Source organism: Martelella sp. FLE1502, from assembly GCF_053484255.1.
The window spans coordinates 1-230,686 of sequence record NZ_JBAKFQ010000002.1 but is presented as its reverse complement, the minus strand read 5'-3'; the positions used below and the strand labels follow the sequence as shown (position 1 = coordinate 230,686).

At 62.4% G+C, this 230,686-nt stretch carries 210 protein-coding genes and 4 pseudogenes (1 of these 214 cut by a window edge); 139 read left to right on the top strand and 75 right to left on the bottom strand.

Annotated elements, in window-relative coordinates:
* The 4 genes in view from V6767_RS02940 to V6767_RS02925 are tightly spaced (at most 17 nt apart) and all read left to right on the top strand, a layout consistent with a single transcriptional unit that may run on beyond the window.
* Positions 1-814, top strand: partial view of an ABC transporter ATP-binding protein gene (locus tag V6767_RS02940; RefSeq protein WP_448472049.1) — the 3' portion only. 176 nt of this gene lie to the left of the window's left edge; the window shows 814 of its 990 coding nt (coding positions 177-990); its start codon lies beyond the left edge, outside the window; the stop codon is at positions 812-814.
* Entirely contained in the window at positions 811-1,758 is a 948-nt protein-coding gene (locus V6767_RS02935) for an ABC transporter permease (protein WP_448472048.1), read from the top strand. Before V6767_RS02940 ends, V6767_RS02935 begins: the two co-directional genes overlap by 4 nt.
* The gene (locus V6767_RS02930) at positions 1,748-2,557 is read left to right on the top strand and encodes an ABC transporter permease (RefSeq protein ID WP_448472047.1); all 810 of its coding nucleotides are present in this window, start codon (positions 1,748-1,750) and stop codon (positions 2,555-2,557) included. Before V6767_RS02935 ends, V6767_RS02930 begins: the two co-directional genes overlap by 11 nt.
* 17 nt (positions 2,558-2,574) lie before the next feature.
* Complete coding sequence (locus V6767_RS02925) at positions 2,575-4,002, top strand: gamma-aminobutyraldehyde dehydrogenase (protein ID WP_448472123.1); 1,428 nt, start codon at positions 2,575-2,577, stop codon at positions 4,000-4,002.
* 83 nt (positions 4,003-4,085) lie between these two features.
* Here V6767_RS02925 and V6767_RS02920 read toward each other — a convergent pair whose 3' ends face one another.
* Complete coding sequence (locus V6767_RS02920) at positions 4,086-5,537, bottom strand: NAD-dependent succinate-semialdehyde dehydrogenase (protein WP_448472046.1); 1,452 nt, start codon at positions 5,535-5,537, stop codon at positions 4,086-4,088.
* Positions 5,534-6,814, bottom strand: a complete 1,281-nt coding sequence (locus tag V6767_RS02915) for a 4-aminobutyrate--2-oxoglutarate transaminase (RefSeq protein ID WP_448472045.1) — start codon at positions 6,812-6,814, stop codon at positions 5,534-5,536. Before V6767_RS02915 ends, V6767_RS02920 begins: the two co-directional genes overlap by 4 nt.
* A 146-nt stretch (positions 6,815-6,960) precedes the next feature.
* Between V6767_RS02915 and V6767_RS02910 the strand changes: the two genes are divergently transcribed.
* On the top strand, positions 6,961-7,524 hold the full coding sequence (locus V6767_RS02910; protein ID WP_448472044.1) for a cupin domain-containing protein: 564 nt from the start codon (positions 6,961-6,963) through the stop codon (positions 7,522-7,524).
* A gap of 178 nt (positions 7,525-7,702) precedes the next feature.
* Here the strand turns inward: V6767_RS02910 and V6767_RS02905 are convergent, their stop codons facing one another.
* From V6767_RS02905 to V6767_RS02885, 5 genes are all read right to left on the bottom strand, one after another.
* The gene (locus tag V6767_RS02905) at positions 7,703-8,296 is read right to left on the bottom strand and encodes a DJ-1/PfpI family protein (RefSeq protein ID WP_230718539.1); all 594 of its coding nucleotides are present in this window, start codon (positions 8,294-8,296) and stop codon (positions 7,703-7,705) included.
* A 67-nt stretch (positions 8,297-8,363) separates the two neighbouring features.
* The gene (locus V6767_RS02900; RefSeq protein WP_132313805.1) at positions 8,364-9,329 is read right to left on the bottom strand and encodes a substrate-binding domain-containing protein; all 966 of its coding nucleotides are present in this window, start codon (positions 9,327-9,329) and stop codon (positions 8,364-8,366) included.
* Between the two features lie 39 nt (positions 9,330-9,368).
* Entirely contained in the window at positions 9,369-10,364 is a 996-nt protein-coding gene (locus tag V6767_RS02895) for an ABC transporter permease (RefSeq protein ID WP_448472043.1), read from the bottom strand.
* Positions 10,361-11,920, bottom strand: coding sequence for a sugar ABC transporter ATP-binding protein (locus V6767_RS02890; protein ID WP_448472042.1), 1,560 nt, complete (start codon positions 11,918-11,920; stop codon positions 10,361-10,363). Before V6767_RS02890 ends, V6767_RS02895 begins: the two co-directional genes overlap by 4 nt.
* On the bottom strand, positions 11,917-12,603 hold the full coding sequence (locus V6767_RS02885; RefSeq protein ID WP_448472041.1) for a GntR family transcriptional regulator: 687 nt from the start codon (positions 12,601-12,603) through the stop codon (positions 11,917-11,919). Before V6767_RS02885 ends, V6767_RS02890 begins: the two co-directional genes overlap by 4 nt.
* 105 nt (positions 12,604-12,708) lie before the next feature.
* On the opposite strand from V6767_RS02885, the gene V6767_RS02880 reads away from it, so the two are divergent.
* From V6767_RS02880 to V6767_RS02865, 4 genes are read left to right on the top strand one after another with little or no spacing between them, the layout of a single operon-like run.
* The gene (locus V6767_RS02880; protein ID WP_448472040.1) at positions 12,709-13,716 is read left to right on the top strand and encodes an Ldh family oxidoreductase; all 1,008 of its coding nucleotides are present in this window, start codon (positions 12,709-12,711) and stop codon (positions 13,714-13,716) included.
* Positions 13,717-13,737: 21 nt separating this feature from the next.
* Entirely contained in the window at positions 13,738-14,943 is a 1,206-nt protein-coding gene (locus tag V6767_RS02875) for an iron-containing alcohol dehydrogenase (protein WP_448472039.1), read from the top strand.
* Between the two features lie 12 nt (positions 14,944-14,955).
* The gene (locus V6767_RS02870; RefSeq protein WP_448472038.1) at positions 14,956-16,422 is read left to right on the top strand and encodes an NAD-dependent succinate-semialdehyde dehydrogenase; all 1,467 of its coding nucleotides are present in this window, start codon (positions 14,956-14,958) and stop codon (positions 16,420-16,422) included.
* A 16-nt stretch (positions 16,423-16,438) separates the two neighbouring features.
* A complete protein-coding gene (locus V6767_RS02865) occupies positions 16,439-17,278 on the top strand; it encodes an alpha/beta hydrolase (protein ID WP_448472037.1) in 840 nt (279 codons plus the stop codon).
* Between the two features lie 27 nt (positions 17,279-17,305).
* Here the strand turns inward: V6767_RS02865 and V6767_RS02860 are convergent, their stop codons facing one another.
* Positions 17,306-17,884, bottom strand: a complete 579-nt coding sequence (locus V6767_RS02860; RefSeq protein WP_448472036.1) for a dihydrofolate reductase family protein — start codon at positions 17,882-17,884, stop codon at positions 17,306-17,308.
* A 50-nt stretch (positions 17,885-17,934) separates the two neighbouring features.
* Entirely contained in the window at positions 17,935-18,462 is a 528-nt protein-coding gene (locus V6767_RS02855; RefSeq protein WP_448472035.1) for an SRPBCC family protein, read from the bottom strand.
* A gap of 220 nt (positions 18,463-18,682) precedes the next feature.
* Here V6767_RS02855 and V6767_RS02850 point away from each other — a divergent pair, with 220 nt between their 5' ends.
* Both V6767_RS02850 and V6767_RS02845 read left to right on the top strand, forming a co-directional pair.
* Positions 18,683-19,903, top strand: a complete 1,221-nt coding sequence (locus V6767_RS02850; RefSeq protein ID WP_448472034.1) for a helix-turn-helix domain-containing protein — start codon at positions 18,683-18,685, stop codon at positions 19,901-19,903.
* A gap of 1 nt (position 19,904) precedes the next feature.
* The gene (locus V6767_RS02845; protein WP_448472033.1) at positions 19,905-20,543 is read left to right on the top strand and encodes a Vgb family protein; all 639 of its coding nucleotides are present in this window, start codon (positions 19,905-19,907) and stop codon (positions 20,541-20,543) included.
* Between the two features lie 57 nt (positions 20,544-20,600).
* Here the strand turns inward: V6767_RS02845 and aac(3) are convergent, their stop codons facing one another.
* Entirely contained in the window at positions 20,601-21,431 is an 831-nt protein-coding gene (gene aac(3) / locus V6767_RS02840; protein ID WP_448472032.1) for an aminoglycoside 3-N-acetyltransferase, read from the bottom strand.
* A gap of 498 nt (positions 21,432-21,929) precedes the next feature.
* On the opposite strand from aac(3), the gene V6767_RS02835 reads away from it, so the two are divergent.
* From V6767_RS02835 to V6767_RS02805, 7 genes are all read left to right on the top strand, one after another.
* Positions 21,930-22,784, top strand: a complete 855-nt coding sequence (locus V6767_RS02835; RefSeq protein WP_448472031.1) for a DUF1932 domain-containing protein — start codon at positions 21,930-21,932, stop codon at positions 22,782-22,784.
* A 79-nt stretch (positions 22,785-22,863) separates the two neighbouring features.
* A complete protein-coding gene (locus V6767_RS02830; protein ID WP_448472030.1) occupies positions 22,864-23,544 on the top strand; it encodes an RraA family protein in 681 nt (226 codons plus the stop codon).
* A 28-nt stretch (positions 23,545-23,572) separates the two neighbouring features.
* Positions 23,573-24,679, top strand: coding sequence for a TRAP transporter substrate-binding protein DctP (gene dctP, locus V6767_RS02825; RefSeq protein WP_448472029.1), 1,107 nt, complete (start codon positions 23,573-23,575; stop codon positions 24,677-24,679).
* 109 nt (positions 24,680-24,788) lie between these two features.
* Positions 24,789-25,346 (top strand): TRAP transporter small permease, encoded by a 558-nt coding sequence (locus V6767_RS02820; protein ID WP_448472028.1) that lies wholly within the window; start codon positions 24,789-24,791, stop codon positions 25,344-25,346.
* A gap of 121 nt (positions 25,347-25,467) precedes the next feature.
* Positions 25,468-26,754 carry a TRAP transporter large permease gene (locus V6767_RS02815; protein WP_448472027.1) on the top strand — a complete coding sequence of 429 codons (1,287 nt, stop codon included), beginning with the start codon at positions 25,468-25,470 and terminating at the stop codon, positions 26,752-26,754.
* Positions 26,751-27,557 carry an amidohydrolase family protein gene (locus V6767_RS02810; RefSeq protein WP_448472026.1) on the top strand — a complete coding sequence of 269 codons (807 nt, stop codon included), beginning with the start codon at positions 26,751-26,753 and terminating at the stop codon, positions 27,555-27,557. Before V6767_RS02815 ends, V6767_RS02810 begins: the two co-directional genes overlap by 4 nt.
* Before the next feature lie 139 nt (positions 27,558-27,696).
* The gene (locus tag V6767_RS02805) at positions 27,697-28,365 is read left to right on the top strand and encodes a GntR family transcriptional regulator (RefSeq protein WP_448472025.1); all 669 of its coding nucleotides are present in this window, start codon (positions 27,697-27,699) and stop codon (positions 28,363-28,365) included.
* A gap of 17 nt (positions 28,366-28,382) precedes the next feature.
* Here the strand turns inward: V6767_RS02805 and V6767_RS02800 are convergent, their stop codons facing one another.
* The 9 genes from V6767_RS02800 to V6767_RS02760 are packed head-to-tail and all read right to left on the bottom strand — an operon-like array spanning position 28,383 to position 36,105.
* Positions 28,383-28,841, bottom strand: coding sequence for a deoxycytidylate deaminase (locus V6767_RS02800; RefSeq protein WP_448472024.1), 459 nt, complete (start codon positions 28,839-28,841; stop codon positions 28,383-28,385).
* 13 nt (positions 28,842-28,854) lie between these two features.
* Positions 28,855-29,718, bottom strand: coding sequence for a dihydrodipicolinate synthase family protein (locus V6767_RS02795; RefSeq protein WP_448472023.1), 864 nt, complete (start codon positions 29,716-29,718; stop codon positions 28,855-28,857).
* Positions 29,715-30,056, bottom strand: a complete 342-nt coding sequence (locus V6767_RS02790) for a 4Fe-4S dicluster domain-containing protein (protein ID WP_448472022.1) — start codon at positions 30,054-30,056, stop codon at positions 29,715-29,717. The genes V6767_RS02795 and V6767_RS02790 overlap by 4 nt, the downstream gene beginning before the upstream one ends.
* Before the next feature lie 7 nt (positions 30,057-30,063).
* Positions 30,064-30,840, bottom strand: coding sequence for an enoyl-CoA hydratase-related protein (locus V6767_RS02785; protein ID WP_448472021.1), 777 nt, complete (start codon positions 30,838-30,840; stop codon positions 30,064-30,066).
* Positions 30,837-32,003 (bottom strand): CaiB/BaiF CoA transferase family protein, encoded by a 1,167-nt coding sequence (locus V6767_RS02780; protein WP_448472020.1) that lies wholly within the window; start codon positions 32,001-32,003, stop codon positions 30,837-30,839. The genes V6767_RS02785 and V6767_RS02780 overlap by 4 nt, the downstream gene beginning before the upstream one ends.
* A gap of 11 nt (positions 32,004-32,014) precedes the next feature.
* Positions 32,015-33,382: an FAD-dependent oxidoreductase gene (locus tag V6767_RS02775; RefSeq protein ID WP_448472019.1), complete on the bottom strand. Its 1,368-nt coding sequence runs from the start codon at positions 33,380-33,382 to the stop codon at positions 32,015-32,017.
* Positions 33,383-33,440: 58 nt separating this feature from the next.
* Positions 33,441-34,256: an ABC transporter permease gene (locus V6767_RS02770; protein WP_448472018.1), complete on the bottom strand. Its 816-nt coding sequence runs from the start codon at positions 34,254-34,256 to the stop codon at positions 33,441-33,443.
* Entirely contained in the window at positions 34,250-35,056 is an 807-nt protein-coding gene (locus V6767_RS02765) for an ABC transporter ATP-binding protein (RefSeq protein WP_448472017.1), read from the bottom strand. Before V6767_RS02765 ends, V6767_RS02770 begins: the two co-directional genes overlap by 7 nt.
* Positions 35,057-35,061: 5 nt before the next feature.
* Positions 35,062-36,105: an ABC transporter substrate-binding protein gene (locus tag V6767_RS02760; protein ID WP_448472016.1), complete on the bottom strand. Its 1,044-nt coding sequence runs from the start codon at positions 36,103-36,105 to the stop codon at positions 35,062-35,064.
* A gap of 155 nt (positions 36,106-36,260) precedes the next feature.
* Between V6767_RS02760 and V6767_RS02755 the strand changes: the two genes are divergently transcribed.
* Positions 36,261-37,184 carry a LysR family transcriptional regulator gene (locus V6767_RS02755; RefSeq protein WP_448472015.1) on the top strand — a complete coding sequence of 308 codons (924 nt, stop codon included), beginning with the start codon at positions 36,261-36,263 and terminating at the stop codon, positions 37,182-37,184.
* Positions 37,185-37,282: 98 nt separating this feature from the next.
* Here V6767_RS02755 and V6767_RS02750 read toward each other — a convergent pair whose 3' ends face one another.
* Positions 37,283-37,465 (bottom strand): hypothetical protein, encoded by a 183-nt coding sequence (locus V6767_RS02750; RefSeq protein WP_448472126.1) that lies wholly within the window; start codon positions 37,463-37,465, stop codon positions 37,283-37,285.
* A gap of 61 nt (positions 37,466-37,526) precedes the next feature.
* Between V6767_RS02750 and V6767_RS02745 the strand changes: the two genes are divergently transcribed.
* From V6767_RS02745 to V6767_RS02730, 4 genes are all read left to right on the top strand, one after another.
* Positions 37,527-37,979, top strand: a complete 453-nt coding sequence (locus V6767_RS02745) for a MarR family winged helix-turn-helix transcriptional regulator (RefSeq protein ID WP_448472014.1) — start codon at positions 37,527-37,529, stop codon at positions 37,977-37,979.
* Positions 37,976-39,676 carry an MFS transporter gene (locus V6767_RS02740; protein WP_448472013.1) on the top strand — a complete coding sequence of 567 codons (1,701 nt, stop codon included), beginning with the start codon at positions 37,976-37,978 and terminating at the stop codon, positions 39,674-39,676. Before V6767_RS02745 ends, V6767_RS02740 begins: the two co-directional genes overlap by 4 nt.
* Before the next feature lie 279 nt (positions 39,677-39,955).
* On the top strand, positions 39,956-40,996 hold the full coding sequence (locus V6767_RS02735) for an HlyD family secretion protein (RefSeq protein WP_448472012.1): 1,041 nt from the start codon (positions 39,956-39,958) through the stop codon (positions 40,994-40,996).
* Between the two features lie 182 nt (positions 40,997-41,178).
* Positions 41,179-41,820, top strand: coding sequence for a trimeric intracellular cation channel family protein (locus V6767_RS02730; protein ID WP_448472011.1), 642 nt, complete (start codon positions 41,179-41,181; stop codon positions 41,818-41,820).
* A 71-nt stretch (positions 41,821-41,891) separates the two neighbouring features.
* Here V6767_RS02730 and V6767_RS02725 read toward each other — a convergent pair whose 3' ends face one another.
* A complete protein-coding gene (locus V6767_RS02725) occupies positions 41,892-42,908 on the bottom strand; it encodes a LacI family DNA-binding transcriptional regulator (protein ID WP_448472010.1) in 1,017 nt (338 codons plus the stop codon).
* Positions 42,909-43,042: 134 nt separating this feature from the next.
* On the opposite strand from V6767_RS02725, the gene V6767_RS02720 reads away from it, so the two are divergent.
* The 7 genes from V6767_RS02720 (at position 43,043) to V6767_RS02690 (ending at position 49,782) form a co-directional block, all read left to right on the top strand.
* Positions 43,043-44,083 carry a Gfo/Idh/MocA family protein gene (locus V6767_RS02720; RefSeq protein WP_448472009.1) on the top strand — a complete coding sequence of 347 codons (1,041 nt, stop codon included), beginning with the start codon at positions 43,043-43,045 and terminating at the stop codon, positions 44,081-44,083.
* Between the two features lie 4 nt (positions 44,084-44,087).
* Positions 44,088-44,990, top strand: coding sequence for a sugar phosphate isomerase/epimerase family protein (locus V6767_RS02715; RefSeq protein WP_448472008.1), 903 nt, complete (start codon positions 44,088-44,090; stop codon positions 44,988-44,990).
* 58 nt (positions 44,991-45,048) lie between these two features.
* Positions 45,049-46,284: an ABC transporter substrate-binding protein gene (locus tag V6767_RS02710; protein ID WP_448472007.1), complete on the top strand. Its 1,236-nt coding sequence runs from the start codon at positions 45,049-45,051 to the stop codon at positions 46,282-46,284.
* Positions 46,285-46,402: 118 nt separating this feature from the next.
* Positions 46,403-47,305: a carbohydrate ABC transporter permease gene (locus V6767_RS02705; RefSeq protein ID WP_448472006.1), complete on the top strand. Its 903-nt coding sequence runs from the start codon at positions 46,403-46,405 to the stop codon at positions 47,303-47,305.
* Positions 47,302-48,129, top strand: coding sequence for a carbohydrate ABC transporter permease (locus V6767_RS02700; protein WP_448472005.1), 828 nt, complete (start codon positions 47,302-47,304; stop codon positions 48,127-48,129). The genes V6767_RS02705 and V6767_RS02700 overlap by 4 nt, the downstream gene beginning before the upstream one ends.
* Complete coding sequence (locus V6767_RS02695) at positions 48,126-49,208, top strand: ABC transporter ATP-binding protein (RefSeq protein ID WP_448472004.1); 1,083 nt, start codon at positions 48,126-48,128, stop codon at positions 49,206-49,208. Before V6767_RS02700 ends, V6767_RS02695 begins: the two co-directional genes overlap by 4 nt.
* Positions 49,209-49,323: 115 nt before the next feature.
* A complete protein-coding gene (locus V6767_RS02690; protein ID WP_448472003.1) occupies positions 49,324-49,782 on the top strand; it encodes a pyridoxamine 5'-phosphate oxidase family protein in 459 nt (152 codons plus the stop codon).
* Positions 49,783-50,017: 235 nt separating this feature from the next.
* On the opposite strand, the gene V6767_RS02685 is transcribed toward V6767_RS02690, so the two are convergent.
* The 5 genes from V6767_RS02685 to V6767_RS02665 all read right to left on the bottom strand — a co-directional run bounded on the left by V6767_RS02685 (position 50,018) and on the right by V6767_RS02665 (position 57,211).
* A complete protein-coding gene (locus tag V6767_RS02685; protein WP_448472002.1) occupies positions 50,018-52,012 on the bottom strand; it encodes a CocE/NonD family hydrolase in 1,995 nt (664 codons plus the stop codon).
* A 70-nt stretch (positions 52,013-52,082) separates the two neighbouring features.
* Entirely contained in the window at positions 52,083-53,669 is a 1,587-nt protein-coding gene (locus tag V6767_RS02680; protein WP_448472122.1) for an ABC transporter ATP-binding protein, read from the bottom strand.
* Positions 53,670-53,727: 58 nt separating this feature from the next.
* Entirely contained in the window at positions 53,728-54,552 is an 825-nt protein-coding gene (locus tag V6767_RS02675; protein ID WP_448472001.1) for an ABC transporter permease, read from the bottom strand.
* Positions 54,549-55,580: an ABC transporter permease gene (locus V6767_RS02670; RefSeq protein WP_448472000.1), complete on the bottom strand. Its 1,032-nt coding sequence runs from the start codon at positions 55,578-55,580 to the stop codon at positions 54,549-54,551. The genes V6767_RS02675 and V6767_RS02670 overlap by 4 nt, the downstream gene beginning before the upstream one ends.
* Positions 55,581-55,630: 50 nt before the next feature.
* A complete protein-coding gene (locus tag V6767_RS02665; RefSeq protein WP_448471999.1) occupies positions 55,631-57,211 on the bottom strand; it encodes an ABC transporter substrate-binding protein in 1,581 nt (526 codons plus the stop codon).
* A 215-nt stretch (positions 57,212-57,426) separates the two neighbouring features.
* On the opposite strand from V6767_RS02665, the gene V6767_RS02660 reads away from it, so the two are divergent.
* Complete coding sequence (locus V6767_RS02660) at positions 57,427-58,224, top strand: helix-turn-helix domain-containing protein (protein ID WP_448471998.1); 798 nt, start codon at positions 57,427-57,429, stop codon at positions 58,222-58,224.
* Between the two features lie 295 nt (positions 58,225-58,519).
* Here V6767_RS02660 and V6767_RS02655 read toward each other — a convergent pair whose 3' ends face one another.
* The 10 genes from V6767_RS02655 to V6767_RS02610 all read right to left on the bottom strand — a co-directional run bounded on the left by V6767_RS02655 (position 58,520) and on the right by V6767_RS02610 (position 70,584).
* On the bottom strand, positions 58,520-59,605 hold the full coding sequence (locus V6767_RS02655; protein WP_448471997.1) for an ABC transporter ATP-binding protein: 1,086 nt from the start codon (positions 59,603-59,605) through the stop codon (positions 58,520-58,522).
* 8 nt (positions 59,606-59,613) lie between these two features.
* Positions 59,614-61,848: a glycoside hydrolase family 2 protein gene (locus V6767_RS02650; RefSeq protein WP_448471996.1), complete on the bottom strand. Its 2,235-nt coding sequence runs from the start codon at positions 61,846-61,848 to the stop codon at positions 59,614-59,616.
* A 9-nt stretch (positions 61,849-61,857) separates the two neighbouring features.
* A complete protein-coding gene (locus tag V6767_RS02645) occupies positions 61,858-62,682 on the bottom strand; it encodes a carbohydrate ABC transporter permease (RefSeq protein WP_448471995.1) in 825 nt (274 codons plus the stop codon).
* The gene (locus tag V6767_RS02640) at positions 62,679-63,575 is read right to left on the bottom strand and encodes a carbohydrate ABC transporter permease (protein WP_230718305.1); all 897 of its coding nucleotides are present in this window, start codon (positions 63,573-63,575) and stop codon (positions 62,679-62,681) included. The genes V6767_RS02645 and V6767_RS02640 overlap by 4 nt, the downstream gene beginning before the upstream one ends.
* An 87-nt stretch (positions 63,576-63,662) precedes the next feature.
* Entirely contained in the window at positions 63,663-64,934 is a 1,272-nt protein-coding gene (locus V6767_RS02635; RefSeq protein ID WP_448471994.1) for an ABC transporter substrate-binding protein, read from the bottom strand.
* A gap of 115 nt (positions 64,935-65,049) precedes the next feature.
* Positions 65,050-66,114, bottom strand: a complete 1,065-nt coding sequence (locus V6767_RS02630) for a LacI family DNA-binding transcriptional regulator (protein WP_448471993.1) — start codon at positions 66,112-66,114, stop codon at positions 65,050-65,052.
* Between the two features lie 150 nt (positions 66,115-66,264).
* Positions 66,265-67,341 (bottom strand): ABC transporter ATP-binding protein, encoded by a 1,077-nt coding sequence (locus V6767_RS02625; RefSeq protein ID WP_448471992.1) that lies wholly within the window; start codon positions 67,339-67,341, stop codon positions 66,265-66,267.
* Between the two features lie 22 nt (positions 67,342-67,363).
* Positions 67,364-68,248, bottom strand: coding sequence for a carbohydrate ABC transporter permease (locus tag V6767_RS02620; protein WP_448471991.1), 885 nt, complete (start codon positions 68,246-68,248; stop codon positions 67,364-67,366).
* Complete coding sequence (locus V6767_RS02615) at positions 68,241-69,176, bottom strand: carbohydrate ABC transporter permease (RefSeq protein WP_448471990.1); 936 nt, start codon at positions 69,174-69,176, stop codon at positions 68,241-68,243. The genes V6767_RS02620 and V6767_RS02615 overlap by 8 nt, the downstream gene beginning before the upstream one ends.
* A gap of 115 nt (positions 69,177-69,291) precedes the next feature.
* On the bottom strand, positions 69,292-70,584 hold the full coding sequence (locus V6767_RS02610) for an extracellular solute-binding protein (protein WP_448471989.1): 1,293 nt from the start codon (positions 70,582-70,584) through the stop codon (positions 69,292-69,294).
* 227 nt (positions 70,585-70,811) lie between these two features.
* Here V6767_RS02610 and V6767_RS02605 point away from each other — a divergent pair, with 227 nt between their 5' ends.
* From V6767_RS02605 to V6767_RS02565, 9 genes are all read left to right on the top strand, one after another.
* Complete coding sequence (locus V6767_RS02605) at positions 70,812-72,011, top strand: ROK family protein (RefSeq protein WP_448471988.1); 1,200 nt, start codon at positions 70,812-70,814, stop codon at positions 72,009-72,011.
* 33 nt (positions 72,012-72,044) lie between these two features.
* The gene (locus tag V6767_RS02600; protein ID WP_448471987.1) at positions 72,045-73,145 is read left to right on the top strand and encodes a Gfo/Idh/MocA family protein; all 1,101 of its coding nucleotides are present in this window, start codon (positions 72,045-72,047) and stop codon (positions 73,143-73,145) included.
* 65 nt (positions 73,146-73,210) lie between these two features.
* The gene (locus tag V6767_RS02595) at positions 73,211-73,852 is read left to right on the top strand and encodes a ThuA domain-containing protein (RefSeq protein WP_448471986.1); all 642 of its coding nucleotides are present in this window, start codon (positions 73,211-73,213) and stop codon (positions 73,850-73,852) included.
* 45 nt (positions 73,853-73,897) lie between these two features.
* A complete protein-coding gene (locus tag V6767_RS02590; protein ID WP_448471985.1) occupies positions 73,898-74,929 on the top strand; it encodes an aldo/keto reductase in 1,032 nt (343 codons plus the stop codon).
* 171 nt (positions 74,930-75,100) lie between these two features.
* A complete protein-coding gene (locus V6767_RS02585) occupies positions 75,101-76,027 on the top strand; it encodes an ArsR/SmtB family transcription factor (protein ID WP_448471984.1) in 927 nt (308 codons plus the stop codon).
* 122 nt (positions 76,028-76,149) lie between these two features.
* The gene (arfA, locus tag V6767_RS02580; RefSeq protein ID WP_448471983.1) at positions 76,150-77,658 is read left to right on the top strand and encodes an arabinosylfuranosidase ArfA; all 1,509 of its coding nucleotides are present in this window, start codon (positions 76,150-76,152) and stop codon (positions 77,656-77,658) included.
* Positions 77,659-77,795: 137 nt separating this feature from the next.
* Positions 77,796-79,064 carry an extracellular solute-binding protein gene (locus V6767_RS02575; protein ID WP_448472121.1) on the top strand — a complete coding sequence of 423 codons (1,269 nt, stop codon included), beginning with the start codon at positions 77,796-77,798 and terminating at the stop codon, positions 79,062-79,064.
* 70 nt (positions 79,065-79,134) lie between these two features.
* Positions 79,135-80,016: a carbohydrate ABC transporter permease gene (locus tag V6767_RS02570; protein ID WP_448471982.1), complete on the top strand. Its 882-nt coding sequence runs from the start codon at positions 79,135-79,137 to the stop codon at positions 80,014-80,016.
* On the top strand, positions 80,016-80,858 hold the full coding sequence (locus V6767_RS02565; RefSeq protein ID WP_448472120.1) for a carbohydrate ABC transporter permease: 843 nt from the start codon (positions 80,016-80,018) through the stop codon (positions 80,856-80,858). Before V6767_RS02570 ends, V6767_RS02565 begins: the two co-directional genes overlap by 1 nt.
* Positions 80,859-80,944: 86 nt before the next feature.
* On the opposite strand, the gene V6767_RS02560 is transcribed toward V6767_RS02565, so the two are convergent.
* Positions 80,945-82,018: an ABC transporter ATP-binding protein gene (locus V6767_RS02560; RefSeq protein ID WP_448471981.1), complete on the bottom strand. Its 1,074-nt coding sequence runs from the start codon at positions 82,016-82,018 to the stop codon at positions 80,945-80,947.
* A gap of 592 nt (positions 82,019-82,610) precedes the next feature.
* On the opposite strand from V6767_RS02560, the gene V6767_RS02555 reads away from it, so the two are divergent.
* The 16 genes from V6767_RS02555 to V6767_RS02480 all read left to right on the top strand — a co-directional run bounded on the left by V6767_RS02555 (position 82,611) and on the right by V6767_RS02480 (position 96,576).
* Positions 82,611-83,423 (top strand): SDR family NAD(P)-dependent oxidoreductase, encoded by an 813-nt coding sequence (locus V6767_RS02555; RefSeq protein WP_448471980.1) that lies wholly within the window; start codon positions 82,611-82,613, stop codon positions 83,421-83,423.
* Between the two features lie 72 nt (positions 83,424-83,495).
* Complete coding sequence (locus V6767_RS02550; protein ID WP_448471979.1) at positions 83,496-84,785, top strand: ABC transporter substrate-binding protein; 1,290 nt, start codon at positions 83,496-83,498, stop codon at positions 84,783-84,785.
* 1 nt (position 84,786) lies between these two features.
* Positions 84,787-85,536 (top strand): ABC transporter ATP-binding protein, encoded by a 750-nt coding sequence (locus V6767_RS02545; RefSeq protein ID WP_448466057.1) that lies wholly within the window; start codon positions 84,787-84,789, stop codon positions 85,534-85,536.
* Positions 85,533-86,261: an ABC transporter ATP-binding protein gene (locus V6767_RS02540; RefSeq protein ID WP_448471978.1), complete on the top strand. Its 729-nt coding sequence runs from the start codon at positions 85,533-85,535 to the stop codon at positions 86,259-86,261. Before V6767_RS02545 ends, V6767_RS02540 begins: the two co-directional genes overlap by 4 nt.
* Positions 86,248-87,105: a branched-chain amino acid ABC transporter permease gene (locus V6767_RS02535; RefSeq protein WP_448471977.1), complete on the top strand. Its 858-nt coding sequence runs from the start codon at positions 86,248-86,250 to the stop codon at positions 87,103-87,105. The genes V6767_RS02540 and V6767_RS02535 overlap by 14 nt, the downstream gene beginning before the upstream one ends.
* Before the next feature lie 3 nt (positions 87,106-87,108).
* The gene (locus V6767_RS02530; protein WP_448471976.1) at positions 87,109-88,152 is read left to right on the top strand and encodes a branched-chain amino acid ABC transporter permease; all 1,044 of its coding nucleotides are present in this window, start codon (positions 87,109-87,111) and stop codon (positions 88,150-88,152) included.
* Positions 88,149-89,168 carry a zinc-dependent alcohol dehydrogenase gene (locus V6767_RS02525; RefSeq protein WP_448471975.1) on the top strand — a complete coding sequence of 340 codons (1,020 nt, stop codon included), beginning with the start codon at positions 88,149-88,151 and terminating at the stop codon, positions 89,166-89,168. The genes V6767_RS02530 and V6767_RS02525 overlap by 4 nt, the downstream gene beginning before the upstream one ends.
* A 10-nt stretch (positions 89,169-89,178) precedes the next feature.
* A complete protein-coding gene (locus V6767_RS02520) occupies positions 89,179-89,976 on the top strand; it encodes an alpha/beta fold hydrolase (RefSeq protein WP_448471974.1) in 798 nt (265 codons plus the stop codon).
* 11 nt (positions 89,977-89,987) lie between these two features.
* Positions 89,988-91,208 (top strand): acyl-CoA dehydrogenase family protein, encoded by a 1,221-nt coding sequence (locus tag V6767_RS02515; RefSeq protein WP_448471973.1) that lies wholly within the window; start codon positions 89,988-89,990, stop codon positions 91,206-91,208.
* A 58-nt stretch (positions 91,209-91,266) separates the two neighbouring features.
* Complete coding sequence (locus tag V6767_RS02510) at positions 91,267-91,827, top strand: flavin reductase family protein (RefSeq protein WP_018064642.1); 561 nt, start codon at positions 91,267-91,269, stop codon at positions 91,825-91,827.
* A 219-nt stretch (positions 91,828-92,046) separates the two neighbouring features.
* On the top strand, positions 92,047-92,766 hold the full coding sequence (locus V6767_RS02505; RefSeq protein WP_448425901.1) for an ABC transporter ATP-binding protein: 720 nt from the start codon (positions 92,047-92,049) through the stop codon (positions 92,764-92,766).
* Positions 92,763-93,476 (top strand): ABC transporter ATP-binding protein, encoded by a 714-nt coding sequence (locus tag V6767_RS02500; protein WP_448471972.1) that lies wholly within the window; start codon positions 92,763-92,765, stop codon positions 93,474-93,476. The genes V6767_RS02505 and V6767_RS02500 overlap by 4 nt, the downstream gene beginning before the upstream one ends.
* Positions 93,473-94,336 (top strand): branched-chain amino acid ABC transporter permease, encoded by an 864-nt coding sequence (locus V6767_RS02495; RefSeq protein WP_448471971.1) that lies wholly within the window; start codon positions 93,473-93,475, stop codon positions 94,334-94,336. Before V6767_RS02500 ends, V6767_RS02495 begins: the two co-directional genes overlap by 4 nt.
* Before the next feature lie 9 nt (positions 94,337-94,345).
* Positions 94,346-95,377: a branched-chain amino acid ABC transporter permease gene (locus V6767_RS02490; protein ID WP_448471970.1), complete on the top strand. Its 1,032-nt coding sequence runs from the start codon at positions 94,346-94,348 to the stop codon at positions 95,375-95,377.
* A 19-nt stretch (positions 95,378-95,396) separates the two neighbouring features.
* Positions 95,397-96,236, top strand: coding sequence for an intradiol ring-cleavage dioxygenase (locus V6767_RS02485; protein ID WP_448472119.1), 840 nt, complete (start codon positions 95,397-95,399; stop codon positions 96,234-96,236).
* Between the two features lie 7 nt (positions 96,237-96,243).
* Positions 96,244-96,576, top strand: coding sequence for a hypothetical protein (locus V6767_RS02480; protein WP_018064648.1), 333 nt, complete (start codon positions 96,244-96,246; stop codon positions 96,574-96,576).
* Between the two features lie 3 nt (positions 96,577-96,579).
* Here the strand turns inward: V6767_RS02480 and V6767_RS02475 are convergent, their stop codons facing one another.
* Positions 96,580-97,530, bottom strand: a complete 951-nt coding sequence (locus V6767_RS02475) for a LysR family transcriptional regulator (protein WP_448471969.1) — start codon at positions 97,528-97,530, stop codon at positions 96,580-96,582.
* Between the two features lie 92 nt (positions 97,531-97,622).
* Here V6767_RS02475 and V6767_RS02470 point away from each other — a divergent pair, with 92 nt between their 5' ends.
* The 8 genes from V6767_RS02470 (at position 97,623) to V6767_RS02435 (ending at position 110,655) form a co-directional block, all read left to right on the top strand.
* Positions 97,623-98,696 carry a maleylacetate reductase gene (locus V6767_RS02470; RefSeq protein WP_448471968.1) on the top strand — a complete coding sequence of 358 codons (1,074 nt, stop codon included), beginning with the start codon at positions 97,623-97,625 and terminating at the stop codon, positions 98,694-98,696.
* 48 nt (positions 98,697-98,744) lie between these two features.
* Positions 98,745-100,502, top strand: coding sequence for an FAD-dependent oxidoreductase (locus tag V6767_RS02465; protein WP_448471967.1), 1,758 nt, complete (start codon positions 98,745-98,747; stop codon positions 100,500-100,502).
* A gap of 450 nt (positions 100,503-100,952) precedes the next feature.
* Positions 100,953-101,912 (top strand): VOC family protein, encoded by a 960-nt coding sequence (locus V6767_RS02460; protein WP_448471966.1) that lies wholly within the window; start codon positions 100,953-100,955, stop codon positions 101,910-101,912.
* A complete protein-coding gene (locus tag V6767_RS02455) occupies positions 101,912-102,562 on the top strand; it encodes an alpha/beta hydrolase (RefSeq protein WP_448471965.1) in 651 nt (216 codons plus the stop codon). The genes V6767_RS02460 and V6767_RS02455 overlap by 1 nt, the downstream gene beginning before the upstream one ends.
* Positions 102,563-102,655: 93 nt before the next feature.
* A complete protein-coding gene (locus tag V6767_RS02450; protein WP_448471964.1) occupies positions 102,656-103,927 on the top strand; it encodes an ABC transporter substrate-binding protein in 1,272 nt (423 codons plus the stop codon).
* Positions 103,928-104,075: 148 nt separating this feature from the next.
* On the top strand, positions 104,076-105,692 hold the full coding sequence (locus V6767_RS02445) for a GMC family oxidoreductase (protein ID WP_448471963.1): 1,617 nt from the start codon (positions 104,076-104,078) through the stop codon (positions 105,690-105,692).
* 174 nt (positions 105,693-105,866) lie between these two features.
* On the top strand, positions 105,867-106,904 hold the full coding sequence (locus V6767_RS02440) for a helix-turn-helix domain-containing protein (protein WP_448471962.1): 1,038 nt from the start codon (positions 105,867-105,869) through the stop codon (positions 106,902-106,904).
* A gap of 265 nt (positions 106,905-107,169) precedes the next feature.
* On the top strand, positions 107,170-110,655 hold the full coding sequence (locus tag V6767_RS02435; RefSeq protein WP_448471961.1) for a S8 family serine peptidase: 3,486 nt from the start codon (positions 107,170-107,172) through the stop codon (positions 110,653-110,655).
* 76 nt (positions 110,656-110,731) lie between these two features.
* On the opposite strand, the gene V6767_RS02430 is transcribed toward V6767_RS02435, so the two are convergent.
* Together V6767_RS02430 and V6767_RS02425 are read right to left on the bottom strand one after the other, a co-directional pair.
* Positions 110,732-112,105 (bottom strand): NAD-dependent succinate-semialdehyde dehydrogenase, encoded by a 1,374-nt coding sequence (locus V6767_RS02430; protein WP_448471960.1) that lies wholly within the window; start codon positions 112,103-112,105, stop codon positions 110,732-110,734.
* Positions 112,106-112,150: 45 nt separating this feature from the next.
* Positions 112,151-112,912, bottom strand: coding sequence for a hypothetical protein (locus tag V6767_RS02425; protein ID WP_448471959.1), 762 nt, complete (start codon positions 112,910-112,912; stop codon positions 112,151-112,153).
* A 252-nt stretch (positions 112,913-113,164) separates the two neighbouring features.
* Between V6767_RS02425 and V6767_RS02420 the strand changes: the two genes are divergently transcribed.
* From V6767_RS02420 to V6767_RS02390, 7 genes are all read left to right on the top strand, one after another.
* The gene (locus tag V6767_RS02420) at positions 113,165-114,070 is read left to right on the top strand and encodes a LysR family transcriptional regulator (RefSeq protein ID WP_448471958.1); all 906 of its coding nucleotides are present in this window, start codon (positions 113,165-113,167) and stop codon (positions 114,068-114,070) included.
* A 167-nt stretch (positions 114,071-114,237) separates the two neighbouring features.
* The gene (locus V6767_RS02415) at positions 114,238-115,182 is read left to right on the top strand and encodes an ABC transporter permease (RefSeq protein WP_448471957.1); all 945 of its coding nucleotides are present in this window, start codon (positions 114,238-114,240) and stop codon (positions 115,180-115,182) included.
* Positions 115,179-115,997: an ABC transporter permease gene (locus V6767_RS02410; RefSeq protein ID WP_448471956.1), complete on the top strand. Its 819-nt coding sequence runs from the start codon at positions 115,179-115,181 to the stop codon at positions 115,995-115,997. The genes V6767_RS02415 and V6767_RS02410 overlap by 4 nt, the downstream gene beginning before the upstream one ends.
* A complete protein-coding gene (locus V6767_RS02405; RefSeq protein ID WP_448471955.1) occupies positions 115,994-117,628 on the top strand; it encodes an ABC transporter ATP-binding protein in 1,635 nt (544 codons plus the stop codon). The genes V6767_RS02410 and V6767_RS02405 overlap by 4 nt, the downstream gene beginning before the upstream one ends.
* Positions 117,621-118,481: a serine hydrolase gene (locus V6767_RS02400; protein ID WP_448471954.1), complete on the top strand. Its 861-nt coding sequence runs from the start codon at positions 117,621-117,623 to the stop codon at positions 118,479-118,481. Before V6767_RS02405 ends, V6767_RS02400 begins: the two co-directional genes overlap by 8 nt.
* Positions 118,482-118,513: 32 nt before the next feature.
* Positions 118,514-120,055, top strand: a complete 1,542-nt coding sequence (locus tag V6767_RS02395) for an ABC transporter substrate-binding protein (RefSeq protein ID WP_448471953.1) — start codon at positions 118,514-118,516, stop codon at positions 120,053-120,055.
* Positions 120,056-120,189: 134 nt separating this feature from the next.
* The gene (locus V6767_RS02390; protein WP_448471952.1) at positions 120,190-121,602 is read left to right on the top strand and encodes a M20 family metallopeptidase; all 1,413 of its coding nucleotides are present in this window, start codon (positions 120,190-120,192) and stop codon (positions 121,600-121,602) included.
* A gap of 89 nt (positions 121,603-121,691) precedes the next feature.
* Here V6767_RS02390 and V6767_RS02385 read toward each other — a convergent pair whose 3' ends face one another.
* A complete protein-coding gene (locus tag V6767_RS02385) occupies positions 121,692-122,255 on the bottom strand; it encodes a LuxR C-terminal-related transcriptional regulator (protein ID WP_448428492.1) in 564 nt (187 codons plus the stop codon).
* An 82-nt stretch (positions 122,256-122,337) separates the two neighbouring features.
* Between V6767_RS02385 and V6767_RS02380 the strand changes: the two genes are divergently transcribed.
* From V6767_RS02380 to V6767_RS02370, 3 genes are read left to right on the top strand one after another with little or no spacing between them, the layout of a single operon-like run.
* Positions 122,338-123,051: a CoA transferase subunit A gene (locus V6767_RS02380; RefSeq protein WP_448471951.1), complete on the top strand. Its 714-nt coding sequence runs from the start codon at positions 122,338-122,340 to the stop codon at positions 123,049-123,051.
* Complete coding sequence (locus V6767_RS02375; RefSeq protein WP_448471950.1) at positions 123,051-123,710, top strand: 3-oxoacid CoA-transferase subunit B; 660 nt, start codon at positions 123,051-123,053, stop codon at positions 123,708-123,710. The genes V6767_RS02380 and V6767_RS02375 overlap by 1 nt, the downstream gene beginning before the upstream one ends.
* Positions 123,707-124,885: an acetyl-CoA C-acetyltransferase gene (locus V6767_RS02370; protein WP_448471949.1), complete on the top strand. Its 1,179-nt coding sequence runs from the start codon at positions 123,707-123,709 to the stop codon at positions 124,883-124,885. The genes V6767_RS02375 and V6767_RS02370 overlap by 4 nt, the downstream gene beginning before the upstream one ends.
* A 94-nt stretch (positions 124,886-124,979) precedes the next feature.
* Here the strand turns inward: V6767_RS02370 and V6767_RS02365 are convergent, their stop codons facing one another.
* Both V6767_RS02365 and V6767_RS02360 read right to left on the bottom strand, forming a co-directional pair.
* On the bottom strand, positions 124,980-128,549 hold the full coding sequence (locus V6767_RS02365; protein ID WP_448471948.1) for an autotransporter domain-containing protein: 3,570 nt from the start codon (positions 128,547-128,549) through the stop codon (positions 124,980-124,982).
* A gap of 466 nt (positions 128,550-129,015) precedes the next feature.
* Positions 129,016-129,990, bottom strand: a complete 975-nt coding sequence (locus V6767_RS02360) for a LacI family DNA-binding transcriptional regulator (RefSeq protein WP_448471947.1) — start codon at positions 129,988-129,990, stop codon at positions 129,016-129,018.
* Between the two features lie 160 nt (positions 129,991-130,150).
* On the opposite strand from V6767_RS02360, the gene V6767_RS02355 reads away from it, so the two are divergent.
* The 9 genes from V6767_RS02355 to V6767_RS02315 all read left to right on the top strand — a co-directional run bounded on the left by V6767_RS02355 (position 130,151) and on the right by V6767_RS02315 (position 143,924).
* Entirely contained in the window at positions 130,151-132,076 is a 1,926-nt protein-coding gene (locus V6767_RS02355) for an ABC transporter substrate-binding protein (protein ID WP_448471946.1), read from the top strand.
* Positions 132,077-132,273: 197 nt separating this feature from the next.
* Positions 132,274-134,382, top strand: a complete 2,109-nt coding sequence (locus tag V6767_RS02350; RefSeq protein WP_448471945.1) for an alpha-amylase family protein — start codon at positions 132,274-132,276, stop codon at positions 134,380-134,382.
* A gap of 43 nt (positions 134,383-134,425) precedes the next feature.
* Complete coding sequence (locus V6767_RS02345; RefSeq protein WP_448471944.1) at positions 134,426-135,415, top strand: ABC transporter permease; 990 nt, start codon at positions 134,426-134,428, stop codon at positions 135,413-135,415.
* Positions 135,412-136,611 (top strand): ABC transporter permease, encoded by a 1,200-nt coding sequence (locus V6767_RS02340; RefSeq protein ID WP_448471943.1) that lies wholly within the window; start codon positions 135,412-135,414, stop codon positions 136,609-136,611. The genes V6767_RS02345 and V6767_RS02340 overlap by 4 nt, the downstream gene beginning before the upstream one ends.
* A gap of 15 nt (positions 136,612-136,626) precedes the next feature.
* Positions 136,627-138,357 (top strand): ABC transporter ATP-binding protein, encoded by a 1,731-nt coding sequence (locus V6767_RS02335; RefSeq protein ID WP_448471942.1) that lies wholly within the window; start codon positions 136,627-136,629, stop codon positions 138,355-138,357.
* Positions 138,358-138,368: 11 nt separating this feature from the next.
* Complete coding sequence (gene hyi / locus V6767_RS02330; RefSeq protein ID WP_448471941.1) at positions 138,369-139,145, top strand: hydroxypyruvate isomerase; 777 nt, start codon at positions 138,369-138,371, stop codon at positions 139,143-139,145.
* Positions 139,146-139,155: 10 nt separating this feature from the next.
* On the top strand, positions 139,156-140,025 hold the full coding sequence (locus tag V6767_RS02325; RefSeq protein ID WP_448471940.1) for a 2-hydroxy-3-oxopropionate reductase: 870 nt from the start codon (positions 139,156-139,158) through the stop codon (positions 140,023-140,025).
* 311 nt (positions 140,026-140,336) lie between these two features.
* On the top strand, positions 140,337-142,445 hold the full coding sequence (locus tag V6767_RS02320; RefSeq protein ID WP_448471939.1) for a beta-galactosidase: 2,109 nt from the start codon (positions 140,337-140,339) through the stop codon (positions 142,443-142,445).
* A 210-nt stretch (positions 142,446-142,655) separates the two neighbouring features.
* Complete coding sequence (locus tag V6767_RS02315) at positions 142,656-143,924, top strand: MFS transporter (RefSeq protein ID WP_448471938.1); 1,269 nt, start codon at positions 142,656-142,658, stop codon at positions 143,922-143,924.
* Positions 143,925-143,972: 48 nt separating this feature from the next.
* On the opposite strand, the gene V6767_RS02310 is transcribed toward V6767_RS02315, so the two are convergent.
* Complete coding sequence (locus V6767_RS02310) at positions 143,973-146,651, bottom strand: DNA translocase FtsK (protein ID WP_448471937.1); 2,679 nt, start codon at positions 146,649-146,651, stop codon at positions 143,973-143,975.
* Between the two features lie 938 nt (positions 146,652-147,589).
* Here V6767_RS02310 and V6767_RS02305 point away from each other — a divergent pair.
* The 6 genes from V6767_RS02305 (at position 147,590) to V6767_RS02280 (ending at position 153,708) form a co-directional block, all read left to right on the top strand.
* Positions 147,590-148,006, top strand: coding sequence for a hypothetical protein (locus tag V6767_RS02305; RefSeq protein ID WP_448471936.1), 417 nt, complete (start codon positions 147,590-147,592; stop codon positions 148,004-148,006).
* A gap of 1,191 nt (positions 148,007-149,197) precedes the next feature.
* Positions 149,198-150,415, top strand: a complete 1,218-nt coding sequence (gene repA, locus V6767_RS02300) for a plasmid partitioning protein RepA (RefSeq protein ID WP_448471935.1) — start codon at positions 149,198-149,200, stop codon at positions 150,413-150,415.
* The gene (repB, locus tag V6767_RS02295; RefSeq protein WP_448471934.1) at positions 150,412-151,416 is read left to right on the top strand and encodes a plasmid partitioning protein RepB; all 1,005 of its coding nucleotides are present in this window, start codon (positions 150,412-150,414) and stop codon (positions 151,414-151,416) included. Before repA ends, repB begins: the two co-directional genes overlap by 4 nt.
* A gap of 205 nt (positions 151,417-151,621) precedes the next feature.
* The gene (gene repC, locus V6767_RS02290; protein WP_448471933.1) at positions 151,622-152,941 is read left to right on the top strand and encodes a plasmid replication protein RepC; all 1,320 of its coding nucleotides are present in this window, start codon (positions 151,622-151,624) and stop codon (positions 152,939-152,941) included.
* Between the two features lie 93 nt (positions 152,942-153,034).
* Positions 153,035-153,277 carry a type II toxin-antitoxin system Phd/YefM family antitoxin gene (locus V6767_RS02285; protein WP_448472118.1) on the top strand — a complete coding sequence of 81 codons (243 nt, stop codon included), beginning with the start codon at positions 153,035-153,037 and terminating at the stop codon, positions 153,275-153,277.
* Positions 153,277-153,708: a PIN domain-containing protein gene (locus V6767_RS02280; protein ID WP_448471932.1), complete on the top strand. Its 432-nt coding sequence runs from the start codon at positions 153,277-153,279 to the stop codon at positions 153,706-153,708. The genes V6767_RS02285 and V6767_RS02280 overlap by 1 nt, the downstream gene beginning before the upstream one ends.
* A 161-nt stretch (positions 153,709-153,869) precedes the next feature.
* Here the strand turns inward: V6767_RS02280 and fic are convergent, their stop codons facing one another.
* The 4 genes from fic to V6767_RS02260 all read right to left on the bottom strand — a co-directional run bounded on the left by fic (position 153,870) and on the right by V6767_RS02260 (position 157,030).
* Positions 153,870-154,970 carry a protein adenylyltransferase Fic gene (fic, locus tag V6767_RS02275; RefSeq protein WP_448471931.1) on the bottom strand — a complete coding sequence of 367 codons (1,101 nt, stop codon included), beginning with the start codon at positions 154,968-154,970 and terminating at the stop codon, positions 153,870-153,872.
* 209 nt (positions 154,971-155,179) lie between these two features.
* Entirely contained in the window at positions 155,180-155,602 is a 423-nt protein-coding gene (locus tag V6767_RS02270; RefSeq protein WP_448471930.1) for a PIN domain-containing protein, read from the bottom strand.
* Entirely contained in the window at positions 155,599-155,865 is a 267-nt protein-coding gene (locus V6767_RS02265; protein ID WP_448471929.1) for a type II toxin-antitoxin system Phd/YefM family antitoxin, read from the bottom strand. The genes V6767_RS02270 and V6767_RS02265 overlap by 4 nt, the downstream gene beginning before the upstream one ends.
* 85 nt (positions 155,866-155,950) lie before the next feature.
* Positions 155,951-157,030: a tyrosine-type recombinase/integrase gene (locus V6767_RS02260; RefSeq protein ID WP_448471928.1), complete on the bottom strand. Its 1,080-nt coding sequence runs from the start codon at positions 157,028-157,030 to the stop codon at positions 155,951-155,953.
* A gap of 147 nt (positions 157,031-157,177) precedes the next feature.
* Here V6767_RS02260 and V6767_RS02255 point away from each other — a divergent pair, with 147 nt between their 5' ends.
* The 3 genes from V6767_RS02255 (at position 157,178) to V6767_RS02245 (ending at position 159,563) form a co-directional block, all read left to right on the top strand.
* Entirely contained in the window at positions 157,178-158,131 is a 954-nt protein-coding gene (locus V6767_RS02255) for a DUF1403 family protein (RefSeq protein ID WP_448471927.1), read from the top strand.
* 2 nt (positions 158,132-158,133) lie between these two features.
* The gene (scpB, locus tag V6767_RS02250) at positions 158,134-158,814 is read left to right on the top strand and encodes an SMC-Scp complex subunit ScpB (RefSeq protein WP_448471926.1); all 681 of its coding nucleotides are present in this window, start codon (positions 158,134-158,136) and stop codon (positions 158,812-158,814) included.
* A 383-nt stretch (positions 158,815-159,197) separates the two neighbouring features.
* Complete coding sequence (locus V6767_RS02245; protein WP_448471925.1) at positions 159,198-159,563, top strand: hypothetical protein; 366 nt, start codon at positions 159,198-159,200, stop codon at positions 159,561-159,563.
* 170 nt (positions 159,564-159,733) lie between these two features.
* Here V6767_RS02245 and V6767_RS02240 read toward each other — a convergent pair whose 3' ends face one another.
* The 9 genes from V6767_RS02240 to V6767_RS02200 form a co-directional block, all read right to left on the bottom strand.
* Positions 159,734-160,819, bottom strand: coding sequence for an NAD(P)/FAD-dependent oxidoreductase (locus V6767_RS02240; RefSeq protein ID WP_448471924.1), 1,086 nt, complete (start codon positions 160,817-160,819; stop codon positions 159,734-159,736).
* Positions 160,816-161,922: an alpha-hydroxy acid oxidase gene (locus tag V6767_RS02235; RefSeq protein ID WP_448471923.1), complete on the bottom strand. Its 1,107-nt coding sequence runs from the start codon at positions 161,920-161,922 to the stop codon at positions 160,816-160,818. Before V6767_RS02235 ends, V6767_RS02240 begins: the two co-directional genes overlap by 4 nt.
* Entirely contained in the window at positions 161,912-162,796 is an 885-nt protein-coding gene (locus tag V6767_RS02230) for an ATP-binding cassette domain-containing protein (protein ID WP_448471922.1), read from the bottom strand. The genes V6767_RS02235 and V6767_RS02230 overlap by 11 nt, the downstream gene beginning before the upstream one ends.
* Positions 162,796-163,614 (bottom strand): ATP-binding cassette domain-containing protein, encoded by an 819-nt coding sequence (locus V6767_RS02225; RefSeq protein WP_448471921.1) that lies wholly within the window; start codon positions 163,612-163,614, stop codon positions 162,796-162,798. Before V6767_RS02225 ends, V6767_RS02230 begins: the two co-directional genes overlap by 1 nt.
* A 2-nt stretch (positions 163,615-163,616) precedes the next feature.
* Positions 163,617-164,531 carry an ABC transporter permease subunit gene (locus V6767_RS02220; protein WP_448471920.1) on the bottom strand — a complete coding sequence of 305 codons (915 nt, stop codon included), beginning with the start codon at positions 164,529-164,531 and terminating at the stop codon, positions 163,617-163,619.
* Positions 164,524-165,531: an ABC transporter permease subunit gene (locus V6767_RS02215; RefSeq protein WP_448471919.1), complete on the bottom strand. Its 1,008-nt coding sequence runs from the start codon at positions 165,529-165,531 to the stop codon at positions 164,524-164,526. Before V6767_RS02215 ends, V6767_RS02220 begins: the two co-directional genes overlap by 8 nt.
* 63 nt (positions 165,532-165,594) lie before the next feature.
* Positions 165,595-165,945 (bottom strand): RidA family protein, encoded by a 351-nt coding sequence (locus tag V6767_RS02210; protein WP_448471918.1) that lies wholly within the window; start codon positions 165,943-165,945, stop codon positions 165,595-165,597.
* Positions 165,946-165,976: 31 nt separating this feature from the next.
* Complete coding sequence (locus tag V6767_RS02205) at positions 165,977-167,080, bottom strand: NAD(P)/FAD-dependent oxidoreductase (protein ID WP_448471917.1); 1,104 nt, start codon at positions 167,078-167,080, stop codon at positions 165,977-165,979.
* Positions 167,077-168,684, bottom strand: a complete 1,608-nt coding sequence (locus tag V6767_RS02200; RefSeq protein WP_448471916.1) for an ABC transporter substrate-binding protein — start codon at positions 168,682-168,684, stop codon at positions 167,077-167,079. The genes V6767_RS02205 and V6767_RS02200 overlap by 4 nt, the downstream gene beginning before the upstream one ends.
* 145 nt (positions 168,685-168,829) lie before the next feature.
* Here V6767_RS02200 and V6767_RS02195 point away from each other — a divergent pair, with 145 nt between their 5' ends.
* The 3 genes and pseudogenes from V6767_RS02195 to V6767_RS02185 all read left to right on the top strand — a co-directional run bounded on the left by V6767_RS02195 (position 168,830) and on the right by V6767_RS02185 (position 171,398).
* Entirely contained in the window at positions 168,830-169,753 is a 924-nt protein-coding gene (locus V6767_RS02195) for a LysR substrate-binding domain-containing protein (RefSeq protein WP_448471915.1), read from the top strand.
* 132 nt (positions 169,754-169,885) lie between these two features.
* A pseudogene (locus V6767_RS02190) lies at positions 169,886-170,155 on the top strand (Tn3 family transposase); the annotation flags it as partial.
* A 316-nt stretch (positions 170,156-170,471) separates the two neighbouring features.
* Entirely contained in the window at positions 170,472-171,398 is a 927-nt protein-coding gene (locus tag V6767_RS02185) for a LysR substrate-binding domain-containing protein (RefSeq protein ID WP_448471914.1), read from the top strand.
* On the opposite strand, the gene V6767_RS02180 is transcribed toward V6767_RS02185, so the two are convergent.
* Genes V6767_RS02180 through V6767_RS02165 form a run of 4 tightly spaced genes read right to left on the bottom strand, consistent with a single transcriptional unit; the run spans position 171,389 to position 174,881 of the window.
* Positions 171,389-171,982, bottom strand: coding sequence for a peptidylprolyl isomerase (locus tag V6767_RS02180; RefSeq protein WP_448471913.1), 594 nt, complete (start codon positions 171,980-171,982; stop codon positions 171,389-171,391). The two genes, V6767_RS02185 and V6767_RS02180, sit on opposite strands and share 10 nt — an antisense overlap.
* Positions 171,983-172,018: 36 nt before the next feature.
* Positions 172,019-173,323 carry a TRAP transporter large permease gene (locus V6767_RS02175; protein WP_448471912.1) on the bottom strand — a complete coding sequence of 435 codons (1,305 nt, stop codon included), beginning with the start codon at positions 173,321-173,323 and terminating at the stop codon, positions 172,019-172,021.
* A gap of 20 nt (positions 173,324-173,343) precedes the next feature.
* A complete protein-coding gene (locus tag V6767_RS02170) occupies positions 173,344-173,901 on the bottom strand; it encodes a TRAP transporter small permease (protein WP_448471911.1) in 558 nt (185 codons plus the stop codon).
* Positions 173,901-174,881, bottom strand: coding sequence for a TRAP transporter substrate-binding protein (locus V6767_RS02165; protein WP_448471910.1), 981 nt, complete (start codon positions 174,879-174,881; stop codon positions 173,901-173,903). Before V6767_RS02165 ends, V6767_RS02170 begins: the two co-directional genes overlap by 1 nt.
* A 492-nt stretch (positions 174,882-175,373) precedes the next feature.
* Here V6767_RS02165 and V6767_RS02160 point away from each other — a divergent pair, with 492 nt between their 5' ends.
* Together V6767_RS02160 and V6767_RS02155 are read left to right on the top strand one after the other, a co-directional pair.
* Positions 175,374-176,471 (top strand): alpha/beta hydrolase family protein, encoded by a 1,098-nt coding sequence (locus tag V6767_RS02160; RefSeq protein WP_448471909.1) that lies wholly within the window; start codon positions 175,374-175,376, stop codon positions 176,469-176,471.
* Positions 176,472-176,597: 126 nt separating this feature from the next.
* Positions 176,598-176,741, top strand: coding sequence for a hypothetical protein (locus V6767_RS02155; protein WP_448471908.1), 144 nt, complete (start codon positions 176,598-176,600; stop codon positions 176,739-176,741).
* 139 nt (positions 176,742-176,880) lie between these two features.
* Here V6767_RS02155 and V6767_RS02150 read toward each other — a convergent pair whose 3' ends face one another.
* From V6767_RS02150 to V6767_RS02135, 4 genes are all read right to left on the bottom strand, one after another.
* Positions 176,881-177,252 (bottom strand): hypothetical protein, encoded by a 372-nt coding sequence (locus V6767_RS02150; protein WP_448471907.1) that lies wholly within the window; start codon positions 177,250-177,252, stop codon positions 176,881-176,883.
* Complete coding sequence (locus V6767_RS02145; protein ID WP_448471906.1) at positions 177,249-178,109, bottom strand: DODA-type extradiol aromatic ring-opening family dioxygenase; 861 nt, start codon at positions 178,107-178,109, stop codon at positions 177,249-177,251. The genes V6767_RS02150 and V6767_RS02145 overlap by 4 nt, the downstream gene beginning before the upstream one ends.
* 90 nt (positions 178,110-178,199) lie before the next feature.
* Positions 178,200-179,672: an amidohydrolase family protein gene (locus V6767_RS02140; protein WP_448471905.1), complete on the bottom strand. Its 1,473-nt coding sequence runs from the start codon at positions 179,670-179,672 to the stop codon at positions 178,200-178,202.
* Between the two features lie 43 nt (positions 179,673-179,715).
* The gene (locus tag V6767_RS02135) at positions 179,716-180,537 is read right to left on the bottom strand and encodes an IclR family transcriptional regulator domain-containing protein (RefSeq protein ID WP_448471904.1); all 822 of its coding nucleotides are present in this window, start codon (positions 180,535-180,537) and stop codon (positions 179,716-179,718) included.
* Positions 180,538-180,761: 224 nt separating this feature from the next.
* Here V6767_RS02135 and V6767_RS02130 point away from each other — a divergent pair, with 224 nt between their 5' ends.
* The 6 genes from V6767_RS02130 to V6767_RS02105 are packed head-to-tail and all read left to right on the top strand — an operon-like array spanning position 180,762 to position 186,146.
* Positions 180,762-181,568 (top strand): citryl-CoA lyase, encoded by an 807-nt coding sequence (locus V6767_RS02130; protein ID WP_448471903.1) that lies wholly within the window; start codon positions 180,762-180,764, stop codon positions 181,566-181,568.
* Positions 181,569-181,579: 11 nt separating this feature from the next.
* Positions 181,580-182,725 (top strand): CaiB/BaiF CoA transferase family protein, encoded by a 1,146-nt coding sequence (locus V6767_RS02125; protein WP_448471902.1) that lies wholly within the window; start codon positions 181,580-181,582, stop codon positions 182,723-182,725.
* 41 nt (positions 182,726-182,766) lie between these two features.
* Positions 182,767-183,162, top strand: a complete 396-nt coding sequence (locus V6767_RS02120) for a YciI family protein (RefSeq protein WP_448471901.1) — start codon at positions 182,767-182,769, stop codon at positions 183,160-183,162.
* Between the two features lie 24 nt (positions 183,163-183,186).
* On the top strand, positions 183,187-184,260 hold the full coding sequence (locus V6767_RS02115; protein WP_448471900.1) for a C4-dicarboxylate TRAP transporter substrate-binding protein: 1,074 nt from the start codon (positions 183,187-183,189) through the stop codon (positions 184,258-184,260).
* A gap of 12 nt (positions 184,261-184,272) precedes the next feature.
* The gene (locus V6767_RS02110; RefSeq protein WP_448471899.1) at positions 184,273-184,836 is read left to right on the top strand and encodes a TRAP transporter small permease subunit; all 564 of its coding nucleotides are present in this window, start codon (positions 184,273-184,275) and stop codon (positions 184,834-184,836) included.
* Positions 184,833-186,146: a TRAP transporter large permease gene (locus V6767_RS02105; protein WP_448471898.1), complete on the top strand. Its 1,314-nt coding sequence runs from the start codon at positions 184,833-184,835 to the stop codon at positions 186,144-186,146. Before V6767_RS02110 ends, V6767_RS02105 begins: the two co-directional genes overlap by 4 nt.
* A gap of 596 nt (positions 186,147-186,742) precedes the next feature.
* On the opposite strand, the gene V6767_RS02100 is transcribed toward V6767_RS02105, so the two are convergent.
* Positions 186,743-187,678 (bottom strand): LysR family transcriptional regulator, encoded by a 936-nt coding sequence (locus V6767_RS02100; RefSeq protein ID WP_448471897.1) that lies wholly within the window; start codon positions 187,676-187,678, stop codon positions 186,743-186,745.
* A 146-nt stretch (positions 187,679-187,824) separates the two neighbouring features.
* Between V6767_RS02100 and V6767_RS02095 the strand changes: the two genes are divergently transcribed.
* The 5 genes from V6767_RS02095 to V6767_RS02075 all read left to right on the top strand — a co-directional run bounded on the left by V6767_RS02095 (position 187,825) and on the right by V6767_RS02075 (position 193,200).
* Positions 187,825-188,295, top strand: a complete 471-nt coding sequence (locus V6767_RS02095) for a TRAP transporter small permease (protein ID WP_448432634.1) — start codon at positions 187,825-187,827, stop codon at positions 188,293-188,295.
* The gene (locus tag V6767_RS02090) at positions 188,292-189,593 is read left to right on the top strand and encodes a TRAP transporter large permease (RefSeq protein ID WP_448471896.1); all 1,302 of its coding nucleotides are present in this window, start codon (positions 188,292-188,294) and stop codon (positions 189,591-189,593) included. Before V6767_RS02095 ends, V6767_RS02090 begins: the two co-directional genes overlap by 4 nt.
* Positions 189,594-189,625: 32 nt before the next feature.
* Positions 189,626-190,663 (top strand): TRAP transporter substrate-binding protein DctP, encoded by a 1,038-nt coding sequence (dctP, locus tag V6767_RS02085; RefSeq protein ID WP_448471895.1) that lies wholly within the window; start codon positions 189,626-189,628, stop codon positions 190,661-190,663.
* Positions 190,664-190,803: 140 nt separating this feature from the next.
* The gene (locus V6767_RS02080) at positions 190,804-192,435 is read left to right on the top strand and encodes an alkaline phosphatase family protein (RefSeq protein WP_448471894.1); all 1,632 of its coding nucleotides are present in this window, start codon (positions 190,804-190,806) and stop codon (positions 192,433-192,435) included.
* A 384-nt stretch (positions 192,436-192,819) separates the two neighbouring features.
* Positions 192,820-193,200: an ester cyclase gene (locus V6767_RS02075; RefSeq protein WP_448471893.1), complete on the top strand. Its 381-nt coding sequence runs from the start codon at positions 192,820-192,822 to the stop codon at positions 193,198-193,200.
* 129 nt (positions 193,201-193,329) lie between these two features.
* Here V6767_RS02075 and V6767_RS02070 read toward each other — a convergent pair whose 3' ends face one another.
* The gene (locus tag V6767_RS02070) at positions 193,330-193,728 is read right to left on the bottom strand and encodes a VOC family protein (RefSeq protein ID WP_448471892.1); all 399 of its coding nucleotides are present in this window, start codon (positions 193,726-193,728) and stop codon (positions 193,330-193,332) included.
* A 101-nt stretch (positions 193,729-193,829) separates the two neighbouring features.
* On the opposite strand from V6767_RS02070, the gene V6767_RS02065 reads away from it, so the two are divergent.
* The 13 genes and pseudogenes from V6767_RS02065 (at position 193,830) to V6767_RS02005 (ending at position 204,359) form a co-directional block, all read left to right on the top strand.
* Complete coding sequence (locus V6767_RS02065; RefSeq protein ID WP_448471891.1) at positions 193,830-194,576, top strand: helix-turn-helix transcriptional regulator; 747 nt, start codon at positions 193,830-193,832, stop codon at positions 194,574-194,576.
* 573 nt (positions 194,577-195,149) lie between these two features.
* Positions 195,150-195,440: a LamB/YcsF family protein gene (locus tag V6767_RS02060; protein WP_448471890.1), complete on the top strand. Its 291-nt coding sequence runs from the start codon at positions 195,150-195,152 to the stop codon at positions 195,438-195,440.
* Entirely contained in the window at positions 195,441-196,220 is a 780-nt protein-coding gene (locus V6767_RS02055) for a transketolase (RefSeq protein ID WP_448472117.1), read from the top strand.
* 17 nt (positions 196,221-196,237) lie between these two features.
* A complete protein-coding gene (locus tag V6767_RS02050) occupies positions 196,238-196,567 on the top strand; it encodes an SRPBCC domain-containing protein (RefSeq protein ID WP_448472116.1) in 330 nt (109 codons plus the stop codon).
* A gap of 284 nt (positions 196,568-196,851) precedes the next feature.
* A pseudogene (locus V6767_RS02045) lies at positions 196,852-196,965 on the top strand (IS630 family transposase); the annotation flags it as partial.
* A gap of 273 nt (positions 196,966-197,238) precedes the next feature.
* Positions 197,239-197,928, top strand: a complete 690-nt coding sequence (locus tag V6767_RS02040; protein WP_448471889.1) for an XRE family transcriptional regulator — start codon at positions 197,239-197,241, stop codon at positions 197,926-197,928.
* Entirely contained in the window at positions 197,928-198,536 is a 609-nt protein-coding gene (locus V6767_RS02035) for an RES family NAD+ phosphorylase (RefSeq protein WP_448471888.1), read from the top strand. Before V6767_RS02040 ends, V6767_RS02035 begins: the two co-directional genes overlap by 1 nt.
* A gap of 245 nt (positions 198,537-198,781) precedes the next feature.
* Positions 198,782-199,711 carry a LysR substrate-binding domain-containing protein gene (locus tag V6767_RS02030; protein ID WP_448471887.1) on the top strand — a complete coding sequence of 310 codons (930 nt, stop codon included), beginning with the start codon at positions 198,782-198,784 and terminating at the stop codon, positions 199,709-199,711.
* A 222-nt stretch (positions 199,712-199,933) separates the two neighbouring features.
* On the top strand, positions 199,934-200,938 hold the full coding sequence (locus V6767_RS02025; RefSeq protein ID WP_448471886.1) for a TRAP transporter substrate-binding protein: 1,005 nt from the start codon (positions 199,934-199,936) through the stop codon (positions 200,936-200,938).
* Position 200,939: 1 nt separating this feature from the next.
* Complete coding sequence (locus V6767_RS02020; RefSeq protein WP_448471885.1) at positions 200,940-201,422, top strand: TRAP transporter small permease; 483 nt, start codon at positions 200,940-200,942, stop codon at positions 201,420-201,422.
* Positions 201,419-202,711, top strand: a complete 1,293-nt coding sequence (locus V6767_RS02015; protein ID WP_448471884.1) for a TRAP transporter large permease — start codon at positions 201,419-201,421, stop codon at positions 202,709-202,711. Before V6767_RS02020 ends, V6767_RS02015 begins: the two co-directional genes overlap by 4 nt.
* Positions 202,712-202,734: 23 nt before the next feature.
* Positions 202,735-203,880, top strand: a complete 1,146-nt coding sequence (locus tag V6767_RS02010; protein ID WP_448471883.1) for an aminotransferase class V-fold PLP-dependent enzyme — start codon at positions 202,735-202,737, stop codon at positions 203,878-203,880.
* Positions 203,877-204,359 (top strand): hypothetical protein, encoded by a 483-nt coding sequence (locus tag V6767_RS02005; RefSeq protein WP_448471882.1) that lies wholly within the window; start codon positions 203,877-203,879, stop codon positions 204,357-204,359. Before V6767_RS02010 ends, V6767_RS02005 begins: the two co-directional genes overlap by 4 nt.
* 293 nt (positions 204,360-204,652) lie before the next feature.
* Here the strand turns inward: V6767_RS02005 and V6767_RS02000 are convergent.
* Positions 204,653-205,063: pseudogene (locus tag V6767_RS02000) on the bottom strand (transposase); the annotation flags it as partial.
* Positions 205,064-205,283: 220 nt separating this feature from the next.
* Here V6767_RS02000 and V6767_RS01995 point away from each other — a divergent pair.
* Together V6767_RS01995 and V6767_RS01990 are read left to right on the top strand one after the other, a co-directional pair.
* Positions 205,284-205,877, top strand: coding sequence for a cupin domain-containing protein (locus V6767_RS01995; protein ID WP_448471881.1), 594 nt, complete (start codon positions 205,284-205,286; stop codon positions 205,875-205,877).
* 101 nt (positions 205,878-205,978) lie between these two features.
* Entirely contained in the window at positions 205,979-206,443 is a 465-nt protein-coding gene (locus V6767_RS01990) for a YbhB/YbcL family Raf kinase inhibitor-like protein (protein ID WP_448472115.1), read from the top strand.
* A 54-nt stretch (positions 206,444-206,497) separates the two neighbouring features.
* On the opposite strand, the gene V6767_RS01985 is transcribed toward V6767_RS01990, so the two are convergent.
* A complete protein-coding gene (locus V6767_RS01985) occupies positions 206,498-207,418 on the bottom strand; it encodes a LysR family transcriptional regulator (RefSeq protein WP_448471880.1) in 921 nt (306 codons plus the stop codon).
* 170 nt (positions 207,419-207,588) lie between these two features.
* Between V6767_RS01985 and ilvE the strand changes: the two genes are divergently transcribed.
* Positions 207,589-208,479 (top strand): branched-chain-amino-acid transaminase, encoded by an 891-nt coding sequence (ilvE, locus tag V6767_RS01980; protein WP_448471879.1) that lies wholly within the window; start codon positions 207,589-207,591, stop codon positions 208,477-208,479.
* A 157-nt stretch (positions 208,480-208,636) separates the two neighbouring features.
* Here the strand turns inward: ilvE and V6767_RS01975 are convergent, their stop codons facing one another.
* A complete protein-coding gene (locus V6767_RS01975) occupies positions 208,637-209,503 on the bottom strand; it encodes a DMT family transporter (protein WP_448471878.1) in 867 nt (288 codons plus the stop codon).
* Between the two features lies 1 nt (position 209,504).
* Positions 209,505-209,612, bottom strand: a complete 108-nt coding sequence (locus V6767_RS01970; RefSeq protein WP_448472114.1) for a hypothetical protein — start codon at positions 209,610-209,612, stop codon at positions 209,505-209,507.
* A gap of 227 nt (positions 209,613-209,839) precedes the next feature.
* On the opposite strand from V6767_RS01970, the gene V6767_RS01965 reads away from it, so the two are divergent.
* Genes V6767_RS01965 through V6767_RS01955 form a run of 3 tightly spaced genes read left to right on the top strand, consistent with a single transcriptional unit; the run spans position 209,840 to position 211,568 of the window.
* Positions 209,840-210,916: an efflux RND transporter permease subunit gene (locus V6767_RS01965; protein ID WP_448471877.1), complete on the top strand. Its 1,077-nt coding sequence runs from the start codon at positions 209,840-209,842 to the stop codon at positions 210,914-210,916.
* Positions 210,871-211,230 (top strand): enolase C-terminal domain-like protein, encoded by a 360-nt coding sequence (locus V6767_RS01960; protein ID WP_448472113.1) that lies wholly within the window; start codon positions 210,871-210,873, stop codon positions 211,228-211,230. Before V6767_RS01965 ends, V6767_RS01960 begins: the two co-directional genes overlap by 46 nt.
* A complete protein-coding gene (locus tag V6767_RS01955) occupies positions 211,230-211,568 on the top strand; it encodes a hypothetical protein (RefSeq protein WP_448471876.1) in 339 nt (112 codons plus the stop codon). Before V6767_RS01960 ends, V6767_RS01955 begins: the two co-directional genes overlap by 1 nt.
* 309 nt (positions 211,569-211,877) lie before the next feature.
* Here V6767_RS01955 and V6767_RS01950 read toward each other — a convergent pair whose 3' ends face one another.
* Positions 211,878-213,350 carry an arylsulfatase gene (locus V6767_RS01950; RefSeq protein WP_448471875.1) on the bottom strand — a complete coding sequence of 491 codons (1,473 nt, stop codon included), beginning with the start codon at positions 213,348-213,350 and terminating at the stop codon, positions 211,878-211,880.
* A 168-nt stretch (positions 213,351-213,518) separates the two neighbouring features.
* On the opposite strand from V6767_RS01950, the gene V6767_RS01945 reads away from it, so the two are divergent.
* From V6767_RS01945 to V6767_RS01900, 10 genes and pseudogenes are all read left to right on the top strand, one after another.
* Positions 213,519-214,478, top strand: coding sequence for a LysR family transcriptional regulator (locus tag V6767_RS01945; protein WP_448471874.1), 960 nt, complete (start codon positions 213,519-213,521; stop codon positions 214,476-214,478).
* Positions 214,479-214,601: 123 nt separating this feature from the next.
* Positions 214,602-215,579, top strand: a complete 978-nt coding sequence (locus V6767_RS01940) for a Bug family tripartite tricarboxylate transporter substrate binding protein (RefSeq protein ID WP_448471873.1) — start codon at positions 214,602-214,604, stop codon at positions 215,577-215,579.
* Between the two features lie 150 nt (positions 215,580-215,729).
* On the top strand, positions 215,730-216,191 hold the full coding sequence (locus V6767_RS01935; RefSeq protein ID WP_448471872.1) for a tripartite tricarboxylate transporter TctB family protein: 462 nt from the start codon (positions 215,730-215,732) through the stop codon (positions 216,189-216,191).
* A gap of 10 nt (positions 216,192-216,201) precedes the next feature.
* Positions 216,202-217,689 (top strand): tripartite tricarboxylate transporter permease, encoded by a 1,488-nt coding sequence (locus tag V6767_RS01930; protein WP_448471871.1) that lies wholly within the window; start codon positions 216,202-216,204, stop codon positions 217,687-217,689.
* A gap of 106 nt (positions 217,690-217,795) precedes the next feature.
* Positions 217,796-219,412, top strand: a complete 1,617-nt coding sequence (locus V6767_RS01925; protein ID WP_448471870.1) for a sulfatase — start codon at positions 217,796-217,798, stop codon at positions 219,410-219,412.
* Positions 219,409-220,371, top strand: coding sequence for a DUF4432 family protein (locus V6767_RS01920; RefSeq protein ID WP_448471869.1), 963 nt, complete (start codon positions 219,409-219,411; stop codon positions 220,369-220,371). The genes V6767_RS01925 and V6767_RS01920 overlap by 4 nt, the downstream gene beginning before the upstream one ends.
* A 164-nt stretch (positions 220,372-220,535) precedes the next feature.
* Entirely contained in the window at positions 220,536-222,086 is a 1,551-nt protein-coding gene (locus V6767_RS01915) for a sulfatase family protein (protein WP_448471868.1), read from the top strand.
* A 178-nt stretch (positions 222,087-222,264) separates the two neighbouring features.
* Positions 222,265-223,806: a sulfatase-like hydrolase/transferase gene (locus V6767_RS01910; RefSeq protein WP_448471867.1), complete on the top strand. Its 1,542-nt coding sequence runs from the start codon at positions 222,265-222,267 to the stop codon at positions 223,804-223,806.
* Positions 223,807-224,038: 232 nt separating this feature from the next.
* Positions 224,039-225,883 (top strand): chloride channel protein, encoded by a 1,845-nt coding sequence (locus V6767_RS01905; RefSeq protein ID WP_448471866.1) that lies wholly within the window; start codon positions 224,039-224,041, stop codon positions 225,881-225,883.
* Between the two features lie 100 nt (positions 225,884-225,983).
* A pseudogene (locus V6767_RS01900) lies at positions 225,984-226,494 on the top strand (IS5 family transposase); the annotation flags it as partial.
* Here the strand turns inward: V6767_RS01900 and V6767_RS01895 are convergent.
* Together V6767_RS01895 and V6767_RS01890 are read right to left on the bottom strand one after the other, a co-directional pair.
* Positions 226,434-226,841, bottom strand: a complete 408-nt coding sequence (locus V6767_RS01895) for a hypothetical protein (protein ID WP_448471865.1) — start codon at positions 226,839-226,841, stop codon at positions 226,434-226,436. The pseudogene V6767_RS01900 and the gene V6767_RS01895 overlap by 61 nt on opposite strands.
* Complete coding sequence (locus tag V6767_RS01890; protein WP_448471864.1) at positions 226,729-227,640, bottom strand: ABC transporter substrate-binding protein; 912 nt, start codon at positions 227,638-227,640, stop codon at positions 226,729-226,731. Before V6767_RS01890 ends, V6767_RS01895 begins: the two co-directional genes overlap by 113 nt.
* A gap of 116 nt (positions 227,641-227,756) precedes the next feature.
* Here V6767_RS01890 and V6767_RS01885 point away from each other — a divergent pair, with 116 nt between their 5' ends.
* Complete coding sequence (locus V6767_RS01885) at positions 227,757-228,653, top strand: LysR substrate-binding domain-containing protein (RefSeq protein WP_448471863.1); 897 nt, start codon at positions 227,757-227,759, stop codon at positions 228,651-228,653.
* A gap of 466 nt (positions 228,654-229,119) precedes the next feature.
* On the opposite strand, the gene V6767_RS01880 is transcribed toward V6767_RS01885, so the two are convergent.
* On the bottom strand, positions 229,120-230,199 hold the full coding sequence (locus V6767_RS01880) for an oxygenase MpaB family protein (protein WP_448471862.1): 1,080 nt from the start codon (positions 230,197-230,199) through the stop codon (positions 229,120-229,122).
* A 233-nt stretch (positions 230,200-230,432) separates the two neighbouring features.
* Here V6767_RS01880 and V6767_RS01875 point away from each other — a divergent pair.
* The coding region (locus V6767_RS01875) for a hypothetical protein (RefSeq protein ID WP_448471861.1) at positions 230,433-230,686 on the top strand (254 nt) is incomplete at its 3' end.

Below are 230,686 nucleotides of genomic sequence, written 5' to 3'. Positions count from 1 at the left end.
GCTGTCGCTGTTCGGCGAGGATATCGCCGCCGTGCCGCCATGGCGGCGGGACGTCAATACCGTGTTTCAGGACTACGCGCTGTTTCCGCACATGAGCGTTCGCGACAACGTCGCCTACGGTCTGATGGTGCGCGGTGTCGCGCGGCCGGAACGCTACCGGGAGGCCGAAAAGGCGCTGGCGATGGTCAAGCTGCCCGACATGGGCGGGCGCAAGCCGTCGGAGCTTTCCGGCGGTCAGCGCCAGCGCGTCGCTCTTGCGCGGGCGCTGGTCAACCGGCCCAAGGTGCTGTTGCTCGACGAGCCGCTCGGCGCGCTCGACCTGAAACTCAGGGAGCAGATGCAGGAGGAGTTGCGGCTTCTTCAAAAGCAGCTCGGCATCTCGTTCGTCTTCGTCACCCATGATCAGGGCGAAGCGCTGTCCATGGCGGATCGGGTGGCGGTGTTCAACAAGGGCAAGATCGTACAGGCCGGCACGCCTGAAGACATCTACAACCGGCCGAAGACCCGTTTCGTTGCCGATTTCGTCGGTTCGTCCAACGTGCTGTCGCCGGGCTTTGCCGCACGCCATGGGGCGGGCGACCATGCCGTCAGCCTCAGGCCGGAAAAGATCCAGCTTGGCGAGGGGACGGGCGCGGACGAGATCACCGCGACGGCGCGGCTTCTGACCGTGAATTATTTCGGCGCGACCAAGCGGCTTGCAATGGAGGTCGAGGGCGAGAGGCTGCATGCCGCCGTTTCCGCCGACGCGTCGGTTTCAGGCGAACAGCTTGCCGTGCACTGGCGCAAGGATGACATGTGGGTGCTGGCGTCATGATCGCTGATGGTCTCGGCAGGCGGGCACACCCCGCAAAGCTGCGTATTGCCGCCGGCGATCTGTTCTGGCGGCGTCCGGGCCTGCTTGCCGCCGCCCTGCTTTTGCCGCCGCTTCTGTGGCTCGGCGTCGTCTATATCGGCGCGCTGCTCAACCTTCTGGCGCAAAGCTTCTTTTCGATCGACGAGTTTTCCGGCCTGGTCATCCACCAGTTCACGCTGAAATCCTATCTGGAGCTTTTGCGCCCGGCCAATGCCGATATCATTCTGCGCACCCTTGTTATGGCGGCAAGCGTCACGCTGGCAAGTGCCGTGATTGCCTTCCCGATCGCCTATTACGCCGCCCGCTACGCCAGGGGAAAGGCCAAGGCGCTGTTTTATCTGGGCGCCATGCTGCCGCTGTGGTCGTCCTATCTGGTCAAGGTCTATGCCTGGAAGCTCATTCTCGCCAAGGAGGGAATCCTCACCTGGGTGCTTTCGAAGCTGCATCTGACCTTTCTTCTCGACGGTCTTCTGGCGTTGCCGGCGGTTGGCGGCTCCTCGCTGTCGGTGAGCTTTCTCGGCACCTTTATCGTGTTTGTCTATATCTGGCTGCCCTACATGATCCTGCCGATGCAGGCGGCGCTGGAGCGCGTGCCGATGAACCTGATCGAGGCCTCGGCCGATCTCGGCGCCAGCGGCGGCACGACCTTTCGCCATGTGATCCTGCCGCTGGCGCTGCCCGGCGCCGTCGCCGGCTCGATCTTCACATTCTCGCTGACGCTCGGCGATTACATCATTCCGCAGATTGTCGGCCCGTCGCGGCTGTTCATCGGCCAGGCGGTCTATGTGCAGCAGGGCACCGCCGGTAATGTGCCGTTGGCCGCAGCCTTCTCGGTGGTGCCGATCGTCATCATGGTCATCTATCTGACGCTGGCCAAGAAAGCGGGGGCGTTCAATGCACTCTGATGTTCGCAGCCCCCTGATGCTCAGGCTCGCGGCCTTTGGCGGGCTTCTGTTCCTGCATCTTCCGATCCTGCTGATCTTCGTCTATGCCTTCACGACGGAGGAACGCTCCTATCAGTGGCCGCCGCCGGGGCTGACGCTGAAGTGGTTTGCCGCCACCTGGAACCGTCCCGATGTCTGGGCGGCGCTTGGCCTGTCGCTGCGCGTCGCCGCCGTCGCCACGGGCGTTGCGCTCGTGCTCGGCACACTGGCGGCGGCCGCCGTCTCGCGCACGCGGTTCTTCGGCCGCGAGAGCATTTCGCTGCTGGTCATCCTGCCGATCGCATTGCCGGGCATCGTGACGGGTATTGCCTTGCGCACAGCCTTCGGCGAGGCGGGCATTCCCTTCTCGATCTGGACCATCGTCATCGGCCACGCCACCTTTTGCGTGGTGACGGTCTACAACAACGCCGTCGCCCGGTTCCGCCGCACATCGTCATCGCTGATCGAGGCGTCAATGGATCTCGGCGCGGACGGTTTCGCCACCTTCTGGCACGTGGTGCTGCCGCATATCGCAACGGCGCTTCTGGCCGGCGGGATGCTGGCCTTCGCGCTCTCCTTCGATGAGGTGATCGTTACCACCTTTACCGCGGGCCAGCAGCAGACCCTGCCGATCTGGATGCTGGAGGAGCTAATCCGCCCGCGCGAACGGCCGGTCACCAATGTGGTGGCCATGGTTGTCGTGCTGGTCACCTTCTTCCCGATCCTTCTTGCCTATTACCTGACCCGCGGCGCCGAGGACATCGGCGGGAGCGGCAAATGAACCAACGGAGCTTCGACATGGAAAAACAAATGCTGATCGGCGCCGACCTTGTGAACGGGGAGGAGCAGAGCGAAACCGTCCTCAACCCCAAGACCGGAGAACTGATCGCCGAATTGCCGGAAGCATCCGCCGACCAGATCGACCGGGCCGTTGGCGCTGCGACCAGAGCCTTTGCCGGCTGGTCGCGCACGACGCCGGCAACGCGATCCGCCTATCTGCTGGCGATCGCGGACAGGATCGAGCAGGAGGCGGAAAGCTTCGCCGCGCTCGAGGCGCTCAATTGCGGCAAGCCGATCAACGCCGTGCTTCAGGACGAGATCCCGGCGATCGTCGATTGCTACCGCTTCTTTGCCGGTGCGATCCGCACCCAGCAGGGCATGATCGCCGGCGAATATCTGGATGGCTTCACCTCGATGATCCGGCGCGACCCCGTCGGCGTCATCGGCTCGATTGCGCCGTGGAACTATCCGTTGATGATGATGGCCTGGAAGCTGGCGCCTGCCCTTGCCGGGGGCAATACGGTGGTGTTCAAACCCTCCGAGCAGACCCCGCTGACGGCGCTGAAGCTGGCAAAGGTAATGGCCGAGATCCTGCCGGAGGGCGTGGTCAATGTCGTGCTCGGGCGCGGCGAGACCGTCGGCAACGGGCTGATCAACCATTCCGGCGTGCACATGGTGTCGATCACGGGCGATATCGCCACCGGCCGCAAGATCCTGCAGGCCGCGGCCAAGACGGTGAAACGCACCCATCTGGAACTGGGCGGCAAGGCGCCGGTCATCGTCTATGGCGACGCCGATATCGAGGCGGTGGTCGAAGGCATCCGCACATTCGGCTATTATAATGCCGGGCAGGATTGCACCGCCGCCTGCCGCGTCTATGCGGAAAAGTCGATCTACGACAGGCTCGTCGCCGATCTGTCGAGCGCGGTATCGACCATTCGCTACAATGATCCCGACGATACCAAAAACGAGATCGGCCCGCTGATTTCCGAACGCCAGCGCGACCGGGTGGCAAGCTTCGTCCAGCGCGCGCTCGATACCGGGCATATCGAACTGGCGACGGGTGGCGCCGTGCCGGAAGGCCCCGGCTTCTTCTATCAGCCGACAGTGGTCGCCAATGCCAATCAGGATGATGAGATCGTCCGCCGCGAGGTGTTCGGTCCCGTCGTCTCGGTGACGCCGTTTTCCGCCGAAGACGATGTGATCGGCTGGGCCAATGATTCCAATTACGGTCTGGCCTCATCGGTCTGGACGAAGGATGTCGGCAAGGCGATGGCGGCTTCGGCGGCGCTTCGCTATGGCTGCACCTGGGTCAACACCCATTTCATGCTGTGCAATGAAATGCCCCATGGCGGGCTGAAACAATCCGGCTACGGCAAGGATATGTCGCAATATGCGCTGGAAGACTACACGGTCGTCCGCCATGTAATGATCAGCCACGGTTAGACCGCGACAAAGCCAGACTGAAGCCCCGATCTCCCCTTTATGCCGGGGAGATCGGAGATATTGCGGAAAGCGGAGGCGTCGGGTTACGAAACCCCGCCGAGGCAGAGATATTTGATCTCCAGATAGTCCTCGATCCCGTATTTCGAGCCCTCGCGGCCAAGGCCGGACTGCTTGACGCCGCCGAAAGGGGCGACCTCGGTCGAAATCAGTCCGGTATTGATGCCGACCATGCCGGTTTCAAGCGCTTCGGCCACGCGGAACACGCGGGCAAGGTCGCGGGCGTAGAAATAGCCGGCGAGGCCGAACTCGCTGTCATTGGCCATGGCGATCACCTCGTCCTCGTGTTCGAAGCGAATGAGCGGCGCCACGGGGCCGAAGGTTTCTTCATGCGCGACCTTCATTGCCTGCGTAACGCCGGTCATGACGGTCGGCTCGAAGAAGGTTGCGCCGAGATTTGAGTGTTTGCCGCCCGCGATCACGCTCGCGCCATGGCTCAGCGCATCGGCGATATGGTCCTCGACCTTTGCGAGCGCCTGCGTGCTGATCAGCGGGCCGACGTTGACGCCGTCTTCAAATCCGTCTCCGACCTTCAGCGCCAGCACCTTCGCCTTCAGCTTCTCGGCAAAGGCGTCGTAGACGCCGGCCTGGACATAGATGCGGTTGGCGCAGACGCAGGTCTGGCCGTTATTACGGTATTTGGCGATCATCGCGCCCTCGACCGCGGCATCGAGATCGGCGTCGTCGAACACGATGAACGGGGCGTTGCCGCCAAGCTCAAGCGACATCTTCTTGATCGTATCGGCGCATTGCCGCATCAGGATGCGGCCGACGCGGGTCGACCCGGTGAAGGTGATCTTGGCGATTTTCTCGTTGGCGCAAAGCTCTTCGCCGGCGGCAGCGGCATCCGCGCAGGGGATGACATTGAAGACACCGGCGGGAATGCCGGCGCGCTCGGCAAGCTTGGCCATGGCAAGCGCCGAGAGCGGCGTCAGTTCGGCGGGCCGGGCGACGAAGGTGCAGCCGGCGGCAAGGGCGGGGGCGACCTTGCGGGCGATCATCGCATTGGGAAAGTTCCACGGCGTGATCGCGCCGACGACGCCGACCGGCTGCTTCATCACGATGATGCGCTTGTCGGGCTGGTGGCCCGGTATGGTGTCGCCATAGACGCGCTTTGCCTCTTCGCCAAACCATTCGATGAAGCTTGCGCCGTAGAGAATTTCGCCGCGCGCTTCCGGCCACGGCTTGCCCATTTCCGCCGTCAGGATGGTCGCCAGATCATCGGCGTTCTCGACCATCAGCTCATACCATTTGCGCAGGAAGGCGGCGCGCGCCTTGCCGGTCAGCGCCGCCCATGACGGCTTTGCAGCGTGGGCGGCATCGATCGCGGCGCGGATATCATCGACCGAAAGATCGGTGATCGAGGCGATCTTCTCTCCCGAGGCGGGATTGAACACGTCGAAGGTGCTGTCGCGGTCGATCCACGCGCCGTTGACAAAGGCGCGGTGCTCCAGAAGGGACGGGTCTTTCAGCTTCATACCTGCTGCTCCTTCACGGCGGCAATCGATGCCTCGAGAATGTCGACGCCTTCCGCCAGGACCTCTTCCTCGATCGTCAGCGGGGCGAGGAAGCGGATGACATTGCCGTAGACGCCGCAGGTGAGAAGGATCAGGCCGCGCTTCTGGGCTTCCAGCCGAACGGCATTGGTCATGTCCGGGTTCGGCGCGCCATCTTCCGCCATGAACTCGATGGCCACCATGAAGCCGGGGCCTCGGATTTCGGCAATCTCGGGCGTCGTCGCGCGGATCGCCTCAAGCCGCTGCTTGAGGTAAGAGCCGAGGCGGTTGGCGCGGTTCAGAAGGTCTTCCTCCGCGATCACGTCGAGCACCGCATTGGCGGCGGCAATCGACAGCGGGTTGCCGCCATAGGTGCCGCCGAGCCCGCCGGGGCCTGCCGCATCCATCATCGACGCCCGGCCGGTGACGGCGGCAAGCGGCAGGCCGCCGCCGATGCCCTTGGCGATGGTCGTCAGGTCGGCGGCGACATCATAGGCTTCCATCGCGAACAGATGCCCGGTGCGCCCGATGCCGGTCTGCACCTCGTCGGCGATCATGACGATGCCATGCTCGTCGCAGAGGGCGCGAATGGCGCGCATCAGTTCGGCAGGGGCTGGGTAGAAGCCGCCTTCGCCCTGCACGGGCTCGATGATGATGGCGGCGACGCGGACGGGGTCCAGATCGGTCTTGAACAGGGACTTCAGCGCCTTGAGGCTGTCCTCAACCGAGGTCTCGTGCAGTTCGGCAGGGTAGGGGATGTGATAGACATCCGGCATCATCGGCCCGAAGCCGGTCTTGTAGGGCGCGACCTTGCCGGTGAGCGACAGCGTCATGAAGGTGCGGCCATGGAACCCGCCATTGAAGGCGATGACGGCGGAGCGGCCTGTGGCGGCGCGGGCGACCTTGACGGCATTTTCAACCGCTTCGGCGCCGGTGGTGACGAAGACGGTCTTCTTGTCGAAATCGCCGGGGACGGCGGCATTCAGCCGCTCGGCAAGGCGGATGTAATGCTCGTAGGGCAGCACCTGGTGGCAGGTGTGGGTGAAGCGCTTGAGCTGATCTTCCACCGCCGCCATCACCTTCGGATGGCAGTGTCCGGTATTGACCACGGCGATGCCGGCCGCAAAGTCGATATAGCGCCGGCCCTCGACATCGAAGACCTCGGCGTTCTTCGCCCGCTCGACATAAATCTGCGTCTGCATGCCGACGCCGCGCGAAATGGCCGCGTCCCGCCGCGTGGCGATATCCGAATTCAACATGAGCTGCTCCTGGTTTTGGCGGCCCTTGCCGCTGTCTTAATGGCAGGAGCGTATGTGGCTTTCGATCGGTAAAAAAGTCTGTTTCTTGCTGAAGGCAAGATATTGAGTTAGTTGATATCGAAGCAAAAATGATGAGGATATGAAGCATGCTCAGCACATCGCATGACGATATCGAGCTTGGACGGACGCTGAGGGCCGTGCGCGAGCGGGCCAAGCTGTCGCAGCGGGCGCTGGCGAAAAAGGCGAATGTATCGAGTTCGACCATCTCGTTGATTGAATCCGGCAGGCTCAATCCCTCGGTCGGCTCGCTGAAGCGGATCCTCGAGGGCATCCCGATCGGCCTGTCCGAATTCTTCGCCTTTACGCCGGAGGCGGAGAAAACGGTTTTCTATGCCGCAGAGGAACTGACCGAGATCGGCAAGGCGCGGCTATCGCTGAAACAGGTGGGCAATTCCATCGGCCGCGCGATGATGATCCTGAAGGAGACCTACAGGCCGGGCGCGGATACCGGTCGGGTGATGTATCGCCACGAGGGCGAGGAGGGCGGGATCGTGATTTCCGGCCGGATCGAGATCACCGTCGGCGACCAGCGCAAGATACTGGGCCCCGGCGACGCCTATTATTTCGACAGCCGCGAGCCGCACCGCTTCCGCCAGGTGGGCCCGAAAGACTGCATCATCGTCTCCGCCAGCACCCCGCCGACATTCTGAGAATGGTCGTCAGCTCGGAATATGGAAGCTTGCCGGAAGTAGGAGCAGAAGGCGGACATGGCCGGCGTGAACTCGGCATTCTTACGCCAGGCAGGGGCAAACCGCAGCGCCCCCGGATCGACCGGCAAAGGCCGCGCGGGTCGCATTGCCGCGACACCGCGCTTTGCTTGTCTATAACTCAGCTATGGCGGATTTCCGTGCCGAGAACCTTGAGGCATTCCCGCATGAAGGCGGCGAGCCCGGTCCACCCCTTGGCCGACACCATCGTGCCGTCGACATAGGCCTCTTTCGGCTCGACGTCGATATAGGTGCCGCCGACCGCCGCGACTTCCGGGGCGCAGGCGCCGAGACCGGCGACCTTGCGGCCCTTGAGCACGCCGGGCACCGCCATCAGGATCTGCACGCCGTGGCAGATCGTGAAGATCGGCTTGCCGGCGTCGTGGAAATGCCGGACCATCGCCTGGATGCGCGGGTCGGTCCGGATATATTCCGGCCCGCGGCCGCCTGCGGCATAGACCGCGTCATAGCTGTCGAGCTCGGCCTCGGCTTCGGAGAAGGTCTTGTTGATCTCGGCGAAATGGCCGGGCTTTTCGGTATAGGTCTGGTCGCCCTCGAAATCGTGAAGCGACGTCTTGATCAGGTCGCCTTCGCTCTTGTCCGGGCAGACGACGTGAACCGTGTGGCCAACGGCCTCCATGCCCTGTTGATAGACGTAGATTTCATATTCTTCGGTGAATTCGCCGGTGAGCATGAGGATTTTCTTGCCGCTCATCTCGATCTCCTGATTGTGGGATTGATCCGTCCGGCCGCCGCAAGACGGCCGGACAGGGTGTTTCGGTTCAGAACGGGGAGTCGGGGAAGTAGAACTGGTCCGCGTTCTCGGGCGTGATCAGCGGGGCATCCAGCTTGAACGATCCGCGCATCGGCGCCTGGCCTGCGAACTGCGCCGCGGTCATGTACATGGCCGAGGCGATCATTGACGGCGGGTAGGGCGTGGAGATGGGCGTGCGTTCGTCGCCCGCCTGCACCATCTCGATCACCTGTTTCATGCCGTTGCCGCCAAGCGCGTACTGGACGTCTTCCCGTCCGGCCTGATCGACTGCCTCGATCACGCCGAGCAGCATGTCATCATCATTGGCCCAGACCGCATCGATATTCGGATAGCGGGCCAGATAGTCCTGCATCAGGGTGAACGCTTCATCCTGATTCCAGTTGGCATACTGCATGTCGAGGATTTCGATGTCGGTCTGGTCGATGACATCCTTGAAGCCCTTGATGCGTTCGTCATCGATCACGGTGGGAATGCCGCGCAGCACGACGATTTCGCCTTCGCCGCCGAGCTTGTCGACCAGCCATTTCGCCGTGTTTGCGCCAACGGCGATGTTGTCGCCGGCGACATAGAGGTCCTGGATCGACGGATCGGAAAGTCCCCGGTCCACCACGGTGATGAAGGTGCCGTTCGAGGCGACCTGCTCCACCGGCCCCGTCAGCTCCTCCGACGTAAACGGCAGGATGACAAGCGCGTCGAGCTCGTTCGTCGCCGACAGGTCCTCAAGCGAGGACACCTGCGCCGTCGCCGACGAGGCCGTCGAGACAATGATGTCGATGTTCGGGAATGCGGCCTCGATCTGCTTTTCCGCCTGTTCGGCATGGTAGACCACGCCGCCCGTCCAGCCATGCGTGGCCGCCGGCACGGAGACGGCGATGGTGAATTCCTTGTCCTGGGCAAAAGCGGCCTGCCCGAGCAGCGTTCCCGCCGCCACTGTGGCCGACAGGAGCGCCAGCCTTCCGGTCTTGATTGTCATAGTTTCCTCCTCCTCAGTTAAGATATGAGCCTCGCCGTTTCAGCGAGAGCTGGTGAAGCGGTGAGCCAGCATGGCGATGATGATGATCGCCCCCTGGACCGCGGCCACGAGGTATTCCGACACCATGTCCGAAAGAACCATGACGTTGGCGATAACCTCGAGAATGAGCGCGCCGGCAACGGTGCCCCAGATATGGGCCTTGCCGCCGCGCAGAAGCGTGCCGCCGATAACGACGGCGGTAATGACCTGAAGCTCCCAGAGCTGACCGGTGGTCGGCGTGGCAGCACCAAGGCGCGGGACGTAGCAGATCGCGGCGACGGCGACGCAGAAGCCCTGTATGACGAAGGCCATGGTCCGGATCCGGCCGACGTGAACGCCGGAAAACCGCGCGACGTCGGCGTTCGAGCCGACGGCGGTGACGCGGCGGCCGTATTTCGTCCGGTAGAGGATGAACGCGCCGAGCAGGGCAATCACGATAGTGATCAGCACCGGATAGGGAATGCCGAGGAAATCGCCGAAATAGACGGGCCGGTAGGCACTCCTGAGGCTGCGATCGATGGACAGCGAGCCGCCGTCGGTCATGTAGGTGATGAAGGCCCGGAAAATCCCCATCGTGCCGAGGGTGACAATAAAGGGCTCGATGCGCCCCACCGTGATGATCAGCCCGTTCAGCAGGCCGCAGAGCGAACCCACGACCAGTGCGACCAGCGCGCCGGCCGGGATCGCCCACGGGCCAAGGTAAGGAACAAGCGCATTCATGGCCATGATCATGATGCCGACGACGAAGGCCAGCATCGAACCCACCGACAGATCCAGCCCGCCGGTCGCGATCACGAAGGTTGCGCCGACGCCGATAATGGCGATGAAGGCGCTGCGCGTGATGACGTTCAGAATGTTGTTCGTCGCCATGAAATTGGAATTGATCATCGTGCCCAGCAGCACGATCAATGCCAGGGCGATGAACGGAGCGAGATCGCTCCAGCGGATCTTGAAGCCTTCTCTTTCCGGAAGCGTTGTTATGTCTGCGCTGCTCATGCGCGGTTCCTCCCCTCGGTATCATGTCTGCTGCTCGCGGCGGCATAGACGACGTTCTGCTCGGTGATGTCGTCGCCCGTCAGTTCGGCGACGAAGCGTCCTCCACGCATCACCAGCACGCGGTCGGACAGGCCGACGAGCTCTGGCAGTTCGGACGAGATGACGACGCAGGCCTTGCCGGCCCGGACGAGTTCGTCGATGAAGTGGTAGATCTGGCTCTTGTTGCCGATGTCGATGCCCCGCGTCGGCTCGTCTATGATGACGATCGAGGGTTCGGCGAGCATCACCTTGGCCAGCAGCAGCTTCTGCTGATTACCGCCCGAAAGCTGACCGGCCTCCACCGAGAGCGTGCGAACCCGGATGTCGTAATCCTGCACGGCCGACTGCACGGCGCCTGCTTCCTTCCTGCGGTTGAGGCGCAGGCCGGGAAGGATCATGTCGAGCGCCTGCAGCGTCAGGTTCGGGCCCAGTCCCTCGTTGAGAAGGAGGCCCTTGCCCTTGCGGTCCTCGGTCAGGTAGACGACGCCCGCGGCCATCATCGAGCCGACATCGGGCTTGGCGACGGGCGTGCCGTTGACAGAGATCGCGCGCGCCTGCGCGTGTCGAAGCCCCATCAGCCCCTCGATCAGTTCCGTGCGGCCGGCCCCGATCATGCCGCCGATGCCGAGCACTTCGCCCGGTCGGACGCTGAAGGAACCGGCAAACCTGCCGTGGTCGACGGAGAGCTCTTCGACGCTCAAAATCGGTTCCGCGGTCGCCGGCTCCCGTTTCGGCGGGTACAGCATCGAGAGTTCCCGCCCGACCATCAGTTCGGCCATCTGGCGCTGGTCGAGTTCGCTTGCGGGCCAGGTGCCGATCATCTTGCCGTCACGCAGAACGGTGACGCGATCGGCCACCGCCTCGACCTCTTCCAGCCGATGGGAGATATAGAGCACCGCCACGCCATGGGCGCGCAGGTTCCGGACAATCTCCAGAAGCGCGTCGACCTCGTCATTGGCCAGCATCGCCGTCGGTTCATCCAGGATCACGACCTTGCGCTCGTCGAGCAGGGCGCGGGCGATCTGCACGAGCTGGCGCTGCGCGAGCGGCAGATCGCCCACAAGCGCGGTGGGGCGCGCCGTGGAGCCGACGCGCGCCAGCACCTCGGCTGTGCGGCGGTTCATCATGCGGTCATCCACGGCAAGCCCGCGCGACAGTTCCCGACCCAGGAAAAGGTTCTCGGCCACGGTGAGGTCGGGCGCGAGCAGGATTTCCTGATGCACCAGGACCACGCCGGCATCCTCGGCCTGAACGGCGTTGGCGAAGGCGACCGCGTTTCCTGCCATCGACATCGCGCCGCCCGTCGGCGTGGCGTGACCCGAGAGAAGCTTCATCAGGGTCGACTTGCCGGCGCCGTTCTCGCCGATGATCGCGTGCACCTCGCCCGCGACTATATCCAGCGTCACATCGCTCAGGACCGTGATCGGGCCATAGGCCTTGGAAAGGTCCTCGGCGCGCAGCACGGGCGTTTCCCGCGCCGGGCCGTCAATGGCGGTATCAGTCACGGCGAAGGTCATTCGAAGGCCGCCGCGAGCCGGTCCCGCGACCGCTCGATGTGATCGTGCATTGCATGGTAGGCCGCGTCCGCATCGCCGGCGCGGAATGCGGCGAGCAGGCGCTCGTGCTCCTCCAGCGCTTCCTGGGTCACGCGGCTGTGGAACATCAGGCGGAAAATGTGCAGGTGGATGTGCCTGTCGGTCAGCGCCTGGCGGGCGAACTCGTTGTCCGCGACCTTCAGAATCTCGTCGTGAAAATGCGCATCCGCCCGGGCAAAGCGGGAATAGCGGCTGTTGCGGCTCACGGGCTGCTCGCCCTTCTCCATGTCGGCCGCCGCCTTTTCCAGCTGCTCGAGTTTTTCGGGGGTCAGCCTGAGGCAGGCCTGCCGGGCGCTCTCCGGCTCCAGCATCAGCCGGAACCTGTAAAGGTCGTCAAATTCCTTGGGCGTGAGCTGGGGCGCGGCGGAGTAGCCGATCAGGTGAGCCTTGCGCACCAGCCCCTCTCGTTCAAGCCGCGTAAGGGCGTCGCGCACCGGGGTCTGAGAGACATTGAGTTCCCGCGCCAGCTGGTCGATCGGGATTCGCGCACCGGGCAGGATCTCCAGCGACATGATGCGCTGGTAAATCTGTTCGTGGACGCTTTCGGAAATGCTCAGGGGCCGTGCGAACCCGCCTTTCTGGTCGTGATCCGTCGTTACCGCCATCTGAACCTCCCCGGCCTGCATTCTTGACATGCTTCGCTTTATCGTCGATATGATATCGAATGTCAAATACAATATCATATACGATTTGATTTGGGAGGGTGGCATTTGTTGGTTTCGGCCGATTATCTGCGCGCGATTGCGGAGAAGGCGCTGCTGGCGCAGAAGGTCGAGCCCGCCAACGCATCGCTTCAGGCCGACCTTCTGATTGAGGCGGAGCTGCGCGGCCTGCCGTCTCACGGCGTCCAGAGACTACCCCGGCTCATCGCGCGCCTGCGCGCAGGCCTTGCCGATCCGGCCGCAGACGGCGGCAAGGCGCGCAGAACCGGCGCCGGCGCTTTCACCATCGATGGCGAGCGTGGGCTCGGTCCGGTCGTGATGATGCGCGCCATGGAGCGGCTTGCGGCGGTGACGCCCGGACAGGGCATCGCGCTGGCCTCGATCCGCAACGCAAATCACATCGGGATGCTCGCCTATTATGTGGAGGCGGCAGCCGAGCGGGGATTGATCGGCATCGTGATGACCACCAGCGAAGCGCTGGTGCATCCCTATGGCGGCACGGAAGCGATGCTGGGAACCAATCCGATCGCCATCGGCATTCCCACCGGCGCCGAGCCCTTTATTCTCGACATCGCCACCAGCCGCGTCTCGATGGGAAAAATCCATCACCACGCCCTGACCGGCGCGCCGATCCCGGATGACTGGGCCGTCGATGCCGACGGCCGCCGCACCACTGATCCCGAAGCGGCGCGGACCGGCGCGATCGCGCCCTTCGGCGACGCCAAGGGATACGGCCTCGGTCTCGCCGTGGAACTGCTGGTCGCATCGCTGGCGGGATCGGCCTTCGCGCCCGAGGTCGGCGGCACGCTGGACGCCACCAGACAAGCGAACAAGGGCGACATCATCATTCTGATCGACCCCGCGGCAGGGGAGGGGCATGCCTCAGGACTGGCCGCTTACCTTAATCGCCTGCGCGCCTCTCGTGCGGCCGATCCTTCGCGGCCGGTCGCTGTTCCAGGCGACGGGATGCGCGCCCGCAGGATGAGGGCGCTCGCCGAGGGCATCGATCTGCCCGATCCGCTGCACGAAGAAATCCGGGCCCTCTCGGAAGGCTGAGGAAAAATCAAAGGAGACAGGATGACCCTATTCGGCACGATCAGAGCCCCGAGAGAATTGATCTTCGGCGCGGGCCAGCGAGAAGCACTGGGGGCGGTCGCTGCAAAACTCGGGCAGCGCGCCCTTGTGGTGACGGACGAGCGGCTGGCCGGCGACGGCGATTTCAAACGCATGGTGGCGCAACTGGAGGCGGCGGGCCTCGCGGTGCAGGTCGACGGTTCGGCGCTTCCGGATGTGCCCGTCGAAGCCGCAACCGCCAGCGCCGAAAAGGCCCGTGATTTCGCGCCCGATCTTGTGATCGGCGTGGGCGGAGGGTCCTGCCTCGACATGGCGAAATGCGTGGCCGTGCTGCTGACCCATGGGGGCCGGCCGCAGGATTATTACGGCGAGTTCAAGGTGCCCGGTCCGGTGATGCCGCTGATCGCCATCCCGACCACGGCGGGCACCGGCTCCGAGGCGACGCCGGTCGCGGTGCTCTCGGATTCCGAACGGCAGCTCAAGGTCGGGATATCCTCGCCTTACATCATTCCAACTGTCTCGATCTGCGATCCGGACCTGACGTTGACCTGCCCGCCCGCGCTGACCGCCATTGCCGGCGCCGACGCCCTGACCCACGCCATCGAGGCCTTCACGGCGCTACGCCGCGATCCGGTGCCGGGTCTGGCGCAGGAACGGGTCTTCGTCGGCAAGAATGCGACCTCCGATCATTTCGCGCTGACGGCGATCGGCCTGCTCTGGAACGGCCTCGAAAAGGCTTGCACGGAGGGGGGCAATGTTGAAGCCCGCGCCAATGTAATGCTGGGGGCGACGACCGCCGGTCTCGCATTCGGCGTTGCCGGAACCGCAGCGGCCCACGCCATCCAGTACCCGGTCGGCGCGCTGACCCACACCGCGCACGGGGCGGGCGTCGCCTGTCTCATGCCCTATGTCATGGCGTGGAACGCCCCCGCGATCGGACCCGAGCTCGACCAGATCGCGGAGGTTATCGGTCTCGATGGCCGGGCGGAGGTCATCCCGGCGATCGCCGCGCTTTTCGATCGTATCGGCATTCCCCGCACGCTCAGAGATCTCGGCCTTGCCGAGGACCGGCTCGACTGGGTGGCCGAGCAATCCTGCGGCATCGCCCGGCTGATCCAGAACAATCCGCGCCCGCTGCCGCTTTCGGATATGCGGCGGCTGGTCGGCGCGGCCTATCACGGCGAACTGACCGTACTTTCAACGCACTGAGGGAGAAACCCAATGACGCACGACACCGCCTTTTCCGGCTATGCCGATCCCACCCTTCACGCCAGGGGCCTGTTCATCGGCGGCAAGTGGGAGCCCGGCGCCGGAGCTATTTCCGTGCATGACCCCTCGACGGGAAACAGGCTTGCCGATGTCGCCGATGCCGGCGTCGATCACGCCTTGCGAGCCGTGGATGCCGCCGAGGCTGCCGCTGAAGGCTGGCGCAACACGTCTTCCCGCGAGCGCTCGGAAATCCTGCGCCGCTGGTTCGAGCTGATGCGCGAGCATGCAGAAGAACTCGCCCTGCTGATTTCGCTTGAGAATGGCAAGGCGCTTCCGGATGCGCGCGGAGAGGTGGCCTATGCCGCCGAGTTCTTCCGCTGGTATGCCGAAGAGGCGACGCGGGTCGGCGGGGAATTCCGCCACACGCCTTCCGGCGCACACAATATCCTCGTGGATCACGAGCCGATCGGCATTGCCGTTCTGATCACGCCGTGGAATTTCCCGGCCGCGATGGCGACGCGCAAGATCGGTCCGGCGCTGGCCGCCGGGTGCACCGTGATCCTGAAGCCCGCTTCCGAAACGCCGCTGACCGCCTATGCCATGGCCCGGCTCGGCGAGGAGGCCGGCGTCCCGCCCGGCGTGGTGAACGTGCTGACCACCTCGAAGCCCGGCCCCGTGACGGCGGCCATGCTCGCCGACAAGCGGGTCCGCAAACTGTCATTCACCGGCTCCACCGGCGTCGGACGCACGCTTCTGGCCGAGGCGGCGAAATCGGTTGTGAGCTGCTCGATGGAGCTCGGCGGCAATGCCCCCTTCCTGGTGTTCGACGATGCCGATATCGAGGCCGCGCTCGACGGCGCGATGGTCGCCAAGATGCGCAATGGCGGCGAGGCCTGCACCGCCGCCAACCGGTTCTACGTGCAATCCGGCATTCACGACGCTTTCGTGGAAGGGTTGACCGGGCGGATGGCGGCGCTGAAACTGGGGCGGGGTTACGATTCGGATGTTCAGTGCGGCCCGATGATCACCACCAAGGCGGTGGAAAAGATCGACCGGCTGGTGTCGGAGGCCAAGGCGCGCGGCGCGCGGGCAACGACCGGCGGTGCGCCGGTGGACGGTAGCGGATATTATTATCCGCCGACGGTGCTGGTGGACGTGCCGACCGACGCGGCGCTGGCGCAGGAGGAGATTTTCGGTCCCGTCGCCGCCGTCTACCGCTTCGAGACCGAGGAGGAGGCCGTGCGTCTCGCAAACGATACCGAATATGGGCTTGCGGCCTATGTCTATTCGAGCGATGTCATGCGGGCGATGCGCGTCGGGCGCGGGATCGATACCGGGATGGTCGGCATCAATCGCGGTTTGATGTCGGACCCAGCGGCGCCGTTCGGCGGCACCAAGCAGAGCGGCCTCGGGCGCGAAGGCGGCGTTACCGGCATCCTGGAGTTCATGGAGCCCAAATATTTCGCCGTCGAGTTTTGAGGGGGGAGACAGGACCATGGGGGAGCGCGATCTTTATCGCAACCGGGATTTCATCCCCGATTTCGACGCGATCATGGCCGAGACGGAGGCGCGCAGCCGCGCCTTCGCCGATCGCTCGCGCGTCGAGCGGAACGTGCGTTACGGTGAAACGCCCCGGCAGAGCTTCGACCTCGTCTTTCCGCCGGAGCCCGCTCCCGGTGCGCCGCTGCACATGTTCATTCACGGCGGCTACTGGCGCGCGGGCAGCAAGGAGACGCATACGCTGGTCGCGGCTCCTGTGGTCGCGGCGGGCGGGATCGCCGCGCTGGTCGGCTATGATCTGATGCCGGAAACCCGGCTGGCGGAAATCGTCGCTCAGGTGCGTGCGGCTGCCCGCCGCCTCGTGGACCTTGCGCCTGAGATCGGCGCGGACCCGGAACGCTTCACCGTCAGCGGCCATTCCGCCGGCGCGCATCTGGCATCGCTGCTCGCCTGCAGGGCGCCCGGCGACAACCTTCCGCCGGACGTGCCGACGCTGCGCGGCATGGTTCTGGTCAGCGGCATCTACGATCTTTCCGACATTCCCGGCTCCTTTCTGAAGGATGAGGCCGGAATGCGCGCGGATGAGGCGCAGGCATGGTCGCCGCTTGCCGCCCGGCACATGCCGGGCCCGCTGCGGATCATCACGCGCGGGGAACATGAGACCGCGCCCTTCCAGGACCAGGCAATCGCCCTTGATGCCCTGCTCGCCAGGGACGGGCAGCAGACGGAGCTCAGAACGGAACCCGGCGCCAATCACCTCTCGGTCGTCTTCGACCTTGCCGACCCTGAGGCCGCCCTCGGCCAAAGGCTCTCCACATTGGTGGCGTCATCCTGAAGCGTTTCCCGGCGCCGTCATTGGTTCTTACGAGATCAATGCGTAGCTGAGTTGTACGAGATCGTCCTTCACCGGCTTTGCATCGAGCAGGCGCAGCGCCCGGCGTTGTTCGAGGCCGTCAAAGAGACGTTTTCCGCTTCCGGCGAGCAGCGGATGCACGATCAGGCGGATTTCGTCCACCAGCCCGGCATTGATCAGCGTTGCGGTAATCCGGGCCCCGCCGACGAGATAGATATCCTTGCCGGCAGCCTGCTTGAGCTGAGCGACCTCATCCGTCAAGCGCATGAACCTTGTGTTGGTCCATAGCGCGGATGTGAGCGTCGAGGACAGGACATAATGCGGAATGTTCGGTATAAGCCGAGCCCATTTCACCTCCTCATCCGTCGGCATCTCGCCCGTCATTGGCAGTGGCGCGCCGGGCGATTGCCGCATCGCTGTCCAGTATTGCTCGTAACCCGGATACATGCCGCCGCCCAGCAGGCAGGCGTCGATGTGCGGTGTGATGCCGTAGTCTTCCGACCACGCGGTCACCCAGTCGGCATAGCCGTCCGGGCCCTCAACGCGGCCATCCAGCGATATCTTCATTCCCGAAATCAGCTTGCGCATGATGTCATCTCCCGTCTTTGCTCGCGCGGCTTGCGTGGCCTGTCATCGCCCTATGCCGCGATGCGTTGTTCGTAGTCGGCCTTGTATTGGTGCCACGCATCCCAGAACGGCGCGGGCTGCTCCGCCCGGAGGCGGGATGCCAATATGTCGAGATGCGCGTGCCATCCGGCGGCAATGTTCAAGAGCGTGCCGTGATCTGGCAGCGCCTCGTGGATCAGCGTGAGCCCGGTTTCATCTCCTCTGCTCTCAAGCGTTATCGTCACGCCATCGGTTTCCGGCCAGGTAAAGCCCAGCAGACGGCCAGGTTCGACCGCGTTGATCGTGGATTTCATGCTGTGCTCATTGTCCGCCGCCGCGCCGATCTTCTCGGCGGGTTCGCAAAGTTGGTCGTTGCGCCAGACCAGTTCGAATGCGGAGCCTTGCGCGAGGTTCATCTGGCCGTCCGCCAGCCATTGTCGACGAAGGCCGGCCTCCGTGAGCCAGGACCAGACCGTATCGGCGCGTGCCGGCAGGATCCGGTGGAAAGTCAAGCTGTTGCGTTCGCCGAGAACGGCGTATTCAGATGCGGTTGGGTTCATTTCATGTGCTCCTGTCAGTTTGGGAATTCACGCCTGCCTCGCTAAACGCAGACAAGCTGCGGCTTTGACGGGGTGATATTGTTCTCGCCATGGTCCCGGCGGCTGTCATATCCTGTACGGTGTCCGTTTCTTGCTGAACGACGACGCCCGCCCTGGCCGCGTTGCTTTCCTAGTCCTGAAAGTGGCAGGAGCGAGAGTTACAAGTGTGACGGGATTTTGGATGGACTCACTCATCACAGCCGCCGCCCTTGCCCTTGCAACCGGCGACCCCTTGCTGGCGCTCAATCGCGTCGCGCTGCGTGATGACGCGCCGGCCCTTGCCCTGCGCGGCATCGCGATGGCGCAACTCGGCGATCTGGAGCGTGCCAGAACCACGCTGAGAGCCGCTGCCCGCGCCTTCGGCAGAAAACAGCCGCTCGCCCATGCGCGATGCGTGGTCGCCGAGGCAGAAATCGCCCTGGTTTCGCGCGATCTCGCGGCCGTCCCTGCCATGCTTGCGGAGGCTGGCAGCGCGCTTGAAAGCCATGGCGACACCGTGAATGCGCGCTATGCGACCATTCTGGAAGCACGGCGTCTCTTGCTTGTCGGCAGGATCGAGGAGGCGGAATCCTTGCTGGGCGAGGTCGCGCCTCAGGACCTGTTGCCGTCTTTGCGCGCTGCGCACCAACTGGCGGTCTCGGACATCGCGATGCGCCGCCTTCGCGCCGCCGCCGCGCGCCATGCCCTGGCCCAGGCGGAAGATGCCGCGCGGACCGCCGGGTTTTCCGCCCTGATCGCGGAGGTGCAGAGTGCCGGGCTGTTGCTCAGGAGACCGGCCGCCCGTGTGATATCCGAAGGCGCGGAACGGCCGCTGCGGCTTGACGAGATCGAGCGGTTGCTCGTCTCCGAAACGCTGGTGATCGACGCCTGCCGTCATGTCATCCGCCACGAAGCGAGGGTCGTTTCGCTGGCGACGCGACCGGTGCTGTTCGCGCTCTTGCGGACGATGGGGGAGCACTGGCCGCGCGCGGCATCCAGAGAGGCGCTTCTAGGCGCCGCCTTTGGCGCGAAACGGGCGGATGAATCCCACCGGGCGCGGCTTCGCGTCGAAATCGCGCGATTGCGCGCCGAACTCGGGACATTGGCGAACGTGCGGGCCACGCAGGACGGGTTTGCGATTTCCTCCGGAACGAGATCGCCGGTCGTCGTGCTTGCGCCGCCGGCGGACAGTCCGCATGCGGCATTGCTGGCGCTCCTGGCGGATGGCGAAGCCTGGCCAAGCTCGTCGCTCGCGCTTGCGCTCGGCACCAGCACACGGACGGTCCAGCGCGCGCTCGAGCGGCTTCAGGCCGAGGGCAAGGTGCGTGCCGTCGGCCAGGGGCGGTCGCGCCGGTGGCTGGCGCCGCCAATCCTCGGTTTCCCGACAGTATTGTTACTCCCGGGCGCGCAGCCGGGACGTTAGGATGGATCGCATGAAAAAACACAAAGCTGAAATTATTCGCGAACTGGGCCCCTTTCCGGGCGCCACCCACGTTCACGGCGTCACCTTTGACGGCAACCGCGTCTGGTTTGCCAGCGGAGAGGCGCTCCACGCGCTTGATCCCGTCGATGGCAGGGTGCTGCATACCCACGCGGTCGCGGCGCATGCCGGCACTGCCTTTGACGGCAGCCACATCTACCAGATCGCCGAGGACCGGATTCTCAAGATGATCCCGGAGACCGGCGAGGTGGTTTCGACGATACCCGCGCCCGGCGGCGGCGGCGACTCGGGCCTGGCCTGGAGCGACGGCATGCTCTGGGTCGGGCAGTATCTCGACCGGCAGATCCATCAGATCGATCCCGAGACCGGCGCCGTGCTGCGCACGATCAAAACCGACCGGTTCGTGACGGGCGTGACCTGGATGAACGCCGAGTTGTGGCATGGCACGTGGGAAAACGAGGAAAGCGAACTCCGGCGCATCGATCCGCAGACGGGAGAAGTCCTCGAGCGGATCGGGATGCCGGACGGCACGATCATCTCCGGCCTGGAGGCGGATGGCGGCGATTGCTTCTATTGCGGCGGCGGACCGGGAGGAACCGTCCGGGTCGTGCGGCGGCCCTAAAATTTCCAGTTGAAGTGCTCCTACCATGGGGGGAGCGCGGCCTTTGAGGCGCCTTGCCTATCGTGTGGCGTGCCGATTCTCCAGCCAGGCGATGCCGAAGTCGACGATGTCGCGTGCCGGGAACAGAAAGCAGTCGGCATTACCGACCTTGCCGTAAGGCGGCCTGTGCGTCGCGACATAGTCTCTGGCGATGCGTTCCACGGCGTCGGTCTGTCCTTCGATGGCATAACAATCGAGAATGCCGTTGGTGTCCCAGTCTTCCGCCTTGTGCCAGTGTTTCAGGCCGTCCGCGCCGAGCAACGGCATCTCGTAGGTGACGCGGCGCTTGTCCGGAATGTCAGCCACCGCCTCGGCATAGTGCAAGGCCGTCACCGCATCGAGCGGCACGCCAAGAAGAAGAACCTTGCCGTTGTGGGCAATGAAACGCTCGATCGGGGAACGGGGCCCGAACGCATCCCCCAGGGCATGCGGCGCAATAAGGGTTGCGGCAAGCGGGCCGACAGCCACCATGGAGGCGTCGGGATGTGCGCTTCGCCTGGCGCCGGGCTGATCGGCGAGCAGGGCGTTGAACATGCCGAAGCCGGGATAGACGTCGGCGGTGACGGGGTTGAAGGCGGGCCAGTTCGAACGCGCGTCGTCGGCAAGCGTTGCGCCATTCAGCGTTTCCTCATAGGGCGAGCGATCCCAGGAGGCGTAGCCCATCAGCGTCCCGCCGGGCCCGACCGCCGACAGCAGGCAATGCAGCAAAGCGTCCGCGCCGCCTTCCACGGGACCGACCGATCGGAGCGATGCATGCACCATGAGCAGGTCTCCCGGCCGCACGCCGAGATCGGAAAATTGCCGTGTGATTTCGGCGGCTGTCGCCGGTCGTGAAGGCGGTTGCGTCAAGATAACCCCCGAATCTGACGAAAGCGGAACAGAGTCCGCCGACAATGCTGTGTACACCTTGAGTATCCGTCTTGGTCAAGCGGGCCTTCTGACCCGCTTGCAATTGTCGCGCAGCAGAGCGTCTGCGACTGCGATAAGCTTTCGCATGAAGACTGCTATCGCGATTTTAGGCGGCTTGCCTGCTTATTCGGCCAAGGCCGCATAGTGCGGCAGCGGCTCTTCCATCGATGTTATCCATGCCAGGCATTCCGATGAAAAGTGCTGTTGCTGTAACCGCCGAGATGCCGGGAATGGAGATGAGAAAGTCGTGTCTGGCTCTGAGAGCGGCGTCCTTGTCGATCGGCGCCATGACTGCGTCGTCAACGGCTTTGTGCTGTCGGAATGTCAGTCGTAGAAATGCAAACTAAAAACAAAAATGCGATTTTATGGCCAATTATGAATTTATAGATTGCATTTTGTATCCAAAAATGGATTATCTCGTCCCGAAGGGGAGATTCCATGACTGCAATTGCCGCCGCCAAAATCATCATCATCGGATATGGAGAGGTCGGCCGCGCCTTCGGTCAGCAACTGGAACAGGCCGGCGAGCAGCCTCTTTATGTCGATCCGGTTGCTACCGCCCGCGATGAAAAGCACCAGGTCGTTCCCGCCTTGCCCGACCACATCGCACCCGGCTCTTTGCTGCTTGGCGTTTTTCCCTCCGCCGTCGCCGCCAGTGTGGCGCGCGATGTCGCGAAGCGGGCCGGCGCGTTCACCTATGCCGATCTGTCGTCTTCGCCGATGGCGCTGATGCGCGAGTGCGATGCGATCCTGGCAAGCACGGAGGTGGCTTTCGTCGACGGCGCCATCATGGGGTCGGTCGATCTGTCCGGGGCAGGTTCGCCGATCATTCTCTCAGGAGCTGAGGCCGAAAGTGTCTCCGTTGCGCTCAATCGTCTTGGCTTCAACACCCGCGCAATGGCCAATTCTCTTCCGGGAGAAGCCGGCGGATTGAAGCTCCTGCGCACGCTGATGTCCAAGGGCATCGAAGCGCTGGCCGTCGAGTGCTACGCGACCGCGCAGCGCATGGGGCTTGAGGCGGAGCTGCGCGAAAATCTTGCCGATATCAGCGCACGACCCTTTCCCGACCTGCTCGATGCGATGGTGCGGACACATGTCCTGCATGCCCCCCGGCGCGAGCATGAGGTCGAGGATGCCATCGCCCAGGCGCGCAGTTTCGGGCTGCAGACCCCGGTGTCCGATGCGGTTCTGGCCGCTTATGCAAGAACATCGCAGCGGATTTCACAGGAAAGGCCTGCGGCACCAGCCAATGTAGCGGAGGCGGTGCGCTGGCTTTCCGCAGGTCTGTCGTGACCGCGCGCCGTTTGCGCCGCTTTCTGAAAGCCCGGCGGCCGCTTCCCACACACCACCATTTGACTATCGGAGAGAAGAAATGACTGCCGGCTTCAGAATTCATGCCCGCAAATCCAGGGTGGAAAGCGCCCTTGTGGAAGGGTTTTCAAGCCTTCCCGTCGCCAATGTCTCGGACGCGATGAACCGGATGACCGCCGCCGGGTCGCGGCTGCGCCCGTACCACGCCGAAGGGCGGATCATGGCTGGTCCCGCGCTGACGGTAAAGACCCGTCCCGGCGACAATCTGATGGTGCACAAGGCGATCGACATGGCAGAAGAGGGCGACGTCATCGTCGTCGACGCGGGCGGAGACCTGACCAACTCGATCATGGGTGAAATCATGGTCTATCTCGCGCAGGAAAACCGGGTGGCCGGCTTCGTGATCAACGGCGCGATCCGGGACGCAGAGGAAATCCGCGAAAGCGGCATGGCGATGTTTGCCGCCGGCGTTTCCCATCGCGGCCCTTACAAGGACGGCCCCGGCGAAATCAATGTTCCGGTTGCGATCGACGGGATGGTGATTAAGCCGGGCGACCTGATCCTTGGCGATGGCGACGGCGTGCTCTGCGTTCCGGCCGGCGAGGCGGCGGAAATCCTTGAGGCTGCGCGCGCAAAGCAGGCTGCCGAGCAGAAGGAGATCGCCGCGATCCGCAACGGCACGGTCGACCGCAGCTGGGTGAACGAAATTCTGACGAACCGCAACGTTGAATATATCGACTGAAAGTTAACGCTCTAGGAGGAGAAAAACCATGGAAAAGAAAACACTGACAGCACTTGCCGCGGCGATAACGCTTTCGCTTACAGCCCACGGCTCGGCGCAGGCCGAGGTGACCGAGGCGCAGTTGCAGGAACTGGCGAAGACCTTGCCGGAAAAGACCCAGGTTTCGGTGCTGGCGATCGACAGCAGCACGTCGGAATGGAGCATGCTTGAGAAACCCTTCTGGGAGGAAGTCGTGCCGCGCCTCAGCGACGGCCGGATCGACGTCAAGCTCAGCTCGATCACCGAGTTGGGCGTGCCCGGTTCGCAGATGGTCACCCTGGTGCGCTCGGGGGTCTACGACATGGCCGATACCGTTGCGTCCTATGCCAGCGAAAACATGAAGATTCTGGATGGCATGGACATTTCCGGCGTCACGCCGACGATCGAGGGCGTGCGCGCCAGCAGCGACGCCTTCATGCCGGTCATCAACGAGACCCTGTCGAAAAAGGCGGGATCGGTTGCGCTCGCAAGCTGGCCGACCACCGGTCTCGTTCTGTGGTGCGGCGCAAAGGTTGAAAGCCTCGAAGACCTGAAGGGCAAGACCGTTCGCGTCTTCAGCGGCACGCAGGCCGATCTGATCACCGCGCTCGGCGCGACGGCGGTTTCCATGCCGTTTGCCGAAATGGCGCCGGCCCTGCAGCGCGGCGTGATTGATTGCGGCATCACCGGAACCGCCAGCGGCAATATCGCCAAGCTGCCGGAGGTCACGAAATATGTCTATGCACTGAACACCGGCTGGGCCCCGCAGATCAGGATCGTGAATGAATCCTGGTTCAACAAGCAGACGCCCGAGGTGCAGGAATGGCTGCGCCTTGCCAGCGAATATTTCGAGCAGGAAATGGCCTGGCCGACGCAGATCCGCAACCACAATATGGGCCTGTGGTGCACCGCCGGCGACGCGCAGTGCGACGATAGCGGCGCGTTCCAGAAATATGATGCGACCGTCACGGTTCCGACCGAGGCCGAACTCGCCGAAGTCGCGCGGCTGACGCAGGAAAAGGTGCTGCCGAATTTCGCCGGCAATTGCGGTGAAGCCTGTGTATCGGAGTGGAATGCAACGATCGGCGAGCTTGTCGGGATTGAGATGAAGCAGTAGAGCCGGTTGGCAACGGGGTCCGGTCGGGTCAAGAGACCTGATCGGGCCCTTTGCCTTTCGGCATCGCAGCTTCGATTTGTCTGAAACCGCTGACGTGGGAAATCTGCCTATGACATCCGCACCAGTCCCCAAAAAGCGCTCGCTGTTGCAACAGGTAACGATCCTGGCCTCCCGCGCCGGCGGTTATGGCCTGCTCGGCATCGCCGCGATGATTTGCGTGGATACGATTTCGCGCAAGCTGTTCAAGGTCTCGATTACCGGGTCGACCGAGATCACCGGTTTCGTCTTCGCCTTTGCCACCGGCGTTGCAATTGCCTATGCGGCGCTGTTCACCGCGCATATCCGGCTTGATGTCGTGCAGCGTCTGCTGCCCACCCGCATTCGGGGGTCGCTCGACGTGCTGGCGGCGCTGACCATGCTGATCGGCGCGGCTATCCTGAGCTGGAACGAGTGGCTTCAGCTGAAGGAGGCCATCGAATTCGATGCGACCTCGACCTTGCTCAATATTCCGCTGGTCTATCCGCATGCGCTCTTCCTGCTCGGGCTGTTGCTTTTCACGCTGGTCTCGGCGCTCGTCCTCATCGGACTGTTGCGCCGGTTTCCCCAGACGGTTGAGCACCCGGGAGCGCAAGGACATCAGAGCCTCGAAGAACTCGGCGACCTCTAGAGCAATTCCAGGTGAAGTGGATACCGGTTCACCGTCCGGAATTGCGTGAAAACAAAAGATAGAGCCTTTCCGCGTTTCCGTGAAATGCGGAAAGGCTCTGGAAAGCCCCGGAACAAAAGCCATGTCTATTCTCGGATTTATCGGCAGCCTCTTCGGCCTGATCGCGACAAGCATTCCGGTCGGAATTGTCCTGCTGTTCGCGGGCATCCTCCTCAGCTTGTTCTGGCTGCCCGTCAACATCATCTCGGTGATCGGGATCACCACCTGGGAGACGGCAACCAACGACCTGCTGGTCGCCATTCCGCTGTTCATCCTGATGGGCGAAATCATGCTGCACAGCGGCAGCGCCTCCTCCATGTACCGCGCCTTGCTGCCGTGGCTGAACCGCCTTCCGGGCGGTCTGATGCACACCAATATCGCCGCTTGCACCATGTTCGCCGCCACCTCCGGTTCCAGCGTGGCCACGGCCGCCACCGTGGGCACGATCGCCTTTCCCGAGATCGAGAAGAACGGCTACAATGAGCGGCTGTTCCTGGGCACGGTCGCCGCCGGCGGAACGCTGGGCACGCTGATCCCGCCCTCCATCAATATGATCATCTATGGCGCGATCACCCAGACCTCGATCCCGCAGCTTTATCTGGCGGGCTTCATCCCCGGCATATTGCTGGCGCTGATCTTCATGCTGGCGGTAATTCTCTGTTGCGTGTTCTTTCCCTCCTGGGGCGGGCGAAAAGAGCGCTATGGCTGGGCGGACCGGCTGGGCAGCCTGCCGCAATTGCTGCCGATCTTCTTTATCTTCATCGTCGTGGTCGGGTCGATCTATGCCGGCGTCGCGACCCCGACCGAGGCCTCCGCGCTCGGCATTGCCGCTTCGCTGATCCTCAGCGCCTTCAACGGCACGCTCTCCATCGCCATGCTCAACAAGGCGATCGAAGGCACGATGCGTTCGACGGGCATGATCATGCTGCTCCTGATCGGCGCCTATTTCCTGAACTTCGCGCTCGGCATGTCCGGCTTTATCGAGCAGATCACGGACTATATTTCCGGTCTGGCAATGCCGCCCCTGGCCGTTCTGTGCATTATCATTGTGTTCTACATGGCGCTCGGCTGCGTGCTGGACGGGATTTCGATGATCGTGCTGACGGTCCCGGTGACCGCGCCGCTCATTATCGGTCTCGGCTACGATCCGGTCTGGTTCGGCATCATCCTGATGATGGTGATCGAGGCCGGGATGATCACGCCGCCGATCGGGATCAATTGCTATGTGGTGCAGGGCCTGCGGAAATCGGGGTCGCCAAACGACGTTTTCATCGGAATCCTGCCCTTCCTCGGTGCGATCATCGCCATGATCGGCCTCATGATCGCATTCCCGCAGATTGCGCTCTGGCTGCCGGAAAGTCTGCAATGACCATTGACGAAAACATCGCTTCCTCCGGCGCCTGGGACTGCCATTTTCACATCCTCGATGCCGCGGCCCCGGTCGTCGCCAATGCCGTCATCGCGAACCGGACCGCCAGTTGCGACGACTACCGCGCGGCGACCGCCGGCATGGGCCTGACCCGCGGCGTGCTGGTGCAGCCCTCCCTTTACGGTCGCGATCACACCGTCCTGCTGCGCGCGCTCGCTGAACTTGGCGCGGGCTACCGCGCGACCGGCGTGATCACGCCGGATGCCGACCGGGATACGCTTTCAGCGTGGCACGAAGCCGGCATGCGGGGCGTACGCTTCAATCAGGTTCAAGCCGGCGCGACGCAGATCGAGGACATGCCGAAAACCGCTGCCCTGATCCGCGATCTGGGCTGGAATATCGAACTGCATCTGCCCGCCAGTGAATTGTCCCGCTATTTTGAGATGCTCGCCGATCTCGGCGTCCCGCTTGTGCTCAACCACCTCGGCCGCTGCCGTCCCGGTCATGGCCCGGATCTGGAGGCGCTCCTGCGGCTTTATGAACTGCCGCATGTCTGGGTCAAGCTTTCGGGCCCTTACCATGAGGATGTGGACGACCTCTCCTGGGCGCATAGTTTTGATGTCGCGAGGCAGCTGATCGCCACCGACTCCTCTCGGCTCATATGGGGAAGCGACTGGCCGCATGTGACCGAGAGCAAGTCCCCGGACTTCTCGAAGCTCCTCTCCTTCATTCGCACGGCGGCCGGCGATGAAGCCGTCCTGCGCCGGATCATGTCGGAAAACCCTCAGACGCTCTATCGTTGAAGCGCGAAAGGGAAGGTTTCAAGTTACGGATGACAGCTTGTATCCATGAGACCTGCGTTCTAACCTGCCGGCGGCCGACGGGAGACTCGTCTTTTCGCGGACAAGCCTACGAGAGTTGAATGATAAGGTCAGGTGTCGCATGAGCGTCAGTGACGATGTACACACGGAATTGAGACGCCGGCTGATCGCGGGCCACTTCTCACCCGGGGAAAAACTGCGGGAAGAACATATCGCGGCCGAACTGCATGTCAGCCGCACTCCCGTCCGGGCAGCGCTTCAGCGGTTAATCACGGAAGGCCTGCTTGAGGCCGCGCCGAAGCGCGGCGCCGTGGTCAGTCAGTGGACCGACAATGATATCGAGGAAATCTTCGAGCTGCGCATTCTCGCGGAAGGACTGGCCGCCGCCTGGGCGACGCGCAACATGTCGGATGCCGATATCACAAAAATGGAAGAGATGAACCGCGACATCGCTCGCGCGTTTGAAGGCAAAGCCCGTAATTTCAGGGACATCGTCCAGTCGGTGAACCATGAATTTCACATGCAGATTTATCAGGCCTGTGGCAGCGCACGGTTGCGCAATTTCGGCACCTCGCTGCTGGAATATCCCAAACTGTTGGGCGGATTCTACATCTACTCGGACAACGAGATCCAGGAGAGCATTCAGCAGCACGAGGATATTCTGCACGCGCTGCGGGCCCGCAACGAGCGATGGGCGCGCTCCTCTGTGACCTCCCACCTCAGCGCGGCTTTCGAACGGCTCAAACGCTCCCGCCGCAGGCCTGGCGTAACGGTCACTCCCCGGGATTAACGCACCGGTCCCCAGCCCTACGGCGCATCAGCGCTGCGCAAACGAACGCCTGCTTCGCGCAACATCGTTTCCGAGACATCGAAGCTGTGATCCAGCTTGCCATCGTTTTCCGGCTTGGGGGGACAATCGACGCACGTGATCCCGCTCTGGATGATGGCGCGGGCGCAGTCGGCGCAGGGGAAGCGGTTGACATAGATGGTGCAGCCCGCAAGAGCCGCGCCGGAGCGGGCGGCGTTGTAGACGGCATTTCGCTCGGCATGTTCGATCCAGAAGAATTTCTCGCCGCTCGCCCGGTCGAAACGGGCGGCATCATGATCCGAGACGCCGCGCGGCAGGCCGTTATAGCCGGTGGCGCGGACCTCATGGCCCGGCCCGACGATGACCGCGCCGACCTTGAAGTCCCGGTCCTCGGACCACGAGGCGGTTTCATCACAGAGCGCCCGGAAGCGCGCGGACCATGTTGCTTCATCGGCCATGTCTTTTTGCCTTTCATGGGTTTTCAAGCACGGCGGTGTCGAGGGCGGCGCGTGCGGTTTCGTCAGGCGGCGTGAACGGCGGCAGGACATTCTGCCAGACAGGATTGCCGCGGCGCTTGCCGACGAGATATTTGACGGAAGGCACCAGCGGGTGGGCGGCGATCGCCTTGCGGGTTTCGACAATCGCGCCGGCGAGTGCGTCGTCCGGGGCGGCCATATAGCGGGCGCAGAGCGGCGCGGAAATGTTCACCGTCGCGGAAATGCAGCCTGCAAAGCCCGACGCCTCGATCTCGGCAAGAGCGGTTTCGGAACTTGGAAACACGGAAAGACCCGGCACAGCGGCCACCAGGTTTCGGCAATAGGCGAGATCGCCGGAGGAATCCTTGATGCCGGTAAAACGCTCGGGTCGGGCGGCGGCGAGGCGGGCGACGACGTCCACCGGGATCGGCACGCCGGTCATCTGCGGGAAATTGTAGAACCAGACCGCGATCGGACTTTCGCCAAGCGCTGCGTCAAGCGCCATGTACCAGCGAAACAACCCGTCATCGCTCACCGGCTTGTAATAAAAGGGCGGCAGAACAAGCGCGATGTTGTAGCCCATCTCGGCAGCGCAGAGCGTCAGGTCGAGCGTATCGGCAAGGGCGGGAAGGCCGGTGCCCACCATCAGCCGCGCGGGGTCGAAGGCTTCCGCCGCCCACCGCATGACCGCCTTGCGCGCCCCGATGCCGAGCGAATTCGCTTCGCCCGTGGTGCCGAGGATGTTCAAGCCGTCACAACCATTTGCGAGCGCCCAGCGGCAATGTTCCAGGAATGGCTCCTTGAGCGCCCTTCCCTGATGGTCCACAGGCGTCGGAACCGCGGCGACAATACCTTTCATGTCGAATTTTCCTTTTTTATTGTCCAATCACGGACGATGGAATGATCGTCGATCGGCGGCGCGCTCTTTGCCCAGCCGCCCGGCTCCTTCAGCCCACCATTGCCGTCGTCGAAAACTGCGCGGTTGATCTCGACAAAGCGGGCGATATCTGCCCCTGGATCATCGTCGTAGCGGATAGCATCGACCGGGCAGATGCTCTCGCACATGCCGCATTCGATGCATTCGGTCGGATGGATGTAGAACATCCGACCGCCCTCATAGATGCAGTCGACCGGACAGACGGTGGCGCAGACGCCGTCCTTGATGTCGATGCATTCGCTCTTGATCACCAGCGCCATGGCAAGCCTATCTGCCGCGCCAGACCGGGGCGCGTTTCTCGCGAAAGGCGGCGACCCCTTCCTCGGAATCCTCCGAGACCAGCGCTGCGATCAGCTCCGGCGTCTGCAGCGCGCGGGCTTCCATGGGCGTAAGATGCGCGGTTTTGCGCAGGGTCGCCTTGATCGCCTTGACCGACAAGGGCGCCGATTTCAGGATATCGGCGACCCAGGCTTCGACTTCGGCATCGAGGCTTTCGGGCGGCACGACGGCGTTGACCAAGCCGGCGGCATGCGCTTCGGCGGCGCTCATCATCCGCCCGGTCATCATCAGGCCGGCTGCGATGTTGCGCGGGATCAGCCGTTGCAGGGCGACCATGCCGCCATCGAGCGGCAGGCGGCCGACCCTCGCCTCGGGCAGGCCGAAGCGGGCGGTGTCGCTGGCGATCACGATATCGGCGCCGAGCACCATTTCCAGCCCGCCGCCAAGCGCCACGCCGTTGACGCGGGCGATCACCGGCACGGTGAGGCTCTGGCGCAGAGCGATGCCGCCGAAGCCGTTCGGGTTCATCCGCGCCCAGTATTCGAGGCCCGAAGCGCCGGAGCCCGACTTGAGGTCGGCGCCCGCGGAAAAGGCGCGGTCTCCCGCTCCCGTCAGCACCACGCAGCGGATATCGGGATTGGTCTCGATTGCCTGCCATATCTCCTCAAGCCGCGCCTCTGTCGCCTGATCGACGGCATTCATCCGCTCGGGACGATTGATGATAACCCGGGCGACATGGTCTTCGATGTCGAACAGAACGCTCATCCGGCTGCCCTTACTTTCGCGTCAAGGCCGAACTCGGCGATCACCTCCGCCGTGTGTTCACCGAGCCTGGGCGGCTTGTGACGCAGCAGCACGGGCGCATCGCTGAGGTGAACCGGCGAGGCAACGAGGGTCAGCGGCCCGAGAAGATCATGGTCGAAATCGATCAGCATGTCGTTGATGGCAGTCTGCGGATCGGCAAGCGCCTCGCCAAGCGCCCGCACCGGCGCGCAAAGGAGATCCTGGCCTTCGAGCCGCTCGATCCAGTGGGCGGTGGTGTTGGTGGCGATCGCGTCGGCGAAGCGCTTCTGCAGGTACGGCTTGTTGGCGCGCTGGCTGGCAAGGTTGGGGTAGGTCGGCGACAGGTCCTCGATCCCCAACGCGGCGCAGATGTCGCGCAGCGGATTGGCCTTGAACGCGCCGACGATCACCAGCGCGCCGTCAGTGCTGTCGAACACGCCCGTCAGGGGCATCGCGGCCCAGTTCAAAACGGCGCGGTGCTTGTTCCACTGGGCGGCTTCCTGCATCTGCATGGCAATCATGGAGTCGTAGAGCGAAACCTCGACGCGCTGGCCGTGGCCTGTCTTCTCGCGGGAGAAGAGCGCGGCAAGCACGCCCTGCACCAGATGCATGCCGGCGGTGTAGTCGCAGAGCGTGGTCGGATAGATCGAGCGCGGGACCGAGGGGTCGGACGTCTTTTCCATCACACCGGTCATCGCCTGCGCCAGCACATCCTGGCCGCCCTTGTGGGCATAAGGGCCGGTCGAACCGAAACCCGTGCCCGACGCGCAGATGATCTTCGGGTTGATCGCCTTCAGCGCCTCGTAGCCGAAGCCGAGCCTGTCCATCACCCCGGCACGGAAATTGTCGACCACGACATCGGCCTGGCGCACGAGATCATAGACCATCGCCTTGCCCTCCGCCGTCTTCGTGTCGATCTCGACGGAGCGCTTGTTGCGGTTGAGCGAGCAGTAGACGGCATTGTTGCGGCCGGCCTCGGTGTGGTCGTCGAAGAAATGGCGCGACAGGTCGCCGGCCCCCGGACGCTCGATCTTGATCACGTCCGCCCCGAAATCGGCCAGCATCTGCGTGGCGCACGGACCGAGCATCACCTGGGTGAAGTCGATCACCCGGATGCCGGAAAGGGGAAGGCTATCGGTATTCATGGTATTGTCTTTCATTCTGCTGCAGCGGTGTTTTCAACGCGGGCGTTCGCCGAGGGGATATCGCCGGGATCGGCCCCTTGCGCGCGCATGCGTTTCTGAATGGTCGCGACATCGGCGTCGCGCAGCGCCACATTCTGTTCGAGCGCCACGGCAACGGCGACACCCGCCGCCTCGCCCTGCGCCATGCAGGGCGGAATCTCGCGGGAGAGTTTCTGGGCCTCGCTTTCCACCGAATAGTGACGGCCGGCGACGATCAGATTGTCGATCCCCTTCGGCAGCAGGGCGGGGTAGGGCGTATAGTAGTCGCGGCCGCGGCAGACGCTGTCGGCAAAGTGGCGGCGGCTCTTCACGTCGTCGCGGGTGACGACATATTCGCCCTGCAGCAACCGGGTCTGGCGGATGCCTAGCTGTTCGGCGGCGCCTAGCATCTTGGCGTTCTCGAAGCCCGGCAGGTTGGCGCGCACGAAGTGCAGCAGCTTCATCATCCGCTCGCGGCCTTCGACCTCGGCGGCCAGCATGTCCTCCGGCGACAGCCCGTCATAGCCCGGCATATGCGGGCAGTTGCACCAGACGATGCCGGGCAACGGGGTCTTCAGCCACCACATGCCCCAGGCCCCGCCGATAACCCGGCGCACCTGCCGGTCGAGCGCCTTGTATTCCTCCGGATGCTCGAACTCGAAGGCCTTGGCCTTTTCGGTATCGACATCGCAAAGCCGGAACACGGTGGTGACGATATACTGGCCCGTGAGAAAAGACGCGCCCGCCGAGGCGGCGACATCGAGGTCGCCGCTGGCATCGATGACCATCTTCGCGCGGATCGCCTGGCGTCCAACCTTGGTCTGGCAGATGACGCCCGTCACCTTGCCATCCTCCACCAGCGCCTCGGAGAACCAGGAATGGAGGCGGAGGTTGACGCCGGCCTCGCGCACCAGGTTCAGGCTGGTCCGCTTCCAGCAGTCGGGATCGAAGGCGACGGCGTGGATAATTGGCTGCGGCATGCCGGTCTTGTGAAAGTCGATCGCCCCCCAGCGCGCCCATTTGCGCCACATCTCCCAGTTCGTCAGGCAGTCTTCCGGCGGGGGATAGACCGCGCCGTCTTCTGCCGCCATCCGGTCGACGAACTCGGAGACAATGCCGGTGGTGACGATCTCGTTGCCGTCATTGACCATGTCGTCCAGCACCAGAACCATGCCGCCGGAGGCCATGCCACCGAGATGGTGATAGCGCTCCATGAGCGTGACCGAGCAGCCGTTGCGCGCGGCTGAAACCGCAGCACTCACGCCCGCGGGACCGCCGCCGATGACGACCACATCGCAATCGGCGACCACCGGTATCTGCTCGTCCCGTTTCAGGGCTATATGTCCGTATGTCTCTTTCATCTTGGCACAGCTCTTCCCCGGGCATGTCGCCCGTCTTGAAATTCCGGTTGAGGTTTTCCTACCAGCGCACGATCAGGCGTTCGGCGAGCGTCACGGCGGCAAACAGCAGCACCGACAGCCCCGAAGACAGGAACACCGTCGCGTAAAGCAGCGCGGAGCGGAAATTGAAGGTGGCGTCGAGGATCAGCGCCCCGAGCCCCAGATTGGCTCCCACCCATTCGCCGACGATCGCGCCGATGACGCAGGTGGTTGCCGCGATCTTCAACGCCGAGAACAGGAAGGGCAGCGACGAGGGCAGGCGCACCTTCCAGAACACTTCCGATTTCGACGCTGACAATACCCGCGTCAGCTCCAGGATCTGCGGACTTGCCGAATTGAGGCCGCGCACCATGTTGACCAGCGTCGGAAAGAAGCAGATCAACGCCGCAATCATCACCTTGGCCGTCAGCCCCGAGCCGAAAATCAGCACCAGGATCGGCGCGATCGCCAGGATCGGAACGGTGTTGATGAACACGGCAAGCGGGAAGAACGCCCGTTCGGCCATCCGGCTATGCACGAAGGCGATCGCGATCAGCACCGCGACCAGATTGCCGACAAGGAAACCCAAAACCGCCTCAAGCAAAGTCGGCCAGAAATTGGCCATCAGCGTTGCGAAATCCTTGACGAAGACGAGCACCACGTCGCTGGGCGCAGGCGCGATATAGGACGGCACGCCGAAAAGCCGGACGCCGGCCTGCCATATCAAAAGCAGAAGGATCGCGGTGCCGACCGGTATCGCCACCGAAATCAGCCGCGACAGCCGGGCCGCGCGGATCGCGGCGACATTATCGCGCATTTCCATATCGGCGGACATCTGAGAGATCGCCATCAGCATGTCTCCAGTGTCTGGCGCAGTTCCGCCGCATGGCGGATGAACTCCGGCGTTTCGCGCTGGGCAATTGAACGGGGGCCGGGAATATCGATATCGACGATCTTCCGCAGCCGGCCCGGATGGGCCTGCAGCATCAGCACCTTCTGGCCGAGAAACACGGCCTCCGGGATCGAATGGGTGACGAACAGGATGGTCGCGCCGGTCTCCTCCCAGATCTTCAGGAGCTGCAAGTTCAGATGGTCGCGGGTCATCTCGTCGAGCGCGCCGAAGGGCTCGTCCATCAGCAGCAACTTGGGGTGACAGACCAGTGCGCGGGCAATCGCCACGCGCTGTCGCATGCCGCCGGAAAGCTCGTGCGGCAATGCGTCCTCCCGGCCCTTCAACCCGACAAGCTCCAGCAGTTCGCGCGGGGTCCTGTCGCTGATCGGAAGCTTGATGCCACGGCTGCGCCCGACCTCGAGCGGCAGTTCGACATTCTTCAGCGCGCTCCGCCACGGCAGCAGGCTGGCATCCTGAAACACGAAGGCGAATTCGCGGGCAAGCCGTGCTTCCTCGGTCGACTTGCCGAACACGCTCACCTCGCCGGATGCCGGCGGGATGAGATCGGAGACGAGACGCAGCAGCGTGGATTTGCCGCAGCCAGACGGGCCGAGGATCGTCCAGAACTCGCCTTCGCCGATATCGAGGCTCAGATCCTGAATGGCGGTGAAATCGCCGAACTTCACGGAGGCGTTGCGCAGCCGAGCCGCAGGCGCCGGAGCGCCTGCCTCCCGATATGCCATCGCCGCGTTTGACGCGTTCATGGCGATCACCCCAGCTTTGGCCGCGTGTCGGCGGTGGCGTCCAGAACGGAGAGCGTCATGACCTCGTCGACGGTCGGCGCACCGCCCTCGAACTGGTCGAGTTCCTGGTAGATGTCGATCTGGTCCTGCCAGTTCTCCTTGGTCATGGTGCCCCAGCCGTTTTCCCTGGTGGCTTCGTTGAAGGAATAGTCGAGCACCAGCGGCACGGCTTCCATCTCGGCGGCCTTGTCGAAATTTGGATAGGCCTCGACCAGATAGTCGACCGCCTTGTCCGGATTTTCGCGGGCAAAGCCCCAGCCGCGCGAGATCGCGCGGATCATCGCGTCCACCTTGTCGCCGTGGTCGGCAAGCGTGCTGTCCGTCACGTAGAACGGATTGGCGTAAAGCTTGATGCCGGCGTCCCAGAGCGTCATGTCGACGCGTTGATCGCCCAGAATTTCCAGCGCCTTGACATTGGTTTTCCAGCCGGTGATCGCGTCGACCTGGCCGGTCATCAGCGGGTTCATGTCGGAGCCGATGATGACCAGTTCGACCTGATCTTCCGGAATGTTGTTCTTGGCGAGTAGCGCCCTGAACAGAATGCGTCCGGTGGCCTGGGTGCCGATCTTCTTGCCGATCATGTCTTCCGGCTTGGTGATCGGTGTCTCTTTCAGCGAGAAATAGGTGTAGGGATGCTGCTGATAGCCGGCGGCGATGCATTTGACCGGAATGCCGGCGGCGCGCGCCAGCATCAGTGAGGGGCTGGACGAGACCTGGCCGAGATTGGCGCGGCCCGAGGCGACGGAGGCGACGCCGTCGATGTTCGGCCCGCCCGGAATGATCTCGAATTCGAGGCCCTCCTCGGCGAAATAGCCGAGCTTGTTGGCGCAGATCTCGCCAAGATTGCCGTTCGAGGCAAGCCAGCCGAGCTGCATGGTGACCTTGAACGTGTCGGCCGCCCGCGACGGCGTGATGGAAATCAGGCTGCCAGCGCCGGCAAGGCCGGCGGCTGCGCCCATGGATTTCAGAAGCGAACGGCGGCTGAGGCCGTTCAGAATGGAGTGCGGCATCGATGTTCTCCCTGCCACTGGTTGCTGATGCACTGACCCGGTGTTCCCCTGCCGGTTATCAGTGCCAGAAGTGTACGGAGCATACGGCGCTGCAAAAAGTGCAAAAACCTGCTAACAGTGAGGCATAAAATGCACCACCTGTGGCGGAGCGCCCGATGCATTCGACATTCATGCGCTATTTCGACGAGGTTGCCCGCCAGGGGTCGATCCGCAAGGCTGCGGCCGTTCTCAACGTCTCCTCGACCACGGTGAACCGGAAGATCATCGCCACGGAAAAGACGATCGGCGTGAGTCTGCTGGAGCGCACGCCCGAGGGCGTGACCCTGACAGATGCCGGGCGGATCGTGCTGGAACATTGTCGCGAGACGCTGAACGGCTACGAGCGCACCAAGATGATGCTGGACGATATTCGCGATCTGCGCTCTGGTCACATCAATATCTGTGCCATCGATTCCGTGACCTACGGTCTGCTGCCGCGCATCCTGCTCGATTTCAACAGCGTCTATCCGCAGGTCACCTATTCGGTGACCACGGCGCAGCCGGACGAGATCGCCGAGGCGGTGGCGAGCGGTGCCTGCGATATCGGTATCACCTTCACCTTCGACCTTCATCCCGACGTCAGGGTCATTTCGGAAAAGGGCGCGCCGATCGGGATCATCATGCGTTCCGACCATCCACTCGCCACCCGTTCGAGCCTGTCGATCGGCGATCTTTCCGGTCTGAAGCTGGTGCGCACGGTCGATGCGCGCGGACGCAATTCGATCATCGATCAGGCGCTTGCGGGGTTTGCGCCGTCACTCTCAACCAACTGCTTCACTGATACATTGCATGTCGCCAAGCACATGATCCTGGCCGGTCGCAGCCTCGGCGTTTATACCCAGATCGGGTTTTACGAGGAAATCCAGCAGGGCAAGCTCTGTTTCGTTCCGCTGCAGCAGGAGGTGCTGCTCAATCTGAAGATCGGCGTCATCATGTCCGCGTCCTCCGGTATTTCCCCGCCGGAACGGCTTCTCGGCAACGAGATCAAGCGCTCCCTTGCCAGCCTTCTCCTCGACGTATCTGCGCCGATCTCGGCTTAGGGTCTTCACAGATATCCCTGCGCATGCTCGTTGCGCTCATCGGTCGCCCCCCATCAATTGACCGGAGCTGTGCCCGGCCTGCGCATGACCGTGTTTCATCACTGATTTACCTTGCCGCCAGTTTCGCCCTCAGGGAGGAGGTTGAGCGCGACGATCACCTTGGAGTCCTTCATGCCGGCGAGGTGCTGGATCGCGCCCGAGATGCTGATGGCGACACAAAGGTCGAGGTCGCGATGCGAAAGGTGATGACCTTTTTCCGGACAAAGACACCGGTCTTGCATTTGTCAAATTTATATGTAGTATGCTAACTAATAGCTACCTAACATATAGCGACCTATCGACATGACCCAGACATCCACCGAATTGCAGATCGCCTTTATCGAGGCGCTTGGCGTTGCCAGCCGCAAGATGCGCACGCTTTACAATGCGCGGGTTGCGGAACTGGGGCTGACCTTTTCGCGCGCCCGCGTGCTGACCCTGCTTGCCAGAAGCGAGAGCTGCAATCAGAGCGCGCTTGCCTGCGAACTGGAACTTGAGAAGCCGACGCTGGTGCGCATGCTCGACAGGATGGCGGAGCTCGATCTGATCGAGCGCGTGCCCGACCCGGATGACCGCAGGGTCAACCTGGTGCGCCTGCGCCCGCATGGCAGGGCGATGGCCGAAAAGCTGCTTGCCGAACGCGCCAGTTTTATCGGCGCCTTCTTCGTTCCTGAAGACGAAGAAGCGCTGAAGGACGCGACCAGCCTGCTGCACGCGATCGTGGGACGCATCGAACGGATGGAGCGCGAACCATGAGCGTCGTCCAGAGCGCCGAACTGCGCGACGGGCCGGAAGAGAAGACCGCCGAAGCGCCGGACGAACAACCGGCTAACCCACCGCCGCTTTATCCGGGCGCGCCGCCGATGCAGCCGCCGAAGCCGCTGCCGCAATTGCTGCTCTACATGTTCGCCGCAACCGTCGTCGGCCTGACCCAAGCCCTTGGCATGTCATTCATCACCGTGTCGATCCAGCAGATCGCCGGCCCGCTGAAAGCCACGACGGCGGAGGCGACATGGCTGCTTGCCGCCTATCTGGTGCCCAATGCCAGCCTGACGCTGATGCTGTTCAAGATGCGCCAGCAATTCGGTATTCGCCGCTTCGCCGAGTATTCGATCGTTCTCTATGTGCTGATCAGTCTCTGCCATCTGTGGACCGACAGCTATCAGTCCGCGATCATCGTGCGTTTCTTTGCCGGTGTGGCCGCCGCGCCGATGTCGTCGATCGCGATCCTCTATATGCTCGAGGGACTGCCGCGCGAGAAGAAGTTCTCGATCGGCATCTGCGCCGCGATGACGGTGATTTCGCTCGGCACGCCGCTTGCCGGGCTGATGGCGCCGGTGCTTCTGGACCATGGCGGCTGGCAGCGGCTCTATATCTGCGAGATCGGGCTTGCCCTGATTTCGCTCGCGCTGATCTACAAGCTGCCTCTGGTGTCGGGCGAACGGGTCAAGGTGATCAGCCGCAACGACCTGATCGCCTTCGGCTTCCTGTTCGTGGGCATGGGCGCGCTCACCGTCGCGCTGACGGTCGGGAGGATTTACTGGTGGACGGAAAAGCCCTGGATCGGTTGGCTGATGATCCTCGGCGTCGCCTGCCTGACGATCATGGTGCTGATGGAGACGCACCGGGAGAACCCGCTGCTGGACATCAGGTGGATCACCTCCGCCGAGATCATCCATTTCACCGGTGCGCTGCTGATCTTCCGCATCATCCTCTCGGAGCAGTCGAGCGGCGCGCGGGCGTTTTTCATGATGCTCGGGCTGGGCAACGAGCAGCTGCGCGGCCTCTATATCGTCATCCTGCTCGCCACCATCGCGGCCGGCGCGACCTGCGCCATGCTGCTGAAGCCCGGGCGGGTTGCCGCCATGCATGGCTTCGCGCTGGTGCTGCTGATTATCGGAACCTGGCTCGACAGCCATTCCACCAGCCTGACCCGGCCTTCGCAGATGTATCTGAGCCAGACCCTGATCGCCTTTGCCTCGGGCCTTTATCTGCCGCCTGCCATGCTGGTCGGCATCATGGCGGCGCTCAAACGCGGCCCCAACTATCTCCTGAGCTTCATTATCGTGTTCCTCACCACCCAGCGCATCGGGGGGATACTGGGCTCGGCCCTGTTTGGAAGCTTCGTCACATGGCGCGAGCAGATCCATTCCGCAGCACTTGCGCAGGATCTTTCCGCCGGCGATCCGCTCGTCAGCCAGCGCATCGCCCAGCTTGCCGGGGCCTATGGCGCGACCATCGGCGACACGGTGGTGCGAAAGGCCGAAGGCGCGGTCCAGTTTGCAAGCCAGGTGCGCCAACAGGCCTATGTGCTCGCCTATAACGACGCCTTCCGTTTCCTCTGCCTTCTGGCCTGCGTCGCCCTTGTCGTTCTCATCGTCGATGTCGCCTTCGAGACATGGGAACACAAGCGCGCCGCCGCCGAGGGGCTTATACCAAGGATCAGCGATTAGGACCCTTATGATGCGTGCTGGAATGGCCATCCGAGTAGGAAAACACCGCAGAGCGATGCTTGAGCATCGCGCGAGGATTTTGACGCCCTCGGGGGCCATTCCAGCCGCACCCCTTCGGGGCCGGGCGCTTTTGAAAGCCTGCGTCGTTGAAAATCCTCGCCGTAGCTATGGCTACGTCTGCGGCTTTCGCCTAGCCGGCTTTCAAAATCGCTCCGGTCATATGGGTTCTAATCGCTGATCCTTGGTATGACCGCCTGACAACCGAAAAGATATTTCAAGATGACACGCATTCTCCGCTCATTCGCCACCTATCTGACGCTCGCCATCGGCATTGCCGGGATCGTCGCCCTGTTGTTCGCCTGGAACCTGCCGCCCTTCGACGGGTCGGTGGAACGCACCGACGACGCCTATGTCCAGGGCAAGGTCACGCTGCTTTCGCCGCAGCTCTCCGCCCTTGTGGCCGAAGTCCCCGTGACCGATTTCCAGACGGTCAGAAAGGGCGATCTCCTGGTCCGTCTCGATGACCGCATTTATAGCCAGCAGCTTGCCCAGGCCGAGGCCAGCCTGCGCTCGGCCGAGGCCGCGCTCGATGCCAACGCACAGGCGCAAAAGACCGCCAAGGCCAATATCAGCTCGGCCGAAGCCGGCGTCGAAAGCGCCAAGGCAAGCCTCGAAAACGCTACGTCGCAATGGGAGCGCATGGAGCGTCTGAGCGCCAAAGAGCTTTCGACCGGCAGCGACATGGACAAGGCGCGGGCAACGCTCGATCAGGCGAAAGCCGCGGTCGCGCAGGCCAATGCCAAGGTCGCGGTCGCCAAGGAGGCGCTGCAGACCACGATCGTCAACCGCCGCGCCCTGGAAGCCAGCGTGGCCGCGGCCGAGGCTGCGCGCGCGCTTGCTAAAATCAACCTGGAAAACACGAAGATCACCGCCCCGCGCGATGGCACGCTCGGCCAGGTCAAGGCGCGCGAGGGGCAGTATGTTACCGCCGGCGCCCAGCTCGTGGCGCTTGTGCCGGACAGCCGCTGGGTGATCGCGAACTACAAGGAAACCCAGCTAAGCGGCATGAAGCCGGGGCAGAAGGTCACCTTCACCGTCGATGCCCTGAACGGCGAGGCCTTCACCGGCCATATCGAGAGCTTCTCGCCGGCCTCAGGCTCGCAGTTCTCGGTGATCACGCCGGACAATGCCACCGGCAATTTCACCAAGGTCGCCCAGCGCGTCCCCGTCAGGATCGAAATCGATCCCGATCAGAACGATGCCGATAAGCTCGCTCCCGGCCTCTCGGTCATCGCCCGCGTCGACACGAACCAGAGCTGATCGCCTGTCGGTTACGCTTGAGAGCGAGCCTCGGGCATTTGTGTGAAAATGTTGCACCTCAATTGGGACTTTCCACCCGGAGTCTCGGTTGATGTGTAACCTTTCGTTGGCCATGCGAAGGCGACTTCACGATTCTGGTGTAAACATGCAATTACGCCTCAGACATTTTCGGGAGTGCCGCCATGATTACCGATCCGACGACGCTTTATCTTCTGCACATCATATACCTTGTCGCCCTTGCCGCTGAAGCCATGACGGCCGCGCTTGCGGCCGGGCGGCGCAGCATGGACTGGGTCGGCGTGATCCTTCTGGCCTGTGTCACCGGGCTCGGCGGAGGCTCGGTCCGGGACCTGGTTCTGGATCATCATCCGCTTTCATGGGTGGGCTCTCCGGAGCTTCTTCTGGTAACGGGCGGCGCTGCGATCCTGACGATCATCGTTGCGCGGCACATGCACAAGCTGCACCGGCTCTTTCTCTTTCTGGACGCGGTCGGGCTCGTTGTTTTCAGCATTATCGGCAGCAATATCGCGATCGGACTTGGTCAGCCATTTCTTGTCGTGATCGCCGCAGGAATGATCACCGGCTGCATTGGCGGCGTGTTGCGGGACATTCTGTGCAACGATGTCCCGCTGCTGTTCCGGGCAGAACTCTATGCCACCGTCTCGGTTATTACCGTTGCGATCTTTGCCGGCGGAGGGCGGTTGGGGCTCGATCACAACCTTGTTCTGATGCTTGCCCTGGGCATTGGTCTCTGTGTCCGGTTACTCGCTCTCAGGTTGGGCTGGAGCATGCCGAAGTTCATCTACAAGCACGATCTGCATTGACATCAGCGTCGTTTGGCTTCGGCGTGAAGCCTTGCGGGCCGCGCTGAACGACTATGGCAATAACCGGGCCGTCAGCCGCTTTCGCCTTCCACCAGCGTCATCGGCCAGATACGGCGGCTGACGATGTCGGGGTAGAAGTCGCGATAGGCGGGCATTGAGCCGAGCAGGGTTTCGGCCAGGGCAATGCCGAGATCGCGCAGCGACAGGTCGAATGAGGTGAGGCTTGGCGACAGAAACTTCGCCTGGGGGCTGTGCCGGCCGATGATGGCGAGATCTTTGCCGGGCTTCAGGCCGACTTCCGACAGCCCCCGGTAAAGCCCCATAACAGTGGCCTCGTTGACGAGCACGATCGCCGTCGGCGGCTCCGCGCATGCCTTGATGTCCCTGGCGATCCGGTATCCGCCATCCTCGTTTGGCGGCCCCTTGAAAATATAGGCGTCGGGCAGGGACAGGCCGTGATGCGCCAGCGTCTCGCGGATCCGGTCGACGAAGATATAGGCGAGGTTGTAATCCCCGTGCGGCCAGATGATGCCGATGCGGCGGTGCCCGCTCGCGACGAGGCGGTTGACCGCCGTTTCCGCCATGCCTTCGAAATCGAGGTCGATCCAGGGCTGGCCAACATCGGTCAGGCTGCGGCCGAGCGGTATGAACGGGATCTTGCGCCGCGCCAGAAGCTCGAAGCGGGGATCGTGCCGCCGCGTGCCGGACAGGATGATGGCATCGGCGAAGCCACGCGCGACGATACGGTCGAGATAGGCGTCCGGTTCTTCGCTGGAGGAGCAGAGCAGGGTCACGAGATCGAGCTGGTGACGCGACAATACGCTTTGCACGCCATCGAACACGCTGGTGAAGAACAGATCGCCGTAGCGGGTGGTCTCCGGATCGGTCTCCATCATGAAACCGACAATGCCGGTCTTGCCCTGGCGCAAGGCGCGTCCGGCCTGATTGGCGACATAGCCCAGCTTTTCGGCCGCTTCGAGAACGCGGCGACGGGTCTCGGAATTGACGTCTGGCTTACCATTCAGGGCGCGCGACACCGTGCCGATGGAAATATTGAGATGATCGGCGAGCTGGCGAATGCCGGCCATCGGCGTTTCTCCACGATTCTTTTCGTAAACGATTACGGAAAATCTATTGACATATTCATTGACCCGTTCATAGTACCGTAAACGTTTACGGGCGGACTGGAGAAGGAAATAGCCGCCCGAAAGGGAGGAAATACGTGAAAATGAAAGCCGTCCTGTGCGGATGCGGAGCTATGGCCAAGGGCTGGCTTCGCGCGCTGCAGGCAAATGAAGAGCTTCGCGACGCGATCGATCTCGTGGGTCTCGTCGATCTGGACCGCGCCACCGCCGAAGCGCTGGCGGCCGAATTCGATCTCGGCGATATCATCATCGGCACGGATCTGGCCGATACGTTACAGCGTTGCGATGCCGACATCCTGTTCGACGTGGTTATTCCCGCCGCGCGCCATTCCGTTGCCGCGACCGGCCTCAGCCATGGTTGCCATGTGCTGAGCGAAAAGCCGCTTGCGGCATCCCTGGAAGAGGCGCGCGATCTGGTGCGGCTTGCGGCGGAAACCGGGAAGATCCACGCCATCGTCCAGAACCGGCGCTTCATTCCGGGCATCCGCCGGTTGCGCCGCGCGGTTGCGGACGGCTTGATCGGAGACCTCACCGGCGTCCACTGCGACTTTTTCCTCGGCCCGCATTTCGGCGGTTTCCGGGAGGCAATGGACAATGTGCTGCTGCTCGATATGGCCATCCACACGCTGGATGCGGCGCGCTTCGTGTCCGGCGCGACGCCGCTCTCCGTCTACTGCGTCGAGACCAATCCGGCCGGCTCCTGGTATACCCATGGCGCGGCGGCGAATGCGATCTATCGTCTCTCCGGCGATGCGGTTCTGACCTATCGCGGCTCGTGGTGCGCGGAAGGCCGCCCGACAAGCTGGGAAGGGCGCTGGCGGCTGGTCGGTTCGCGCGGAATGATCACCTGGGATGGCGACAGCGATTTCGATGTCACCATCGCCGGCCACGAACCGGGACTTCTGAACGGTTTCACGGCGCTCGACATGCCGCCGGTTCCCGCTGAGGGCGAGGTTCATGGCCACGCCAGCGTGATGATCGATTTCGTCCGGGCGGTGCTGAACGGGACCCGCCCGGAAACGGCAAGCGATGACAATATCAAGAGCCTAGCAATGGTCATGGGTGCGATCGAAAGCGCGCGCACCGGCCTTCCCGTCGATTTGCAAGTAAAGGAATGAATTCGTGACCAATCCCGCAAAAGCGATCCGCATCGGCACCATGATCAAGGCGACGGAAGGCGGCGCGGCCGAACGCATCGCCAAGATCGCCGATATGGGCTTCGAAAGCTTCGAGCCGTTCTTCTGGCAGTCCACCCGCGGCCAGGACCTCGCCGAACTCGGCAAGCGCTGCCGCGAGGCCATCGGCGACCGCGATATCACGATCTCGACGCTCGGCATGTTCGGAAATCCGCTTGAGACCACCGATATCGATCGCGACACGCTGCAGGGCTGGAAGGACTGCATCGACAACGCCCACCATTTCGGCGCGACCTGCGTTGCCGGCTTTACCGGCCGCATCCGCAACAAGCCGCTGACGGACAGCCTGCCGCGCTACCGCGAGATCTGGAGCGAGCTTGCCAAGCGCGCGGCCGACAAGGGCGTGAAGATCGCCTTCGAAAACTGCGCCATGGACGGCAACTGGCAAACCGGCGACTGGAACATCGCCCACAATCCCGACGCCTGGGAACTGATGTTCAACGAGACGCCGGACGACAATATCGGGCTCGAATGGGAGCCCTGCCACCAGATGGTCTATCTCATCGATCCGCTGCCGCAGATCCGCAAATGGGCGCACAAATTCTTTCACGTGCATGGCAAGGACGCCACTATCCGCTGGGAGGTGATCCGCGAGCATGGCGTTTTCGGCAAGCATCCCTTCGTCTTCATGCGCTCGCCGGGTTTCGGCGACACCAACTGGACGGATGTGATCTCCGAGCTGCGGCTCGCCGGCTGGTCCGGATCGATCGACATCGAGGGCTGGCACGACCCGGTCTATCGCGATGAGCTGGAAATGACGGGGCAGGTTCACGCGCTGAACCACCTGAAGAATTGCCGGGGCGGCGAATTCATCGTCGATCCGCAATAGCCGTCTTCTCCGGCCGTGGGAGCCGGTATGACGCGCATTATCAAAAGGAGGAGAGAAAATGACAATTCGCAAGACCCTTATGGCAGGCGCCGTCGCGCTTGCCGGCGTATCGGCCTTTGCCGTTGCCGCCTATGCCGAAGATACGACGATCACCGTCTGGTCGCTGGACAAGGATATCCAGCCTGCCCCCAATCTGGTGAAGGAGTTCAACGATCTCGATAACGGCATTCATGTCGAGTATCGCGAGATCCAGTTCGATGACGTGGTGAGCGAGGCCATGCGCGCCTATGCGACGGGCAACGCGCCCGACATCATCGCGATCGACAATCCGAATACGGCGATGTTCGCCTCGCGCGACGCGTTTCTCGATCTCACCGACATGATCGAAAACTCGGATGTCATCAATGCCGACAACTACTTCCCCGGCCCGCTGGAATCGGCGACCTGGGACGGCAAGTACTATGCCGTGCCGAAGGCCACCAACACGATCGCGCTCTACTACAACAAGGACATGTTTCGCGAGCACGGTCTCGATCCCGACCAGCCACCGGAGACCTGGGACGAGCTTGTCGAGACGGCCCGCACGCTGACCGATCCGGAAAACAACATCTATGGTCTGGCCTTCTCGGCCAAGGCGAACGAGGAAGGCACCTTCCAGTTCCTGCCATGGGCGCAGATGGGCGGTGCGACCTATGACAACATCAACACCGAAGGCGCGGTTGAGGCGCTGGCGACGTGGAAAGAGATCATGGACGAGAAGCTCGCTTCTCCCGATACGCTGACCAACAGCCAGTGGAACGCAACGGCGACCTTCAACGCCGGCAATGCCGCGATGGCCATCTCGGGCCCGTGGGAAATCGACCGCATGCTCGCGGATGCCGATTTCGACTGGGGCGTGGCGCTGCTGCCCGTGCCGGAAGAGGGCGCCGAACGGTCCTCGGCCATGGGCGACTATAACTGGGCGATTTTCTCCAGCACCGAGCATCCGGAAGAAGCCTTCGAGGTGCTGGAATATTTCGTCTCGCAGGATGACAAGATGTTCGAAAACTACGGCCAGATTCCGGCCCGTTCCGACATCGCAATCCCGCCGACCGGCAATGAGCTGAAGGACGCGGCGCTGGCGACCTTCGTGGAGCAGTTGAAATACGCCAAGCCGCGCGGCCCGCATCCGCAATGGCCGAAAATCTCCAAGGCGATCCAGGACGCTATCCAGGCCACGCTGACGGGCCAGATGGACCCGCAGGCCGCGCTGGACCAGGCCGCCCAGAAGATTTCCGCCGTCCCGGACCGGTAATCTTCGCCTGACGGCGGCCCTGACCCTTGGCAGGCGCCGCCGGACCCTTTCCTCCCGGAGAGACCATCCGCGCTGCTTCGGCGGGGCGGATGGTTTTACGGGCAACGCCGGAGGAGATATGAAACGCATCCTTTCCAGCCTGACCGATGGTCGCGGCTTCGACATCACGCTGGTGGCCGTGCCGCTCGCCTTCCTGTTCCTGCTGTCCGGCCTGCCGCTGCTCTACAATGTACTGATGAGCTTCCAGGAAGTCGACATGTTCAGCATGGGCCAGCTCGCGCGGCCGTTTGTGGGCTTCCGGAACTATATCGATCTCTTCAGCCAGCCGGAAACCTTCGGCATTCTCCTCAACACGGCGGTCTTCGTCACGGCCTCCATCGCCGGTCAGTTCATGCTCGGTTTCGGGCTCGCGCTGTTCTTCGGCACGCAGTTTCCGGGCGCCTCGTGGCTGCGCGGCCTGTTTCTGGTGTCCTGGGTGATGCCCGGCCTCGTCGTCGGCGCGATCTGGAACTGGATCCTGTCGGGCGATTACGGCGTTCTCAATTTCCTTCTGACTGCAACCGGCATCACGGACGGCAATATCTACTGGCGATCCGACCCCTCCTATTCGCTATGGGCGGTCATTCTCGCCAATATCTGGCTCGGAACCTCGTTCAACATGATCCTGCTTTCGGTCGGACTGTCCTCGATCCCGCGCGATCTCTACGAGGCGTCCGAGCTTGACGGCGCCAACGTCTTCCAGCGTTTCTGGACCATCACGCTTCCGATGATGCGTTCGACGATCGGCGCGGTCGTGGCGCTTGGTCTGATCTTCACCCTGCAGCAGTTCGACCTGTTTGCCGCCATCACCGACGGCGGGCCCAACAATTCGTCCAATGTCGCCCAGTACTGGGCCTGGGATCTGTCGTTCCGCCAGTATGATTTCGCCAAGGGCGCGACGGTTTCGGTCATCATGATCGTGTTCGTGATGTTCGCCTCGCTGGTCTATGTCCGCTCCACGCGCCATGAGGTGAGAGGATGACCGATACGTCCCGCAACCGCCTGATGCTCGTCATCGCCATCATGCTGGCGGTCATCTACCTGTTCCCGCTATACTGGATGTATGTCACCAGCCTGAAGACCGGCTCGGCGATGTTCGCCACGCCGCCGCGCCTGCTGCCCTCCGATCCGCAGTGGGCGACCTATGGCGATGTCTGGGCGAGCCGCAATATGGCGCGCTATCTCTGGAACTCGCTGGTGATTGCCACCGGCTCCGTCGCGCTGATTGCGGCGCTCGGCGTGGGTTGCGCCTATGTGCTCGCCCGCTATCGCAGCGGCTGGGTCGATGCCGGTCTGTTCCTGATCCTGCTGTTGCAGGTTCTGCCGGCGTCGCTGATGATCACGCCGATCTTCGTCGGCTTCTCGCAGGTCGGGCTGCTCGACTTCCCGCGCTTTGCCGTGATCCTGGCGATCGCGGCCAAGAGCATGCCGTTCTTCGTGGTGCTGGTCCGCGCAACCTTCATGAGCGTGCCGATCGAACTTGAGGAGGCGGCGATGGTCGATGGAAATTCCCGGATCGGCGCGTTCTTCAGAATCGTGCTGCCGCTGGCGCGCAACGGCATCCTCGTCAGCGCCATCCTGATCTTCATGCAGGCCTTCGGGGAGTTCGTCTATTCCAAGTCGATGATCCAGGCCGCGGAGCTGCAGCCGGCCAGCGTCGGCCTCAACAGCTTCATGGGCCCGAACACCACCGAGTGGAACAAGATCATGGCCTACGCCACGATCTACGTCACGCCGATCCTCGCCATTTTCGTTCTTCTGCAACGCCGTATTGTGTCCGGCCTCACCTCTGGAGCCCTCAAATGACGTATCACATCCAGTTCGAAGGCGTGAATAAGCATTATGGCGCCTATCACGCCCTGAAAGACATCGAGCTCGGCATCCCCAAGGGCACCTTCGTCGCCCTGGTCGGCCCGTCGGGATGCGGCAAGTCGACCCTGCTGCGCTCGCTCGCCGGCCTTGAGAAGATCTCCAGCGGCACGCTGACCATTGCCGGCGAGACCATGAACAACGTGCCGCCGCGCAAACGCGATCTGGCGATGGTGTTCCAGTCCTATGCGCTTTATCCGCATATGACGGTCGAGGAGAACCTGACCTACAGCCTGCGTATTCGCGGCGTCGCCAAGGCGGAGGCGAAGAAGGCGGCCGAAGAGGTCGCGGCGACGACCGGGCTGTCAGAGCTTCTCGGCCGCTATCCGCGCGAATTGTCGGGCGGCCAGCGCCAGCGCGTGGCGATGAGCCGGGCGATCATCCGCCATCCCAAGGCCTTCCTGTTCGATGAGCCGCTTTCCAATCTCGATGCGGCTTTGAGGGTCCAGATGCGCAAGGAAATCCGCGCGCTGCACGACAGGCTGGGCGCGACATCGGTCTATGTGACGCACGACCAGATCGAGGCGATGACCATGGCCGATCACGTCGTCGTCATGCGCGCCGGCATCATCGAGCAGCAGGGCGCGCCGCTCGATCTCTATGACCGCCCCGTCAACAGGTTCGTCGCCGGCTTCATCGGCTCGCCGGCGATGAATTTCGTATCGGCGCGCGTCGGCCCGGGCGGGAAATCGCTGACGCTCGAACTCGGCGGACCGCAGACGATCGCCATCGAAACCGGTCTGCCCGAGGGCCACTCCGTCACGGTCGGCCTGCGGCCGGAGCATCTGCGCGTCGTTCCGGCCGATGACGCGATGCTGAGCTTCCCGGTAGCCACCGTCGAAAGCACCGGCTCCAGCACCTATCTCGCTGCCGATGGCGCGGAGGATTTCACCCTGGTCCTGAACGGTCGCACCGATGTGAAGCCCGGCGACAGCGTCGGCGTAGCCTTCGATCTGGCGCAGCTTCACGTCTTCGATGCAAAGACGGAAAAACGGCTGCCGCTCTCGGGCGGCTGAGCGGAAGCGTCACGCTTTTCGCGCGGTCCAAAACGTTCGTGCGAAAGCTGTTATTCGACAATTTCGGCAGCAACCTTTTCAGGCGGAAGACGTTTATCCCTCCGAAGGAGAAAAAATGTCAAAATCCGAATTCTGGAAAGAAATGAACGATGTTCGCGCCGCAATGCTGGGCATCGGTTCCGCGCGCCATGTGCCGATGTCGCCTTATCCCAGTGAAAAGGAAGGTGTGATTTGGTTTATCACCGCGCAGGGCACTGATCTGGTGAAGGCGATTGAGGGCGGCCAGACCGAAAGTTCGCTGATCGTCACGGGCAATGGCGAAATGCATGCACGGGTGGAAGGTCAGTCCCAACTGGTCGAAGACAGGGAAAAGCTTGAAGAACTCTGGAATCCGGTTGCTTCCAGCTGGTTTGAAGGTATCGATGATCCTGACATCAGACTGATCCGGTTCAACCCTGACTTCGCCGAAGTCTGGGCCACCAAAGGTTCGATTGGTTTTGCAATCCAGATTGCCAAAGCCAAGGTTACCGACGAACATCCCGATATGGGGGATCATTTCGAGGTTCGTTTCTAGCGCCCTCAACTTTGAATCACCGGGCGTTCTTTTGGACGCCCGGTGATTGACGTTTGGATATAGGCACAAGACTAGGTGCCGAGGGACTTATAGAAAAACGTTGACCGCGATGTAGGGCAGGGGAGGCCGGCGCGATCCGCACCGGCGCACTTCGTCGAGCCTGTCACGAAAGCTCCGCCAGACGCAACACTTCCCGTTTGAGGCGGCGTCTGCGAGCTTCAGGTGTTCAGGAAAATCACATGAAATCGCGGGGGATGCGCTGTTCGAACGCTTTCGCGAAGATTTCGCGGTCGCCTTCGAAGGCCGTCACGCTTGCTGTGATGATCCAGTCCTTATTCGTGCAGCGCATTGTCGTGGTGGTTTTGGTCGAGACCGACCAGCCGTCGCGTTCAAGCCGGATGGTCCAGTCGATATCGCCCGCCATCGACAGCGGGTCGTTGGGGTCGATAGCCCAGTCCTCATTGCGGATTTCCTGCGTGCGCAGGCCGTTGACGGGATGCACTTCGAGCCCGGTGTCCTCGTAGATGCGATAGTGCGTCAGGCCGGTGACCAGATCCTTTTCGACCGAGCGGCGGGTTTCCTCCGGCTGGCGCATTTCATATTGCGGCAGCGGATCTGGGTTTTCCGGCTCGGCGACGGTGATGCGCTCATGCGCGCCCAGAAGCGGCAGGGCGAGGCGGATGCTGGCGGTATCGATCGTCAGCCCCGGCGCTTCGGGTGACGGCAGGATGATCGGCCAGTAGCTCGTCGAAAGCGCGAGCTTGATGCGGTGTCCCGGCGAGAAGCGATAGCCCATGGCGTCAAGCTGCATGGCAATGCGCGTCTTCTCGCCGCGCGGCATGTTGGCCGGGGTTTCGTTGCCGTCGCGGTGGGCAAGGTTCAACACGCCGTAGCAGGCGCGGGTTTCCGTGCCATCGGGATGGACATCGATGATGCGGACGGCGAGGTTCTCCCAGTCGCCATCGCAGGCAACATCGACGATGAGTTCCGGCGCGCCGAGATAGACGGCCTCTTCGGCGAGCGGCGCGGTCTCGAAAGTGAGCGAGCCGCCATTGTCGATACGCTGATCGCCTGCAATCTCGGCGTCCGGCTTCAGCGTGAACCATTCGCCGCCGCTGATGCCGGTATCGAGCGGCGAACGCAGATAGATGTCGCCTGTGCCCTCACTGGCGCCGGTCGCGTTGAGCGTGCCGTCGGCGGCAACGGTCAGGGTGTCCGTCTTTGGCGCTTCCCAGGCCTGCTTGGCGACCCAGTAGCCGGGATCGCGGTCGCGCCTCAGCGCCGGGCGCGGTCCGTCGAGGATATAGGCGCGCATCTGCGGGAGCTGTTCAGCACCATTATCGGCATCGTCCAGCCAGCGTTTCCACCAGGCGATCGCTTCGGCATGGAAGTCCATGCGCGGCTTCGGCCAGGCGAAATGCGGATATTTGTGCACCCATGGGCCGATAATCGCCTTGCCCCTGTCGCCGAGGCCCTCGATCGCCTTCAGCGGCGTGTTGCGATAGCCGTCCGCCCAGCCGGCAATCACCAGTGCGGGAACCGGGAACCCGTCGAAATCCTCGCAGATCGAGCCGTGCTTCCAGAAATCGTCGCGGCGCTGATGGGCAAGCCATTCCTCCATGAAGAAGGGCTGGCCTTCCAGCCGCTCCAGCCACATGTCCTTCCAGCGGTCGCCGACCAGATCGATATCCGGCATGCGCGACTGATAGGCCAGCATCGTGCCCGCCCAGGAAAGTTGCGCGGACAGATGCGTGCCGTTCTTGTAGTGAATATCGTCATTGTAGCGGTCGACGGTCGAGGCGATCGAGATCACGGCCTTCAGCTGCGGCGGCTTGAGGGCGGCCACCTGCAGGCAGTTGAACCCGCCCCAGGAAATGCCCATCATGCCGACATTGCCGTTCGACCAGGGCTGGGCGGCGATCCATTCGAGGATTTCGCAGGCATCGGAGAGTTCGCGCGGGGTATATTCGCCGTCGATGACCCCTTCGGATTCGCCCGAACCACGGATATCGACCCGCACGCCGGCAATGCCGGCCGCGGCGAAGACCGGATAGGTGGATTCGTCGCGCGGGTCGGTTCCGCCGCGCTTGCGGTAGGGCAGATATTCCAGCACGGTTGGCACCGGCTTGTCAGCCGCGCCGTCCGGCATCCAGATTCGCGTTGCCAGCCGCGTGCCGTCCTTGAGCGTGATCCACTGGTCCTCGGACGTCGTAAAACCTTGTTTCGCCATGGTTTTGACCTTTTCGTATTCGGTTCTGTCGGTAAGGGGCGCGGGCCGGAGGGGCGGCCCGGCCGGAATGTCAGTTGCCGGCGCTGGAAGTCCTGCGGCTGGCAAGGACCTCTTCCAGCCAGCCGATCTTCATTTCAGGCACGGATTTCAGCAGCAGATCGGTATAGTCGTCGAAGGGCGGAGACAGCGCCTCCGCCTTGGGGCCGAAACGGACCAATTTGCCCTGATGCATCACCGCAACGCTGTCGGCAATCGCCCGGACAATGGCGATGTCGTGGGTGATGAAGATGTAGGACAGCTGCTTTTCCTTCTGAAGCTGCAAGAGCAGTTTCAAAATGCCGTCGGCCACCAGCGGGTCGAGCGCGGAGGTCGGCTCATCGCAGATGATCAGCTCCGGCCGCGCGGCCAGCGCGCGGGCAATCGCCACGCGCTGCTTCTGGCCGCCGGAAAGCTCGGCGGGGTAACGGTCGTAAAAGCCGCTGCCCATTTCGATCTGCTCGAGCAACTCGTTGACGCGACTGCGGCGGGCCGAACCGCGCAGACCCTCGTAGAAGGTCACCGCCCGGCCGATGATGCCGCCGACGGTCTGGCGCGGGTTCATGGCGGTGTCGGCCATCTGGTAGATCAGCTGAAGCTGCCGCAGCTCCTCGCGGCTGCGGTTCTTCAGCGCCGGCGGCAGGTCTTTTCCATTGAAACGCACGCTACCGGCTGTCGGCGGCAGAAGCCCGGTGGCGACCCGCGCAAGCGTCGATTTGCCCGAGCCGGACTCGCCGACAATGGCAAGCGTCTGTCCCTTCGGAACATGCAGCGACACATCAAACAGCACCGGCATGGTGCCATAGGAGGCCGAGATGTTGTTCATCTCGAAGAAGCGGTCGGACTGGTCGGCGGCCTCTTCGTGGCGGATCGCGCGGACATTCACCAGTTCGCGGGTGTATTCGGCATCGGGGTTTTCGATGATCTTTTCAACGCTGCCATATTCCACGGTCTCGCCATTGCGCAGCACCATGATGTCGTCGGCGACCTGGGCCACAACCGCGAGATCATGGGTGATGTAGAGCGCGGCGGTTCCGGTCCTGGCGATCGCAGTCTTGATCGCGGCCAGAACGTCGATCTGGGTGGTGACGTCGAGCGCCGTTGTCGGCTCGTCGAAGACGATCAGTTCCGGGCGGCTGCAGAGCGCCATCGCCGTCATCGCCCGCTGCAACTGCCCGCCGGACACCTGATGGGGGTAGCGGTTGCCGAAGGTTTCCGGGTCCGGCAGACCGAGAATGTCGAACAGTTCAGCGGCTCTTTGGCGGGCCTCGCTACGGCTCATCAACCCGTGGCGCACGGTCGCCTCGATCACCTGATCGCCGAGCTTGTGGGCCGGGTTGAACGAGGCCGCCGCCGATTGCGAGACGTAGCAGACCCGCGCGCCGCGCAGCGCCCGCGTACCAGATTTGCCGAGCTTCAGGATATCCACGCCATCGAGCAGCACTTCGCCGCCGGTGATGGTGACGCCGCCGCGCCCATAGGCGAGCGGCGAAAGCCCGATGGTGGATTTGCCGGCGCCCGATTCGCCGATCAGGCCGAGCACCTTGCCGCGTTCCAGCGTGAAGCTCACGCCCTTGACGATCTCGATCGGATGCGGGCGTTCGCCCGGCGGATAGGCCATCGCGCCGATTTGCAGGTTACGAACCTGAAGCAGAGGGGTTTCGTCCGATGTTTGAAGCTCAGCCACCGCGGCCTCCTTTCAGGCTGGATGTGCGTTTCAGCAGCCAGTCGACGACGAGATTGATGGAGATGGTGAGCGCGGCAATCGCGGCCCCCGGCACCAGCGCCGCGGACACGCCGAAGATGATGCCGTCCTTGTTGTCCTTGACCATGCCGCCCCAGTCGGCGGTCGGCGGCTGGATGCCGAGCCCGAGGAAGGACAGGGTGGAGATGAACAGCACGGCGAAGGCAAGCCGCAGGCCGAATTCGGCAAGCAGCGGCGTCATCGCGTTCGGCAGGATTTCGCGGAACACGATCCAGACCGTCTTCTCGCCGCGCAATCTCGCCGCCTCGACGAAGTCCATCACGGCGATATCGCCCGCCAGTGCCCGTCCCAGACGGAACACGCGGGTGGAATCGAGAACCGCCATGACGACGATCAGCACGAACAGGTTCTGCGGCAGCGCCGCCAGCACGATCAGCGCGAAGATCAGCGTCGGGATCGACATCATCAGGTCGTTGAGGCGCGACAGGCCCATGTCGACGATGCCGCGCATGACGGCGGCAACGAAGCTCAGGATAACGCCGAGTGAAAAGGCGAGAACGGTGGCGCAGAACGACACGAACAGCGTCATGCGCGCGCCATAGATCATGCGCGACAGCAGGTCCCGGCCAAGATTGTCGGTTCCCAGCAGAAAGGCTGCGCTCGCCGGTTCCCAGGGGCTTCCGACAACCTGGTTTTCGCCGTAGGGCGCAAGCGCGGGGGCAAAGACGGCGGCGATGATGGCGATGGCGATGCCGGCCATGCCGATCCACGCCGTCAGCGGAATGGATCTTATGTTCATCGTGGATGCCTCAGGCGCGGATTGACGAGAATGGACAGGATATCGGCGACCATGTTGAGCAGAATGTAGATCGACGCGAACACCAGCCCGCAGCCCTGCACCACCGGCAGGTCGCGTATCGTCACCGCATCGACCATGTACTGCCCCATGCCGGGATAGACGAAGACCACCTCGACGACGACCACGCCGACGATCAGATAGGCGAGGTTGAGGGCGACGACATTGATGATCGGCGCCAGCGCATTGGGGGCTGCGTGTTTCACGATCGCCCGCAACGCCCCGATGCCTTTCAGCTCGGCGGTTTCCATATAGGCGGAGGACATCACATTAATGATCGCCGCCCGCGTCATCCGCATCATGTGGGCGAGCACCACCAGCACCAGCGTCGCCACCGGCAGGATGATCACCTGAAGCTTCTCCCAAAGACCCATGCTGTCATAGACCGTTGCCGGGAAGGCCGCGACCGGATGCTGGACCACGAACACCATGATCAGCAGATAGGCGACGAAAAATTCCGGCAGCGAGACGGCGGCGAGCGAAACGAGGTTGATCAGCCGGTCTATCAGACGGTCGCGATAAAGCACGGCGATAAGTCCGAGACCGACGGCGAGCGGAACGGCGATCACGGCTGCGGCGCCAGCCAGAAGCATCGAATTGCCGAGCCGGTCGGCAATCTGGCCGCTGACGGACTGGCCGCTCGCCCAGGACGTTCCGAAATCGCCGTGCAATATGCCGATCAGCCAGTCGAAGTAGCGGGTCACGAGCGGCTGGTCGAGGCCGAACTCGGCGCGCAGATTGGCAATCGCCTGCGGCGTTGCCGCCTGGCCGAGATAGGTCTCGGCGAAATCGCCTGGCAGGACTTCGATCCCGGCGAAAATCAGGATCGAGCTGGCAAGCAGCAGGCCGATACCGAGCACGATCCGCTCGCCGATGCGGCTTGCCATGGGAAAGCGCGCGCGCAAAACGACGATGGGTCCGGGCGGCGGCGCGCCGACAGGTGTGGATGATGATGGTTGTGTTTCTGTCATGGGGGTGTGAAAGCCGCGGCTTGATCCCGCGGCTTCCTCTTTTCTTCGGATCAGGAAACGAGCCAGGCGCGGCTGGCGATCTGTCCGTTGGACAGGTCGTTGCCGACATCGTCGATCCAGCCCTGCATCTTCACCGAGCGGGCATTGAGGTAATTGTTGAACACCGGCAGGATCAGGCCGCTATTGTCGCGCACCATGATCGCCATCTGGCGGTAGAGCGCGCGGCGCTTGTCCTGATCGGTCTCGGCGCGGGCCTCGAGCAGCATCTTGTCGAATTCGGGATCTTTGAAACGGGTGTCGTTCCATGTCGAGGTCGAAAGCTGCGTCGTGGTGTAGCGGATATCCTGCGTCGCACGGCCGCCCCAATAGGAGGCGCAGAACGGCTTCTTGTTCCACACATTGGACCAGTAACCGTCGGCCGGTTCGCGCTGGAGCTGGAGGTCGATGCCCGCTTCCTTGGCATTGGCCTGGAAAAGGACGGAGGCGTCGACCGCGCCGGTAAAGGCGGCGTCGGAGGTGCGCAGCAGGATCGGGCCTTCATGGCCGGATTTCTTGAAGTAGTGCGCCGCTTCTTCCGGATCGTAGGCGCGTTGCGGGATATCGGTCGGGGCCAGCGCATAGGCATCGTTGACCGGATAGTCGTTGCCGAGCGTACCATAACCGCCGAGAACCGTGTTCAGCATCGCCTCGCGGTCGATGGCGAGTTTCAGCGCCATTCTGAGATCATTGTTGTCGAAAGGCGCGGTGTCGCCATGCATCAGGAAGGAATAGAAGCCCTTGCCCTTGGTGCTGATGGTCTCGATATTCGGCGCCCGCGACAGCAATGACATCGTCTTCGGGCTCAGCGTATTGATGAAGTGCACCTTGCCGGACGAAAGTGCGGCGATGCGGGCGGTGTTGTCGTTGATGACGAGAACCTCGACGCTGTCGACGAAACCGCGATCCTCGTTCCAGTCATCCTCATTCTTCGAGAAGGTGATGCGGATGCCCGGCTCGAAGCTTTCCAGCTTGTAGGGGCCCGTGCCGATGGCGCTGTTGGGATCGTCCATGCCGCCGTTCTTCTGGACCTGAAGATGATAGTCCGTCAGCATCAGCGGCAGGTCGGCATTGCCGTTCTTCAGCGTGATCACCAGATCGCCGCCGCTTTCCTCAATGGTCTCGATCTCTTCCAGAAGGCCGAGGGCGGCGGAGGTGGAATCCTTGTCGGAATGGCGGCGCAGCGTCTGCACGGCGTCGTTGACGGTGAACGGCGTGCCGTCATGAAAGCGCACATCCTTGCGCAGCTTGAAGGTCCAGGTCTTCGCGTCGTCGGAAGAGGTCCAGCTTTCGGCAAGGCTCGGCAGCGCTTCGCCGGACACCGGATCGGTGGTCACCAGCCGGTCGCCCCAGGTGAAGCCGACCAGGAACATGGTGCTGCCGGCATAGGTGCCGGGATCGAGCACATCCGTCGTCTGGCCGCCGTCGAGGCCGAGAACGAGATGACCGCCGCGCTGCGGCTCTTCGGCCGCAAGGCTCTCGCGCGGGATCAGCAGGCCGGAAGCGGTCGCCGCGAACCCGGCCGCGGCCGCGGAGGCAAGAAAGGCGCGACGGTTAAGGCCGGTCTGCGGAATGGAGGATTTCTTGTTTTTCATCTGGTTTCCCCTGTTTGTGAGCATTGCATTCGTGCCGCTGCAAGAAAGCGGCCATGATATTCTAAATTTGCCGTGGCGGAATGCCTAAAGGCGCAGTTGACGAGACCGTCAAAGATCATGGGCGATGACATAAGCAGGTTGCGGAGGGCAGACAACTTCGCTTATTGAAGCGGCTTGACGCTATCTGACGCTATCAAGGCCAGGATCGAGACCCGATGACATCACGCGATAACAGTCCCTTTGCGGCGAATCTGCGGTTCGCCTGCAATACCCGTCCGTCGATTACGGCGATCTGTCGCGAAATCGGAATCAACCGCCAGCAGTTCAATCGTTATCTCGCCGGCCAATCCCGCCCGTCGCCTTATAATACCGGGAAAATCGCGCGTTATTTCGGTCTGAAACCGCAGGATTTCCTGGCGTCGGAAAAACGCTTCCAGAACATACTCGCCGCGCCGCCGGAAACCGCCGGGCCGGATTTCGTGTTACGGGAAGGCTTCCCCGGCAATCTGCAGGAATTGCGCCAGTATGTCGGCTATTACGAACTTTACCACAAGAGCCTGTCATGGCCTGGAAAAATCGTCCGAAGCTGCGCCAGGATCGAAGAACGGGGCGGCCAGATCACGGTGAAATCGATCGAACGGATCTATGACCGCGAGCAGGAAATCCGTCAGTTTTCGAAATATGTCGGGCTGGCCGCCTATTGGCGCAACCGGCTGTTCATCGTTGAACGCGGCATGAGCGAGCATTCCTTCCTCTGCCAGACGACGCTTATGCCGTTTGCCGAGCACCAGCGCACCTATCTGCGCGGCGTGACGACCGGCGTCTCCTGGCGCGAAGAGAACCTGCCGTATTCGACGCGCACCATCTGGCGGGCGGTCGGGCCGAACCCGGACAAGCGTCGCCTGCTGGAGGCCTGCGGTCTTATCGCCGAGAAATCGCCGAAACTTTCGCTTCCGGTCCGCCGCTATCTCAACAGCGAAGGCGAAAACCACACGCTCGTCGCCGCCCGGTAGAGCCTTGCAGGCTTAATTGGAAGCGTCCAGTTCAGCGCGCTTGACGCGCTGAACCGGGTAAATCGCGGGCGTGTTCATTCCATGATCTGAAGAGCATGGAAGGCCGCCCTTGCGGGTTTGCCGAAACAGAACGGATTCCATTTAAGCCTGAATGGCTCTACGCGTTAACCCGGCGCATCAAGAAAATGAATCCGAAGCCTCGGACGATGCCGGCCAGTCTCCGATTTGGGAATCCGTCGCGCGATCGCGGCATCGAAGTCCCTGGGGCCTGCGACAGATTGGAGCGAGCAAAGACTCAGCGTTCGATGCGGTTCCCGGCGTCGTCGAAGAGATGAACATCCGCGACATCGAAGGTGACGCGGATGGTGGTGCCGGTTTTGAGCGCGTGCTGGCCGGCAAGCACGGCCATGACCCGTTCGCCGTTTCCGGCCTCTCCGTAGACCACGGTTTCCGTTCCCAGCGCCTCGACCAGGGTGATGGCGATTTCGAAGCCTGTCTGGCCCTCCGCCGCCAGCCTGATGTGCTGCGGGCGCACGCCAAGCGTCACTTTGGCGCCGGCGGCCGGCCTTGCGCCGGTGATCGCCAGATTGAGCGTCTCCTGGCCGAGGAGGCTGATCCTGAGGTCGTTCTCATCGGTATCGGCAACGCCGGCCGGCAGGAAATTCATGGCCGGCGAGCCGATGAAGCCGGCGACGAACAGGTTCGCAGGCGTATTGAACAGCTCCAGCGGCGTTCCGATCTGCTCGACCTTGCCGGCGCGCAGCACCACGATCCGGTCGGCAAGCGTCATCGCCTCCACCTGGTCATGGGTCACATAGACCATGGTGGTCTTCAGCCGGCCGTGAAGGGCGGAGAGTTCGGCGCGCATATGCACGCGCAGCTCGGCGTCGAGATTGGAGAGCGGCTCGTCGAACAGGAACACGTCCGGGTGGCGCACGATCGCGCGGCCAATTGCCACGCGCTGGCGCTGGCCGCCCGAAAGCGCCTTCGGTTTGCGGTCGAGATAGGATTCGAGCTCCAGCATCCGGGCGGCTTCCATCACCCGGGTCTCGATCTCCTTTTTGTTCATGCCGGCGAAGCGCAGCGCGAAGCCCATATTCTCGCGCACCGTCATATGCGGATAGAGGGCATAGGTCTGGAACACCATGGCGATGCCGCGCTTGGCCGGGTCCTCGTCGGTCATGTCCGTTCCGCCGATCGAGAGCGAGCCGGAGGTAATGTCCTCAAGCCCCGCGATCATCCGCAACAGGGTCGACTTGCCGCAGCCGGAAGGTCCGACGAAGACCACGAACTCGCCGGACCTGATGTCGAGATCGACGCCCTTGATGACCTCGATCGCGCCGAAGGACTTGCGGATTTGGTTGAGGGAAACATCTGCCATGGCAAACCTCAGCTGATCGTGAAGGCGATAGTATCATCGGCAAAGGCGGCGCAGCGGACCGAAAGCATCAGCGTCCCGGCCTCGTCGCCCGCCTCGATGTAAAGCCCCGCCGTGCCGCCCCGGAAGCTTGTGATCTCCGGCCCGACGATCCGGCCGGGCCCATCGAGCGAAAGCGCGACCGGCTCATTGAAGAACGGCATGATGTTGCCGCACTGGTCGAGCGCGCGCAGGATCACGCGCGCGCAATCCTTCTCGCCCGCCCTCAACTCGGTCGCATCCGGGGCGATCTCAAGCGTCGTCGGCACGGGGTTGCCGGAGAGCTTCATCGTCCTGACGGGTTTCCCGTCTATATAGCCTGTCAGCGTGCCGTCGAACCACTGCCGGCCCCAGTCCCCGAATTCTTCCGCTGACACATTGTTGGCGTCGAGAATGACCGGCGGGTGAGGAAGGTGCGGGTACGTTGAACCTGCAGGTTCCACCCGCTTCGGCGCGCTGTCGCCGACGGTGAGTTCGATATAATCGCAATTGGTCAGGATGATCAGCGGCAGCACGCCGCCGATATTGCGCTCGCCGCGCGCCCAGAAGGTGACTGGCTGGAGCACCACGCCATTCTCGGGATCGCCTTGCGAGGCATAGGCATAAGCCGCGAATTTCGGCTCGCGATACATGTCCATCACGCCGTGATAGCAGATCCGGTCGCCGGAGCCGAAGTCGCTGTGGGTGTTGTAGTCGAACATGCACCATCCGGTGCTGCCCGCGATCGTCGGGTCGCCGGCAACCGCGTTCAGCATCTGCAGGTGGCGGGTGACGTGCTCTGCCTGCCGGCTTTCCTGGTCGAAGCGCTTGGTGGGGAACATGTGGCCGTTATATTCGGTGATCATGTAGGGCACGGTCTTTGTGAGCCCGGTCACCTGCCTCTGGTCGCGGGTGCATATCCGCGCGTGATTGCGGCCCGGCTGCTCCTCGTCGCCGAGAACGAAATCGTTCATCGTATAAACGTCTTCCAGCATCTCGCTGTTCTCGATGCAACGCACGCCGCCGGTCTGGCGGGTGGAATCGAGTGCGCGGGCGACCCGGTTGGTCTCGGCGTAGAAGTCATGATCGTCGGCGGATTCGTTGATGCGCACGCCCCAGATGATGATCGACGGATGGTTCCAGTCGCGGGTGATCATCCGGCGGACATTCTCGACCGATTCCCGTTTCCACGCCTCGCCGCCGATATGCTGCCAGCCGGGGATTTCCTCGAAAACCAGAAGGCCGATCTCGTCGCAGCGGTCGAGGAAGTATTTCGACTGCGGATAGTGCGAGGTTCGGGCGATGTTGCAGGCCAGATCGAATTTGAGGATATCGGCATCCTTCTCCTGCCCGCGCCTGCCCATGGCGTAGCCAAGATGCGGCCAGCTCTGGTGGCGGTTGAGGCCGCGCAGTTTCAAGAGTCTGCCATTGAGGCGGAAGCCGTCGCTTGCGAAGGAGGCGGTGCGGAAGCCGAAGCGGTGCGCAACTTCGTCCGTGCCGCCGCCGGTTTCGAGCGTCACGGTGAGGGTATAGAGCGCCGGATCATCAATGTCCCACAGCCGGAGACCTTTCAGGTCGGAAAGCGCAAGGCGCGCCTGCCGGCCCGAAACGGAAGCCTCGGTGGCGGCGATCACATTGCCCTCGGCATCGCTCAACGCCGCGCCGAGCCTGCCGGTGGTCTCGTCGGTCAGGAACACGTCGGCGGTCGCGCTCTTGGCGTCGGCAAGCGCGTCGGGCGTTTCGATCTTGACGTTGTCGATCGCGACCGGGGTGGTGATCTTCAGCCAGACATCGCGATAGATGCCGGCAAAGGTCAGATAGTCGATGACATTGCCGAAGGGCGGGATATCCGGGTTTTCCGAACCATCGATCTTCACCGTCAGCAGATTGTCGCCGTCCGTGAGATGTGGGCCGATTTCGACCTCGAAGGGGGTGTAGCCATCCTTGTGGGCGGCGATTTCCTCGCCGTTCAGGTAGACGACGCTGTCGGCCATTGCGGCATCGAAGACCAGCGAGACCCGCTTGCCGGCAAAACCGGGCTCGCTGGCAAAAACCTTCTGATAGGTGAAGGCGCGCTGATAGCGCTTCTCGTCGAAATAGTTGAAGGGCAGTTCGACGGCGGTATGCGGCAGGCGCACCTTTTCGCCATCGCGCAGCGTGTTGACCGCCGCAGCATCGAACCCTTCGGAGAACACCCAGCCGGCATTGAAATTCTGAACTTTACGCATGTGTATGACCTATTTGACGGAACCGAGCATGCCCTGGACGAACTGGCGCTGCATGGCGAAGAAGATGATAAGCGTGGGAAGGGTCGCGAGGATCGTGCCGATCATCACCGTGCCGTAATCGGGATAATAGGCGGAGGCGAGCGAGGAGACGACCAGCGTGATTGTCTTGGTCTCGTTCGATTGCAGCACGATCAGCGGCCACAGATAGTTGTTCCAGTAGAGCATGAACACGATGACGAAGGCCGCCGCATAGGTGGAGCGCATCACCGGGAAATAGATGTGCAGGAAGATCTGCCACTCCTTCAGCCCGTCGACCTTGGCGGCATCGCGCAGCTCTGACGGGAACGCCTTGGTGGCCTGGCGGAAATAGAAGATCACGAAGGCCCAGGCGATGAACGGCAGGATGATGGCGATATGGGTGTCGATCAGCCCGGCCTTGGCCGTCATCATGAACAGCGGGATCATGATCGCCGCGAACGGCACCATCAGCGTCAACAGCACGATGGCATAGACCCGGTCGCGCAGCTTCGAGCGGAACACCTCGAAGCCGTAGCCGGCCAGCGAGGTCACCGTGAGCGTGAGGAAGGTGCCGAGACCCGCGATCTTGATCGAGTTCCACATGATCAGCGGCACATCGACCTGCGAGACGAAGGCATTGATGTTCGCCATCAGCGCATTGCCGAAGGTGACCTTGCCGACGACGATATCGGCGGTGGTGTTGGTCGCGCCGATCACCATCCAGATGAACGGAAACACCGAGATGAAGGCGGCAAGCCCCAAAAGGATGTATTTCAGCGAACCGCCGGCGAGGCGGATGAAACGGCGGGCCGTCATGTGCGTTCCCTCGCGGCGTAGAACTGCAGGAAGGACAGCACCGCGACGATCAGCACGATGACGTAGGAGACCGTGGCCGCGTAGCCGAAATTCGGCATGAAGCGGAAGGTCAGGTTGTAGATGTAGAGCGACAGCGTCAGCGTCGCATTCGCCGGTCCTCCCTTGCCCTCGGTCAGGTTGTAGACCTCGTCGAAGAGCTGCAGCGTGCCGATGGTGGAGGTGATCGTGGTGAACAGGATCACCGGCTTCAGCATCGGGATCGTAATGTGCAGGAACCGCCGCCATGAGGGCACGCCGTCAATGCGGGCGGCCTCGTAGATCGACCTGTCGATGTTTTGAAGCGCGGCCAGATAGAAGATCATGTTGTAGCCGGTCCAGCGCCAGGTGATGGCGAGGATGACCAGAACCTTGGCCCAGAACGGATCGGTGAACCATTCGATCGGGCTGTCGGCAAGTCCCACCGCCATCAGCGTGCTGTTGATGATGCCATCGGTGGCGAACATGCTCTTGAACAGGATCGAATAGGCGACCAGCGAGGATACGCAGGGCAGGAAGATCGCCGTGCGGAACAGGCCGGAAAATCTGAGCCGCGGATTGTTGAGCGCATTGGCGAGGATCAGCGCCAGCACGATCATGACCGGCACCTGGATGACAAGGAAGGTCAGCGTGTTGGTCAGCGCTTGCCAGAAGATCGCGTCATACCAGAGACGCTCGATATTCCCGAAACCGACGAAATTCATCATCATGCCGCGGCCGGAATAAAACGACAGCACCAGCGAGCGAATGATCGGATAGAACATGAAGGCGGCGACGAGAATGAGGGCCGGCGCCACGAACAGCCAGCCATTGACGTCGTAGAACCGCTTCAAATTGCCGGGTCTTGCATTTGCCATGGTCGGTCCCAGTTGCCGGCGGGCCGGCTTTCCAACAATCGTGATGGCGAAAGCCGGGGCAGGCGGGCCCGCCCCGGCGGATCGCTTTTACTGGATCTGGAACTTGGCCTGATCGTTGATTGCCTTCAGCACCTCGTCCACCGGCTTGCCGTCGATCAGCGATTGCAGGTTGGAGGTCACCGCGACATCGAGCTCGTTGGTGAAGATGCCGTAATCGACCGCCGGGATCTGGTTCAGCCAGTCGGAGAACTTCTGCCAGACCTTCTCGCCGCCGAAGAACGGATCGGCTTCCTGATAGGCCTCGCCCTCGCGCGCGGCGAGCAGCGAGCCGACGGCGCCGCGCTCGACCAGGATCTTCTGGTAGAAATCGGTGTCCTTGGCGTAGATTTCGTTGAGGAAGTCGATCGCCTCGTCCTTCACGTCGGAACTATCGAGCACGTACCAGCTCGACCCGCCGAGATTGGACGCGTTGCCCGCGCCCTCGACGCCCTCAAGCGACGGAATCGGCGCGACGCCCCATTTGCCGGACTGGTCTTCCTGCGCCTTGATCGTGCCGGTGATCCATACGCCGGTGATGACCGAGGCGACATTGCCGGAGGTGAACGCGTTGACATAGTCCGACCAGCCGGTGGCCGGATAGATCAGGCCTTCCTCGGCAATCTTCGCCTGGGTTTCGAGCGCTGCCTTCAGCGCGGCGTTGTCGAGAACATTGAGATCGCCGTTTTCGTCGAAATACCAGCTTCCGGCCGACTGCATCATGATCCGGGTCATGCCGCCGTCATTGAGGTCGAGCGTGGTCATCTTGTGGCCGGTCTTGGCCTCGACTTCCTTGCCGATCTCGATGAACCGGTCCCAGGTGATGTTTTCCATGTCCTCCGGCTTGAAGCCGGCTTCTTCCAGATAATCGCGGCGGTAATACATGCCGGTGACGCCGGTGTCGAAGGGCATGCCGTAGACCTTGTCGCCAACCGTCATCAGCGACACCTTGTAGGGCGCGAAGGCGGAATAATCGACCACGCCGTCCATGGCCGCGAACGCGCCGGGGAAGGACTGGAGATATTTTTGCGCGCCGTAATCCTCGATCAGCACGATATCCGGCAGCGCATTGGTCGCGCCGGAGGCGAGCGCCGTCTGAAGCTTCTGCTCGACATCGGCCTTGGCGAAGTCGACGACATTGAAGGTCGTGTCGGGGTGAGACTTGGTGTAGATCTCGCCCGCTTCCTTCATGATCGCGACGTTGAAATTGGGGTCCCAGCACCAGATGGTGATCTCACCCGCGAAGGCGGCGGTCGCGCCGAAGACACATGCTCCCGACAGAGCCACACCCGTGATGCGGCCCAGCACTTTCTGCTTATCCATTGGTTCCTCCCGTTTTGGACACTTGCCCGACGGCGCTCCCTGCCGTCCCACGAGAAGCTAACTACAATTTGGAAAACTTGACAATAAAATTTTTAGTAAAAATCAGTAAATAAATTTACCCGGCAGGCGGATGGCGACAGCTGTCGCGCCAGATCATCTCACCCGGAATTGTCACCCGCTTGGTGTATTCGCGGCCGTTGATGCGCTCGACCAGCAGGTCGACGGCGCATTCGCCGATGGCCTCGCCCGGTATCTTCATGGTGGAAAGCGCGGGATTGAGAAACTGGGCGACCGGTATGTCGTTGAAGGAGGCGATGGCGATATCGTCGGGCACCGAAAGCCCAGCTTCGGCAAGCGCCCGCCCGGTTCCAATCGCGATATTGTCGTTCGCGGTGAGGATAATGTCCGGACGTTCGGCGCGGTCGAGCAGGTCGCGAGCATGCTCGTAACCGACCTCGAGCCGCAAATTCTGCCCGTCATTGCAGTCATTGTTGAGGGCGATCAAAGTGGGGTCGAAGGTGCCGCGCGCCTTCTGCCAGTCGACATAGGCCCGGCAGCGCGCCTCGCTGTAGGGCACATCGCCAAAGCTGATCCTGTCCTCCGCCCCGATGAAGGCGATGCGCCGATAGCCGGCAGCGGCAAGGCCATCGAGAATTTTCGTGGTCGCCAGAGCGAGGTCGCTGGAAACACAGTCGAACTGCTCGTCCGAAGGCTGGAAATCGGCGAACACCAGATGATCGCAACATTCCTCAAGAAAGGCGATCTCCGCCGGCCTGTGCTTGCCGATGGCGATGATGCCGGCGACGCCCTGCAACAGACTGCCCTCGTTGAAAAGATCGGCGTGAAACACCTTCACGATTTCGCTCTGGTAATGCTGCGACCGTCGTTCTATGCCCAGCCTCACCCCGATATAATAGGGGTCGATCAGTTCCTCGTCGCGCTCCAGGAAGTGAACCGTGGCAATGCGAGGCATGGCGGCGGCCGGTTGCGGCTGGCGGAACGGCGCGGGCTTGCGGCGATTGCGATTGCGCGGCGTTGCGTAATCGAGCGCCTCGGCGGTCTCGATGATCGCCTTGCGCTTGGCCTCGCTCACCGAAAGCGTGGGATCGTAGTTCAGTACACGGGAAACCGTGCCGGCCGAAACGCCGACCGCCTTGGCAATTTCTCGAATTGTGACCATGATCTTGAACTCCCCGCGGGACTTGGCGTTGTCTGGTAAATATTTACCAAAGCAAGCAGCGCCTGCAAGCATTTTCCACCCGATTTCATTACAATCTGCTTGTTGCACGCCGCCGCAAGCATCTCGAGAAGACAGGCATCGCTGACGCTGCTACAGCGCCTCGCCGGTCTCGCTGTCGAAGATGTGGACACGTTCGGGGTCGATCTTGGCCTCGAAGGGCTGGCCGTGGCGGACCTCGCGTTCGCCGTCGACGATCGCGGTCACATGCTGGCCGCCGAGTTCGAACACGACATGGCTCTGCGCGCCGGTCGGCTCCACCAGCAGCGCCGTGCCGTTGATCACCGAGCCGGTCCCGATATCGGGATTGAGATGTTCGGGACGCAGACCGACCGTGACCTTTCGGTCGGGCGTGAGGCCGGCATGGTCGCCGGAGATCGCCAGCACCGTTCCATCGGCAAAGCGCACCGCCGGCGCGCCGTCCGCGGCGACGATCGTGCCGGGCAGTAGGTTCATCGCCGGCGAGCCGATGAAGGCGGCAACGAACAGATTGGCCGGCTTGCGGTAAAGCTCGATCGGCGTGCCCTGCTGCTCGATCCGGCCCTGATTGAGCACCACCACCCGGTCGGCAAGCGTCATCGCCTCGATCTGGTCATGGGTGACATAGACCGAGGTGGTCTCCACGCGCTGATGCAGCGTCTTGATCTCCGCGCGCATCTGCACCCTGAGCTTGGCGTCGAGGTTCGACAGCGGTTCGTCGAACAGGAACACCGCCGGATCGCGCACCACCGCCCGGCCCATGGCGACGCGCTGGCGCTGGCCGCCGGAAAGCTGCGAGGGCTTGCGGTCGAGCAGCGCCGTCAGGTCCAGCATCCGCGCCGCCTCGCCGACGCGCTCCTCGATCTCGGCCTTCGGACGCTTGGCGAGACGCAGGTTGAAGCCCATGTTTTCGGCCACCGTCATATGCGGATAGAGCGCGTAGGACTGGAACACCATGGCGATGTTGCGCTCGCGCGGCGTCAGATCGTTGACGATCTCCCCGCCGATCGCAATTTCGCCGCCGGTGATTTCCTCAAGGCCAGCGATCATGCGCAACAGCGTGGATTTTCCGCAGCCCGACGGTCCGACAAGGGCGACGAATTCGCCATCCTTGATAGTCAGCGAAACGCCGTGGATGACCTCGAGAGCGCCGTAGGACTTTCTGATATTGCTGAGTTCGACGGATGCCATTTTCGACAAGCTCCCGGAGGGTTCACGATTTCACGGCGCCGGCGGTGAGCCCGGCGATGATGTGTTTCTGGGCGATAAAGAAGGCGATGATCGTCGGCAGGATGGTCAGCGTGATGAAAGCGAGCACGAGCTGCCATTCGGTCGCGAATTCGCCCTTGTAGACCATGATGCCGAGCGGCCAGGGATAGCGGTTCTCCGTGTTCAGCATGATCAGCGGAATGATGTAGCTGTTCCAGCTCTGCACGAAGGCGATGATGCCGACCGTGGCGATGATCGGCCGCGACAGCGGCATGGTCACATGCCAGAAAAAGCCGATATAGCCGCAACCATCGACGAAGGCGGCGTCGAACAACTCCTCCGGCAGGTTGCGGAAATAATTGCGGAACAGCAGGATGCTCATGCCGAGCCCGAATGCCACCTGCGGCAGGATCACGCCCCAATAGGTATCGAGCAGGCCGAGATCGCGGATACGGATATAGAGCGGCAGAATGGCGGTCGCTGCCGGAAACATCAGCCCGATCAGGAAATAGTTGAGCAGATAGTCCGAACCGAAGAAGCGGATATGGGCGAAGCAGAAGGCCGCGCAGGCGGCGAACACGATGGTGAGAAACACGGTGAGCACCGCGATCAGCAGTGAATTGCCCATCTGCAGCCAGTAGCGCTTCGACATCAGGATATCGGTGTAATTGCTCCACTGCCATTGATCCGGCAGGCCGAACGGGCTGCCGCGCAGATCCGGCAGCGTCTTGAACCCGCCAAGCGCGGTGGTGATCAGCGGGATGATGACAATGCCGGCGACCAGCAGCAGCGAGACATAGAGATAGGTCTTGGTGCCGACATTCAGCCTGCGGCCTTCCCCGCCGGATTTTGCCGCGTCGATCGGCGCGCTTTCGGAAATCTCAGTCATTTTTCATGAATATCCGTTTGTAGCTGAAGGCCAGCGTGACGCAGATGATGAACAGAATGACGCCGACGGCGCTGCCGAAGCCGACCTGCATGCGGGTGACGCCGAAATTGTAGAGGAAGGTCACCATGGTCTGGGTCGAGTTGGCCGGTCCGCCGCCGGTGAGCGGCATGACGAGATCGAAAAGCTGCAGCGAGCCGATGACGGCGAAGAACACCGAAAGCCGCACGGTGGAGCCCAGCATCGGCAGCGTCACCAGCCGGAACTTCTGCCAGCCGGTCGCGCCGTCAATGTCGGCCGCCTCCAGGATGCTGCGATCGATCGCCTGCAGGCCGGCGATGAACAGCATCATGTGGAAGCCGAAATATTTCCAGACCACGACGGCGAGGATCGCCGACATGGCGGTATCGGGGTTGGCGAGCACAAACGGCGGCTCCGCGCCAAAGAAATGCCAGATGCCGGCGACGAGACCGAAATCGCCGTCATAGACGAAGCGCCAGATCATGCCGGCGGCGACATCGGCCAGAACATAGGGCAGGAAGAAGATCAGCCGGAAGAACAGCGCGCCCCTGATCTGCTTGGTCACCATCGAGGCGAGCCACAGCGCAAGGGGAAGCTGGATGACGATCGAGACGGCAATGATCAGGCCGTTATTGATCAGCGCCGTGGTGAAGGCGCTGTTGCGGAAGATAAGCTGGTAATTGCGGAAATCGACCCATTTGCTCGGTTCGCCGTAACCGTTCCAGCTGAAGAAGGAGTACCAGGCCGCCTCGCCGATCGGCAGAATGACGAGCAGCGTGAACAGCACCAGCGCCGGCGGCAGGAAGATGATCAGCACCGGCCATTTCGTGTGGGCCAGCGAGCGCCGTCTTCTGGACCTGCCCGGAGCAGGCCCGACCGGCGCGGGCAGGATGGAATCGGTGGTCGTCATTGGCATTTTCCCGCATGCAATGCGGCGGCGGTATGCCGCCTTGCCCGCGCCGCCGGGGACGGCGACCATGGGCCTGGAGCCCGGACGCCGGCAAGCGGCGTCCGGGATCAGCGCGTTACATGTTTTCCAAGTCGTAGGTGTCCTGGATCTGCTGGGCGGCATCTTCCGGCGAGGTCGCGCCGGAGACGATCGCCACGCTCATGTCGTTGACGACGGCGCCGACATTGGGCCCGAGATCCTGGTCGAGATAGTTCTGGTGCCAGGTTTCATCGGCCAGCGCCTCGGCGCTGCTCTTCAGAAGCGGATCGGTGATCGAATCGGCGACGCCGATCGTGACCGGAATAACCTTCTGAACCTCGGAGATCCTGCGGGCGACATCCGGGCTTGTGTAATATTCCAGGAACTTCTCGGTCTCGGGCGGCGCGTCCTTGGTCACGGCCCAGCCCGTCAGCCCGCCCATATTGTCGGTGACGACGCCCGGCGCGCCTTCGATGACCGGAAAGGCGAAGCGGCCGATATTATCTTCGGCAAGCCCCTTGCCGTCGGTGGAATTGCTGATCTGGGTCCGACCGGTGTTTTCAAACGACAGGATCATCGCCGCGCGCCCGTCGCCGAAGGCTGCGAGCGCATCGTTCCAGGTCGCGCCGAGATAGCCGTTCTGGAAGGGTTCAAGCGCGCCAAGCGCCGCAAGCTTCTCGCCGGCCGCAACGAAGGGCTCGCCGGCAAAGCCGCCATTCTCGCCGGCCTTGGCCGCCATGAAGCCGTCATGGCCCGCCTCGCGCATGGCGAGATAGCCCCAGTAGAAGTGGATCGGCCACTTGTCGCCGCCGCCGCCGGCAATCGGGGTGATCCCGGCCTCCTTCAGGGTCTTGACCGCGCCCATGAAGTCGTCCCAGGTTTCGATCGATGTGCCGTCCACGCCGGCCTTGTCGAACAGTTCCTTGTTGTAGAAGAACGAGACGACGCCGTTCAGCACTGGCGCGGCCCAGACCTGGTCGTCAAACGTCATGCCGGCGATCGAGGACGGCTTCAGCGTGTCGCGCCATTTGTTGTTGTCGGCGTCGAGCGCCGGCGTAATGTCCCTGAGGACGCCGGTTTCGGCCTGCGCCTTCAGAACGCCACCGCCCCAGGTGTAGAACAGGCTGGGGATCTCGGACGATTGCAGCAGGGTCGGCAGTTTCGCCTTGAAGGCCTGGTTTTCCAGGAACTGCATCTCGATCGTGACGCCCGGATTGGCCTCTTCGAACTCGTCGGCGACCTGACGCCAGACTTCCACGACCGGCTCCTGGTTTTCCAGATGGAGCCATTTGATGACGGTTTCGGCCGATGCCGTATTCGCCGTCGCCGCAAAGGCGACAAAACCCGCGGCTGCAGCGCCATAACGAAGCCAATTGGCAGTGATTGACATGTTGCACTCCTCCCAAAGTACTTTTTGCACACTCCGGATTAAATAAATGGCGCGGCCTGAATTTTGTCAACCCGAAACTGCCGTCAATCGAGCAAACTGCCTTTAAAATAGCCATGACGTGCAAAAATTGCTTGCATGGCGCGTCTGGCCGGGACTAAGAACAGGCATAAATTATTTCGTGATACGGAAAAATTGCGCCCCTGCCCTGAACCTACCCGACGAGCCCCATGAAGACCGCTGATCCTGAATTGATGCGAGCAATCAACCGGTTGAGCGTGCTGGACACGATCCGGCGCAACGGTCCGATTTCGCGCATCGAGATCAGCAAGCGCACCGAACTGTCGACCAGCACGGTTTCGGCGATCACCGGCTCACTGATCGACGATGGCCTGATCCTGTCGCGGCATGAGGGCGATCTGCGCAATGCCACTGTTCGCGGCCGCCCGCGGGTTATGCTCGAACTCAACCCGGACGCTTCGCGCGTTGTCGGCGCCAAGATCGCGGCAACGCGCATGACCTTCGTGGTGGCGGATTTCTGCGGCGAGGTGCTGTCCGAATTTTCGCTCCCCGTGCGCATTGACCGGATGCCGATCGACGTCATCGCCGATCTGGTGGAAGACGGCGTGCGCGCCTGCGTAATGGATAGCGGGCTGACGCTTGCCGAAATCGACGTGATCTGTCTCGGCATTCCCGGTGTGGTCGAGCACCGCACCGGCGTGGTGCGCTCCAGCCCGATCTTCCGCGACGAGAATGTGGATTTCGCCGCCGTCATGTCGCCGCGCTTCGGCATCCGTACGATCATCGAAAGCGATGTCCACGCCGTCACGCTCGCCCATCACTGGTTCGGCAAGGCGCGCCATCTCGAGGATATGGTGCTGGTCTCGCTGGAGCGCACGCTCGGCCTCGGCGTGCTGCACAACAGCCAGCTTTTTCGCGGCGCGGGCGGGCTCAGCCACAATCTCGGCGACCTCGTGCTCGGCAGCAACGCCGACGGCATGTCGCGGCTGGCAAGCCTTGCCGGCGAAAGCGCGATCCTTGGCGACGGTCCGCGCGAGGGGCTTTATGCCGATGCCGTGCGGCTCGGCCGCGGCATTTCGCACGCCCAGACGTTGATCAAGGCCAAGGACGCGCAAATCATGTCGGCGGCGGAGCGCGCCGGCGATGCCATCGGCGTAACGGTCGCCAACATCGTCACCCTTTTCGCCCCGCCGCGCGTTATTCTCGTGGGTTCCAGCCTTGCGCTTGGCAAACCCTTCATCGACCGGCTGACAAAGGCCTTCAACAGCGCGATCCCGCCATCGCTCGCCGATGTCAGCGAACTGGTCTTTGACGACGCAGAGGATTTCTTCTGGGCGCGGGGAGCGGCGGCCGTCGCACTTTACGAACTGTATGAATCGCCATGGAGCACAACCGGCCCTGCGCTTTGAACGCCGGGCTTCGCGCTTTGGGAGGAGTGAGAAATGGAAAAAGTAGGTATCGGCATCATCGGATGCGGCAATATCTCGGGCGCCTATCTGAAGGCGATGGCCGGGTTCGAAATTCTCGACATTCGCGGCGTCGCCGACCTCAATCAGGCGGCAGCCGAGGCAAAGGCCGCCGAGTTCAATGTGCCCGTCAGCACGATCGATGCGCTTCTGGCCGACCCCAAGGTCGAGATCATCCTGAACCTCACCATTCCGCGCGCCCATGTCGCGGTGGGCCTCAGGGCGCTTGAGGCCGGCAAGCACACCTATTCGGAAAAGCCGCTCGGCATTAATTTCGCGGAAGGGAAAAAACTTGTCGAGGCGGCGGAAAAGGCGGGACTCAGGATCGGCGCGGCCCCTGACACGTTTCTCGGCGGCGGCCACCAGACGGCGCGCGCGATCGTGGACAGCGGCGCGCTCGGCCTTGCCGTCGGCGGCACGGCGAGCTTCATGCGGCCGGGCCATGAATCCTGGCACCCCAATCCCGATTTCTACTACGATATCGGCGGCGGGCCGATGCTCGACATGGGCCCCTATTACATCACCGATCTCGTCAATCTTTTCGGCCCGGTGAAGAAGGTCGCCGGTTTTGCGACCATGCTGCGCCGGGAACGCGAGATCACCAGCGAACCGCGCCGGGGCGAGACGATTTCCGTCAAGGTCCCGACCCATATCGCAGGCACGCTGTTCTTCGAAAACGGCGCGGTCGTGCAGGTGACGATGAGTTTCGATGTCGCCGGCCACAAGCATCTGCCGATCGAGATCTACGGCACGGAGGGCACGCTGCTGGTGCCCGATCCCAATTTCTTCGCCGGGCCGGTCTCGCTTCTGAAGAAGGGCGGCGACTTCGAGGACCATCCGGTCGACCTGCCCTATGCCGACGGCAATTACCGCTCGATCGGGCTTGCGGACATGGCCTATGCGATCCGCAACGACAGGCCGCACAGGGCCAACGGCGATCTGGCGCTGCATGTGCTGGAGGTGATGGAGGCTTTCACCACCGCCGCCGAAACCGAAAAGACCGTCGGGATCACCACCACCGTCGCGCGACCGGCGCCGCTGTCGGATTCGCTTGTCCACGGCGCGCTCGGCAAATAGGCCGAACGGCGAGAAACCATCAACCCGGCCGGTAACATGCCGGCTGACGCGAGAGGAGAGATATCATGCGCGAAGCACTCATTGTCTGGGGCGGCTGGAGCGGCCACGAGCCGGAGGAATGCGCCCACATCATCCGCGAAATGCTGCAGGAGGACGGGTTCAAGGTCTATCTGGAACATTCCACCGAGGCCTTCGCCGACCCGCAGATCAAGGATCTGAGCCTGATCGTTCCGATCATGACCATGTCGAAGATCGAGAAGGAGGAGGTCAAGAACCTGTCCGCGGCCGTCGAGAGCGGCGTCGGCATTGCCGGCTATCACGGCGGGGCGGGCGATGCCTTCCGCGATTCGGTCGACTACCAGTTCATCATTGGCGGCCAGTGGGTCGCCCATCCCGGCAATATCATCGACTACACGGTCAATGTGACGAAGCCGGACGATCCGATCATGGAGGGGATTTCCGATTTCCCCTACCACTCGGAGCAGTATTACATGCATGTCGATCCCTCCAACGAGGTGCTGGCCACCACCACCTTCAGAGGCGACCATGCGGAATGGATCGACGGCGTGGTCATGCCGGTGGCGTGGAAGCGCCGCCACGGCAAGGGCCGGGTGTTCTATTCCTCGCTCGGCCACATCGCCAGCGAGTTCCAGGTTCCGGAAATGGCGACCATCTTCCGCCGCGGCGCCAACTGGGCGGCGCGCTGAGCCGCGCGACCGCCTCTGCCATCAGTCAACAGAAAGGAAACGCTCATGGATTATCGCAGACTTGGAAACAGCGGCGCCGTGGTGACCAGTCTCTGCCTCGGCACCATGACCTTCGGCGACGAGGCCGACGAGGCGACCTCCTTCCGGCTGATGGACGCCTATGTCGAGGCCGGAGGCAATTTCATCGATACCGCCAACGTCTATTCCACCGGCCTTTCCGAGGAGATCGTCGGGCGCTGGCTGAAACAGAAGCCCGGCATCACCAAGGAGCTGGTGATCGCCACCAAGGCGCGGTTTCCCATGGGCGACGGGCCGAACCGCATCGGTCTGTCGCGCAAGAACCTCGCCGAAGCGCTCGATGCCTCGCTGGCCCGCCTCGGCGTGGAGCAGATCGACCTCTACCAGCTCCACGCCTTTGACGCGCTGACGCCGCTGGAAGAATCGCTGCGCTTCCTCGACGATGCCGTCTCCAGCGGCAAGATCGCCTATTACGGCTTCTCCAACTTCCTCGGCTGGCAATTGACCAAGGCGGCCTGGATCGCCAGGGCGAGCGGCTTCTCCGCCCCGGTCACCCTTCAGCCGCAGTATAATCTCCTGGCGCGGGGCATCGAGCACGAGATCGTCCCGGCCTGCCAGGATGCGGGCATGGGGCTTCTGCCCTGGTCGCCGCTCGCAGGCGGCTGGCTTTCGGGCAAGTACAAGCGCGACCAGATGCCGACCGGCGCCACGAGGCTCGGCGAAAATCCGGCGCGCGGCATGGAAGCCTATGACAAACACAATGCCAAATCGGTGACCTGGGAGGTGCTCGGCGCGCTGGAGGACATTGCCGGCGCGCATAATGCCAGCATGGCCCAGGTGGCGCTCGCCTGGCTCGCGGCGCAGCCCGCCGTCACCTCCGTCATTCTGGGCGCGCGCACCGAGGCCCAGCTTGCCGACAATCTCGGCGCCGCTGAGCTTCAGCTCTCCACGGACGAGATCAAGCGCCTGACGGACGTTTCCCACCAGCCGATGCCGGATTATCCCTATGGAGAGGCCGGGGCGGCGCAGCGTTTCCGCAAGATCGAAGGCGGTCGCTGAGAAATTCGAGGCCGGCGGCTTGCTGCCGGCCTCGCTGCTTTTGGGGGCAATGCGGGCCGGGCAGACCCGCGAGGCGGAATTTGCCATTCCGCGTGTCGGGAAATTTGACCGCGCCAAGAATCCTGATATGAACGTTTTTTGACGAACGCCTGCCAGCAGCGAACCACATCCATGCCACGTAACTTTCTTGTCGTTGATCCTGAAAAGGACATGCATGTCATCAAGGGCCTTGCAGCGCCCGCGCGCATTTCAGTCCTCAAGCTGTTGCGGCGCAAGGGCGCGCTCAATGTCAAGGAGATCGGCGAGCTTCTGGACCTGCCGCAGTCGACGGTGTCGCTGAGCGTGCAACTGCTGGAGGAGGCCGGGCTGATCCGCACCGAAAGCCAGCGGGCGCGCAAGGGCAATCAGAAGCTCTGCACCAGCATTTACGATGAGGTCGTCATCATGTTCGGCGATGCCGCGGAGGAGCGCCGCAACGACGCGATCGAGGTGGCGATGCCGGTCGGCCTCTATACCGCCTGCGACGTCAGCGCGCCTTGCGGCCTATGCACAGACGAGGGGATCATCGGGCTTCTGGATGTGCCCGATTCCTTCCTCGATCCGGCGCGCATGAAGGCGGGGCTGATCTGGTTCACGCGCGGTTCGGTGGAATATCAGTTCCCCAATAATGCCCGGCTCGACAATCGCGACGTCGCCGAGATCGAATTCTCCGTGGAACTTTCCTCGGAGATGCCCGGCACCAATCCGGACTGGCCCTCTGACATCACGATCACCGTCAATGGCGTCGATATCGGCCTGTGGACCTCGCCCGGCGATTTCGGCGACCGCCGCGGCGTCTTCACCCCCGATTGGTGGAAGCTGAAGGGCTCGCAATACGGCATGCTGAAGCGCTTCCGCGTGACTGACGCCGGCTCGTTTGTCGACGGCGTCCGGATGTCGGATGTCTGCCTTGCCGATCTCGGGCTCGACAAGAAGCATTCGATCCGCCTCTGTCTGAGCGTGCGCGACGACGCCCGCCACCCCGGCGGCATCAATATCTTCGGCAAGGGTTTCGGCAATTACGATCAGGATATCGTCCTGCGCCTGACGACGAGATAGCCCCGCCGGGATAAAAACCTGCCCGCACAACTCCGGAAAACCGCTTGACGAATGGTCCGATCGGGTCTTTATTATCCATAAATATTGGTTTGTACCAAAAAACAAAATTTCGGGGAGGTAGCATGCAGGCCCGCGTCACCGCGCACAAGAATTTCACCATATCCACGATCGATCCGCGGCTCTACGGCTCGTTTCTCGAGCATCTCGGACGGGCAGTATACACCGGCATCTATGAGCCTGACCATCCCACCGCTGATGAGAACGGCATGCGCCGCGACGTCATCGATCTCGTGCGTGAACTGGACACCCCGATCTGCCGCTATCCCGGCGGCAATTTCGTCTCGGCCTATAACTGGGAAGACGGCATCGGCCCGCAGAGCGAGCGCCCCACCCGTCTCGACCTTGCCTGGCGGACGGCGGAATCCAACCAGGTCGGCATCCATGAATTCGCCCGCTGGGCCGAAGCCGCCAATACCGAGATGATGCTGGCCGTCAATCTCGGCTCGCGCGGGCTCGATGCGGCGCGCAATTTCGTCGAATATGTCAATCATCCCGGCGGCAGCTACTGGTCCGACCTCCGCCGCAAGAACGGCCAGGCCGATCCGTGGAACGTCAAGCTCTGGTGCCTCGGCAACGAGATGGACGGCCCCTGGCAGGTCGGCCACAAATCCGCCGCCGAATATGGCCATCTCGCCAACGAGACCGCCAAGGCGATTCGCGCCTTCGACGACAAGCTGGAACTGGTGGTCTGCGGCTCCTCCCATTCCGACATGCCGACCTTCCCGCAATGGGAGGCCACGGTTCTGGACGAGTCCTATGATCAGGTCGACTATATCTCGCTGCACATGTATTTCATGAACTACGAGAAGAACACGCGCGAATATCTGGCGCTGCCGGAAAAGCTCGACCGCTATATCGGCACGGTCAGCGGCGTGATCGACTATATCAAGGCCAAGAAGCGTTCGAAGAAGAACGTCAAGATCTCCTTCGACGAGTGGAATGTCTGGTATCACGAGCGCGAGGCGGACGAAAAGCGCATGAAGGAGTGGGACTGGCCGCACGCGCCGGTGCTTCTCGAGGACATCTACAATTTCGAGGATGTGCTGCAGGTCGGCTGCATCATCAATACCTTCATCCGCCGTTCGGATGTGGTGAGCATCGCCTGCATCGCTCAGCTCGTGAACGTCATCGCGCCGATCATGACGGCGCCCGGCGGCGCGGCCTGGAAGCAGACGATCTATCATCCCTTCCAGCTCGCCTCGCGCTATGGCCGCGGCACGGCGCTGGCGCTTGACGTCGACTGCGCCACCTATAATGCCGATATCGCGGCGAATGTGTCCTATCTCGACATTTCCGGCGTCCACGACGCGGACGAGGGCACGCTGACCTTTTTCGCCATCAACCGTCACGGAGAGGAGCCGATGACGATTGATCTGGCGCTGGAGCGGTTCGGCGAAATCAGGTCGGTCGAGCACACGCTGATCAAGCATGACGACCTCGAAGCGGTGAATACGCAGGAAAATCCGGAAAACGTGAAACCCGTGAAGCAGGACGGCGCCAGCGTGTCCGGCGGCAAGGTTTCGATTACGGTGCCTGCCTATTCCTACTCGATGATCCGGGTGACGCTCTAGCGTCAGCCGGACCGCCGCTGCGCGCAATCAAGCAAGACGGCGCGCCGCATGCCTCCTGAACCGGGGCCGGCGCGGCGAAAATGCCAACCATACGGCGGGAGGCCGTATTGCAAAGAGAGGAGAAGACGATGGCTAGAATGTTAGGTGCTGCCATGGGCGCGATAATCGCCGCGGGGGTATTCGCCACCGCCGCCCAGGCTCAGGAAACGGTCACCTGGTGGGACTTTCTCAGCGGTGGCGACGGCGTTCGCATGAAGCAGCTGATTTCCGATTTCAATGCCGAGCATGAAGGCGAGATCACCATCGACGCGACCACGCTGGAATGGGGCACGCCGTTCTACTCGAAGGTGCGAACCTCCGCTGCGATCGGCGAAGGTCCCGATATCATGACCTATCATGCAAGCCGCATACCGCTTGCCGTCAGCCAGGGCATTTTGCAGGAGATCACGCCGGCGGACTGGGAGACGATGGGCCTTTCCGAGGCCGATTACGCGCCGGCGACCTGGGACGCGGTGACGGTGGACGGCAAGCAGTACGCCGTGCCCTTCGACACCCATCCGATCGTGCTCTACTACAACAAGGACGCGCTCGCCGATGCCGGTCTACTGACCGAGGACGGCAAGCCCATGGGGCTTGATTCCCGCGAAGGCTTCGAGGCTACCTTGAAGGGTCTGAAGGAAGCGGGCGCGGAGTTTCCGCTCGCCTCGACCACCGCGGACGGCACCTTCATGTTCCGCACGATCTACTCCCTCATGGGCCAGCAGGACGGTGAACTGATGTCCGACGGCGAGTTCCTCGCCGGCGACAATGCCGAGAAGCTGCAAAACGCGCTCGCCGTGCTGCAGGGCTGGACCAATGACGGACTTCAGACCACCTATACCGATTATCCCGCCACCGTGGCGCTGTTCACCTCCGGCGAATCCCCGCTGATGATCAACGGCGTGTGGGAAGTGCCGACCATGATCGACCTCAAGGACGAGGGCAAGCTGTTCGAATGGGGCGCCGTCGAGCTGCCGGTGATCTTCGACCACCCCGCGACCTATGCCGACAGCCATTCATTCGCCATCCCCGCCAATTCCGGCAAGGAGATGAGCGCGGAGAAGAAGGCGGCCGTCCTGGAAGTCATGTCGTGGATGGCGAAGAACTCGCTGTTCTGGGCGACGGCGGGTCACATCCCTGCCTACGGTCCCGTGACGGAGTCGGCCGATTACCAGGGCATGCAGCCGAACGCCACCTATTCGAGCGTGACGGAAAACATGATCTTCGACCCGAAATCGCCGCTCGCCGGCGTGGCCGGGCCGATCTATGACGTCATGTCCACCTATTTCGTGCCGACGCTCAACGGCGAAATGGAGCCGGCCGAGGCCGTGGAGGAAATCAAATACGAGCTGAACGATCTGCAATGATCGCTGCGGGCCGCCGGCATCACCGCCGGCGGCCGTTTCGCATGGCAGTTCTACGATTTGAGGCCTCACAATGCTCCGCAACAAACGAAACGAAGCGATTGTCGCCCTGCTTCTGGTCGCGCCGTTCGTGGCCATTTACGGATTGATCTTTATCTATCCGACCATCCGGCTGCTCATCATCTCGTTTCAGGATGCGCCGCTGATCGGCAGCGGCGATTTTGTTGGCCTCGACAATTATACCCGGCTCTGGGGCGACCGGCGCTTCAACACGGCGTTCTGGAACACCGCCTATTTCGTCGCCATCACCGTCATTCCCGGAACATTGGTCGCCTTCGCCATCGCGCTCGGCATCAACCGGCTGAAGGGCAGGCTGCAGGCGCTGGTGCTGGCGATGTTCTTCCTGCCCTATATCCTGCCGGTATCGGTGGTCTATCTGATCTGGGACTGGACGCTGAACTTCCAGTTCGGCATCGCCATGTATATCTTCGATATCCTCGGGATCGACCGGGTGCCGGTGTTCAAATCGACGGTCTGGTTCATGCCGGCGGTCGGCCTCATCACGATATGGTGGACCGCGGGCTTCTCAATCCTGCTGTTTCTCTCCGGTCTGCGCGCCATTCCCGCCGAGATCTACGAGGCGGCGGCGCTCGACAATGCATCGCGCCTGACGACCTTCCGGCAACTGACCTGGCCGCTGATGTGGCCGGTCACGGCGCTGGTGCTGACGATCCAGCTGATCCTGCAACTGAAGATCTTCGACCAGGTCTATCTGTTTTCGGTCGGCGGCCGGCCGAACGACAATCTGGTGCTTGTCTACTACGTGTTCCAGCGGGCCTTCCAGTATGACCAGGGCGGCCGGGCCGCCGCCGCTGCCGTCGTCCTGTTCATCATCGTCATCGTTGTGTCGGTGCTGAACTTTCAACTGACACGGCTTTCGAAGGGGCGCGAATGATGAACGCAACAACGGCAAAACGCCTGAATGTCGCCGGCCTCCTGATCACGCTTCTAACGGTTGTGATCGCCGTCATATGGGCGTTTCCGCTCTATTGGGGGGTCATCTCGTCGCTGAAGCCGGAAGACGAGGTGGTACGCCGCTATATCGAATTATGGCCGGAAACCCTGACCTTCTCGCATTATTATTTCGCGCTGACCCAGACCCAGATCGGCATCTGGTATCTGAATTCGATCGTCACAGCGCTTGCGATCACGGTGCTGACCGTCGGCTCCTCGATGTTCTGCGGCTATGCGATCTCGCAGCTTCAATTCCCGTTCCGGCGGGTTTTATGGTGGCTGATCCTGGCGAGCTTCATGGTGCCGATGCAGGTGCTGATCGTGAACCATTTCGAACTGATGGCCCGCTTCGGCCTGATCAACACCTGGGCCGGGATCGTTCTGCCGCAACTGATCCATCCGGTGGTGATCATCGTCTACAAGCAGTTCTTCGACAATGTGCCGAAGGATTTTCGCGAGGCGGCGGCGATGGACAGCGCCTCTGAATGGCGCATTCTCACGCGCATCTACATGCCGATGAACTGGGGCGTCACCACCGCGCTTGCGATCGTCACCTTCATCTGGTCGTGGAATGCGTTTCTGTGGCCGTTCCTGGCGGTCACCCAGACGGAGATGATGACGATCACCGTCGGCATAACCCAGGTCAACGACGCCTTCGGCGTCTATTACGCCCGCGAACTATCAGCCGCGGTGCTGGCCGGTCTCCCGGTCGCGGTCGCCTATCTGATCTTCCAGCGCAGGGTAACCCAGGCGATCACGCTTTCCGCCGGGATCAAGGGGTAAAACGTCACACGATCATGGTCATGCAAAAACGCCGCGGCATCCTATCCGCGGCGTTTTCGTGAGGGGCCGAAGCGCTTTCGATATCGTCAGTGCACGTGATAGGCGTTGCCGGCCTCATCGAAGAGGTGAAGCGCCGTTGCATCGAAGACAAGTTGCACCTGATCGCCGGTCCTGGCTTCGGAGCGTCCGGTGTCGGTGGCGATCAGTTCAGTGCCATCTGCAAGGGTGCAGTAAAGCAGGGTCCGCTCGCCGAGCCGCTCGACAACGCCGACCGTCGCCTTCGTGGTGGCCGCTTCGCCTTCCTCGGCTACCCGCACGGCTTCCGGGCGTATGCCCATCTCGTAGCGCCCGGCTTTCATCTCTGGAATGTCGACCTTCACAGACGAGCCATCATTGAGACGCGCCATACGGTCGTCGGCAGAAATGTCGACCTCCAGGAAATTCATGCCGGGCGAGCCGACAAACCCGGCCACGAAGCGCGAGGCCGGCCTGAGATAGATCTCCATCGGCGTGCCGATCTGTTCGATCCGGCAATTGTTAAGCACCACGATCCGGTCGGCGAGCGTCATCGCCTCGGTCTGGTCGTGGGTCACATAGATCATCGTCGCCTTCATGCGGTTATGCAGGCGGGCAAGCTCGACGCGGGTCCGGACCCTGAGCGCCGCATCGAGGTTCGACAGCGGTTCGTCGAACAGAAAGGCCTTGGGTTCCTTGACGATTGCCCGGCCGATCGCGACGCGCTGGCGCTGGCCGCCGGAAAGCTGGGCGGGCCGCCGCTCCAGCAGTTCCTCCATCTCCAGCATGCGGGCGGCTTCCTTGACCCGGGTCTCGATCTCATCCGCCCCCATGCGGATATTGCGCAGGCCGAACGCCATGTTGTCGTGCACGGTCATATGCGGATAGAGCGCGTAGTTCTGGAACACCATGGCGACATTGCGCTGGCCCGGCGCCAGGTTTTCACTGCGAACCCCGTCGATCGTCAACGCCCCGTCATCGATGGTCTCAAGCCCCGCGATCATCCGCAGCAGCGTCGACTTCCCCGAACCCGACGGTCCAAGAAACACCATCAACTCGCCGGATTCGACGGCGAGCGAGATATCGTTGATAACATTGACGTTCCCGAAGCTCTTCGAAACACTGTCGAGCTTGATTGGAGCCATCTTTTCCTCCCGAAACGGCTTTTGAACCATTGTTTCCGGTCCGCACCAGAAGTCAAGATGTAGAACGCTGATCTCGCGGGTTCACCGCAGAAATCGAAGCGCCAACGCGGCAGCCGGAAGCGGGCCATATGCACAAGACACCGCCCATTGCTTCTGTCCACCCACAACTCGCCCAGGTGCGAGGCCTGGGGCATTGCAAGCCTGAAGACACAATCGTGCGCCGATTGCCGCCTGCGGCATATCTGGGTCGATAAGCCAGCTTGACCAAGACGGATACTCTAGAAGTCAGCGTCCGTCTAAAGCATCCGATATTGGCAGAACCGTCACTCGCGTTGCGCGACAACCGTTCGCCGCCTCAGAAGCCCTATTGCGGCGATCAATATAGCGGAAAGTTATGTTTCCCGTTGTTTTCCGCATTTGACTTGATGCGGTTATGGCGGCGTTATGTGCGTGAGGAGCGCGACCCCGCCCAAGGGAGAAGGGTGGTCGCGAAACAGGAGGAGGTCGGTCCGGCGTGCCGGATCGATGATGGCTGCCCGCGCACAACGGGCGGTCTCCTGTTGACATATCAGCAGGCAGGGAGGTTTTGATAATGCTGGAGCAGATGTTCGACGTGCGCGGTCAATCCGTGATCGTGACCGGCGGAGCCAGCGGCATCGGCCGCGCCTATGCCGAGATCATGGCCGCCCAGGGCGCGCGGGTCTGCATCTTCGATCTGGATCAGGCGGGCACCGAGAAGATCGTCAGCGAAATCAAGGCCACGGGCGGCGATGTCTGGGGCCTGAAGGTCGATGTCGCCGACCGTCCCGGACTGGCGGCGGCCTTCGATGAAGTGGCCGAAAAACACGGCCGCATCGACACGGTCTACGCCAATGCAGGCATTGATCCCGGACCCGGTTTCATGACGCCAACGGGCGAGCGCAACCCCGACGGCGCGATCGAAAACATCCCCGACGACCAGTGGGACCGGGGCATCGAGATAAACCTCACCTCGGTCTATAGCACGGTCAAGAACGCCGTGCGCCACATGAAGCCGAACGGCGGCGGGCAGATCATCGTGACCTCGTCGATCGCCTCGGAAATCAACGAAAGCATCGTCGGAACATCCTACATGCCGGCCAAGGCCGCGGTGAATCATTTCGTCCGCCACATGGCGATGGAACTCGGGGCCTACGGCATCCGCGTCAACGCGATATTGCCGGGACCGTTCATCACCAATATCGCCGGCGGACGCCTGCGCAACAAGGAAGACCGCGCGGCCTTCGAGGCGCAGTCCCTGATCGGCCGGATCGGCGATGTCGAGGATATCAAGGGCCTGGCGCTGCTGCTGGCTTCGCCGGCGGGATCCTACATGACCGGATCGCTGGTGGTCATCGATGGCGGCTCGCTGATCCGCATGACCTGACAGGCAAATGGGCGCGCGGCCTGCCAGGGAGCGGCAGGCGATGCGCCAATCAATAGGGAGAGGAGAACAGAAATGGCTTACATCAACAAACTGATCCGGCCCACCCGCCGCAGCGTGCTGCGCGGCATGGGTGCAGGCCTTGCGGCGAGCGTTCTGGGGGCGCCGGCGGTGCTGCGCGCCCAGACGGCGGGCAAGATCCGCATGGGTTATATCACGCCCGAAACCGGGCCGCTCGGCCTGTTCGGGGAAACCGACGGCTACACCGTCCAGAAGATCCGCGACGCGCTGGGCGGCAGACTGCAATCGGCCAATGGCGATGTCTATGAGATTGAAATTCTCGAGCGCGACAGCCAGTCGAACCCGAACAAGGCGGCCGAAATCGCCGGCGACCTGATCCTGAACGACGAAGTGCATCTTCTTGTGCCTGCTTCGACCACCGATACCATCCTGCCGGCCATGGAGCAGGCCGAGCTTTACGAGACGCCGTCGATCTCGGCGGGCGCGCCGTGGCAGGCCGTGATCATGCCGCGCGGCGGTGGCGAATTCGACTGGACCTACCATTTCTTCTGGGGTCTGGACGAGGCGCTGAACACCTTTGTCGGCCTGTGGAACGGGCTTGAGACCAACCGCAAGGTCGGCATGCTGTTTCCGCAGAACATTGACGGCGAGACCTGGGGCAACGAGGAATACGGCCTGCCCGTGCCGACCCGCGCCGCGGGCTACGAGGTCACCATCCCCGGCTATTTCCAGCCGCGCACCAATGATTTCTCGGCCCAGATCGCCACGTTCAAGCAGGCCGGCTGCGATATCATCGGCGGCATCACCTATCCCGACGATCTCAAGACCTTCGTGACCCAGTGCAACCAGCAGGGGTTCAAGCCAAAGGCGGTGACCGTGGCGGCGGCCCTGCTGTTTCCGGGCAGCGTCGAGGCCATGGGTCCGCTCGGCAACGGCATGACGACCGAGGTGTGGTGGACGCCCGCCTTCCCCTTCAAATCCTCGATTACCGGCCAGACCAGCCGGGAGATCGCCGATCAGTGGGAAAGCGAGCAGAACCGCCAGTGGACGCAGCCGCTCGGCTATTCGCACAGCGTCCTGGAAGTCGCGATCGACGTGCTCAAGCGTTCGGCCGATCCCCTGGATCGCGAGGCCAACCGCGAGGCGCTGGCGGCGACCGATCTCGACACCGTGGTCGGCCATATCAACTTTTCGGGCCAGCCGCACAAGAATGTCTGCACCACGCCGATCTTCGGCGGCCAGTGGGTCAAGGGCGAGAAATGGCCTTACGACCTCAAGATCGTGGACAACAGCGTCAACCAATTGTTCGAGCCGCAGCAGAAGATCGTGGCGCTGAACTGGTAGGATGCAGATGCAACAGCCAACAGGCGAACGCCAACGGCTTCTTCAGGCCCGGAACGTATCGAAAAGCTTCGGCGCGTTCCGGGTGCTGCACGATGTCGACTTTGATGTTTATCGCGGCGAAGTGCTGGGAATCCTCGGCCCCAACGGCGCCGGCAAGACCACGCTGTTCAACATGATCAGCGGCGACCTGAAGCCCTCCGGCGGAGAGATCAGGCTTGGGGAGGTTCTGCTGAAAGGCGAGCCGCCCCACCGCCGCTGTCAAATGGGGATCGGCCGGACCTATCAGATTCCGCAGCCCTATTCGGGAATGACGACCTTCGAAAACCTGCTCGTCGCCTCGGCCTTCGGCGGCGGCCGGTCCGAGGCCGAGAGCTATGAGTTTTGCGCGCAGGTGCTGCGTGATTGCGAATTGCTGAACAAGGCCAATGCCCTGGCCGGTTCTCTGCCGCTTCTCGACCGCAAGCGGCTGGAGCTTGCCCGGGCGCTGGCCTCGGGGCCCAAGCTTCTGTTGCTGGACGAAATCGCCGGCGGGCTGACCGACGAGGAATCGAAAGAACTGGTCGCCCTGATTGCGCAGATCCGCGATCGCGGCGTCACCATCATCTGGATCGAGCATGTTCTGCATGCGCTGATGGCGGTGGCGGACCGGCTTCTGGTGCTGAATTTCGGCGAGAAGATCGCGGAAGGCGACCCCAAGACCGTGATCGCCAACCCCGATGTCATGCGGGTGTACATGGGGGTCGAGGCATGACGGAATTATTGTCAACACATGGTCTGGTCGCCCGCTACGGCGATTTTCAGGCGCTCTACGACGTCGATGTTGCCATCGAGGAAGGCGAGATCATCGCGCTGATCGGCGCCAACGGGGCCGGCAAGTCGACCTTCCTGCGGGCGGTCATGGGGCTGTTGCCGGTGAAGCCGGACATGGTGAGCCTCGACGGCCGGCCCATCGGCGGCACCCCCACTGACCAGATGGTGCAGAAAGGGGTCGCCATCGTTCCGGAGGGACGGCGGCTGTTCACCGGCATGTCCGTCAATGACAATCTGCGAGTGGCCATGGACCAGGTCGGCAGCAGGGGCCGCAAGGGCGGTTGGACGCTGGACAGGGTGCAGAAGCTCTTTCCCATTCTGGAGGAGAAGGGGCGCGTGGCTGTTCAAAACCTCTCCGGCGGCCAGCAGCAGATGGTCTCGATCGGGCGGGCATTGCTGTGCCAGCCGCGCCTCTTGCTGTGCGACGAGATCAGCCTTGGTCTCGCGCCCAAGGTCATCCGCGAGATCTATGCCGTCCTGCCCGAAATCCGGGCGCAGGGGACGTCGATCGTGCTGGTCGAGCAGGATGTCGGGCTGGCGAAGAGCGCCTCCGACCGGCTCTATTGCATGCTCGAGGGGCGCGTGACGCTGAGCGGACGCTCCGGCGAGGTCACGCGCGAACAGATTAGCGAAGCCTATTTCGGGGGTGGCCATGCAGTGGTTTGACGCACTTGTACAAGGCATCCTGCTGGGCGGGATGTATGCGCAATACGCGCTGGGGATGGCCTTGATGTTCGGGGTCATGCGGATCGTGAATGTCAGCCATGGCGATCTGGTGATCCTGCTGTCGCTGATCGGCATTTCGCTGGCCTCCGCCTTCGGGTTGGGACCGTTCACGGTGATGGCGGCGCTGGTGCCGCTGGCGGTGGCCATGGGCTGGCTTCTCCAGCGCGCGGTGCTGAACCGGGTGGTGGGCGAGGACCCGCTGCCGTCGCTGATCGCGACCTTCGGCCTGTCGCTGGCGCTGCAGAACCTGATGCTGCAGATCTGGTCGGCCAACAGCCGCTCGCTGCCCGGCGGCGGGATCGAAAGCCAGTCGATCCAGATCGGCGGCATCTATATCGGCCTTTTGCCGGTGCTCGTCCTGCTGGTCGCGGCCGGCCTGACGCTGGGGCTCGACCTGATGCTAAAGCGGATGCGTTTCGGCCGGGCGCTGCGGGCCGCCGCCGCGGATGTCGAGGCCGCGTCGATGACCGGGGTCAACGCCAAAACCGTTTATGCCACGGCAACCGCAATCGCGGTCGGCATACTCGGATTTGCGGCCGTGTTTCAGGCGCTGCGTTCGACGGTTGCGCCCGCCGATGGCGGGGCGCAGCTGATCTACGCTTTCGAGGCCGTGATCATCGGCGGCATGGGCTCGGTCTGGGGCGCGTTCGCCGGCTCGATGGTGCTGGGCATCGCCCAGGCGGTCGGTTTCCGGCTGGATCCGGGCTTCGGCGTTCTGGCCGGCCATCTCGTCTTCCTGCTGATTCTAGCCGTGCGCCCTCAGGGCCTGTTCGGGAGAGCGTGAATCATGACTTCTCATTCGATTTCATCCAGTGCGGGCGCGGCGCCGATCGAGATGAAGGTCCGGCGGCAGACACTCTCCGGGATCATCGCGCTCAGCCTGTTCGTGTTCGCCCTGGTGGCGCTCGCGGCCATGCCGTGGTGGGCCAAGACCGGCACGATCCGCATGGTGCTCGAACTGTGCTGCTACATTCTGGCGGCGCAGATGTGGAACCTGCTTGCCGGCTATGCCGGGCTTGTCTCGGTCGGCCAGCAGGCCTTCATGGGCGCGGCCGGCTACGCGCTGTTCGTCATGGCGCAGACCTTCGGCATCAACCCGTTCCTTGCCATCGGCCTGTCGCTGCTGGCGCCCGCGGTGCTTGCCGTCCCCTGCTACATGCTGCTGCACCGGCTGGACGGACCCTATTTCGCCATCGGCACATGGGTGGTCGCCGAGGTGTTCCGTCTCGTGGCCTCCAATCTTGGATGGGTCAATGCCGGGGCCGGCATGTCCCTGGGCGTGATGCGCGATTACTCCGCCTTCGAGCGCAACATCGCCATGTCGCTGCTCTGCGCACTGATGATCCTCGTCGCCATTGGCGGCGGCTACTGGTTCCTGCGCTCGCGCTTCGGCCTTGCGCTGATCGCCATGCGGGACAACCCGGTGGCGGCGGCAAGCCAGGGCGTCAATGTCCGCCGCTTGCGCTTCATGGTCTATATCGCGGCGGCTGTCGGATGCGGCTTTGCCGGTTCGGTCTATTTCATGGCGCAGTTGCGCATCAATCCCGCCTCGGCCTTCGACCCGATGTGGTCCAATGTCGCGATTTTTATCGTGATGATCGGCGGGATCGGCACGATCGAAGGCGTGCTGATCGGCGCGCTCATCTACTTCATCGCGGATCGTTATTTCGGCGAATACGGCGCAAGCTACTTCATCGTGCTCGGCGTGATGACCGTTCTGGTCGCGCTCTATGCCCGTACCGGCATCTGGGGGATGATCTCCAAGCGCTGGGACGCGCCGTGGTTTCCGATCCGTCGCCATCTGATTGTCGAGAAGGAGGAGAGCCCATGAAGGCCATCATCTTCGACAACGTCGGTCAGCCCCTGCGCGTCGGCGACAGGCCCGATCCGACGCCTGCGCCCGACGAAGTCGTGATCAGGGTCGCCGCCTGCGGCATCTGCGGCAGCGACCTGCATATGAGCGTCGATCCCGAGCCCTTCGGCATTGCCGGCGATTTTGTGCTTGGCCATGAAATCGCCGGCGAGGTGGTGGCAACCGGCGGCGGCGTCGACACGCTGAAGGCGGGCGATCTCGTTGCCGTGGTGCCGATGCGCGGCTGCGGCCACTGCCCGCGTTGTCTTGCCGGCGATCCGGCGCGCTGCCCGGACATGACGCTGATCGGCGGCGGCTATGCGGACTATGTCTGCGTCGCCGCCCGCCAGTGCCGTGTGCTTCCGGACGGCGTTGCGGCAAGCGATGCCGCGCTCGCCGAGCCGCTTTCGGTGGCGCTGCACTGCATCGTCCGCTCCGGCATGAAGCCGGGCGATCGCGTCGCCATTCTCGGCGCCGGGCCGATCGGTCTGCTGGTGGCGTTCTGGGCGCGGCGGCTGGGGGCTGCAAGCGTCGTGATGGCCGATCTCTACGATCATCAGGCCGATCGCGCCCGCGCGCTGGGTGCTACGGGCTTTGCACTTTCGGGCGCAGGTCTTTCCGAAAATCTGAGCGATCAGTGCGGCGGCCCGCCCGATATCGTCTTCGAATGCGTTGGCAAGCCCGGCCTGTTGCAGGCGGCCGTCGAGGCCGTTCGGCTGCAGGGCAAGGTGATAGGGGTCGGGCTTTGCGTCGGCGGCGATGAGTGGGACCCGTTCGTGGCGCTCTCCAAGGAGATCGACCTGATCTTTTCGGCCTTTTTCCACCAGGGCAATGAATTCGGCGTGGCGCTCGACGCGCTCGCCAAGGGAGCCGTGGTCGCGCCGCAGGCGATCATCACCGACCGTATCGGGCTTTCGCCCGTACCCCAGGTCTTCGAAGGCCTGCGTCGGCGCACCACGCAATGCAAAGTGCTGATCCAGCCCGAACTTGTCTGAAGGAGAAGATATGACTGTTCAGTTCGAGACATCAGAATACGAGATCGGCGGTGTTCACACCGTGGTGAAGGCTTTCGGCAAGGGCAAGCCGGTGCTGTTCCTGCATGGAGCGGCGACGCTGGAAGGCTTCGATTTCGCCGAAGGCCTGGCCGACCGGTTTCGGGTTTATTGCCCGAGCCATCCCGGTATGGGCTATTCCGGCGATGCGCCGCATATTTCAGGGTCGATGGATTTGATCATCCACTATCTCAACCTGCTTGATGCGATGGACCTGCCGGAAAAGCCGCACCTGATCGGTTTCTCGATGGGCGGCTGGCTCGCCACGGAACTGGCCGCCGTCGCCGGCGACCGGTTCGACCGCGTCGTGCTGCTCGCGCCGGCCGGCCTCAACGATCCCGACCATCCCGCGACCGATCTCGGATCGATCGCGCCGCAGGATCTTCCCGGCTTTCTGGCGCACGACCCCAAGGTGGCGCTGCGCTATTTCCCCGATGGGTCCGATGCCGGTTTTGCCGAAAAATTCGGCGCCGATCGCGCCCGCGAGGGTGAAACCGTCGGACGAATTTGCGCGCCCTTCGGCATGGGGCACCCCAATCTCAGCCGCATGCTCGCCCGGATCGCCAATCCGGCGCTGGTGGCCTGGGGCGAGGAGGACAGGCTTCTACCGGCAAGCCAGATGCCCTTGTGGGTGGAGCAATTGCCGAACGGCCAGGCTCTGTTGATCGAGGGCGCCGGCCATCTGCTGCTTCAGGAGCAGCCCGATAGCGTGACAAAAATCGGCGATTTTCTCGCCGGACAAACACCGTAGGAGGAAATGACATGAATAAACATGTGAAGCCCGGATACTGGGGCGACAGCGTCGATTATCGCGACATCCTGAAAAAGATCGAGGAAATCGGCCCGACGCTCGAAGCCAATGCGCCGGCGGATGAGGAAGCGGGCGAACTGACGAAGGAAAGCTTCGAGGCGCTGAAACCGCTGCGGTTCTCGCATCTGATGGCAACGGAAGAGCTCGGCGGCGCGCAGATGCGCCCGACCGAGGTTCTGCAGCTGATCGAGGCGGTGACCTGGTGGTCGGGCTCGGCCGGCTGGGTATCGATGGTGCATTGCTGCATCGGCGCGATGTCGGCGGCTTTCCTGCCCGACAGCGCGGTCGAACGCCTGTTCGAGCCCGGCAGCGACAACCGCTTCTCGGGGCAGGGCGCGCCGCTCGGCATGCTCAAGAAGGTCGATGGCGGCTACGAGCTGACTGGCAAGTGGAGCTACGGCTCGGGCTTCAGCCATGCGACCTGGTCGCATTCGGCCTGCTTCGTCGATGACGGCAATGGCAAGCCGGCCAAGGATGCCGAGGGCAATGTCATCGTCATGTGCGCCCACGCCCCGATCGGCGAGCACGAACAGCTCGGCAACTGGGATGTGCTCGGCCTCAAGGGCACCGGTTCGATCGATTATTCTGCCAAGGATGTCTTCATTCCCGACGATCTGGTCTTCCCGATCCTGTCCGCGCCGCCGCAGCGCCTGAAGGAATTGTTCAGTCTCGGCATTGTCGGCCTGGCATCGATCGGTCACACCGGCTGGGCCATGGGCACGGGCCGGCGCATGCTGGACGAAATCGCCAAATTCGCACGCAGCAAGTCCGGCCGCGCCGGCATGCTCGGGGAAAGCGAGAAGTTCTGGTACGATTATGGCCGCGCCGAAGCCAATTATCGCGCCGCGCGCGCCTTCGTCATGGAAGTCTGGGGCGATATCGAGACCAGCGCCGAGGCGGGCAAGATGATGACCACCCGTCAGGTCAGCCTCGTTCATCTCGCCAAGGCCCAGATCCACGAGGTCGGCGTCGATGTCTGCAACTTCGCCTACCGCGCATCAGGCGGGGCGGGACTCAGGGCCGGCGTGATCCAGCGCACCCTGCGCGACATGATGGTGGCGGCCAACCACTTCACCATCGCGCCGTCGATCGTGACCTCCGCCGGTCGCGAGATCGGCGGCCTTTGGTCCGACCGGACCTGGCAGTTCTACGATCTGATCGAGAAGAAATAGTCAAAGGCCGGGGCGCGCTGTCGTGCCCCGGCCAAACAGACTGCCGGAGTAATGCCTGATGCCTGAACACCATACTGTCGCCGAAGCCTTTCGCGAGGCTTTCCGTTGCCATCCAGCGGGCGTTGCGGTGATCACCGCCGATCCCGGCGATCAGCCGGTGGCGATGACTGTGTCCTCGCTGATTTCCGTCAGTGGGTCGCCGCCGACCATCGCCTTTTCGCTTTCGGCGCGTTCGCGCTCCACGGCAACGGTGTTGCAGGCGGAAACCGTGGTTATCCATATGCTGCGCTATCCGGATCTGGAACTGGCGCGGCTTGGCGCGACGCCCGGCGCCGACCGCTTCGGTCCGGGCATCGCCTGGACGCGGCTTCCGACCGGCGAACCGCGTTACACCAATGTGTCGACATGGTTTAGGGCGCGCATCAGCGGCACGCTGGCGGTCGAGGGGGCAACGCTGGTGGCTGCGGAACTCCTCGAAGGGGCGACAGCCGATCTTGCCGCGCCCGAGCGTGAATCGCTGGTCTATCTGGATCGCCGCTGGCACCGGCTGCGCGAGGACAGCAGCGGGGTGGCGAGCCTCGCTTTGCTGGACGAGGAATATCGCGACGTTTTCCGCTGATCCGTTCACGGCGGACGTGCCAGAACCCGGATAGTATAACCCGGAGCGATATTTTGACGAAGCTATCCGATCACGCTGCCCGTCATGCCGGGCTAAGATAGGGTCGACGGCGGATTACGCAGAACGGTTGGGGAAAACCGGTCTGCAGGCCGGAAATTGCGAGGAGGCGGACTGTTCCGGGGAAGCTCCGAGGGTGGTCCGCAAGGGGAGAGAACAATTATGGCAGTCCTTTCAGTCAAGGGAATGTCGAAAAGCTTCGGCTCGCTGAAGGTCGCTGACAATGTCAGTTTTGATCTGGCCGCCGGCGAGGCACTGGGCATCATCGGGCCGAACGGCGCGGGAAAGTCCACGCTTTTCAACCTCATTACCGGAAATCTCAAGCCGGACAGCGGGCAGGTGATGCTCGACGGGCGCGACGTCACCCGCGAAACCCCGATGCAGCGCTGCGCCAGCGGCATTGGCCGCTCGTTCCAGATTCCGCAGCCTTTCGGCCATCTCTCCGTCTATGAAAACCTGCTTGTGGCGGCGCGGTTCGGCGGTTCGGTCAAGGCTTCCGAAGCGCCGGATTTCTGCATGGAGCTTCTCACCCGCACCGGGCTCGATCATCTGGCCACGCAAAAGGCCGGGGCGCTGCCGCTTCTCAGCCGCAAGCGGCTGGAACTGGCGCGCGCGCTGTCCACACGGCCGCACGTGATCCTGCTGGACGAGATCGCGGGCGGGCTGACCGATGGCGAATGCGGCGAACTGGTGTCGACGATCCGCGCCATTCACGCCGAGGGCATGGCGATCATCTGGATCGAGCACGTGCTGCATGCATTGAACGCGGTCGTGTCGCGGCTGATGGTGCTGAATTTCGGGGAGGTTCTGATGGACGGCAAGCCGGACGCGGTCATGGCCGCGCCGAAGGTGCGTGAAATCTATCTGGGGATCGAGGCATGAGCGCGCTTCTGGAAATCCGGGACCTGACCGCCCATTACGGCGACTTCCAGGCCCTGTTCGGCGTCGATCTGACGCTGAAGCACGGCGAGGCGCTCGCCATCATAGGCGCGAACGGCGCCGGCAAGACCACGCTGATGCGCGCCATTACCGGTATCGCAAAGGTGACGGCGGGAACGGTCGCTCTCGACGGAAAGCGCATCGACCGGCTGGCCGCGCCGGACATTTTGCGCGCCGGCGTCAGCATGATGCCGGAGGGGCGCTGCCTGTTTCCGAGCCTCAGCGTCGAGGAAAACCTCGAGATCGGGGCTCATGCCCGCAAGGGTAATGGCTTCTGGAACCTGTCGCGCGTTTTCGAACTGTTTCCCGTTCTGGCGGAACGCCGCAGCCAGCCGGCGACCGCGCTTTCGGGCGGCCAGCAACAGATGGTCGCGCTCGGACGGGCATTGATGTCGAACCCGTCCGTCTTGCTTTGCGACGAGCTGAGCCTTGGGCTCGCCCCCGTCGTCATCCGCGAAATCTACGCCTCCTTCCCGAAGATCCGCGAAAGCGGCACAGCGATCATCGTCGTCGAGCAGGACATCGGCCAGGCGCTGGCGATCGCCGATGTCGTCCATTGCATGATGGAAGGCCGCATCACCCTGTCGGGGCATCCTTCGGAATTGTCGCGCGAGGCCATCCACGACGCCTATTTCGGAGTAAGTCACGCATGATCTGGTTGGATACGCTTGTTCAGGGCCTGTTGCTTGGCGGTCTTTACGCCCTGTTTGCCGCCGGGCTGAGCCTTGTCTTCGGCATCATGCGGCTGGTCAATCTGGCCCATGGCGATCTGATCGTGCTGGCCGCTTATCTGATCCTCGGCATCGGCACTGTGTTGGGTCTGAACCCGTTCGTCGCCGCGCTGATTGCCATGCCGATCATGTTCGCCCTTGGTTATGTCCTTCAGATCGCGCTTTTGAACCGGGTGCTGGGTGAGGATATTCTGCCGCCGCTTCTGGTCACGTTCGGACTGTCGATCGTCATCCAGAACGCGCTGCTGCAGCAGTTTACCGCCGACAGCCGCAAACTGCCGGTCGGCTCCATCGAGGCTGACTCGGTCTATCTCGGGACGATGAATATCGGTGTCATGCCGCTGATCACCTTCGCCTCGGCCATTCTCGTCATCCTCGGGCTGAACTGGATCTTCTACCGCACGGCGCTTGGCCGGGCCTTCAGGGCAACCTCGGACGATCCGGTGACCGCGCAGCTCATGGGCATCCGTCCGCAAGGGGTCTTCGCGGTCGCAACCGGTATCGCGATGGTGGTGGCCACGATCGCCGCGCTTTACCTCGGCGCAAGGGCCAATTTCGACCCGTCGATCGGGCCCGCGCGTCTGCTCTATGCCTTCGAGGCGGTCATCATCGGCGGGCTCGGAAGCCTGTGGGGCACGCTGATCGGCGGGTTGATCATCGGCGTGGCGCAGGCCTTCGGCGCCGCCATAAACCCCCAATGGCAAATTCTGGCGGGCCATGTCGCCTTTGTCGTCGTGCTGCTCGTGCGGCCGCGCGGGCTGTTCCCGCGTGCATATGATTGAGGACCGGCCATGAGAAACGCGTTTGAACTTCTTTTCTCCGCCGTCATCATCGCCATCCTGGCGATCATACCGCTGTTCGGCATGCGCGCCCTGGTGCAGGACCTGTTCATGGTGCTGTGCCTGCTGGTGCTGGCGCTGAACTGGAACATGCTGGCGGGCTTTGCCGGGCTGGTCTCGGTCGGCCAGCAGCTTTTCGTCGGCGTCGGGGCCTATTCGATGTTCGCCGCCGCGATCCTCTGGGGGATCGATCCGCTGACGGGCATTCTGATCGGCGGACTGGTGGCCATGGCGCTCTCGGTCCCGGTCGCCTTCTTCACCTTCCGTCTCTACGGCGCCTATTTCGCGATCGGCACCTGGGCCGTCGCCGAAATCGCGCGGCTGTCCTTCAGCCAGTGGCGGGCGCTTGGCGGGGGAACGGGCACCGCGCTGCCGAGGGGGGCGGCGCGCGAAATGCCGGGCGTGCAGGCCTTGCGCGACCTTCTCGACATTTCGGGCGCGGCAGCCGTGGATGTGCTGACCTACTGGCTTGCTCTCGGGCTGGTCGTCGTCATGCTCGCCGCAAGCTGGCTGTTCCTGCGCTCGCGCATGGGGCTCGGCCTGCAGGCGATGCGCGACAATACGGTCGCAGCCCGATCCGTCGGCGTCGATCCGCTGCGCCTCAAGGCGCTGGTGTTCATGCTGACCGCCTTTGGCACCGGGCTTTGCGGCGGGCTGATCTTTCTCCAGACCGGCCGGATCGCGCCCGATGCCGCCTTTTCGGTGATCGACTGGACCGCCTTCGTCATCTTCATCGTCGTGATCGGCGGGATCGGCACGCTGCCGGGTCCGATCATCGGGGTGCTGGTCTTCTACGGGCTTCAGCGCCTGCTGTCGGACTATGGAACCGTCTATCTGATCATTCTGGGAATAATCGGCATTGCCATCATGCTGTTCGAAAGACGAGGACTGTGGGGGGGCGTCGTGCAGAAAACCGGCTTCGACTTCCTGCCGCTCGAACATCTTCCGCCGAAATCCGGACCGCGCAATCGCAAAATTACATGACCCCTTTGAGGAGTAGAAGATCATGAGCTATTTCACCGAAGACAATTCCGCCAGCACCGTCAATGAGCGCATGGGGCCGGAAACGGATGCGCGCCTGGCAGAAGTCATGTCCTGTCTCGTCCGCCACCTTCATGATTTCGCCAAGGAAATCCACCTGACCCAGGACGAGTGGGAGTATGCGATCGGGTTTTTGACCAAGACGGGCCAGATGTGCTCCGGGGAGCGGCAGGAGTTCATCCTGCTCTCGGATGTTCTCGGGTTCTCGATGCTGGTCGACGCGATCAACAACCGGCGGCCCGAAGGCGCGACCGAAAACACCGTCTTCGGCCCCTTCCATGTCGACAATGCGCCGATCCGGCAGATGGGCGACAATATTTCGCTGGACGGCAAGGGCGAGAGCTGCCTGTTCGAGGGCCGCGTTCTCGACATTGACGGCAATCCGATCGAAGGCGCGACGGTGGATGTCTGGTCGGACAATGCCGACGGCTATTACGACGTTCAGCAGCCGGGCATTCAGCCGAAATGGAACAATCGCGGGCGGTTCATCACCGGGGCGGACGGTCGCTACAGCTTCGTCGGCATCAAGCCGGTCAGCTACCCGATCCCCGATGACGGGCCGGTGGGGCAGATGCTCGGTCACCTCGGCCGCCACCCCTACCGGCCTGCGCATATGCACTATCTCGTCACCGCGCCGGGCTATCAGAAGCTGGTCACCCACACCTTTGTCGGCGGCGATAAATACCTGGAATCCGATGCCGTTTTCGGCGTCAAGAACACGTTGATTGCGCCCTATGAGCAGGTCGAGGACGGCGCAACCTTGTGGCGCTCCCCCTTCGATTTCGTTCTCGTTTCACAATGAGGTCAGAATGCCCAATGTCAAAATCTTCATCGACGAGGCGCAATATGGCGCGGCGCGGGACGGTCTCGCGGCGTTTCTGCCGGACATGCGCACATCGCTGTGTTCCAGTCTGTCGGTCGGCAATGAAGCCTTCCAGCTCGCCATAATCCCGGTGCTCGGCATGCCGGACCAGCCGCAGATCAATGTCGAGCTCTTCCTGCTGGAACGGCCGGACCGCACGCGCGCAATGGTCACCGAAGTCGCCGGGCAGCTTCGCGAGCAGATAGGCCACGCCACGGGGCAGTCGGTCGCGGTGCGCATCGCCATGCTGGATCCGGAGACCTATGTCGCGCTGAAATAGCGTTCAGCCGCGACGTTGGGTCACCTGCTCCTCGTGTTCCATCCGCGCCTGCAGCCGCTGGGCTTCGGTCTGCAGGAAGGTGATGAACTGCTCGGCCGCCGGCGGTCTCTTGCCATCGGTCTTGGTCATGATGCCCAACTGGCGGTTCGGATGATCGATTTTCAACGGCAGGGCGACAAGGGGAATGGTGCGGCGGTTCAGGAAAACCACCGAATAGGGAAGCACGGTCAGCGAATCCGATCCCAGCAGAAGCGACTGGATGGATGCCAGCGTGCCGCCCGAGAAATTGACCATGAAACTCTCCTGTCCCATGGATTTCAGCGCGCGTTCCAGGTCGCGGTAGAGCGGACTGTTCGACGGCGGCGCGATCCACGGATAGGGCGCGATCGCATCGGAAGTGATCGCCTTGATCCGCGTCAACGGATGATCCTGCCGGCAGGCGACGACATTGCGGCCGGAAAGCAGCGGCAGAAACTCCATATCCGAGGGCACCTGCCGGGGATGGAGCGGCAGGATGGCGATATCGAGGCCGCCATTCCGCAGCCCGGCCTCGAGTGTGTCCAGATAGCCGTAGGATTGATCGATATAGACGTCCGAATAGCGCGACTGGAATTCCGCGATCAGCTTGGCGATGACGCCATCGGTGAAGATCGGCGAGCCGCCGACCCTCAGCCGGCCGGCAAGGCCCTGGCGGAAGCGCCGCACCAGAAGGCTGGCTTCGCGGTTGGCGGTGCGGATCCGGTTGCCGAGCCGGGCAAGGCTCGCGCCGAGCTCCGTCGGCCGCAGCGGCCGGCGTCCCGGTTCGAACAGCGGCATGCCGACCCTTTTTTCCAGCAGCGTCATGCTGCGCGAGACGGAAGGCTGCGACTTTCCGAGCGCTTCCGCCCCTTCGGTCAAGCCGCCCTTCTCGACGATCAGCGCCAGAATTTCGAGATGCTCGCTGTCTATTTTCATAACCCAAAGGAATATTTTATTTCAATCATCAGATCAATATCTCCCTTTGAATGGGGTAACGTGATTTTCAGACCAATATGAGGGGGAGTCTCTTGTCTTTTTTTCGCGAGGAATTCACCGCACGCAGTGCTGCCGTCCGGGTTCGTTTCGGCGCCGGGGTGCGCAAGAACATCGCAGAGGAACTGGAAACGCTCGGCGCCGAGCGCGCGTTGATCCTGACCACGCCGCAACAGGCGGAGTTGGCCGAAGAGTTTGCCGGCTACTGCGGAGCACGCGCCGCCGGCACCTACACCAACGCGACGATGCATACGCCGGTCGATGTCTCGGAAGAGGCCGTCCGACACGCTGAGGAACTGGGCGCGGACGTGCTGGTCGCCGTCGGCGGCGGCTCCACGACCGGGCTAGGGAAGGCCATCGCGCTCAGGACCGGCCTGCCGCAGATCGCCGTGCCCACCACCTATGCCGGGTCAGAGGCGACCCCTATTCTCGGTCAGACCGAAAATGGCGTGAAAACCACCCAGACCACTTCCAAAGTGCAGCCCGGCACCATTCTCTACGATGCGGAACTGGTCGCGACCCTCCCGGTCGGAATGACCGTGACGTCGGCGCTGAACGCGATGGCGCATGCCGCCGAGGGGCTCTATGCCCGCGATCGCTCGCCGATTTCTTCGCTGATGGCCGTCGAGGGGCTGCGCGCGTTCCGCGACAGCCTGCCGCGCGTCCTGGCTTCGCCCGAAGATGTGGCGACGCGCGGCGAGACGCTTTACGGCGCATGGCTTTGCGGCACGGTTCTGGGGCAGGTCGGCATGGCGCTGCATCACAAACTGTGCCACACGCTGGGCGGAAGCTTCAACCTGCCGCATGCCGAGACCCACGCGATCATCCTGCCGCATGCCCTGGCCTATAACGCCGCGGCGGTTCCGGAATTGCTGGCGCCGGTTGCCGAGCTCTTCGGCGACGATAATCCGGGCAGGGGGCTTTACCGGTTTGCCAAGGAGGTCGGCGCGCCGCTGGCGCTCAGCGATCTTGGCGTGAGCGAGGCCGATCTCGACAAGGCGGCCGATCTTGCCGTCGCCAATCCCTACTGGAACCCGCGCCCGATCGAACGGGATGCGATCCGGACGCTGCTGCAGGCGGCGTGGAGCGGAGACATGCCGGCCTTTTGAATTTCGGGCGATAGCGCCCGCACTATAGTGTTCCTGGGAGGAGAATTTATGCCAGACATCACAACCGACGTATTGATCATTGGCACCGGGCCTGCGGGTTCGGCGACGGCCGCATTGCTTTCGAGCTACGGCATCGAGAACATGGCGATCAACCGCTATCGCTGGCTTGCCAATACGCCGCGCGCGCACATCACCAACCAGCGCGCCATGGAGGTGCTGCGCGACCTCGGCCGCGAGGTCGAGGACGAAGCCTATCTGTTCGCCACCCATCAGCAGCTGATGGGCGAGAACATCTTCTGCGAAAGCCTTGCCGGCGAGGAAATCGGCCGGATGAAGGCCTGGGGCAACCATCCGCTCTCCAAGGCCGAGCATCTGATGTCGTCGCCGACGAAGATGAACGACCTGCCGCAGACCTTCATGGAGCCGCTGCTGTTCAAGACCGCATGCTCGCGCGGCACCCAGGCGCGGATGTCGACCGAATATCTGCGCCACCAGCAGGACGAGGACGGCGTGACCACGACCTGTCTGGACCGGCTGACGCAGAAGGAATTCACGATCCGATCGAAATATCTGATCGGCGCGGATGGCGGCAAGTCGCTGGTGGCGGAAAATGAAAATCTGCCCTTCGAGGGCAAGATGGGTGTCGGCGGATCGATGAACATCCTGTTCAAGGCCGACCTCACGAAATACGTCGCCCACCGCCCCTCCGTGCTCTACTGGGTGATGCAGCCGGGCGCAGATGTCGGCGGCATCGGCATGGGGCTGGTACGCATGGTGCGGCCCTGGAACGAATGGTTGATCGTCTGGGGCTACGACATCAACGAGCCCGAGCCTGTCGTGACCCCGGAATTCGCCACCGGCGTCGCCCGGCAGCTGATCGGCGATCCCGATCTCGAGATCGAGCTGCTCTCGGCGAACACCTGGACGGTGAACAATTTCTACGCCACGAAAACATCCAATGGACGGGTGTTCTGCATGGGCGACGCCATCCACCGCCATCCGCCGTCGAACGGTCTGGGCTCCAACACCTCGATCCAGGATGCCTTCAACCTGGCCTGGAAACTGGCCATGGTGCTGAAGGGGCAGGCGGGCGAGCATCTGCTCGACAGCTACGATGCCGAGCGGGCGCCCGTTGCCAAGCAGATCGTCACCCGCGCGAACCAGTCGATCGCCGAAACCGGTCCGATCTTTGCAGCCCTCGGCATGGCTGAAGGGGTGAACCCGGAGCAGATGCAGAAGAACCTCGAGGCGCGCACCAACGGCACGCCGGAAGCCGAGGCGCAGCGCGAGGCGATCCGCAAGGCGATCGCCTTCAAGAAATACGAGTTCGACGCCCACGGGGTCGAGATGAACCAGCGCTACAGTTCGGACGCCGTGGTGACGGACGGGCAGATAGAGCCGGCCTTCCAGCTCGACGCCGACCTTCACTATCAGCCGACGACATGGCCGGGGGCGCGGCTGCCGCATGCCTGGCTTTACCGCCACGACAACGGCGCCGAGGTCTCGACGCTCGATCTGTGCGGTCATGGCCGGTTCACGATTCTGACCGGGCTTGGCGGCGAGGCCTGGGTCGAGGCGGCGGCCCGCGTCGGCGATGCGCTCGGTATCGAGATCGTTACCCATGTGATCGGGCCGCGCCAGGAATATGTCGACCATAGCGGCGAATGGGCGAGGCTGGCGGAGATCTGCGACAGCGGCTGCCTGCTGGTGCGTCCGGACCACCACGTCTGCTGGCGCGTGTCCTCGCCCGTCGACGACCCGGAGGCCGAACTGCACCGGGCCCTGAAGCGTATCCTGGCCCGGTAGACACGGTGGTAACGACAACCCGTGGCGGAAAGTGATCGGTTCGCGATGCGAGGCAGCGCCGGTCAAGGCCGGCGAGACTTCATAACAAAATGCGATACAAGCTTTCGAACATCGCATAACCGGCGCTTCCGCCTTGGGTTAGTCTGATTTTGAGGAGGATCGGTTTGGAGGACATGCCGATGACGCGACCGAATTGAGCACGCTTCGCCCGACGTGAAACCGCCGGGAGATGATGCTTCAGTTCTTTCGCCGTTTTGGCATGGGCGCTGTCGCACCCGGATGAGGCGTTGCGCCCCCGCTATTTCCAGACCGACGACGACTTGGCGGGCGCATCCATGTTTGCGATTGGCTGCTGCCGCAACGGCTTTGTAAGCTTTTGTTTATGAGAAAATGGCGCCGCGGGTTCAAGCGGCGTCGCACAGACAGACTGCATATTGGGAGGATTGTATCTTGGCACAAATCAGCGGCTACCACCACCTGACGCTTTCCACGGATGGCGCGCAGGAGGATTTCGACTTCTACACCAAGACCCTGGGGCTTCACTCGGTCAAGCGCACTGTGCTGTTTGACGGCGTGATCCCGGTCTATCATCTCTATTACGGCTCGCCCAATGGCGACGCCTCGACCATCATCACCACCTTCCCGTTCCGCAAGCCCGGCGTCTATGGCCGGCGCGGCACGAACCAGTCGCGCACCATCATGCAGGCGATCCCGAAGGGGGCTGCGAATTTCTGGGTCGACCGGCTCAACGAGCGCGGCATCAAGGCCGAGAAGATCACCCGTTTCGGCGCCGACCGCGTCGTCTTCGCCCATCCCTGCGGCATTCCGCATGAACTGGTGGAAAGCGACAGCGACAACCGCGCGCCAATCGTCAACGAGGCGCAGGGCGTGAGCGCCGAGCACGGAATCAAGGGCATTTACGGCGCGCTGGTCGCCTGCTTCGATCGCAGCGCGATGGAAGATTTCATGACCATCGCGCTACCCTTGACCAAGGAGGCCGACACGGATGAGGGCACGGTGTACCGCGTGCCGGATGCCGATGGCATCATCCAGCGCGTCGAGGTGATCACCGACCGCGAAAGCCCGCAGGGCACCTGGACGCTGTCGGGCGGCACGATCCATCATCTGGCGCTGAACACCGGCGATGAGGAAAACCAGATGAAGCTGCGCGCCCATATCGAGGGCCTTGGCTTCACCGACATTTCCGAGCAGAAGGACCGCAACTACTTCAAGTCCTGCTATGTCCGTTCGCCGGGCGGCGCGCTGTTCGAACTGGCCTGGACCACGCCGGAAGGCTGGGCCCGCGACGAGCCTCCGGGCCAGATCGGCAAGACGCTGGTGTTCCCGCCGTGGTTCAAGGATCGCGAGGAAGAGCTGCGCGCCGGGCTCGAAGAGGCAGAGTTCGCCTGATGTCGTCAAGCGCGCTTCATCTTGCGGCGGAAAAACAGGCCAGAGCGATCTGTGTGTTTGTGCATGGCCGCGGGCAATCGCCCGAGGAGATGCAGTCCCATGTTCTGGCCCGCCTCGATGCGCCGGATGTCGCCTTCGTTCTGCCGCGGGCCGCAAGCGGCTCGTGGTATGACGCCCGCGCCATCGATCCCCTGACCGCCGGGACGCGCACCGCGCTCCAGGCGGCGCTGGATCAGCTTGCCGGCGATGTCGCCGCGGCCCGCGCCGCCTTCGGCGAACTGCCATTGCTGCTTGCCGGATTTTCGCAAGGGGCCTGTCTCGCGCTGGAATATGCCTTTGCGGGGCTTGCCGCCCCGGATGCGCTTGCAGCCTTCACCGGCTGCCGCGTGGGCGTTGCGACGGATGACCGCCCTCATCGGCTGGCGCCCGAACTGCCCGTTTATCTGACGGGCTCGGACGCCGATCCGTGGATCCCGGTCACCGCCTTTGCCGAAGCTGCGGGAGAGATTGGCGCGGGCAGGGGCCGGTTGCGCGCGGATACTTTTCCCGGCCGCGGGCATGAAGTGTCGGATGCGGAAGTGGCCATGCTGCAGAGCCTTTTGCAGGACCTGATCGGCGGAGGGGGAATTGGCATGGCGGCGGCCCGCTAGCTGCATATTTTCCCGGTCCGCCGCTGCGGAGGCGTTCGCGATGCGAATGGCAGCGGTCGGATAGAGGGATCGTTACAAAAAGGGAGAGGAAAAATGATCAACAGACGTAAGTTTCTGCGCTCCACGGCAGCCACGGGGCTGATGCTTGCAGCGCCCGGGCTCGCCGCGCCAGCGATCGCCCAGGGCAAGAAGATCAAGCTCGGCTATGTCTCGCCGCAGACCGGACCGCTGGCGGGCTTTGCCGAAAGCGACAATTACAATATCGAGGCCTTCCTGGCATCGCCGGTGGGCAGCAATTTCGAGGTGATTGTCAAGGACAGCCAGTCCAATCCCAATCGAGCCGCCGATGTCGCCAAGGAGCTGATCCTGAGCGACGAGGTCAATCTGATGCTGGTCGCCTCGACGCCCGAAACCACCAATCCGGTTTCAGGCGTGTGCGAATCCGAGGGCATTCCGGTGCTTTCGACGGTTGCGCCGTGGCAGCCCTGGTTTATCGGCCAGCAGGCCAATCCGCGCGATCCGGAAAGCTGGCAGCCGTTTGAATTCGCCTTCCATTATTTCTGGGGCATGGAGGATATCATCGCGGTCTACACCGCCATGTGGGATCAGCTCCAGACCAACAAATCCGTCGGCGGCCTGTTCCCCAACGATGCCGACGGCAATGCCTGGGGCGATCCCGAAACCGGCCTGAAGCCGGGCCTTGCCGAACGCGGTTATGAACTGACCAATCCCGGCAGCTTCCAGAACCTGTCGGATGATTTCTCGGCCCAGATCAACGCGTTCAAGGCGGCCAACACCGATATCATCACCGGCGTTCTCATTCCGCCGGATTTCACCACCTTCTGGAACCAGCTTCGCCAGCAGGGCATGCAGCCAAAGGCCGTCACGGTCGCCAAGGCGCTGCTTTTCCCGCAATCGGTCGAAGCGCTCGGGGAGGCCGGCAACAACCTGTCGTCGGAAGTGTGGTGGACGCCGAACCATCCGTTCTCGTCCTCGGTGACCGGGCAGAGCTCGGCCGAGCTTGCCGCGGACTTCACGGCCAAGACCGGCCGTCCGTGGACACAGCCGATCGGCTTCGTGCATTCGCTGTTCGAGGTCGCCGCCGATGTGATGGGCAGGGCCGAGGACCCGACCGACGGAGAGGTCGTCGCCGAGGCGATCGCCGCCACCGACATGGAATGCGTCGTCGGCCCGATCGCCTGGAACGGCAAGGGCGTGCCGCCATTCGCCGCGAAGAACGTCTGCAAGACGCCGCTCACCGGCGGCCAGTGGCGGATCAAGGATGATGGCGGCTATGATCTGGTGATTGTCGAAAACGGCGCGGCCCCCGAAATTCCGACCGGCGGCAAGATGGAGGCGCTTTAGGGCCTCTCTTGGTCGGCGGAAGCTTCTGTCGTCCGTCAAGATGATAAAGCATAGTGCTGGAGCGGGTTTGCGTTCGATGAAACGCAGAGCCGCTCCAGAGGCATCGGCCCCAAAGGCAATGGCCACGGGCATGCCTGGAGTGATGAGCATGGTTGAAACGGATATCGTCGACGAGGGCGAATTCGATTATATCGTCGTCGGAGCGGGATCTGCCGGCTGCGTGCTGGCCAACCGGCTCAGCGCCAACCCGGCCAACCGCGTGTTGCTGCTGGAGGCGGGCGGGCACGACAATCATCATTGGGTCCACATCCCGGTCGGCTATCTCTATGCCATGGGCAATCCCCGGCTCGACTGGTGTTATCGCACGGAGCCCGAGGCGGGGCTGAACGGCCGCGCGCTCGCCTATCCGCGCGGCAAGATGCTGGGCGGCTGCTCCTCGATCAACGGCATGATCTACATGCGCGGACAGGCGGCGGACTACGACCAGTGGCGGCAGGCGGGTTGCACCGGCTGGGGCTGGGACGATGTGCTGCCGCTGTTTCGCAAATCCGAAAATCACTATGGGTCTGAAAGCGCCACCCACGGCAAGGGCGGCGAGCTGGACGTCTGCCAACAGCGCCTGCACTGGCCCGTGCTCGATGCGCTGGCCGCGGCTGCAGAGGAGATCGGCATTCCCGCCACCGACGACTTCAACGATGGCGACAATGAGGGCGTCGGCTATTTTCCGGTCAATCAGCGCGGCGGGTTGCGCTGGAATGCCCGCAAGGCGTTCCTGAACCCCGCCCGGTCGCGCCGCAATCTGCGCATCGAAACCAAGGCCCAGGTTGAGCGCATCGCACTGTCGGATGGGCGCGCGGAGGCGGTGATCTACCGCCAGAACGGCCGGCTCAAACGGGCCGTCTGCCGGGGCGAGATCGTGCTTTCCGCCGGCGCCGTGAACACCCCGCAGCTTCTGGAACTCTCCGGCATCGGCGATGGCGGCCTGCTGCAGTCTCTCGGTCTTCCCGTAGCGCTCGATATTCCTGCCGTTGGCGGAAACCTGCAGGACCACCTCCAGATCCGCACCGTGTTCCGCATCACCGGCGCGCTCACATTGAACGACCGGCTCGCAACGCTAGCAGGCAAGGCCGGGATCGCGCTCGAATATGCCTTTCGCCGCACCGGGCCGATGTCGATGGCGCCGAGCCAGCTCGGCATCTTCACCCGGTCTTCTCCCGAACATGATCGGGCCAATCTCGAATATCATATCCAGCCGCTTTCGCTGGAAGCCTTCGGCCAGCCGCTCGACCGGGAGCCGGGGGTGACGGTTTCCGTCTGCAATCTGCGGCCGGAAAGTCGCGGCACGATCCATATCACCGCCCCCGCGCCTGACCAGCCGCCCGAAATCCGGCCCCGCTATCTCTCCGCGCGCGCCGACCAGATCGTCGCCGTCGACAGTCTCCGTCACGCCCGCCGTCTGATGGCCGCCACCGGTCTGGTGGGGCTCAACCCGCGCGAGATCAAGCCCGGTCCGGATGTGCAGTCGGATGAAGAGCTTCTGCAGGCGGCGGGCAGGCTCGGCACCACCATCTTCCACCCGGTCGGCACGGCCCGCATGGGCAGCGACCCCGCAAGCGTGGTCGATCCGGCGCTGAAACTGCGCGGCCTCGCCAATCTGCGCATCGCCGACGCCTCGATCATGCCCACGATCCCTTCCGGCAACACCCATGCGCCGGTAACGATGATCGCGGAGAAGGCCGCCGAGATGATGCTGGCGTCGCGATAGCGCCTGCGGTCCTCAAAAATCCGGCGGAAACCGGCGCGATTTGAGGAGACGGGCAGAATGCTTTACAGTATTTTAGCTGACGATCATCAAAGGCCGCGCGCCCGGGCGGGTCTTTATTGAGTTGATTGGAAAGGAGCAAGCGGCGGTGATGCCGCCGCCTTGGGGAGACGCAAATTGCCGGAAGAGACCACAGTCAAGCCAATGGAGGAGGACGTCGTCCCAAACGACGTCTTTGCGAGCACCGACTATCAGGAATGGCGCGACGCCATGAGCCAGCTCTACCTGCCCACACTGGATGCCGCCGCGGACGAACCGTTCCGCGCCGAAGTGAACGGTTTCCTGCTTGGCGCGGGCACGCTGGGGCGCTGCGCGAGCGTTCAGCAGGCCTTTTCGCGCAGCCGCACCCAGATCGGCCGCGACGGCGTCGACAATTACATGATCCAGATATTCCTCAAGGGGCGCTGTCACGCGCGCTCCGCACGCGGCGATGTCATTCTCGATGCCGGCGACATCTGTATCTTCGACAATGCCGAGCCGCTCGACACCGTCAACGAGGATTTCGACCTGATGGCGTTGGCCGTGCCGCGCGAACGACTCGCGCCGCTGCTGCACGAGCCCGATGGTCTGCATTACCGGCGCGTGCGCCGCGACACGCCGCTCGCCCATCTGTTCCGCACCCATGTTCTGGATGTCTATCGCATGGCCCCTGCCATCCGGGCAGCGGACGGTCCCCGGGTGTTTTCGGCGCTGGTCCATTTTCTTGCCGCCGTCATCAATAACGGCCGCGAGCTTTCGGAAGAACAGACGTCCCTGCTGCAACAAAGCGTGCTGCAGGAGGTGCGCCGGCATATCGACGCCAACCTGGAGAGCGAAAATCTGACGGTGGAGGATATCGCCGCCCGCCTCGGCATCTCGCGGACGAGGCTCTATCGCCATTTCGAGCCCTATGGCGGCGTCGCGGCCTTCGTGCGGGAGCGGAGGCTCGCAGCGGCCTATCACAAGCTCACCGATCCCCATGCACTGCCGTTCAACAACAATGCCATTGCCGCCTCGGTGGGGTTCCAGTCCGAAAGCGCCTTTATCCGGGCCTTCCGCCGCCGCTATGGCATGACGCCGGGCGAGGCCAGGCGGCGACGCAACGCGGCCGCGATGTCCGTCGCTCCCGGCGCCCCGACAAGATATACCTGGCCTGCATGGTTTGCAGGCGTCTGACGCGAACCTGAATTCCGTTCCACGAACTCCATTTCGGTACGTTCTGCACATCATTGGGGACGTGCGGGCGATACAGGCGTTCTGCCTTCCTTTAGTCAAAAATGATCGGTCCGGGCAGCGGGTATCGCCGCTTCCCGGAAAAGAGATCGCGTCCGGGACTGGCGACAGGGGTGGCCAGGTTTCGGGAAACTGCGCGCGTTCGCGCAAGGACAACCGGATTCCGCCTTTTGAAGGGTGAGGGTCCGGGAGAAACAGGGGGTCAACAATGTTTCCTGGTACTGCTTCACACGCTCGTGGCCGCAAGGTTCTGCGCTGCCGCACGCTTGCTCTTCTCATGGCCTCGGCGCTGATAGCGCCCGCATTCAGCCCGGCTCTGGCCGCAGAAGCCAGCGTCCCGGCAGCCACGCAATCGTGGTTCTCTGAATCGGCAATCGAGGATGCGCTCGGTCAGGCCGCCGGTTACGGCACGACCTCCTTCCTTGCCAGCATTGTTGAAAACACCCGGCTGACGCCCGATCGCGCGGACCAGATCAAGGCAACGGCCATCGGCCTGCGCCCGGACCTGGCGCAGAACATCGCGCGCGCGGTCGAGAGCGGACGGCATCTGGCAGACGTCTATCCCTCTCAGTCGCTGACATCTGCGCCGGGGGAGCGGGCTCAGCCTTATCCCGGCGGCAATCCCGATATTCCCAAAAGCGCGCTCAGCGAGTTCCAGCGCAATTATTCGCTCGATGCCATCCATGCCCGGACGGCGCGCGAGCTCGGCTTTACCGGAAAGGATGTCCTCGTCGGTGTGATCGATACGGGCCTCGATGTGCGGCCCGACGGCACGGTGCACCCGGAATTTGAAGGCCGCGTCGATGACCGGTCGAAGACCTATCTTCACTGGGTCGACAGGGAAATTGAGGGCGCGACCATTACGCTTGAGGAATTCGAAGCCGCGTTTGAGCAGGGCTGGACGGATTCCTACGACGTCAACGGCCATGGCACGCATGTCGCCGGCATTATCGGGGCCGGTCATAACGGCTTCGGCATGGAAGGCGTCGCGCCGGATGCGAGGATTTTGGCCGTCAAGGCCATCCCCCATGGCAACGGAACCGTGACGGTCGATCTCGGCGGCGGCGTTTACGAGGACTTCAGCTTCGACGAACTTGAAAGCTGCGGTCCGAGCGTGCTCTACGATGAATGCGATCCCCTATCCGGGAACATGCAGGGGTCTGTCATCGATTCCACCCGCTACCTTGCCCAGTTTGACGACATCGCCGCCATCAATATGAGCTACGGTCCCCGGTCCGATCCTGGCGCGCTAAACTGGGACATCGAGGATCCGGAAGCGTTGATGGCCGAAGCCAGGGCTATGAGGGCCAATATGGATGCCGGCCAGATCCTGGTCGTGGCAGCGGGCAATGAGATGCTCAGAGCCCCTGTCTACGCGGAAAATCCGTCGGGCGGCGGCCTTTTCCCCTTCATTCAGCCGAAGAACGAGGGCGCGACCAATTCGGCAGGCGCATTGATCTATGATGATCATGGTGCCGGGCTTGATCTGAGCTTCACGACCGCCGAGGCGCTGGCCGCGGCCGAGAAGGCCGACGGGATCGAGCGCGGCCGCATCGTCGTCGTCGTGGCGCTCGATGCCTATAACCATATTGCCGACTATTCCAGCCACTGTGGCGTCGCCATGGAATGGTGTATCGCCGCACCCGGCGGCGGACAGGCCAATCACGTCGACAGCGGCATCTATTCCACGGTTCCCGAGGATATGGGCGGATATGCCGACTACAGCGGAACCTCGATGGCCGCACCGAATGTCTCGGGCGCCGTGGCCGTGCTGACGGAAGCCTATCCGACCTTCTCGCCGGCGAAGATCGTCGACATCCTGTTCATGACCGCCGAGGATCTCGGCGCCGAGGGCGTCGATGCCGTCTTTGGCCATGGCCTGCTCCGGCTTGACCGCGCGCTTTCCGTCGGGCCGGTCGGCATGAGCGGGGACGGGGTCTACACCGTTGGCGCAGATAATGGCGACAGGACCTGGCTTGTCTCCTTCGAAAGCGACGGCAGCCTGGACAAGGAGGGCAGCGGCACGCTCGAGATTGCCAGCGCCGCGGCCTTCAAGAGTGGCAGTTCGGTCACCGGCGGGTTGCTGTCGGTGGATGGCGCGCTGGCAACGCCGGTTCTGACGGTCGGCAGCAAGGGCACGCTCGGCGGCGTCGGCATCGTGAGGGGCGATATCGATGTCTCCGGCGAATTGTCGCCGGGCAATTCGCCCGGAACGCTGACCGTCTATGGCGATGTCACGCTCAATTCTTCGGCCGTGGCGACGATCGAGGTCGACGGAACCGGAACGGGCAACGGCGCCGGCAATTATGACCGCCTGATCCTTGCCGGCAGCGGCAATGTGTTCACCGCGGGCGGCACGCTCGCCCCGCAGCTGCGCGGCATTTCGGGTTCCGCGACCAACAGCTTTACGCCGCAGCCGGGCGAACTCTTCACCTTCGTTTCCGCGCCCAATGGCAGCGTTGCGGGCAGTTTCGACAGTCTCGCCCAGCCGGCTTCGGGCCTTGCGGCAAACACGCGTTTCGATGTGCTCTATTTCGACAATGCATTGTCGCTGGCGGCAACGCCGGAACGCTATGGCGATCTCGCCGCCCTCGGCATCGCCGGCACGGTAAACGAAACCGCGCTGGGCACCGCGATCGACATGGCGCGGCCGGCCGCGGGTGTGCGTCCGGACGCGGCCTATAACGACGCCTATAACACGCTCTATGCGGCCGATCTCGACGCGCTGGCGGCCGGTCTTCCGTCGATGACCGGACAATTGCATGCCGAGATCGGAACGACCGCGGTGCGCGCCGTCGGAAGGTTTGCGGATGCCGTCGGCACGAGACAGATGCAGTTGACGAACGGTCTTGCCGGAACGGGCGACCGCTCCGCCGGCGAGGGAACGCTCTGGGCGAGCGGCAATTCGCTCTCGACCAGCGTCGGTGCGGCAAACGGCCTTTCGGGCTACGATGTGTCTGGCGGCAACGGGGTCTTCGGCTATGACTGGCGGTTCGGCCAGGGCGTCGCCGGCGTCGCCGCCTCCTATGAATATGCCGATGTGTCCGCGAACGCCAACGGCTCCGGCGATGTCGGCACCTATCAGGCGGCACTCTACGGCAGCATCAATGCCGGCATGATGACCTTTGCCGGCCGCGCCGGCCTTAGCTACGGCGACCTGTCGACCAGCCGGATCACCGCGCTTGGCGCATATTCGGCCACGGCGTCCGCCAGCGGCCATGGCACCGGCGGGTTCATCGAGGCTGCGGCGTTCTCGGACCTCGACATGGACGCGTTTACGCTGACGCCATCGGCAACGCTCGGCTACCGCGCGTTTCACCGTGACAGCATGCAGGAAAGCGGCAGCAACTTCGCTCTTGCCATTCCCTCGGAGACGTTCGACGAAACCCAGACCACGCTGGCGGTCGCGCTTTCCAAGGATATCAGCTTCGATAATGGCGTACGGCTTATGCCCGCGATCAGCGCCGGCTGGCGGCATGATTACGGCGATACCGGCCGCTCCTCGACGCTCGGCATTTTCGGAAGCGACTTCGATGTCGCGGGGGCGGATATCGGCGCCGATGCCTTTATCGGCCGGGTTTCGGTGACGGCCTTTGCCGATGACCGCTTCACCTTCGAAGCCGCCTATGAGGGCGAGTTCCGGGAAAACCTTGAGAGCCACATGTTCTCCGCCAAGGCAAGTCTCAGCTTCTGACAGCGAGCAAGAAAAAAAACGGGTGCGTCGCAAAGAAAAGGGCCGGATTTCCGGCCCTTTTCGGCGTCCTGGTCGATCAGCCGATCCGGATCGACTTGATATTGACGAACTCCTTCAGCCCTTCCGGACCGTGTTCGCGGCCATAGCCGGAGGTCTTCACGCCGCCGAAGGGCATGGTCGGGTAGGCGACATCGAACGTGTTGATGAACACCATGCCGGTGTCGAAATAATCCGCCGCCAGCTTGCGGGCGCGCTCGACGTCCCGGCTGAAAATGCCGCCGCCGAGACCGTAACGGCTGCTGTTGGCGATCCGCATCGCGTCCTCTTCATCCTTCGCGCGGATGATGGAGGCGGCGGGACCGAACATTTCATCCTTGTAGGCGGGCTGACCGGGTGCGACATCGGCAAGCACCGTTGCCGGATAGAACCAGCCCTTGCGATCCGGGATCTTGCCGCCAGCCACAAGCCGGGCCCCTTTCTCGATGCTTTCCTCGACCTGTTTGTGCAGCTTGTCACGCTGCGCCTCTGTCACCATCGGGCCGAGTTCGGTGTCGTCCTCGGAAGGATCGCCCATCTTGATGTCCTCGAAGGCCTCGGCATAGGCCTTGACGAAGGCGTCGAAATTCTTCTCGGTCACGATGAAGCGCTTGGCGTTCACGCAGGTCTGGCCGTTATTGTAGATGCGGCCCTGAACGCAGGTCTTTACCGCCAGATCCAGATCGGCGTCGTCGAGCACCAGATAGGCGTCGTTGGAGCCGAGCTCCAGCACGGTCTTCTTGACCAGTTCGGCGGCCTTGCCGGCCACGGCCCGCCCGGCCTTGTCGCTGCCCGTCAGCGTCACGCCGCGCACGCGCTCGTCCTCGATGACCCTGTCCGACTGGTCGTGCGAGATCAGCAGAACGCCGAAGAGCCCCTTGGGCAGGCCGGCCCGTTCGTAGAGATCGCGCAGGAACAGCCCGCTACCGGTGCAGGCCGAGGCATGTTTCAGCAGCACGCCATTGCCGGCCATCAGGCTCGCGATCGAATAGCGCACCGCCTGATAGGCGGGAAAGTTCCACGGCTGGATGCCATAGACCACGCCGATCGGCGAATGCGTGACGATGCCCTTGCCGCTTTCGACCTCGCGTTCCTCGTCCGCCAGCGTGTCCGGACCGATCTTGGCGGTGTAATCGCAGATCGCCGCGCAGAGCTCGACCTCTTCGCGGCTGTCCTTGAGCAGCTTGCCGACCTCGTCGGTCATCAGCTTGGCGAATTCATCCTTCGACTTGCGCATTTCCTCGGCGATCGCCGAGATGACCTTTGCACGTTCCTCAAGCGGTTTCAGGCGCCATTCGAGAAACGCCGTGTGGCTCGCTTCAACGACGGCCGAGGCTTCCTCGTCCGACATCTGCGGATAGGATTTTAGCTCTTCTTCGGTCAGCGGATTGATGGTCGTCAGAGAATTGGACATGGGAGTGTTTCCTCGTGTTTCGGTTTTTCTGTCTGGCAACGAACATCAACCGTGTTCGCTGCGGTGTTTGGAAAGGGTTGTCTCGACGGCCGCCAGGGCCTCGAGGACCTCGCTTCGCCAGCCGTCCCGCGGCAGCTTGCGGATGGAGGAGTGGGCGGCGCAGACGATCGGGGTGCCTGACCAGTCTTCAGCAATATCGCGCGCCCATCGCGCATAGTCGTCGGCGGCGCCGGGCCGCTTCTGCAGCGCCTTTGAAAGCTGGGGATGGAACTTCAGTTTCGATTGCGGCAGCAGCTTGCCGAGAAGACCGGGCGCGGCCAGCACATTGATCGTGTCGTCGACATGGACGATGCCGCTCTGCCGGTCGCGAACCAGCACCGAGGCGACATGGACGCTGTCGTCGTCGCAGACAAAGTCGACACCCTCAGGCACGGAAAAGGCAAGGTCCCCGGCAAACGCATCCTGCGTCGCGGCGTCCTCGATAAATCCCGCTTCCCAAGGCAGATCCGGCACCCGCTTGTGGTGGCGGCGCGTGCCGAAAAGCCGGGCATGGGGAAGAAGCGCATGGATGGCGGCGCAGTGAAGCGTGTGGAACGGGTGGACGTTGAGGACCGCTTCAATGGCGCGGCCGCCATCCGTCAGCGACAGCAACGCATCGCGGTCGCTTTCATCAATGTCATAGCTGTCGAGAAGCAGGTACCTGCCGTTCGCCCGCCGCACGAGCGACATGTGGGTGCCGAGATTGATCACGCCGGCAATTTTGAAATCGCCGCGGAAAGTCCAGAAATTGTCGGCCAGTTGCTGCATCGCGCGGCTTATCCTTCGATCCGATGACGGCCCGCTCGCGTGAACCATCACCTCTCAAATGGATGGGGGAGGGGCTATGTTCCGTACGGATGCGCGATTACGCCCGTGCGACCGCCCGCCAGTAGAATGTCGCCCGCTTTAGGCCTTTTCGTCGGGCGTGAATCTCATCGCAAAAAAGCCGGTCAATCGGTGCCGGACCTAGACGGTGGCGCAGCTTTTTATAAGATGACAGTTCAGACAGAGATGGATGCAATGAACATAAAACAGCTCGAGGTCTTTCGCGCGGTGCTGTCGACGGGCTCGACGATGGGGGCGGCGAAGAGCACGGGGCTCAGCCAGTCGGGCGTCAGCCGTCTCGTCCAGCAACTGGAGTCCGATCTCGATCTGACGCTGTTCCAGCGCGTCAAGGGAAGGCTGGTGCCGACGCCGGAGGCGCGCACACTGGAGGCGGAGGCGAAGACCGTTTTGCTGAACCTGGCGCGTTTCAGCCAGCTTGCCGATGAAATCCGCACCGGCGCGTCGGAAACCGAGGCGGTGCGCATCGGCCTGCCGAGCAGCATGTGGGAGAATTTCGCGCCCGCCATGCTGAAGGATTATCGCGAGGGTTTTCCCGGCGTCAGGGTCGAGACTTTTTTCGAGACAACCATGACCATCCAGCGGATGATCGACCAGCGGGTGATCGATTTCGGCTTCCTGCGCCATGAGGGCGAGATCAGTCCGGGCATCCGGCTTGAGATCGTCGCCGAGGGGCGAAGCGTGGCCGTCATGCACCGCGATCACCCCCTCGCTGCCCGCGAGGTCATCCGGCCGGAGGATCTGCGCGGCGAGCCGCTGATCATGCTCGGCCGGCTGCGGGCCCACCGGGTGATGCTCGACCGGCTGTTGCAGAACGAGGCCGTCCGTCCCGACGTGCGCATCGAAACGCATTCCAACTCCTCCGCCTGCGCCTATGCCGCCGAGGGATTGGGGATCGCGCTTGCGAGCAGTTTCTACGCCAATCTTTACAAGCACCTGCCCGTGGTGCAACGACCGTTTGAGCCGAAACTGACGCAGCGCTTCGGGATCGCGACCGCCGAAGGCGTGCCGATGTCGCTTGCCGCCAAGGGGTTGATGGCTGCGCTGAAGCGCCAGATCGAGCGTTCGCAAGTGGTTGGATAGACTGCCTCCGCTGCCGGTTTTTCAATGACGTGCGAGGCTGGCGACCGGTAAGCGCGGCTGCATAACTCTATGAAAATTATCATAGTGTTGCGGTGTCTTTTTCGCTTCGTCATACTTTCGCCAATAAGCAACCTGCCGCCGCAAGGGCAGGGCTCAGAGGGGTTCTGATGCTCAGATTTTTCCTCCATCGCGTCGCGATGGCTATACCGACGGTGATCATCGTATCGATCACGGTGTTCGGCCTGATCCGTCTCATTCCCGGCAATCCGGCGGAACTGTTGCTCGGCGACATGGCCGATGACCGGCAGATCGCCGCGCTCGAGACCGAGCTTGGTCTCGACAAGCCGCTGCCGCAGCAATTCCTGATCTGGAGCGAGAACGCGCTCTCCGGCGACCTTGGCCGATCGATCATCAATGACGAGCCGGTGCTGCCGCTGGTCGCCGCGCGCTTTGTCATCAGCGGCGAAATCGTGCTGATCGCGGTGGTGCTGGCGGCCATTCTGGCCGTGCCCGCGGGCATTATCGCGGCGTGGCGGCAGAATTCGGTGACGGACCTCGCGCTTGTCGGAACGGCGACGCTGCTTCTTTCGATCCCGACCTTCTGGCTCGGCCTTCTGCTTCTCCTGCTGTTCGGGCTGGAGCTCGGCTGGCTTCCGGTGCTGGGCTACGTGTCGCTGCGCGACAATTTCACCGAGGGGCTGATCTATATCATCCTGCCGGTGGCAACCCTCGTGATGCACGAGATGGGCGTGCTGCTGCGCATGTCCCGCGCCTCGACGCTGGAAGTCCTGCGGCTCGATTACATCACCCACGCCCGCGCCAAGGGGCTTTCCGAAATGGCCGTTCTGTGGCGTCACGCCTTCAAGAACGCCTTCGGTCCGACCTGGACGATGATCGGCCTGATCCTCGGCAATTTGCTCGGCGGCATTGCCGTGATCGAGACCGTGTTCTCGATCCCCGGGCTTGGTCGGCTGATGGTCGACAGCATTTTCCAGCGCGACTACCCGGTCATCCAGGGCTGCCTGCTGTTCGTGGCGCTCTCCTATGTTGTCGTCAACCTGATCATCGACCTGTTCTATCCGCTGTTCGATCCCCGGGTGACGGCACAATGAGAAAACTTTCCTATAATGCCGCGATCGGCGGTTTCCTGATCGGCCTTCTGCTCGTTGTCGCCCTTATCGGCGCGTTCTGGACGCCCTACGACCCGCTCAAACTCGATTTCGTCGCCCGGCTGAAGCCGCCGAGCTTTGCCCACTGGATGGGCACCGACGAATTCGGCCGCGACGTGTTGAGCCGGATCATGGTCGGCGCCGGCGCGAGCGTGTGGATCGGCACGCTTACCGTCACCTTCACCATTGTCATGGGCACGTTGATCGGCCTCGTCAGCGGCTATACGCGCGGCCTGACGGACGGTCTGATCATGGCCGTCAACAATGCGCTGCTGGCCTTTCCGGGCATCCTGCTGGCGCTCGGCCTGCTCGCCGTCTTCGGGGCCAACCAGTACGGCATCATCTTCGCGCTCGGTATTGCCTACACGCCGTCGATGGCGCGGCTGGTGCGCGGCGTGGTGCTGACGCTGCGCGAATCCGAATTCATCGAGGCCTCGAAGCTGATGGGCAACAGCGAGTTCTACACGGTGTTCCGCCATATCCTGCCCAATTGCCTGGCGCCGATGTCGGTGCTGGCGACCACCATGTTCGGCTGGGCGATCCTGTCTGAAAGCGCGCTCTCCTTCCTCGGCCTCGGCGTGCCGCCGCCGGCGCCTACCTGGGGCAACATGCTGGCCGCCGGCCGGCCGTTCATTGAGCAGGCCGTGTGGCTCGGCGTCTTTCCCGGCCTTTGCATCGCGCTCACGCTTCTCGGCATCAATCTTCTGGGCGACGCGCTGCGCGACCGTCTCGACCCGCGCATGAGGGGGCTGAAATGATGAGGGATATTCTGCTTTCCGTCCGCGACCTGACGCTTTCCCTCGGCAATGGCGTCAAGCTCGTCGACAATGTCTCCTTCGATGTCCGCCCCGGCGAGATCTTCGGCATTGTCGGCGAATCCGGCTCCGGCAAGACGCTGGCGACCCGCGCGCTGATGTCGCTCCTGCCCGCCGGCATCACGCCTGTGAGCGGCGAGACGGTGTTCGAGGGCCGCGACACGCTGACCATGAGCCCGCGCGATCTCAGATCGCTGCGCGGCGCGCGGATCGGCATGGTGTTCCAGGAGCCGATGACCTCGCTCAACCCGTCGATGGTGATCGGGCGGCAGCTGGAAGAGGGGCTGAAGCTCCACACCGGGCTTACCCGCGAGAAGCGCCGGGACGCGATCCTCGCCATGCTGGAAAGGGTCGGCATCGTCGATCCGAAGGGCGCGCTGTCGGCCTATCCACACGAGTTTTCCGGCGGCATGCGCCAGCGCATCATGCTCGCCTCGGTGATGCTGCTGAAACCGGCGCTGCTGATCGCCGACGAACCGACGACGGCGCTCGACGCGGTGATCCAACGCGACGTGATGGAACTGATGGTGGAGCTGACCCGCGCCGAAGGCACGGCGGTTCTGCTGATCAGCCACGATTTGCCGATGGTGGCGCGCTATACCAGCCGCATCGCGGTGATGGAAAAGGGCGTCGTGGTCGAGACCGGCACCACCGACGACATCCTGACCAACCCGCAACATGCCTATACCCGCAAGCTGCTGTCGTCGCTGCCGGGGCGCGGTGAAACGCGGACATTCCCGCCGGACGATACGCCGGTGCTTTCCGTCGAAAACGTGATCGTCGACTACCACAAGGCTGGCGCGCTGTTTCGCAAGGGCCAGGCCAAGCGGGCCCTGCACGGGGTCTCGGTCGATATCCGGCAGGGCGAGGTGGTGGCGCTGGTCGGCGGCTCGGGCTCCGGCAAGACCACGCTCGGCCGCACCATCGCCGGCCTGATCCACCAGACCGCGGGCGATATCCTGTTCAACGGCAAGCCGCGGGAAGGGGATTGGGCGCACTATCGGCAGAATTGCCAGATGGTGTTTCAGGACCCGTATTCCTCGCTCGACCCGCGCATGACCATTGTGAAGCTCGTCGAAGAGGCACTGCGCACCATGCCGGGGCTGAGCTCCGCCGAACGGCGCAGGCGGGCGCTTGCGACCCTTGCCGAAGTAGGCCTGCCCGGCGAATTCGCCGACCGCCTGCCGCACGAGCTTTCCGGCGGCCAGCGCCAGCGCGTGGCAATCGCCCGCGCCGTGGTGCGCGAGCCGAAACTGCTGATCGCCGACGAGCCGGTGTCCGCGCTCGACGTGACGGTCAGGGCGCAGGTGCTGGCGCTGTTCGCCGACCTGCAGAAGAAGCACGGCTTTTCCTGCCTGTTCATCAGCCACGACCTTTCCGTGGTCGAGCAGATCGCCGACCGTGTGATCGTGATGCAGCACGGCAAGATTGTTGAGGAAGGCCCGCGCGACGAGATCTTCGACCGCCCGCAGCATGCCTATACGCAACGTCTGCTCCGGGCCATTCCGGCCCTCGATTTCAACGAGAGCGGCGGCGTGAAGCTCAAATGGCGTCTGGAGGAACACAATGACTGAAGCAACCGAAAAGACCGAAGCGACGGCCGCCGATCTCGCGAAGATCTGCGATGCCCGGGATTTCACCGTCCGCTTCAAGGTCAAGAACCTTTTGACTGGCGAAACCATCGAGCGCGGCGCCACCGAGGAAACGCCGTCCGCCTCCACCCGCAAGATTTCGATCATGATGGCGGCGCTGAAGGCGATCGGGGAGGGGCGGCTCAGCTTCGACGAGAAGATCGTCTATGAGCCGCGCCACGCCGAACAGGTGGCAAGCGGCGTGTTGCGCCACATGACGCCCGGCATGGTGCTGTCATTGCGCGATGCGATCGCCGGCATGATCACGCTTTCCGACAATGTCTGCACCCATATGGTGTTCGAGCGGCTGACGCTGGAGGAGGTTCAGGTCTATTGCGCGGAAATCGGCATGACCGGCACCCATCACCGCTTCCTGATCCCGCCGATCGCGCTGCCCCACGACCATCCGCTCGACGCGGTGACGGTGACGACGGCGGCCGACCAGGTGATGCTGCTCGACACGATCCTTGCCGCCCAGACCGATGCCGCGGCCTCGGCGCGGCTCGGCATGTCGCAGGAGCTGTCGGCCTTCGCGCTGAAAATGCTGAAATCGCAGGTCCTGCGCTACGGAATTCACTCGCGCCTTCCCTTCGACACGGTGATCGCCAGCAAGGGCGGAAGGGGAAAGCGCGGGCGCATGGATGCGGGCATCGTCTATCGCGACGGCGCGCCGCTTTTCATCCTCGCCGCCTACACGGACGGGGTACCGCTCACCATGCCGGACGGGCTTCCCGGCTATACGGTGGCACTCGAGACGATCGGCCGGCTTGCCCGCGCCTGTTTCACCGGACTTTGAAGGCCTGAAAACAGAACCAAAGAGGGATAAACATGAAGAAACTACTCCTTGCCGGCGTGATGCTGGCGGCGCTCACCCAGACGGCGGCAGCGCGCGATATCGTCGTCGCGCTCTCTTCCGACCTGCGCTCCAACGATCCGGGCGTCAACCGTGACGGCAATACCGACGCGATCATGATGCATATTCTCGAAGGTCTCGTCGGCTATACCGAGGATGGCGCGGTTAAGCCGCTTCTCGCCAAGTCTGTCAGCATGTCGGATGACGGGCTGACCTATACCTTCACGCTGCGCGATGACGTCACCTTCCACAATGGCGACAAGATGACCGCCGACGACGTGGTTTGGTCCATGAACCGCTACATGGACGCCGACAGCAAGTGGCGCTGCCTGCCGGATTTCGACGGCAGCCGCGTGGTCAAGCTGACCGGCGTCGAGAAGGTCGATGATGCCACCGTGACGATGACGATTGCCGAGCCCTCGGCGGTCTTCCTCGGCCTCATGGCCCGCCCGGAATGCGGCTTCACCGGCATCATCTCGCCGAAATCCGTGGGCGAGGACGGCAGCTTCGCAGCCCCGATCGGCACGGGCCCGTTCAAGTGGGACGAGTGGAAGAAGGGCGAATATGTCCATCTCGCCAAGAATGACGCTTATGTCTCGCCGGAAAACGACGGCGCGCCGGACGGCACGGTCGGGGCCAAGGACCCGCTCGCCGACGGCGTCAAATTCATGGTGGTTCCCGACGCTTCGACGGTGAAGGCCGGCATCCAGTCCGGCGCGCTCGATCTCGCCGAAGTCTCGCCGGACCTGATGCCGGAATTCGAGGATCGCGACGACAGCAAGCTGATCGTCGCCGTCAACAACGGCAAGAACCTGTTCTACATGCAGACCCGCGACCCGGTGCTCGCCAATCCGGGCGTTCGCCGCGCCATGGCCATGGCGCTCGATCTGCCGCAGTTGGTCGCCGCCGCCTCCAACGGAACCGGCACGCCCAACTGCTCGATGATCGCGACCAACTCGATCTATTACAGCGAGACCCAGCAAGAGTGCCTGCCCTACGACATCGAGGCGGCGAAGAAGGAGTTGAAGGACGCCGGCTATAATGGCGAGCCGATCTCGATCATCGCCAACCGTCGCGGCAATGTGCCGAGCTATCCGGCGGCAATCATCGCCCAGGCGATGATGCAGCAGGCCGGCCTCAACGTTCAGATCGAGGTGCTCGACTATGCGACCCAGGTGGAACGCCGCCGGTCGGGCAATTACCAGGTGATCTCGCAGTCGGTCTCGCCGCGCCTCGATCCGGCGCTGATGATGAGCTTCTATGTCGGCGACAAGGACGAGAACACCTCGCTGATGTGGGAAAATCCGGAGGCCGTTGAACTGCTCGACGCCGCTTATCGCGAAACCGATCAGGAAAAGCGCCAGCAGATCTTCGACGATTTCCACACGCTGATGCTCGAGGATATGCCCGGCCTGTTCATGTACGACATGGTCGACATCTGGGCCGCGACCGCGAGCCTCGAAGGCCAGCCCGTATGGCAGGGCAACCCCCGCGTATGGGAAGTCTCGGTCGACTGACCGGCTTGTCGCCGCGCTGCTCCTGCGGCGCGGCGTTTCTCCTCAAGAACCCTTATCCCGCGGCCCGTCGATATGGGCCGCGCGACCTTTCATGACCCCAGACCCGCTGCCCCGGCAGCAAACAGGACCTCCCCATGACGCAGCAGGCGATCGAACAACTCGCGAGTGAAATCGAGGCATTGAAGCCGGAATTCATCGAACTCTCCGACCGGATATGGGAGCTTGCCGAACTGAAATTCGAGGAATTCGAATCGGCGAAGCTCCAGGCGGCGCTTCTGGAGAAATACGGGTTTTCCGTCACGCGCGGCGTTGCCGGCATCGAGACCGCCTTTTGCGGTGAATATGGCCACGGAAAGCCGGTGATCGCGATCCTCGGCGAATTCGATGCGCTTGCCGGCATGAACCAGGTCGCCGGCATTGCCGAGGAAAAGTCCGACAAACCGGGCGCTAGCGGCCATGGCTGCGGCCACAATCTGCTCGGCGCGGGCTCGCTTCTGGCAGCCGTGGGCCTTGCCCGTCATCTTGAAAAGAACGGCATTGCCGCGACCGTGCGCTATTATGGCTGCCCGGCGGAAGAGGGCGGCGGCGCCAAGACGATCATGGCAGAGGCCGGCGTGTTCGACGATGTCGACCTCGCGCTCACTTGGCATCCGGCCCCCTTCAACGGCGTGCGCTCCACCAATAATCTCGCCGTGATCGAGTACGATATCCGCTTCAAGGGCACGGCCGCGCACGCCTCCAACGCCGCCCATCTCGGGCGCTCGGCGCTCGACGCGCTGGAACTCACCAATATCGGGATCAACTTCCTGCGTGAACACATGCCTTCCGATTGCAGGATCCACTACGCGATCACCGAAACCGGCGGTGTCGCGGCCAATGTCGTGCAGGCACGCGCGGCCGGCCGCTACATGATCCGGGCTCCGGAAATCGTCGGCGCGCGGGCGCTTGCCGAACGGGTGAAGAAGATCGCCGAAGGTGCTGCCATGATGACGGAGACCAGTGTCGAACTGGAACTCGGCAAGGCGACCAACAGCCTGCTGCCCAACATCACGCTCGAAACGGCGATGCACGAGCAGATGACGGCGCTCGGCCCCGTGCCCTTCGACGAGGCCGACGAGGCTTTCGCGAAAGACATTCAGAAAACCTTCTCGCAGGAGGCGATCGACAGCAGCATCCGGCTCTATCAGGTCAAGGATGACGCGCTTTCCAACAGCCGGGTCGACGGAAGCCAGCCGCTTCACCGGGGCCTGAGGGCGTTTGAGGGCAAGTCGCATTTCCGCGCCGGTTCGACCGATGTCGGCGATGTCAGCTGGGTTATTCCGACCGCGCAATGCTGGACGCCGGCCTGGGCGATCGGCACCAACCCCCACACCTGGCAGGTGGTCGCCCAGGGCAAGAGCCCGGCCGCCCACAAGGCCTTCGTCCACGCCGCCAAGGCCATTGCCGCCACCGGCCTCAAAGCCGCCGCCGATCCGGGGCTCATCGAGAAAACATGGGCCGAATGGAGCGAAAAGACCGGGCGGAAGCGGCCTGGCGAAAGGCGTTAGCGAAGGCCGCCAAGACTTGCTTTTCAAGATGCGAGGCTGCAACAAGTTGGTACTTGTTGCAAAGGTGGCGGTTCCGCGCTGTCTGCTGCCTACTGCTCGCTGTTGAGAAACCAGGCCAGAAGCTCGGCGCTGTTGGCAAGGCCGAGCGTACGGGTGAGCCGCAGCCGGTGGGCCTCGACGGTGCGCGGCGACAGGCCGATCTCGGCGGCGATCGCGGCATTGGTCTTGCCCTGGGAGACCAGCGTCAGGATCTGGCGCTGGCGTCCTGTGAGCTTCATCGTCGCTCCGGTCACCGGCCGGGTCATCGGTTCGAAGCAATAGAGCGCTGCGGCGAAGGGATCGGAAAGGTCGTAGGAGCGACCGCGCACCTGGCACCAGAAACGCCGACCGCTGCTGTCCGCCATGATGCGCTCGTCGTAATAGACCGCGTGTTCCGGCAGGTTGAACCGCCACATTTCACCGGTGCGGACGAAATCCTCGAGCCCCGGATAAAGGCGCGAGAAACTGCGGTCGATAAGGTCGTCCCGCTCGTAGCCGAACACGGCGGCGAATTCGTCGTTGCAGTCGCGGATGATGCGGTGCGTGGCATAGACCATGGGCACCGGAATATCGGCGAGCGGAAAGCGATGTGGCGGGTTTGACGGTGCAGACATATGGTAGAAATACGACTAACGCCCGCGGAATATCAAGCTTAACCTGTGCCTCCAGAACGGTTGAGAACCGGGAGGAGATATGATGAAGAAGCAATTTTCATCCGCGGCGGAAGCGCTTGCGGGCCAGTTGAAGGACGGCATGGTGATCATGTCGGGCGGGTTCGGCCTTTGCGGCATTCCCGAGGCTCTGATCGAGGCGGTCGAGGCATCGGGCGCGCGCAATCTGACGGTGATTTCCAATAATGCCGGCGTCGACGGCATCGGCCTTGGCCGGCTGCTGGCGACCAAACAGATCGCCAAGATGATCTCGTCCTATGTCGGCGAGAACAAGCTGTTTGCCGAGCAGTACCTCTCCGGCGAGCTGGAGCTGGAATTCAATCCGCAGGGCACGCTCGCAGAGCGCATTCGCGCCGGCGGGGCGGGCATTCCGGCCTTCTTCACCAAGACCGGCGTCGGCACCATGATTGCCGAGGGCAAGGAGGTGCGCAGCTTCAACGGCGAGGACTACGTGATGGAAAGCGCGCTTGTTGCCGATGTCGCGCTGGTCCACGCCTTCAAGGGCGATACCGAGGGCAATCTCGTCTATCGCAAGACTGCGCGCAACTTCAATCCAATGATGGCGACGGCGGCGAAGCTGACGGTTGCCGAGGTCGAGCATCTGGTGCCCGCCGGCGAGATCGATCCGGACCATATCCATACGCCGGGCATCTTCGTCTCGCGCATTGTCGAGGTGAAGAACCCGAAGAAGCACATCGAGCAGCGCACCACCCGCAAGCGCGCAGAGGAGACCGTCTGATGGCCTGGACACGCGAACAGATGGCGGCCCGCGCGGCCCGCGAATTGCAGGACGGCTTTTACGTCAATCTCGGCATCGGCATTCCGACGCTGGTGGCCAATTACATTCCCGACGGCATGGATGTGCGCCTGCAGAGCGAAAACGGCATGATGTCGATGGGCCCGTTCCCCTTTGAGGGGGAAGAGGACGCCGACCTCATCAATGCCGGCAAGCAGACGGTGACCGAATTGCCGGAGACCAGCTATTTCTCCAGCGCCGACAGCTTCGCAATGATCCGCGGCGGGCATATCGACCTGTCGATCCTGGGCGCGATGCAGGTGGCCGAAAACGGCGATCTCGCCAACTGGATGATCCCCGGCAAGATGGTCAAGGGCATGGGCGGCGCGATGGACCTCGTCGCCGGCGTCAAGCGCGTCGTGGTCGTGATGGAGCACGAGGCCAAGGGCAAGTCGAAACTGCTGAAACAGTGCGACCTGCCCTTGACCGGCAGCCGCGTCACCGATCTGGTGATCACTGATCTCGGCGTTTTCACCGTCGCGCGCACCGGGCCGGCAAAACTGACGCTGATCGAGCTTGCCGATGGCGTCAGCCTTGACGAGATCCGCGCGAAGACGGAAGCCGACTTCGATGTCGCGCTCACGGCGGGAGAAAAGGCATGAGCGATATCGTCATCGCCGGCGCCTGCCGTACCGCCGTCGGCGCCTTCATGAAATCGCTTGCGACCGTGCCCGCCCATGATCTTGGTGCGGCCGTGATCCGCGAGGCGCTTGTCCGCGCGGGCGTTTCCGGCGACGAGGTGGACGAGGTCATTATGGGCCAGGTCCTGACGGCCGGGCAGGGGCAGAATCCCGCCCGCCAGGCCGCGATGAAGGCCGGCATTCCCGAAGCGGCGACCGCTTTCATCGTCAACCAGGTCTGCGGCTCCGGGCTTCGCGCCGTCGCGCTCGGCGCGCAGCAGATTTTGACGGGCGAATCCCGCATTGTGGTGGCCGGCGGCCAGGAGAACATGTCGCTCTCGCCGCACTGCCAGAATGCACGCACCGGCACCAAGATGGGGCCGATCTCGCTGGTTGATACCATGATAAGCGACGGACTGATGGACGCCTTCGGCGATTACCATATGGGCATTACGGCCGAAAACGTCGCAAGCCGCTATCAGATCAGCCGCGGTGAGCAGGATGCCTTCGCGCTCGCGAGCCACCGCAAGGCCGCCGCCGCGCAGGAGCAAGGGCGCTTTGCCGATGAAATATTGCCGATTACGGTCAAGGACCGGCGCAGCGAAACGGTTTTCGATCGCGACGAGCAGATCCGCCCGGATGCGGATGAGGCAAGCCTCGCCAAGCTTCGCCCGACCTTCGACAAAAACGGCACGGTTACCGCCGGCAATGCTTCGGGGCTGAACGACGGGGCCGCCGCCATGGTGCTGATGTCCGCCGAGGAGGCGCAACGGCGCGGCATCCAGCCGATGGCGCGCATCAAGGCGTTCGCGACGGCGGGCGTCGATCCGGCGATCATGGGGATCGGCCCGGTGAATGCCTCGAAAAAGGCGCTGGAACGGGCCGGCTGGTCCGTCGACGATCTCGATCTTGTCGAAGCCAATGAAGCCTTCGCCGCCCAGGCCTGCGCGGTCAATGGCGCGCTCGGTCTTGATCCGGAGAAGGTCAACGTCAATGGCGGCGCGGTCGCGCTCGGCCACCCGATCGGCGCATCGGGCGCGCGCGTGCTGGTAACCCTGCTCCACGAAATGAAACGCCGAGACGCCCGCAAGGGGCTTGCGACGCTCTGCATCGGCGGCGGCATGGGCGTCGCGATGTGCGTGGAGAGAAATCCGTAGCGTCAGGCAGTATCTGCCCGAAACCCCAAAAACCGTCTCCCCTGCTGCGATCGGCGCAACAGGGGAGACAAAAGGCCGGTCCGGGGAGGTCCGGCTAGAAGCGGATCTTCAGCCCGGCATTGATGCCGTTCTCGCTGCCGCCGTCGGCAAACTGGCCGACATAGTTGACATAGAGATTGGCGTTTTCGGCGAGATTGAAATTCAGCCCGGCATTGACGATGGCCGCGTTCTCGTTGATCGGCGTTCCCTCGATGGAAAACGGCGCGCTTCCGGCAATCGCCATGGCCATCTCCGGCGTGATATCGCCGAAGGCGTGACGCCAGCCGATCTGTCCGTTGACGCTCGCCGTCCGCTCGCCGATCGCGAAGGTCTTCGAAGCGCGCAGGCCGAGATCCATATAGGTTACGTTCATGTCGCTGTCCCCGGCCGAAAGGGCCGCAATGCCGCCATTCTCGGTGAAGCCGTCGGTTTCGGCATGCACCTGGGCGAGGCCGAGATAGGGCTCGAACACGCCGCCGGCAAAGTCGAACGCATAGGCGGCTTCGGCGAAGATCTGGCTGACGGAGCCGTCATAGTCCGCCGACAGATTGTCCGAGAGCGAACCGAAGTCGATCGCGCGTTTGCTATCGGTGTCGTTGAAGGCATAGGCGCCGCCGAAGGTCAGCCGGAAGGCATCCACACTGGCCGCGCCATAGACGCCGATCAGATAGCTGTCGGTGTCGGCCGAAGCGCCCTCGCCATCGAGGCTGAAGCTCGAACGGCCATAGCCCGCCATCGCGCCAAGCGTGAAGGCGTCCGAAAGGGCGGCGTCGCCGCCGATATAGAAGCCGCCGGTATTGCGGTCGAGCGTTGCGACATCATTGCCGTCAAGCGAGCCATGCGCGCCATAGGCGTGGCTCCAGACGGAGAACCGCTCGGCCTCGCCGGTCACGCCCGTGCCCATGCCAGCGGCAGCCCCGTCGGCGAAGCGTGCGGTGACGGCATCACGGAAGAAGTGGCTGTCCTCGGCCAGCGCGGCGGTGACGGAGGGGTAGAGTTCGCCGGAAAGCTGGTTGAAGGCATAATCGGCGGTTCCCGCATCGAGACCGACGATCGAGTCGTAAAGCGCGCCACCGCCGAGGCCGTCAATGGCCGCGGCAACCGCCTTGCGATTCCGCGTCGTGCCGACGAAGGCGTAGGGCGTGTCATTGCGCTCGGTCGACATTACGAGCTGGCCGTTCGCCGCGTCGAAGCTTGGCGTCAGGAAGGCCATGTTGGTGGTGACGGTATCGAAGTCGCCGGTGACGCCGCCATCGGCAACCAGTACCGCATAGCGGGCGCCTGCCTGGTAATTGCCGTTGGCAGCAACCGTCGCCATCGTGCCGCCATTGATCGTGGCCGTGCCGGAGGCGACGACCTTGTCGGCATTGCCATCGGCGTCGACCTCGACGATGAAGTTCGAGCCTTGCTCGAAGGTGACATCGCCTTGGACGGTGAGCATGCCGATCGAGTTGCCGGGCGAAAGCGTGCCGCCGCCCGCAACACTCAGGCTGCCGAGGACGCCGTTGCCGCCGAGCAGGCCGCCGTCCTTCACCGTCGTCAGACTGGAAGCAGCAATCGAGCCGTTGACGAACAGCGCGCCGCCATTGACGACGGTTTCGCCTGTATAGGCGCTGACGCCGGTCAGGTTCAGCGCGCCGCCGCCGGCCTTCGTCAGGCCGCCCGACCCCGCGATCGCGCCGGCAAAAGCCGTGGTGCTGCCATCCGCGCCGACAGTCAGCATGGCGCTGCCGGTGTCGATGGAGCCGACGCCGATCAGCCCGCCAATGGTTTCGTCATCGCCAAGCGCAAGTCGCGCATTCTCGGCGATCGCGACCGTGCCGTAATCCGGCAAAGCCGCGCCGCCGAGCGCCCCGAGCGTGCCGCTTTTGATGAAGGTGCCGCCGGCATAGGTATTTGTGCCGGCGAGCACCAGCGTGCCGTCGCCGGCCTTGGTCAGCGCGCCTTCGCCGGAGATGGTTCCCAACGCCGTGACGTTCGCCGCGGCGTCGGAGACGTGGAGCGTACCGCCAACGCCTTCCAGCACGACATTGCGATCAAGCGTCGGCATGGCGGTGCCCGCGATTGCGAGCGTGCCGTTATCGAGTCGGAGATCGGCATCGGCATTGCCGAGCGCCAGGTCCTCATCGACGATGATCGTGCCGCCATCGGTGATCAGCGTTTCGCCGATGAAGGAATGATCGTCGATGCAATATGCGGCGATGGCATCCTGCAGCCATGCCTCGTCGCTTTCGCAATCGAGCGTGGTTTTCAGCACGTCCACGGGGAGATCGATGAAGATCGGGTTGCCGTCGTCATCGGAGATCTGGCCGATGGTCATATCGGTGCGCATATTGTTGCGGGTGAGATGGAAGACGCCGCCATCTTCCGCGAACGTATTGGCGTCGGCGCTCCAGATCAGGGTCTTCTTGCTCGCGTCGCCTTCATAGGCCTCCAGCACGGGACCGATCCAGCGCAGCTCATGGGCAACCAGTTCGTGGTCGGAGAGCGCCTTGCCGTCATCATTGACGGCGATCCCGTTCAGGACGCCGAGATAGTCGTCGTCCGGATCGTCGACCACGGTCCACCATTTGCCGTAGGGACGTGAGGCCAGGAAATGGTCGATCTGGCCATGGGCCCAGCTTGGAGAGGTGATGTTGCCTTCGTCATATTCCGTGCCCGGCCAGGTCACGCTGCCGTCGCCATGGCTATGCGGGGCGTAGCCTTCACGGGTGGAGTCCGAGTTGAGCGCGATGAACCGCTTTTTCAGAATGTTCATCGTCACCGGCTGGTTGCTCGCGGTCGGGTAGGTTTCATCCTCAAGCACGAGACCGTTGGCGGCCATGTCCTTCTGAATGATCACCGCCCACTGCTCCCAGCTCATCTGGGAAATATTGGAAATGCCGGGGAATTCTTCCGGATGGGCGTCAAAATAGGCCTGCAGCACATTGCGATAGTGTTTGGCATTGTTGGGATCGGTGGCGCGCATCGCGTCGATATAGGCCTGCGCCTGGTCCTCCCTGCCTTCCGGCGCATATTCGATCACGAGATCGCGCCAAAGCTGCGACGGCGACCCGTCATAGATGACGCGGGTGTAGAGATAGGCCTGCTGCAGGGCGGAACTGAGACCGCGCTCGGAAACGTCGCCGGCATTGAGATCGCCCATCAGGATGACCGGATTGTTGTGATCCACGACCCAGCTATTGACCTGTTTCGCCTCATCGATCCGATAGATTTCCGGATCATCGCGCCAGTCGAAATGGGCGGAGGCATAGGTCGTCTGCGGCAGACCCTGGCTTGCATCCGCCGTCACATGGGCGAACTGCCCGGAAAAGTAATTCCCCCAGCGGTGGGAGCCGCCCTCGCCGGCAAAGCGCGTGACCAGGCCATCCTCCCCGTCGCGGTAGCCGGACCCGTTCGACCAGCCCTCGCCGGAAAGCATCTCCGGTATCGTGTCCACATAGGTGCACTTGCTGCTATAGTAGCACAGCTCCTGAAGGCCGATCACATCGTAGTCGCCCGTTTCGAGGAAGGCCTTCATCGACGCGTCGTCACCTGAAAACAACTCGCGGTAGGTGTTGAAGGTCAAAACCCGAACGGTGCCTTTGGAGCCATCCGCGGCATGGGCCGCGATCGGTATCGCCACGGAACCGATGACCGCTGCGCTGCACAACAGGCGGTGGACGCGGCGGGCATGGCTGGGACGGCTTCGTGTCGACGACACGGAATGTAAATTTATTGACATTTTAGGCCTACGGAAGTTGGAGAAAGCTGATGAAATGGGCTGTGGGGCGATATCATCACAACTATGTGTAGGTAATATTACATTTCATGTGTTTGCTAGAATGTCTGCAACCTGCGGGCATCGCCGCTCAAATTAGCGGTGACACGAAGCTGCGGAGAGGAATGCGACTGAGGATGTTGCACTGCGCGCGCGGGGAAGTAACAAGAGGGTCACTTTGGGTCTCTACAACCAGTGATGACCCTGTGCACCACTCCCCTGCCTTTCTACCGCAGTCCATTGGCCGCCGACGGTCGTCCGGCAGTGCGTTCAGGATCGAGGCCCGCAGCGGCGTCGGGGCCGTTTCGCACCCGGCGAAATGGCGCGGGGCTTACCGCGGAGCCGGCCCCGTCGATTGCCGTTCTATGATCTGGCAGGGCACGTGGAGGCGCAGCGGACAGGCGGGGAAGTCCTGGTTGGTGATGCGCTGGTGGAGCACGCGCGTCGCCATTCGGCCGATATCGACGCCCGGCACCCTCACCGTCGTCATCTGCGGCGAAATCTGCTGGGCGGCGGAGTAATCGCCGAAACCGACGACGGAGGCATCGCGCGGTATCCGGTAGCCGCGGGCCAGCAGTTCGGAGATCACCGCCAGCGCAAGCCCGTCATGGGCGCAGAAGAATGCCGTCGGCTTTTCAATGTCCGTGATCAGCCGCCCGAAGGCCTCGCCGAAATCGCGGCCCTCTTCGAGAATGAGGTCGTGGAGGACGGCATCCGGCGCGCGCTCGCACACCTCGCGCAAACCGTAAAGCCGTTCCATGCGCCCGCGAAAACGCGGATCGCCATGGATATAGACGATCGTGCGGTGACCGAGGTCCAGAAGAAAGTGGCCGACCGCGGAGCCTGCCTCATGGTCGGTCGCGCCCACCTGATCGACCGGCTCCAGCGGCTCCAGCCAGCTGTTGCGCACGATCGGAATGCCTGAATTGTGCAGCCGTCTGAGGTTCTCTTCATCATGCAGGCCGACGATCAGCAGGCCGCTGCACTCCTCCGCCAGCGCCTCGAGTTCGATGCCGTTGCGCGTGCTGCGGATGCGCAGGGCATAGCCAAGCAGCTGGGCCTCGCGCTGGACGCCGTTCTGGATCTGCATATGGAGTTCGGTGTTGGTGATATCGTTGTCATCGAAGACGACGCCGAGAACACGGCTGCTGGACGCGGTCTTGCGGTAGCCGAGGCGCACGGCCGTTTCGTTGACCTTCAGCCGCGTGGCCTCGCTGACGCCGCTCTTGCCCGAAAGCGCACGCGACACGGCGAATTTCGAAAGTCCGGTTTCGTCGGCAATGGTCTGGATCGTTACGCGCGACACAGGGGCTCCTCACATTCATGCGGCATTATGGCCCGAATGGGCGCGTAATGCCACGGTTCAAAAAAAACTGAACCTAACGCTTTACATAACAAAACTTCTATTTCAAGCTACTTGTTAGTCGATGAAGGATAACGGAGCATCGACAGTAGGAGGAAAATCCATGAGGAATTTGAGCCGCAGAGCTTTTCTCGCGGCAGGGACGGCGTTTGCCGCTCTGCTGGCGCTGCCCGCCTGGGCTGAAATGGAATACAAGTCGCCCAATCTGGAGGACGCGGTTCAGGCCGGCGATCTTCCCCCGGTCGCCGAGCGCCTGCCGGAAAACCCGCTGGTGATCACGCCCCGCGATCAGCCGGGCACGCAGGGCGGCACATGGAACCATGCGCTGGTCGGCGGCGGGTCGCTGTCCATGCTGGTGCGCTATCAGGGCTATGAGCCGATGGTGCGCTTCACGCCGGACTGGTCCGGCGTCACGCCCAATGTCGCCGAGTCCTTCGAGGTCAACGAGGATTCCACCGAATATACCTTTACCCTGCGCAAGGGCATGAAGTGGTCGGATGGCGAACCCTACACCACCGAGGATGTGAAGTTCTGGTATGAGGATGTGTTCCAGAACCCGGAGCTTACCATCGGCGATCAGGCCTTCTGGTATTCGACCGACGGCTCGGTTGCCGAACTGGAAGTGGTCGACGACCAGACCTTCAAGGTCAAGTTCGCGCAGCCGAACGGCTTCTTCGCCCAGCAACTCGCCTGGGCGCAGCAGGACCAGATCACCCGCACCCCGAAGCATTACCTCAAGCAGTTCCACATCAAGTACAATCCGGATGCCAACGCACTCGCCAAGGAACGCGGCTATGAAAGCTGGGTGGCGTTGTTCCAGCGCGAATGCGGCGTGCAGCAGGACAATGACTTCTTCCAGAATTCCAACCGTCCGACGCTGAATGCCTGGAAGTTCACGATCGCGCCCGGCGAGGACACCGAACGCGCGGTTGCCGTGCGCAATCCCTATTACTGGAAGGTCGATACCGAAGGCACGCAACTGCCCTATTTCGATGAGATCAACTACCAGATGGTCGGCGATCCGGAAGTGCTTCTCCTGAAGACGCTTCAGGGCGAGATCGACATGATGGACCAGTATATCGCAACGCCCGCCAACAAGCCGGTGCTCTACGATGCACAGGAAAGCGGGGACTTCCATTTCTATACGCTGAAGGAAACCGCCGCCAATGTGATGGTGTTCCAGCTCAACCTGAACCACACCGATCCGGTCAAGAACGCGCTCTACAACAACCGCGATTTCCGCGTGGCGCTGTCCCACGCCATCGATCGCCAGGCGATGCTCGATGCCGTGTTTGTGGGCCAGGGTTCGCCCGCCCAGCCTTCGATCGTCGAAGGCGATCCCCTCTATGTCGAGCGGCTCGCCAAGCAATACACCGAATATGATCCGGAAAAGGCGAATGCAATCCTGGACGAGATCCTGCCCAACAAGGACAGCGAAGGGTTCCGGCTCGATTCCGAAGGCCGGCGCGTGACGATCATCTTCGAGATCGATCAGGTGCGCACCACCTTCCTCGACATGTTCCAGCTTGCGATACCCAACTTCCGCGATGTCGGCATCGATGCGCAGATCCGCACCATGGACCGCTCGCTCTGGGAAACCCGCGTCCGCCATGGCCGCGAGTTTGACGCCACGGCCCACCAGTTCGGCGCAAACAGCGGCGTCGCGGCCATGCTCGATCCGCGCTACTTCGTGCCGTTCAACACCAATGCGCTCTATGCGCAGGGTTGGGCCCTGCACTTCAACCAGCCGGACAATGATGCCGCCATCGAGCCGCCGGAAGAAGTGAAGGCGCAGCAGGAACTCTACAAGAAACTGCTGGCGACCGGCGATCAGGACAAGCAGCACGAGATCATGCTGGAACTCCTGAACAACGCCGCCGACCAGTTCCTCGTCTTCGGCGTCAGCCTGCCGCCGGACGGTTACGGCGTGATCAAGAACGACATGGTCAACACCATGCCGGTCATGCCGAACTCGTTCGGTTGGCCGACGCCCGGACCGTCGGCGCCGGAGCAGTTCTTCAAGAACTGATCGGCAGAAACATCTGTCACCTTCGACCGACCAAGGACCGGCCCGTTCCTCCACGGGCCGGCGCCAGCCCCGCTTTACCTGGAGCATTCCGGCGAAAACCGGATCACCGGCAATGCTCCATCTTTTTGTTTTTACGCGCGTCCGGACGGAAAACCGGTATCCACTTTTCCTGGACGCGCTCCAGCGGAACCCGACACATGAAGCCCATCGACCCGATCGCTGCCGCCAATCTCAGAACGCCGGAATGGTATAAGACCGCCACCCGCTGGACCCAGCTTACGCTGGTCGAGAACGACCCGGTCAAGTTTGATCCGGACTTCTGGATCGATGTGTTCCAACGCACCCGTTCCAACGCGGTCTGCCTGTCCGCCGGCGGCTATATCGGTTTTTACCCGTCCAAGGTTCCGCTCCATTATGTCAGCAAATATCTCGGCGACACCGATCCATTCGGCCGCCTCGTCGATGGCGCGCGGTCGCTCGGCATGCATGTCATGGCCCGCGTCGATCCGCACGCCATCCATCAGGATGCCGCCGATACGCATCCCGAATGGATCGCGGTCGACAAGGACGGCAATCCCCGTCGCCACTGGGCCTTTCCCGATGTCTGGGTGACCTGCGCCTATGGCGATTACAACAATGTCTTCATGCCAAACGTGGTGAAGGAAATCACCCGCGATTACGATATCGACGCGCTCTTCGCCAATCGCTGGCAGGGCCATGGCGTGTGCTATTGCGAGAGCTGCAAGACCCGCTTCAAGGGCGCCACCGGCTTCGATCTGCCGATGACCAGCGACGTCAACGATCCCGCTTGGCGGGCATGGTCCGGCTGGCGTCGCGAGGTGCTGACCCGCATGGTCATCGCCTGGGACAATGACGTGAAGGCGATCCGCCCGCATGCGAGCTTCATTCCCAATATGGGCGGCGAATCGCTGATGGAATTCGATATCGGCCTGATCGAGAAGCATTGCCCCTTCCTGGTCGTCGACCATCAGGGCCGGCGCGGGCTGGAGCCGATCTGGCTGGCCGGCCGCAACGCCAAGCGCATGCGCGCCACCTTCCGCGACCGCCCAGTGGTCCTGATCACCTCGATCGGGCCGGAGGAGCAATATCGCTGGAAGGATTCCGTCACCACCGGGGCGGAAATCGAAAGCTGGATCGCGAACGGCGTTACCCACGGCATGCTGCCCTGGTTCACGAAGTTCAACGGCGTGGTGCCGGATGAGCGCTGGGTCGCCCCGGTCGCCGCCGGGTTCGAAAAGCACGAGAAGCTCCAGGCGATGCTCGAGGCAACCACGCCGACCGCCGAGATCGCGATCATCGACCCCACCACGACCCTGAAAAACTGGGCGCGAGACGAGCGCCGTCAGGCCGAGGGCGATGATCTCGGCTTCTACCACGCTCTGATCGAGGCGAAGCTTCCCTTCGAATTCCTCTCCGACGAGGCGATGACGGCGGAAAGCCTGGATCGCTTCAAGCTGGTCATCCTCGCCAATGCCTCCAATCTGTCCGATGCCCAGTGCGCGCTTCTCAGAGACTATGCCGCGCGCGGCGGCAGCCTGATCGCCGCCCACGAAACCGCGATGCGCGATGAAAGCGGCAATGCGCGCGACGCATTCGCGCTTGGCGACGTCTTTGGCGTGAAGCGCAGCGCGCTGGCGCGCGGGCCGGTCAAGAACAGCTATATCGTGCTTTCCGGCGATCACCCGCTCACGCAGGGCTATGAAGGCGCCGGGCGGATCATCGGCGGCACCATGCTTGCCGAGGTCGAAACCGTTGCGGGCACCGAGACGCCGTTCCTCAGCATTCCGGACTTTCCGGATCTGCCGATGGAGGAAGTCTATCCCCGCGAGGAGCCGCGCGGCGCGGCGGTCGTCACGCGAGAGACTACGGCCGGCGGCCGCACCGTGTATATCCCGTGGAATATCGGCAGCATATTTTGGGAAGTGCTGACCGCCGACCACCAGCGACTGATCGAAAACGCCGTGCGCTGGGCGATGGGCGGCACGCCGCGCGTCAGCGTTTCCGGGCACTCGGTGCTGGATATCGCGGTGCGCGAGAGCGGCGACACGCTCGCCGTTCTGCTCTTCAACCTCACCAATCCGATGATGTTCAAGGGGCCGACGCGATCGATCTATCCGGTCGGGCCGCACACGGTCTCGATCGCGATCCCGAAGGGGCGGTCCGTCAGGGACGCGCAATTGCTGATCGCCGGCAAGACGGCCGAATACCGGGCAGCGGGCGACACGGTGGAAGTCGATGTTCCCCAAATCGACCTGCTGGAAACGGTCGAGGTCCGCTGGTCATGATAGTGTCTGAAACCACAAGGACAGCACGGACGGGAGGTCGCTGATGCTGCGCTATATCATCATGCGGATCATATACATGATCCCGACCCTGTTCGGCATTTCCATTATCGCCTTCGTCATCATCCAGCTGCCGCCGGGCGACTATGTCACCTCGCTGATCGCCTCGATGAGCGATAGCGGCCAGGCCTTTGATCCGACCGAAATCGCGCGGTTGAGGGAAATCTACGGCTTCGACGATCCGATCTACGTGCAGTACTACAAGTGGATTTCCGGTATTCTCCTGCATGGCGATTTCGGCCAGTCGTTTGAATGGAAGCGGCCGGTCAGCGAGCTGATCTGGGAGCGGATGGGCGCGACGCTTGCCGTCTCCATTGCCTCGCTTCTGTTCGTCTGGGCGGTATCGCTGCCGATCGGGATCTATTCGGCGGTGAAGCGCCATTCGCTGGGCGATCATGTCTTCACCTTCTTCGGCTTTCTCGGTCTGGCGATCCCGAACTTCATCCTGGCGCTGACGCTGATGTATTTCTCCTACAAGGTGATGGGCCAGAGCGTTGGCGGGCTGTTTTCGCCGGAATACGCCCATGCGGAATGGTCCTGGGGCAAGCTCTTCGACCTTCTGGCGCATTTGTGGATCCCGGTGGTCGTGATCGGCACGGCGGGCACCGCCTCGTTGATCCGGATTCTCCGCGCCAACCTGACGGACGAGCTTAACAAGCCCTATTACATCACCGCCCGCGCCAAGGGCCTGCATCCGACAAAGGCGCTCATCAAATATCCGGTGCGCATCGCCCTCAACCCCTTCGTCTCGGCGATCGGCTGGGTGCTGCCCAACCTGATCTCGGGCGTCACGATCACCGCGATCGTGCTCAACCTGCCGACCGCCGGGCCGCTGCTTCTGCGCGCGCTGATCTCGCAGGACATGTACCTCGCCGGCTCCTTCATCCTCCTGATGGGCGTTCTCACGCTGATCGGCATGCTGGTGTCCGACATCCTGCTCGCCATGCTCGATCCCCGGATAAGGTTTGACCAATGAGCGACAACATTTTCCAGGAAACCGCGCTGCATGAGCCGACGCACCATCATGGGCTCGATCGTCCCGCGATCACGCCGCTGAAGAAAGGCGTCACCAGCGATACCGACGCGGCGGCCGGCCAGTGGACGCTGATCTGGCACAAATTCGCCAAGGACAGGCTCGCGATCGTTGCCGGGATCGTCATTCTGAGCCTTTACCTGATCGGCATCTTCGCCGAGTTCCTCGCGCCGAATCTGGCCCAGTCCGCCCGCCCGCAATATTCCTACGCCCCGCCGCAGACGATTTCCTTCTTCGTCGAGGACGAGAACGGCGACAGGACATTCCTGCCGCATGTGAAGGGCTACAGCGTCACCGTGGACCAGGCGTCGCTGCGCCGCTCCTTCGTCGTTGATGACAGCAAGGTGGTGCCGATCGGCTTCTTCGTGCGCGGGCCGGAATACAAGATGTGGGGTCTCTTCCCCTCCGATCTGCATCTGATGGGCCCCTTGAAGGCGAACGACCCGTTCTACCTGCTCGGCGCCGACAAGCTCGGCCGTGATCTCTTCAGCCGGGTGATCTACGGCACGCGGGTCTCGATGTCGATCGGCCTGATCGGGGTGTGCATCAGCCTGATCCTCGGCGTGGTGATGGGCGCGCTGTCGGGCTATTACGGCGGCTGGGTGGACCTGCTAATCCAGCGCATCATCGAGATCATCTCGGCGATGCCGACCATTCCGCTCTGGCTCGGCCTTGCCGCCGCCATTCCGGTCTCGCTCGCGCCGCTGAAGGTCTATTTCCTGATCACGCTGATCGTGTCGCTGCTCGGCTGGACCTCGCTTGCCCGCGAGGTGCGCGGACGCTTCTTCGCGCTGCGTGGCGACGATTTCGTCACCGCCGCCAGGCTCGACGGCTCCAACGAGCGCCGGATCATCTTCCGCCATATCCTGCCGTCGCTGACGAGCCATATCCTCGCCGTCGTCACGCTCGCGCTGCCGACCATGATTGTCGCGGAAACCGCGCTCTCCTTCCTCGGCGTCGGGCTGAAACCGCCGGTCGTCTCCTGGGGCGTGCTGCTGCAGGATGCGCAGAACATCCGCACCATCTCGACCGCCCCGTGGCTCTTGATCTGGCCCGCCGGCGCGGTCGTGATCGCGGTGCTCTCCTTCAACTTCCTCGGCGACGGCCTGCGCGATGCCGCCGATCCGTACGATAGCTGAGGGGAGATGACGAAAATGACGACTGTGATGACACCAAAAACCATCGTTCACGATCATGAGGGGTTTGGCGACGCGGTGCTTCAGGTGAAGAACCTGTCCATCGATTTCCACCTGCGGCAGCACATCCTGCATGCCGTGCGCGACGTCACCTTCGATCTCCATCGCGGCAAGACGCTGGCGCTGGTCGGCGAGAGCGGCTCCGGCAAGTCGGTGACGGCGCGGGCGCTGCTGAAGATCGTCGACAAGGCGGCCAAGATTACTAGCGGCACGATCGTGCTCGATACCGATGGCAAGCCGGTCGACATCCACGCGCTGCCGGATGAGGGAAAGGAAATCCGCGCCATTCGCGGTGGGCGAATCTCGCTGATCTTCCAGGAGCCGATGAGTTCGCTCTCGCCGGTCCACACCATCGGCGAACAGATCATCGAGGCGCTGCGGCTCCATCGCAACATGAGCAAGGCGGAAGCGCGGGCGGAGACGATCAGCCTGCTGTCGCAGGTGGAAATCCCGAACCCCGAGGCGATGATCGACCGCTACACCTTCGAGTTTTCCGGCGGCATGCGCCAGCGTGCGATGATCGCCATGTCGCTTGCCTGCGATCCCGATATCCTGATTGCCGACGAACCGACCACCGCTCTGGACGTCACCACCCAGGCCGAAATCCTCGACCTGATCAAGCGCCTGCAGGTGGAGCGCGGCATGGCCATGCTGCTGATCACCCACGATCTTGGGGTCGTCGCGGAAGTCGCCGACGAGGTGGCGGTGATGCGCTTCGGCGTGATCGTCGAGCGCGGCCCGGTGGATGAAATCTTCTACAATGCGAAGCATCCCTATACCCGCCAGCTTCTGTCATCGACCGTGCGGCTTGAAAAACCGCGCGTGGCGGATGAAAGCCGCGAGGCGGCGAAGGACGACGTCGTGCTGTCGGTGCGCAACCTCACCAAGGTGTTCGGCGCTGGCGCCGGCAAGAAGGGATTCATCCTCAAGGCCGTGGACGACGTCTCCTTCGACCTGAAGCGCGGCGAAAATCTCGGCATCGTCGGTGAGAGCGGATCGGGCAAGACCACGATGGGCCGGCTGATCCTCCGCGTCCTCGACCCGACCTCCGGCTCGGTCGTCTACCGCCCCGGCGATGGCACAGAGACCGAGGTCACGACGCTCGACAAGCAGGGGCTGCGCAATTTTCACAGCCAGGTCCGGCTGGTGTTTCAGGACCCCTTCGCCTCGCTCAATCCGCGCATGACGGTGCGGCAGGTGGTTGCCGACCCGCTCGTGGTGCAGGGCAAGCTGTCGGGCCGAGAAATCGAGGAAAAGGTCGGCGACCTGCTGGAACTCGTCGGCCTCGACCGCTCCGCCATGGAACGCTATCCGCATGCGTTTTCGGGCGGCCAGCGGCAGCGCATCGGCATTGCGCGGGCCTTGGCGCTCGACCCGAAAGTGATCATCGCCGATGAGGCGACCTCGGCGCTTGACGTCTCGATCCGGGCGCAGATCCTCGATCTTCTGCTCGACCTGCAGAAGCGCCTCGACCTCTCCTACATCTTCATCGCCCACGACATTTCGGTGGTCCGCTATTTCTGCGACCGGGTGGCGGTGATGCATCGGGGGAAGCTGGTGGAACTCGGCAGCGCCGCGCAGATCTGCACCGCGCCGGAGGAGGACTACACCAGAAGCCTGATTTCCGCTGTGCCCAACCCGGACCCGCGCAACAAGCGCATGCTGCACCGAACCAGATTTACTGCCTGAGGAGTTTTCCGATGCCGAAATTTGCCGCCAATCTTTCGTTTCTCTATGCCGACCTGCCATTCCTCGACCGCATCGCCGCGGCCGCTCGTGACGGGTTTCCGGCCGTCGAATATGTCGGCCCTTATGATTTCCCGGAAGAGGAGGTTGCCGCCGCACTGAAGGCCGCGAATGTGCAGCAGGCGCTTTTCAACCTACCGGCCGGCGACTGGGCCGGCGGCGAACGCGGCATCGGCTGCCTGCCGGACCGGGTGGAGGAGTTCAAGGCGGGCGTGGACAGGGCGATTTCCTATGCGAAGGCGCTTGGCTGCCCCAAGGTCAACTGCCTCGCCGGCATCGCGCCGAAGGGCGTTGCGGCCGGAACGCTTGAAAAAACGCTGGTCGAAAACCTGAAATACGCCGCACCGCGGCTGGCCGATGCCGGCGTCAAGCTGCTCGTCGAGCCGATCAACCTGCGTGACATTCCGGGTTTCTTCGTTTCGACCACGGACCATGCCGAGCGCATTCTGGATGCGGTCGGTTCCGACAACCTGTTCATCCAGTACGACATCTACCACACCCAGATCATGCAGGGCGACCTTGCCGAAACCTACAAGCGGCTCAAGGCCAAGATCGCCCATGTGCAGCTCGCCGACAATCCCGGCCGCCATGAGCCGGGCACGGGCGAAATCAATTATCCCTATCTTTTCAATATGCTGGACGCGGAAGGTTATGACGGCCTCATCGGCTGCGAATACAAGCCTTCGGCCGGCACAACCGAAGGCCTCGGCTGGATGAAGCCCTGGCTTTAAGGAGGATCACATGAAAATCGGATTTATCGGCCTCGGCCTCATGGGCCGTCCCATGGCGGCGCACCTGATCGACGCCGGCCACGACCTGTTCATCAACCGGGTGAAACCGGTCTCGGAATTCCTTGTCGAAAAAGGGGCCACGGCCTGCGATACGCCGAAGGCGGCTGCTGAAGCCGCCGAGATCATCATCACCATCGTGCCGGATACGCCGGATGTCGAAACCGTCCTGTTCAGCGAAAACGGCGTGGTCGAGGGTCTTTCCGAAGGCAAGATGGTGATCGATATGAGCTCGATCTCGCCTGTCGAGACCAAGGTCTTCGCAGAAAAGATCGCGGCGAAGGGCTGCGGCTATCTCGATGCGCCGGTCTCCGGCGGCGAGGTTGGCGCGAAGAACGCGGCGCTGACGATCATGGTCGGCGGTTCGGATGCCGATTTCGCGCGCGGCAGGCCGCTTTTCGAGGCGATGGGCAAGACCATCACCCATGTCGGCCCTGTCGGCGACGGCCAGACCGCCAAGGTCGCCAACCAGATCATCGTCGGGTTGACGATCGAGGCCGTGGCCGAGGGCCTGCTGTTTGCGAAGAAGGCGGGGGCGGACCCGGCCAAGGTGCGCGAGGCGCTGATGGGCGGCTTCGCCGGCTCGACGATCATGAAGGTCCATGGCGAGCGGATGATCGAGCGCACCTTCGATCCGGGATTTCGCATCCGCCTGCACCGCAAGGACATGGCGCTCGCCGTCAACGCCGCCCGCGACCTCGGCCTCGCTTTGCCGAACGCGGCCGCGACCGAGCAATTGATGAACGCTGCGATCGCCCGCGGCGACGGCGACAAGGACCATTCGGCGCTGATCCGGACGCTGGAGGCGCTTGCGGGGTTGTGAGCCGGCGATCTTCGCCCTCAGGCGCAGGTTAATCGCATCCGGCTTTGCGGCTTGCTCCCAAAACTCTCTCCCGCCTGCGGGAGAGATGCCCCGAAAGGGGCAGTGAGCAGCGTTTCAGTCCGCAAGGGCGATCGCGAGGATGGTCTCCCCCCCTCACTGTCGCTTTCGCGACATCTTTCCCCTCCGGGGCGAGAAGGTTTGGGGGCTCTGCGGTGAAGCCATGCCCGGTCGGCGTCACATTCGTCTGACGCAAGTCGGGGAGGCACAGGTCCAAACCGCCGCCCCATTCGAGATAATATGATGAGGACATCATGACGAAAATACCGATGCAGACGCCGTTCGGGGCGGTCTATTTCCGCAAATCGAACCCGCCGCGCGAGGACTGGGAGCGCGATTACGGCGTCGCGGCCGAGGACGGGCTGAATGTCTTCCGCCACTGGTTCATGTGGAGCGCGATCGAGCGGCGGCCCGGCTTCTACGACTGGGAGGAATATGACCGGCAGATGGACCTCGCCGCCGAAAACGGCATCAAGACGATCATCGCCGAGCTGACCCACACCGTGCCCGACTGGGCCTACCGCAAGTTCGCCCATGCCCGCCAGATGCGCGCCGATGGCAGCGAGCTTCCGGCGATCATGGGCGTGTCGGCTGCCACCGGCGGCTTTGCGCCAAATGGCGGCGGCGCGGGATCGCTGACGATGAACTGCCCGGAAGTGAAGGAGGCGGCCGGCGCCTTCCTGACGGCGCTCGCGGAGCGCTACAAGGGCCATCCGGGGCTTTTGGGTTATGACGTCTGGAACGAGTGCAACTACTCGCCGGCGGTCGATTACAACCCGCACACCAAGGCCGCCTTCCGCGTCTGGTTGCAGGAAAAATACGGCGATCTCGATATGCTGGCAAAGGCCTGGTATCGCTATTCCTATGCCGAATGGGACGATATCGAGCCGCCGCGCCAGATCGCGCCCTATCCCGAATGCCTAGACTGGCTCGATTTCAAGCGCGAGAATTACTACGGCCAGATGCAGTTTCGCATCGACACGATCCGCGCCGTCGACAGCGATTGCCTGATCGCTGCCCATGGCGTCGCCGGGGCGATCCCCGACATGGCCTCGCGCGGCTCGGATGACTGGCTCGCCGCCTCCAAGGTCGAGGTCTATGGCTATACCTTCGTTCACGCGCGTAAGGGCAACCAGTCGTGGCGCAGCTTCTACGCCGCCGACCTCAACCGCGCCGCCGCGCGCGGCAAGCCGTTCTGGCACGCCGAGCGGCAGGGCGGTCCACTGTGGATGCAGCCGCAGGTCGTCGGGCGCGACAAGGAGGATGGCCGCGTCGCCGAGCCCGAGGATATCCGCGTCTGGTCGCTGACGTCCTTTGCCGGCGGCGCGCGCGGCATGTTGAACCTGCGCTACCGGCCGCTGCTCGACGGCCCGTTGTTCGGCGCCTTCGGCTCCTACGGCATGGATGGTTCGCGCACGCCGCGCTCCGACATGGCCTCGAAGATCGCAAAGTGGACCAACGCGCCGGAGCAGAAGCCGCTGCTGGCGGCAATGCCGGTGAAGGGCGAGATCGGCATTCTGGTCGCGCCTGAGGCGCAGGCCTGGGATTATCTGCTCAGCCGTGAGGGCAATTACGAGACCTACAGGGAGGCCATGTGGGGCGCCTATCGCGGCTTCTTCGACAACGGCATCCAGGCCGACTGGGTCCATATCGAGGATATCGATGCCTATGACGGGCTCTACTTCCCCTACCCCATCATGCTGACAAGCGAGAACGCCGCGAAACTCGCCGACTGGGTGAAGGCCGGCGGCACGCTGGTGTCGGAAGCCTGCCCCGGCTATTTCGGCGATCGCGGCAAGGTCGGCACGGTGCAGCCGAATAACGGGCTCGACGCCGTCTTCGGCGTCCGCGAGGACGAGGTGGAGTTCATGCCGGATATCGGCGACCGCATCCGCTTCACGCTCGATGGCGTTTCGACCACCGGCGGCGGCTTTCTGCAATCTTATACCGTGACTGATGGTCGCGAGCTGGCGCGTTTTGCCGATGGCAGGATCGCGATCGTCGAGAACACGTTCGGCAAGGGCCGCACGCTGCTCGTCGGCACCCACCCTTCGGTCGGCTATTACCGCGACCAGTCGGAGGCGGGAAAACGCTACTTCGCCCGGTGCTTCGCCTTCACCGGCAAGAAAGCCCACACCGTCACCTCCAACCCCGCGGTACAGATCCGCCTGCACGAGGGCGCGGACGGCCGCTATCTCTGGCTGGTCAACGCCACAAGGCAGACACAGACCGGAACGGTGACGGATGGCGAGGGAAAGCTCCTCACCAGCGCCGAAAACCACTGGGCCGGCGATGGCGCCTTCCTGAAAGACGGCCGCTTCGCCCTGCCCCCGCGCGATGTCCTGATCGTCCGGCTGGCGTAAGAGAAAGCCTCCTCCACGGCGCTGTCGCGTGCCATGGAGGAGTCCCCTGGCCCGCTTGTCCCGACGGGCTCTTGGAGCGTCGACCGACCGCTGCGATCGACCGAAGGCGCGGTCGGTCATTTTCAATGCGCAAATGGAACAACTGCGGTCCGGTTCGTGTGCGAAACTCTCCAAGACTGGGCGCAATCCGCGCGGCGTTCCGGAGGGGCGATGGTCACGGTCATATCAGGCATCTGGGCGCTTCTGGTCGGCATCGTGCTGATCATGCTCGGCAACGGCATGCAGTTTACCCTTATTGGCCTGCGCGGCGGTCTGGAGGGGTTTTCGCCGGCCGCGCTCGCCATCGTGACATCCGGCTATTTCGTCGGCTTCCTCTCCGGCGCCCGCTACACCCCTGACCTGATCCGCAATGTCGGGCATGTCCGGGTTTTCGCCGCACTCGGCAGCTTCATGTCGGCCGCGTTGATTACGCTTCCGCTGCTCGTCGAGCCCTGGGCGTGGACGCTGCTGCGCATCCTGATCGGGTTCTGCATGTCGGGCATCTACGTCACGGCAGAAAGCTGGCTGAACGACGCATCGACCAATGAGACGCGCGGAAAGGTTCTGTCCGCCTACATGATCGCGCAGACGCTCGGTATTATCGGCGCGCAGGGGCTCCTGACGCTTGGCGACGCGCAAACCTCGGTGCTGTTCATCGGCGCGTCCATCCTCGTCTCGATCTCGTTCGCGCCGGTGCTACTCACCGTCGGGCATGCGCCGAGGACAGAGGTTACGCGGCCGATGCCTCTTCGCGAACTCTATCGTCAGTCGCCGCTCGGCGCGATCGGCATATTTCTGCTGGGAAGCGCCTATGCCACGCAATCCGGCATGAGCGCCGTTTTCGGAACGCTGATCGGCATGACGGCAGACCAGATTGCCCTGCTCGTGGCAATGCTGTTTGCCGGCGCGCTCGCCTTCCAGTATCCAATCGGCTGGATATCGGATCGCATAGATCGGCGTCGGTTGATCTTCGCGGCCTCGTTAGTCGGTGCTTTCTCATGTTTGTTGGGCTGGGTAGCCGGCGGCGGATTGTGGCCGATGATGGCATCAGCCTTCGTCGCCGGAGGCATGACCACACCGCTTTACGCGCTGCTGCTGGCCCACACGAATGATTTTCTTTCGCCGGAGGATATGCCGGCCGCTTCCGGCGGGCTGGTGTTCACCTTCGGGCTTGGCGCGATCATCGGCCCGCTCGCCACGGGCTGGGCGATGGAATGGGCCGGTCCCTTCACCTTCTGGCTGGTTCTGAGCGTTACCTTCGCGGCGATCGCCCTTTACGCGCTTTATCGCATGACGCAGCGGCCGGGCGTTCCCGTCGACCAGACCGAGCCCTATCTCGGCGTCACGCCATCCGCGACGCCGGTTGCCGTCGAAGCCGCAGGCGCCTGGGCGGCCGAACAGGCCGAGAGCGACGGAAACACTGTACGCGAAGACGGCTGAAGTGCCCTGCAACGGGGCTGGCTCGCTGTCGCGCTACGGCCTGCCGGGTTAACCCGGCGCGGCCGAATCGAGGATCTCGCGCTTGCCGACATGGTTGGCGGGGCCGACAAGCCCTTCCTTTTCCATGCGTTCCACCAGCGAGGCGGCGCGGTTGTAGCCGATCGACAGGCGGCGCTGGATATAGGAGGTCGAGCACTTCTTGTCGCGCTGGACGATCTTCACCGCCTTGGCGAAAAGGTCGTCGGCGTCGTCGTCCTCGCTGCCCATATCGGTGGCGTCGAAGACGGCGGTATCCTCTTCGCCCTCGTCTTCCTCTTCCTCGTCGACCACGACGCTGCCGAGATAGGTGGGCGTGCCCTGCGTCTTCAGATGGGCGACGACCTTTTCCACCTCGTGATCGGAAACGAAAGGACCATGAACACGGGCGATTCGCCCGCCGCCCTTCATATGCAGCATATCCCCCTGCCCCAGCAAATACTCCGCGCCCTGCTCGCCAAGGATCGTGCGGCTGTCGATCTTCGAGGTCACCTGGAAGGAGATGCGCGTCGGGAAATTGGCCTTGATCGTGCCGGTGATGACATCGACCGAGGGCCTCTGCGTGGCCATGATCAGGTGGATGCCGGCCGCGCGCGCCATCTGCGCCAGACGCTGGATCGTACCTTCGATCTCCTTGCCGGCGACCATCATCAGATCGGCCATTTCGTCGACGATGACGACGATATAGGGCAGCGCGGAGAGATCGAGTTCCTGTTCCTCGAAAATCTGCTCGCCGGTCGTGCGGTCAAAGCCGGTGGGCACCGAGACCATGATGGTTTCGCCGGTCGTGCGCGCCTCGGCGACGCGCTTGTTGAAGCCGTCGATATTGCGCACGCCGAGCCGCGACATCTTGCGATAGCGGTCTTCCATTTCGCGCACGGCCCATTTCAGCGCCAGAACCGCCTTCTTCGGATCGGTCACCACCGGGGTGAGAAGATGCGGAATACCGTCATAGACCGACAATTCCAGCATTTTCGGATCGACCATGATCAGGCGGCATTCTTCCGGGCGGAGGTGATAGAGCAGCGACAGGATCATGGTGTTGATGGCGACCGACTTGCCCGAACCGGTGGTGCCGGCCACGAGCAGATGCGGCATTTTCGCCAGTTCCGCGACCACCGGCTCGCCGCCGATATTCTTGCCGAGGCAGAGCGGCAGGCGGAAATCCGTCGTCATGTAGAGGCGGTTTTCGAGAAGCTCTCTCAGATAGACCGTCTCGCGCTCCTCGTTCGGCAGCTCGATGCCGATCACGTTGCGACCGGGAATGACCGCGACGCGCGCCGAAAGCGCCGACATGGAGCGTGCGATATCATCGGACAGGTTGATCACCCGCGACGACTTGACGCCCGGCGCCGGCTCGAATTCGTAGAGCGTGACGACGGGGCCCGGACGGACATCAATGATCTCGCCCTTGACGCCGAAATCCTCCAGGATGCTTTCCAGCAGTCCGGCGCTCTGTTCCAGCACTTCCTGGCTCAGATCGCTGGTCTCGTCTGCAAGCGGCGCCTGTAAGAGCTCGATCGACGGGAACAGGAAATCGGTCTGTTCGTGTTTGGCCAAAACGTTCAGGGGCCCGGTGACATTGTCCGACGCGTCGTTCTCCTCCGGTACGGGCTGGTGCGGCTGCGTCTCGCCGAAATCGGCAATGTCGGCTTCCGCTTCATCTTCCCACGCATCCTCGTCTATCTCGGCGAAGGCCTCGTCCTGTTCGTCCGTCAGGTCGCTTTCGTCAATGGCATCGCTCGCCTCGACAGGTGCCTCCGGTACCTGGGCGGGCTCTGCCTCAAAGTAATCGTCTGCCGCGCGCCGGGTCGGGCTGTAGAGCAGCACCTGCCGGTAAAGCGCGACCGGCGAAGGCCCCTCCTCCGCGCGTGCCTGTGGCTCATCGGCGACGGTTTCCACCGCGTCGGAGGCGGCGGTCAAAGGCATGAAGCCGTCGTGAGTCCCTGACTCATCGGCAGGGTCGTCTTCCGCAGGCGCCACGGCCTCGGCCTTTGGCGCCGGCGTTGCATCATCGAACAGCCCGAGTTCCATCATCTCGAAGGCAAGCCCGTCGGGAATGAAGGCGAGCGCCCCTGCCCCGGCCTGTGCCTGACGGGTTTCATCCGCCGTTGCTGCGGTTGGGACATCATGCATTTCAGAGATCGAGGGGACTTGCGGAATGTTCACTTGGCTTTCGTCATTGTTTGTTGATTTCTGTTGCGTCGTCGTTTGCGTGACGAGCTCTGGATCGGTTTCGGGCTCGAGGAAGTCCGGCTGCGCTGCGCCAGGCTGCTGCGCGCCGAGCGGGTGGAACAGGAAATCCACCAGCACCGGCGGGTCGTCCCGGAAAGGCTCCGGGGCAGGATACTGCAGAGCCCCCTCCCCCCGTTCGGCCGGCAGTTCTTCGGCAATGCGATCCTGTAGCGCTGCGGCGGGCGATTGCGGCGGCAGGTCGTCACCCTCCTCCGGTTTTGCGGCTGATGCAGGCGATTCGGGATGCTTCTTGTGCGGCGTGCGGGTGAAGCGCACATTCGGTCCCAGCACGAAGGGGCGCTGCCAGGTCGGAAGCCGGTCGGGGTCAAGGATCGCTGCATCCGGATTGCGCCGCGATGGTTCCGAGATCCGGTCGTCGCCGCTGGTCTGATCGCCGTCCGTCCGCAGCGATCCGGCAGGTTTCGATTGAAGGCTTGGAGAACGCGAAAAGGGCATGCTGATGGAGACCAATCTGAGGGCTGTCACTCAGCAGAAGTGATAGAAAAGAAACCTTAACCAGCGGTTTCTTCCGACCAGGAAAGATATTGAAACATAGGTCAGCGAAGGCGCTGAACCTTCGATTGGCGTCGCGCGCGGTTTTCTGCCGGCAAGACGTCTTCGTGGGATCGGGTTATGTTGCGAGACCTCCTGCCCTCCCCTGGCCGAGGTCACCGCAAACGGACTGGATGATGACGGGTCTTATAAGTGACAAGTCTGCCGCGCCCGACCTGTGGGACGGCCCTTGGATTAGAGATGTGAGCGCTTGCTTATACAGACTGGCGTGGCTTCGCAGGCAGCATAAACGCCCTCCTCGCCTAAAACATATGATGCGGCGAAGGCGTGTGAATGTCCTCACCACCAGAGGCACGCTCCGTGATTCTCGCGAAGGCGACGGAACTATGAACTATTATCGATATTAATATCGATAATAGTTCATAGCATGTCGCGCTCGGCGCATATGATTGAACCGGAAGTCGGTTGGCGCAGTACAGGATGAATCATCCGAAAAGCTGGGAGGAATTTTTCGACGAATTGCGGCGCGAGATGGCTAACGGTCACCTACAAACGCGCGAGTGGCTTGCGGAGGGTGTTGTCATTGTACATCGGCGCCACCCGGCACACCGCTGCCCGCCTCGCCTTCGCCGAACTTGAGAAAAGCGGCCTTGTGCTCCGCGCGTGCAACAAGGGCGTCCATTCCGTGGCTGCATGATCCGGGAGGTCATGGAGTTATATGTGATCGGCGAAGGTCTCGAATGCCAGGAAGCGCGGCGTTTCACCCGCCCTGCTTCCCCGGAAGCAATCGCGGCGCTGACCGATACTCCACCCGCCATCGTGAGGCGTCAGTGAGCCCACGGCTGGGCGAAGTTCTCGAATAGATTGACCGGTTCCACGAGATGCTGTGCCGGGCGGCAGGCAATCGCCAGCTGGCAAATGCGAGCCGCCACTGCGCATTTGCCCCGGAGCCGATCCGCGCCCGTGCCTTCGCGAGCCGCGAAATCCGGGAGACCGCGAGCGCCGAGCACCTCAAGATGATTGACGCCCTTGCCGCTGGTGGCGCTGATGGGTTTTGCCCGATCATCGTCCTGTATATCGCACGGCCGAAGGAGTTCTATCTGCGGGCCCATGATATTGGTGGCTCGTCGCGCCAGCGTGAGTCTCTGAGCTCTCGCGCAGCGCACGGCGCTGGAGCGGCGTTTTCAATTGAAAACAATCGAACACCGGCGTCTGGCGGCGTGGCGTCGTGTCGAGGACCCGTTCGATCGATGGCGAGCCAGGCTGGAAAAGGTTTTCAATTGAAAACACGCCGATGAATGTAGTTCGTCACGAACCGCTGAGCGCGACGCTTTTCCGAAATCGACGACACGTCCTGAAGCATTGTCTTGCTCGGCTTGCGGCTGGAGAGTGCCCTTCTGACGAGGAATGACGCTATTTCTCACGTCTCTGGCTGGGATGCTGGCCGCACCGCGCACTGATAGATCTGACGGGAAGTTTTCAATTGAAAACAGTCGAACAGTGGGTCGGGCTGAGGTCGTGCCGTCGGGCAGACTACTCGGCCGGCATCGCCACGACGGATGCCGAAGGGTAATCCGGCGTAAGGGAGGTGTGGACGGACGAGGCTCGCCGAATTTCGCCGGCGCGGTTCGTCTTGCAAGTTTTGCTTAGCGGTCTCGCCGCGGGTTCCATCAGGCGTGGCCGTGAATGCCAACGGGCGAGCATCAGGGCGTTTGTGCAAAGGACACGGAAGAGTCTTCCGAGCGCCACCGACAGGTGCAAGCCGGTTTGCAGCGGCACGGTGCGCCAAAACAAAGCGCATGATTATGGGCGGATCAGACCGGCCGCCCGGGGCGATCGGTTGCGTCAATAGCACAATGTTCGCCGCCGTCCGAGGATGCCAGTTGCGGCAGGTGATGCAGCGCTGCCGCGGCGGCGCTGGTTACAACACGCCTGGTCGGCGTCGTCAGGTTTTCGCATGCTCTCTTCGGGAGCAAGTCTTCATAGATCGCGTCGGGCCGCATCGCGAGAGCACGAAAGGGGTGACGTCCTTTGGCTTCTGGCGAAATGAAAGACGCGTGACGAACACGGCGTGGTGACTGTCGTCGGTGATGGTATCCTCCGGCCTGCCCGATGAGCCGGTGTAGCGGTCTGCGGCACTTGATGCGGGGGATACGCGTCGTTCGAAGGGGAGGGTTGCTTGCGCAGAAATAGTTACTGGCACACCGCAATCGCCTCTTCGTCCAAGTCCAACGGGAAGGATAAGGCGCATCGTCGCCGGAGCGGCCGAGCAGATCAACACATAGAAATCGGCTTTCGTTCAACTGACAAACACCGGCGTTAAAATGCCGGGGGACGCCGGCGTCATACCAAATGCCGCAACACCCGAACCAGCAGGCCATGGGGCACCGCGCCTGTTAATATTTCATTAACCAAAAACCCCTTGCAGAATCGGTGCGAGTCATGCAGCGTTGACGCAAATGGAGTGAAATCGGACAGGAAACCGTCAGATGACCGAAACAGCCGCATATACCGCGACCGGCGACACAGCGGCAAAGATCGAGGATTATACCGACCGGCTGTCCGCTGAGCTGCAGTCGATGCGCCAGCGCATCTATCCGCCGGAGGCGCATAAGCAGTTCACGCGCACCTTTTCGACCCTCGATCTCGTCAAGCTGCTCGATGTGCCCGAAAGCACATTGCGGGCAATGACCATTGATGGCAAGGGGCCGCAGCCCTCGCGCGCGGACAATAACCGGCGCATCTATCAGGTCGGACAGCTTGCCGAGCTGCGCCAGTTTCTGGCCGACCGCCGCCCGGACGATGCGCTCAGGCTGTGGCCGCGCCGCAGGGGAGGGGAGAAGCTGCAGGTCGTCGCCACCGCCAATTTCAAGGGCGGCAGCTCCAAGACCACGACGTCGATCCACCTGTCGCATTATCTGGCGCTGCAGGGCTACCGGGTGTTGTGCATCGATCTCGATCCGCAGGCCTCGATGACCTCGATCTTCGGCCTCCAGCCGGAATTCGACGTCGGCGAGAACGAAACCGTCTATGCCGCGCTGCGCTATGACAATGAGCGCCGGCCGCTCGCCGATGTCATCCGCGAAAGCTATTTCCCCGGAATCGATCTCGTTCCGGGCAACCTCGAACTGATGGATTTCGAGTTCGATACGCCGGCCTATCTCGCCCAGCGCGAACGCGATGAGCTCGGCCTGTTCTTCGAACGGCTGAAGAATGCGATCGCTTCGGTCGAAAGCGACTATGATTTCGTGGTGCTCGATACGCCGCCCTCGCTCGGCTATGCGACGCTGGCCGCGCTTTACGCGGCGACCGGTCTGATCGTCACGGTGCATCCGGCGATGCTGGACGTTGCCTCCTGCAACCAGTTCCTGATCATGATTTCCGATCTCGCCGATACGCTCGCGCAGTTCGGCGCCCGGTTCGATCATGATTTCCTGAAATTCCTGATGACCCGGGTCAATCCCAATGACGGGCCGCAGAAATACATGTCGAGCGTGATGCGGCGATTGTTCGAGAACGACGTGCTGGTCTACGAGGCGATCGAATCGACCGCGATCGCGGGTGCCGGCGTTGCCAAGAAATCGCTCTACGAGCTGGAAAGCGGCGAGGTCGGCCGCGAGGCCCTGAAGCGCGCGATCGAGAGCGCCGACAATGTGAATGGCGAGATCCTGGCGCTTCTTCGGGCCGTATGGGGCAGGGCATCATGAAGAAGAACATCCTGAAAATGATGGCGGAAGCCAATAGCGATGAGAAGGGACCGGACGTACCGGTCCCCTCGCCGCTTTCGCGTTCCAGGCGCGGTTCGTCCGTGGTCAGCAATGTCGGCAAAGCCTTGAATACGCTGTCGGAATCGAGCAGTGTCGTGCTGGATCCGGGCAAGATCGACGCCTCGCCCTATCGTGACCGTTTCGAAAGCGATGGCGAGGCGACTGAGGAGATCGAAAGCCTCGCGGCGTCGATCCGCGCCGAAGGGCAGAAAATGCCGGTTCTGGTTCGGCCGCACCCCAAGGCCGAAGGGCGCTACCAACTCGCCTACGGCCATCGCCGGCTTGCCGCGATCCGGTTGCTCGCCGCCGAAAGCCGGACGCCGGCCGAGGTGACGATCCGCGCCTATGTCCGCCCGCTCGATGACCGGGAACTGCTGGTGGAGCAATCGCTCGAAAACGGCGTGCGCGAGAACCTCACCTGGATCGAGCAGGCGCTGTGGGCGGCGCAATTGCGCGAGGCGGGTTTTTCCAGCGTCGCGATCGAGCCGGTGCTTGGCCTTTCCAAGACGCCGATCTCGCTGATGCTGAAGGTCGCCAGCGCGGTCCCGAACGATATCATTTTCGCCATCGGTCGCGCCAAGGGCGTTGGTCGGCCGAAGTGGATGGCGCTTGCGGAAACCTGCCTGAAGGGCGGGGACGAAGCGGCGTCCCGCATCCGTTCTATTCTCGAAAACCAGGCCTTCCAGTCCGCCGATGCCGCGCGGCGCATCGATCTCGCGGTGAAGGCCGCGCGCGGCGGGGAAGACAGGCCCGCGGAGAAATCCGTGCGCGAACTGGTCAGCAATGGCCGAAGCCTGGGCCGGATCGCAACCGGCGCCTCCGGCACCACGATATCGATCGCAAGGCAGGAATCCGACTTCGCCGAATGGCTTTCCGAGCGCATGGATGCGCTTGCCGAAGAGTATTTTTCATCAACCACCGGCGCCAATCGCGAAGATTAAAAACATCGATGGCCCGATGGGCGATAACCGAAACAGGAAAAGGAGAGAAACAGACAAAAGAAAAGGCCCCCAAACGACAAGCGTCCGGAAGCCGATAAGTTCTTAGCACCTACTGATTCGCATTTCCGGCCGTCCCAGTCAAGTGGCTGCAGCTCATTCCGTGAGTTGCGGATGGGATTTCTTTTGCCTTTTTGAGAGGTGAACCATGGACAATGCGATGACAACGACGCCCTTTGGGCGGCGGCCGATGTCGCTCGCGATGCTTTCAAGCCAGAAAGTGGCGCGAGAAGCCCCCAAGGGGGTGCGGCTCAACAAATGGAAACTGTTTCATACCGTGCGCGAGGCGCGGGCAGCGCTTGGCGCGAGCGATCGCGGGCTTGCGATCCTGAACGCGCTTTTGACCTTCTATCCCGAAAACGAGCTTTCGGAGGAAACCGGCTTCGTGGTCTGGCCTTCCAATGAACAACTGATTGCCCGCGCCAACGGCATCTCGCCGGCGACGCTGCGCCGTCATCTGGCGGTCCTGGTCGAATGCGGCCTGATCATCCGTCGCGACAGCCCCAACGGCAAGCGCTTCGCCCGCAAGGGCAGGGGAGGGCAGGTGGAGCAGGCCTATGGCTTCGACCTGTCGCCGCTCGTTGCCCGCGCAGAGGAGTTTGCCGCGATGGCCGAGACGATCGCCGAGGAGCGGCGGGCGTTGAAATGCGCAAGGGAACGGCTGACGCTCCTGCGTCGCGATATCGTCAAGATGATCGAGGCCGGGCTCGATGAGGGGGTTCCGGGCGACTGGGCGAAGATGGGCCGTGTTTACCGCGACATCATCGACCGGCTTCCGCGCCTTCCTGACCTGGCGATCGCGGAGGATATTTGCGATGCCCTGGCTTTGCTGCATGAGGAAGTGCGTGAGACATTGGAAAATCACGTGAATTCGCAAAATAAGAACGCCAATGAGTCTCATACTGAGCGCCACAAACAAAATTCAAACCCAGACTCACAATCTGAATCTGAATACAGCTCTAGAAATAGGTCAGAAGCGAGCGGCAGCGCCGGCGAAACCGACAACCTGCACAGCCTGCCGAAGCGGGAAATGCCATTGGCACTGGTGTTGGATGCCTGTGAAGGCTGGCGGGATCTGGCGAAGGGCGGCTCCATCCGCAACTGGCGGGAGTTTCTGGGCATCGTCGAGATCGCCCGGCCGATGCTGGGCGTCAGTGCCAGCGCCTGGCGCGAGGCGGCCGAGGTCATGGGCGACAAACAGGCCGCAATCACCCTTGCCGCGATCTATCAGCGCGGCGAAGCCGTCGTCAGCCCCGGCGGTTATCTGCGCAACCTGACGGAACGGGCGAGAGACGGCCAATTCTCCGTCTGGCCGATGGTGATGGCGCTGTTGAGGGCCCGGATCGAGGCCGGAAACAGCCCGCCGCCGCCAAAACCCGATGACGATAGCGCAGGGGAGGGCGGTCGCGATGACGGTCTTTCGGTTTCGCCCGCTTTGGCACGGTCAGTGAAAAGACCGCCGCGATGAGGCCGCGAAAGGTGAAGCGAAGGCGTGCGTCCTTGTGAAACTCCCGCGAGAAGACTATATATGACTACAGTGGTTACAAATCAGGTGGCAATGATGAAGGAAATTCAGCTTAGAGATGCCAAGGCGACGTTTTCCGCTGTTGTCGATCAGGCCGTGCATGGCACACCGTCGGTAATCACGCGGCGCGGGCGCAAGGAAGTGGTTATCCTGTCCTATGAGGAATACGAGAAGCTCGCCCACGTGCCCAGTTTCGGCCGACTTCTGGCTGCTTATCCAGGCGATGAAGACACGCTCGACGAGCGCAGTGACAAGCCCGGCAGGACCGCCGCGCTCTGATGTATCTTGTTGATACCAACGTCATCTCGGCGCTCGCACCCTCCAGGCACGGGCGTGAAACAGCGCTGATCGCGTGGCTTGACAGAAGGAGCGATGATCTTTTTCTGTCGGTCGTGACGGCTGCCGAGGTACGCGCCGGTATTGCCAAGGCCGGGCGTGAGCATGCGAGGATGAGAGCCGAGCGTTTGCAGGCGTGGTGGCAGAGCATTGAATATCTCTACGGACACAAAATCCTGCCCTTCGATCTTCGATGCGCCCACGCGGCCGGCGAGATCACCGATGCCGCCCGCGCGCATCAGCCGGGCTTTGCCGATATCGCCATTGCCGCGACGGCAAAGGCCCATGGGCTGACGATCCTGACCCGCAATATCCGCCATTTCGCACCGCTCGGCGTCCCGCTTCACGATCCGTTTCAGTCTTTGCCGGGGTGACTTGCTTTTTTTCAGAAGCCAGCGCAGGGCATTCCGGTTCTCAACGTGTGCCGCGCTCTCCGCACGAAAAATCCAAATAGAATGTCGCGCCAATTATCGGATCGAACAATGGAGCAACCTTCCAGCCTGAATCGGCCAGTTCGCTCCGCGACAGCGCGCGTTCAGACGCCCGCAACCGGCGTCCGGTCGCTCAGAAGCGCGAGCAGGGCGGGGTTGATATAGAGGTTTTCGCGTCCGGCCTTCACCTCCTGCAGCAATCCCGCCTCGACAAGCGCCTTCAGATAGACGGAGGCGGCCTGGCGCTTGGCTATGCCGGCCTGTACGAGATCGCTGATCCTGCAATATGGATTGACGAAGATTACCTCGGCCAGCTCGCGCGAATAAATCTTCGGCAGATCGCGGCGGATGCGCGCGGCGGTCTCGTCGAGCAGATCGCGAATGGCGCGGATGCGCGCGGTCGACCAGTCCGCCGTTTCGCGCACGGCCTGGAGCATGTAGAGGATCCACGCTTCCCATGCGCCATCCGTGGTCACCGCCAGCAGCCGGTCGTAATAGGCGCGCTTGTGGCCGATAATATAGCGGCTGAGATAAAGCACCGGGATATCCAGGAGACCCTTGTCGACCAGATAGAGCAGGTTGAGGATGCGCCCGGTGCGGCCATTGCCGTCGATGAAGGGATGGATCGCCTCGAACTGGTAGTGCATGACGGCGAGCCGGATCAGCGGATCGATCTCCTCGGCCTCGTGGATGTATCGTTCCCAGTTGGCGAGCTTGTCGCGCAGCAGGGCCTGGCCTTCCGGCGGCGTGTAGATGACGGCGCCCGTCGCCTCGTTCATGAGCGCCGTGCCCGGCGTTGTGCGGATGTCGAGATCGACGCCCTTGATCGTGCGGCAGACGGCGACGGCGGTCGATGTCGAGACCGGTCGGGTCTTCAGTGATTGAAAGCCCTCATTGAGCGCGGTGCGATATCTGAGCGCCTCCTTGGTGGCGGGATCGGCCCGCTCCGCCGGCTCATTGGCAAAGCGGAACAGCCGGTCGGTCGTGGTGACGATGTTTTCGATCTCGGAACTTGCCTGCGCCTCCAGCAAGGGGATCGAGTTGATGAGCACGGATTGATTGGGGATGAGCTGCCCGGAAACACGAAGCTCCGCAAGCGCCGCCCGTGCGTTGATGCAGGCCTTGAGCACCGCCTTGCTCTCCACGTCTTCGCGCGGGGGAAGGGGAGGCAGCGCGTTATAGGGCGTGTCCGGTTGAAATGACATGTCGCGAGCTCCCGTTCTGATCGACACATTGCAACGGATATGTCGCTGGCATCGACATAACAGTCAAACATGTCGATGGAAAGTAATTTTATCGACATGTTTTTCGCTGCGCGAGTGGGGGAATCAGACGCAGAGCTTACCGAAAAGCCTAGCAGTCTGTTCTGAAGAAATAGGGCCGGGCTGAAGGATTCTGAAATTTGAATAGCAAATCACCCGGCCCAAGGATCAATGAGGTCGATGCCACGGTCCTTGAAATCCTTGACGTTACGCGTTGCAAGGACGAGGTCGTTTGCTCTTGCCGTGGCCGCGATCAGCCCGTCTACCGATGACAGTGCGCGACCGCGACGCTTTGCGTCCCCTATTAAGTCGCCCCAGGCGAAAGCCACGGCTTCGTCCACCGCAAGCACGCGGTGTTCGAAACGTTGCGGCAGATCGTTGGCAAGCCAATCTGCAAGAGCATCGCGCTTTCGCCCGCTGTCCATGAGCGCGACACCACGACGGATTTCGGCAAGCGACACGACGCTGATAAAGGAGCGATCCTCATCAATCTCATCGAGCCACGCAAGAACGCGGCTTTCCGGGCGCGGTTTCGTCACTTCCGAGAGGACATTGGTGTCGAGCAGGAGCTTCACAGCGATAGATCGCGCGGTTCGTCGCCTTGGCGGTCCAGATCAATCTCGGCACCATGCAGCGGGGAGGCCATCAGAAACTCGGCCAGCGTCCCCTTGCGTGCGACCTTCCGCTGCCATTCTTTGGCGGAGACGACAACGACTGTTGGCTTTCCGTTGCGCGTAATCGTCTGTGGCGTGGATTGCGCACGCTCAATCACCTCTGAAAGCTTTGCTTTTGCTTTGGCGACTGTCCAGTTCTTTTCATCATGCGATTCGGGCTGCATTACCGCCTCCTGACCAGAATGACTATGATGACTATATAAATCGCCGACTTATGGACCGCAAGTGGCGCCGGAGTGGAGACGGCGTCTACAACCCCGCGGCCTTGGTGAGATTGACCCTGAAGCGATCGCGCCTGCGCTGGTATCGCCTTGTCATTTCGGCAGACGCATGGCCGAGCTGTTTCTGGACATAGCGCTCGTCGACTTCGGCCGAGGAGGCGAGGCCGGCGCGCAGCGAATGGCCGGAGAACAGTTTTATCCGCTCTGCTTCGGGCAAATGGCCGCGAATGCCGGCGGCAAGCACGGTCTTCTTGATGAGGCGGGCAATCTCCTGATCCTTCAGCCGGTCGGGTCCAACCGCCTTGCCCTTGCCGGTGACGCGCCGGAACAGAGGGCCATGGCCAATCTTGCCGAGTTTCAGCCAGGTCTCGACCGCCGCGACCGGACAGGTGAGGTCGGAGGAGCCGCGGCCGATCTCGACCTCGCGCCAGCCGGTTTTGCCCCGGAGCGTCACCAGCATGCCCTTGTCAAGGATGTCGATCCAGCCGTCTCCCTCCTCGGTCTGGTCGCGGCCGCAGTCGAGCGCGACGATTTCCGAGCGGCGCAGGCCGCCGGCAAAACCCATCAGCAGCATGGCGCGATCGCGCAGGCCCCGGAGCGTGCCGCGATCGAGCGTCTCGACCATGGCGATCAGCTCCTCGGGCAGGATCGCCTCTTTCTGGCGCGGCGGCGCGGCATGGCGATTGCGGATGCCGGCAAGCACCGTGGCGATATGGCGGTCGCGGCGGTCGAGCGAGAGGCCGCGCTGGGCATAGTTCCATGAGATCGCCGAAAGCCGCCGCTCGATGGTGGAAACCGCGCTCGGCCTGGTCCGAGGGGCCGCTTCCCCGGAGGCGAGCGCCGTGATGTAGAGTCCGACCGTTTCGGGATCCGGGGTGAGGGCGGAGAGCCCATTGCGCCGGCACCAACTCGAAAAATGCGCCCAGTCGGCGGCATAGGCGCGCCTTGTATTGGCCGAACTCGAGGCGTCGACATAACCCCGGGCGCGTTCGACCAGCGGCGCAAGATGCCCCGTCAGCGTTCCCGACGCCCCGCGCGGCTGCACTTCATAAGCGGCGCTCGTGCCGAGAGACGGGCTGGCGTGCGGATCGGCGTCATTTTCGGGCATTGAGGGCCTCAAAATGGGGATTCTCTCTATAATGAGCATTATGAACGATAATGCAAGATTATCAATCATAATAGGAAAAAGACAAGCTGTGCGGTTTCGTCACGATTATGCTGGTATTAACTGCTCGTTTCGGTTAGCGTCGACGCCATGGATTCGCGAACCGCACCACACGCCGAAACCGCTGCGTTCACGGCACCCCTGCCAGGCTGGACGCGTTTGCGCGGGCCCGAAGTGAGCGAAGCCGATGCCGCCTTCTCGGCCGGTATCGCTCTGAAATCGCTGGATGATCTCGTTCGTTCCGAACCGACATGGGCCGGCTGCTGGCGCGAACGGCAGGCCCTGAAATGTGCCGTCTCCGCCGTCCGCCTGACCGGCCGCAATGATGACGAACACGCGTTGCGTGACGCGCTTTTGCTCACCGCCGCCGGCGACGATCCGGGTCCGGCCGGAAAGATGTTTCTGGCCTACAAAAGGCTCGCCGCCCGAAAACCCGGTTTTTCTGCGAAACAGGTCGCCGATCTCGCCGACCTGATGGGGCTCGCCTTCGACGACCACCTTGCCGCCGTACCGGAGCTGGCAGACGCCGCGCTTCAGTCCGGCCGGGCCGTCCCTTTCGTGGTCGCCGACCTTGTCACCGCGATCCTCGCCACCCGTCCGGATGCCGAGCCGCTCGCCTGGGCCATGGCTGACATGCTGACTGTAACCTTGCTCAAATGGAACCGGCCCGTGCCGCTGCTGATGACGGAGCGCTACGGCCCGGCGTTTCGGACCATCGGGGGCAGGGGCCGGGTGCGGCCGGGCGAGCCTGGGTTTGCCCGCGCGGTCTGCCTGGCACTCGCCGATGGTGCTGCAACTGCATTGCGATCGGCAGACGCGATCGCGCGCCGGGCCGATGTTCTGGAAGCCGTGGCGCCGAAGGTGCGGACCAAGGGCGCGAGCCCTATCATTCAGAAACTACTGGACGAGGACGCCATGCCGGCCAGCGCGCCCGGCAGCAATCTTTCGCGTTGGGCCGCCTCGCGCCTGTTCGAACGGCTCGAGAGTTTTGGCGCCGTGCGCGAACTCTCCGGCCGGTCGTCGTTCCGGATCTTTGGATTGTGACGATGGCCGGATCAAGTACTGCCAAAGCCCGCCGGAAAGCGAACGCCACAGACGAACGTCTGTTTGATCGGGAGTTGGAAGACCTGCCGCCGGAACTGCGCTGGCGGGAGTGGATGCTCAGGGTCGAGGCGGTGATCTTTGCGTCAAGCGAGCCGGTCGGCCGCGAAACGCTTGCCCGGGTCGTTGGTATGGACTGCAGCATCGACCTTCTGATCGACGATCTCCGCGAAGAACTCACCGGCCGGCCCTACGAGATCGTCTCGGTCGCCTGCGGCTGGCAGCACCGCACTCGCCCCGCCTATGCCGACGCCATCCGCGCCTCCGCAGCGCCGACGCGTGGCGAGATGGCCGCGCTCTCCGAATTCGAGTCGATGGTGCTGATGGCCATCGGCTATTTCCAGCCCATCACCCGCACCGAACTGTCAAAAATCTTCGGCAAGGAGGTCAGCCGCGACACGATCGCGTCGCTGCGCAACGCCGCCCTCATCGCCTCCGGCCCCCGCAGCCCGACGCCCGGCGCGCCCTATACCTATGTCACGACGAAACACTTCCTTTCGGTGTTCGGCATGGAAACGTTGCGCGATCTGCCGGATATCGAAGCGCTCGAGGATGCGGGGCTGCTCAGCAGAGAAACTGTGCAGGAGGAGGCGATGGCGGGCGTGGGCGACGGCGAAGGCGAATGAGGCTGCAGTCGTAGAATGCTCGGGCGACGTCTTGAAACGCGCATTTGCGCCTATATTTGGCGGTGCCCTGTCAAACCCTTGCCCATCTTCAGATCGATTGCCAAGCATAACGTATTAAGCCCTGATGTCACACCTACATTTGCTCTTGTCCGTTTGGACCGGTGTAGCAAATAGCAAAGTGGTGACGATATCTCCGGAACGTCCAGTGCGGCAAAGGTTGACCGGGTTTTGAAACCGGGACGCGCGATGACCGGCTTGCCTCGCTCATCGATCTCCTGCCGACCTTGACCGATATAGCAAGCGATGGAACGTTTGATGACTTTCAAGCGCCGCTTGACGGACGGAGCCTGCTTGCTCCGGCCTTGCCGAAGGAGGAGCAGAGAGTGTTCATCGAATCCACCGGGGAGACGCTGCATGCGCCGGCGCTGATTGTGGTCGAACAGGATCGCAAGCTGGCGCAGACGGGCGATGACTCGCCAATGATGTTCAACCTGGAAACGGACCCGCTCAAGCAGAACAACATTGCCCGCGCGGGTGATGCCTTAGAGGCGGATTTGTGCGGCGAAAATTGCAGGTCGCCGGGATTAACCGGCACTTGGCGAATGCGTACGCGCCTCGCAGCGCAAGCGCATATTTATCCAACAGGCGATGGCGAAGAACGGGCCGCTTCCAGCCCGGGATTTTACGCCGCCTTTCGATGCTTCGCGCGCCGATGTGCGCGGTGCGGTCGATCCGGACAGTATTGCTAGCCAGGCGCGCAGAAGGCTGGCATTCGTGAAGCCGGCGCAACCCACCAGACCCGATCCTGTACCAAAGAAGTCATGAGCTGTGCCCACAGTACTGTCCAGGCCAATGCCGGCTGCAGCGGGGCACGATGCCAGCCTCTCCCCCACGGAAAGGACTGTCTGGCGGTTCGGTGTCAGAAGTAGAATCGCGAGGGCCGCAGCCCGTCGAGTTCCGCTGCCGCCGCGCCATCCAGGATTTCTCGAGCGGCGAGGTCGGCCCAGATCGGGCCCCAGCCGATGCCGCCGTGGGAAACGGCGAAATAGAATCCGGCAAGCCACGGCAAGAAGCCGATGACCGGTCCGCCCGGCGGGATCGCGCGAATGCCGACCCGCATGGCTGACGGCTCAAGCCCTTCGAGTGAAGGAATGGCGCTGGCGACATCGGCGAGCATATCAGTTCCTGAAACTCCGTTCTTGCCATGGGTTGCCGTCAGCCCCTCGCCGCGCCAGTGGATGGCCGTGCCATGAGCGTGATCAGGCCGCAGGAGCCAGTTTGCGCCGTTGATCACTCGCTGTGGCAGGGCGGAGCGCCCGATACCCGCATAAACCATGACGCCGGGCACGAGTTCGAGCGGCATGGCAAGCCCGGCCATGGCGGCGATGTGGGTCGCGTGGCCGCCGGCAGCATTGACGACAATATCCGCGCCGATCCGCGATCCGTCCTCAAGAATAAGGCCATTGACGCCTTCGGCGCGATGCTCGATCGCCGCGACGCCGCTGCCGATCCGCAGCTCACCGCCGCTGAGGGTAAAAACCCGGATCAGTTGTTCGATCATCGCCGGCGCGTCGACCCAGCCCGAACGTAGCTCGAAGGCGACACGCTCGTCTTCCGGCAGGCGGAGCTGCGGCTCTATATCGCTGACTTCGCTTGAGGAAAGGACCTCGACCTGTGCTCCGGCTTCCCTGCTGAGGGCCACCGCCGTGTCGAAATCGGGAACGGCGCTTGCGACCGTCAGCGTGCCCGACCAGTCCAGCCAGTCGCCGCCCAATTCTTCTGCCAGCCGGTCGAAGCGCGCATTCACCGAAAGACGCAACTGCCGGCGACCGGGCGCTTCCGGCCAGCTTAACTGCGGGAAGGAGGACAGCCACGAGAAGGATGCGCCGCTCGTGCCCGCTCCGGGCGCGCCTTTGTCGATCAGGACGACGTCGGCCCCGCGCTTCTTGAGCCGATAGGCGATGTTCGCGCCGATTGCGCCGGCGCCGATGACCGCGATCTTCATGGTCGCGACCGGAAGATTTCGGGTGAAAGATCGCTCACCGACGAACAGCCGAGATGGCCGAGCGTCGTCCAGAACTCATCCTTCAGAAGATCGAGCACGCGTTTCACGCCGGCCTCGCCGTCCGCGGCAAGGCCCAGCGCGCAGCTTCGACCAAGGGCGACCGCATCGGCGCCGAGCGCAAGCGCGGTGGCGATGTCGCTGCCGCGCCGGATGCCGCTGTCGAAGACGATCGGCACATCGGGCCCGGCCTCGGCGCGAACCTCGGCAAGCGTGTTAATCGAGGCCGGCTCGCGATCGATCGTCCGGCCGCCGTAATTCGAAACGTAGAGCCCCTCGGCGCCGGCCGAAAGCGCGGCGCGTGCACCGGCCTTGCTGGAAACGCCCTTGACGATGCAGGGCAGCGGCGCCTCGGCAATCACGCGCGCCGCCTTTGCCCAGTCCCAGCGCGGCTTTGTGAAGTCCAGGAGTTCGCGCAGCATCGCCTGGTCCGACTTGCCGGGCCCGAAATTCGAGGGCTGGCCCGCCCCCGGCATCGAGAACCGGTCTTCCATCATCCGCTCACGCCACTGGCGGATCGGCGAGTAGGTCACACAGATGCGTTCATAGCCGGCATCCTTCGCGCGGTGGATCATGTCGATGACATGGTTTTCCTCACCGCAGAAGGTCATCTGAAAGATGACGGCCGCAGGCGATCCCGCGCGCACCTCTTCCAGCGAATGCCCGGCCGCGACCGGGACCATCTGGCGAATGCCGGCGGCATGGGCCGCACGGCCAACGGCGAGCATGCCATCGGAATGAAACAGCGTCTCCCCGCCGCCGAACGGCGCGGTGAAGGCGGGAAAGGAGAGATCGTGGCCGAACAGGTTTGTGCGGGTATCCGGGTTGGCGACGCCGGCAAAGAGCGGCGCGTCGAACAGATAGGCATCGAAGGCCGAGACATTGCTCCGCGCCGTCACTTCGTCGCCCGTTCCGCAATGCATGTAGTTCCAGATCGCATCCGAGAGATTGTGCCGCGCGGCGGCATGGATGCCCCTGAGAGAGGCATATTTCTCGCGCGTCGCATAGCGATCGTCGCGGCGGACCTCTTCGTCTCTAACGGTCACGGTCATCTCCTGTCGGTTGGAAGGCCCGCGACCGTCGTTCGGCGTGGCGGGCAAGGCGCGCGCGGATCGCGTCGGGATCCGTGGAAGGCGTCGAGGCCAACAATTGTCGGGTGTAGGGGTGGGTCGGATTTGCGAAGATCGCCTCGCACGCGCCGCGCTCCACGACCGCGCCGGCATTCATCACCATCACCTCATCCGATATACGCCGGACCACGCCGAGATCGTGACTGATGAAGACATAGGAAAGGTCGAATTCGCGCTGCAGGTCCGCAAGCAGGTTCAGCACTTTCGCCTGTACCGAAAGGTCGAGCGCGCTCACCGGCTCGTCAAGGATCACGATTTTGGGATTGACCATCAGCGCCCGGGCGATCGCGATACGCTGACGTTGACCGCCTGAGAACATGTGCGGGTAACGAGCGGCATGGTCACGCGCGAGCCCGACCCGCTCGAGCATGTCGCCAACCCGCTCGCGCCGCGCCGCACCGTCGAGGGCGGTGTTCAGCAGCAGTTCCTGGCCAAGCGCATCACCGATCTTCTTGCGCGGGTTCAGCGATCCATAAGGGTTCTGAAAGACGATCCGGACCTTGCGCCTGAGTTCGGGCGAAAGGTGATGGCGGCGGATATCCACCTGCTCGCCGTCGACGATTAGTTCGCCTTCGGTCATCGGGTCGATCAGCGTCAGGATGCGTCCGAGCGTAGACTTGCCGCAGCCGGTTTCCCCCACGACGGAAAGCGTGCTGCCTTTTCTGAGCTTCAGGTCGACTCCCTTGAGCGCCCTGACGGGCTCAGCCCTGCGCAGGAGCCGGGCGCGACCGGGATATTCACGCACGAGGCCGAAAGCTTCGAGGATTACAGGCGTTTCCTGACCGGTCATCAGAAGTCCACTCCCGTCAGCGGCCCGCCGCTGCTGCGCTCCGGCAGCGCCGAAAGCAGCGCCTTGGTGTAGGCGTCCTGCGGCGAGACGAACAGCGACAGCACATCCGTCTCTTCCCGCTTTTGCCCCTGATACTGAACGATGACGCGCTCGGCCGTCTCGGCGACCACGCCCATGTCGTGGGTGATGATGATCAGCGCCATGCCGCTACGCTCCTGAAGATCGATCAGCAGGTCGAGGATCTGTTTCTGGATGGTGACGTCGAGCGCTGTCGTCGGCTCGTCCGCGATCAGCAGTTTCGGCTGGCAGGCGATTGCCATGGCGATCATCACCCGCTGGCACTGGCCGCCCGACATCTGGTGGGGAAAGGCACTGATTTTCTGTTCGGGTTCCGGCATACCGACGGCGCGCAGCAATTCCAGCGTCTTCTCGCGACGCTCGGCCCGGCCGAGGCCCTGATGCTTCTTCAGCACCTCGCCGATCTGGAGCCCGACGGTATAGGCTGGATTGAGCGAGGCGACAGGCTCCTGGAAGATCATCGCGATATCGCGGCCGATGATCCGCCTGCGTTCGCGCGGCGGCAGGCCGGCAAGATCAATCCCGTCAAACAGCATCGCGTTGGCAGCAACTGTCGCGGTGTCGGGCAGAAGGCCCATCACCGCCAGCATGGCGACGGATTTTCCCGATCCGCTTTCGCCGACGATGGCCAGAACCTCGCCGGCATCGACATGCACGTCAATGCCATTGACCGCCATCATCGGTCCGTCATCCGTCTCGAAACTGACCGTCAGATTGCGGATTTCTAGGAGGTGGCTCATGTTCAGCTCCTCTTCAGCCGCGGGTCGAGCGCGTCGCGCAGGCCATCGCCGCACAGGTTGATCGCCACGACCGTGACAAGAATGGCGATGCCGGGAAAGGTGACCACCCACCAGGCCCGCAGGATGAATTCGCGCGCCTCGGCAAGCATGGTGCCCCATTCCGGCGTTGGCGGCTGCGCGCCGAGACCGAGGAAACCAAGGGCCGCGGCATCGAGAATGGCGGTTGAAAACGACAGCGTCGCCTGGACGATCAGCGGCGCCAGACAATTCGGCAGAATGGTGCCGAACATCAGCCTGAGGGCGGAGGCCCCCGCAATCCGGTCTGCCGTCACATATTCCCGCGCCTTCTCGTTCATCACGCTGGCGCGGGCAAGGCGGGCGAAATGCGGCTGCAGCACGAGCGCGATGGCGATCATCGCATTGGTGAGCCCCGGCCCCAGAATGGCGACCAGAACGAGCGCCAGGAGCAACGAGGGAAAGGCGAGGATGACATCCATCACCCGCATGATGGTGCTATCGATCCAGCCGCCGAAATAGCCGGACACAAGGCCGATCACGATGCCGCCGACGAGTGCGATGGTCACCACCATGGCGCCGATCAGCAGCGAATAGCGCGCGCCGAAGATCAGGCGGGAGAGCATGTCGCGTCCGACAGCATCCGTCCCGAGCGGAAACGCCAGCCGCCCGCCCGCCTGCCAGAACGGCGGCAGGAGCCGGTGATCGCGAAACTGATGTGTCGGGTCATAGGGCGCAAGCAGCGGGGCCAGAACCGCCACGACGACGAGGAAAAGAATAACGGCGAGGCCGATCAGAGCCCCGCGATTGCGGCGGAAATCGCGCCAGAAGGCCCGGAATGCGGCGCGGCCGGCGCCTGCGTCGGCGGTATCCGACCTGATCGGAGCGAGCGGTTCAGCCATGACGGATCCTCGGATTGATGACGGCATAGAGAAGATCGACGATCAGGTTCACGACCATGACCACGACGGCAATGACGAGCAGACCGCCCTGGACCACCGGATAATCCCGCTTGGCAATGGAATCGACCATCCACTTGCCGATGCCGGGCCAGGAGAAGATCGTCTCGGTCAGGATGGCGCCCGCCATTAGCGAACCCACCTGAAGTCCGATGACCGTGACCACGGGGATCAGCGCATTGCGCAGGGCATGGCGGCCGACGATCAGCGCCGGTCCCAGGCCCTTGGCGCGGGCGGTGCGCACATAGTCTTCGCTCAACACCTCGAGCATGGCCGAACGCGACTGCCGAGCGATCACCGCCATCGGGATCGTGGCGAGCACGATCGTCGGCAGGATCAGGTGCGAAACCGCCGAACGGAAAGCGCCGGCCTGACCGGAAAGCAGACTGTCGATCAACATGAACCCGGTCGGCTGGGGAAAATAGTACTGAAGCCCGATCCGGCCCGAAACGGGTGTCCACCCGAGCGTGCCGGAAAAAAGGATGATCATCAGAAGACCCCACCAGAAGATCGGCATGGAATAGCCGATGAGGGCGGAGGTCATGGAAATCTGCTCGAACCAGCTGCCGCGCTTGACGGCGGCGAAAACGCCGAGCGGCAGACCGATGATAATCGCAAGGAACATGGCGCAAAGCCCCAGTTCCATCGTCGCGGGAAAGAAGGTCAGGAAATCGCCGGACACCGGCCTGTGGGTTACAAGCGACGTGCCGAGATCGCCGTGCAGAAGGTCGTTGAGATAGGAGAGATATTGCTGCCAGATTGGTCGGTCGAAGCCGAACTGTCTCATCAGTTCGGCATGGCGCTCCGGCGTCATGCCGCGCTCGCCGGCCATCAGCATGATCGGATCGCCGGGCAGCACCCGGACAAAACCGAAGGCGACGATGGTGATGCCGAACAAGGTCGGTATCAGCACCAGAAGCTTTCCAACGAGATAGCGGAACACGAGACGATCCTTTCAAAGAACCGGATGGCGGAACCCCGCCACCCGGAAACCCCAGCGGCGAGGTCAGTCGACCGCCGCCGTGATCACGATCTCGACGAGACGTCGCGGATCGCCCAGATCGGCGACGCCGATCGCGGCGCGCGAGGGCAGATCGGCGGCGTTCAGCCATTCCGTCCAGGCTTCGGTCATCGCGGCCTTGCCGGACATGTCGGACAGGTAGACCCGGGCATGCAGCAGCCGGGACTTGTCGCTGCCGGCCTGGGCGAGCAGATCATCGAGCTTGGCGCAGATTTCTGCGGTCTGGCCCTTCATGTCGAGGTTCAGATCGGTGGCGGCATGGCCGGATGCGTAGAGCACACCATTGTGGACGACCCCGCCATGCAGGTGGGGACGGGAATTCAGGCGTTTGATCATTGTTTTTCCTTGGAAGTTGCCGCCGCCTCGCTCAGGCGGCGGGATGGTAGGGCTCAAGCGGCACTTCCGCCGCCTGACCCGTGGCGATGCGCGCCAGTTGACGGCCGGCAAAGGGACCGATCGTCAGTCCGGCGGCGCCCAGGCCGTTGCCGAGGACAAGCCCGTCAATGCCCGGAACCGGTCCGAGGATCGGCCGGAATTCCGGCGGCGCCGGACGAAAACCGATCCGCGTTTCGATGAGCGTCGCATCCGCAAGGCCCGGCGCGTAGCGAAGTGCGGCGGTCAGCACCTCGTGCTGACCCTCGCAGGTCACGCGATAGTCGAATCCCTTGCCGTCTTCGCGCGTAGCGCCGACCACGACCCGGCTGTCGTCGAAAGCGAGCAGGTAATGGCTCGCCATCGGCAGCAGCACCGACCATTGCGACGTGTCGACCCCCTTCATGCCGAAATGCAGGATCTGCCCGCGTTGCGGCTTTACCGGATCGACAAGGCCGAGCGGCGCGAGGATCTGCGAAGCCCAGGCGCCCGCCGTTACGATGACCTGGTCCGACGGTATCGGCTGGCCGCGTCCGTCGAGAACGACCGCGCGGCCGCCCTCAAGCTTCAGCGTCGCCAGATCGCTGATGAAGGTCGCGCCGAGCTTGACGGCAGCCCGCACCATGGCCGGGGCAAGCTGGCGGGCATTCACCCGCGCGCCTCCCGGAACGTAGAACGCCTTGTAGGCCTTGTTGATCGGCGGAAAGTGCGTCTGGGCCTGCGCCGGCGTGATTTCTTCGAAACCGCCGGATTCCGGCGCATCGGCCGTGCGCTGCGCGAGACGTTCGCCGGCAGCGGCGTATTCGGCGGGATCCTCCGCCGTCACCAGCGCACCGACCTTGCGGTAGCCGACATCCGTCTCGCCCCTTTCCGCAAGCCCGGAAACGAGCTCATCGTAGTAGCGGGCGCCGGCGGCATACATCCTGTACCATTCAGGCTCATCGGCCTTGGTGGCCCAGGGGCAGACGATGCCTGCCCCCGCAAGCGTCGCCTTGCCCTGATGCTCTTGGTCGACGATGGTGACATCATGGCCCGCGAGGGCCAGGTGATAGGCTGTGCTGGCGCCGAGAATACCGGCGCCAATAACGGTCACCTTCATTCCACGGTTACTCCGGAAAGGCGGGACGAACCGAAGATCGCCGGCACATAACCATGGACCTTCTTGTTGACCGCCGTGATCGTGTCGGCGCCGCCGAGAACGATGACCGGCACTTCGTCATGAACGATCTGCTGGGCTTCGTGATAGAGCGCAATGCGTTCGTCCTGATCGGAGATCGCGCCGGCTTTCTTCATGACCGAGTTGAAATCATCATCGCACCATGCGCCGATATTCGACGGCGCCGGCGTACCTTCGGCATTACAGGTCAGGTAGTTATTGGGGATCTGGCTCGGATCCGGGAAATCGTAGATCCCGCCAAACATGCCCACCTCGGCTTCGCCATTGCGGGCGCGCTGAATATATTCGGCCCATTCATAGGTCATGATATTGGCCTCGACGCCGATCTCCGCCCAGTCCGCCTGGATCATCTCGGCTGCGCGGCGGCCGTTCGGCATGTAGGGGCGCGATACCGGCACGGCCCAGAGATCGACCTCGAAGCCATCCGGATATCCGGCGTCCGCCAGAAGCTTCCTCGCATGCTCCGGATCATAGGGCCAAGGGTCGATATCCGTGGCGGAGCCCCACATCGCCGGCGGTACGACGGCGCCGGTCACATGGCCCATGCCGCTGTAGACGACCTCGACGAGGTTATCCATGTCGATCGCCTCGGCGAGCGCCTGACGGACCTCCCGTTTGTTCAGCCTGTCGTCGCGGAAGTTGAAGTGCAGCATGCCTGTCGAAGCAACCGGCGTCTGCACGGCATCGATATTCTCGGCCTCCTCGATCTGCGCGCGGTCGGCGAGGTTCGGGTAGAGGCTGATCAGGCACTCGCCCGCTTCCGCCCGCTGCAGGCGCACGGTGGCATCCGCCGAAATCGCCATGACGACGGCATCGACCATCGGCGTGCGCTCGTCGTCGCCGAGAGCCGCGCCCCAGGTATCGGCGAAGGGCAGCAGCCGCACCACCGCATCCGTCTGGTAGGCCTGCAGTTCAAAGGGACCGGTTCCGATCGGATCAAGGTCGAACCGCTCGGGCGTGCCGGCGTCCATCATGGCATCGGCATATTCGGCCGAGGTGATGACGATAGAGCCATGTGCCATCGTGCCGAGGAAGGCGGCGAGCGGCTCCTTCAGCTGGAAGGCGACGGTGTGGTCGTCGATCTTCTCGATGGAGTCGATGTTGTCGGCAAGCTTGGCGTTGAAGGTCACATAGGTGCCGCCGGAAACCTGATGATATGGGTTGTCCGGGTTCATCATCCGGTCGAAGGTGAAGATCACGTCATCGGCGTTCATCGCACGGGTGGGCGTGAAGCCGTCGTTCGACTGCCAGGCAACGTCGGGGCGCAAACGGAAGGTGTAGGTCTTGCCGTCGTCGGAGATATCCCAGCTTTCGGCCAGCGCCGGTTCGATTTGCGATCCGCCGCGCTCGACCGAAACCAGGCCGTCGTAAATCTGACCAAGCACATAGGCGGTCGTGCCGTTGCTGGTCAGTTCCGGATTAAAGGTTTCCGGCGCGCCTTCGATGCACACGGTCAGAACGCCCGCATGGGCGGCAGGCGCCAGCGCCAGCATCGCTGCGCCGCAAAGATATTTCAGCTTGCTCATGTCGTTCCCTTCTCGCTCGGCGCGTGCTCGTAATTTGCCCGGCCGTTTTTTGATGATTGTAAGAGAGTGCGAAGCCGGTATGATTGTCAAATCAGTAATTATCCGACCAATATAACCAGAACTCATATTTATCGGGGAAAGTCACATGAACATCCGTCAGCTCGAGGCATTCCATGCCGTGATGGAAACTGGCTCCGTCACGCTTGCGGGCGAGCGGCTGGGGATTTCTCAGCCCGCCGTAAGCAAGCTGCTGAAAGCCTTCGGCGACAGTTGCGGGTTCCGGCTGTTCACGCGCAGCGGCGGACGCATGCTTCCGACATCGGATGCGCAACTGCTTGCCTCGGAAGTCTCGCGGCTTTTTTCCGGAACCGACCGAATCCAGAAGCTTGCCCATGCCGTGCGTGACCGGGAATGGGGCGAAGTGACGATCGCCGCGCCGTCGGCTTTTTCGGCTCGCTTCCTTGCCCTGGCGCTGGGCCCGATGATGGCCCGACAGACCAAGATGCATATCGCGATCTCGAGCCAGCCGAGCCCCCGCGTCGGCGAACTCGTGGAAGGGCAGCAGATTGACATAGGCCTGTCGGTCCAGCCGTTCGAACACCCGAATGTCCGTTCGGAGCTGGTGATGCGGTTCGCCATGATCTGCGTCTTGCCGGCAAATCACCGGCTGGCGGGTCAGCGCCTGATCCGCGTAGAAGATCTCAAGAATGAACCCTTCGTTGGGTTGATGCGTGATGACTGTTCGATCATGACCATCGACCGCGCGTTTCAGCTTCGCGGCGTCCAGAAACGCGCCGTGGTGGAGGTGCCGATGTCGGAAACCATCTGCGATTTTGTCGCCGGCGGCGCCGGCGTATCGATCGTTCCGCCCTTCGTGGGTCTTGGCTATGGCGAAGACAAGCTCGTCCGCCTTCCCATCGTCCCGCTGACCACCATGAGCGTCTGGGTTCTACTGCCGGCCCTGCGTCCCCCGTCGCTCGCAACGGAGCGGATCGTCGAGGTGCTGCGATCTGAACTGCGACGTTACGACGTGGACGGTTCCGAAACGAGCGTCGCAGCCGAGGCCTAGCGTTCCAACAGTACCCCCGCGTTGGACTTCGACAGCAGTAAGGGTGCCGCAGAGGAGGAGGATGGTTGAACGCGGCAATATAAAGGCCATGCGCTTCGCCAGCACTTTGTGGAGGGATATTGAGGCTGCCAAGCTGGCCTGAATAAAGGGGAGGCTGCCCACACACTGAAGCGCGCAGTCTTTTTCCATGACCGCGGTGAAATCCGCGATCGTTCCTACGACAGCCAAGCTTTCCGAGCATCCGGTCTCAATCTTGTTGTCAGCGCCATTGTTCACTGGAACACAGTTTATCTCAGTTGCGCGGTTGCTCATCTGCGTCAAAGGTGGCGCTACATGCCCAATGAACTGTTGAGGCACGTCTCGCCACTCAGTTGGGAGCACATAAAGTTCACCGGCATATATTCCTAGGACTCAGAACAGCCTATGCCGGGAGGCTTCGGGCCCTTACGACTTACCGGAGCCCGTGCACTTGCGGTATGAAGTTCACATTTCGTTCGCTCTTGACACAGGATTTTTAACTCCGCTTGTTCTGACCCCGAGTAGAAGTGTTTTTTGATGATGCAGTGAACTTTGAAAGCCCATAGACAAATTCACGCCAAAGCATGATCGCGGGCTGTGCCCGGTTAAGGCGCCGCCACCATCAAGGTTGGTAGTGGCCAAGGGCTGCGAACAAAGCTAAGTTCGAAAGCCGTAACTTTGCTAGGACAGTTGGTGCCAGATGGAAATCAAGATGCGGCAGCTCGAAGCCTTCAGGGCCGTCGTGAAGTTAGCTTCCGTAAGCGGCGCAGCGCGCACCCTCGGCCTGTCGCAGCCAACGGTCAGCAATCTGATCACCTCGCTCGAGGCCGAGCTTGGCGTTCAACTGTTCCAACGGGTCAAGAAACGACTGGTGCCGACGACCGAGGGTCTGTCCTTTTTCGATGAAGTCGACCGCACCTTCAGCTCGATCGAACGGCTGACAAATGCCGCCGGTCGGCTGACGACACCCTCATCCGCGTGGTTGCAAGTCGTGCTGCCGCAATGTTTCGTGGTCAGCGTTATCCCCGAAGCCCTGCGCATTCTGCATCGAAGCAATCCCGGCATCGGCGTTACGCTCGAATATCTGCCATCAAAGGAGGCGGTTGAGCTTGTCGCGTCGGGCGAGTGGAATTTCGGCATTGCGCACATGCCGATTTCCAACCGGGCGGTTGAGGCCCGGGCGATCATGCAAAGCGCCTATGTCTGTGTTCTGCCCGAGGGGCACCCGCTTTGCGACCGCGAGCGGATCACGCCGCGCGATCTTGCGGGCCAGCCGCTGGTGCTGCAATCGCGCCGACACGAGGCGCGTTTCACGATCGAAGAAGCGTTCCGCAAGGCGGGCGTCAGGATGACAAGCGTGGTTGAGACCGGCGCCCTGACAGGCTCCTGCGCCCTGACATCGGCGGGTATCGGTATCTCGATCCTCGATGCGATCCTGCTTGAGGGCTATCCGGACAAGAGCCTGACCGTGCGCCCCTTCGACCCGGCCATTACCAATCAGTTCGCTCTGCTGCGCGAAAAAACGGCGGATCTTTCACCGGAGGCGACGGCTTTTTTCGAGGCGATCATGTCCGCCGCCAACGCGATGGCGGGTGCCTCTCACAACTGGCTGACAACTTATAGCTGAGCCGCTTTCCGCCTTACCGAGCGGATCGGATAGGGGGTCATCATCCATGTGATCGGCTCGGCGAGCCCGTAGAGCCTGTCGAGAACCGCAAGTCCCGAGACAATCTGCGCGAAGGCTGCGAAGCCGCGTCCATCGGGATTGCGTGCCCCGCCGAAATCGAAATAGGGCGCATCCTCGACACAGAAGAAGAAATGCGGGCCGGAAAGCCCGGCGGAATCCCGGCCCATCGAGACCGTTCCGCGTTTGTGGCGAAGGCCGGTGATTTCGGTCGTCTCGAGCGGGATCGGGGGAAAGGGCAGGCTTTCCGGCGCGTCCATCGGGTCCCAGCCGCGCCCGAGCGCCGGATCGTATCCGGCCTTTTCGGGTCGCCAGCCCCATTGGACCGCACGGCTGTCGCAGAGCCGCTCCGGCCGGTCGTTTCCCGGCGTCACGATGCGGAATACGGATGACCCGTCAAGCAGGCCCTTGTCGCAGTAGGCAAGAAAGTTGCTGGCCGTGAGTGGAGCCTGCCGCGGATAGAGTTCGATTTCGATTGCACCGAAATCGCAGATGAATTCGACAATCGGGTTGGATGGTTTGGTCATCTTGGCCTGTCGTGTTCCGGTGGTTCGAGCGGCGTTTTAGAGGAGGCTTGGAAGCCAGAGCGCGATAATCGGAAACAGTGTAAGAATGAGCGTGCCCAGGCACATCAGAAGGAAGAACGGCAGCGCATCGAGTGTCACGCGGTTGATTGCCCGACCGGTCAACCCCTGCAGGATGAACAGGTTGAGCCCGATGGGTGGCGTCAGGGCGCTCAACTCGATCATGATGATCAGAAATACTCCGAACCAGATCGGATCGAAGCCTGCGGCGACGACCACCGGCAGCACGATTGGCACTGTCATCACGGTGATTGACGTTCCGTCGAGAAACATACCCATGACGATATAAAGCAGCGCCAGCACGAACAGGAGCATGTAAGGCGAGAATGCCGCCTGCGAAAACCAGAGTTTGATCTCTTCCGGCAGGTTCATATAGGCGAGACAGGCCGACAGCAGCGAGGATGTCGCGATCAGTACGCAGAGCATGGTCGAAACCCGGACCGCATTCAGCAGCGTCTCCAGCAACATTCTGCGCGAAAGCTGGCGGCCGATCCCGGCGATCACCATGGCAATTGCCAGTCCGACCGCCGCTGCCTCCGAAGGCGTCGCAAGGCCTGAATAGATCGAACCGAGCACAACCACCATCACCAGCGTGATCGGCATCAGGTCACGAATGGAGGCGAACAGAATACGCATGGTCACCCGGTCCGCCGCGTCCTCGGGCTTGTGCCTGGAAATTGCGCTTCGGATGGCGATATAGCCGGAAAACAACCCGGCCATTATCAGGCCCGGCAGCACGCCGGCGGCAAACAAACGGGTGATCGAGACCTCGGCCAACACGCCATAGACGATCATTGCGATCGACGGCGGAATCAGCAACCCGAAACTGCCGGCGCCGGCCAGAGAGCCGACCGAAAGCGAGGTGTTGTAGCCACGGCGCGTGAGTTCGGGAATGGTGATCTTCCCGACGGTGGCGGTTGTCGCCGTGCCGGAGCCAGAGATTGCCGCAAACACCGTGCACCCAAGGACATTCGTATGGATAAGGCCGCCGGGTATCCGCGCGACCAGCGGTGAAAGCCCGCGGAAAAGGCGCTGCGAAAGATCTGTACGCAGGATGATCTCGCCCATCCAGAGGAAAATCGGGACGGCCGCCAGCTCCCACGAGACCGCTTTGTTGGCGATGACCTTGGACGCGATCGCGCCGATACGGTCGGTTGAAAAGCCGAGGCCGAGATAGAGCGAGGCGATGCTGACGATCAGGAGGGCGGAGAATATCCAGATTCCAGCGCCGAGGGTGACGACAAGGAGCCCCAGAAGAAGAACGGTTGCGGCCAGAGTGGTCATCTTGACTTTCGCGGTTTCGGTCAGAGTGAGAGGCTGGTCTCGCTGCTTTCAGACAGAACCAGAAGACGCAGGAGCATCACCAGAAGCTGCAGCGCCAGCAGGATCAGGCCTATCAGAAAGACCAGTGCCGGAATCCAGAGCGGAACGGGGACGTAATCGCCGCTGAGCGTGCCGCGACGGATGAGCTTTCCCACCGTCTCCCATTGATAGCTCGCCACGAACAGCACTGCGGCGAGGCTGAGGACAATGCCGAAGAACTCGGCAATCTTGCGGACAAACGCCGGAAGCCGGGCGACGGCTACACTCACGCGCAGCATACTGCCTTGCTCCAGAACCCAGGGCATCGAGAGAAATGTCACGGCCGCAACCGCGTAGGCAACCCAGGAATCCGTGACGTGCGTGGAAAGCGAAAAGGCACGAAGCCCAATCTCGAGCAGGATCAGTCCCGTCATCAGCACGACGAGGGTGATTGCGACATAGGCGGCGGTCAGGTTTGCCCGTCGCGACACCGCAGCGATGAAGAGCAACCAGACCGGCCCCTTCGGGCCGGCCGGCTCAAGCGTTTCAGCGGCGCTCATTAGGACTTTGCGGACTTGAACGCGTCAAGGATGGCCTGACCGCGATCGCCGGTGGCTTCTAGCCAGTTCTGAACCACCGGATCGGCGGCAGTCTGCAAAAAGGCGAACATGTCCTGGGGCACTGCATCGGCGTGGGTGACGGTCATGCCGTTGTCGTCCATGACCTCATAGGCGCGGTCGATCGAGGCGCGCATCAGGTCCCAGTTGTATTTGTCGCATTCGGCACAGATCTGCTCGAGTGCTGCCTTGTCCTCGTCCGACAGTGCGTCATAGTCGTCCTTGTGGACATGCGCGACCGAAAGCGCCATGGCGTAATTGAGCTCGGTGAAATCGCTGACGTAATCCCAAAGCGTCAGCTTTTCGGCGCTTTCGCCCGATGTAAGCAACGCATCGATGCCGCCGGTGGAAAGCTGCGGCGTCAGATCCGACCAGGCGATCTGCAATGGTGCGGCCCCGGCAGCGGCAAGCGTGCGGGTCGAGTTGGCGTCATAGCTGCGGATCCGAAGGCCTTTCAGCGCCTCCGGGCTGGTGATGGGCATTTTGGCATGGATACCGCTTGGCGGGCTCGGCACGGCCCACAGCAACACCTGGTCGTAATCCGCGAACACCTTTGCATATTCGGGTTTTGTAATCTGCCAGAGCAACAGCGCCTCGTCCGGCGTCTGTGCGACGAAGGGCAGCGAACTCAGTTCAAACAGCGGATCGACACCGCCGAGCTGGGTCAGAACGGTGACAGCGGACTGAACGGCGCGATCCTCGACCGCATCGAACTGTTCAGCGGATTTGTAGCCCAACGTGCCGCCGCCGTGATATTGCACGGAAAGACGATCGCCGAGGCGCTCGCTGACCAGTTTGGCGAAATTGACGGCTGCCTTGCCGCTGAGATTGGCCTCGGTATATTCGTCGGCCATGTCCCAGCGCATGGTATCTGCAAAGGCAAGGTTGTGAAGTCCGCCACCCATTACGGCGCCAGTGGTCATCAACGTTGTTTTCAGAAATGTGCGGCGGTCTTGTTTCATGTTTTCCCCGTCTGCTGTGTTTGATTGCCGCAAGCCAGCACGGCCCACGACATTGATATTTGTCAGAGCATTGGCCAGACGGCGCTGGAGCGTCAATTATTTATTTTCCGAATGTTTTGAGAGGTTTTTCAGGTCTTGGCTCTGGCGGCGGGAGGGAAAACCAAAGAAGGTCGTCATCGCCCAATACAGACATCGGGGCGGCCATCGATGTCGACTATCAACTTATAGCTAAAATAAATAATTGAATTGTTTTAACAAACTTTCTTTTTTTAAGGGAAGAGCAACTCATCGGAGAGACTGCGGTTTCAGAAACCTCTTTATGTGCGAGCGAATTTTTCCGTAGCGGTTGGAAATCAACTTCATTTTGTCGGCGAGGGCGCGTGCAGGAACACGAGCGCCGTTGCATCATGGCTACTCCGGCAATGCCAAATCCATTGAATATAGGTCGTCCGAATGCTCACATCGCCCAAATCCTTCAGTTTCTCGCTTGCCGAACGGCCGACGTTTGCATCTACCGGCCTGCATAGCCGGATGATCGAGGAGGCACCGCGGAAGCTCTCCCTCGAACACGCCGGAAACAACGCCGATTGGCCCGAGACGCTCCGTGCCAAGCTGACCGAACTTCTCGGCATGCCGGACGAGAAGTCCGCTGGCAGGGTGGTGAAGGCGGTCGGAGAACGCGTCGACTGCGGCACGCATGACCGGCAGGATTTCATCTTCGAGGCGGAGACGGGCGCGGAAGTCCCCTGCGTGATGCTGCTGCCGAAGAATGTCGAAGGCCCGTTGCCGGTGATGATCTGCCTGCAGGGACACACCACCGGCATGCATATTTCACTCGGCGAGGTGGTGCATGACTGCGACGTCGATCATATCGGCGGCGACCGCGATTTCGCGATCCAGGCGGTAAACAACGGGTATGCAGCCATCGCGATGGAGCAACGCGCTTTCGGAATTCGCGGCGACGGTCGCGCCGATTGCTGCAGGCGCACCCTGGACCTGCCGATCAACGACGATAACAGGACATGCAAGCATCCGGCGATGACGGCTCTGCTTCTGGGACGTACCCTGCTTGGCGAAAGGGTGTTCGACGTCATCAGGGCCTGCGATGCAGTGGCCGAGTTCGAATTTCTCGACCCCGAGCGCATTCATGTTATGGGCAATTCCGGTGGCGGAACGGTCGCCTGGTATGCCGCCGCTCTCGAGCCGCGGTTGAAGGGTATCATTGCCGCCTCCTGCTTCGGCACAGTCGCCCGCAGCATCGGCGCCATCGATCACTGCACCGACAACTATATCCCCGGCATGCTGGAATGGTTCGACTTCCCGGATATCGCCGCCGCCATCGACGACACCAAAGTACTGATCGTCATGGGCCGTCACGACCCGCTTTTTCCGTATGAAGGCGTTCAAGAGGCTTTTGCAACGGCAGAGGCAATTTTCGAGCGGTTGGGAAAAGTTGGCGCGATCAAACTCGTCATCGGAGAGGGCGGCCATCGGTTTTACGCAGACGACGCCTGGCTCGCCTTCTCTGGTTTGCTCGCTACAAAACCATGATCAAGCATGTCTGTTCGCCTTTGAGCGGCTCTCCGGATTTTGAAAACACCTCGTCTTTGGCCTTGTGATGCATCTTCTCGCGGAAGTTGTCGATTTGCGCTTCAAGCTGAGACGCGGGCGGTTTTTTTGGAAAAACGTTATTCCGAGCAAGAAGCTCAGGAACTGAAGCGCACGGTCGCCGTAGAGGCGGTCCGGTTTACCCGCAACAAGAAGCTGAATTACCTGCTCGACAGGATTGGCCGATCGGCCGCCTGGCCTAAGAACCGGTGATCGCCGCAAAGTACCCCGCGAAATGTTGGCGCCCTCCTGCCTCGAAATGAAGCAGGAAGGCAGCAATCATCAATCGAATTGCAGCGATGACTTCAAAACGCTCGTCTGTTCGGGCCATCCCACCGGGAGGCGGCCAACCTCAGGTTTCGACGCTCGGATAATCCTTGCCGCGCCAGTGCTGCAGTTTTGCGGCCATTTCGCGTTGGAACGACAGCGGACCGCTCTTGCTCATATAGGGCTCGTCATAGATGCCGATGAAGATCGTCAGGTTGAGGAAGAAATGCGCGCCCATCTCGAACAGCGCCTGATAGTCATGGTTGACCAGCGCCTCGCGCTCCTCATCGGTCAGGGCGTGGACGGTGGAAGCCTCGACGTCATTGCCCAGAAGCTTCGGGCCGATCGACTGTTCCCAGGTGGCGACGAAGGTGCGCGGTTCGTCGATATAGCGCTGCAAGAGTTCCGGGTCGCGGTCGACCGTATAGAGGAACTTGTTGACGTAATATTTGCTCATGCCGCGGCCTCCTTGGGATACCAGGTGAAATAGGCTTCCATGGTGTGGAACAGGTCGAGATTGTCGACATAGTCCGCCCCTTCCGGGCCGGCCACGCCAAGCATCAGGATGAAGTTCAGGAAGCCATGGGTGGCATTGCCGCTCCGGGCCATGCTCTCATGGGTGACATTTTCGAGAATGGCGTCGATATCGCCGCTCTTCAGCCATTCGATCGCCTGCCGGTCGAATTCCGGATCCGGCCCCGTTTCCATGAACTGGCGCGGGCCGCCGAGCTCAAGCGAGAGATGCCCCGTGCCAATTGCGGCAACGCGCTTGTCGGACGGATAGTCGTCGATCGCCTTGCGGATCGCGCGGCCGAGCTCATAGAAGCGCTTCGGCGTGTGCAGGGGCGGCGCGAAGATGTTTGTGTAGATCGGCACGACCGGCAGATCGTTCTCAGGCCGCACGGTGATGATCGGGCAGATGATCGAATGGTCGATCTTCAGCTCATTGGAAAAGGCGAAGTCGAAGTTCTGGTTCATCAGGTGCTGGTGCATGAAGCGCGACATGGGCTCGTCACCCTCAAGCACATATTTCGGGATGCCGAATTCGCGTTCCTCATTGTAGAAGGTCGCGTCGTAGCGCTCCGCCTTGCCGATCAGGAATTGCGGGCAGTTGTCGAGGAAGATCTGGTGGAAATGATCGGAGCCGATCATCACCAGAACATCCGGTTCCGCCTTTGCCAGCGTTTCCCGGTAAGCCTCGATCTTGCGCTTCCATGTCGGCGCCTCGGGCATTTGTTGTTCGGGCGGCGCCGTGGTTGCCTTCAGGTAGAAGGGGTGGTGGGTCGACGCCAGTGTTGCAACGAGTTTTGCCAATTCTCTCTCCTCTTGTCGGATATCCTTGAGAGCCCGCGCGGTTGAAATCGCCGCGCGCGGGCTCATTCCCTCATCTCCCGGCCTGCCTTCTCAGTCGCCGAACAGCGAACGGGCGATGCCGGCCTTTTCGAAAATGTAATCGCGGCTCTTCTCCAGTTCGCCACGCAGATGGGCGATGTCGGCGCCAACAAGCTTGCCCTGCCATTTGCGCACCTTGCCCGCCACCAGCACGCTGTCGACATTCGAGCGCTCCATCAGGGTGACGACCGTGCCGGGCACGTTGTTGAGCGGCGCGACATTGAGCGCCTCGGCGTCGAGCAGGATGATGTCGGCATCCTTGCCCGGCGTCAGCGAGCCGGTGCGGCGGTCGAGCTTCAGGCCCTCCGCGCCGCCTATCGTGGCCGCGCGGATTGCCTGGCGGGCCGTCAGAAGGGCCGGATATTCCTCGCCGGCAAGCGCCTTTTCATTGGCGAACATGCGCTGCATGGTGACCATGGCGCGCATCTGGGTGAAGAAATCCGCTGTCATCGTGCATTCCACGTCGGTGGAGAGCGAAAGGCTCATGCCATAGTCGATGGCCTTCTGGATCGGCGGCGTGCCGTGGCGCATCTGCATTTCGATCGGCACGGACAGCGAGATATGGGCGCCGGCGTCGCGGGCATATTTCCAGCCGTCATCCGACATGCCGGTCATGTGGATGAAGATATTGTCCTCGCCGAACGCGCCGTTGGCGCCAAGCCCGTCAAATGTCGGCTGCATCCCGAATGTGCCGACCACATGCAGCGCAATCGGCAGGTCGAGATCGCGCCCGGTCTTCCAGGACTGTTCATGAAACGGCAGGTAGATCTCGCCGCCCATGATCATGGTCATGAGCTGGTCGTTCGATGAGAAATACTGTTCGCGCAGCCGCGCCGCGTCGCCCGGATATTGCGCGTCATCGCCCCAGCCTTCGAAATAGCCGAAGACGGAGCGGCGGCCCGAATCCTTCAGCGCCGAGATCACCGCATCCGAATGGGCCGGAGAGTGGTGAATCTGGCTGACATCCATCACCGTCGTCACCCCTGCATCGAGCTGCGACAGCGCGCCGAACAGCTCGTTGATGTAGACGTCCTCGGGCCGGTAGACGAGGGAGAAGGATTGCAGCACGGTCTCGTAATAGTTCTGGGCGTTCGCCGGCAGGCCGTCATTGATGAGGATGGCGTTGGCGAGCTGGCCGCGCAGCGCGGTCTCGAACTGATGGTGATGCGTGTCGATGAAACCGGGCATGACGATCTTGCCGGAAGCATCAATGACGATGGCGTCGTCCGCAGAAATGGTTTCCGCAATTTCGATGATGCGCGATCCCTCGATCAGGATATCGCCCTTTTCGAAGTCGCCGACGCTGTCATCCATGGAAAGGATAATGCCGTTCCTGATCAGCGTGCGCTGGCCTTCACGGCCGCATGCTTCCGGAACACCTTCGGCAACCGGCGTGGTGTGGGCCGATGCGCCCATGCCGCCGCCTGTGGGCCCGAAGTTCGGGTAGGGCAGATGGCGTCTGGAAATGTCACAAAGCCTGCACATGGTTTCTCCTCCCTTGAACCTGCGCGGAAAACCTTTCCCTCGGTCAGGTTCCCATTGTCGATTGCAGAACCGGATACCGGCTCATGGCATGCGCGATATGCGATGCCGCCTCCCTGAGCGCGGGCAACCGTTCTGCGATCATGCTTTCGGGCGTCACCATGCCGGTGTAGCCCGAGGTGTTAAGCGCCGCGATCGTGCGGCCTTCGAAATTCCTGATGGGAACCGCAAGCGCGGTGATGCCGTAGTCGAGTTGGTCGACGGTCGTCGCATAACCATCGGCGCGGACGGCCATGATTTTTTCGCGCAGAACCTCCGGATCGGTCACGGTCTTGGAGGTCAGCGCCTCGAGCTTCGCCGTCTGAAGATAATGTTCCAGCGCTTCGTCGGACTGCCCGGCGAGAAGCACGCGGCCGAGCGAGGTGGCGCCTGCCGGATAGCGCGCGCCGATGACGGCGGCGGCGCGGCGGGCGCGCTGCACCGAGACATGGGCGACATAGATCACATGATCGCCGTCCAGCGTGCCCACAGAAGACGCGTCGCCGAACTGTTCGACCAGCGCCCTCAGATTGGGCTGCAGCACCTCGTCGATATGAGCGGAGAAATAGAAGGCCGAACTCAGGGTCATCACCTTGGGACGCAGGTGAAAATGCTTGTTGGTCTGGCCGACATAGCCGAGCGTCTGCAGCGTGATCAGGCTGCGGCGGGCGGCTGCCGGCGAAAGGCCGACGCGGCGCGCCACCTCGCTCAGCGTCATCTCGGAATGGGCGGCGTCGAAGCATTCGAGGATCGCAAGCCCCTTGGCAAGCGCCTCCACGAATTCGGCAGGCCTGTCGCTGTCTTCGACGAATTTCAGAATTTCAGCCACGTCAGTTTTCCTCAAGAACAAGATCCCTAAGGCGCCAGAGTGGGTGAGCCGCGTGATGAAAACAAGGCTCATTCCCTCCGTACGGGACCTGATCTTCCTCCCGATGAAGGCGGCTTGCCAATCCTCCTGACCGGGCATTGCGCTTTCAACTTGACGCTAGACTAATTGCTCTCTACGATTTCGGCAAGAGGAAATTATTTCGCATACCGAAAAAGGAGTTTGTTGTGCGAATTGGAAAGCAAGACGGCGCCTTCACTGCAATTGCTGAATCCGATGCAGACAGCATCACCGTGCGCGGCCATGACCTGTGCAACGACCTGATCGGCAAAATCGATTTCAGCGACTATTTCTGGCTTCTCGTGACCGGTGAAAAGCCGAATGCCGCCCAGCGCCGCATGATGGATTCCTGCCTTGTGGCCATTGCCGAGCATGGTCTCGTCCCCAGCGTCCAGGCCGCGCGCATGACGCTTGCCGCGGGGCCCGATGCCTGGCAGGGCGCGATGGCGGCCGGCATTCTCGGCATGGGCAGCGTGGTTGCCGGGTCTTCGGAACAGGCCGGCCGCTTTCTCGTCTCCGTTGTCGAGGCCGCAGACAAGATGGGCGGCGATATCGAAAAGGCGGCAACCGAAGCCGTGACCCAGCTCAAGGCCGAACGCCAGAAGGTGCCGGGCCTTGGCCATCCCCAGCACTCCGGCGGCGACCCGCGCGCCAACAGGCTGCTTGCGATCGCCGACGAGGAGGGCATTACCGGCCGCTATATCGAAGCGCTTCGCGCGCTTGCCGATGTCGCGCCCAAGATCGTCAACCGTCCGCTGCCAATCAATGTGTCCGGCGCCATCCCGGCGACAATCCTTGATGCCGGCTGGCCGGTCGATGCGTTGAAGGCGGTGCCGATCCTCGCCCGCACAGCCGGTCTTTCCGCGCACCTTCTGGAAGAGAGCCGGCGTTCCATCGGTTTCATCATGTCGCACAAGGCGGATCTTGCGATCGAATATGACGGCGAGAAACCCAAGGACAAGAACGCGGAATAGGGAGAAGCCGGGTGGTCAAGATTCTCAAGAACATAAGGGTTATCGAACTCGGCACCTATATCACCGGGCCGGCCGCCGCCATGCATCTTGGCGATCTCGGCGCCGATGTGATCAAGGTGGAGCGTCCGGGAGCAGGCGATCCCTTCCGCGCCTTCAAGGGCGGTCTCTATTCGCCGCATTACCAGACCTATAACCGCAACAAGCGTTCGATCGCGATCGATACCAAGGATCCGGACGAACTGGCGTTTCTGCGTGATCTCGTCTCGACAGCCGATGTTTTCATCCAGAATTTCAGGCCGGGCGTTGCCGAACGTCTGGGCGTGGGCGAAGCTGATCTGCGCAAGGTCAAACCCGATCTGATCTATTGCGCGATTTCCGGTTTCGGCCAGTCCGGCCCGGCGCGCGACCGCCCGGCCTTTGATACCGTGGCCCAGGCGGCCAGCGGTTTCCTGCGGCTTGTGACGCCGCCGACCAATCCGCGGGTCATCGGCCCCGCGATTGCCGACGCGCTCACCGGGCAATATGCGGCCATGGCGATTCTCGCCGCGCTTCTGGAGCGCGCAAGCACCGGCAAGGGCCGCCGCATCGATATCTCGATGCTGGAGGCCATGACCCATTTCAACCTCGACAGCTTCACGCATTATTTCGCCGTGGACGAGATCATGGGCCCGCTCTCTCGGCCGACCGTTTCGCAGAGCTACACATTCGAGTGTTCGGACGGCAAATGGGTGGCGATCCACATGTCCTCGCCGGCCAAATTCTGGGAAGGGCTGTTGAAGGCGACAGGGCAGGAGCAGCTTGCCGACGACCCCCGTTTTGCCGAACGGCTGGAGCGCATCCAGCATCAGGATGACCTCATCGAAATCCTGACGCCGGTCTTCCAGTCGATGACGCGCGACGCATGGTGCGAAAAGCTGCTTGAGGAAGGGGTACCCCACGCGCCGGCCTATGATTCCGATGAAGCGCTCGATGATCCGCAGGCGCAGCACCTGAAGATCGCCGTCGAGATGGATCACCCGGAAAAGGGGAAGACCAAGACGGTGCGACCGCCCTACAGCTTCGACGAGCAGGTGGAGACAGACATTGTCGCGCCACCATTGCTCGACCAGCACGGTGCGGAGATACGCGCCGAGATTGCCCGCCGCAAGGCGGGCTGACGCGCGCATTTCGTCGCGGACTGAGGGAGGAGATGACCGGCATGCAAGAGACAGAGACCGTTCCGGCAGCAGCCGTGATGGAGGCCAGCAAGGCCATGCTGCAGAAAAAGCTGTTCGCCATCTTCACCGAAGCGACGAACGGCATGGGGCCGGTGTTTGAGAACATGGAGGCCCATCTCGCCTATCAGGTCGGGCTGGAACGGGATGGCGTGCTCTATGCCGCAGGCCCGCTCTTTTCCGATGACGGCGAGCGCTGGGCAGGCGAGGGCATGGTGGTCATCCGCGCCGAAAGTGCGGAAGCCGCGACCGAAATCGCCCGCAATGATCCCATGCACAAGGCGGGTGCCAGACGGTTCAGGGTGCGTCCCTGGATGATCAATGAAGGGCGGGTTTCAATCCGGCTCGATTATTCGACACAGACATTCGTGATGGACTGAACGCATCTTTCGGGAGGAGCAAAAATGCGTAATTTTCTCAGACTGACAACTGCCGTCATGCTGGCGATACCTTCGGCGGCCTTGGCGCAAGAAAACATCAACCTGACGGTGGCCTCCAGCCACCCGACGGTGATCCCGTGGGTCGGCATGATCCAGACCCATTTCATGGCAAAAGCCGATGAGATTCTCGCCGAGACCGGCGACTACAAGATCAACTGGAACGAGGCTTTCGGCGGCCAGCTCTACAAGGCCAATGCCACGCTTTCATCCGTCGAAGAAGGCATTACCGATATCGGTTGGGTATTCTCGCTGCTGGAGCCGGCCAAGCTGCCGCTCAGCCAGGCAACGAGCTATGCGCCGTTCTCCACCGCCAATCCGCAGCTTCAGCTCGAGGTGATGGAAGACCTGATGGAGAACAACGAGGCCTTCCGCGAGGAATGGGAACAGTACAATCTCAAGGTTCTCGGCCTGACCGGCACCGATATGTACGACATCTATACCAAGGAGCCGATCGAGGGCATCGCCGATATCGAGGGCATGAAGATCTCAGCCCCTGGTGTGCTCGGCACTTGGCTGCGCGGCACCGGCGCCAATGCCGTGGACGGCGCGCTCACCACCTTCTACACCGACATCCAGACCGGCGTTTCCGACGGCGTGCTGACGCTCGCGCTCGGAGCCAAGCCAGCGAAGCTCTATGAGGTCGCGCCCTATCTCAACCGCTTCGATGCGGCCGTGTCCTTCTCGGGCGCGATCGCGATCAACCGCGATGTCTGGGACACGCTGCCGGAAGAAGTTCAGGATGCGATGATCGAGGCCGGCAAATATTATACCGCGGCCCACGGCAAGCAGTTGCTGGAAGGCCATGAGGCAGCCCTGACCGATATGGTCGCGTTGGGCGCGGACCAGAACCCGCCGGTAACGCTTGTCGAGATGCCCGAGGCAGAGCGCGAAGCCTGGGTTGCGATGCTGCCGGATCTTGCCGGTGAATGGGCGGACAACCTGGAAGCGCAGGGACTTCCCGCCCGCGAGTTCCTGAGCGCCTATATGGACGGCCTGCGCGAGCGTGGTGAAACGCCCATGCGCGACTGGGACCAGTAGGCGCGCACGCATATGTCGTCCGCAACTGAAAACGCCCGCCAGCCCGGCGGGCGCTCCCCGAACGCCCTTGCCCGGGCGTGGCAGGTCCTCGTCGATGGTCTTGCCGCGCTCGGCACGGTGCTCATTCTTGTGCTGATGCTGGTCATCTCCGCCGATATCTTCATGCGCAACCTGCTGGGCTCCTCGCTGCCGCTGGTCTCCGAGCTTGGCGCGCTTCTTCTGGTGATGATCGTGTCGCTTCAGCTTGCCACCACCATCCGCGCCGACAGGCTCGCCCGGACCGAGATTTTCTTTCCCGGCTTCAGGCTGAAACGGCCGGTGGCCGGCAGCATACTGTCGGCGCTCTTCAACCTGACGGGCGCGGCGATGATCGGCCTCATAGCATGGTCCAGCTTTCTGATCCTTCAGAAGGATTGGACATCGGGGGAGTATATCGGCGTTTCCGGCATTGCGACGCTGCCGGTCTGGCCGTTCCGCGCCTTCATCGTTTTCGGGGTCGCCGTTGCCGCATGCGAGTTTCTGTTTCGGGCGGTCGGCGACATTGCCGCCTCTTTTAAAGCCGGGGAGCGACCATGAGTCCGCTTGAAATCGGAGGTCTGGCGGTCGCCGCCCTGCTGGTGCTGATCTATCTCGGCATGCCCATCGGCGTCAGCATGCTGTTCGTTTCCTTTGTCGGCGTTTCTGCCATTCGCGGCGAGGTTGTCTCCATGCGCATGCTCGGCGCTGTCGCGAACAATTCGCTCAGGGAATATCTCTACGCCATCGTGCCGCTCTTCGTGCTGATGGGGCTTCTGGTAACGGTCTCGAAGGTCGGCAAGGATACGTTCGACGTGTTCCAGCGGCTGATGGGACGAATCACCGCGGGGCTCGGCATCGCGACCGTGTTCGCCAACGCGGTCTTCGCCGCCATTACCGGCGTTTCGATTGCGTCTGCCACCGTCTTCAGCCGGGTCGCCGTGCCGGAAATGACGCGCCATGGCTATACCGCCAAATTCGCCACCGGGGTCGTCGCCGGCTCGTCCGTTCTCGGCATGCTGATCCCGCCGTCATTGCTGATGATCGTCTATGCGGTACTCGCCGAGGAATCGGTTGGCCGGATGTTTCTCGCGGGCGTCGGACCTGGCGTCCTGCTAGCCATCGCCTTCTCGATCACCATATTTCTGCTGGCGTGGCTGAAGCCGGATTTTGTCTTCACGGCGGAAAAGCCGGTGCTGGAGGAAGAGGAAATCGGCTGGCTGGCGCTTGTTCGCAAGGCCGTGCCGATCGTCTTCCTGATGGTTCTGGTGCTCGGCGGACTGTATGGCGGTTTCCTCAACCCGACTGAGGCAGGCGCTGCCGGTGCGCTTGGCGCATTGCTGATCGCGCTCTTGCGCCGCTCGCTGACGCCGCGCTCGTTCTGGCGGCTTCTTGTCGAGACCGGGCAGATTACCGTCTCGGTTCTGTTCCTGATCCTGGCCGCGACCTTTTTCAGCCGCATGCTGGCGCTTTCCGGCGTGCCGCGGTATCTCGCCGAAACCCTGCTCTCCGGTCCGATCGGTCCCTATGGTTTCCTGCTTATCTATCTGCTGCTGATCATCGCGCTTGGCTGCCTTATCGATTCCATCTCGATCATGCTGATCCTGCTGCCGATTGCGCTTCCGGTCGCAGAGGCCGCCGGGTTCGATCTGATCTGGTTCGGGGTGCTGACGGTGGTGGCCGTGGAGGTCGGGCTGCTGACGCCGCCCTTCGGCCTGTCGGTCTACATCATCAAGACCGCCGTCGAGGACCGATCGCTGAAGGTCTCGGATATCTTCAGGGGCACCATGCCCTTCGTCGGCGCCATGCTGGTATCACTCGCCCTGATCGTCGCATTTCCGTCGATTGCGACATGGTTTGCACGGCTTTAGAGCCTCAGGTGGGATAACCGGTTGTCCGCACGAGATCGGCGGCGCAAAAGTCGGCCACGATCCAGAATGTCTGAACGCGAACTGGTCCACGACCCTTGCCGAGGCGCGAGAAAAGTTGGAGGATTGGCGTAGCCACTATACCGGCATCATCCTCCTTCCGCGATCGGATAAAACGTACCGATCGCGTTGCGTAATCCCGGTGGCGCCGCCAGCCCTCCGACGTGATGCGAGCAGGGAAAACTAACAGTCGGCGTTCCAAGGGATGGGCGCACTGCAGAAAACCCACGGCCCTCCCGAAAAACAGCGCCTTGAATCAATCTTGGACAGCAATTTCGACAAGCGACTTGAACTCGGTATCACCGTCCACATCCCCACCGCCCGCTCGCGGACTTCAAGACGCCGGCATCAGGCGGCGATGTCTTGATAAAACCGCAACGACGTCTGGAGACCAGAGCGCGTCCAGGAAAAGTGGATACCGGTTTTCCGTCCGGACGCGCGTAATAAAAAGATAGAGGATTTCCGGTGATCCGGTTTTTTCACCGGAAATCCTCAAGCAACCGAACAGACAGGCTCTGCCGGAGCGCGGCAAGCGCCGCTCAGAACCGGCTCGCGGCGGCGGCCGCGTCCCGTGCCAGTTCCTCGAATGCGTTTTCGACAAGGGTTCTGAAGGCTTTCAGGAGCGGCGTCGATTCGATTGCGTTGTGCGTTATGAGGCCGAAGGGAACGATCGGCATTTCCGCCGGTATCGACACGATCTTCAGCCGTTGCGATCGAAGGTGCGGGAGCACGGTCACGATCGGCAGCACGGCAAGCGAGTCGATCGACAGCAGCATGTTGAACAGCGCATTGCCGGATTTGACGGAGGAAACGCTTTCGCGGCGCGTCACGCCCATTCGGGTGAAGGCGTTGAGGGCGTAGCTCTGCAGAATGCTCTCGCCGGCGTGGTCGAGCCAGAGCGCCTCATCGAAAAACTGGCGCAGGCTGATATCCGTGGGCAGGCGATACTCCTGCCGGGCGACGATCGCATGGGTGACATCCATGAGGTGGCTCTGGGGCATGCCGTCCGAGGTGCCGGTCGTTGCCATCGGAACCAGAGCGATATCCAGTTTCCGCTCGAACACGCGATCACGCAGCTCGGGCGCGTAGCCCGTCTCCAGTTCGAAGCTGACAAGCGGGTTCTCATCATGGAAACGCAGCACGAGTTGGGCAAGCACGTCCTCGCAGAAGAACGGCGGCGCCCCGACGCGCAGGCGCCCGAGCCGCCCCTGCTTGATCATCTGCGCCTTCTGCGAGGCGTCCTCCACGATCGTCCGCAGCTGCCGGCCGCTGGCGGCCAGCTGCCTGCCGGTCTCGGTCGGCTCGAGCGGCCGGCCTCGCCGCAACAACAGGGCCTGTCCAAGGCGCGCTTCAAGCGCGGCAACCGTCTTGCTGACCGCCGGCTGGGCAATTCCCAGGACCCGCCCCGCGCGCGAAAATGACCCCTGTTCCACGAGTGTCGCAAAAAGAATGAGGTGGCGGGGGTCGAGCTTCACGCGCGCTCCTTGCTGTTTTTAGTATTCCATAAGGGAATAAAAACTTGCGATTATACAATTTGCAAGAATTTTTAGACTCCTGCAGTCTGAACACGGACATTCGTGGGGGAGGAGACCTGGCGGATGTTCCGGGAGGATATCGCCAGATGAAAGCAGACGTTTCCAGGACGCGCTGGGACCTCAGATTGTTGCGGGGTATAACCGCGCTCTTTCTGTTCGCCATGATGGCGGTCACCTTTGCCGATGTGGTCGGCCGCTACCTTTTTTCGGCGCCGATCTACGGCGCGGCCGAAATCATCCAAGTCATGCTGGCCATCACCATTTTCAGCGCCATGGGGCTTGTTTCCCATCAGGACCAGCATATCGCGGTTGACGTCTTCGACCAGCCGCTGTCGCGAATGTTCGGCCGCTCGCGCGACATCGTCATCGGCGCCGTCTCGACCATCGGCCTCCTCCTGATAAGCGTCGAGCTGGCGCGCAACGGGGTCGATGCGATCCGCATGGGACGCGTGACGGTCGTTCTCGAATTCTCAAGCGCCTGGATGTCTCTGCCCGGTGCGGTGCTCTGCGCCGTCGCCGCCGGACTGCAAATAACCACGTCGGTGCGCAAGAAATGACGACAGCGCTCATCGGTTTCGCGATTGTACTGCTTCTCTGTTTCTTCGGTGTCCGCGTCGGCTTCGCGACCCTTTTCGTGGGCGTTGCCGGCTTTGCCCTGCAGCGCGGGCTCGGGGCCGCGCTGACCATGACCGGCAGCCAGATCATCGAGACGGCGACGAACTACAACCTCTCCATCATCCCGCTGTTCGTCCTCATGGGCGCCTTTATCTACCGCGCCGACATATCCACGGACCTGTACGAAGCCGCCCACGCCAGGCTCGGCCACCTTCGCGGCGGTCTGGCGCAATCAACAGTGCTTGCCTGCGCCGCCTTCTCTGCCGTCTGCGGCTCCTCGCTGGCGACGGCCGCCACCATGACGCGGGTGGCGCTGCCGTCGATGCGCGCCTACCGCTACTCGGATCGTCTTGCCACCGGCACGATCGCGGCGGGAGGAACTCTGGGCATCATGATCCCGCCCTCGGTTCCGCTGGTGATCTACGGCATCATCGCGGAACAGGACATCGGCACCTTGTTCATTGCCGGCATCCTGCCGGGACTGCTTCTCGTCACCGCCTTCCTGCTCACGGTCGCGATTTGGACGACGCTGAACCCGCAAGCCGGCCCCGCAAGAACGGGCGCACCGGCCGCGCGCAAACGCGGCGCGGGCGGTTCGGTGATCGCCGTGCTGCTTCTCTTCGTCTTCGTGCTCGGCGGCATTTACGCCAGCATATTCACGCCGACCGAGGCCGCGGGCATCGGCGCGACCGGCGCGGCGGCAATCGCCTTCGCGCGCGGAAGCCTGCGCTCCCTGTCCGTCTGGGTGGAGATCCTGGTCGAGGCGGCTGTGACGACGGCGGCATTGTTCATGATCATTTTCGGCACGCTGGTTTTCGCGCAGTTCATCAATCTGTCCGGCATGCCCTTCGACCTGATGTTCCTTGTGGAGGATATGGGGCTCAGCCCCCTCGGTCTGGTGGCCAGCATCGCGCTGATCGCCCTGCTGCTCGGGATGTTCTTCGAATCGCTCGGCATCCTTCTCCTGATCGTGCCGGTCTTCCTGCCCGCGCTGATCGCCGCCGATGTCGATCTGATCTGGTTCGGCATCGTCGTGGTCATGGTCACCGAGCTCGGCCTCATCACGCCGCCCATCGGAATGAATGTCTTCGTGGTGCGAAGCGTGATGTCGGACGTCCGGCTTGCAAGCATCTTCGTCGGGGTGATGCCGTTCGTGGCGGCGCTCATCGCGGTGCTTGTTCTCATTTTGGTGTTTCCGGCCATCGCAACCATGCTGCCGGACTTCGCCAATACGCCATAACCTGAACAATAAATCGAAACGGGAGGAACAACATGAACACGACGAGCAGACTGGCATGCGCCCTCGCGGGCGCCATGGCCCTCACCGGGGCCGTTACCCAAACGGCGAGCGCACAGACGCGGATCTTGCTGAACTGCTTCTTTCCGCCCCAGCACTTCATCTGTCAGGACGTTCTTGGCGGCTGGGCGAAGGATGTCACGGAGGCGACCGATTCCCGCGTCCGCGTCGCCATCCTGCCGCAGACTATGGCGCCGCCGCCCGAGCAGCTGATATCGGCGCGCGCCGGCGTCTTCGACGCCGCGATCCAGATGAACGGCTTCATCGAGAACGAAGTCACCGGAACGCAGGTTTCGCAGCTTCCGTTCACCGGCGTTTCCGACGGGCGGGCCAATTCGCTGGCGCTGTGGAACACCTACGAGAAATACCTGTCTTCCAACGACGAATATGACGGTGTCGAGCTCCTCGGTCTGTTCGTGGCGCCGGGCGCCGATTTCTATTCCCTGACGGATGAGCCTATTCGCTCGCTCGAAGACATGAAGTCGATGAAGATGTGGGCGACGCCGGGCGCGACGGCGGAAATCCTGAAGCAGGCAGGCTCGGCCGTGGTCGCCGGCCCGGCGGTTCAGATGACCGAACTCATCCAGCGCGGCGTGGTCGACGGTTTCGTCGGCATTCCGGCGTCCGATGCCGTGGCGTTCAACGTGATGCCCTCGGCGAAATCGGCGACCGTTACCCGCCTGAAGATCAACACGCCCACCTTCTCGTTCTTCATCAATGACGACACCTGGGCAAAGATCGACCCGGCCGATCAGGAGAAGATCCGCGCGCTGTCGGGCGCCGCCTTCGCCGAGCGCGCCGGCAGCATCTGGACCGGAATCGAGGAAAAGGCGCTGGCCGAGCGGGAAGAAAAGATCGAGGTGATCGAGGCGCCGGAGGCGTTCGAAGCGGAGCTGACGGCGGCGGGACAGACCTGGTCCGATAAATGGATCGAATCGGCCAATGCCAAGGGGATCGACGGTGCGGCGGCTCTCGACTTCTACAAGTCCGAAGTGGTTCGCCTGTCAAAATGACAAACCGCGGAGAGCGGTGTTCCTCAGATTAATGCCAGGTGAAGCGGACAAAGGTTCACCGTCCGGTACTGCATAAAACATAGAAAGTGAGCGGTTCCGCGTTCCGCGAAAGGCGGAACCGCTCTGGAAGCGAGTCCATCATGACAAAACCCCGAAACGTCCTCTGGATCATGGCAGACCAGCTTCGCTGGGACTACCTCTCCTGTTACGGACACCCGCACCTGAAGACGCCGAACCTCGATCGGCTTGCCGCGCGGGGCGTCCGGTTCAACAAGGCCTATGTGCAGTCACCGTTCTGCGGGCCGTCGCGCATGTCGAGCTATACCGGACGCTACTGCCGTTCGCATGGCTCGACATGGAACGGCTTTCCGCTGCGCGTGGGCGAACCGACCCTGGGCGATCATCTGCGCGAGATCGGCGTGCGCCCGGCAATCGTCGGCAAGACCCACATGGTCGCCGACGAACAGGGCATGGAGTGGCTCGGCATAGACCCGCAATCCACGATCGGCATCCATATTTCCGAATGCGGCTTCGAACCGTTCGAACGCGACGACGGCATGCACCCTTACGGTCCCTACGACCCGGATGTTGCCTATCAGGATGCGTTGCGCGAAGCGGGCATCGACAGCGACAACCCCTGGGAAGAGCACGCCAACGCGGCGCTTGGAGAGGATGGCGAGCGGCTTTCGGGCTGGCTGCTGAAATACTCCAACCTGCCGGCGGACATTCCGGAAGAGCTTTCGGAAACGCCCTATATGACCCGGCGCGCGATGGATTTCATGGCGCAGGCCGGAGACCAACCTTGGCTCTGCCACCTGTCCTTCATCAAGCCGCACTGGCCCTATATCGTGCCCGCGCCCTACCATGACATGTATGGCAAGGAGCACGTCGTCCCGCCGATTCGGTCCGACGCCGAGAAGGAGACGGACCATCCGGTGTTTCGGGCCTATCTCGAATCGCGCATCTGCAGGACATTCGCGCGCGACGAGGTGCGCGAGCGGGTGATCCCGGCCTATATGGGGCTGATCAAGCAGATCGACGACCAGATGGGCATTCTGTTTTCCTGGATGGAAGAACGCGGCCTGATGGACAATACGATGATCGTGTTCACCTCCGACCATGGCGATTATCTCGGCGATCACTGGATGGGCGAGAAGGACCTGTTTCACGACCAGTCCGTGCGCGTGCCTCTCATCGTCTATGATCCGCGCCGTGAGGCCGACGCCACGCGCGGCACGGTCTGCGAGGAGCTTGTGGAATCGATCGATCTCGCGCCCACTTTCCTCCGGTTCTTCGGCGGCAAGGACAAGCCGCACATCATGGAGGGGCGGCCGCTCGATCCGCTGCTCCACAAGACGGGACCGACGCAGACATGGCGCCGCTACGCGATCTCGGAGTATGACTATGCGACCCGCGAGGCGCGAAAGATCATCGGCAACCCGCAGGAAGATGCGCGGCTGATCATGATACGCGATCAGCGCTGGAAGTACGTGCATGCCGAAGGCTTCCGGCCGATGCTGTTCGACCTTGAGGCGGACCCGCTGGAGCTGAACGATCTGGGCGGAAGCCAACAGGAAGAGCACGTCTTGCAGCGGGCGACCATGTCGCAGGCCCTGTTCGCCTGGTCACGGCAGCACCATAACCGCATCACCCTGTCTCCCGATCGCATTGAGGCGATGACGGGCAGGGAGCCGCCCGGCATCCTCATCGGCTTCTGGGATGAGCAGGAGTTCGAGGCCGAATTCGGAAAACCGTTCGCGGACCGCCCCTAGGTGTGAACCCTCCAGGGCTGAAATGGAAGCGGCTCTGTTTGCCCAACCGGTCGTCCCAAGTGCGGCAGCGCCCACGGCAGGTCGCTTATCCGAATGCGCGCTGCTCGCTCGATGCCCCACAGACGGCCCCAGTTCGACGGCGGCTTCGTGGCCGCTTACCGTAGGACATCTTTGGCGCGCTGGCGGCGCTGCTTGTGTGCTCCTCAACTGCTCAAAGTGGCAGCTTTTGCGCGTCAACACCGAACCTTGCGTCTGCAGCAAAACGCGAGGAGATTACTCTTACCGTGGCGAACCTTTCGACGCATGGTGCGAGCGAATAGCAAAGTGAACCCCTCACGTCTTGGTCCATACGACGGAAGGGATTGAACGAATGGTATCTTCAACATGACGCTGCAAGAATTCTATCACGCCTACATAGGTTGCCTGAATCGACAAGATTGGGATGAACTGGGGCGGTACGTTTCCGAGGATGTCAAACACAATGGTCGGTCGTTTGGGCTGTCAGGCTACCGCTCGATGCTGGTCAAAGACTTCGAGGACATACCAGACCTGCATTTTGTCATAGATCGTCTGGCATGCGACCCACCCCTTATTGCGGCGAGGTTGATGTTTGATTGCTCACCAAAGGGCGATTTCCTTGGCTTGAAGATCAATGGCCGGCGCATTTCCTTCGCAGAAAACGTGTTCTACGAGGTGAAGGGCGGCAAGATAGCCGTTGTGTTCTCCGCGATCGATAAAACCGCGATCGAACGTCAGATCGCTTGAGCCGCCTTTTGCGACAATGACCGGTTGGGTCCGGACGCCGATGCGACTAAACAGTCGCGATGGCGACCGTTTTCCGGGTCTTGATCGCCGAAACCCGACAGCCTATGCCCGGTCCCATTCCGTTTCCTCTCATCGCCCGGCAAACCGCGCCTTCGCGGCATCCGTCACGGGCGTGTAGAGCGCTACGCGGGTGCCGTCGGGATCGGCCATCTGCATGGAGCGGTTGCCCCACGGCATGTCCTTGGGCTCATGAATGATTTCAACGAGGTCTTTCAGACGTTCGAACTCGGCGTCCACATCGGCGACCATGAATTCGAGAATGGCTGTGCGGTTGGCACTCGGCTCCGTGCTGCCTTCCTTGAACAGGGCGACGGTCGCCGCGCTGCCGATTGCGAGGGTTGCCCCGGGGGTGACAATCTCGGCGAAGACCGGGGCGAGCCAGTCGCCCTGATAGCCCGTTACCAATTCGTAGAAGGCGACCATTGCGGCGATGTCGGAGGCAATGAGGCGGGTGGATGCGAATTTCATGATCTGTTCCTTTTGAAACGATTGTCTTGAAGGCGTTGTTGCTGCCCTTGATTTCTGACATAGCCATGCTGACACCCTTGTGGCAGCAGGAGTCACCAGGCATGCGAAAAGCGGAACGACTTTTTCAGATCATCCAGATTCTTCGGCGCTCGACGCGACCCGTCACCGCCTCCGCCATTGCTGAAGAGCTCGAAGTCTCCAAACGCACCGTCTATCGTGATGTCGCGCATCTGATTGGGCAGCGCGTGCCGATCGATGGCGAAGCCGGCCTCGGCTACGTTCTCGACGCCGGCTATGACATGCCGCCGCTTATGCTGACACCCGACGAGATCGAGGCCGTGATGCTCGGGCTTCAGATGGTCAAAAAACTCGGCGACGCAGCGCTGGACACTGCGGCTGACGATGTGTTGGCAAAGATCACATCAGTGGTGCCCGAGACGTTTCTTCCCTATATCGCCCAGCCTGCCGTCGGCATCAGGGCGGACGTTGATGAATTTGCAGGCTCTCAAGACACGCGGCCGCTCAGGGCTGCGATCCGGGACGGGCATAAGCTGAAGATCGAATATCGTTCGGCCGATGGGGTGACCACCACCCGGATCGTCTGGCCCGTCCTTCTCGGCTATGCCGATCGGCACAGCCTTCTGATCGCCTGGTGCGAGCGCCGGCAGGCCTTCCGGCATTTTCGAACGGAGCGTATGGCGCGCGTGGAGGTGCTTGACGAGGCCATCGGTGTGTCGCGCAGCAAACTGAGGGCGCAGTGGTTAACGTGGCGCGAGGAGGAGCGGAGAAAAGTTGCGCTGAAGACCGAATACCTGCAATCACCCGAGAAATCGCAGTCTGACAGTTGATCGCAAGACAATCTGCGGCCGATGCTTCTGCGCAGCGAAGGAAGCGTCCAACCCCAATGGATCGACTAGGAATTGCGCATGGAAAACCCCGTCTCTGGTCCCCGTGACCGCATTCTCGACACGGCTGACAAAGTCGCCAATGATCGAAGTTGCCTCCCTGGTGCCGGGACCGAGGCGCTCGCTGGTACCCGTATTCAGTTCCGCGCCATTCATCGCACAGCGGATCCTCGCGGCTGGCCAGGCGTACTTCGAAGTTGGCCCGGTCACGACCTATTGTCGCGTCGATGCCAGGGGGCGTTTGATTTTCGGGGAAGGAGTGGATGCGCGTTGCGGAGGGCCCCGGCGCACTTTCCGTGAAGTCTGACGACATCCAGTTTGTACTCCATTCGCATCTTCATCTCGGACATTCCGGCGCCTGCGGCAACTTTCCCCAGGCCCGTCGCCTTGTGTAGCGCCGCGAGATGGACTGGGCGCTTGCCGCCGACTGGTCCATGCAGGTCGGTTCTATCAAGAGCGTCCTCACCAAGGACGGCATCACCTGTGATGATGGAAGACGAAGACCAGTACGACTGAATGGATCACGTTAGAGCCGACCGCGCCTATGACGATGCGGGCCGGCTTGTGGCCCGCAATGTCGATGGCGCCGTCATCGCGGACCCCAAGGCAATTGCGCGACGCGTGACCCAGGCAATCGTTGAAGGCACGATCGACACGATCAGCGGCAACACCATCCACACAAAGGTGCATTCCATCCTGGTCCATAGCGATACGCCCAAGGCTGTCGATCTCGGACGCTCGATCCGAGCTGCTGTCGAGGCGGCGGGCTTAACGGTATCAGGCCTGAGCCAACATCCAGGGCTCTGACTGACGCGTCTGATCGATATCGCCAAGACCGGGCACTACAGCTCCGTCTTCTCGGCGGCCGAAGCCTTCGCGGCGCTCTACTACGATGTCATGAACATTCGCCGGGGCGAGCCGGACTGGGCCGGGCGCGACCGGTTCACGATCGGCAAGGGCCATGCAGCCGTCGGCATGTTCCCGATCTTCGCCGATCTCGGTTTCTTCCCTGCCGAATGGCTCGACAGCTACACCCGTCTCGGCAGTCCGCTCGGCGATCATCCGGACATGCGCAAGGTTCCGGGCGTGGACTTCTCCTCTGGCTCCATCGGCCACGCGCTTTCAAATGGTCTCGGCATCGCGCTTGCACAGCGCTGGACCGGTGAGAACTACAAGGTGTTCTGCATGATGGGCGATGGCGAAATGCAGGAAGGCCAGGTCTGGGAAGCAGCGCTTTGCGCTGCCCAGTACAAGGTGAAGGACCTGATCGCGATTGTGGACCGCAATGGCTATCAGCTCGACGGTAAGGTCGATGACGTGATGAACATCGAGCCGCTGGACGAGAAGTGGCGCTCCTTCGGCTGGGAAGTCCACACTGTCGACGGTCACGACATTGCCGCCCTGACGGAACTCCTGCGCCGCGTCCGCGCCGATGAAACGCGCGAGGGTCCGGTCTGCATCATCTCCCGCACGCTGAAGGGCAAGGGCGTCTCCTACATGGAGACCGAAGCAGGCTGGCATCTGGGATGGCTCGACAAGCCGGACGCCGACGCTGCCATAGAAGAAATCAATTCGAAGGTGATCTGAGATGAGTGCGCTGAAGTCTGGACGTTCGACTCGGCGGAGCGTTCGTCACTGAAATGAGCGAGAATGACGGGCCGTTCGTGCCGCACCTCTCGGCCTGCTTTCTCGATGTGCTGGCCGGGAGACGCATCATCTACACAAACGCGCCGACCGGAGGCTGGCGACCTGCCGCAAACGGCTTTGTGCCGGCGATCATCACCCTTTCCGATCATCCAGACGGCACGCATTACCGCGCGCAAGCGCTGCATAAAAGTCGTGCCGATCGTGAGAAACATGAAGAACTCGGGTTTCACGATGGCTGGGGCACCGTGGTGGCGCAACTGGCAGAACTCGCCGAGACCAAGTCATAGTGGCAAGAGAGACTGGAGCGCCTTCGGTCAAGGTGGAAGCGTCCTGCGCCAGAACCATAGCCGAAGGTGCAGTGGTTGGGATACTTGCTCGGCATGATCTGTTGCACACCCGTTTGTATCGACATAACGAGGAGAACGATCGCACGGCCAGACCGATCTGGCCCATTTGGCGGTAGAATGAAACTCGGTTGCGATGATGAAATCAATGACAATCACAGGGCGTCTGATCCGCGCTATCGGGCCCGCGATGGCGCCCATTTCCCTTCGGGAATCCGATCGAATAGGCGTTCGCCAAAATCAAACACTGGATGCGGATGAGTCAAAAGCGAACAGTCGAGAATACACGGCGCGCCAACGGCAGCCTCGTCACCACCATCAAGCCGCAAGAATGCGCCAACAGTCTGGCTGGGCAGCCATGTTTCGTCCTCGCCATTCTCAAGACTGTCATTCGGCGGGGCACCGCCACCCCATACGCTTTAAATATTTCGAGGGCTCATCGTGCCGATCGGCGTCGAACCTCAATACCGATTTACAGGGATGCCAGCAGGGGAACCGTGTCAGGGCAAATGCAGTCGTGCTACAGGTCAATCGCCTCACGAGGCTTTACGAGATTTGCGAACTTGACGAAATAACGAAAATAGCCCATATTGCGGTGAAGGAGTACCGAGATCATGTCTACCGCTAAAGCTCTTGAGAAGAGCGGTCGAAAGCCCAGCCACGGCGGGTCACCTAACATTGCGTTTTCTACAAAGCTCGCTGGAATTGCGGCGTTCAAGAAAGCGCTTATCGAGCAATACGGCGATGCAGTCCGTCGCAGCAAGAAGGTTGGGCACCGGGTCAGCTTTCGGGTCGATGTCGATCCAGAAGCTGGAGCGCAAACTATCACAGTTGTCGAGGATCAGCCAAGCGCGGCCGCGGATGGGTTTCCCGTCGAACAACTCGAGGAGCCGGACGTGGACCTCAAGGCAGCTTTGAGGGAAGCCAGAGCTCGCGGGAAAAAGCGTGTCTCCGAAATCGTTGCCGCAGACGATATGCTCACCGCAGAGGCGTTTGCGGATCTGTTGGGTGTCTCCAGAGTGACGGTCAACTCACGGCGTCAAAACGGCCAGCTTCTAGGCATCGATGGGGCCAAGAGGGGCTTCCGCTTCCCTGCCTGGCAACTTGATGATGAGGGCCGTCCGTTCGAAGCGCTGCCCGAACTCCACCAAATCCTCGGTGGCAGTGCCTGGGCCGTCTATAGGTTTCTGGTAACACCGCAAGGCGGTCTCAACGGGCTAACCGGACTCGATGCGTTGCGGAGTGAGAAGCCTGATGAGGTTATCGAAGCTGCCAAGGGTATTGCCCACGCTGATTTCAGGTAATGCCAGCAACTGCGCCGCCCGCCGGCTTCGAGAACGCAAAGCTCGATATTGAAACTGTTCCTGCCGGAAAGCGGTTCGGGCGCATCTATCTGAATGCCTATCCGGATCCGCTCGGATTCGGAAAAAGCCCGAGCCGGTTCAGCGACCCGAGACGCCGGATCGCTGCAAACCGGTTCGGCGTCCTCTATCTCGGTGGAACCTTGAAGGTTTGCTTTCTGGAAGCTCTTCTTCGCGATCGCCGCGATGGACAAGTCGGCGACCTCCCGATTGAGGAAATTGAGATTCTCGCCCGCCGTTTTGCAGATATCGAGACGACAGAAGAGCTTCATCTCGTCGACCTGCGTGACGATCATGCCGTACGTATGGGCGTGCCCTCCGACGTCGCGAAAGCCTCGCGGCAGAGCGTTGCTCGCGCTTGGTCGCTGGCGTTCTATGAGCACAAACGTTCGCCGGATGGGATTATCTATCCCTCACGGCTCAATGGGCATGTCAACTTGGCGGTCTTCGATCGGGCGGTTTCCAAACTGGCAGCAAAACGTGTGGTTCCCCTAATGGGCGCACCGGGGCTGGCATCTGTTTTGCGGGAATTTCTGGTGGCACTGGTCTGAGAAGATCGGCTATTCTCGAATTGCCCACAATTCAGATTCAAGCCTTCCGACGCCGCTTGTTGGTGGCCCCGATCATCGACTGTGGCCGAGATACGTCCAGCACGATAACCGAAAGCTTCTCTTTCAAGTGAGGCGGAAGGTCATCTACAAGCATCGCCTCAAGCGGCTCGGCGCTGTCGGCGCCATCGCATTTCTTAGGCGCGTTGAACTCAACGCCGAACCAAAAGACGAGATAGAGACAGCGCATGGCGATGAAGCTGAATCCATTAAGAATTTTTCTTTCTATCGTTGATACCGGCAGCCAGCATGCGGCGGCCCGGTCGCTGGGTCTCACTCAACCGGCCGTGACCAAGGCGCTGCAACGGCTCGAGGCCGAGCTTGACGTTCGGCTGTTCGACCGTTCCGTGCATGGCGCATCGCTGACGGAATACGGACAGACGCTGCTGTCCCATGCCCGTCTGATCGATTCCGAGCTGAAAACCTGCGTCGACACGCTGGAGCAGATAAAGGGCGCGCGCAAGGGCTCGGTTTCAGTCGCCCTTTCCCATCTGCCCGGAACGCTGCTGCTGCCCGATGCGCTCAAGCGCTTTCGGCGGACCTGGTCCGATGTGAACCTGCGGATCGCGGCGAGCGCCTATCCTTTTTTGCTGCCGCAGATCCGGGAAGGCGCGCTCGACTTCGCGATCGCGCCCGCTCCCCTGCAGGACTGGCCCGAGGATCTGCTGCGCGAGCCGTTGATGTCCACAAGACTGTCACCGATTGTCCGGCGTTCGCATGAAAAGGCGACCGCCACGCGTTTGACGGATCTCGCCGGGGCTGAATGGGTTCTGCCGACCCAGGAAAGCGCCACCGCTCAGGCGCTTCATGCCGCCGCCAGTCGCCTCGGCATGGATCGCCCCTTATGCCAGGTGACATGCGAAACCTTCACCGCCATGATCATGACGGTCGCGGCGAGCGACCTCGTCGGCCTTATCCCCATAGAGATGGTCGCAAGCATAGCAACGTTTGCGGGCGTCGTCGAAGTTCCCATCGAGGATCAGCTCGAGGCCGCCGAACTCTGCCTCATACGCCGCCGCGCGCATGTGCTGACGCCGGCCGCGGCGGCTTTCGCGACAGCCTTTCGGGCAGCGGCGACGCGCCTCTCCGACGCGTCGGATTTCACCCATGATAACTGATGGTTATCATGATGATTATTTCTCGTCTTATTCCGCCGGCGAAATCCACTAGTGTCGTCGCTATCCGCTTTGGCACAGAGGCATGGCACTACAACCCGTCGCGCTCCCGGCGTGAACGCCATGCGGACGGCGGTGCACAAGGAAATCTTTGTCGGCGCCTGACGACAAGATGAAGGAACGGCTACCGGCAAGGCCGGAGTTAAGTTTTACCAGGGGAACTCGATGAAAACGCTTATCCGATCCATGCTCATGGCCGGTTGCCTGTTGGCAACCTCCGCGGTACCGACCCTATCGCAGGAGATAAAGGTCGGGCTTTCTCTACCGAAAGACCTGCCCGGCTTCGATTTCGTCAACGGCATGTACGAAACCTTCAAGACCGAAGTCGAGGCGAATTCCGACCTGACGGTAGATCTGGTCTATGGCGGCGCTCTGGGCGCGCCCAATGACCGCCTCGGCCAGATGCGACGCGGCATCATCCAGATGACCGATGCCGCCGACGGCAATTTCGCAACGATCTACAGCGACATCCAGATCTTCAACATGCCCTACCTCTTCGAAACGGAGGAGGCGGCCTGGGCCGTGCTGGATGGCCCCTTCGGCCAGGCCATGGCGGAGGATATCCGGGAGAAGACCGGCATCCGGGTTCTGGGGTGGTGGGAATCGGGCGGATTCAAGCATTTCAGCGCAAACACGCCCATCACCGCGCCCGCGGACATGGAAGGGCTGAAGATGCGCGTTCTGGGCCCGCTGGCGACGATCCCGGTGGAAGCGCTCGGCGCGTCGGCCGCCCCCGTGGCGTTCAGCGAACTCTACACGTCTCTCAAGACCGGCGTTGTGGACGGCCAGGACAACTCGGTTGCCGTCTTCAATCTCGTGAAGCTCTACGAGGTCCAATCGGATCTGGCGCTGACTGGTCATACATACGCATTCGGGCCGCTTGGCATCAATGATGCGTTCTTCTCCGATCTGGACGAGGCCGACCAGAAAGCGATCACTGACGCCGCGGCAAAGGCCATTGCGTTCAACCGGGCCAAATCGCGCGACATCGAAGCTGATGCGATTGCTTTCGCCGAGGAGCAGAGTGTCAATGTGATCGAGATCGACGCGACAGGAAAGGCCGCGTTCCGCGACATCATGCAACCAGTCGCCATCGAGTGGTTCGAGGAAAATGTCGACAACCCCGAATTGATCGAACAGGCAATCGCCGCCGCCAGGGACGCCGAATAAAATGGAAATCGCAGCGCGGGTCGTCGATCTCGTCGACAGATTGTTGCGCGCCGTCGCCGCGCTGTGCCTTTTCGCTCTGACCTGCCTTGTCGTCTTTCAGGTTGTCAGCCGATATGGTTGGGGACGCGTACCTCTGTTTGCGGAAGAGAGCGCACGTTACGCCATGATATGGATGGCGATGCTGGCCGCTGCGGTCGGCGTCCGCGACGGCTCCCATATCCGCATCGAATTCGTTCCGGATGGGCTGGGCGTCATTTCGAAGGCGGCGCGAAGGGTTCTGGAAGCCGTTCTCGACGTCATCAGTCTAACCATCTTTCTGGTTCTCATGTGGTACGGCTACGATTCGATGCTCTTTGCCGCCGGCCAGGCCAGCGACGGCATGCGTATACCGCTCTCCTATCCCTATAGCGTGGTGCCCATCGCCTTCTTTATTGCCGCGGTGTTCGCCGTCCTGCGGATCGTGGCCGGAGTGCGGTCGGCATGACTTTCTCCCTTGGTATACTAATCGTGAGCTTTCTCTTGCTGCTCCTGATCGGGCTGCCCGTTGCCTGGGCGATGATTGCCGCCGAACTGGCATGGGTTGCGGCGACCGGCAACTGGCGATACCTGCCGATAACCTCGGAACGGGTGTATCAGGGCATGGACACATTCGTGCTGATGGCCGTGCCCCTGTTCATTCTCGCCGGCGAGCTTGTAAACGAAGGAAAGATCACCGACCGGCTGATAGATTTCGCCAACGCCGTATTCGGCTGGATGCGCGGCGGCCTTGCGCAGGTGAATATCGGCGCTTCCATCCTGTTTGCCGGCATCACGGGCGTCGCGCTCGGCGATATCGCCTCGCTTGGCCGCGTCTTTATTCCCGCGATGGTTCGGCAGGGCTATTCGCCCGCCTATGCCGCCGCCGTAACGGCCTCGTCGTCGATCATCGGGCCTATGGTGCCGCCATCGCTGATCGCCGTCATCTACGGTTCGATGACCGACGTGTCCATTGGCGCGCTGATGGCAGCAACCCTTCTACCCGGCCTGCTGATCGGCGCCACCCAGATGCTTTTTGTCGCCGTGCAGGCGCGGATATACGATTTCCCGCGCGTCGAGGTCGACCGATCGCCGCGAGGCCTGGCGCGAGTTTCGGGCCATGCAGTCATTCCGCTGATGATCCCGGTGATAATTCTTGCCGGCATGCTCGGCGGCATCATGACGCCGACGGAGGCCGGCGGGGTTGCCTGCGCCTATGCCCTCTTCGTTTCGCTCGTGCTCTACCGCTCTGTCAGGTTTGCGGCGCTTGCGGACGTCTTCAAGCGCTCGGCGCTGTTTTCCGGCCAGCTGCTGATCATCGTCGGCTGCGGCGCCGCCTTCTCCTGGGTGATGGGCATCGAGAACGTGCCGCGACTGGTTGGCGAGGTGGTCGCAGGCTGGGGCTTCGGCTATCTGGGCACCATGCTGACGTTCAACGTCATTCTGCTGGCGCTCGGCATGTGCATTGATCCGACAACGGTCATCATCCTGTTCGGACCGTTGCTTTCGGCGGCCGCGATGCACGCGGGCATCGATCCCCTGCATTTCGGCACGGTTGCTATATTGAACCTCAATATCGGCCTTCTCACACCGCCGCTCGGCGTCTGCCTGTTCGCCGCCGAAAGGCTGGCAGGCTGTGGCCTGGGCGCCCTGCTGCGCTCGACCATGCCCTTCCTCCTGGTCTCGCTACTCACCCTCGTACTGGTTGCAGCATTTCCGCAACTCAGCCTCTGGCTCCCTCATCAGCTGGGCTTTTGAGCCGCAGCGCAAAAGGCAGTTCCATGAACAACACGATGAACGACGGCTCCGGCTATTTCCTTTATCATTCGATCGGCATGTATCCCGGCAAGGCGGAAGCCATGGCTGCGGCCTTTGCCGATTTCTCCCAAAGCTGGGGGTCGCTCGACGACGGCCAGTGGATGCGGGCCTTGTCCAGACGCCAGGAATTCATCGACCTCTGGTCCGCGCAGATCGGAGCGCCCGCGGGAACGCTGACCTCGGCCGAAAACGTGACGACCGCGCTATACAGTCTCATCGGGGCGCTGCCCGAAAAATATCTCGATGGACGAAGCCTGCTGGTTGCGGGCGACTGCTTTCCGAGCCTGCATTTTCTTCTTGCAGGTCTGGCGCCGCGGTTCGGGTTCACGTTGAAAACCGTCCCGCTGCGTCCTGGCGAAAGCTGGGTGCGCGACGAAGACATGATTGCAGCCTGGGACGAGAATGTCGGGCTTGCGCTGCTGACATTCGTCACGTCGACGGCGTCGCATCGCTGCGACCTCGAAGCACTGGCGTCACACGGTCGCCGGATGGGAAGTCTGGTCGGCGTCGACATCACGCAAGGTGTCGGCCTGCTGCCGTACCGCGTGGATGCGCCCGCGGTGGACTTCACCCTTTCGACCAGTCTGAAATGGCTTGGCGGCACGCCCGGGGCGGGCATCATCCATGTCGCCGAACCGCTGCTTTCTTCCTGCCGTCCGGAACTGCGCGGCTGGTTCAGCCAGGAAAACATCTTCTCCTGGGACCTGGATTCCTTCGCCTATGCCGGAGATGCCCGTCGCTTCGATCACGGGACGCCTTCGGTGCTTGCGTGTGCAGGATCGGTTCCTGCCCTGAAGTGGATTGCCGGGCAGGAACCGGGAAGTCTGCTCAAGCACAATCGCGCGCTTTCACAGGCAATCATTGACGCTGCGCCCGCGCTCGGGATGGAACTGGTCAGTCCGCGTGAGGAAGGGCGACGTGGCGGCAGCATCATGCTGCGCCTGCCCGATGGCGTCGATGCGACAGACGCCGTCGACAGGCTGCGCGATCGGGGCGTCTTTACCGATTGCCGCGGCCGGACCATGCGTCTGTCGCCCGGCGTTGTCACGACCGAGGCCGGCATCGAGCGACTTCTTGCCGGATTGGCCAAGCTTGCGAGGCGGGCATGACCGGCCCTTCAGACCCGTATGCCCACAGCGTGACCGCGGTCATCGAGGTTCCGGCTGCGTTTGCCTTTTCGTTCATGGCGGATCCGATCGCGCTTGGCCGATGGTCGCTCGGCTGCATGAACACACGACCGACAGGGGATCGGGAAATTCATGCCGGAACCTCTCTTTTTGACGGATCGGAAAGTCATTTCGCGATCGACGCGGATCTTGCCCGTCTGATCGTGGACTATCACGTCGGCGAGCCGGGGCAGCTTTTGCCGCGCATTTCGGCGCGCGTCATCAAACCCGAAATATGCGGCTTGCCGGAGAGCTATTGCGCCTTGACGCTGAGCGCATGGCGCGCGCGTGACATGGACGCCGCACGCTGGCATCGCCTGTGCGCAACCCACGAAACGGAAATCCTCCTGATCAAGGCGCAGTGCGAAGCGGCTTATCTTCGCGGCAAGAGCAAGGAAGACAGCAAGGCTGCGTCATTGTAGCCGTGACCATCAAACATCCGGGACAAGGTTGTCGGTCGTTCGATGCCGTTTCGGCATCCGTTTCAAACGAATCCCGATGATCCGGAATACCCTCCACGACGCCACACAATCAGGTTCCGCAGCGTCGAGGGCAGGAACAACTTATTTTTCCACGCGATAAGAACGAAGACGTTCTTCCGCGGCGGCGGAGCAGGATCTGTTCAAAAATCCTGCGCTAAGGTGGGAATGAACGATCGTGCCCCATGACGTGGTGTAGCTTAGACGACCACGGCTCGTCCCGGAGGGGATGAGTGTCAGCTTGCTGCTGGCAGGCTGATGGGCTGATCATCGCTCATCGTGGCGATGGTTTCCAGTGTCATGTAGCGGGACCTCTGGACGGCCCATTCGTCGTTTTGCTCGAGCAGCAATGCGCCGACAAGGCGGACGATGGCGTCGTCGTTGGGGAAGATGCCAACGACTTCAGTGCGTCGCTTGATCTCGCCGTTGAGACGCTCGATCGGGTTTGTCGAATGAAGCTTGGCCCAGTGCTGCCTTGGAAAGGTCATGTAGGCGAGCACGTCCTGTTCGGCGCTGTCCATGAAGGTTGCAAGTTTGGGTACCTTCGGCCTGATCTGGTCGGCGACACTGCGCCACTGGGCGCTTGCGGCCTCCGGCGTTTCCTGTGCAAACGCGGTGGCAATGAAGGCAGAGACGACGCGGCGCTGATGATCACGATCGGCCACGCGGCCGCAACACCGCTGTGTCGCCATAGAAACCCGCCGAGAAGCCGGCCATCGTCCGTTTCCAAGCGCAGAGGCAAGGCCTGGCCTGCCACCTCCCGGACGCTGGTGATGTCTGTCTCATGTCCGGGGTTGATCACGCTCGCGCCCCTCGATTGTTGCTTTCAGATATCCGTTTTTGCTTCGCCAGAATGGAGATTGTCGAATGAGCATCCCTCCATATGGCGTGAGAAGCACTCATTTGTTTTCATCTTCGATTGCAGGTTCTTTTGCTGAAAAGCTTGAAATCAGCCAAGGAAAGTCGATGCATCCAATCGTTCACCTTCGAGAACTACCGCTTCAGACACAATCGCATGGTGGAGCTTATGAAGCGCGCACGGCTGCCGTCGCAGCGCCGTCTGGCGCGAAGCGGCTTGGCGCTCGCTACGTTGAAATACCCCCGGGCAAGAAGGCTTGGCCCTTTCATTGCCACCATGCAAATGACGAGCTCTTTGTCATTCTGGCGGGGACAGGTGTGCTGCGATATGGCGAGGAAGAACATGGGGTGAGCGCCGGTGATGTCGTCGTTTGTCCCGCTGGCGGCGTTGAAACAGCGCATCAATTGCGGGCGGGAGGCCCCGAACCGCTTTGCTATCTGGCGATCAGCACGATGAATGAGCCCGACGTCCTGGAATATCCCGATAGCGGCAAGGTGGCGGTTTTTGCTGGCTCCGCCCCGGGTGGGGAGAAAGCCGCCCGACGCCTGGAAATGACCGTGAGGAAAAATGCCGCGATCGGCTATTGGGAGGGGGAAGAATGAAGCTGCGACCAAACAAGGGACATGCACTTGCCGTAAACCTTGCGTACCGGGCGCTGACGCTTCTCGCCGTCGCTGCCCTGCTGCCCACATCAGCGCTTGCGATGGAGCTGACCAGTCCATCCTTTGATGACGGCGGCAGGATTCCTGACCGTCATGCATTGCGCGGACTGGGTTGTCTTGGCCAGAACGTTTCGCCAGCCCTCGACTGGAGGGACGCGCCGGAGGCGACGAAGAGCTTTGCCGTGACCATGTTCGATCCCGACGCGCCGACCGGGAGCGGCTGGTGGCACTGGGTGCTGGTCAACATTCCCGCCGATGCGACCGGTCTGGCCGAAGGGGCGCGGCCGGGAACGGCGATCGCCACGCGGACGGATTTCGGCATGGCCGGATACGGCGGCCCCTGTCCGCCGGTCGGCGCGGAACCGCATCGCTACGTCATCACCGTCTACGCGCTCGACGTCGACAGCCTGCCGCTGGACAGCCTGTCTTCGGGCGCGATGGCAGGCTTCATGATCAATAGCCATTTGCTCGATAAGGCAAGTATCACGGGGTATTTCGGGCGCTGAGACAAGGCCTGGACGTCGCGAGGAAGGCGGCTCCGCCGCGCTCGTCCGGTTCGGTCAGGGGCTGGGCAAGGGCTGAGCTGTCTTTGCGGCCTCCGCCAGCATCCAGGTCCGGACATTCCTGATGCGGCGGTCGCGCTCGAGGGCCGGCGGATAGCAGAGGTAATAGCCGGCGTTCACCGGAACCTGGTGCTTCATGATCGGGCAGAGCCTCTCAGCGGCTATGTCGCAGGCGGCAATTTCGATGCCCGCGAAGGTTATTCCTGCGCCGTCAATCGCGGCCTTGAGGCCGAGACCCGAAGAGTCGACGATTGTGATTGCCGCAGGTCGGGTCGGGCCGCCCGGTAGCGTCTCGTTCCAGCGTTCGAAGTCCTTACGCCGGTGCTGCGACAGAAACAGGTTGGTCTGCGAGACGGCCTTGCGAATATCGATTTCGTCATGCGTTTGCCAGTCGGCGGGGCGGCCCAGCAGCGTGACGTTTTCATCGAACAGGCGCTCGGAGAGAACCCCAGCCCATTGCCCGGAACCATGGCGCACCGAGGCATCCGCGACGCCGGCGCTGAGATCGACGGCGGTCTGGGTCGTCGAGATCAAAAGTTCGAAACCGGATCGCGCAAATGGATAGGACGCCATCCGCGGTGACAGCCAATGGACCGCGAATGTTGGCAGCATGGACAGCCGCAAGGGGCCGAGCTTGCGCTCCTGCTTCACCGCCCCGACGGCCTGGATGATCCGCGCAAAGCCGATGGTGAGATCCGGAGACAGTTGCCGTCCGGTCTCCGTCAGCTCCAGGCGCGGCCCGACGCGGCGCATCAATTCTACGCCGAGCAGATCCTCGAGTATCCTGAGTTGATGACTGACAGCGGAGGGCGTCACGCCGATTTCCTCGGCCGCATCCTTGATCGACATGTGGCGCGCGGCTACTTCGAAAGCGCGCAGGGCGTTCAGTGGCGCGGACAATCGCAGTGTTTCGGTCATGGGGCACTCGCTCTCGTATTTCCCGTCAAAGCCAGGTCCCGCCGTTCTCCTCCTGCACTTGGCATCGAACAACGAAATCTCAGCTTTCTCTGAGGATTGCTCACTCGCCAGGCACGGATGTTGGGTGACAATGGGGTGTCTTTCAAAGGGGCCAAATTGCTATGAGTGACGTGCTTGCCTTCGATGATCGCGATGGCCTGATCTGGCTCGATGAAGCACTCGTTCCCTGGAACGAAGCCCGGCTCCATGTCATGACCCATTCGTTGCATGCCGGCGGGGCCGTGTTCGAAGGAATTCGGGCCTATGACGGATGTATATTCCTGTCCCACGCGCATTTCTCCCGCTTCCGGCGTTCCGCCGAGATCGTCGGGTACACGCTTCCCTATTCGAGCCTTGAGCTCGTCAAGGCATGTGAAGCCGTTCTCTGGGCGAACGAATTGAAGGATGCCTATATCCGTCCCATTGCCTGGCGCGGCAGCGAGAGCGTGACGGTGGCCGCCCGCAACGCCACTATCCACGTTGCGATTGCCGCCTGGGATTGGCCGACGCCGGCCGCCGAGGGGAGGAGCACGACGGGTATTCGCCTTCAGCTCTCCTCCTGGAGGCGGCCGCGTGCCGATACGGCGCCGACAGCCTCCAAATGCTCCGGCCTCTACATGATCGGCACGCTCGCGCGGCATGCCGCAAATGACGAGGGTTTCGACGATGCCCTGCTGCTCGACGTCGACGGAGATGTTGCCGAAACGACCGCGACGAACATCATACTGGTCGAGGGTCGCAAGCTCGTGTCCCCGGTGGCAGACTGTTTTCTCGACAGCATAACCAAACGCCATGTCTTCGCTCTCGCGCAGAAGGCTGGTCTGGAGCTCGAGGAGCGAAAAGTCTCGCTGGAGCAGTTTTGTGCGGCAGATGAAGTCTTCGTTGTCGGCACGTCGATCGAGATCCAGCCCGTCGTCGAACTCAAGGGGCCAGTGATCAGAGCCCAATGGAGCGTTGGCCCGCTTACCCAAAGCCTCATCGACAACTTTCAGAACTCGGTTCGCCAAAAATATCCAGCATAGGCGGACACCCTTGCCCAGAGGGCCGGATTTTGTTGCGGACGTCATGTCGTTTGTCCCGGAGCAGAACATTTTCGTGATTTCCGATAGTATTTGACGCTACACTTTGTTGAAAGTCTTGAGCAGGTGCTTCCCGCGATCAGACGCCTAACCGATCACTTCATGAGCGGGGCCGGCGCAGAGACGGCCAAAAATACCAGACCACTGCCGCCATTACGATAGAACCGCCTGCGATCGCCGATTTTCCCGGATCTTCGGCGAAGGCCAGCCAAACCCAAAGCGGACCGAGAACCACATCCAGAAGCGCTACCAAAGCCGATTCCGATGATGCGACGTAGCGCCCACCCGCGAGAAACAACAGGAATGCGAGCGCGGTCGTGAGAAGGGCCAGCATGAATATCAATGCAAGCGCACCATACCCCGGAAGCTGGCCGGATGAGAATGGAAAAGCCGCGACCGCGCACAACGCTGCTCCTGCGGCATTGACATGGACTATGTTGAGGGCTCGACGGCGTCGAGTGAGGATCAGAAGCGCTCCGAAGCTCAAAGTCATGGCGAGGGCCAGTATATTGCCCTTGATATCGCTCATCCCCGATGATGTGCCCGCAACGAGCACGATCCCGATCATTGACAACGAGCTCGCCATCAGCAGGCGTGTCGAGGCCGCTTCCCGGCCGACCGCGAAGGCCAATGCGGCGGTCACGAAGGGGAGTGTCGCGTAGATGATCAGGACGTTTGCGACCGTCGTCATCGTAAGGGCGGCGACATAACAGAACATTGCGGCGGCAGAGAAGCAGGCGGCCAGGCAGAAGCGCCAGTCGAAATGCATTGCTTCCGCCGGACTTGCGATGGCGGTGGCAACAAGGCAGAGGCAGGCGAAGAGAGAACGCCACAGGATCAGATCCCAAAGCCCAAGATCAATTGCGCGTACGAACAGGCCAGCAAGGCTCCAGAGCACGGTTCCTGAACCAACCAGTATCAGACCGTAGATGCGCCGTCTCCCGCCATGTTCCTCCGACCGCCGCATCTCAGACGGATTGCCAGCCCAGCCCGGCGCAGAACGCAGCCAGGAGCATCCGCCCCTGTTCCCAGATGCCGAGGCCGCTTGCGTCGTTGATATGGCCGCACGGGCCGATCTCGATGCAACCGGCGTACCATTCTTCCGCGTGGCCGGGCCGCGCGGCGCAACGTCGTCCTCGGCAATGCCATCGGCGGACGCGTTGTCGTCACCGAGGGGCTGAAAGCGGGCGAGATGATTGTCATTCGCGGACAGGATCGCGTTCAGGACGGGATGCGCGTGAGCCCGGTGAGCGCACAGCAGGATGCTGCAACAGCAGCTGATAGGCATTAAGGGTCAAAGATCATGCCACAATTCTTTATCGACCGTCCGGTCTTTGCCTGGGTGATCGCGATCTTCATCGCGCTCGCCGGGCTCGTCGCCATTCCGAAGCTTCCTGTGGCCCGCTTTCCGGTGATCGCGCCGCCAAGCATCAGCATCTTCGCGACCTATACCGGCGCGAGCGTCGATACGGTCAATGACAGCGTCGTTCGGCCCATTGAGAAGGAACTCTCGAGCGTCAAGAACGTGCTCTATTACGAATCCACCGCCGACTCGACAGGCGGCGCCAATATCATGGTGACGTTCAAGCACGGAACCAATGCGGACCTGGCGCAGGTGGATGTACAAAACAGGCTGAAGAATGCCGAAGCGCAGCTTCCCGAGGCGGTCCGGCGTGGCGGCGTCAGCGTCGAGGCCGCCGAATCCGGCTTCCTGATGGTGCTCACGCTTCGCTCGGTCAGCGGCGAGACCGACGAACTCGCCCTCGGCGATTACATGACCCGCAATATAAGCGAAGAGCTGAAGCGCCTGCCGGGCGTCGGGCGCGTCCAGCAGTTCGGCTCGCCACGCGCCATGCGCGTCTGGGTGGATCCGGCCAAGCTTGCGGCCTACGACCTGACCATGACCGATGTGACCGAGGCGATCACCCGCGAGAACGCGCAGGTTTCGCCCGGCCGGATGGGCGACGAACCGACTGTTCCGGGAACGAAGGTCTCGACGCCACTCACCGTCCATGGCCAGCTCACCTCGCCGGAGGCGTTTGCGGCGATCCCGCTCAGGGCCAAATCCGATGGCGGACGGCTTCTGTTTTCGGATGTGGCGCGGGTTGAACTCGGCGCCCAGACGCTGGCCTTCAGCGTCAGCAGGAATGGCAAGCCGGCCGCTGCCGCCGCGATCCAGATGCGGCCCGGCGCCAACGCCGTCAGCACGGCCGCCGCAATCGAAAAGCGCCTTGCGGAACTGAGGCCGTCAATGCTGCAGGATATGGAGATCGCGATCTCCTACAACACCGCGCCCTTCGTGAAACGCTCAACCATCCGGCGGAGGCAAAGTCGCTGCTCGATGGCCCCGCACGTCCCGACATTTTCATGCCGGACGTGAAGTATCTCTGGCCGCTTGATACGTTGTGCGATCTGCTGAGCTACGCGCGCAAGCGCGGGTCCCGGCTTTCGCTGCACAATCCATCCGGCCCGATATCGACAGCGTTTTCCGCGCATGTTTGTGTGGCATCCGCCGCCGAGGAACCGCTGGAATTCGCCTTCGCCGCCGTAGAGAGCAGGCATGGCTTGGTAGGGCCGGACGAGCCGATCGCCTTGGGAGCCTATCATGTGAGCGACAGGCCCGGGATCGGCGTCTCGCCAACGTTCGCGGCTTTGGAGCAATTCGGTGAAATTCTGGCCAAGGGAGCTCTCTGATGAAAACCAACCGGCTGGACGGAGCCACCATACTGACGGTCATCGTCTATCTCGTCGCCGCCGCTGTATTCGCCGTCCAAATCGGCGGGATCGATCCGCGCGGCACGATCGTGCCGTTGATCTGCATTGCCACGATCGTGCTGTGCGCCGTCGCCGCGGTGGCGTTCCGCGGCGGGGACGCGGTGAGCCTCGCGACGAGCCGCCCGGAGATTGTGGCGGCGCTTGCCACGATCGTCTATATCGGACTGATCTTCATCGTCGGTTTCTACGCCGCGAGCTTTGCCTACTCCCTGTTTCTGGTCGTATATCTTCCCGTCTATCGGCCCGCAGCCTGGTGATCGCGCTGCTCTATGCGATCTTCATCAACCTCATTGTCTATGTGACCTTCAGCCGGCTGCTCGAATATTTCGTGCCGCAAGGGATGATTTTCGAGAGTTTCTAGCAGCCAACGCGGTGCCTGGCGCAGACGGCCGAGGCCTCGGGCTCCAAGCTCAGTGCATTTCTCCGCACCAAGCTTTCCGGCATGCGGTTTCGGCGCCTTGGTGGCGCGGGCGTTGTTATTGCCCCCGGTCACCACCCGCCAGCATCGCCACGATCTGCATTGCAGGGTGACGACAGGTAGGATGAGCCAGCATGAACCCGGTGGCTCAGCGGCTGAGAAGCTCGGTGCTGCCGGTATCGCCGGGGCGCTGGTGGCCCGGCAGATAGGGCGGGGTCGGGCCGCCGAGCACCGCAAGCCGGCCATCCTTCACGAAATTCTCGGGTCGCCCGTCGATCTCGGCGATCAGCAGGCCGCGCAGCCGCTTCAGTTCCGCCTCGTGGGCCGGGTTGCCGGAGAGTTCCACCAACTCCTGCGGATCGGTCTCGAGGTCGAACAGGTGCTCGATGCCGGTGCCCGGATGATAGACATATTTACAGCGGTTCTCGACGATGAACTGCATGCCCGAGTTCAGGGTCTCCAACCTCGAACATTCGCCGTGGAGATGGGTTCGCCAGTCGCTGTCGTCTCCGCGCAGAAGCGGAAGCACGCTCCGGCCGTCGACGGTGTCGGGAATCGGGACGCCGGCGGCATCGAGCAGCGTCGGCATCACGTCCATCAACTCGACCAGCGCGTCCGACTTGATGCCTTCCCTGACACCGAAGGACGGCGGCAGCTTCAGCAGGAAGGGTACCCGCGCCGAACCTTCGAGCGGCGAGCGCTTGCGGATCCATTGATGATCGCCGAGCATTTCGCCGTGATCGGAGACGAACAGGATGACGGTGTTGCGCGGCAGGCGCGCCAGCACCCGCCCGATCTGGTGGTCGATATGCTCGATGCAGCCGTAATAGCCGGCCGCATACTGCTTCTGCACAATGGGATCAAAATTCACCCGCCAGGCATTCACGTCGAGACCGCGCTGGGGCTCGTCATAGACCCGCGCCCAGTCGCCGACGACCGGCGGCGGGATGTCCATGTCCATATATTTCTGGAAGTAATAGGCCGGCGGCGTGCAGGGGGCGTGCGGCGCGAAAATCGAAAGGTTGAGGAAGAAGGGTGCGGTCGGATCGCGCCGTTCCAGGAAGCGCAGCGCGCTGTCGACCGCCCAGTTGGTATAGTGGTAGCGCTCCTCGAGCGCAAACGGGCGGGCCACCCAGCCATTGCCGTGCGCGCCGTCCATTTTCGAAATGTCGGGACCGTATTGGCCATGCTCGACAAGGTAGCGCTGGTAGTCGTTGCCGATGCGCGACGTATCGGGTTGCGCTGGCGAATCGGCCCAGTCGGAGGACTGGAAGCCATAGCGCCGGCGCGGCGGATGCATGTGCAGCTTGCCGACGAGATGGGTCTGGTAACCCGCATCCGCCAGCGTCTCCGGCAGCGTCGGCAGGTCGAGAGAGGTGTCGTAGTTCATCAGCACGCCGTGGGAGGCGGGCTTCGCGCCGGTCAGGAGCGTGCGCCTGGCGGGCACGCAGACCGGGCAGGCGCTGTAGGCGCGGCGGAAATGCGCGCCCCTGGTGCCGAGCGCGTCGAGATAGGGGGTCTGGAGAACGGGATGGCCCTCAATGCCGAGCGCATCGCCGCGCTGCTCGTCCGTCATGATCAGGATTATGTTCGGACGATCGTTCTTCATTGCCTCCGGCATGCGCTTCTCCCGCTGTTATTCACTCCGTCGTTTCCGACTCGTCTCATCGTATAGCGCCCGGATCGACGTCTGAACCAATATTACATCCGATTCCTGCGATACCTTCTGGTTATCCTTTTCCCGGGAGTCTATCCTGCGGCCGCAAGGGTACAGGAGGAACCAGCGACGATGCACGACATCTGGCGGCTTCAGCATTTTCTCGGCGTGGTCGATGCCGGCAGCTTTCATGGCGCGGCGCGCGCGATGAATATCAGCCAGCCGGCGCTGACGAAGTCGATCCGGCTTCTGGAGGAGGCGTTCGGGACCGAGCTGTTCCTGCGCCTTCCGCGCGGCGTCCGGCTCACGGAAGCCGGGGAAATGATGCACATCCGTGCGCGCGAGGTCGAGGCCGCGTGGAACGCGGCGATCGTCGAGGTCGGCGCGCAGTCCAAAGGGCTTGGTGGGACGATGCGCATCGGCGGCGGGCCCGTCTATTCCTCCGTTCACTTTCCCACCATGCTCGCCGACCTTCGCCGGCGTTTCCCGCATCTGAAGGTGCAGGTATCGACCGGCGTGGGCAGCGAATTGCTGCCGATGCTGAAATCGGGCGACATCCGTGTCTATGCGGGCGGCATCCCGCGCACCGAGGGCGGCGCGCTCAATCTCGGAGCCGAATTCAGGACCATCGAGCTCTACCAGCAGCAGAACGCGATCTTCGCCTCCAGCCAGCACCCCCTGTTCCTCAAGGACCGGGTCGAGCCGGCCGATACGCTTGACTATCCGTGGCTCTGCCTGTTCAGCGGCCAGCAGGCGAACATCCAGATCCGAAACTATTTCGAGGCGCGCGGCCTGCCCGAGCCACGGGTGGCGCTGGAATCCCATTCGCTGCAGATCGCGTTCAAGATGATCGCGGAGCACCAGTTCATCGGCTGCATGCCGGTGCCCCTCAGCGCGACCTCGGAAGGGCACGATCTGAAGGAAGTTGCGCTTGACGGCTTCCGCTGGAGCATCCCGACCGGCATCACCTTTCACCGGAGTTCCGCAGAGTTCGCGCCGATCGCGCAGATGATCCGCTCCCTGAATGCGGTGACGGGACCGCTGCGTGAAGGGGATGAATCGCCCCGTTCCGTTCGCCGAGCAATTCCCTGAAGTTATCAAAACGCAACTCATCAGTATTGGCATGGTTTGAATTTTTCGCGCATTGTCGCCTCTCGAAGGCCGAACTGTGAATTTCAGCAAAGTCCGGTCGAGATTTTTGAATGGGAGGACAACATGAAGAAACTGATCGCGGCGGCTCTCGCCGCGTTTCTCATTCCGGCAGCCGTTCCCGCTGTCGCCAATGCCGAATTCCCCGACAAGCCGGTGACCGTGATCTTTCCGAACGGCGCGGGCGGCAATTTCTACCAGATCGCGCTCGCCATTTCGAACGAGATGGCGAAGAACATTCCGGTGCCGATTGCTGTCAATGCGATGCCGGGCGCGGCGACCGCGAACGGCACACGTTTCGTCGCGGACCAGAAGCCGGACGGCTATACGCTCGAATTCATCCACGAGGGCGTGATGCAGGCAGGCCTTCTTGGCATGCTCGGCTTCGATGTCATGGACAAGATGGAGCCGCTCGCAAGCGTCGTGACGACTTATCCGGGGCTCTATACGCTTGGTTCGGCGCCGTTCAACAATCTCGATGAACTCGTCGAATATGCCAAGGCCAATCCGGGCGAGGTGAAGATGGCGATCAACACCGGCTCCTCGGCCCATGTCTCGATGCTCTCGATCGCCACCTCGCTCGGCATCGTGGATGACGTGCGGCTTGTCCATACGCCCGGCGGCGGTTCCGGCTTCACCTCGGGCCTTCTTGCCGGCGACGTCAATCTCATCCAGCAGAACCCGAGCCAGCTCATCGACATGGTCAAGACCGGCGACGTCAAGGCGATCGCCTTTACCGGAAAGGAGAGGGATGCGCTGCTGCCGGATACGCCGACCATGGCCGAACAGGGCTATGACGTCTCCACGGCCGTGACCTCGACCGGTTATTTCTGGATCCGCCGTGATACGCCGGATGCGATCAAGGATTACTGGCGCGAGCAGATCGGAAAGGTGATGACCGACCCCGAGGCCGTTGCCCGGCTCGAGGATACGCTCAACCTGAAGCTCACCTATGTTGCCGAGCCCGAGGTCGAGGAAGCTGCCAATGCGGCTTATGAAGAGCGCAAGGGTTATCTCAAGCAGCTTGACCTGCTTGCGAACTGAACGGGTCCTCCCAGCCCCGCGGGCGCCGCAGACGCGGCATCGCCCGCGGGTGCTCGGTCGGTCTGCCTTATGGCGTCCCGCCGTACGAATTTCGAATGATTGAACGCCGGCTGCCTGAAAGCCGGATCGCTTGCCCAGGAACATAGGACCATGAAGAATCTGATCGGCGGCGCGGTCTTTGCCGTGCTCTCGGCGGGATTGCTCCTGCTCACCGGCCAAATCCGCAACCCGCATTTCGACCCGCTTGGCCCTGCCTTCCTGCCGCGGTTCGCGCTGGTGCCCATGCTGCTGCTGTCGCTCTGGCTGATCCTGTCGGGCGTCCGGGAGCTGCGCGCCGCCCCGTCGGGTGACGGCGCCGGCAACGGTCTCGATCTCGGCCACCTTCGCGCGCAGGTCCTGCTGATGATCGAACTCGGCGCCTTCATCTGGGTGCTGAACACGCGTTTCGTGCCGTTCGAGCTGGCGGCTGGCGTTTTCGTCTTCATCTGCGGCGTGACGCTGATCGGCTTACGCGACCGCCGGCTGCTGTACTGGCTTTGCGCCACAGCGGTGGTGCTGCCGATCGCGGTCGGATGGGTGTTCAAGAACCTCCTCTACGTCAGCCTTCCCTGAGGACAGCATTATGCATTACATGGTCGACTCGTTCCTCTACATGATGAGCCCCGCCGCGCTCGGGTGGTCGCTGCTTGGCGTGGCGATGGGCGTGATCTTCGGCGCGATCCCGGGCCTTGGCGGCGGCATGCTGATGGCGCTGATGCTGCCTGCCACCTTCGTGATGCCGGATGTCGAGGCGCAGGTCTTCCTGATCGGCATCTATGTCGGCGGCGTTTCCGGCGGCCTGGTCTCGGGCGTTCTTCTGGGCGTTCCCGGCGCGCCATCCGCGATCATGACCACGATCGACGGCAGCGCCATGGCCCGCAAGGGGCTGGCCGCCCGCGCGCTGTCGCTTGGCATCGTCTCATCCTTCATCGGCGGCATGATTTCCTGGGTCATCCTCAGCCTGCTCGCGCTGCCGATGGCCCGGGTGGCATCGCAACTCCAGAGTTTCGACTATTTCGCGCTGGTGCTGCTCGGGATCGTCATGATCGCCTTTCTCGCCAGCGGTTCGCCCGCAAAAGCGCTGATCTCGGGCCTTTTCGGCATTCTCGTCGCCACCGTCGGCTTCGATCCGATCTCGGCATCCTCCCGCTTCACCTTCGGCCTGCCGGCGCTCTCCAACGGCTTCGATATTCTTCCCGTTCTGATCGGCACCTTCGCGGTCCGCTCGGTTCTCACCGATCTCGCCAACCCGAAAAGCACGCAGCAGAACCAGCTTGACGCCAGTCTGCGTGACGTCCTGAGGGAGGGCGGCCGCGCCTTCCGCTATCCCGGCAACCTCGTCCGTTCGGGCTTGATCGGCTCCTGGATCGGGCTGCTGCCGGGTATCGGCGCCAATGTCGGGGCGCTGATGTCCTATACCGCCGCGCAGACATTCTCTAAGAAGCGCGAGGAATTCGGCCACGGATCCGAAGAGGCGATCGTCGCCAGCGAGACCGGCAACAACGCAACGGTCGGCGGCGCCCTCATCCCGATGATCGCGCTCGGCATTCCGGGCTCGGGCCAGGACGTGATCCTGATGGCGGCGCTGATCCTGCATTCGATCCAGCCCGGACCGCTGCTTGCGATCGAGCATCCCGACATCTTCTACGGCGTCATCACCTCCTACGCCTTCGCCAACATCTTCATGCTCGCGGTCATGTTGCTCTTGCTGCGTTTCCTCGCCAAGGTCATCAAGACGCCGCCGGGGATTCTCGCGCCGGTCGTGCTGATGTTCTGCGTCGTCGGCGTTGCGGCGAACCACAACAATCTCGGCGATGCCTGGGTGATGTTCGGTTTCGGCATTGTCGGTTACGTGATGTCCTGGCTGCGCTTCCCGCTTGCCCCCTTCATCATCGGATTCGTTCTCGGGCCGCTGGCCGAGGAGCGGTTGCGCTCGGCACTGATGAGCACCGGCGGCGATTTCGCGCCGCTGCTTGGCCGGCCGATCGGCATGAGCCTGATCATCATCGCCGTTGTCGTCGCGCTCTGGCCGGTGGCGTCGGCGCTGATCCGCAAAGGCCGAAAGGCATGACGGCCGCATCGCTCCTCTAATCGATATCTCCGGGTTATCGTGATTCACGCCGGAGATATTTTTCGCCCATTGGCAAATGTCTAATATCCCGTCGGGGAGACTATCCATGAAGCTTGTTTTTGTCCTGTTCGACACGCTGAACCGGCTCGCGCTTGGCGCCTATGGCGGCCGAGAGGTCGCGACCCCGAACTTCGATCGTTTCGCGGCGCGCGCGATGACCTTCGACAACCATTATGTCGGCAGTCTCCCCTGCATGCCGGCCCGCCGGGACATGCACACCGGCAGGCTCAATTTCATGCATCGCTCCTGGGGGCCGCTCGAGCCCTTCGACAATTCGCTTCCCGCGATCCTGAACAAGGCGAATGTCTACACGCATCTCGTCACCGATCACTTCCATTATTTCGAGGACGGCGGTGCGACCTATCACAACCGCTACCGCACCTGGGACCTGGTTCGCGGCCAGGAATTCGACCCGTGGAAAGCCGTGGTCGAGCCGCCGCTCGAACGCTTCGCCCGGGACTATTCCGATCTCCACTACAACAAGCCGGGCGAACGGAACCGGCTGCAGCACCAGATCAACCGCTCCTTCATCCGCGATGAGGAAGATTTCCCGGGCCCGCAATGCATCACTAAAGGTCTGGAGTTCCTCGACAGCAACCGCGACGCCGACAACTGGATGCTGCAGATCGAGTGCTTCGATCCGCACGAGCCGTTTCACGTCCCGGAGAAATACCGCAAGGCGCTGCCGACCGATTACGACGGGCCGATCCTCGACTGGCCGCGTTACGGGCCGTGCACCAACACGCCGGAAGAGATCGCCGAGATCAGGGCGAACTACAACGCCCTCGTTGCCATGTGCGACCATCATTTCGGCCGGCTGCTCGACTATTTCGACGAACACGATCTCTGGAAGGACACCTGCCTCGTTCTGTCCACGGATCACGGCTTCCTGCTTTCCGAGCATGAATGGTGGGGCAAGAACATTCCGCCCTATTTCGACGAGATTTCGCACATCCCACTGATCATGCATCATCCGGACCATGCCGACCGCGCCGGAACCCGTATCGATGCCCTGACGCAGACGCCCGACCTGATGCCGACCATGCTCGACATTTTCGGCCTTGAGGCGCCGAAGGAGACGCGCGGCCGCCCGATCCTTGATCGGCTGGATGAGGATGACGAAGAGCGGATCATCGCCTTCGGCATGCATGGCGGTCCGGTCGGCGTGACAGATGGGCGCCATACCTATTTCCGCTATCCGCCGGACCGCGACGGCCCGGCGCCGGCGGAATACACGCTGATGCCGACCCATCTGAAATCGCTGTTCTCGGTGGATGAACTCGCGGATGCGACCCTTCATCCGCCGCTCGATTTCACCAAGGGCGTCCCCGTGCTGCGCGTTCCGGGCCTCGTGCCCGAAAAACGCGGGCCGGGCCTTTACAGGGATCCTTACAGCCGGTTCGGGACATCGCTTTATGACCTGACCAACGATCCGGATCAGTCGACGCCTGTCGATGATCCGGCTGTCGTGGCGCGTCTCGAGGATGGATTGAGGGGCATATTGAAGGAACACGACGCCACCGATGATTTCTACGCGTGGCTGGGGCTTGAGGCGCCGGCACGCTCGCTGGTCAGCGATGCAGATGAGAGTGACGATTCAGATGATGTCGCTGCGGATGCCTACGGCGCTCAGCGCGATCTGGTGAACCGAGGCCGAGCATGAAACTCTACGGCAGGAACTGGAAGCGCGAGGAGCTCGCCGCGTTAATCCCGGATATCGCCAAGGTGGCGGGCATCAGGCAATTTACGGAAACCGATGGCCCGGCGAGCGGCGCCCGCCTGATCCAGATCGACAGCGGCGGCGGCCTGCGCGTCGAATTGCTGCCCGACCGGTGCTGCGATATCGGCCAGGTCTGGTGCAATGACGTGCCCTTCGGCTGGACCGGGCCGATCGGCATGAGCGGAACCCACTCCGTCGGCGAGAACACGACGCTCTCCGGCCTGATGTCAACCTGCGGCTTCGACCACATCCGCCAGCCCGATACGGACGAGGGGCGCTCCTATCCCCTGCATGGCCGGATGGCGCGGATGCCGGCGAAGATCGTCTCCTGTGCCGCCGACTGGGATGGCGATGATTGCAATTTCCGCGTCTTGGCGGAGGCGACCCAGTTCGTGCTCGGGCAGGCGAGCGTCAGGCTGGAGCGTGAGATCTTCGTTCCCCTCGGCGGCCGGACGCTGTCGCTCACCGACCGCGTGACCGTACTTTCGGGATCGCTGCCGCTGATGGCGATGTATCATATCAATCTCGGTTTTCCGCTGGCGGGCCCCGGTTCGCATCTTTCGCTCTGTGGCACGGAGATAGCCGATGCGCTGTCGCCCGACGGTGTTCGCACCCGCCCGTCCGGCGCTGGGCCGGTCGAGGTCGTTCTTGCCGGCTGCGGCGATGCGCCGCCGCGCTACACACTTGCGTATGACGGCGATGCGCTTCCCTGCCTCCAGACGCTGCGCAACGCGACGGACGGCACAAATCTCTTCTGCATAGAACCGGCGACACATGAGAAGCAGCCGCGCGCCGCGCTGCGCGAGGCCGGCCTCCTGGAACCCTCCGGGCGCGGCGCCACGCGGGTCTTCAGCCTGCACATGTCCTTCGATCCCGGCGGACACACGGCGGGCTACGCGTGAAACCGCCTCGATCCGAAAAGATGGTTGGTTCTCAACGCTCCTAAGGCAGTGCCGGAAGATGACGGAACGCAAAGTGTTTTTTTCTTTTTCACATAAACACAATCTCGGGCGGCTTTCGCCGCGTCGCCCGGCAACGTACCCCATGAACAATGTCGAGTGAAACCATGACCCGCCCCAACATCATCTTCATCATGTCCGACGATCATGCCTCGCGGGCCATTTCGGCCTATGGCGCTGGCATCAACAACACGCCGAACCTCGACCGGCTGGCCAATGAAGGCGTGCGGAGCGATGCGACCTATGTGACAAACTCGATCTGCACCCCGTCGCGCGCGGCGATCCTGACGGGAACGCATAACCATGTGAATGGGGTGACGACGCTTTCGACCCATATCGACAATCGCCTGCCGAATGTCGCCAAGGCGCTGAAGGCCGGCGGTTATGCGACCGCGATCTTCGGCAAATGGCACCTCGGCGAAGGCCCGGCGCATGAGCCGACCGGGTTTGACGAATGGGCGGTCGTGCCGGGGCAGGGCGACTACTGGGATCCGGGCTTCCACTTTCCCGATGGCTACCGCCGGGTGCCGGGCTATGCCACCGATATCATCACCGACATGTCGGTCGATTTCATCAAGCGCCACAAGGACGAGCCCTTCTTCCTGATGTGCCACCACAAGGCGCCGCACCGCAACTGGCAGTATCATCCGCGCTACAGGGATATCCACGAGCCGGGCAGCATTCCGCTGCCGCCGACCTTCGAGGACACCTATGAGAACCGCGCCGCAGCGGCCGCGGCCGCGAAAATGCGCATCAAGTCCGACATGCTCTATGAGGATCTCGGCCTCATCCAGCCGGAGGGCGGCGCCGAAATCGCCGGCGAGCTGATGGTCGAGGGCTGGCCGGCGCGCAAGATCCCCGAGCTGAAGGACGGCGAGACCATCTCCGTGATCTGCGCGGAGACAGGCAAGACCTTCACCTTCGACGACCCCAAGGCCTTTGCCGAATTCAAGTACCAGCGCTACATGTCGCGCTATCTGCGCACCGTGCAGGCGATCGACGACGGCGTCGGGCGAATGCTCGACACGCTCGACGAACTGGGCCTGGCGGAAAACACGGTCGTGATCTACACCTCCGACCAGGGCTTCTTCCTCGGCGAGCATGGCTGGTTCGACAAGCGCTTCATGTATGAGGAAAGCTACCAGATGCCGTTCCTGTGCCGCTATCCGGCGGAGATCGCGCCTGGCCGCACTTCCAGCGACATCGCCTGCAATGTCGACTTCGCCCCGACCTTCCTCGACTGGGCGGGTGTGGAAGTGCCAAGCTACATGCAGGGCACCTCGATGCGCGCGATGCTGCGCGGCGAGACGCCCGAAGACTGGGACCAGCTCGCCTATCACCGCTACTGGATGCACAATGACGAGATCCACGAAGCCTGGGCGCATTACGGCGTGCGCGATCAGCGCTACAAGCTGATCTACTGGTACAACAAGGCGCTGGGACAGGATGGCGCGCGCGAAAACGATGCGCCGCCGGAATGGGAACTGTTCGATTGCGACAAGGACCCGATGGAGCTCTTCAACGTCGCAAACGACCCCGCCTATGGCGACGTCTTCAAGACGATGCTCGCCAAACTCGACGCCAAGCAGGCCGATATCGGCGACCTGCCGGAGCATGACAGCGCGGAGGTTCTCAAGAGCCTCGTTATCGCGTCCTGAGCCATGAGACCACGGCCGGAACAGCCTGTCCCGGCCTCATGAAAACACATGAGCCGGTCGCGCATTTGCGACCGGGGCGGCTGCGTGTTGCCCCGCACGACCGGTCAACTTTGCAAAGCGGTCTCTTCGGCGCGGTCTCATTCGCGCTGAAATAGACCGCACTATGGAGGAGGCGCCCGTGCGGCTTATCTTCGTTCTGTTCGACTCGCTCAACCGCCTGGCCCTTGGCGCCTATGGCGGCGATATCGAAACGCCGAATTTCGATCGGCTCGCCGCCCGCGGCGTGACCTTCGAGCGTAATTACGTCGGAAGCCTTCCCTGCATCCCGGCGAGGCGCGAACTGCAGACCGGCCGGGCGAATTTCTTCCACCGCAGCTGGGGGCCGATGGAGCCCTATGATGTTTCCTTCTGCGACCTGCTGCGTGACAAGGGCATATACACCCATCTCGTGACCGACCATTTCCATTATTTCCAGGATGGCGGAACCGGCTACCACACGAAATACAACAGCTGGGAATTCATCCGTGGCCAGGAATATGACGCCTGGAAGGGGCTGGCCGAGCCGCCGCTCGATGCCTTCCGGCGGGATTATGACGCGCGCCACTACGATCCGGCGAAAAAGCCCGGCCGGGTCCAGCATATGATCAACAATATGCACCAGATGCGCGAGGCGGATTATCCGATCGCGCAATGCTTCGCCTCGGCCTTCGATTTCCTCGACAGCAATCGCGTCGCGGACAACTGGATGCTGCAGCTCGAACTGTTCGATCCGCACGAGCCCTTCCGCGCCCCGGAGCGCTTCCGCCGCGAAGGCGACAGCACATGGCAGGGTGCCGTGTTCAACTGGCCGGATTACAAGCGCGTCAACGAAACCGACGATGAAGTGGCGGAGATCCGGGCGAACTATGCAGCGCTTCTGCGCATGTGCGACGACTATCTCGGCCGCCTTCTCGACTATATGGACGAACATGACATGTGGAAGGATACCGCGATCGTGCTCGGCACGGATCACGGGTTTCTGCTCGGCGAACACGGCTGGTGGGGCAAGGGCCGGATGCCCTATTACGAGGAGATCGTCCACACGCCGCTGATGCTCTGCCATCCTCAGATGCCGGAGCGGGCGGGCGAGCGGGTGCCGTCACTTACGCAGACCGCCGACATCATGCCGACGGTCCTCGATCTTTTCGGGGTCGAGGCACCTGCGCCCGTCACCGGCCGCTCCCTCCTTGCCGAGCCTGAGCCCGGCCGGGTGGTCGCCTTCGGTCTGTTTGCAGGGCCGGTGGGCGTGACCGACGGGCGTTACGTCATGCTGCATTATCCACCGGACGTGCTGGCCGACGGGCTCCACGAATACACGCTGATGCCGCAGCACATGACCGGTCCGTTCAACGACGAGGAGATCGGCACGGCCACGCTCTCGCCGCCGTTCGACTTCTGCCGAAACATGCCGTTGCTGCAGATCGACGCGCTTTCAACCGCAAGGCGTCCGCCGAACATCAATGGTACGTTCGAGGACCAGGGCTTCCTGCTGTTCGACCTCGAAAGCGACCCGAAACAGCAACAACCGATCCGGAATGCTGCCATCGAGACGCGTCTTTATGCAGGATTGCGTGACTACATGCTGGCGCATGACGCGCCGGCGGAGGCCTATGTCTGGCTGGGGCTCGAGGCGGCAGAGGATAGCCGCAGGCGGATCGCGGACATCATGAGGCCGATGTGACATGGTGGCTGAGTTCCACAGGCTGAATCGCGCAGGAAAGGCGATTAAGTCAGGTTATCGCAGGACGCTTTGTTGTGATTGGATCGCATGCGGTCCTGTTGATAGACATCAATCCAGCCGACGCGCCAACTCAAATTCCCCGGCATCCCTCCGCCCTGCAGTGACCTGGCGGGCCCATCAAAAATTGCGTCATGTCGTTGTTGAACCTGTCGATGAGAACCAGTGATCTCCCGTGTCCATACTGCCTGATCTGAATTCCCCGGTGCTCCGCTCCACGCTGCGCGCCACCAATGCCTGGATGCATCTTCTTTCGCCAGTGTTGCGACTGCGGCTGCTGGTGCGCCGGAGCGAGATATGGCTGGTGGCGATCGCCACCGTTATCGGCGTTGCCGCAGGGCTCGCCCAGGCCGCCATTTCGACTGCGGCCCATGGATTGCAGCGATTGCTTTTCGGGCTCGGGCCGGACGAGCGGCTGAGCGCAGCGACGGGCACGTTCGGCCTCTGGGCGCTCGGCGTGCCGCTGGTCGGCGGCCTGCTGCTGGTGCCGGTCGCCTATCTGGTGAAGCGCAACGGGCGGCGCATGGTTGACCCGATCGAGGCCAATGCGCTGCATGGCGGTCATCTTTCCTTCAAGGACAGCCTTGTCATCACGCTGCAGACCATCATCTCCAACGGGTTCGGCGCGTCGGTCGGGCTGGAGGCGGCCTATGCCCAGATGGGCGGGGCCTTCGGCTCCAAGCTCAGCGCATTTCTACATGCGCGCCGATCGGACATGCGTCTTCTTCTCGGATGCGGAGCAGGCGCTGCCATCGCGGCTGCGTTCCAGGCCCCGATCGCCGGCGCCTTCTATGCCTTCGAACTGGTGATCGGAACCTACACCATCGCCGCGCTCGCGCCCGTCATGGTTTCCTGCATCGCCGCGACCTTCATTTCCGGCTGGCTGACCGACAGTCACGGAAGCCAGCTCGGCGGCTTGCCCAGCATCGACCTCGACATGTTCGTTGCGCTGATGGGGCTTGCTGTGGTGACGGCGATCTGCAGCGTTGCGCTGATGCTGCTGGTCAGTCAAACCGAGAAATTGTTCGGAAAGCTTAGGATACCGTCTCTCGTCAGACCCATTTTCGGCGGCGCGGTTCTTGCCTTTGCCGTGGCGTTTGCGCCCTTCGTGCTGTCGTCCGGTCATGGGGCGATGCAGTCGCTGTTGGAGGACCCTCCGACCTCTCTATGGCTGCTTCTGTTCATGATCGTCGCCAAGATGCTGGCCTCGGCGGTCTCGCTCGGCAGCGGATTTCGCGGCGGCCTGTTCTTTGCTTCCCTGTTCGTCGGCGCTCTGATCGGCCTTGCCTATTTCATGGTGCTGGACCGGTTCGCGCCGGGCATGATCGCAGACAACCGGATCGCCGCCTTTGCCGGCATGACCGGGCTCGCCGCCGCCGTGGTCGGCGGACCGCTGACCATGGTGTTCCTTACGCTCGAGGATTCCGGCTCCCTGTCGCTGGCGATCACGATGCTGGCGGTGGCCGCCGTCTCGTCCGTGCTGATCCGCCAGTTCTTCGGCTATTCCTTCGCGACCTGGCGTTTCCACCAGCGTGGCGAGACCATCCGCAGCGCGCATGATATCGGGCTGATCCGCTCGCTCACGGTCGGGCGGATGATGCGCCGCGACATCCGCACCGTCCGCGCCGGCATGACCGTCCGGACCTTCCGGCGGGACTTCCCGCTCGGCTCGTCCAAGCAGGTCGTCGTGGTTGATGACGACGGTGCCTATGTGGGTATGGCGCTGATGCCGGAGATATATGCGCTCGATGAGGAAATGCTCGATCAGCCGCTCGAAGACTTCCTCGCCCTGAAGGAGACCGCGCTGACGCCCGAAATGACGGCGCGTCAGGCCGCACAGCAGTTCGAGGACCAGGCCTCCGATGCTCTGGCGGTGGTAACCGACCGGCGTTCCAACCATGTGCTCGGGATCTTGAGCGAAAGCTACGTGCTACGCCGCTATGCCGAGGAATTGGACAAGGTCAGGATGGATATGAGCGGCGTCATCAGGCGGCCTGCGCGTTCCGCCCCACGGCGCTGAAAGCGGCGCGCTGACGATCTTGCCGGTGAGGGCCTAGGGTCAGGACCCATTGATTTGAACTGACGGTTGTGATTCAGACGGGCGTATAGGAGCCTGACTGATGAGTAATTTGTTTTGGCTGACGGACGAGCAGATGGCCCGTCTTCAGCCCTATTTTCCCAAGAGCCATGGTCGCCAGCGCGTTGATGATCGACGCGTTCTGAGCGGCATCATCTTCGTAAACCGCAACGGTCGCAGATGGCGCGATGCACCGAAGGAGTACGGTCCCTCCAAGACGCTTTATAACCGGTAGAAACGCTGGGGTGACAAGGGCATCTTTCTCCAGATGATGGAAGGCCTGGCTGTGCCTGAAGCTGCAGAGCACAAGACCATCATGATCGATGCGACCTATCTCAAGGCCCACCGCACGGCTTCCAGCCTGCGGGTAAAAAAGGGGCGCAGGCCGCCTGATCGGACGCACGAAAGGTGGCATGAACACCAAGCTTCATGCTGTAACGGATGCGAACCGTCGCCCGATCAGTTTTTTCATAACGGCCGGCCGGGTCAGCGATTACACCGGTGCTGCGGCATTGCTTGATGAGCTTCCCAAGGCCAAATGGCTGCTGGCCGAGATGGAAAATGTCATGATCGACTTGGAGATCAGCCCTTTCGGCCTGAGACCGGCATAGATGCCGAGCGGGATGCCGATGAACAGCGCCATTACCAGCGCAACGAATGCCAGCTCCAGCGTCGCCGGCATGCGCCTCAAGATCAGCGTCAGCGCCGGCTGGTTGTAGATGAAGGAATTGCCGAGATCGCCGGAAAGCGCCCGTTTCAGAAACAGCAGATACTGATCCCATACCGGCTTATCGAGGCCGAAACTCTGGATCACCTGCAATCGCTCGGCAGGCGTCGCCGTTGGGCTGAGCAGCACATCGACCGGATTGCCGACGAGATAGAGGCCGGCAAACACCAGCATCGACATCACCAGCAGCGTCAGAATGGTCTGGAGCAACCGACAACCGGCGCATGTCGGCGGTCGGAATGCTCTCGATCATGTCGACGTCGCCCGACAACATGGCGGCGACTCGGGCGCTAGGGTTCTTGAAAACCCGGAAGGTCGCCTGGTCCCACTCGGCCTTGCCGCCCCAGTAGTCGTCATTGCGCGCCAGCACGACCTTGTCATCGGGCGCCCAGGAAACGAATTTGAAAGGTCCCGTGCCAATGACGCCCGTGCCAGCATTCATTTCCTCGGTCGTGGTGTTTTCCATCTCCGCCGGCAGGATCGCTATCCGGCTGAGATTATTCGGCAGCCGCGGCATCGGCTCGGCGGTCGTGATGCGCACGGTCATCGGCCCCTCGGCCGTGACGTCGGTGATCCCCTTGACATAGGGCGTGAACGAACTCGGGCTGTTGGTCGCGGCCAGCGGCACGCGCTTGATGCTGGCGATCACGTCATCGGCGGTGAAATCGCTGCCGTCGTGGAACTTCACGCCTTCGCGCAGCTTGAATTCCCATGTGGTGTCATCGACGGGTTTCCATGAAACGGCAAGGCCCGGCTTGAGCTGCTGCTTGTCATCCTGATTCACAAGGCCATCGAAGATGTTGCGGGTCATCGCACTGTTGGGGCCGATCACATAAAATTGCGGGTCCATCGACGTTGTCGAGGCCGCCAGACCGACCGTGAGGTCCTCCGCCTGACTTGCCAGCGGCGAAAAGAGAACGGTTGCAGCCAGGGCAGCCGCGAAAGCGGAACTTTTCATTGAGCACTCCTCCATGCTGTGTAACTCCCGCACTCCCGGCGAGACTCTCATGAGTCTAAACAGGATGATCGCAGAATAAAAATTGCATTTTCAGTTCTATTCATGCCTGAATATTATGGATGGAGGCGCCTATGAAACTGAAACCGCGACAGATCGAAGCCTTTCGCAGCGTAATGATGGCTGGCGGGATCACCGCAGCCGCTGATGTCATGAACATAACCCAGCCTGCGGTGAGCAGGCTTGTGCGCGATCTCGAGGAGGCGGTGCAAATGCGTCTGTTCGAGCGGGCGGGCGTCCGCCTCGTGCCGACAGCAGAAGCCGCCCAGCTCTATCGGGAAGTCGAAAGGCTCTATCTCGGGCTCGACCAGATCGGGCGTGCTGCCGAAGACATCCGGGTCCATAAGAATACTGTCCTGCGCCTCGCCAGTGTCACCTCGCTGGTAAGACCTTACCTTCATCAGGCAGTGATCGAAACGTTAGGCGACCGGCCTGACATTCCACTCGTGATCGATGTCGAGAACAGTCGGCAGATATGGGATATGGTCGAGCACAACCGCTACGATCTCGGCCTCGTGTTCGGTTCGCCACGCATGTCCGACAAAGGGGCAAAGCTGCTTTACAGTTCGCGCGCCGTCGCCGCGATGCGACCGGATCACCCTTTGTCGGCCCGCGACGTCGTCACGCCAGCCGATCTCATCGACCAGCGCGTGCTTTTGCCGGGACGGAACTCGCCGATGCGCCGGGCGCTCGACAGGGCTTTCGCCAGTGCCGAACAGCAACCTGTCAGCGTCGTGGAAACATCGATGCTCAATTGCTGCCATTTTGCCGCAGCCGGCATGGGTGTCGCCATTGTCGACAGGATCACTGTGAATGCGGCGGGTGCCGGGACAATTTCCAGGCCGTTCGAGGCAGACGTCGAGATTTCATATTTCGCAATCCGTCCCTCAGGCGCACGCGGCATCGCGGTGCTCGACGATCTGATCGAAAGCATCCGTGCGCTTATGGCAAACACGTCGACGTTTGCCTGATCTCGCGGCCGGCTGAAACCACACCGAGCGGACGACTTCTGATGGCTCACATCTCGTCGCCGGCGGCGTTCATTTTGAGGGCGCGTGGCGCCGGTTCCAAGCCGGAAATGTAGGGGACGCGCAGAAGTTCTCGCAGGAGCGGCCCTCGCGGCGGACAAGGGCATTGGGGATATGTGCATGTTTGTGAACGGCGCGGGCCGAGCGCTCGTGATCGCACTTGCTCGCAAGGCGAATGGCAACTTGTGCTCTTTGGCCGTTACAAAGCGGATAGTCAGTAAACGACCCTAAACCGACCATTCCGGAGCGCAACTTGTTGCCCAAACTAGAAAATCAATGCCGCTAAAGCTGCTAAACGACCAAGTCGTCGATCCCAATCCCTTCAAGACCTGTGAATTGATGCCCGGTTCACATGCTTGTTCCGGCGCCAAGTCAGGCGCAAGCTGTTTGTCGAGCCGGACGGCGAAGCTCAGCTTCGTTTGGCTTCGGCGTGAAGCTTGCGCGCGGCGGTGATGAGTTCCACGGCGTCGGGGCCCCACATCATGCGCAGGAAATAGCGCTCGATCGGCGGTTGCTGCACCAGCCAGACCAGCGGAAGAAGCGCCACCCTTGCGGCCAGAACCTTCTTTTCCTGGCGCGGGGTCAGGCCGCTGTTCTTGCGCGTCTTGCCGGAGACGGCGGCCATTGCGAGCATCTTGAACAGGCCCTCCTGGAAAAACAGCTGGACCTTCACCTTCCGCTGCGAGGGATGATCGTTCTTCTTGATCGACTCCATCCACAGCGTGTGGAAATTCTCGCCTGTCGCCGGAATGGTCGCCAGCGTCTTGGTGACGCCGAACAGGCCGTCATATTTATGATAGAGCTTGTTCAGGTCGGCCATTGACTTCGGCAGCTCCGCCTCGTCATGCGGAAACAGTTTGCAGTACTCGCTGACCTCCGCGATGTAGCGGTCCCTAAGTTCCGGAGAGAGCCGTCCGGTGCGCCTCAAACCCTTGAAGCCAAGGCGTTCGTAGACCCAGAGCATTGAGTGCATCTCGGTCAGGCCCGCCCACATGGAATCCCGCGGCGAGTTGGCCTGATAACCGCCGAGCTCCGGGTGGCCGACATCGATGACGTCGCCCGCGACCTTCTCGTGAACCCGCACAAGGTGCTGGGCGACGCGCGTGGCGGTATCCCTGTCGCCGAGCCACATCGGCGCGTGGATGCCGGAGTTTCTCTGGCCGCGGTCGAAGACGTCGAACAGGGTCAGTTCACCGCGATGCGCCTTCTTCGAGATCGGGTCCCAGTCGCGAACGCCGGCCACGACCGGCTTGTAGGTCAGTTGCAGGATGAACTGCGCCGGCGATTGAAAGACAATCACCGCGGGATGAAGCAACACGTCCCAGGCGACCGAGCCGGGGCCGAAAACGCCCCGGGCCGCCGGTTCTTCCGCCTTCTTCGCGACCTTTGGAATGCCGTGACGCCGCCAGCGCTTCGCGCTGCCGCGCAGCCGTTCGCGGCTCACGACGATGTTGGGGTTGGTCACTGTCGAATGATCGGTGGTCGTCATAGTTTCCTCCTATTATTCCCGTCCGGGAATAAAGGTAGTCCTCACGCTTGAGATTTGTCAATACGAATCTTTCACAGGCGCTCGCCGCCCTTGCGATATTGAAAAGCCTGCGTGATAAGAGCCATCACGGAACCGGAAAACGGACGGGCAGGACGGGCATGACAGTGGCAGGAAAGGAAAAGCAGGCGGGCGCGCGCCGGAAACGGCGACCGGGAAAAAGGGCCGGTCTTGATGTGGACCAGATCATCGCCGCGGCCAAAACGCTTCCCCTGGAGGCGCTTTCCATGCAATCGCTCGCCGATGTGCTGAAGGTGGACCGAAAGGCGCTGCATTATCACGTCAAGGACCGGCAGTCGCTGTTCGAGCTTCTCGCGCGCCACGCATTCTCCGAACGCCTGATGCAGACCAGGGTGAAAGACGCCGCGGACTGGCAAGAGGCGTGCAGGATCTACGCGCGCGATCTGGCTGACTGCGCGACAGGCCTCGC

Excerpts from the sequence above, each read along its gene's own strand:
- V6767_RS02500 (WP_448471972.1), top strand. The coding sequence starts at position 92,763 with ATGAGCGCGCTTCTGGAAATCCGGGACCTGACCGCCCATTACGGCGAC.
- V6767_RS02080 (WP_448471894.1), top strand. The coding sequence starts at position 190,804 with ATGACAAAACCCCGAAACGTCCTCTGGATCATGGCAGACCAGCTTCGC.
- V6767_RS02255 (WP_448471927.1), top strand. The coding sequence starts at position 157,178 with ATGGATTCGCGAACCGCACCACACGCCGAAACCGCTGCGTTCACGGCA.
- V6767_RS02065 (WP_448471891.1), top strand. The coding sequence starts at position 193,830 with ATGCGAAAAGCGGAACGACTTTTTCAGATCATCCAGATTCTTCGGCGC.
- V6767_RS02315 (WP_448471938.1), top strand. The coding sequence starts at position 142,656 with ATGGTCACGGTCATATCAGGCATCTGGGCGCTTCTGGTCGGCATCGTG.
- V6767_RS02520 (WP_448471974.1), top strand. The coding sequence starts at position 89,179 with ATGACTGTTCAGTTCGAGACATCAGAATACGAGATCGGCGGTGTTCAC.
- V6767_RS02835 (WP_448472031.1), top strand. The coding sequence starts at position 21,930 with ATGACTGCAATTGCCGCCGCCAAAATCATCATCATCGGATATGGAGAG.
- V6767_RS02680 (WP_448472122.1), bottom strand. The coding sequence starts at position 53,669 with ATGGCCTATCCGCCGGGCGAACGCCCGCATCCGATCGAGATCGTCAAG.
- V6767_RS02490 (WP_448471970.1), top strand. The coding sequence starts at position 94,346 with ATGAGAAACGCGTTTGAACTTCTTTTCTCCGCCGTCATCATCGCCATC.
- repB (WP_448471934.1), top strand. The coding sequence starts at position 150,412 with ATGAAGAAGAACATCCTGAAAATGATGGCGGAAGCCAATAGCGATGAG.
- V6767_RS02505 (WP_448425901.1), top strand. The coding sequence starts at position 92,047 with ATGGCAGTCCTTTCAGTCAAGGGAATGTCGAAAAGCTTCGGCTCGCTG.
- V6767_RS01880 (WP_448471862.1), bottom strand. The coding sequence starts at position 230,199 with ATGACGACCACCGATCATTCGACAGTGACCAACCCCAACATCGTCGTG.
- V6767_RS02480 (WP_018064648.1), top strand. The coding sequence starts at position 96,244 with ATGCCCAATGTCAAAATCTTCATCGACGAGGCGCAATATGGCGCGGCG.
- V6767_RS02650 (WP_448471996.1), bottom strand. The coding sequence starts at position 61,848 with ATGCGTAAAGTTCAGAATTTCAATGCCGGCTGGGTGTTCTCCGAAGGG.
- V6767_RS02395 (WP_448471953.1), top strand. The coding sequence starts at position 118,514 with ATGAAGAAACTACTCCTTGCCGGCGTGATGCTGGCGGCGCTCACCCAG.
- V6767_RS02335 (WP_448471942.1), top strand. The coding sequence starts at position 136,627 with ATGACGACTGTGATGACACCAAAAACCATCGTTCACGATCATGAGGGG.
- V6767_RS02420 (WP_448471958.1), top strand. The coding sequence starts at position 113,165 with ATGAACATAAAACAGCTCGAGGTCTTTCGCGCGGTGCTGTCGACGGGC.
- V6767_RS01885 (WP_448471863.1), top strand. The coding sequence starts at position 227,757 with ATGAAACTGAAACCGCGACAGATCGAAGCCTTTCGCAGCGTAATGATG.
- V6767_RS02735 (WP_448472012.1), top strand. The coding sequence starts at position 39,956 with ATGACACGCATTCTCCGCTCATTCGCCACCTATCTGACGCTCGCCATC.
- V6767_RS02165 (WP_448471910.1), bottom strand. The coding sequence starts at position 174,881 with ATGACCACTGGCGCCGTAATGGGTGGCGGACTTCACAACCTTGCCTTT.
- V6767_RS02600 (WP_448471987.1), top strand. The coding sequence starts at position 72,045 with ATGGAAAAAGTAGGTATCGGCATCATCGGATGCGGCAATATCTCGGGC.
- V6767_RS02750 (WP_448472126.1), bottom strand. The coding sequence starts at position 37,465 with ATGCAAGACCGGTGTCTTTGTCCGGAAAAAGGTCATCACCTTTCGCAT.
- V6767_RS02170 (WP_448471911.1), bottom strand. The coding sequence starts at position 173,901 with ATGAGCGCCGCTGAAACGCTTGAGCCGGCCGGCCCGAAGGGGCCGGTC.
- dctP (WP_448471895.1), top strand. The coding sequence starts at position 189,626 with ATGAACACGACGAGCAGACTGGCATGCGCCCTCGCGGGCGCCATGGCC.
- V6767_RS02430 (WP_448471960.1), bottom strand. The coding sequence starts at position 112,105 with ATGTCCAATTCTCTGACGACCATCAATCCGCTGACCGAAGAAGAGCTA.
- repA (WP_448471935.1), top strand. The coding sequence starts at position 149,198 with ATGACCGAAACAGCCGCATATACCGCGACCGGCGACACAGCGGCAAAG.
- V6767_RS02465 (WP_448471967.1), top strand. The coding sequence starts at position 98,745 with ATGCCAGACATCACAACCGACGTATTGATCATTGGCACCGGGCCTGCG.
- V6767_RS02845 (WP_448472033.1), top strand. The coding sequence starts at position 19,905 with ATGGATCGCATGAAAAAACACAAAGCTGAAATTATTCGCGAACTGGGC.
- V6767_RS02220 (WP_448471920.1), bottom strand. The coding sequence starts at position 164,531 with ATGGCTGAACCGCTCGCTCCGATCAGGTCGGATACCGCCGACGCAGGC.
- V6767_RS02405 (WP_448471955.1), top strand. The coding sequence starts at position 115,994 with ATGATGAGGGATATTCTGCTTTCCGTCCGCGACCTGACGCTTTCCCTC.
- V6767_RS02700 (WP_448472005.1), top strand. The coding sequence starts at position 47,302 with ATGACCGATACGTCCCGCAACCGCCTGATGCTCGTCATCGCCATCATG.
- V6767_RS02615 (WP_448471990.1), bottom strand. The coding sequence starts at position 69,176 with ATGACGACCACCGATTCCATCCTGCCCGCGCCGGTCGGGCCTGCTCCG.
- V6767_RS02605 (WP_448471988.1), top strand. The coding sequence starts at position 70,812 with ATGAAGACCGCTGATCCTGAATTGATGCGAGCAATCAACCGGTTGAGC.
- V6767_RS02630 (WP_448471993.1), bottom strand. The coding sequence starts at position 66,114 with ATGGTCACAATTCGAGAAATTGCCAAGGCGGTCGGCGTTTCGGCCGGC.
- V6767_RS02355 (WP_448471946.1), top strand. The coding sequence starts at position 130,151 with ATGAGGAATTTGAGCCGCAGAGCTTTTCTCGCGGCAGGGACGGCGTTT.
- V6767_RS02820 (WP_448472028.1), top strand. The coding sequence starts at position 24,789 with ATGACATCCGCACCAGTCCCCAAAAAGCGCTCGCTGTTGCAACAGGTA.
- V6767_RS02205 (WP_448471917.1), bottom strand. The coding sequence starts at position 167,080 with ATGAAGGTGACCGTTATTGGCGCCGGTATTCTCGGCGCCAGCACAGCC.
- V6767_RS02710 (WP_448472007.1), top strand. The coding sequence starts at position 45,049 with ATGACAATTCGCAAGACCCTTATGGCAGGCGCCGTCGCGCTTGCCGGC.
- V6767_RS02435 (WP_448471961.1), top strand. The coding sequence starts at position 107,170 with ATGTTTCCTGGTACTGCTTCACACGCTCGTGGCCGCAAGGTTCTGCGC.
- V6767_RS02570 (WP_448471982.1), top strand. The coding sequence starts at position 79,135 with ATGCTCCGCAACAAACGAAACGAAGCGATTGTCGCCCTGCTTCTGGTC.
- V6767_RS02180 (WP_448471913.1), bottom strand. The coding sequence starts at position 171,982 with ATGACCAAACCATCCAACCCGATTGTCGAATTCATCTGCGATTTCGGT.
- V6767_RS02685 (WP_448472002.1), bottom strand. The coding sequence starts at position 52,012 with ATGGCGAAACAAGGTTTTACGACGTCCGAGGACCAGTGGATCACGCTC.
- V6767_RS02535 (WP_448471977.1), top strand. The coding sequence starts at position 86,248 with ATGCAGTGGTTTGACGCACTTGTACAAGGCATCCTGCTGGGCGGGATG.
- V6767_RS01925 (WP_448471870.1), top strand. The coding sequence starts at position 217,796 with ATGAAGCTTGTTTTTGTCCTGTTCGACACGCTGAACCGGCTCGCGCTT.
- V6767_RS02705 (WP_448472006.1), top strand. The coding sequence starts at position 46,403 with ATGAAACGCATCCTTTCCAGCCTGACCGATGGTCGCGGCTTCGACATC.
- repC (WP_448471933.1), top strand. The coding sequence starts at position 151,622 with ATGGACAATGCGATGACAACGACGCCCTTTGGGCGGCGGCCGATGTCG.
- V6767_RS02455 (WP_448471965.1), top strand. The coding sequence starts at position 101,912 with ATGTCGTCAAGCGCGCTTCATCTTGCGGCGGAAAAACAGGCCAGAGCG.
- dctP (WP_448472029.1), top strand. The coding sequence starts at position 23,573 with ATGGAAAAGAAAACACTGACAGCACTTGCCGCGGCGATAACGCTTTCG.
- V6767_RS02870 (WP_448472038.1), top strand. The coding sequence starts at position 14,956 with ATGACGCACGACACCGCCTTTTCCGGCTATGCCGATCCCACCCTTCAC.
- V6767_RS02555 (WP_448471980.1), top strand. The coding sequence starts at position 82,611 with ATGCTGGAGCAGATGTTCGACGTGCGCGGTCAATCCGTGATCGTGACC.
- V6767_RS02795 (WP_448472023.1), bottom strand. The coding sequence starts at position 29,718 with ATGAAAGGTATTGTCGCCGCGGTTCCGACGCCTGTGGACCATCAGGGA.
- V6767_RS02530 (WP_448471976.1), top strand. The coding sequence starts at position 87,109 with ATGACTTCTCATTCGATTTCATCCAGTGCGGGCGCGGCGCCGATCGAG.
- V6767_RS02140 (WP_448471905.1), bottom strand. The coding sequence starts at position 179,672 with ATGTGCAGGCTTTGTGACATTTCCAGACGCCATCTGCCCTACCCGAAC.
- V6767_RS02035 (WP_448471888.1), top strand. The coding sequence starts at position 197,928 with ATGCCAGCAACTGCGCCGCCCGCCGGCTTCGAGAACGCAAAGCTCGAT.
- V6767_RS02510 (WP_018064642.1), top strand. The coding sequence starts at position 91,267 with ATGCCTGAACACCATACTGTCGCCGAAGCCTTTCGCGAGGCTTTCCGT.
- V6767_RS02765 (WP_448472017.1), bottom strand. The coding sequence starts at position 35,056 with ATGAACGCGTCAAACGCGGCGATGGCATATCGGGAGGCAGGCGCTCCG.
- V6767_RS01930 (WP_448471871.1), top strand. The coding sequence starts at position 216,202 with ATGCATTACATGGTCGACTCGTTCCTCTACATGATGAGCCCCGCCGCG.
- V6767_RS02575 (WP_448472121.1), top strand. The coding sequence starts at position 77,796 with ATGTTAGGTGCTGCCATGGGCGCGATAATCGCCGCGGGGGTATTCGCC.
- V6767_RS02905 (WP_230718539.1), bottom strand. The coding sequence starts at position 8,296 with ATGAGCGGCAAGAAAATCCTCATGCTCACCGGCGAATTCACCGAAGAA.
- V6767_RS02030 (WP_448471887.1), top strand. The coding sequence starts at position 198,782 with ATGGCGATGAAGCTGAATCCATTAAGAATTTTTCTTTCTATCGTTGAT.
- V6767_RS02090 (WP_448471896.1), top strand. The coding sequence starts at position 188,292 with ATGACGACAGCGCTCATCGGTTTCGCGATTGTACTGCTTCTCTGTTTC.
- fic (WP_448471931.1), bottom strand. The coding sequence starts at position 154,970 with ATGTCATTTCAACCGGACACGCCCTATAACGCGCTGCCTCCCCTTCCC.
- V6767_RS01985 (WP_448471880.1), bottom strand. The coding sequence starts at position 207,418 with ATGACCGAAACACTGCGATTGTCCGCGCCACTGAACGCCCTGCGCGCT.
- V6767_RS02755 (WP_448472015.1), top strand. The coding sequence starts at position 36,261 with ATGCATTCGACATTCATGCGCTATTTCGACGAGGTTGCCCGCCAGGGG.
- V6767_RS02770 (WP_448472018.1), bottom strand. The coding sequence starts at position 34,256 with ATGCTGATGGCGATCTCTCAGATGTCCGCCGATATGGAAATGCGCGAT.
- V6767_RS02345 (WP_448471944.1), top strand. The coding sequence starts at position 134,426 with ATGCTGCGCTATATCATCATGCGGATCATATACATGATCCCGACCCTG.
- V6767_RS02540 (WP_448471978.1), top strand. The coding sequence starts at position 85,533 with ATGACGGAATTATTGTCAACACATGGTCTGGTCGCCCGCTACGGCGAT.
- V6767_RS02105 (WP_448471898.1), top strand. The coding sequence starts at position 184,833 with ATGAGTCCGCTTGAAATCGGAGGTCTGGCGGTCGCCGCCCTGCTGGTG.
- V6767_RS02855 (WP_448472035.1), bottom strand. The coding sequence starts at position 18,462 with ATGAACCCAACCGCATCTGAATACGCCGTTCTCGGCGAACGCAACAGC.
- V6767_RS02915 (WP_448472045.1), bottom strand. The coding sequence starts at position 6,814 with ATGTTGAATTCGGATATCGCCACGCGGCGGGACGCGGCCATTTCGCGC.
- V6767_RS02450 (WP_448471964.1), top strand. The coding sequence starts at position 102,656 with ATGATCAACAGACGTAAGTTTCTGCGCTCCACGGCAGCCACGGGGCTG.
- V6767_RS02025 (WP_448471886.1), top strand. The coding sequence starts at position 199,934 with ATGAAAACGCTTATCCGATCCATGCTCATGGCCGGTTGCCTGTTGGCA.
- V6767_RS02900 (WP_132313805.1), bottom strand. The coding sequence starts at position 9,329 with ATGACAATCAAGACCGGAAGGCTGGCGCTCCTGTCGGCCACAGTGGCG.
- V6767_RS02525 (WP_448471975.1), top strand. The coding sequence starts at position 88,149 with ATGAAGGCCATCATCTTCGACAACGTCGGTCAGCCCCTGCGCGTCGGC.
- V6767_RS02375 (WP_448471950.1), top strand. The coding sequence starts at position 123,051 with ATGGCCTGGACACGCGAACAGATGGCGGCCCGCGCGGCCCGCGAATTG.
- V6767_RS02240 (WP_448471924.1), bottom strand. The coding sequence starts at position 160,819 with ATGAAGATCGCGGTCATCGGCGCCGGCGCAATCGGCGCGAACATCGCC.
- V6767_RS02340 (WP_448471943.1), top strand. The coding sequence starts at position 135,412 with ATGAGCGACAACATTTTCCAGGAAACCGCGCTGCATGAGCCGACGCAC.
- V6767_RS02810 (WP_448472026.1), top strand. The coding sequence starts at position 26,751 with ATGACCATTGACGAAAACATCGCTTCCTCCGGCGCCTGGGACTGCCAT.
- V6767_RS02200 (WP_448471916.1), bottom strand. The coding sequence starts at position 168,684 with ATGAGCAAGCTGAAATATCTTTGCGGCGCAGCGATGCTGGCGCTGGCG.
- V6767_RS01990 (WP_448472115.1), top strand. The coding sequence starts at position 205,979 with ATGGAGCTGACCAGTCCATCCTTTGATGACGGCGGCAGGATTCCTGAC.
- V6767_RS02875 (WP_448472039.1), top strand. The coding sequence starts at position 13,738 with ATGACCCTATTCGGCACGATCAGAGCCCCGAGAGAATTGATCTTCGGC.
- V6767_RS02265 (WP_448471929.1), bottom strand. The coding sequence starts at position 155,865 with ATGCAGCCCGAATCGCATGATGAAAAGAACTGGACAGTCGCCAAAGCA.
- arfA (WP_448471983.1), top strand. The coding sequence starts at position 76,150 with ATGCAGGCCCGCGTCACCGCGCACAAGAATTTCACCATATCCACGATC.
- V6767_RS02670 (WP_448472000.1), bottom strand. The coding sequence starts at position 55,580 with ATGACAGAAACACAACCATCATCATCCACACCTGTCGGCGCGCCGCCG.
- V6767_RS02850 (WP_448472034.1), top strand. The coding sequence starts at position 18,683 with ATGGACTCACTCATCACAGCCGCCGCCCTTGCCCTTGCAACCGGCGAC.
- V6767_RS02320 (WP_448471939.1), top strand. The coding sequence starts at position 140,337 with ATGACGAAAATACCGATGCAGACGCCGTTCGGGGCGGTCTATTTCCGC.
- V6767_RS01950 (WP_448471875.1), bottom strand. The coding sequence starts at position 213,350 with ATGCCGGAGGCAATGAAGAACGATCGTCCGAACATAATCCTGATCATG.
- V6767_RS02310 (WP_448471937.1), bottom strand. The coding sequence starts at position 146,651 with ATGCCCTTTTCGCGTTCTCCAAGCCTTCAATCGAAACCTGCCGGATCG.
- V6767_RS02730 (WP_448472011.1), top strand. The coding sequence starts at position 41,179 with ATGATTACCGATCCGACGACGCTTTATCTTCTGCACATCATATACCTT.
- V6767_RS02195 (WP_448471915.1), top strand. The coding sequence starts at position 168,830 with ATGAACATCCGTCAGCTCGAGGCATTCCATGCCGTGATGGAAACTGGC.
- V6767_RS02350 (WP_448471945.1), top strand. The coding sequence starts at position 132,274 with ATGAAGCCCATCGACCCGATCGCTGCCGCCAATCTCAGAACGCCGGAA.
- V6767_RS02775 (WP_448472019.1), bottom strand. The coding sequence starts at position 33,382 with ATGAAAGAGACATACGGACATATAGCCCTGAAACGGGACGAGCAGATA.
- V6767_RS02005 (WP_448471882.1), top strand. The coding sequence starts at position 203,877 with ATGACCGGCCCTTCAGACCCGTATGCCCACAGCGTGACCGCGGTCATC.
- V6767_RS02425 (WP_448471959.1), bottom strand. The coding sequence starts at position 112,912 with ATGCAGCAACTGGCCGACAATTTCTGGACTTTCCGCGGCGATTTCAAA.
- V6767_RS02260 (WP_448471928.1), bottom strand. The coding sequence starts at position 157,030 with ATGCCCGAAAATGACGCCGATCCGCACGCCAGCCCGTCTCTCGGCACG.
- V6767_RS02010 (WP_448471883.1), top strand. The coding sequence starts at position 202,735 with ATGAACAACACGATGAACGACGGCTCCGGCTATTTCCTTTATCATTCG.
- V6767_RS02560 (WP_448471981.1), bottom strand. The coding sequence starts at position 82,018 with ATGGCTCCAATCAAGCTCGACAGTGTTTCGAAGAGCTTCGGGAACGTC.
- V6767_RS01945 (WP_448471874.1), top strand. The coding sequence starts at position 213,519 with ATGCACGACATCTGGCGGCTTCAGCATTTTCTCGGCGTGGTCGATGCC.
- V6767_RS02725 (WP_448472010.1), bottom strand. The coding sequence starts at position 42,908 with ATGGCCGGCATTCGCCAGCTCGCCGATCATCTCAATATTTCCATCGGC.
- V6767_RS02805 (WP_448472025.1), top strand. The coding sequence starts at position 27,697 with ATGAGCGTCAGTGACGATGTACACACGGAATTGAGACGCCGGCTGATC.
- V6767_RS01895 (WP_448471865.1), bottom strand. The coding sequence starts at position 226,841 with ATGCTGGTGTTTGCCGGCCTCTATCTCGTCGGCAATCCGGTCGATGTG.
- V6767_RS02655 (WP_448471997.1), bottom strand. The coding sequence starts at position 59,605 with ATGGCAGATGTTTCCCTCAACCAAATCCGCAAGTCCTTCGGCGCGATC.
- V6767_RS02015 (WP_448471884.1), top strand. The coding sequence starts at position 201,419 with ATGACTTTCTCCCTTGGTATACTAATCGTGAGCTTTCTCTTGCTGCTC.
- V6767_RS02070 (WP_448471892.1), bottom strand. The coding sequence starts at position 193,728 with ATGAAATTCGCATCCACCCGCCTCATTGCCTCCGACATCGCCGCAATG.
- V6767_RS02815 (WP_448472027.1), top strand. The coding sequence starts at position 25,468 with ATGTCTATTCTCGGATTTATCGGCAGCCTCTTCGGCCTGATCGCGACA.
- V6767_RS02495 (WP_448471971.1), top strand. The coding sequence starts at position 93,473 with ATGATCTGGTTGGATACGCTTGTTCAGGGCCTGTTGCTTGGCGGTCTT.
- V6767_RS02865 (WP_448472037.1), top strand. The coding sequence starts at position 16,439 with ATGGGGGAGCGCGATCTTTATCGCAACCGGGATTTCATCCCCGATTTC.
- V6767_RS02885 (WP_448472041.1), bottom strand. The coding sequence starts at position 12,603 with ATGGCGGTAACGACGGATCACGACCAGAAAGGCGGGTTCGCACGGCCC.
- V6767_RS02740 (WP_448472013.1), top strand. The coding sequence starts at position 37,976 with ATGAGCGTCGTCCAGAGCGCCGAACTGCGCGACGGGCCGGAAGAGAAG.
- V6767_RS02185 (WP_448471914.1), top strand. The coding sequence starts at position 170,472 with ATGGAAATCAAGATGCGGCAGCTCGAAGCCTTCAGGGCCGTCGTGAAG.
- V6767_RS02120 (WP_448471901.1), top strand. The coding sequence starts at position 182,767 with ATGCAAGAGACAGAGACCGTTCCGGCAGCAGCCGTGATGGAGGCCAGC.
- V6767_RS02620 (WP_448471991.1), bottom strand. The coding sequence starts at position 68,248 with ATGACTGAGATTTCCGAAAGCGCGCCGATCGACGCGGCAAAATCCGGC.
- V6767_RS02230 (WP_448471922.1), bottom strand. The coding sequence starts at position 162,796 with ATGACCGGTCAGGAAACGCCTGTAATCCTCGAAGCTTTCGGCCTCGTG.
- V6767_RS02925 (WP_448472123.1), top strand. The coding sequence starts at position 2,575 with ATGGAAAAACAAATGCTGATCGGCGCCGACCTTGTGAACGGGGAGGAG.
- V6767_RS01975 (WP_448471878.1), bottom strand. The coding sequence starts at position 209,503 with ATGCGGCGGTCGGAGGAACATGGCGGGAGACGGCGCATCTACGGTCTG.
- V6767_RS01920 (WP_448471869.1), top strand. The coding sequence starts at position 219,409 with ATGAAACTCTACGGCAGGAACTGGAAGCGCGAGGAGCTCGCCGCGTTA.
- V6767_RS02690 (WP_448472003.1), top strand. The coding sequence starts at position 49,324 with ATGTCAAAATCCGAATTCTGGAAAGAAATGAACGATGTTCGCGCCGCA.
- V6767_RS01915 (WP_448471868.1), top strand. The coding sequence starts at position 220,536 with ATGACCCGCCCCAACATCATCTTCATCATGTCCGACGATCATGCCTCG.
- V6767_RS02305 (WP_448471936.1), top strand. The coding sequence starts at position 147,590 with ATGCTGTGCCGGGCGGCAGGCAATCGCCAGCTGGCAAATGCGAGCCGC.
- V6767_RS02800 (WP_448472024.1), bottom strand. The coding sequence starts at position 28,841 with ATGGCCGATGAAGCAACATGGTCCGCGCGCTTCCGGGCGCTCTGTGAT.
- V6767_RS02565 (WP_448472120.1), top strand. The coding sequence starts at position 80,016 with ATGAACGCAACAACGGCAAAACGCCTGAATGTCGCCGGCCTCCTGATC.
- V6767_RS02635 (WP_448471994.1), bottom strand. The coding sequence starts at position 64,934 with ATGGATAAGCAGAAAGTGCTGGGCCGCATCACGGGTGTGGCTCTGTCG.
- V6767_RS02515 (WP_448471973.1), top strand. The coding sequence starts at position 89,988 with ATGAATAAACATGTGAAGCCCGGATACTGGGGCGACAGCGTCGATTAT.
- V6767_RS02385 (WP_448428492.1), bottom strand. The coding sequence starts at position 122,255 with ATGTCTGCACCGTCAAACCCGCCACATCGCTTTCCGCTCGCCGATATT.
- scpB (WP_448471926.1), top strand. The coding sequence starts at position 158,134 with ATGGCCGGATCAAGTACTGCCAAAGCCCGCCGGAAAGCGAACGCCACA.
- V6767_RS02785 (WP_448472021.1), bottom strand. The coding sequence starts at position 30,840 with ATGAGCGTTCTGTTCGACATCGAAGACCATGTCGCCCGGGTTATCATC.
- V6767_RS02585 (WP_448471984.1), top strand. The coding sequence starts at position 75,101 with ATGCCACGTAACTTTCTTGTCGTTGATCCTGAAAAGGACATGCATGTC.
- V6767_RS02380 (WP_448471951.1), top strand. The coding sequence starts at position 122,338 with ATGAAGAAGCAATTTTCATCCGCGGCGGAAGCGCTTGCGGGCCAGTTG.
- V6767_RS02075 (WP_448471893.1), top strand. The coding sequence starts at position 192,820 with ATGACGCTGCAAGAATTCTATCACGCCTACATAGGTTGCCTGAATCGA.
- V6767_RS02910 (WP_448472044.1), top strand. The coding sequence starts at position 6,961 with ATGCTCAGCACATCGCATGACGATATCGAGCTTGGACGGACGCTGAGG.
- V6767_RS02935 (WP_448472048.1), top strand. The coding sequence starts at position 811 with ATGATCGCTGATGGTCTCGGCAGGCGGGCACACCCCGCAAAGCTGCGT.
- V6767_RS02370 (WP_448471949.1), top strand. The coding sequence starts at position 123,707 with ATGAGCGATATCGTCATCGCCGGCGCCTGCCGTACCGCCGTCGGCGCC.
- V6767_RS02115 (WP_448471900.1), top strand. The coding sequence starts at position 183,187 with ATGCGTAATTTTCTCAGACTGACAACTGCCGTCATGCTGGCGATACCT.
- V6767_RS02595 (WP_448471986.1), top strand. The coding sequence starts at position 73,211 with ATGCGCGAAGCACTCATTGTCTGGGGCGGCTGGAGCGGCCACGAGCCG.
- V6767_RS01940 (WP_448471873.1), top strand. The coding sequence starts at position 214,602 with ATGAAGAAACTGATCGCGGCGGCTCTCGCCGCGTTTCTCATTCCGGCA.
- V6767_RS02790 (WP_448472022.1), bottom strand. The coding sequence starts at position 30,056 with ATGGCGCTGGTGATCAAGAGCGAATGCATCGACATCAAGGACGGCGTC.
- V6767_RS02095 (WP_448432634.1), top strand. The coding sequence starts at position 187,825 with ATGAAAGCAGACGTTTCCAGGACGCGCTGGGACCTCAGATTGTTGCGG.
- V6767_RS02675 (WP_448472001.1), bottom strand. The coding sequence starts at position 54,552 with ATGAACATAAGATCCATTCCGCTGACGGCGTGGATCGGCATGGCCGGC.
- V6767_RS01890 (WP_448471864.1), bottom strand. The coding sequence starts at position 227,640 with ATGGAGGAGTGCTCAATGAAAAGTTCCGCTTTCGCGGCTGCCCTGGCT.
- V6767_RS02610 (WP_448471989.1), bottom strand. The coding sequence starts at position 70,584 with ATGTCAATCACTGCCAATTGGCTTCGTTATGGCGCTGCAGCCGCGGGT.
- V6767_RS02660 (WP_448471998.1), top strand. The coding sequence starts at position 57,427 with ATGACATCACGCGATAACAGTCCCTTTGCGGCGAATCTGCGGTTCGCC.
- V6767_RS02325 (WP_448471940.1), top strand. The coding sequence starts at position 139,156 with ATGAAAATCGGATTTATCGGCCTCGGCCTCATGGGCCGTCCCATGGCG.
- V6767_RS02760 (WP_448472016.1), bottom strand. The coding sequence starts at position 36,105 with ATGCCGCACTCCATTCTGAACGGCCTCAGCCGCCGTTCGCTTCTGAAA.
- V6767_RS02210 (WP_448471918.1), bottom strand. The coding sequence starts at position 165,945 with ATGATCAAACGCCTGAATTCCCGTCCCCACCTGCATGGCGGGGTCGTC.
- V6767_RS02285 (WP_448472118.1), top strand. The coding sequence starts at position 153,035 with ATGAAGGAAATTCAGCTTAGAGATGCCAAGGCGACGTTTTCCGCTGTT.
- V6767_RS02920 (WP_448472046.1), bottom strand. The coding sequence starts at position 5,537 with ATGAAGCTGAAAGACCCGTCCCTTCTGGAGCACCGCGCCTTTGTCAAC.
- V6767_RS02590 (WP_448471985.1), top strand. The coding sequence starts at position 73,898 with ATGGATTATCGCAGACTTGGAAACAGCGGCGCCGTGGTGACCAGTCTC.
- V6767_RS02445 (WP_448471963.1), top strand. The coding sequence starts at position 104,076 with ATGGTTGAAACGGATATCGTCGACGAGGGCGAATTCGATTATATCGTC.
- V6767_RS02860 (WP_448472036.1), bottom strand. The coding sequence starts at position 17,884 with ATGCGCAAGCTGATTTCGGGAATGAAGATATCGCTGGATGGCCGCGTT.
- V6767_RS01955 (WP_448471876.1), top strand. The coding sequence starts at position 211,230 with ATGAAAACCAACCGGCTGGACGGAGCCACCATACTGACGGTCATCGTC.
- V6767_RS02545 (WP_448466057.1), top strand. The coding sequence starts at position 84,787 with ATGCAGATGCAACAGCCAACAGGCGAACGCCAACGGCTTCTTCAGGCC.
- V6767_RS02040 (WP_448471889.1), top strand. The coding sequence starts at position 197,239 with ATGTCTACCGCTAAAGCTCTTGAGAAGAGCGGTCGAAAGCCCAGCCAC.
- V6767_RS02780 (WP_448472020.1), bottom strand. The coding sequence starts at position 32,003 with ATGAATACCGATAGCCTTCCCCTTTCCGGCATCCGGGTGATCGACTTC.
- V6767_RS02890 (WP_448472042.1), bottom strand. The coding sequence starts at position 11,920 with ATGACCTTCGCCGTGACTGATACCGCCATTGACGGCCCGGCGCGGGAA.
- V6767_RS02410 (WP_448471956.1), top strand. The coding sequence starts at position 115,179 with ATGAGAAAACTTTCCTATAATGCCGCGATCGGCGGTTTCCTGATCGGC.
- V6767_RS02830 (WP_448472030.1), top strand. The coding sequence starts at position 22,864 with ATGACTGCCGGCTTCAGAATTCATGCCCGCAAATCCAGGGTGGAAAGC.
- V6767_RS02175 (WP_448471912.1), bottom strand. The coding sequence starts at position 173,323 with ATGACCACTCTGGCCGCAACCGTTCTTCTTCTGGGGCTCCTTGTCGTC.
- V6767_RS02415 (WP_448471957.1), top strand. The coding sequence starts at position 114,238 with ATGCTCAGATTTTTCCTCCATCGCGTCGCGATGGCTATACCGACGGTG.
- V6767_RS02020 (WP_448471885.1), top strand. The coding sequence starts at position 200,940 with ATGGAAATCGCAGCGCGGGTCGTCGATCTCGTCGACAGATTGTTGCGC.
- V6767_RS02930 (WP_448472047.1), top strand. The coding sequence starts at position 1,748 with ATGCACTCTGATGTTCGCAGCCCCCTGATGCTCAGGCTCGCGGCCTTT.
- V6767_RS02280 (WP_448471932.1), top strand. The coding sequence starts at position 153,277 with ATGTATCTTGTTGATACCAACGTCATCTCGGCGCTCGCACCCTCCAGG.
- V6767_RS02110 (WP_448471899.1), top strand. The coding sequence starts at position 184,273 with ATGTCGTCCGCAACTGAAAACGCCCGCCAGCCCGGCGGGCGCTCCCCG.
- V6767_RS02645 (WP_448471995.1), bottom strand. The coding sequence starts at position 62,682 with ATGACGGCCCGCCGTTTCATCCGCCTCGCCGGCGGTTCGCTGAAATAC.
- V6767_RS02390 (WP_448471952.1), top strand. The coding sequence starts at position 120,190 with ATGACGCAGCAGGCGATCGAACAACTCGCGAGTGAAATCGAGGCATTG.
- hyi (WP_448471941.1), top strand. The coding sequence starts at position 138,369 with ATGCCGAAATTTGCCGCCAATCTTTCGTTTCTCTATGCCGACCTGCCA.
- V6767_RS02625 (WP_448471992.1), bottom strand. The coding sequence starts at position 67,341 with ATGGCATCCGTCGAACTCAGCAATATCAGAAAGTCCTACGGCGCTCTC.
- V6767_RS02745 (WP_448472014.1), top strand. The coding sequence starts at position 37,527 with ATGACCCAGACATCCACCGAATTGCAGATCGCCTTTATCGAGGCGCTT.
- V6767_RS02225 (WP_448471921.1), bottom strand. The coding sequence starts at position 163,614 with ATGAGCCACCTCCTAGAAATCCGCAATCTGACGGTCAGTTTCGAGACG.
- V6767_RS02695 (WP_448472004.1), top strand. The coding sequence starts at position 48,126 with ATGACGTATCACATCCAGTTCGAAGGCGTGAATAAGCATTATGGCGCC.
- V6767_RS02895 (WP_448472043.1), bottom strand. The coding sequence starts at position 10,364 with ATGAGCAGCGCAGACATAACAACGCTTCCGGAAAGAGAAGGCTTCAAG.
- V6767_RS02150 (WP_448471907.1), bottom strand. The coding sequence starts at position 177,252 with ATGAGCAAATATTACGTCAACAAGTTCCTCTATACGGTCGACCGCGAC.
- V6767_RS02400 (WP_448471954.1), top strand. The coding sequence starts at position 117,621 with ATGACTGAAGCAACCGAAAAGACCGAAGCGACGGCCGCCGATCTCGCG.
- V6767_RS01935 (WP_448471872.1), top strand. The coding sequence starts at position 215,730 with ATGAAGAATCTGATCGGCGGCGCGGTCTTTGCCGTGCTCTCGGCGGGA.
- V6767_RS02060 (WP_448471890.1), top strand. The coding sequence starts at position 195,150 with ATGGATCACGTTAGAGCCGACCGCGCCTATGACGATGCGGGCCGGCTT.
- V6767_RS01965 (WP_448471877.1), top strand. The coding sequence starts at position 209,840 with ATGCCACAATTCTTTATCGACCGTCCGGTCTTTGCCTGGGTGATCGCG.
- V6767_RS02160 (WP_448471909.1), top strand. The coding sequence starts at position 175,374 with ATGCTCACATCGCCCAAATCCTTCAGTTTCTCGCTTGCCGAACGGCCG.
- V6767_RS02665 (WP_448471999.1), bottom strand. The coding sequence starts at position 57,211 with ATGAAAAACAAGAAATCCTCCATTCCGCAGACCGGCCTTAACCGTCGC.
- V6767_RS02640 (WP_230718305.1), bottom strand. The coding sequence starts at position 63,575 with ATGGCAAATGCAAGACCCGGCAATTTGAAGCGGTTCTACGACGTCAAT.
- V6767_RS01995 (WP_448471881.1), top strand. The coding sequence starts at position 205,284 with ATGAGCATCCCTCCATATGGCGTGAGAAGCACTCATTTGTTTTCATCT.
- V6767_RS02550 (WP_448471979.1), top strand. The coding sequence starts at position 83,496 with ATGGCTTACATCAACAAACTGATCCGGCCCACCCGCCGCAGCGTGCTG.
- V6767_RS02475 (WP_448471969.1), bottom strand. The coding sequence starts at position 97,530 with ATGAAAATAGACAGCGAGCATCTCGAAATTCTGGCGCTGATCGTCGAG.